The 230,686-nt window shown below is 45.1% G+C and carries 183 protein-coding genes, 4 tRNA genes and 2 rRNA genes (2 of these 189 only partly in view); 80 read left to right on the forward strand and 109 right to left on the reverse strand.

Going from position 1 to position 230,686, the window contains the following annotated elements; all coding sequences use genetic code 11:
• A protein-coding gene (locus ACFGVR_RS00515; protein ID WP_448700350.1) for an NAD(P)-binding domain-containing protein crosses the window boundary here: on the reverse strand, positions 1 to 904 show its 5' portion. Its footprint begins 353 nt before the window's first position; 904 of the gene's 1,257 nt are visible here — the first part of the coding sequence; it begins with the start codon at positions 902 to 904; the stop codon falls past the left edge of the window.
• A gap of 117 nt (positions 905 to 1,021) precedes the next feature.
• On the opposite strand from ACFGVR_RS00515, the gene ACFGVR_RS00520 reads away from it, so the two are divergent.
• On the forward strand, positions 1,022 to 1,795 hold the full coding sequence (locus ACFGVR_RS00520) for a hypothetical protein (protein WP_448700351.1): 774 nt from the start codon (positions 1,022 to 1,024) through the stop codon (positions 1,793 to 1,795).
• A 125-nt stretch (positions 1,796 to 1,920) separates the two neighbouring features.
• On the opposite strand, the gene rpsJ is transcribed toward ACFGVR_RS00520, so the two are convergent.
• From rpsJ to rpsL, 4 genes are all read right to left on the reverse strand, one after another.
• On the reverse strand, positions 1,921 to 2,226 hold the full coding sequence (gene rpsJ / locus ACFGVR_RS00525; RefSeq protein ID WP_040627320.1) for a 30S ribosomal protein S10: 306 nt from the start codon (positions 2,224 to 2,226) through the stop codon (positions 1,921 to 1,923).
• Between the two features lie 113 nt (positions 2,227 to 2,339).
• Positions 2,340 to 4,451, reverse strand: a complete 2,112-nt coding sequence (gene fusA / locus ACFGVR_RS00530; RefSeq protein ID WP_448700352.1) for an elongation factor G — start codon at positions 4,449 to 4,451, stop codon at positions 2,340 to 2,342.
• A 106-nt stretch (positions 4,452 to 4,557) separates the two neighbouring features.
• Positions 4,558 to 5,025, reverse strand: coding sequence for a 30S ribosomal protein S7 (rpsG, locus tag ACFGVR_RS00535; RefSeq protein ID WP_448700353.1), 468 nt, complete (start codon positions 5,023 to 5,025; stop codon positions 4,558 to 4,560).
• Positions 5,026 to 5,044: 19 nt separating this feature from the next.
• A complete protein-coding gene (gene rpsL / locus ACFGVR_RS00540) occupies positions 5,045 to 5,458 on the reverse strand; it encodes a 30S ribosomal protein S12 (RefSeq protein ID WP_073405808.1) in 414 nt (137 codons plus the stop codon).
• Between the two features lie 461 nt (positions 5,459 to 5,919).
• Between rpsL and ACFGVR_RS00545 the strand changes: the two genes are divergently transcribed.
• On the forward strand, positions 5,920 to 7,191 hold the full coding sequence (locus ACFGVR_RS00545; protein ID WP_448700355.1) for a BamA/TamA family outer membrane protein: 1,272 nt from the start codon (positions 5,920 to 5,922) through the stop codon (positions 7,189 to 7,191).
• 537 nt (positions 7,192 to 7,728) lie between these two features.
• Positions 7,729 to 8,625, forward strand: a complete 897-nt coding sequence (locus tag ACFGVR_RS00550) for a cation diffusion facilitator family transporter (protein ID WP_448700356.1) — start codon at positions 7,729 to 7,731, stop codon at positions 8,623 to 8,625.
• 13 nt (positions 8,626 to 8,638) lie between these two features.
• Here ACFGVR_RS00550 and ACFGVR_RS00555 read toward each other — a convergent pair whose 3' ends face one another.
• Positions 8,639 to 9,676, reverse strand: coding sequence for a zinc-dependent alcohol dehydrogenase family protein (locus ACFGVR_RS00555; RefSeq protein ID WP_448700357.1), 1,038 nt, complete (start codon positions 9,674 to 9,676; stop codon positions 8,639 to 8,641).
• Positions 9,677 to 9,878: 202 nt separating this feature from the next.
• Between ACFGVR_RS00555 and ACFGVR_RS00560 the strand changes: the two genes are divergently transcribed.
• The gene (locus ACFGVR_RS00560; RefSeq protein WP_448700358.1) at positions 9,879 to 10,859 is read left to right on the forward strand and encodes a beta-propeller domain-containing protein; all 981 of its coding nucleotides are present in this window, start codon (positions 9,879 to 9,881) and stop codon (positions 10,857 to 10,859) included.
• A 56-nt stretch (positions 10,860 to 10,915) separates the two neighbouring features.
• Complete coding sequence (locus ACFGVR_RS00565) at positions 10,916 to 11,233, forward strand: MmcQ/YjbR family DNA-binding protein (protein ID WP_448700359.1); 318 nt, start codon at positions 10,916 to 10,918, stop codon at positions 11,231 to 11,233.
• A 93-nt stretch (positions 11,234 to 11,326) separates the two neighbouring features.
• Here the strand turns inward: ACFGVR_RS00565 and ACFGVR_RS00570 are convergent, their stop codons facing one another.
• The 9 genes from ACFGVR_RS00570 to ACFGVR_RS00610 form a co-directional block, all read right to left on the reverse strand.
• The gene (locus ACFGVR_RS00570) at positions 11,327 to 12,472 is read right to left on the reverse strand and encodes a toxin-antitoxin system YwqK family antitoxin (protein ID WP_448700360.1); all 1,146 of its coding nucleotides are present in this window, start codon (positions 12,470 to 12,472) and stop codon (positions 11,327 to 11,329) included.
• A gap of 66 nt (positions 12,473 to 12,538) precedes the next feature.
• The gene (locus ACFGVR_RS00575) at positions 12,539 to 14,503 is read right to left on the reverse strand and encodes a tetratricopeptide repeat protein (RefSeq protein ID WP_448700361.1); all 1,965 of its coding nucleotides are present in this window, start codon (positions 14,501 to 14,503) and stop codon (positions 12,539 to 12,541) included.
• Between the two features lie 132 nt (positions 14,504 to 14,635).
• A complete protein-coding gene (locus ACFGVR_RS00580) occupies positions 14,636 to 15,061 on the reverse strand; it encodes a DUF2147 domain-containing protein (protein WP_448700362.1) in 426 nt (141 codons plus the stop codon).
• Between the two features lie 216 nt (positions 15,062 to 15,277).
• Positions 15,278 to 15,958, reverse strand: coding sequence for a hypothetical protein (locus ACFGVR_RS00585; RefSeq protein WP_448700363.1), 681 nt, complete (start codon positions 15,956 to 15,958; stop codon positions 15,278 to 15,280).
• Between the two features lie 170 nt (positions 15,959 to 16,128).
• Entirely contained in the window at positions 16,129 to 16,707 is a 579-nt protein-coding gene (locus ACFGVR_RS00590; RefSeq protein ID WP_448700364.1) for a 50S ribosomal protein L25/general stress protein Ctc, read from the reverse strand.
• A 130-nt stretch (positions 16,708 to 16,837) separates the two neighbouring features.
• Positions 16,838 to 17,782, reverse strand: a complete 945-nt coding sequence (locus ACFGVR_RS00595) for a ribose-phosphate pyrophosphokinase (RefSeq protein ID WP_448700365.1) — start codon at positions 17,780 to 17,782, stop codon at positions 16,838 to 16,840.
• 110 nt (positions 17,783 to 17,892) lie between these two features.
• A tRNA-Gln gene (locus tag ACFGVR_RS00600) sits at positions 17,893 to 17,963 on the reverse strand.
• A gap of 410 nt (positions 17,964 to 18,373) precedes the next feature.
• On the reverse strand, positions 18,374 to 19,336 hold the full coding sequence (locus tag ACFGVR_RS00605) for an acetyl-CoA carboxylase carboxyltransferase subunit alpha (protein WP_448700367.1): 963 nt from the start codon (positions 19,334 to 19,336) through the stop codon (positions 18,374 to 18,376).
• A 45-nt stretch (positions 19,337 to 19,381) separates the two neighbouring features.
• Positions 19,382 to 19,888 (reverse strand): hypothetical protein, encoded by a 507-nt coding sequence (locus ACFGVR_RS00610; RefSeq protein WP_448700368.1) that lies wholly within the window; start codon positions 19,886 to 19,888, stop codon positions 19,382 to 19,384.
• Between the two features lie 146 nt (positions 19,889 to 20,034).
• Between ACFGVR_RS00610 and ACFGVR_RS00615 the strand changes: the two genes are divergently transcribed.
• A complete protein-coding gene (locus ACFGVR_RS00615) occupies positions 20,035 to 20,406 on the forward strand; it encodes a response regulator transcription factor (RefSeq protein WP_448700369.1) in 372 nt (123 codons plus the stop codon).
• Between the two features lie 68 nt (positions 20,407 to 20,474).
• On the forward strand, positions 20,475 to 21,029 hold the full coding sequence (locus ACFGVR_RS00620) for a histidine phosphatase family protein (protein WP_448700370.1): 555 nt from the start codon (positions 20,475 to 20,477) through the stop codon (positions 21,027 to 21,029).
• Here ACFGVR_RS00620 and ACFGVR_RS00625 read toward each other — a convergent pair whose 3' ends face one another.
• Complete coding sequence (locus ACFGVR_RS00625; protein WP_448700371.1) at positions 21,030 to 21,347, reverse strand: hypothetical protein; 318 nt, start codon at positions 21,345 to 21,347, stop codon at positions 21,030 to 21,032.
• A 139-nt stretch (positions 21,348 to 21,486) separates the two neighbouring features.
• On the opposite strand from ACFGVR_RS00625, the gene ACFGVR_RS00630 reads away from it, so the two are divergent.
• Together ACFGVR_RS00630 and ACFGVR_RS00635 are read left to right on the forward strand one after the other, a co-directional pair.
• Entirely contained in the window at positions 21,487 to 21,648 is a 162-nt protein-coding gene (locus ACFGVR_RS00630) for a phosphatidate cytidylyltransferase (protein WP_448700372.1), read from the forward strand.
• A 9-nt stretch (positions 21,649 to 21,657) separates the two neighbouring features.
• Positions 21,658 to 22,071, forward strand: coding sequence for a hypothetical protein (locus ACFGVR_RS00635; protein WP_448700374.1), 414 nt, complete (start codon positions 21,658 to 21,660; stop codon positions 22,069 to 22,071).
• Here the strand turns inward: ACFGVR_RS00635 and ACFGVR_RS00640 are convergent.
• The gene (locus tag ACFGVR_RS00640) at positions 22,068 to 23,516 is read right to left on the reverse strand and encodes a tetratricopeptide repeat protein (protein ID WP_448700376.1); all 1,449 of its coding nucleotides are present in this window, start codon (positions 23,514 to 23,516) and stop codon (positions 22,068 to 22,070) included. The two genes, ACFGVR_RS00635 and ACFGVR_RS00640, sit on opposite strands and share 4 nt — an antisense overlap.
• A gap of 264 nt (positions 23,517 to 23,780) precedes the next feature.
• Between ACFGVR_RS00640 and ACFGVR_RS00645 the strand changes: the two genes are divergently transcribed.
• The 3 genes from ACFGVR_RS00645 (at position 23,781) to ACFGVR_RS00655 (ending at position 26,023) form a co-directional block, all read left to right on the forward strand.
• Entirely contained in the window at positions 23,781 to 24,113 is a 333-nt protein-coding gene (locus ACFGVR_RS00645; protein ID WP_448700377.1) for a hypothetical protein, read from the forward strand.
• A gap of 56 nt (positions 24,114 to 24,169) precedes the next feature.
• Positions 24,170 to 25,177 (forward strand): tetratricopeptide repeat protein, encoded by a 1,008-nt coding sequence (locus ACFGVR_RS00650; protein ID WP_448700379.1) that lies wholly within the window; start codon positions 24,170 to 24,172, stop codon positions 25,175 to 25,177.
• A 174-nt stretch (positions 25,178 to 25,351) separates the two neighbouring features.
• On the forward strand, positions 25,352 to 26,023 hold the full coding sequence (locus ACFGVR_RS00655; RefSeq protein WP_448700382.1) for a DJ-1/PfpI family protein: 672 nt from the start codon (positions 25,352 to 25,354) through the stop codon (positions 26,021 to 26,023).
• Between the two features lie 95 nt (positions 26,024 to 26,118).
• Here ACFGVR_RS00655 and ACFGVR_RS00660 read toward each other — a convergent pair whose 3' ends face one another.
• From ACFGVR_RS00660 to ACFGVR_RS00685, 6 genes are all read right to left on the reverse strand, one after another.
• Entirely contained in the window at positions 26,119 to 27,297 is a 1,179-nt protein-coding gene (locus ACFGVR_RS00660) for an MFS transporter (protein ID WP_448700383.1), read from the reverse strand.
• Between the two features lie 89 nt (positions 27,298 to 27,386).
• The gene (locus ACFGVR_RS00665) at positions 27,387 to 27,659 is read right to left on the reverse strand and encodes a DUF4242 domain-containing protein (protein ID WP_448700384.1); all 273 of its coding nucleotides are present in this window, start codon (positions 27,657 to 27,659) and stop codon (positions 27,387 to 27,389) included.
• A gap of 151 nt (positions 27,660 to 27,810) precedes the next feature.
• Positions 27,811 to 28,839 (reverse strand): S66 peptidase family protein, encoded by a 1,029-nt coding sequence (locus ACFGVR_RS00670; protein WP_448700386.1) that lies wholly within the window; start codon positions 28,837 to 28,839, stop codon positions 27,811 to 27,813.
• 32 nt (positions 28,840 to 28,871) lie between these two features.
• Positions 28,872 to 29,549: a DUF2461 domain-containing protein gene (locus ACFGVR_RS00675; RefSeq protein WP_448700388.1), complete on the reverse strand. Its 678-nt coding sequence runs from the start codon at positions 29,547 to 29,549 to the stop codon at positions 28,872 to 28,874.
• 59 nt (positions 29,550 to 29,608) lie between these two features.
• Positions 29,609 to 30,220 carry a hypothetical protein gene (locus ACFGVR_RS00680; protein ID WP_448700390.1) on the reverse strand — a complete coding sequence of 204 codons (612 nt, stop codon included), beginning with the start codon at positions 30,218 to 30,220 and terminating at the stop codon, positions 29,609 to 29,611.
• A 2-nt stretch (positions 30,221 to 30,222) separates the two neighbouring features.
• A complete protein-coding gene (locus tag ACFGVR_RS00685; protein WP_448700392.1) occupies positions 30,223 to 31,077 on the reverse strand; it encodes an isocitrate lyase/PEP mutase family protein in 855 nt (284 codons plus the stop codon).
• Positions 31,078 to 31,382: 305 nt separating this feature from the next.
• Here ACFGVR_RS00685 and ACFGVR_RS00690 point away from each other — a divergent pair, with 305 nt between their 5' ends.
• The 4 genes from ACFGVR_RS00690 to ACFGVR_RS00705 all read left to right on the forward strand — a co-directional run bounded on the left by ACFGVR_RS00690 (position 31,383) and on the right by ACFGVR_RS00705 (position 36,368).
• Entirely contained in the window at positions 31,383 to 32,480 is a 1,098-nt protein-coding gene (locus ACFGVR_RS00690; protein WP_448700393.1) for a hypothetical protein, read from the forward strand.
• Between the two features lie 242 nt (positions 32,481 to 32,722).
• Entirely contained in the window at positions 32,723 to 33,445 is a 723-nt protein-coding gene (locus ACFGVR_RS00695; protein WP_448700395.1) for a cupin domain-containing protein, read from the forward strand.
• 170 nt (positions 33,446 to 33,615) lie between these two features.
• On the forward strand, positions 33,616 to 35,205 hold the full coding sequence (abc-f, locus tag ACFGVR_RS00700) for a ribosomal protection-like ABC-F family protein (protein ID WP_448700397.1): 1,590 nt from the start codon (positions 33,616 to 33,618) through the stop codon (positions 35,203 to 35,205).
• Positions 35,206 to 35,414: 209 nt separating this feature from the next.
• Positions 35,415 to 36,368 (forward strand): heme-binding protein, encoded by a 954-nt coding sequence (locus tag ACFGVR_RS00705; RefSeq protein ID WP_448700399.1) that lies wholly within the window; start codon positions 35,415 to 35,417, stop codon positions 36,366 to 36,368.
• 90 nt (positions 36,369 to 36,458) lie between these two features.
• Here the strand turns inward: ACFGVR_RS00705 and pelA are convergent, their stop codons facing one another.
• Positions 36,459 to 37,487, reverse strand: a complete 1,029-nt coding sequence (gene pelA, locus ACFGVR_RS00710) for a pectate lyase (RefSeq protein WP_448700401.1) — start codon at positions 37,485 to 37,487, stop codon at positions 36,459 to 36,461.
• A gap of 127 nt (positions 37,488 to 37,614) precedes the next feature.
• Positions 37,615 to 37,953 carry a zinc ribbon domain-containing protein YjdM gene (locus ACFGVR_RS00715; protein WP_448700403.1) on the reverse strand — a complete coding sequence of 113 codons (339 nt, stop codon included), beginning with the start codon at positions 37,951 to 37,953 and terminating at the stop codon, positions 37,615 to 37,617.
• 275 nt (positions 37,954 to 38,228) lie between these two features.
• Between ACFGVR_RS00715 and arr the strand changes: the two genes are divergently transcribed.
• The 3 genes from arr to ACFGVR_RS00730 all read left to right on the forward strand — a co-directional run bounded on the left by arr (position 38,229) and on the right by ACFGVR_RS00730 (position 41,190).
• The gene (gene arr, locus ACFGVR_RS00720) at positions 38,229 to 38,666 is read left to right on the forward strand and encodes an NAD(+)--rifampin ADP-ribosyltransferase (RefSeq protein ID WP_448700405.1); all 438 of its coding nucleotides are present in this window, start codon (positions 38,229 to 38,231) and stop codon (positions 38,664 to 38,666) included.
• Positions 38,667 to 38,885: 219 nt separating this feature from the next.
• Complete coding sequence (locus ACFGVR_RS00725) at positions 38,886 to 40,292, forward strand: AAA family ATPase (protein WP_448700407.1); 1,407 nt, start codon at positions 38,886 to 38,888, stop codon at positions 40,290 to 40,292.
• A gap of 4 nt (positions 40,293 to 40,296) precedes the next feature.
• Entirely contained in the window at positions 40,297 to 41,190 is an 894-nt protein-coding gene (locus tag ACFGVR_RS00730) for a hypothetical protein (RefSeq protein WP_448700409.1), read from the forward strand.
• Positions 41,191 to 41,336: 146 nt separating this feature from the next.
• On the opposite strand, the gene ACFGVR_RS00735 is transcribed toward ACFGVR_RS00730, so the two are convergent.
• Positions 41,337 to 41,409 (reverse strand) — tRNA-Phe (locus tag ACFGVR_RS00735).
• 167 nt (positions 41,410 to 41,576) lie between these two features.
• Here ACFGVR_RS00735 and ACFGVR_RS00740 point away from each other — a divergent pair.
• The 6 genes from ACFGVR_RS00740 (at position 41,577) to ACFGVR_RS00765 (ending at position 45,942) form a co-directional block, all read left to right on the forward strand.
• Positions 41,577 to 42,878 carry a 4Fe-4S dicluster domain-containing protein gene (locus tag ACFGVR_RS00740; protein ID WP_448700411.1) on the forward strand — a complete coding sequence of 434 codons (1,302 nt, stop codon included), beginning with the start codon at positions 41,577 to 41,579 and terminating at the stop codon, positions 42,876 to 42,878.
• A gap of 14 nt (positions 42,879 to 42,892) precedes the next feature.
• Positions 42,893 to 43,333, forward strand: coding sequence for a DUF2750 domain-containing protein (locus tag ACFGVR_RS00745; RefSeq protein WP_448700413.1), 441 nt, complete (start codon positions 42,893 to 42,895; stop codon positions 43,331 to 43,333).
• A gap of 119 nt (positions 43,334 to 43,452) precedes the next feature.
• Positions 43,453 to 44,253, forward strand: coding sequence for a (Fe-S)-binding protein (locus tag ACFGVR_RS00750; protein WP_448700415.1), 801 nt, complete (start codon positions 43,453 to 43,455; stop codon positions 44,251 to 44,253).
• Positions 44,254 to 44,343: 90 nt separating this feature from the next.
• Positions 44,344 to 44,880 carry an ABC transporter ATPase gene (locus tag ACFGVR_RS00755; protein ID WP_448700417.1) on the forward strand — a complete coding sequence of 179 codons (537 nt, stop codon included), beginning with the start codon at positions 44,344 to 44,346 and terminating at the stop codon, positions 44,878 to 44,880.
• A 5-nt stretch (positions 44,881 to 44,885) separates the two neighbouring features.
• Positions 44,886 to 45,293 carry a hypothetical protein gene (locus tag ACFGVR_RS00760; RefSeq protein WP_448700418.1) on the forward strand — a complete coding sequence of 136 codons (408 nt, stop codon included), beginning with the start codon at positions 44,886 to 44,888 and terminating at the stop codon, positions 45,291 to 45,293.
• 34 nt (positions 45,294 to 45,327) lie between these two features.
• Complete coding sequence (locus ACFGVR_RS00765; RefSeq protein WP_448700420.1) at positions 45,328 to 45,942, forward strand: YdeI/OmpD-associated family protein; 615 nt, start codon at positions 45,328 to 45,330, stop codon at positions 45,940 to 45,942.
• 102 nt (positions 45,943 to 46,044) lie between these two features.
• On the opposite strand, the gene mtgA is transcribed toward ACFGVR_RS00765, so the two are convergent.
• From mtgA to rpsF, 4 genes are all read right to left on the reverse strand, one after another.
• Complete coding sequence (gene mtgA, locus ACFGVR_RS00770) at positions 46,045 to 46,770, reverse strand: monofunctional biosynthetic peptidoglycan transglycosylase (RefSeq protein ID WP_448700422.1); 726 nt, start codon at positions 46,768 to 46,770, stop codon at positions 46,045 to 46,047.
• 218 nt (positions 46,771 to 46,988) lie between these two features.
• Complete coding sequence (rplI, locus tag ACFGVR_RS00775) at positions 46,989 to 47,432, reverse strand: 50S ribosomal protein L9 (RefSeq protein WP_448700424.1); 444 nt, start codon at positions 47,430 to 47,432, stop codon at positions 46,989 to 46,991.
• Positions 47,433 to 47,447: 15 nt separating this feature from the next.
• Complete coding sequence (gene rpsR, locus ACFGVR_RS00780) at positions 47,448 to 47,711, reverse strand: 30S ribosomal protein S18 (protein ID WP_448700426.1); 264 nt, start codon at positions 47,709 to 47,711, stop codon at positions 47,448 to 47,450.
• Positions 47,711 to 48,076: a 30S ribosomal protein S6 gene (rpsF, locus tag ACFGVR_RS00785; RefSeq protein WP_448700428.1), complete on the reverse strand. Its 366-nt coding sequence runs from the start codon at positions 48,074 to 48,076 to the stop codon at positions 47,711 to 47,713. The genes rpsR and rpsF overlap by 1 nt, the downstream gene beginning before the upstream one ends.
• 567 nt (positions 48,077 to 48,643) lie before the next feature.
• Between rpsF and ACFGVR_RS00790 the strand changes: the two genes are divergently transcribed.
• Positions 48,644 to 50,452, forward strand: coding sequence for a DNA polymerase III subunit gamma/tau (locus ACFGVR_RS00790; RefSeq protein ID WP_448700430.1), 1,809 nt, complete (start codon positions 48,644 to 48,646; stop codon positions 50,450 to 50,452).
• Between the two features lie 97 nt (positions 50,453 to 50,549).
• On the opposite strand, the gene ACFGVR_RS00795 is transcribed toward ACFGVR_RS00790, so the two are convergent.
• Entirely contained in the window at positions 50,550 to 50,975 is a 426-nt protein-coding gene (locus ACFGVR_RS00795) for a hypothetical protein (RefSeq protein ID WP_448700432.1), read from the reverse strand.
• Between the two features lie 157 nt (positions 50,976 to 51,132).
• Between ACFGVR_RS00795 and ACFGVR_RS00800 the strand changes: the two genes are divergently transcribed.
• The 3 genes from ACFGVR_RS00800 (at position 51,133) to ACFGVR_RS00810 (ending at position 53,596) form a co-directional block, all read left to right on the forward strand.
• Entirely contained in the window at positions 51,133 to 52,362 is a 1,230-nt protein-coding gene (locus ACFGVR_RS00800; protein ID WP_448700434.1) for an NADP-dependent isocitrate dehydrogenase, read from the forward strand.
• A 369-nt stretch (positions 52,363 to 52,731) separates the two neighbouring features.
• Entirely contained in the window at positions 52,732 to 53,061 is a 330-nt protein-coding gene (locus ACFGVR_RS00805; RefSeq protein WP_448700436.1) for an immunity protein Imm33 domain-containing protein, read from the forward strand.
• A 76-nt stretch (positions 53,062 to 53,137) separates the two neighbouring features.
• On the forward strand, positions 53,138 to 53,596 hold the full coding sequence (locus tag ACFGVR_RS00810) for a hypothetical protein (protein ID WP_448700438.1): 459 nt from the start codon (positions 53,138 to 53,140) through the stop codon (positions 53,594 to 53,596).
• A gap of 2 nt (positions 53,597 to 53,598) precedes the next feature.
• On the opposite strand, the gene ACFGVR_RS00815 is transcribed toward ACFGVR_RS00810, so the two are convergent.
• Positions 53,599 to 56,391 (reverse strand): M14 family metallopeptidase, encoded by a 2,793-nt coding sequence (locus tag ACFGVR_RS00815; RefSeq protein ID WP_448700439.1) that lies wholly within the window; start codon positions 56,389 to 56,391, stop codon positions 53,599 to 53,601.
• Between the two features lie 297 nt (positions 56,392 to 56,688).
• Between ACFGVR_RS00815 and ACFGVR_RS00820 the strand changes: the two genes are divergently transcribed.
• The 5 genes from ACFGVR_RS00820 (at position 56,689) to ACFGVR_RS00840 (ending at position 60,882) form a co-directional block, all read left to right on the forward strand.
• Positions 56,689 to 57,099: a LiaF transmembrane domain-containing protein gene (locus ACFGVR_RS00820; RefSeq protein WP_448700441.1), complete on the forward strand. Its 411-nt coding sequence runs from the start codon at positions 56,689 to 56,691 to the stop codon at positions 57,097 to 57,099.
• A 650-nt stretch (positions 57,100 to 57,749) separates the two neighbouring features.
• A complete protein-coding gene (locus tag ACFGVR_RS00825) occupies positions 57,750 to 58,586 on the forward strand; it encodes a LiaF transmembrane domain-containing protein (protein WP_448700443.1) in 837 nt (278 codons plus the stop codon).
• 63 nt (positions 58,587 to 58,649) lie between these two features.
• Positions 58,650 to 59,684, forward strand: a complete 1,035-nt coding sequence (locus tag ACFGVR_RS00830) for a sensor histidine kinase (protein ID WP_448700445.1) — start codon at positions 58,650 to 58,652, stop codon at positions 59,682 to 59,684.
• Positions 59,681 to 60,427 (forward strand): LytR/AlgR family response regulator transcription factor, encoded by a 747-nt coding sequence (locus ACFGVR_RS00835; RefSeq protein WP_448700447.1) that lies wholly within the window; start codon positions 59,681 to 59,683, stop codon positions 60,425 to 60,427. The genes ACFGVR_RS00830 and ACFGVR_RS00835 overlap by 4 nt, the downstream gene beginning before the upstream one ends.
• The gene (locus ACFGVR_RS00840) at positions 60,424 to 60,882 is read left to right on the forward strand and encodes a protein-tyrosine phosphatase family protein (protein WP_448700449.1); all 459 of its coding nucleotides are present in this window, start codon (positions 60,424 to 60,426) and stop codon (positions 60,880 to 60,882) included. Before ACFGVR_RS00835 ends, ACFGVR_RS00840 begins: the two co-directional genes overlap by 4 nt.
• Here the strand turns inward: ACFGVR_RS00840 and ACFGVR_RS00845 are convergent, their stop codons facing one another.
• Positions 60,883 to 61,374 (reverse strand): hypothetical protein, encoded by a 492-nt coding sequence (locus ACFGVR_RS00845; RefSeq protein WP_448700451.1) that lies wholly within the window; start codon positions 61,372 to 61,374, stop codon positions 60,883 to 60,885.
• Between the two features lie 165 nt (positions 61,375 to 61,539).
• Between ACFGVR_RS00845 and ACFGVR_RS00850 the strand changes: the two genes are divergently transcribed.
• Complete coding sequence (locus tag ACFGVR_RS00850) at positions 61,540 to 64,326, forward strand: glycosyl hydrolase (RefSeq protein WP_448700453.1); 2,787 nt, start codon at positions 61,540 to 61,542, stop codon at positions 64,324 to 64,326.
• Positions 64,327 to 64,411: 85 nt separating this feature from the next.
• Here ACFGVR_RS00850 and ACFGVR_RS00855 read toward each other — a convergent pair whose 3' ends face one another.
• The 4 genes from ACFGVR_RS00855 to ACFGVR_RS00870 form a co-directional block, all read right to left on the reverse strand.
• Positions 64,412 to 64,708, reverse strand: coding sequence for an RNA recognition motif domain-containing protein (locus ACFGVR_RS00855; RefSeq protein WP_448700455.1), 297 nt, complete (start codon positions 64,706 to 64,708; stop codon positions 64,412 to 64,414).
• A 114-nt stretch (positions 64,709 to 64,822) separates the two neighbouring features.
• On the reverse strand, positions 64,823 to 67,624 hold the full coding sequence (locus ACFGVR_RS00860; protein WP_448700457.1) for a DNA gyrase/topoisomerase IV subunit A: 2,802 nt from the start codon (positions 67,622 to 67,624) through the stop codon (positions 64,823 to 64,825).
• A gap of 190 nt (positions 67,625 to 67,814) precedes the next feature.
• Complete coding sequence (locus tag ACFGVR_RS00865; protein WP_448700459.1) at positions 67,815 to 68,120, reverse strand: GIY-YIG nuclease family protein; 306 nt, start codon at positions 68,118 to 68,120, stop codon at positions 67,815 to 67,817.
• A gap of 114 nt (positions 68,121 to 68,234) precedes the next feature.
• Positions 68,235 to 68,747, reverse strand: a complete 513-nt coding sequence (locus tag ACFGVR_RS00870) for a YdeI/OmpD-associated family protein (RefSeq protein ID WP_448700461.1) — start codon at positions 68,745 to 68,747, stop codon at positions 68,235 to 68,237.
• Positions 68,748 to 68,965: 218 nt separating this feature from the next.
• Between ACFGVR_RS00870 and ACFGVR_RS00875 the strand changes: the two genes are divergently transcribed.
• Positions 68,966 to 69,397, forward strand: coding sequence for a nuclear transport factor 2 family protein (locus tag ACFGVR_RS00875; protein ID WP_448700463.1), 432 nt, complete (start codon positions 68,966 to 68,968; stop codon positions 69,395 to 69,397).
• A gap of 59 nt (positions 69,398 to 69,456) precedes the next feature.
• On the opposite strand, the gene ACFGVR_RS00880 is transcribed toward ACFGVR_RS00875, so the two are convergent.
• The 3 genes from ACFGVR_RS00880 to ACFGVR_RS00890 form a co-directional block, all read right to left on the reverse strand.
• The gene (locus ACFGVR_RS00880) at positions 69,457 to 69,942 is read right to left on the reverse strand and encodes a cytidine deaminase (RefSeq protein WP_448700465.1); all 486 of its coding nucleotides are present in this window, start codon (positions 69,940 to 69,942) and stop codon (positions 69,457 to 69,459) included.
• A gap of 130 nt (positions 69,943 to 70,072) precedes the next feature.
• Positions 70,073 to 71,959 (reverse strand): DNA topoisomerase IV subunit B, encoded by a 1,887-nt coding sequence (locus tag ACFGVR_RS00885; RefSeq protein WP_448700467.1) that lies wholly within the window; start codon positions 71,957 to 71,959, stop codon positions 70,073 to 70,075.
• Positions 71,960 to 72,052: 93 nt separating this feature from the next.
• Entirely contained in the window at positions 72,053 to 72,673 is a 621-nt protein-coding gene (locus ACFGVR_RS00890; RefSeq protein WP_448700469.1) for a hypothetical protein, read from the reverse strand.
• A 94-nt stretch (positions 72,674 to 72,767) separates the two neighbouring features.
• Here ACFGVR_RS00890 and ACFGVR_RS00895 point away from each other — a divergent pair, with 94 nt between their 5' ends.
• The 3 genes from ACFGVR_RS00895 to ACFGVR_RS00905 are packed head-to-tail and all read left to right on the forward strand — an operon-like array spanning position 72,768 to position 75,607.
• Positions 72,768 to 74,105, forward strand: coding sequence for an APC family permease (locus tag ACFGVR_RS00895; protein WP_448700470.1), 1,338 nt, complete (start codon positions 72,768 to 72,770; stop codon positions 74,103 to 74,105).
• Entirely contained in the window at positions 74,086 to 74,439 is a 354-nt protein-coding gene (locus tag ACFGVR_RS00900; protein WP_448700472.1) for a hypothetical protein, read from the forward strand. Before ACFGVR_RS00895 ends, ACFGVR_RS00900 begins: the two co-directional genes overlap by 20 nt.
• Positions 74,440 to 74,443: 4 nt before the next feature.
• The gene (locus ACFGVR_RS00905; protein ID WP_448700474.1) at positions 74,444 to 75,607 is read left to right on the forward strand and encodes a trans-sulfuration enzyme family protein; all 1,164 of its coding nucleotides are present in this window, start codon (positions 74,444 to 74,446) and stop codon (positions 75,605 to 75,607) included.
• A gap of 53 nt (positions 75,608 to 75,660) precedes the next feature.
• Here the strand turns inward: ACFGVR_RS00905 and ACFGVR_RS00910 are convergent, their stop codons facing one another.
• The 3 genes from ACFGVR_RS00910 to ACFGVR_RS00920 form a co-directional block, all read right to left on the reverse strand.
• The gene (locus ACFGVR_RS00910; protein ID WP_448700475.1) at positions 75,661 to 76,128 is read right to left on the reverse strand and encodes a hypothetical protein; all 468 of its coding nucleotides are present in this window, start codon (positions 76,126 to 76,128) and stop codon (positions 75,661 to 75,663) included.
• 81 nt (positions 76,129 to 76,209) lie between these two features.
• The gene (locus ACFGVR_RS00915; protein WP_448700477.1) at positions 76,210 to 77,358 is read right to left on the reverse strand and encodes an aldose epimerase family protein; all 1,149 of its coding nucleotides are present in this window, start codon (positions 77,356 to 77,358) and stop codon (positions 76,210 to 76,212) included.
• Between the two features lie 68 nt (positions 77,359 to 77,426).
• Positions 77,427 to 78,968, reverse strand: a complete 1,542-nt coding sequence (locus ACFGVR_RS00920; protein WP_448700479.1) for an alpha-N-arabinofuranosidase — start codon at positions 78,966 to 78,968, stop codon at positions 77,427 to 77,429.
• Positions 78,969 to 79,152: 184 nt separating this feature from the next.
• Here ACFGVR_RS00920 and ACFGVR_RS00925 point away from each other — a divergent pair, with 184 nt between their 5' ends.
• The 6 genes from ACFGVR_RS00925 to araA all read left to right on the forward strand — a co-directional run bounded on the left by ACFGVR_RS00925 (position 79,153) and on the right by araA (position 86,367).
• A complete protein-coding gene (locus tag ACFGVR_RS00925; protein WP_448700481.1) occupies positions 79,153 to 79,863 on the forward strand; it encodes an NUDIX hydrolase in 711 nt (236 codons plus the stop codon).
• Between the two features lie 136 nt (positions 79,864 to 79,999).
• The gene (locus ACFGVR_RS00930; protein WP_448700482.1) at positions 80,000 to 80,251 is read left to right on the forward strand and encodes a hypothetical protein; all 252 of its coding nucleotides are present in this window, start codon (positions 80,000 to 80,002) and stop codon (positions 80,249 to 80,251) included.
• Between the two features lie 541 nt (positions 80,252 to 80,792).
• Positions 80,793 to 82,469, forward strand: a complete 1,677-nt coding sequence (locus tag ACFGVR_RS00935) for a ribulokinase (RefSeq protein WP_448700484.1) — start codon at positions 80,793 to 80,795, stop codon at positions 82,467 to 82,469.
• Position 82,470: 1 nt separating this feature from the next.
• Positions 82,471 to 83,169, forward strand: coding sequence for an L-ribulose-5-phosphate 4-epimerase (locus ACFGVR_RS00940; protein WP_448700486.1), 699 nt, complete (start codon positions 82,471 to 82,473; stop codon positions 83,167 to 83,169).
• Between the two features lie 245 nt (positions 83,170 to 83,414).
• On the forward strand, positions 83,415 to 84,812 hold the full coding sequence (locus ACFGVR_RS00945; RefSeq protein ID WP_448700487.1) for a glycoside hydrolase family 27 protein: 1,398 nt from the start codon (positions 83,415 to 83,417) through the stop codon (positions 84,810 to 84,812).
• Positions 84,813 to 84,876: 64 nt separating this feature from the next.
• Positions 84,877 to 86,367, forward strand: coding sequence for an L-arabinose isomerase (araA, locus tag ACFGVR_RS00950; protein WP_448700489.1), 1,491 nt, complete (start codon positions 84,877 to 84,879; stop codon positions 86,365 to 86,367).
• 146 nt (positions 86,368 to 86,513) lie between these two features.
• Here the strand turns inward: araA and ACFGVR_RS00955 are convergent, their stop codons facing one another.
• The 11 genes from ACFGVR_RS00955 to truA all read right to left on the reverse strand — a co-directional run bounded on the left by ACFGVR_RS00955 (position 86,514) and on the right by truA (position 96,840).
• Positions 86,514 to 87,131, reverse strand: a complete 618-nt coding sequence (locus tag ACFGVR_RS00955; protein ID WP_448700491.1) for a class I SAM-dependent methyltransferase — start codon at positions 87,129 to 87,131, stop codon at positions 86,514 to 86,516.
• Positions 87,132 to 87,163: 32 nt separating this feature from the next.
• Positions 87,164 to 87,616, reverse strand: a complete 453-nt coding sequence (locus tag ACFGVR_RS00960) for an SRPBCC family protein (protein WP_448700492.1) — start codon at positions 87,614 to 87,616, stop codon at positions 87,164 to 87,166.
• A gap of 83 nt (positions 87,617 to 87,699) precedes the next feature.
• Positions 87,700 to 89,235, reverse strand: a complete 1,536-nt coding sequence (locus ACFGVR_RS00965) for an alpha-L-fucosidase (protein ID WP_448700493.1) — start codon at positions 89,233 to 89,235, stop codon at positions 87,700 to 87,702.
• A gap of 181 nt (positions 89,236 to 89,416) precedes the next feature.
• Entirely contained in the window at positions 89,417 to 90,082 is a 666-nt protein-coding gene (locus ACFGVR_RS00970; protein ID WP_448700495.1) for an HAD family hydrolase, read from the reverse strand.
• 59 nt (positions 90,083 to 90,141) lie between these two features.
• Entirely contained in the window at positions 90,142 to 90,507 is a 366-nt protein-coding gene (locus ACFGVR_RS00975; protein ID WP_448700496.1) for a methionine-R-sulfoxide reductase, read from the reverse strand.
• Positions 90,508 to 90,682: 175 nt separating this feature from the next.
• On the reverse strand, positions 90,683 to 91,042 hold the full coding sequence (locus ACFGVR_RS00980) for a SnoaL-like domain-containing protein (RefSeq protein WP_448700498.1): 360 nt from the start codon (positions 91,040 to 91,042) through the stop codon (positions 90,683 to 90,685).
• A gap of 153 nt (positions 91,043 to 91,195) precedes the next feature.
• On the reverse strand, positions 91,196 to 92,077 hold the full coding sequence (gene sucD / locus ACFGVR_RS00985; protein WP_448700500.1) for a succinate--CoA ligase subunit alpha: 882 nt from the start codon (positions 92,075 to 92,077) through the stop codon (positions 91,196 to 91,198).
• Positions 92,078 to 92,171: 94 nt separating this feature from the next.
• The gene (locus tag ACFGVR_RS00990) at positions 92,172 to 92,735 is read right to left on the reverse strand and encodes a PPC domain-containing DNA-binding protein (RefSeq protein WP_448700502.1); all 564 of its coding nucleotides are present in this window, start codon (positions 92,733 to 92,735) and stop codon (positions 92,172 to 92,174) included.
• Positions 92,736 to 92,770: 35 nt separating this feature from the next.
• Entirely contained in the window at positions 92,771 to 94,006 is a 1,236-nt protein-coding gene (locus tag ACFGVR_RS00995) for a dicarboxylate/amino acid:cation symporter (RefSeq protein ID WP_448700504.1), read from the reverse strand.
• Positions 94,007 to 94,127: 121 nt separating this feature from the next.
• Entirely contained in the window at positions 94,128 to 95,879 is a 1,752-nt protein-coding gene (locus ACFGVR_RS01000; RefSeq protein WP_448703058.1) for an ABC transporter ATP-binding protein, read from the reverse strand.
• Between the two features lie 142 nt (positions 95,880 to 96,021).
• On the reverse strand, positions 96,022 to 96,840 hold the full coding sequence (gene truA, locus ACFGVR_RS01005; RefSeq protein WP_448700506.1) for a tRNA pseudouridine(38-40) synthase TruA: 819 nt from the start codon (positions 96,838 to 96,840) through the stop codon (positions 96,022 to 96,024).
• Positions 96,841 to 96,909: 69 nt separating this feature from the next.
• On the opposite strand from truA, the gene ACFGVR_RS01010 reads away from it, so the two are divergent.
• From ACFGVR_RS01010 to ACFGVR_RS01030, 5 genes are all read left to right on the forward strand, one after another.
• A complete protein-coding gene (locus ACFGVR_RS01010; protein WP_448700508.1) occupies positions 96,910 to 97,377 on the forward strand; it encodes a DUF4293 domain-containing protein in 468 nt (155 codons plus the stop codon).
• Between the two features lie 406 nt (positions 97,378 to 97,783).
• Positions 97,784 to 99,652, forward strand: a complete 1,869-nt coding sequence (locus ACFGVR_RS01015) for a DEAD/DEAH box helicase (protein WP_448700509.1) — start codon at positions 97,784 to 97,786, stop codon at positions 99,650 to 99,652.
• A gap of 215 nt (positions 99,653 to 99,867) precedes the next feature.
• Positions 99,868 to 100,701, forward strand: a complete 834-nt coding sequence (locus ACFGVR_RS01020) for a hypothetical protein (RefSeq protein WP_448700511.1) — start codon at positions 99,868 to 99,870, stop codon at positions 100,699 to 100,701.
• Positions 100,702 to 100,706: 5 nt separating this feature from the next.
• A complete protein-coding gene (locus ACFGVR_RS01025) occupies positions 100,707 to 101,222 on the forward strand; it encodes a hypothetical protein (protein WP_448700513.1) in 516 nt (171 codons plus the stop codon).
• Positions 101,223 to 101,237: 15 nt separating this feature from the next.
• Positions 101,238 to 102,032, forward strand: coding sequence for a hypothetical protein (locus ACFGVR_RS01030; RefSeq protein WP_448700515.1), 795 nt, complete (start codon positions 101,238 to 101,240; stop codon positions 102,030 to 102,032).
• A 406-nt stretch (positions 102,033 to 102,438) separates the two neighbouring features.
• On the opposite strand, the gene ACFGVR_RS01035 is transcribed toward ACFGVR_RS01030, so the two are convergent.
• The 4 genes from ACFGVR_RS01035 to ACFGVR_RS01050 are packed head-to-tail and all read right to left on the reverse strand — an operon-like array spanning position 102,439 to position 106,257.
• A complete protein-coding gene (locus ACFGVR_RS01035; RefSeq protein WP_448700517.1) occupies positions 102,439 to 103,239 on the reverse strand; it encodes an HvfC/BufC family peptide modification chaperone in 801 nt (266 codons plus the stop codon).
• Positions 103,240 to 103,251: 12 nt separating this feature from the next.
• Positions 103,252 to 104,163 carry an MNIO family bufferin maturase gene (gene bufB / locus ACFGVR_RS01040; RefSeq protein WP_448700518.1) on the reverse strand — a complete coding sequence of 304 codons (912 nt, stop codon included), beginning with the start codon at positions 104,161 to 104,163 and terminating at the stop codon, positions 103,252 to 103,254.
• The gene (locus tag ACFGVR_RS01045) at positions 104,153 to 104,740 is read right to left on the reverse strand and encodes a hypothetical protein (protein WP_448700519.1); all 588 of its coding nucleotides are present in this window, start codon (positions 104,738 to 104,740) and stop codon (positions 104,153 to 104,155) included. The genes bufB and ACFGVR_RS01045 overlap by 11 nt, the downstream gene beginning before the upstream one ends.
• Positions 104,741 to 104,757: 17 nt before the next feature.
• A complete protein-coding gene (locus ACFGVR_RS01050; RefSeq protein ID WP_448700521.1) occupies positions 104,758 to 106,257 on the reverse strand; it encodes a ferritin-like domain-containing protein in 1,500 nt (499 codons plus the stop codon).
• A 621-nt stretch (positions 106,258 to 106,878) separates the two neighbouring features.
• Between ACFGVR_RS01050 and efp the strand changes: the two genes are divergently transcribed.
• A complete protein-coding gene (gene efp, locus ACFGVR_RS01055; RefSeq protein ID WP_448700522.1) occupies positions 106,879 to 107,439 on the forward strand; it encodes an elongation factor P in 561 nt (186 codons plus the stop codon).
• Positions 107,440 to 107,603: 164 nt separating this feature from the next.
• Here efp and ACFGVR_RS01060 read toward each other — a convergent pair whose 3' ends face one another.
• From ACFGVR_RS01060 to ACFGVR_RS01085, 6 genes are all read right to left on the reverse strand, one after another.
• Complete coding sequence (locus tag ACFGVR_RS01060) at positions 107,604 to 108,497, reverse strand: right-handed parallel beta-helix repeat-containing protein (protein ID WP_448700523.1); 894 nt, start codon at positions 108,495 to 108,497, stop codon at positions 107,604 to 107,606.
• A gap of 286 nt (positions 108,498 to 108,783) precedes the next feature.
• The gene (locus ACFGVR_RS01065; protein WP_448700524.1) at positions 108,784 to 109,110 is read right to left on the reverse strand and encodes a hypothetical protein; all 327 of its coding nucleotides are present in this window, start codon (positions 109,108 to 109,110) and stop codon (positions 108,784 to 108,786) included.
• Between the two features lie 56 nt (positions 109,111 to 109,166).
• Positions 109,167 to 109,481, reverse strand: a complete 315-nt coding sequence (locus ACFGVR_RS01070) for a hypothetical protein (protein WP_448700525.1) — start codon at positions 109,479 to 109,481, stop codon at positions 109,167 to 109,169.
• Positions 109,482 to 109,516: 35 nt separating this feature from the next.
• Positions 109,517 to 110,527: an NAD(P)H-dependent glycerol-3-phosphate dehydrogenase gene (locus ACFGVR_RS01075; protein ID WP_448700526.1), complete on the reverse strand. Its 1,011-nt coding sequence runs from the start codon at positions 110,525 to 110,527 to the stop codon at positions 109,517 to 109,519.
• Positions 110,528 to 110,607: 80 nt separating this feature from the next.
• On the reverse strand, positions 110,608 to 111,948 hold the full coding sequence (locus tag ACFGVR_RS01080; protein ID WP_448700527.1) for an efflux RND transporter periplasmic adaptor subunit: 1,341 nt from the start codon (positions 111,946 to 111,948) through the stop codon (positions 110,608 to 110,610).
• A gap of 104 nt (positions 111,949 to 112,052) precedes the next feature.
• Positions 112,053 to 113,510 carry a TolC family protein gene (locus ACFGVR_RS01085; RefSeq protein ID WP_448700528.1) on the reverse strand — a complete coding sequence of 486 codons (1,458 nt, stop codon included), beginning with the start codon at positions 113,508 to 113,510 and terminating at the stop codon, positions 112,053 to 112,055.
• 53 nt (positions 113,511 to 113,563) lie between these two features.
• On the opposite strand from ACFGVR_RS01085, the gene ACFGVR_RS01090 reads away from it, so the two are divergent.
• The 4 genes from ACFGVR_RS01090 (at position 113,564) to ACFGVR_RS01105 (ending at position 116,650) form a co-directional block, all read left to right on the forward strand.
• Complete coding sequence (locus ACFGVR_RS01090) at positions 113,564 to 114,181, forward strand: polysaccharide deacetylase family protein (RefSeq protein ID WP_448700529.1); 618 nt, start codon at positions 113,564 to 113,566, stop codon at positions 114,179 to 114,181.
• A 97-nt stretch (positions 114,182 to 114,278) separates the two neighbouring features.
• A complete protein-coding gene (locus ACFGVR_RS01095; RefSeq protein WP_448700530.1) occupies positions 114,279 to 115,028 on the forward strand; it encodes a hypothetical protein in 750 nt (249 codons plus the stop codon).
• Positions 115,029 to 115,109: 81 nt separating this feature from the next.
• Positions 115,110 to 115,799: a hypothetical protein gene (locus ACFGVR_RS01100; protein WP_448700531.1), complete on the forward strand. Its 690-nt coding sequence runs from the start codon at positions 115,110 to 115,112 to the stop codon at positions 115,797 to 115,799.
• A gap of 44 nt (positions 115,800 to 115,843) precedes the next feature.
• Positions 115,844 to 116,650 carry an alpha/beta hydrolase family esterase gene (locus ACFGVR_RS01105; protein ID WP_448700532.1) on the forward strand — a complete coding sequence of 269 codons (807 nt, stop codon included), beginning with the start codon at positions 115,844 to 115,846 and terminating at the stop codon, positions 116,648 to 116,650.
• Between the two features lie 41 nt (positions 116,651 to 116,691).
• On the opposite strand, the gene ACFGVR_RS01110 is transcribed toward ACFGVR_RS01105, so the two are convergent.
• On the reverse strand, positions 116,692 to 117,297 hold the full coding sequence (locus tag ACFGVR_RS01110; RefSeq protein ID WP_448700533.1) for a trimeric intracellular cation channel family protein: 606 nt from the start codon (positions 117,295 to 117,297) through the stop codon (positions 116,692 to 116,694).
• A 141-nt stretch (positions 117,298 to 117,438) separates the two neighbouring features.
• Between ACFGVR_RS01110 and ACFGVR_RS01115 the strand changes: the two genes are divergently transcribed.
• The 8 genes from ACFGVR_RS01115 (at position 117,439) to ACFGVR_RS01150 (ending at position 126,780) form a co-directional block, all read left to right on the forward strand.
• A complete protein-coding gene (locus tag ACFGVR_RS01115; protein ID WP_448700535.1) occupies positions 117,439 to 118,908 on the forward strand; it encodes an alpha/beta hydrolase-fold protein in 1,470 nt (489 codons plus the stop codon).
• Between the two features lie 215 nt (positions 118,909 to 119,123).
• Positions 119,124 to 119,564 (forward strand): hypothetical protein, encoded by a 441-nt coding sequence (locus tag ACFGVR_RS01120; RefSeq protein ID WP_448700537.1) that lies wholly within the window; start codon positions 119,124 to 119,126, stop codon positions 119,562 to 119,564.
• Positions 119,565 to 119,835: 271 nt separating this feature from the next.
• Positions 119,836 to 120,180 (forward strand): HopJ type III effector protein, encoded by a 345-nt coding sequence (locus ACFGVR_RS01125; RefSeq protein WP_448700539.1) that lies wholly within the window; start codon positions 119,836 to 119,838, stop codon positions 120,178 to 120,180.
• 321 nt (positions 120,181 to 120,501) lie between these two features.
• Positions 120,502 to 120,930, forward strand: a complete 429-nt coding sequence (locus tag ACFGVR_RS01130) for a hypothetical protein (RefSeq protein WP_448700541.1) — start codon at positions 120,502 to 120,504, stop codon at positions 120,928 to 120,930.
• Between the two features lie 461 nt (positions 120,931 to 121,391).
• On the forward strand, positions 121,392 to 124,598 hold the full coding sequence (locus ACFGVR_RS01135) for a chemotaxis protein CheB (protein ID WP_448700542.1): 3,207 nt from the start codon (positions 121,392 to 121,394) through the stop codon (positions 124,596 to 124,598).
• A gap of 433 nt (positions 124,599 to 125,031) precedes the next feature.
• Positions 125,032 to 125,610 carry a hypothetical protein gene (locus tag ACFGVR_RS01140; protein ID WP_448700543.1) on the forward strand — a complete coding sequence of 193 codons (579 nt, stop codon included), beginning with the start codon at positions 125,032 to 125,034 and terminating at the stop codon, positions 125,608 to 125,610.
• Positions 125,611 to 125,703: 93 nt separating this feature from the next.
• Positions 125,704 to 125,964 (forward strand): hypothetical protein, encoded by a 261-nt coding sequence (locus ACFGVR_RS01145; RefSeq protein ID WP_448700544.1) that lies wholly within the window; start codon positions 125,704 to 125,706, stop codon positions 125,962 to 125,964.
• A 228-nt stretch (positions 125,965 to 126,192) separates the two neighbouring features.
• Positions 126,193 to 126,780, forward strand: a complete 588-nt coding sequence (locus ACFGVR_RS01150; protein WP_448700545.1) for a DsbA family protein — start codon at positions 126,193 to 126,195, stop codon at positions 126,778 to 126,780.
• Here the strand turns inward: ACFGVR_RS01150 and ACFGVR_RS01155 are convergent.
• Both ACFGVR_RS01155 and ACFGVR_RS01160 read right to left on the reverse strand, forming a co-directional pair.
• Positions 126,736 to 127,467: a response regulator transcription factor gene (locus ACFGVR_RS01155; RefSeq protein WP_448700547.1), complete on the reverse strand. Its 732-nt coding sequence runs from the start codon at positions 127,465 to 127,467 to the stop codon at positions 126,736 to 126,738. The genes ACFGVR_RS01150 and ACFGVR_RS01155 overlap by 45 nt on opposite strands.
• A gap of 295 nt (positions 127,468 to 127,762) precedes the next feature.
• Positions 127,763 to 127,975, reverse strand: coding sequence for a hypothetical protein (locus ACFGVR_RS01160; protein WP_448700549.1), 213 nt, complete (start codon positions 127,973 to 127,975; stop codon positions 127,763 to 127,765).
• 526 nt (positions 127,976 to 128,501) lie between these two features.
• Here ACFGVR_RS01160 and ACFGVR_RS01165 point away from each other — a divergent pair.
• The 4 genes from ACFGVR_RS01165 (at position 128,502) to ACFGVR_RS01180 (ending at position 137,833) form a co-directional block, all read left to right on the forward strand.
• Positions 128,502 to 130,769, forward strand: coding sequence for an aconitate hydratase (locus ACFGVR_RS01165; RefSeq protein WP_448700551.1), 2,268 nt, complete (start codon positions 128,502 to 128,504; stop codon positions 130,767 to 130,769).
• A gap of 255 nt (positions 130,770 to 131,024) precedes the next feature.
• Positions 131,025 to 135,293 carry a two-component regulator propeller domain-containing protein gene (locus ACFGVR_RS01170; RefSeq protein WP_448700552.1) on the forward strand — a complete coding sequence of 1,423 codons (4,269 nt, stop codon included), beginning with the start codon at positions 131,025 to 131,027 and terminating at the stop codon, positions 135,291 to 135,293.
• A gap of 116 nt (positions 135,294 to 135,409) precedes the next feature.
• On the forward strand, positions 135,410 to 135,787 hold the full coding sequence (locus ACFGVR_RS01175; protein ID WP_448700554.1) for a VOC family protein: 378 nt from the start codon (positions 135,410 to 135,412) through the stop codon (positions 135,785 to 135,787).
• A 120-nt stretch (positions 135,788 to 135,907) separates the two neighbouring features.
• Complete coding sequence (locus ACFGVR_RS01180) at positions 135,908 to 137,833, forward strand: hypothetical protein (protein ID WP_448700556.1); 1,926 nt, start codon at positions 135,908 to 135,910, stop codon at positions 137,831 to 137,833.
• An 18-nt stretch (positions 137,834 to 137,851) separates the two neighbouring features.
• On the opposite strand, the gene ACFGVR_RS01185 is transcribed toward ACFGVR_RS01180, so the two are convergent.
• Positions 137,852 to 138,022 carry a hypothetical protein gene (locus ACFGVR_RS01185; RefSeq protein ID WP_448700557.1) on the reverse strand — a complete coding sequence of 57 codons (171 nt, stop codon included), beginning with the start codon at positions 138,020 to 138,022 and terminating at the stop codon, positions 137,852 to 137,854.
• Between the two features lie 80 nt (positions 138,023 to 138,102).
• On the opposite strand from ACFGVR_RS01185, the gene ACFGVR_RS01190 reads away from it, so the two are divergent.
• Together ACFGVR_RS01190 and ACFGVR_RS01195 are read left to right on the forward strand one after the other, a co-directional pair.
• Positions 138,103 to 138,672, forward strand: coding sequence for a Crp/Fnr family transcriptional regulator (locus ACFGVR_RS01190; protein ID WP_448700558.1), 570 nt, complete (start codon positions 138,103 to 138,105; stop codon positions 138,670 to 138,672).
• 73 nt (positions 138,673 to 138,745) lie between these two features.
• A complete protein-coding gene (locus ACFGVR_RS01195; RefSeq protein ID WP_448700560.1) occupies positions 138,746 to 139,117 on the forward strand; it encodes a DUF4260 domain-containing protein in 372 nt (123 codons plus the stop codon).
• Between the two features lie 43 nt (positions 139,118 to 139,160).
• On the opposite strand, the gene tsaD is transcribed toward ACFGVR_RS01195, so the two are convergent.
• Positions 139,161 to 140,162: a tRNA (adenosine(37)-N6)-threonylcarbamoyltransferase complex transferase subunit TsaD gene (tsaD, locus tag ACFGVR_RS01200; RefSeq protein WP_448700562.1), complete on the reverse strand. Its 1,002-nt coding sequence runs from the start codon at positions 140,160 to 140,162 to the stop codon at positions 139,161 to 139,163.
• Between the two features lie 90 nt (positions 140,163 to 140,252).
• Between tsaD and ACFGVR_RS01205 the strand changes: the two genes are divergently transcribed.
• Entirely contained in the window at positions 140,253 to 144,665 is a 4,413-nt protein-coding gene (locus ACFGVR_RS01205) for a translocation/assembly module TamB domain-containing protein (RefSeq protein ID WP_448700564.1), read from the forward strand.
• Here ACFGVR_RS01205 and ACFGVR_RS01210 read toward each other — a convergent pair.
• From ACFGVR_RS01210 to ACFGVR_RS01270, 13 genes are all read right to left on the reverse strand, one after another.
• Complete coding sequence (locus tag ACFGVR_RS01210; protein WP_448700566.1) at positions 144,662 to 145,867, reverse strand: bifunctional 3,4-dihydroxy-2-butanone-4-phosphate synthase/GTP cyclohydrolase II; 1,206 nt, start codon at positions 145,865 to 145,867, stop codon at positions 144,662 to 144,664. The two genes, ACFGVR_RS01205 and ACFGVR_RS01210, sit on opposite strands and share 4 nt — an antisense overlap.
• Before the next feature lie 108 nt (positions 145,868 to 145,975).
• Positions 145,976 to 147,421 carry an LptF/LptG family permease gene (locus ACFGVR_RS01215; protein ID WP_448700567.1) on the reverse strand — a complete coding sequence of 482 codons (1,446 nt, stop codon included), beginning with the start codon at positions 147,419 to 147,421 and terminating at the stop codon, positions 145,976 to 145,978.
• Between the two features lie 28 nt (positions 147,422 to 147,449).
• On the reverse strand, positions 147,450 to 147,830 hold the full coding sequence (locus tag ACFGVR_RS01220; protein WP_448703059.1) for an START-like domain-containing protein: 381 nt from the start codon (positions 147,828 to 147,830) through the stop codon (positions 147,450 to 147,452).
• 438 nt (positions 147,831 to 148,268) lie between these two features.
• Positions 148,269 to 149,654 (reverse strand): YeiH family protein, encoded by a 1,386-nt coding sequence (locus ACFGVR_RS01225; protein WP_448700568.1) that lies wholly within the window; start codon positions 149,652 to 149,654, stop codon positions 148,269 to 148,271.
• Between the two features lie 16 nt (positions 149,655 to 149,670).
• Entirely contained in the window at positions 149,671 to 150,888 is a 1,218-nt protein-coding gene (gene soxC, locus ACFGVR_RS01230) for a sulfite dehydrogenase (RefSeq protein WP_448700569.1), read from the reverse strand.
• 1 nt (position 150,889) lies between these two features.
• Positions 150,890 to 151,480 (reverse strand): c-type cytochrome, encoded by a 591-nt coding sequence (locus ACFGVR_RS01235; RefSeq protein ID WP_448700570.1) that lies wholly within the window; start codon positions 151,478 to 151,480, stop codon positions 150,890 to 150,892.
• Positions 151,477 to 152,922: a phytoene desaturase family protein gene (locus ACFGVR_RS01240; RefSeq protein ID WP_448700571.1), complete on the reverse strand. Its 1,446-nt coding sequence runs from the start codon at positions 152,920 to 152,922 to the stop codon at positions 151,477 to 151,479. Before ACFGVR_RS01240 ends, ACFGVR_RS01235 begins: the two co-directional genes overlap by 4 nt.
• Positions 152,922 to 154,910, reverse strand: coding sequence for a hypothetical protein (locus ACFGVR_RS01245; RefSeq protein ID WP_448700572.1), 1,989 nt, complete (start codon positions 154,908 to 154,910; stop codon positions 152,922 to 152,924). The genes ACFGVR_RS01240 and ACFGVR_RS01245 overlap by 1 nt, the downstream gene beginning before the upstream one ends.
• A gap of 27 nt (positions 154,911 to 154,937) precedes the next feature.
• Positions 154,938 to 156,272, reverse strand: coding sequence for a DoxX family protein (locus ACFGVR_RS01250; RefSeq protein WP_448700573.1), 1,335 nt, complete (start codon positions 156,270 to 156,272; stop codon positions 154,938 to 154,940).
• Between the two features lie 29 nt (positions 156,273 to 156,301).
• Positions 156,302 to 156,375 (reverse strand) — tRNA-Cys (locus tag ACFGVR_RS01255).
• 13 nt (positions 156,376 to 156,388) lie between these two features.
• Complete coding sequence (locus ACFGVR_RS01260) at positions 156,389 to 157,339, reverse strand: cyanophycinase (RefSeq protein WP_448700574.1); 951 nt, start codon at positions 157,337 to 157,339, stop codon at positions 156,389 to 156,391.
• A gap of 28 nt (positions 157,340 to 157,367) precedes the next feature.
• Positions 157,368 to 158,729, reverse strand: coding sequence for a RagB/SusD family nutrient uptake outer membrane protein (locus ACFGVR_RS01265; protein ID WP_448700575.1), 1,362 nt, complete (start codon positions 158,727 to 158,729; stop codon positions 157,368 to 157,370).
• A 20-nt stretch (positions 158,730 to 158,749) separates the two neighbouring features.
• The gene (locus tag ACFGVR_RS01270) at positions 158,750 to 161,848 is read right to left on the reverse strand and encodes a SusC/RagA family TonB-linked outer membrane protein (protein ID WP_448700577.1); all 3,099 of its coding nucleotides are present in this window, start codon (positions 161,846 to 161,848) and stop codon (positions 158,750 to 158,752) included.
• A gap of 636 nt (positions 161,849 to 162,484) precedes the next feature.
• Between ACFGVR_RS01270 and ACFGVR_RS01275 the strand changes: the two genes are divergently transcribed.
• A tRNA-Met gene (locus ACFGVR_RS01275) sits at positions 162,485 to 162,558 on the forward strand.
• 87 nt (positions 162,559 to 162,645) lie between these two features.
• Here ACFGVR_RS01275 and ACFGVR_RS01280 read toward each other — a convergent pair.
• Positions 162,646 to 163,302: a hypothetical protein gene (locus ACFGVR_RS01280; RefSeq protein ID WP_448700578.1), complete on the reverse strand. Its 657-nt coding sequence runs from the start codon at positions 163,300 to 163,302 to the stop codon at positions 162,646 to 162,648.
• Positions 163,303 to 163,450: 148 nt separating this feature from the next.
• Between ACFGVR_RS01280 and ACFGVR_RS01285 the strand changes: the two genes are divergently transcribed.
• Positions 163,451 to 163,735: a hypothetical protein gene (locus ACFGVR_RS01285; RefSeq protein ID WP_448700579.1), complete on the forward strand. Its 285-nt coding sequence runs from the start codon at positions 163,451 to 163,453 to the stop codon at positions 163,733 to 163,735.
• A gap of 169 nt (positions 163,736 to 163,904) precedes the next feature.
• Here the strand turns inward: ACFGVR_RS01285 and ACFGVR_RS01290 are convergent, their stop codons facing one another.
• Together ACFGVR_RS01290 and ACFGVR_RS01295 are read right to left on the reverse strand one after the other, a co-directional pair.
• The gene (locus tag ACFGVR_RS01290; RefSeq protein WP_448700580.1) at positions 163,905 to 164,807 is read right to left on the reverse strand and encodes a glycoside hydrolase family 43 protein; all 903 of its coding nucleotides are present in this window, start codon (positions 164,805 to 164,807) and stop codon (positions 163,905 to 163,907) included.
• Between the two features lie 305 nt (positions 164,808 to 165,112).
• Positions 165,113 to 174,175 (reverse strand): LamG-like jellyroll fold domain-containing protein, encoded by a 9,063-nt coding sequence (locus ACFGVR_RS01295; RefSeq protein WP_448700581.1) that lies wholly within the window; start codon positions 174,173 to 174,175, stop codon positions 165,113 to 165,115.
• A 294-nt stretch (positions 174,176 to 174,469) separates the two neighbouring features.
• On the opposite strand from ACFGVR_RS01295, the gene ACFGVR_RS01300 reads away from it, so the two are divergent.
• Positions 174,470 to 175,528, forward strand: coding sequence for a GntR family transcriptional regulator (locus ACFGVR_RS01300; protein WP_448700582.1), 1,059 nt, complete (start codon positions 174,470 to 174,472; stop codon positions 175,526 to 175,528).
• 227 nt (positions 175,529 to 175,755) lie between these two features.
• On the opposite strand, the gene ACFGVR_RS01305 is transcribed toward ACFGVR_RS01300, so the two are convergent.
• The 5 genes from ACFGVR_RS01305 to ACFGVR_RS01325 form a co-directional block, all read right to left on the reverse strand.
• On the reverse strand, positions 175,756 to 176,145 hold the full coding sequence (locus ACFGVR_RS01305; protein ID WP_448700585.1) for a hypothetical protein: 390 nt from the start codon (positions 176,143 to 176,145) through the stop codon (positions 175,756 to 175,758).
• 543 nt (positions 176,146 to 176,688) lie between these two features.
• Positions 176,689 to 178,230: an RICIN domain-containing protein gene (locus tag ACFGVR_RS01310; protein WP_448700586.1), complete on the reverse strand. Its 1,542-nt coding sequence runs from the start codon at positions 178,228 to 178,230 to the stop codon at positions 176,689 to 176,691.
• A gap of 563 nt (positions 178,231 to 178,793) precedes the next feature.
• Complete coding sequence (locus ACFGVR_RS01315; protein WP_448700587.1) at positions 178,794 to 180,269, reverse strand: glycosyl hydrolase family 28 protein; 1,476 nt, start codon at positions 180,267 to 180,269, stop codon at positions 178,794 to 178,796.
• A gap of 239 nt (positions 180,270 to 180,508) precedes the next feature.
• Positions 180,509 to 181,504, reverse strand: coding sequence for a family 43 glycosylhydrolase (locus ACFGVR_RS01320; protein ID WP_448700589.1), 996 nt, complete (start codon positions 181,502 to 181,504; stop codon positions 180,509 to 180,511).
• A gap of 86 nt (positions 181,505 to 181,590) precedes the next feature.
• The gene (locus ACFGVR_RS01325) at positions 181,591 to 182,193 is read right to left on the reverse strand and encodes an RNA polymerase sigma factor (RefSeq protein ID WP_448700590.1); all 603 of its coding nucleotides are present in this window, start codon (positions 182,191 to 182,193) and stop codon (positions 181,591 to 181,593) included.
• A gap of 180 nt (positions 182,194 to 182,373) precedes the next feature.
• Here ACFGVR_RS01325 and ACFGVR_RS01330 point away from each other — a divergent pair, with 180 nt between their 5' ends.
• A complete protein-coding gene (locus tag ACFGVR_RS01330) occupies positions 182,374 to 182,616 on the forward strand; it encodes a hypothetical protein (RefSeq protein ID WP_448700591.1) in 243 nt (80 codons plus the stop codon).
• Between the two features lie 108 nt (positions 182,617 to 182,724).
• Here the strand turns inward: ACFGVR_RS01330 and ACFGVR_RS01335 are convergent, their stop codons facing one another.
• The 12 genes from ACFGVR_RS01335 to ACFGVR_RS01390 all read right to left on the reverse strand — a co-directional run bounded on the left by ACFGVR_RS01335 (position 182,725) and on the right by ACFGVR_RS01390 (position 204,233).
• Positions 182,725 to 186,804, reverse strand: coding sequence for a two-component regulator propeller domain-containing protein (locus ACFGVR_RS01335; protein ID WP_448700593.1), 4,080 nt, complete (start codon positions 186,802 to 186,804; stop codon positions 182,725 to 182,727).
• Between the two features lie 134 nt (positions 186,805 to 186,938).
• Positions 186,939 to 187,097, reverse strand: coding sequence for a hypothetical protein (locus ACFGVR_RS01340; RefSeq protein WP_448700594.1), 159 nt, complete (start codon positions 187,095 to 187,097; stop codon positions 186,939 to 186,941).
• Between the two features lie 125 nt (positions 187,098 to 187,222).
• On the reverse strand, positions 187,223 to 188,125 hold the full coding sequence (locus tag ACFGVR_RS01345; RefSeq protein ID WP_448700596.1) for an ROK family protein: 903 nt from the start codon (positions 188,123 to 188,125) through the stop codon (positions 187,223 to 187,225).
• Between the two features lie 297 nt (positions 188,126 to 188,422).
• Positions 188,423 to 190,237: a RagB/SusD family nutrient uptake outer membrane protein gene (locus ACFGVR_RS01350; RefSeq protein WP_448700598.1), complete on the reverse strand. Its 1,815-nt coding sequence runs from the start codon at positions 190,235 to 190,237 to the stop codon at positions 188,423 to 188,425.
• Between the two features lie 10 nt (positions 190,238 to 190,247).
• Positions 190,248 to 193,580, reverse strand: a complete 3,333-nt coding sequence (locus ACFGVR_RS01355) for a SusC/RagA family TonB-linked outer membrane protein (protein ID WP_448700600.1) — start codon at positions 193,578 to 193,580, stop codon at positions 190,248 to 190,250.
• Between the two features lie 176 nt (positions 193,581 to 193,756).
• Positions 193,757 to 195,616: a glycoside hydrolase family 97 catalytic domain-containing protein gene (locus ACFGVR_RS01360; RefSeq protein WP_448700602.1), complete on the reverse strand. Its 1,860-nt coding sequence runs from the start codon at positions 195,614 to 195,616 to the stop codon at positions 193,757 to 193,759.
• Positions 195,617 to 195,735: 119 nt separating this feature from the next.
• On the reverse strand, positions 195,736 to 196,809 hold the full coding sequence (locus ACFGVR_RS01365) for a LacI family DNA-binding transcriptional regulator (RefSeq protein WP_448700604.1): 1,074 nt from the start codon (positions 196,807 to 196,809) through the stop codon (positions 195,736 to 195,738).
• 18 nt (positions 196,810 to 196,827) lie between these two features.
• The gene (fucP, locus tag ACFGVR_RS01370; protein WP_448700605.1) at positions 196,828 to 198,060 is read right to left on the reverse strand and encodes an L-fucose:H+ symporter permease; all 1,233 of its coding nucleotides are present in this window, start codon (positions 198,058 to 198,060) and stop codon (positions 196,828 to 196,830) included.
• A 61-nt stretch (positions 198,061 to 198,121) separates the two neighbouring features.
• Positions 198,122 to 200,176, reverse strand: a complete 2,055-nt coding sequence (locus ACFGVR_RS01375; protein WP_448700608.1) for an alginate lyase family protein — start codon at positions 200,174 to 200,176, stop codon at positions 198,122 to 198,124.
• 12 nt (positions 200,177 to 200,188) lie between these two features.
• Positions 200,189 to 202,093 carry a glycoside hydrolase family 97 catalytic domain-containing protein gene (locus tag ACFGVR_RS01380; protein WP_448700609.1) on the reverse strand — a complete coding sequence of 635 codons (1,905 nt, stop codon included), beginning with the start codon at positions 202,091 to 202,093 and terminating at the stop codon, positions 200,189 to 200,191.
• A 37-nt stretch (positions 202,094 to 202,130) separates the two neighbouring features.
• Entirely contained in the window at positions 202,131 to 203,366 is a 1,236-nt protein-coding gene (locus ACFGVR_RS01385) for a glycoside hydrolase family 88 protein (protein ID WP_448700611.1), read from the reverse strand.
• 447 nt (positions 203,367 to 203,813) lie between these two features.
• Positions 203,814 to 204,233: an Arm DNA-binding domain-containing protein gene (locus ACFGVR_RS01390; protein WP_448700613.1), complete on the reverse strand. Its 420-nt coding sequence runs from the start codon at positions 204,231 to 204,233 to the stop codon at positions 203,814 to 203,816.
• Between the two features lie 431 nt (positions 204,234 to 204,664).
• On the opposite strand from ACFGVR_RS01390, the gene ACFGVR_RS01395 reads away from it, so the two are divergent.
• The 5 genes from ACFGVR_RS01395 (at position 204,665) to ACFGVR_RS01415 (ending at position 212,370) form a co-directional block, all read left to right on the forward strand.
• The gene (locus ACFGVR_RS01395) at positions 204,665 to 205,348 is read left to right on the forward strand and encodes a response regulator transcription factor (protein WP_448700615.1); all 684 of its coding nucleotides are present in this window, start codon (positions 204,665 to 204,667) and stop codon (positions 205,346 to 205,348) included.
• 1 nt (position 205,349) lies between these two features.
• Complete coding sequence (locus ACFGVR_RS01400) at positions 205,350 to 206,714, forward strand: sensor histidine kinase (protein ID WP_448700617.1); 1,365 nt, start codon at positions 205,350 to 205,352, stop codon at positions 206,712 to 206,714.
• Between the two features lie 89 nt (positions 206,715 to 206,803).
• Positions 206,804 to 208,066: a TolC family protein gene (locus tag ACFGVR_RS01405; RefSeq protein ID WP_448700619.1), complete on the forward strand. Its 1,263-nt coding sequence runs from the start codon at positions 206,804 to 206,806 to the stop codon at positions 208,064 to 208,066.
• Between the two features lie 24 nt (positions 208,067 to 208,090).
• On the forward strand, positions 208,091 to 209,188 hold the full coding sequence (locus ACFGVR_RS01410) for an efflux RND transporter periplasmic adaptor subunit (protein WP_448700621.1): 1,098 nt from the start codon (positions 208,091 to 208,093) through the stop codon (positions 209,186 to 209,188).
• A gap of 44 nt (positions 209,189 to 209,232) precedes the next feature.
• Positions 209,233 to 212,370: an efflux RND transporter permease subunit gene (locus ACFGVR_RS01415; protein ID WP_448700623.1), complete on the forward strand. Its 3,138-nt coding sequence runs from the start codon at positions 209,233 to 209,235 to the stop codon at positions 212,368 to 212,370.
• A gap of 175 nt (positions 212,371 to 212,545) precedes the next feature.
• Here the strand turns inward: ACFGVR_RS01415 and ACFGVR_RS01420 are convergent, their stop codons facing one another.
• Positions 212,546 to 214,429, reverse strand: coding sequence for a RagB/SusD family nutrient uptake outer membrane protein (locus ACFGVR_RS01420; protein ID WP_448700625.1), 1,884 nt, complete (start codon positions 214,427 to 214,429; stop codon positions 212,546 to 212,548).
• A gap of 23 nt (positions 214,430 to 214,452) precedes the next feature.
• Positions 214,453 to 217,620 carry a SusC/RagA family TonB-linked outer membrane protein gene (locus ACFGVR_RS01425; protein ID WP_448700627.1) on the reverse strand — a complete coding sequence of 1,056 codons (3,168 nt, stop codon included), beginning with the start codon at positions 217,618 to 217,620 and terminating at the stop codon, positions 214,453 to 214,455.
• 1,131 nt (positions 217,621 to 218,751) lie between these two features.
• Between ACFGVR_RS01425 and ACFGVR_RS01430 the strand changes: the two genes are divergently transcribed.
• Positions 218,752 to 219,927 carry an alginate lyase family protein gene (locus ACFGVR_RS01430; protein ID WP_448700629.1) on the forward strand — a complete coding sequence of 392 codons (1,176 nt, stop codon included), beginning with the start codon at positions 218,752 to 218,754 and terminating at the stop codon, positions 219,925 to 219,927.
• A gap of 53 nt (positions 219,928 to 219,980) precedes the next feature.
• Here the strand turns inward: ACFGVR_RS01430 and ACFGVR_RS01435 are convergent, their stop codons facing one another.
• From ACFGVR_RS01435 to ACFGVR_RS01455, 5 genes are all read right to left on the reverse strand, one after another.
• Positions 219,981 to 221,189: a hybrid sensor histidine kinase/response regulator gene (locus tag ACFGVR_RS01435; protein WP_448700631.1), complete on the reverse strand. Its 1,209-nt coding sequence runs from the start codon at positions 221,187 to 221,189 to the stop codon at positions 219,981 to 219,983.
• An 18-nt stretch (positions 221,190 to 221,207) separates the two neighbouring features.
• Positions 221,208 to 226,856: a HAMP domain-containing protein gene (locus ACFGVR_RS01440; RefSeq protein WP_448700633.1), complete on the reverse strand. Its 5,649-nt coding sequence runs from the start codon at positions 226,854 to 226,856 to the stop codon at positions 221,208 to 221,210.
• 490 nt (positions 226,857 to 227,346) lie between these two features.
• Positions 227,347 to 227,616: a hypothetical protein gene (locus ACFGVR_RS01445; protein WP_448700635.1), complete on the reverse strand. Its 270-nt coding sequence runs from the start codon at positions 227,614 to 227,616 to the stop codon at positions 227,347 to 227,349.
• 752 nt (positions 227,617 to 228,368) lie between these two features.
• Positions 228,369 to 228,480 (reverse strand): 5S ribosomal RNA (gene rrf / locus ACFGVR_RS01450).
• Positions 228,481 to 228,657: 177 nt separating this feature from the next.
• A 23S ribosomal RNA gene (locus tag ACFGVR_RS01455) occupies positions 228,658 to 230,686 on the reverse strand; it runs 849 nt beyond the window's last position.

Here is a 230,686-nt window from a genome sequence, read left to right on the forward strand (position 1 = left end):
AATTAGGTTTGCGCAGTTCTGCCTTCCCCGAAAGGGAAAACTCGCGCATCACAGCATCATTTAACAGGATAGGTTTCCGGCTTTCGTGAAAAACAAAATCACGGGCACGGTAAATACGTTCCTTAAACTCGGCGTCCTGTTCCTGTATCATCAGCTTAAACAGTTCCGACTCTGATACCGCGTATCGTTTCACCTGCTGCCGGGCATAAGGATTTAAAATAGCCAAACCTGCATACACGTGTGCTTTATAACTAAAAATGCGCAGGGTGGTCAGTATCTTTACATTATCGATGCCGCCTATGTAGCTGGCATTTTCCCAGGGGAAGAAGCCCGCCTCCTTCCATGCGGTGCCCATACTTTCAAAACCTACGTGAGTAACGGCCTGGGTATCGGCAACAATTTTATCGTGTTCGTGGTAATCGGGTATCTCTACAATATCCGAGCCGATAGCCGTAAATATATCCAACATTTGCTGGTACACTTTTGCATTACTGCGATACGGTATAATGGCCAGCTTTTGTTTATCGGGCGCAAAACCAGGCCCGTGTAAAGCGTGTATGGTCACAATAAAAACATTAGCCGGAAGGTGTTTTTCAAAAGCTTCTATCTCGGGAGTTTTTACCGAAGTTTGCCCGGCAACTATAGCGCCCGGTTTTGCCGAAGCGCCATATTCGGCCACAACCCTGCCTATTATTTCGGCCTCAACCGAGTAAATGATCAGGTCGGCTTTAGCCGAAACCTGGTGCCCGTCGTTTAAAACCTTAATGCCAAGCGGGGTCATTTCTTCTTCGAGCTGTGCCTTGTATTGCGGCAGATCGCAGCCATAAACCGGGTAGCCAACTTTAGCGAAAGCTTTGGCATACAACTTGCCCATATCGCCCAATCCAATAATACCGATGTTCATGCAGCTAATATAGGCATGAGGCCTGATATTTGCGGATACATTTGATATTTGGTTTTTATAGTCAGAAATTAGACTAAATGTATTAAGTTTGACATTGTATACCATTATACCAGTATTATGAAGAGAATATATAGCCTATTGTTTAGCGTGATATTAGTTGGAACCTGCCTTGCCAGCTACGGCCAGGATACTGCCAAACATGCTGCTGCAAAAAAACCAGAGGGTATTGTAGTACCATCGGTTTATCACCCTATAACCCGGCCGGGATACAGGCATTTGGGCAAAAACTATAAACGTGATACTTCGCTTAAAGCACAGGCCACAACAGCCATTAAACCCGATACCTCAAAAGCACCGGTGAAAATACCCGCTGCTGCCCCTGCTTATGTTGACAACACTCTTACGGGGCAATACAACACCCTTAACCGTAACCTGGGCGGTTATGAAAGAGGCATTGTAGCTGTGTTTTACAAAAACTATATGGACACCCTGAACACGGTGCGCCATCAACTGAAAGATTCGACCGCGAAGTTAGCTACGCAGACCAAAGGTATTGCAGATCTGCAGGGTAGCACTGCCACTAAAGAGCAAACACTAACGGCATCAATAGCCAGGGTAAATCAAATAAGCTTTTTAGGTATCGATATGTCAAAAACCACATTTCAATATATCATGTGGGGTTTGGTAGTGGTATTGGCAGGCTTTTCTGTAGCTATCTATTCATTATCGGGTTCTACCCGCAAAGAAGTGGCATACCGCACACAGCTTTACCAGGAGCTGGAAGAAGAATATAAAGCCTATAAAGTAAAAGCCAGCGATAAAGAAAAGAAACTGGCCCGCGAGCTGCAAACCGAACGTAACAAGGTTGATGAACTGATGGGGAAGAAATAGAAGCCCCTCTAAATCTCCCCTAAAAGGGGAGACTTTACAAAGCACATCCCATAAAAAAAGCCGCTTCCTTTCGGGGGCGGCTCTTTTATTGCTATTCCATTCCCCCTTTAGGGGGTTAGGGGGCACTAAACTTTGATCTCAACTTCAACGCCGCTTGGCAACTCTAATTTCATCAGCGCGTCAACAGTTTTTGAGTTTGAACTGTAGATGTCTAACAAACGTTTGTAAGAGCATAATTGAAATTGCTCACGTGCTTTTTTGTTCACGTGCGGTGAACGCAAAACGGTGAAGATTTTCTTTTCGGTTGGCAAAGGGATCGGTCCGCTTACCACAGCACCCGTAGGTTTTACTGTTTTTACGATCTTTTCGGCAGATTTATCTACCAAATTATAATCGTACGATTTTAATTTGATTCTGATTCTTTGGCTCATTTTACTTGTTTTTAAAACCAACCATAAGAGCTATTATTTATGGTTGATCGGTTTATTTTTAATGATTCCGCCGATCGAAATCAGCGGAATCAAATAATCATTATAATCAGTGGTTATGCGTTAGCCTGAGCTTTTTTGCCTTTAGCTTTTGCTACAACTTCGTCTTGTACGTTACGTGGCGCTTCAGCATAGTGATCAAACTCCATGGTTGAAGTAGCACGGCCCGAAGTGATGGTACGTAACTGGGTTACATAACCAAACATCTCGCTCAATGGTACGGTTGCTTTGATAACCTGTGCACCGGCACGCGAGTCCATACCTAACAGTTGGCCACGACGACGGTTCATGTCACCGATAACATCACCCATGTTTTCTTCAGGTGTTAAGATCTCGATCTTCATGATCGGCTCTAACAATACCGGTTTACATTTCGGCAATGCTTCGCGGTAAGCACCACGGGCGCAAATTTCGAAAGATAAAGCATCCGAATCGACAGCGTGGAACGATCCGTCGATCAAACGTACCTTCATGTTAACTAATGGGTAACCGGCCAATACACCGTTATCCATAGCTGATTTGAAGCCTTTTTCAACCGATGGGATAAACTCACGTGGGATTGAACCACCGCTGATCTCGTTCACAAACTGTAAACCAGTTGTACCTTCATCAGCAGGCGAAATAACAACCTGGATATCCGCAAATTTACCACGGCCACCGGTTTGTTTTTTGTATGTTTCGCGGTGCTGTACGCTACCTGTGATCGACTCTTTGTAAGCAACCTGAGGAGCGCCCTGGTTAACTTCAACTTTAAACTCACGTTTCAAACGATCCATGATGATATCTAAGTGAAGCTCGCCCATACCTGAAATGATGGTTTGGCCGCTGTCTTCGTCAGATGTTACACGGAAGGTTGGATCCTCTTCGGATAATTTACCTAAAGCCATACCCAGTTTATCAACGTCGGCCTGTGTTTTAGGCTCGATAGCTAAACCGATAACCGGCTCAGGGAAGTTCATCGACTCCAACACGATAGGGTGTTTCTCATCGCAAAGGGTATCGCCTGTTTTGATATCTTTAAAACCTACTACTGCAGCAATATCACCAGCACCTACATTAGGGATAGAGTTTTGCTTGTTAGCGTGCATCTGGAAGATACGGCTGATACGCTCTTTGTTATCCGAACGCATGTTATATACATATGAGCCTGCTTCTAAGTTACCCGAGTAAACGCGGATAAAGCACAAACGGCCTACGAAAGGATCGGTTGCGATTTTAAACGCTAATGCTGCAAATGGCTCTTTTTCTGATGGCTGACGAACAACTTCTTCGCCGGTGTTAGGGTTGGTACCCACAATACCTTCAACATCCATTGGCGATGGCAATAACTCCATCACATAGTCGAGCATGGTTTGTACACCTTTGTTTTTGAAAGATGAACCGCAAACCATAGGTACGATCTTGGCATCTAAAACTGCTGCACGTAAAGCGTCAAGCACTTCGCGCTCAGTAATAGTTTCCGGAGCTTCGAAGAATTTCTCCATCAAAGTCTCATCGTAATCAGCTACAGCTTCCAGCAATTTTTCTCTCCACTCGGTAGCCTCTTCCAGCATATCTTCAGGGATCGGCACTTCGGTAAAGGTCATCCCTTTATCGTGTTCGTTCCAAACAATACCCCTCCAGTTGATCAAATCAACAACACCTTTAAACGCGTCTTCGCTACCGATAGGTAATTGCAAAGGCACAGCGTTGCTGCCCAACATGCTTTTAACTTGTTTAACAACTTTCAAAAAGTCGGCACCGCTACGGTCCATTTTGTTTACGAAGCCTATACGGGCAACGTTGTAGTTGTTAGCTAAGCGCCAGTTGGTTTCTGATTGCGGCTCAACACCGTCAACCGCTGAAAATAAGAACACCAAACCATCCAATACACGTAACGAGCGGTTTACCTCAACGGTAAAATCCACGTGTCCCGGGGTATCGATAATGTTGATGTGGTATTGCTGGCCACGGTATTTCCAATCGATAGTAGTTGCAGCCGAAGTGATGGTGATACCACGCTCCTGCTCTTGTGCCATCCAGTCCATAGTAGCTGCACCTTCGTGCACCTCGCCAATTTTGTGGTTAACACCTGCATAGTATAATATACGCTCAGTAGTGGTAGTTTTACCGGCATCAATGTGCGCGGCAATACCGATGTTCCTGGTGTACTTTAAGTCTCTTGACATTGTATGTTTTTTAGTTATTTGTTATTATGTGTAATGAGTTATTGAGTTACCAAGATCAGCGAAAGCCAATTACCTAATAACCCAATAACTCAATAACAATTTTATATTAGAAACGGAAGTGCGAGAACGCTTTATTGGCTTCAGCCATTTTGTGCGTATCTTCTTTCTTTTTAACTGCAGCGCCTTCGCCTTTTGAAGCCGAAATAATTTCGCCTGCAAGTTTTTCCATCATGGTTTTTTCGCCACGTTTACGTGCATAGCTAATTAACCATTTCATACCCAAAGCAACTTTACGCTCCGGACGAACTTCTGTTGGCACCTGGAAGTTAGCACCACCTACACGGCGGCTCTTTACTTCAACAGCTGGCATAACATTGTTCAATGCTTTTTTCCAGGTATCTAAACCGCTTTCGCTGGTTTTTTTCTCTACCAGTTCAACTGCATCATAAAATATAGTGTATGCGGTAGATTTTTTACCATCATACATCATGTTATTCACAAACCTTGTTACCAAAGTATCGTTGAACTTTGGATCAGGAAGGATAATTCTCTTTTTTGGTTTTGACTTTCTCATTGCTTTCTATCCTCCTTAATTATTTCTTTTTACCTTTAGTTGGAGCGGCAGCAACTTGACCCGGTTTAGGGCGTTTGGTACCATATTTAGAACGGCGTTGGTTACGACCGGCTACACCAGAAGTATCCAGTGCACCACGGATGATGTGGTAACGTACACCTGGTAAATCTTTAACACGACCACCACGGATCAAAACGATCGAGTGTTCCTGTAAGTTGTGACCTTCACCCGGGATATAAGCGTTAACTTCTTTTCCGTTGGTTAAACGCACACGCGCAACTTTACGCATGGCTGAGTTTGGCTTTTTAGGGGTAGTGGTGTACACACGCGTGCACACGCCTCTTCGCTGTGGACAGCTGTCCAACGCTGGCGACTTACTCTTGTCAACCAGAGCTACTCTACCTTTTCTAACTAATTGCTGAATAGTAGGCATTGTTTCCTTTTAATGTTTTTGTTTTGTCCGCATAATTTACGGGACTGCAAAGGTAGAAACTTTAATTTTGATATTCAATAGGTTGAGTGAATTATTTTCAACTATTGTTGGTGGGTTGAAATGTTTGAAAGCTTGAATGTTAAGATGGTATTATCAGGGTGTGAAGTATATTGTTAAACGGTTTGAATGTTTGGAACGAAGCAATCCTATCTTACGGAGAATTTTAAATTTGTTTGGTCTTGATTCTTGCATCTTGTTTCTTGCTTCTTTTCTCCCCCCCGGTTTCAGTTTTAAATTTGCACCCCAATGCTGCCGGGTTTATAATGCGCCAGCTCAATAATTGCAGTTCTTTGTATTAACGCTCATAGACCAGCACCGTGAACTATTCGGTAATAATAGCTAAGCCGCTACGCCGCAAACTTCTAAATGTTTTGGGGTGCGTTATAACCTGTGCCTTTATTTTGATACAGACCCATGGTGCGTGCTACGGACAACAAAAACCGAAACCACAGGATACTGTAAGCCGGGTTGACCAGATCGATCTTTTTGACGTGTTGCGAAAGCTGACAAAAAAACCCAAAAAAACTACAGCTGATACTCCCGGATATGAAATAAAGATAAAAAACGTTTCGCTATTGCCCATACTTGGCTATAGCCCGGCCAATGGCGCGGTTGCGGGCGCCGCCATTAGTATCACCAAACTGATGGGCGATCCCAGGTCAACACAACTTTCTACTTTACTAACCAACGTTTCGTTCACCACAAAAAACCAAACGCTTTTAAACCTCAAATTCGACATTTACACGCAGGATAATAAGTGGTATATCACCGGCGATAACCGTTTACTGTTTTTTAGCCAGGCAACCTACGGTTTAGGTATAAAGGGCCTGGCCGGCCAGCCACATACGTTTAGCTGGAACGGTATAAGCGCCACTACGCATGGCGAACTTGAACAGCCCCTGCAATACAATTACTTACGGCTGTACGAAAACTTTTTGCGAAAAATAACCAACAAGTGGTACGCCGGCATAGGCGTAATGATAGACAGCGACACCAAAATACGCGACGACTCATTGCGGCTGGATGCTCCTGTATACCTCACTTCGCATTATATTTATTCAAAAAACTATGGTTTTGACCCGGCACAATATGTGGCAAATGGCTTGTCGTTCCAGGTCATGCATGATAGTCGCGATAACCCGGTGAACCCGTATAAAGGCACCTATGTTAATTTTAGCTTCAGGGTGAACCCACAGTTTTTAGGCAGTTCGCAAAACAGCACGCAATTCTATTGTGAATACCGTACCTATATCGGCGTGAATAAAGCCATCCCGCAAAACCTGATCGCCTTTTGGCTTTGGGGATCGGGTGTAACATCCGGGCATCTGCCCTACCTTGATCTGCCGGCAATTACCTGGGATACTTACAACAGATCGGGGCGGGGGTATATACAGGGCAGGTTCAGGGGCAATACCATGATCTATGGCGAGTCGGAGTTCCGCTTCCGCATCACCGGGAATGGCTTTTTGGGAGGCGTTACCTTTGTAAATATTACAACGGCCAGTAACCCGCTGCCTTACGTAAACCAATCTCTTTTTGACGCCGTTGCGCCGGGATGCGGGGTTGGGCTCCGCATTAAAATGAACAAAGCCGACCGCACCAACATTACCGTCGACTACGGCATGGGCGACGGATTTTCGGGCCTCTATCTGAACATTAGGGAAGCTTTTTAGGTTCGGGTGCTGGCATGTTGGAAGATTTGTCTTCGCGCGTCATTGCGAGCGATAGCGTGGCAATCCCCGACTTACAGAGCGGCTGTACAGGTCACTTTTTCATTCAATCATTCAGTCCATCAATCCTTCAATCATTATTATGGGGCGTTGCCTGCGGCTCGCGCTATTCGTTGCAAGTCCTCGCCGCCTGTAGAAGCGGCTCCGGGCTTTCCACTACTATCACTAACGCATCCACCGTAAATTATCATTTTCGCAACGCACCCTGACCTAAACGTCATAAACAGGTGGGTATTTATCGGTATTTTTCACTTTATTTTAAAGAACGATTATCAAATTCGCAATTGACCATCAAACTGTTCATACTATCAGGTCAAGCCTAATTTAAGTATAAAACTCTTGGAAATTGTCTCACATTTTTAAGACTGGCTTTATACTCTCTCTTCCCATATCATTGCCGTAAAGAGAAAAATCCGAAATCGAACATCCGAAATCCGAAATCAAAAAACCATTTCCCGATAAATTGCTTATACAATAACCATGAAATCAAGGTCATTTATTTACATCTCTCTGTTTGTCGACCTGGTTATCGCGGCCTCAAAGTTTATCGCGGCGGCGTTTACGGGCAGTTCGTCCATGGTGTCCGAGGGGATCCATTCCATTATCGATGCCATTAGCCAGGTATTGCTAATCTGGGGTATCCGCACCAGCAAACGCTCTGCCGATGCCGACAGGCCCTTTGGCTATGGCAAAGAGCTATACTTCTGGTCGTTCATGGTATCGCTGGTTATTTTCATTATGGGCGGTTGTATTTCGTTTTACGAGGGCATTGTCCACCTCAATAAACCCGAATTGCAGGGCAATCCAAACTGGAACTACGCCATCCTGGCAATTGCATTCGCCTTTAACATGGTGTCTATGGTAGCCGCGCTCAAGGCGTTTAACCAGCAGCGTGGCAAAATGAACTTCTGGAAAGCCGTTATCCACACTAAAGACCCGCTAACTATCATCGTTTTACTGGGCGACTTTGGCGATCTGCTCGGCCTCGGCGTAGCCTTTATAGGTATTTACCTGGGCCGCCTGCTGCATAATCCTTACTACGATGGCGTGGCATCTATGGTCATCGGCATAATCCTCATCGTTATTTCGGGCCTGCTGGTGCGCGAAAGCAAAAGCCTGCTCATGGGCGAAACCATCAGCAGGCGTACGTTGCGCAAGATCATCGCTTTGATCGAGGCCGACGACGAAGTGATCAAAGTAAAAAAACACTTCTCAACCTATATGGCACCCGAAGATATCCTGCTGCAGCTTAACACCGTTTTTAAGCAGGGGCTCAACACCAAACAAATCACCACGGCCATTGAGCGGCTCACCAAAACCATACAGGCTAATTACCCGCGTATCAAGCAGATCTTTATTGAGCCGGTGGCCGGATAGCAGCAGTTGTTCCTTAGGCCGTCAATATCACCTTCAAAGCCTTTTCTTTAGCCGCGTTGCCAAAAGTATCGTAAGCTGCGATGACCTGATCGAGTTTAAAATGGTGCGTTATCAACTGGCTCGGTTGTATCTTTTTAGCCTGTACCGTTTTTAACAACAATGGCGTGGTAACGGTATCAACAAGCCGGGTGGTAATGGTAATATTGCTCGACCATAGTTTTTCCAAATGCAGCGTAACACTTTTGCCATGTACGCCAATATTGGCAATATGTCCTCCGGGAGCAATAATTTCCTGGCAAAGCTCAAAGGTTGCCGGTACGCCGACCGCTTCAATAGCTACGTCTACGCCCTTCCCGTTGGTTAGGCCCATTACCAGTTCGATAGCATTACCGGTAGCGCTGTTAACCGATTGGGTTGCGCCAAAGGTTTTAGCCACGGCCAAACGGTTATCATCCTGGTCGATCATGATAATTTCGGCCGGCGAGTAAAATTGCGAGGTTAGTAACGCCGCAAGGCCAACAGGGCCTGCCCCAACAATGGCAATGGTATCGCCGGGCTTAACCTGCCCGTTCAATACGCCGCACTCAAAACCGGTAGGCAATATATCGCTCAGCATTACCAGCGCTTCCTCATCGGCGCCGGCAGGGATAGGGTACAGGCTGTTATCGGCATGCGGTATACGTACATATTCGGCCTGGGTACCGTCGATCAGGTAACCCAATATCCAGCCGCCATCGGCACAGTGTGAGTACATGCCTTTTTTACAATATTCGCACTTTCCGCACGAGGTAACGCAGGATATGATCACGTGGTCGCCCTTTTTAAAATTGTTTACGGCGCTGCCAACTTCTTCTATTATCCCTACGCCTTCGTGCCCTATAATACGCCCGTCGGTAACCAGGGGCAGGTCGCCTTTCATAATATGCAGATCGGTACCGCAAATGGTTGTTTTTAGTATTTTAACAATGGCGTCGGTAGGTTTTGCAATGGTAGGATTGGGTTTTTCTTCCCACGATTTCTTTCCCGGACCGTGGTAAACTAATGCTTTCATAACTTTATCGCTTTATAAATAGTGTTTATAAAGGTGTGTAGTTATTGCGGACTAATAAATGACGATGGTCAGCATTTAATATGTTTTAAATTACACTTCGCGCAAGCGCTGTCTTTGCTCATTCGCTTTAACAAATTGGCAAAAGCGCTCATTAAATGTAGCCGCCTGCTTTAATATATTTACATCACCAATTTGCAAACCCATGTGTACATCTAAACTCTGTATTCTGCTTTCGGTATGCCTGCTCTCGGTAAAACTACAGGCGCAAACCCAGCCCGCTCCTGTTGCCGCCGGCCCCTCGGCCCCTGCCGAGCTTCCCGGTAACGGCCTGGCACAACACGACTTTTTTTACGCCGGCGAAGGCAACAAAGTCATGTCGATAGTAAAAAAAGGCAAAGTGGTGTGGACTTATACCGATACCTCCGCCCGCGGCGAAATAAGCGATGCCGTGTTATTATCAAACGGTAACGTACTGTTCGCGCATCAATTCGGCATCACTGAGATCACTGCTGATAAAAAGTTGGTATGGAACTACGCCGCTCCTGCCGGGAACGAGATCCATACTGCCCAGCCCATCGGTAACGATAAGGTGCTGTACATCCGCAACGGTAACCCGGCAAAATTATTTGTGGTCGATATCACAACCGGCAAAAACCTGTTCGAAATGGAGTTGCAAACCGGCAAGCCCCTGGTAACGCACCCGCAATTTAGGCACGTGAGTATAACCGCTGCCGGTACCTTATTGGTAGCCCACATGGATATGGCCAAAGTTTGCGAATACGATGGTACAGGGAACATCATCTGGCAGGTGGATATGCCCGGCGCCTGGGCCGCTACCCGCTTAAAAAACGGCAACACGCTAATGAGCGGCGCCAGCGTGCGCGAAGTAAACCCCAAAGGCGAAACCGTTTGGGAATTTACCGCTGCCGATGCCCCCGACTATAAGATGAAGAATATGCAAAGAGCCGTTCGCCTCGAAAACGGCAATACCCTTATTAATCGCTGGGTGGCCAAAGGCGATGGTACCGGCGTACAGGTCATCGAAGTTACGCCAGATAAAAAAGTAGTTTGGGCCTTGCGCAGCTGGGGGCCGGAGGTCGACCTTGGCCGCTCAACCACCATCCAGGTATTGGATAACCCAAAGATCATTCCCGAAAAGGAACATTTTGGAAATATTCGGTAGCTTTGGCATGATACGTAAGCACCTAATAACCCAGTAACTTTAATAACTCAGTAACCATGTCGGAAGAAGACATCCGCGATTATTGCCTGGACAAACCCGGCGCTACCGAGGGCCTGCCCTTTGGCAACGATACCCTGGTTTTTAAAACCCCCAGGGGTAAAATATTCCTGATACTGCCCCTGGATAAACACCCCATCACCTTCAACGTCAAATGCGACCCTGCCGAAGCCATCGAGCTCCGCGAAAAATACCCGGCCATACAACCGGGTTACCACATGAACAAAAAGCACTGGAATACCATTACCGCGGATGGCTCGCTTTCTGTTAAGCAACTAAAAACGTTTATCGACAACAGTTATAACCTGGTAGGTTAACTTCGCTATTGAGCAAACAGGCCGTACAGCCAAAATGGTTAAAAATACTACGCCCCGCACTTGCGCTAAATGCCCCTGCTACCAGGTGATTGATTATTTTAAAGTGCTCTGGTCTATCGGCAAAAAGCGGTACGAAAAACTATACATACCACGTTGAAAGGTAAAAGTAATGGTAAATTTTTGAGTTATGGGTTTGCCATCGGCAGTTGCGGGCTGCAGCGGCGGCAAACGGTTTAATTGCTGCACCAACCCGCGTGCAATGTCGGGATTAAATGGGCTATTGGTATCTAACCTACCGATCTTGCCTGATTCAGTAACCTCGCCCTCCACTACCATTTTATCATCATAAGGCTGCAGGTTAACCCGTCCCAGGTACGGCGATACCACCTGTTTGATCTCTTCGCTAAAAGCACTTAACCCATTTTGATATTGCGCGTTTACAATATGTTTGCGTTTAACACCATTACATGGCACTGCTGATATACGCAATTTTTCGGCCCGGGTAAAAGGTAACTTATCGGTGGGTATCAATATCATTCGCGGCGCATCGGTATATTCTCCAAGCGGCCCCTTCCCTTTTTGAAAAACACCGTTCTTGTAGCTTTCGCTGATGATATCCGTATTGGTGGCATCATCTGTTTTATAGGCTTTCCAGGTTCCATCGGGCTTGCCGTTCAGTAATTTGCCTCTCCAATAAATATTCGCTATATCAACCCGGTAAGTGCCCTTACCGTTAACTATTGTTTTACTACCCTTTTCATCCCAGGCATCGGTAATGGTAATATCACCATTATTGGCGTCAAATGTTAGTTTGGGTTTATCATCATCATAAAATATTTCCCAATGGCCATCGTACTGGTTATTTTTAAAATTACCCTTAGCCTGCAGTTTTCCGTTAAGATAATGGCTTATAAACGGCCCGTCCTTTAATCCGTCGGCGCTATAGTTGCCCTCGGTAAGTATCAGCGACGGATCGATCCTGCTCACATCAGTAAACGGCCCGAAAAATTTGCGTTGCTTAAGGTGCCCATGCCTAACTATCTGGCTGCAGCTATCCTCAATCATATCAAAATCTTCGTTAAGCGCCAGGTTAACACTGTCTTTACCTACAAAGTTGATCCGGACACGACGTATAGTCATTGGTCCCGATGCTTTTGCGAGCCCCGCTGGTGCGGTTTGTGCTGATGCAAAAAAAGAAATAAAAAGGCTTGCGGTTAGGGTAGTGATAAATGTTTTCATAACAGGTTTAGGTGCTGTTAAATTAAAAATAATTATCCGAAATTATATGAATAAAAACTCCCCTGATCAGTTTTTTGCGGCCCGCAGTGTAAACTCAAATTCAGAACCTTCGCCTAACTTACTTTTTACCCATATTTTGCCCTGGTTGGCTTCAATAAATTCTTTACAAAGCACCAGGCCAATACTGGTACCTTTTTCGTCTCTGGTGCCATCGGTGCTGATATTGCCGATATTAAATATGGATACTATCCGGTCGGCATCAATGCCAACACCATTATCTTTCACCGTAAACTGTACTTCGTTTCTTGCCTCATGAGGTACTGCACTGATGGAGATCAACCCTCCTTCCCCGGTAAATTTAATAGCATTGGAGAGCAGGTTACGCACCACAAACTCAAAATGATCCCGGTCGGCGTACACCTGTATCTGCTCATCAATATCATTTTTCACGGTAATGCCTTTTAACTGTGCCGAGGCATTAAGCAGGTCGATATCCTGTGTAACGATCTCGCGCGCCTGCAGGTTTGCAGCAGCTAACCTGATGCCCTTGATCTGCATTTCGCCCCATTTTAACAGGTTGTTTAGGGTATCCAGCGAGGCGCTGCTGGTTACCGTTACCATATTGATCAGTTCTTTACGTTCTTCGGCCGGCAGGTCATCATCGCTGATCACATATAACAGGTTAATGATAGTTGCCAGTGGCGACCGCAGGTCATGTGCCAATACCGAAAACAGCTTATCTTTTACCGTATTTGATTCCTGCAGCTCGGTATTGGTTTTGTTCAATAACCAATTGAGCTTGCTTGTGCGGAAGTAGAATAACGCAAAAAATATCAGCAAAATAACCACGCCGCCCATAATAGTGAGTATAACCTTATGCTCCAGGCTTTCTTTACCGTTAATGTATTCCAGTTCTTTTACTTTCGCTACCGACTTATCCAGGTCGTACTTGTTTTGCAGGCTTACAATTTGTTTGGCCATACCCTGGTAAAAGTATTTTTCAGCAATGGCATGCTCCTCCTGCTTGGCCAGGTAAGCTTCCTTGTATTTACCCTGCAGCTGGTACATATCGGCTATCCTATCCAATATTTCTATTACCTGCTTTTGTGCGCCCTTTTGCTTTACCAGGTCAAGAGCCTGTTTAAAATAAAACAAAGCTTCCGCCGGGTCATCTTTTCCGTAGGTTTCGGCAAGGCCGGTCAATGTCAGTTCTTCACGCAGGTAGTTTTTAATTTCACGTGCTTTAGCCAAAGCCGTTTTTTGCAATTGTATTGATTTTTGCCTAAACCCTTGCATGGCATAAACCGAAGCCAGGTTGTTGGTGAGGCTAATAAAAAGCCCCTGGTATTGCGGCTTATTACTCAGGCTTATTCCTTTGTTAAAATAAGCCTTCGCTTTATCAAAGTCGCCTGTATCGCGATAAAGGATCCCATAATCGTTATATAGATTTAACGATATATTAGAAAAAGGGATCGTCGCGCTGATCTTTTCGGCTTTTACCAGATATCTCAAAGCCACATCGTACTTATGCTGGCCCATGTAACCTTCGGCAAGCGTTACATTAGCTTCCATCTGGCCTGCTTTATTGCCGCTTTGCTCGCTAACATTTAACGACTCTAAAAAATACCCTATGGCTTTATCATAATTACCTTTACGTAGTTCTACCACGCCTAAACGGATCAGTTCAGTGGCAATCCCTTTCTGAAAACCGGTACGGGCATAAATATCATGAGCGGTAAGGTATAACTCGCGCGACTCGTCAAACTTACCCAGGTTGTCATTGATCATGCCCAACTGGTTATACATCAGCGCCAGCCCGTTATCGTCTTTATTGTGTTTTGCTAAGTCAACACCTAATTGGGCGTAATACATTGCCGAATCTGGTTTGTAATACCGGTAAAAACTGATCAGCTTATCATAGTCACTTACAGTTTGCGGATGCTGTAAAACATTTGCAGCGGGCTTTTGGCAATAAGCGGCTATTGGATAATAAAAGAGTAGAAAAAAGAATATAATTCTGTTAAACAACATGTAACAGGTTTAATCATCCGCATGATTGTTATGCAGTTTTTATTAGGGGTAAAGATATAGCGTATCTTTCTTCACCGCAATTGCCCCGCTAAAAAAGTTTCCACAAACGTGCAAAATCAAAAACAGTACCAACTACATCCTGGTAAAGGTTAGTGTTTTACCAATAAACTTAAAATGCCAGTAACCGGTAACTTTTAAGGCGCCATCCCCGGCGATGTATGCCGACGAGTCCCAATAGCGGCCATGCACCGCATCGTATATAATGCCTTTTTCCCACGAATTACTTTTAGTATCATATACCAGGTTCTCCAATACATTCATACCTAATATCTTACGATTGCGCAAGGCTTTGTCAGGATTTGATACATCCACACGCTCTTCCATGGGATGTGCTTTATCATCCGAATCGTTGAACCAAATTATCTTAGCTTTAAAATCGTCACCATCTTTATATACCTGCACGGCCAGATTTTTATCCGCCGACATCCATTTACCGCATATCTGGTCGCATACGGCATAACTTTGGGCATATCCGGCTGCACTTATGCATGCACTCACAATTAAAACCCAACAGCTAACTATTAATTTGATATATCGGGTTGCCATGTATTAGTGAATATAAATTAAACAATTCTCGCAAAAAACGAGCCATAGTGCGCTTTGCCGGCAAATCCCCAATAATTGCGCCGCTGTTCTAAAATAAGTTAAATATTTTTATTGAGATAATTATTTAAACGTTATAACTACTAAAAATGATTCTGCCAGCTATTCCATTTAATTATCGTTAAGCGAGGGTAAGCTTCGTTTGTCGGGAGGTAATGCTAAAAACTTACGGTACGAATCGTTGATATAAACTGTCATGGTTTGCGGTGTACTGTTTTTCACAAATGATAATGATGGCCGGTACAAAGCCATAAAATCCTCCAGCTCTTCGCCCTTTAAAGGCACAATACTACTTACCAAAACTTTGTTAAATGCAGCATCTATCTGCCTTTGCTGTTCTTCTTTATCAAAATAATGCTTAAGCTTCCGTGCATCGCGCGCATCTTTCCCAAACCAATTTGATGGCGATAAAGCGAATTTACTTTTCTTGTACACGTCCGGGTATTCTTCGCGCGGGTTAAACGTGGCCGATTCGTGCACCCGTACTTCACCAAGTCTGATGCCTTGTATTTTTAGCTCAATGCGCTTAGGCTTCATATCAATCAAATACAGGGTATCGCTCACATATCCCACTAAAGTTAGTATCAAAACATTGCCGGGTGCGGCCTTAATATCAAAACGGCCCGACTTATCTGTCAAAGCAATTTGCTTATTGCTGATGTTTCGGATAAATACATTGCTCAGTTTAATCATTCCATGTTCGTCGGTAACGGTTCCGGTTAAAGCAGTTTGGGCGAACACAGTTTTAATAAATAAACACAGAATAATAAGTAATAAGTATCTCGCTTTCATAATGCCGTTGTTTAGGTAATATGATAACCTGCAAAAATCGGTATAGTTTGAGGCGATATGTTAAATATGTTGTTGCAAAGTTTAAAATTTGAGCATATTGTTTACAAAAAAGAGCACAAAAAAAGGCTTCCCGATACGGGAAGCCTTTAAATTTACAGCAAATACTGTTATTATTTTTTGCCTGCTTCTTGCTCTGCCTGACGTAATGCACGTGAGGTAGTAACCGAAACTACAGTATCTTCGGCAGCATTGGTGATAACCAGTTTATCCAGTTTTAAATCGCCAACACGTACTGATTTGCCAACTTCTAAAGTCGAAATGCTTACATCAACATTGTCGATAAAATCGGCAGGTAAACCTTTAACACGCAGTTTGCGCAGTTTTTGTACTAATTTACCACCTACTTTTACACCTGGCGAAGTACCGGTTAAACGAACCGGAATTTCGATAGATACAGGTTTTTTGGCATCAAGTTCCATAAAATCAACGTGGATGATCTCCTCGGTTAATGGATGGAACTGCATGTCTTTAATAATTGCCTGGGCTTTTTTACCGGCAATATCCAGATCGATGAAATGAACAACAGGTGTATAAACAACTGGTTTCAGATCAGTTACGGACACCGCGAAGTGGGTTTGTGTTGCCCCACCATACAGCACTGCAGGCACAAGGCCATCATAACGCAGTTGCTTGGCGTCTCTTTTCCCTACGTTCTCTCTTAAAGAACCGCTAATAGTAATTGACTTCATTATTTATTTATGTTAATTGTAAAAAATTTTTTTAGTTCATAGATCATGGTTGATAGTTCTTAGCAATCACAATCCATTTTTTTTCAATATCCAAAGACCATAAACTATGATCTATGAATCATCAACCACACTAATCTACCTTAAACAGGTTGGCTATCGACCCATGTTCGTTAACATTGGTTATAGCCTTTGCAAATAACTCGGCCGTCGACAGCACCTTTATCTTAGGGCTCTGCTGCTTTAACTGTATCGTATCGGTAACGATCAGTTCGCTTAAGGCCGAGTTTTCTATCGTTTCATAAGCTTTACCCGATAGTACCGCATGCGTACAAACCGCTCTTACACTGCGGGCTCCGCGTTCCATAATCAAAGCGGCCGCTTTTGCCAGCGTACCTGCAGTATCGCAAATGTCGTCTATCAGTACAATATCCTGATCGGTAACATCGCCGATAACCGTCATCGACTCAATTTCATTGGCCCGTTTGCGGCGCTTATCGCAAATAACTACTTCTGCGTTAAAAAACTTGGCGAAAGTACGTGCGCGGTATGAACCACCCATATCAGGCGAGGCAATGGTTAAATTACCCAGCTTTAAACTTTTAATGTACGGTACAAATATCACCGAAGCATCCAAGTGGTCAACCGGTATATCAAAGAACCCTTGTATCTGCGCAGCGTGCAGATCCATTGTCATTATCCGGTTTATCCCTGCCGCTACCAATAAGTTAGCTACCAGTTTCGAACCAATGGCCACGCGTGGCTTATCTTTTCTGTCTTGCCGGGCTAAACCATAATAAGGTATAACCGCGGTAACATAATGTGCCGATGCCCTGCGTGCGGCGTCGATCATCATCAGCAACTCCATCAAATTATCAGTTGGCTGGCAGGTGCTTTGTATTAAAAACACATCACTTCCGCGAATTGATTCATCAAATGATGGCTGAAACTCGCCGTCGCTAAACCGCGCCAATGTAACACTACCTAATTCTTTACCATAAGCTTCTGCAATTTTATGTGCCAAAGGCAGCGTTGCTGAACCGGCAAATAATTTAACAGGATTAAATTGTAAAGGCATTTTTTGGGATTTCGGATTTCGAAATTTCGATTTCGAATTTTTTATATTCTAATTCAAAATAAAAATATCGGATTCCGAAATCAAACATCCGAAATCCGATATTCTTTGTGTTGCCCGACCAGGATTCGAACCTAGACAAACGGTACCAAAAACCGTCGTACTACCATTATACTATCAGGCAATCTCCCATCGGTTACTTGCGTTTCCGAAATGGAATGCAAATATAGAAGGATTTTTTTAAAGTTAAAAGCTAAATTTTAATTTTTTAATCAGCCCGATTTAATGTGCTAATTATCATTTTGTTGAATCCTGTTCGTTGAAACTTGATTCTAATGTGATGCTCTGCGCGTTGTTGTGTTGTTTTTACAATTAATCATTTAGCTTGTGAGGTCGTAGCAGTTTCTCACTTTTTGGGGCGTTCCCTGCGGGCCGGGTGTTCCACTCATACTACACAAGGCCTTAGCCACGGGCCGGTATCCGCTTCACCCCCTAACGCGTATCAATCGGTATTAAATAAAAATGCAAATAAATAAACGGCATTTGCTCATTTATTCATCTGCATATTTGCATATCAATTCCTCCTTTAGGGGGTTATGGGGCTTCATCCACCACCACACCCATCGAGCAAAATTTATCAATACGCTCTTTAACTAACGTATCGGTATCAATTTCTTTAAGCGCTTTTAAATCTTTTATCAGTTGTTTTTTAAGTGTGGCAGCCATAGCAACGGGGTCCTGGTGAGCACCGCCAAGCGGTTCTTTAACTATGCCGTCAATCAGCTTATTTTTATACATATCTGTCGATGTCAGTTTCAACACTTCGGCAGCCTTTTCTTTATTCTCCCAGGTTTTCCATAAAATGGTCGAGCAGTTTTCGGGTGATATTACCGAATACCACGAGTTTTCGAGCATCAATACCTTATCCCCTATCCCAATACCCAACGCACCACCCGATGCTCCTTCGCCTATGATCACACAGATAACAGGTACTTTTAATACCGACATTTCGAGCAAATTGCGTGCAATAGCTTCACCCTGTCCGCGTTCTTCGGCTTCAAGCCCCGGAAAAGCTCCCGGTGTATCGATCAGGCTCACAACAGGTTTATTAAATTTTTCGGCCATTTTCATCAGCCTTAAAGCCTTGCGATAGCCTTCGGGATTAGCCATACCGAAGTTGCGGTACTGGCGCATTTTGGTGTTAATACCTTTTTGGTGACCGATAAACATCACCGTTTCGCCGTTAAGCGATCCAAAACCACCAACTATTGCTTTATCATCACCTACGGTACGGTCGCCGTGCATCTCAATAAAATCATCGCACATCAGCTCAATGTACTGTAAGGTATAGGGTCTTTCGGGATGACGCGATATCTGTACCCTTTGCCAGCCTGTTAAATGCGAAAATATTTGTTTTTTGGTGGCCTCAAATTTATCTTCAAGCTCGGCTAACGTTGCCGACATATCAACCTTGGTCTTCTCCTCAACCTGCTTTACTTTTTCGATCTGCAGTTGCAGGTCGGCCAGCGGTTTTTCAAAATCAAATGTAATTTTCATGTACAGTTATAATGGGGCAAAAGTAAAAAAATTCAACCGGTATAATCAGATGTTTTGTAGTTTATGTAATTGCTGATACCGTACCCGCTGATTTGGTGTTAAAATATCATACACTTTAAGATACGTCTGCAAAATGGCATTGCGCAATTCACCGCGGTATAAATCGGTACGCTGCCCAACAAACACCAGGGTGCCATCGTTAATCTTTCTTATCCTGAAAAGGCTGTCTAAAACCCGCTCGTTTTTGATAATTAAGCGGCCCATCTCCTTTTTTTTGCGAATCAGTTCGGTATTGATAGCGGTAATTTTTGTTAGTTGGTCCGCACTTAAACCCAACTGCTTTTTGAGTTCAATGGTTCTTTGCGGTGCGGGGTAATCGTTTAACTCGGCAACCAGGGCCTGGTTATCATAGTCAACGCCATTTAAGTAGGCATTGTACTGTTTATAGCTCAAAGTCCGCGCCGGCGAAGTTACGCTATCCGTAGCGGATTGCCCAAAACAGGTGTTAACGATCAATAGTAAGCAGCTTGCTAAAAAGTAATATCGTATCATAGCGCCAAATAAAGCTTTCAAAGATAATGCATATCCCGGCATTTGGTTTTAAATAATATAAAAAGGGCAAATTTACACGCTTGTTACAGTAATAAATATTTGTTTGGCACAGCAATTGCCTGTATATAAGTATAATAAATAAAGCTATGTGTAAGAAGATATTAGTGCTGGACGACGATTTAGCTATTTTAGATGCCATTGGCGATGTGCTTGAATACGGTGGTTACGATGTATGCAAACTATCGCGGGGCGATGAGATATTTAAACGGATAGATGATTACCAACCTGATTTGATATTGCTGGATGTCATGTTGGCCGATCAGGACGGCCGCGAAATTTGTAAACGTATCAAACAGGATAAACACGAGGAAATATCAAATATCCCGGTGATATTAATTTCTGCCACTCACAATCTGTCAGAAACTCTTGATCAGCAGGGGGCACCCGATGATTTTGTGGCCAAACCCTTTGATATTTATAGTTTGCTCGATAAAATTGAACATCAGCTGGCTGCTTAAAAATAATATATATTATTTGTTTTTGAGTTATTAAGTTATGATATTGCAGTAACCTAATCCTTATTGCAATGAAATATAAACTATTGCTTTTAGCTGTGGTTATGCTATGCGCAGCCGCTATGAGTTTCCGCAAAGCTGCAAACCCAACAGTTACCATCTATTTCATCCGCCATGGCGAAAAGCCCGCAAAAGGCGATAACCTGGATTGCCAGGGCGAAAACCGCGCTTTACAGTTACCACATGTTATTAAAACCAAAATCGGCATTCCCGATTTTACCTTTATACCCTCGGTTGGTAACGGAAAATCAACCACACAATCGCGTATGTTTCAAACCATTACGCCAACAGCCGTTAAATATGGTTTAACCCTGAACAGTTCGCATGCCGAAAAAGACTCGGTACAAATGGCTGCCGACTTAAAAACGCGGAAAGGCACCGTATTGGTAGTTTGGGAGCATCAATCCATCGCGGCAATTGTTAGGGCGCTGGGTGTGCCTAACTTTGATAAAAAATGGCATGGCGACGATTTTGATAGTATCTGGATAGTAACCATTACCAATGGCGTAGCAACTTACAGTAAAGATAAAGAAGGGCTTAAACCCGCATCCGGTTGCTCGTTTTAATTAAACGGCAATTTCGTGATCATGAGTCTGCCTGGGGTCATCAGGTAATATCTCCATATCGGTACACTCTATATATTTCGCGTACCATTTAATAGCGAGTACCACATCCATGGCGTCTTCGGGGGTTATGTCAATGGTCTCGAACGCTAAAATGTCTTTATCATGCCATGCGTATAATTGTATCTCGCTGTCGTCTGGTTTAAAGTCCACTTCCGACAGGTTATACACCCTCACTTTTAAGGCTGTATCCCTTGAATAAATAGTTTCGGCGGATAATCGGTTCAACTCCGTTCGCAGCATGTACACGTTCCCGTTCATATCCTGTTAACAAACCATTAACTGTTTGGTTTACAAAATTTTTATTTTTTATCAGGCCAATAAAACCGCCATATCTTATTATCCAATAAAACAAATTCATACCTCCGTTCATTATGTATGTGATATAACCAATTTTACAATGAAGAAATTTAATTTACTATTATTATTTGTAATGATGACTGCGCTGAGCAGTTGTACCGTAATTGGCGACATATTTAAAGCTGGTGCAGTAGTTGGCATTTTAGCCGTTGTAGTGATCCTGGGTCTTATTATCTGGATCGTATCAATGTTTAGAAAATAATGATCCCAAATGAACGGCGCAATAACCAATATTAGCGAACTAAGGGCCGAGATCGAAAGATTGCGGCAAAAAAAGTCGTTTCAGGAAGCGGAGCTGAAGGAGCATTTTAACAGCCCGGTAAATATATTTAATACCGTTCGGTCGCTTTTCTCACGCCATCATGGCGATCAACACGATCTTTTCAAACCAGGTACTGATGTATTTTCGTGGTTATCAAAAATATTGCTTCCGCTTACGCTCAATAAAACGCTTTTCCGCAAGTCTAACTTTATCATCAAATCGCTGGTAGCCCTGGTTTCGCAAAAGGTAGCCCCGCAGATCAATCAAAAGTCGGTTACGGGGGTTTGGGATAAATTAAAAGGCGCGATCCCTAACCTGTTGCATCGGTCAAAATCAAAACAAACCGTAATTAAAAAGTATTAATTAACTGTGCTTAGCGATACCTGGCTAACAGGAGTAGTTTGATCAACGATCAGGTCGGGGGTATGTTTTTTGCCGTAATTAACCCTAATGGTGCTTTTACCCGGCGGTATTTGCACAACGGCCTTATATTCGTATTCGTAGGTATTTGTCGCGCTGTTTAACTGCGCATCGGCGGTAGCGTTCACAGTAAGCTTACCCATATCGGTAACTACCTGGTTATTGATCACAAACCTGATATTTTGTTTATTTACAGGTTGCGACGAAAGTACTTTAACACGGATGGTCAATTGTGATTTATTGATCTCCATGGTGCCATTATACAGCTTATTTACGTCTTCAACAGGGCTTATCCATTGCAACACGTTACAATCTACTTTGATGTGCTGCTTTAAGGCGTACATCGCTTCGTTACTGTACTGGTAATACGGCTTATAAACATTGCCGCCTTTGGCCATGGCTTTATTATAGTAAGTAACGGCATATTTATAATTACCGGCTTTAAAATAGGCATAGCCTAAACTGTTGTAAGCCCGTGCATCTGCCGAATCAATAGCAATAGCTCTGTTAATGGCTTTGATGGCGTTTTTATAATCGCGCATAGCTAATCTTAGCTCACCCATGTTGAGGTAAGCGTAAGCATTGTTTTCGTCAAGGTCTATGGCCGTTTTATAATCGTTTTCGGCATCATTGTAATTACCGTCTTTAAATTCGGCCAGGCCTTTATTGGTATACGCTTTTGAAGATTTTGGCGAGAACGACAAGGCTTTCGAGTATTCTTTTATGGCATCAGCGTAGTCGCCCTGCCATAAGCTTATCGAACCTTTGTTGTTATAAGCGTTTTCATAATTGGGATGGATCTCGATACAACGGTTAAAATCGGCAAGGGCATCGGCATAACGCCCTAACTTCATTTTTTCGTAACCGCGATTGTTATACGCAATAAAGTTTTTGCTATCAAGTTCAATTACCTTGTTGTTATCTTCAATAGCCTCACCATAAAGTTCAAGGCTGCTTTTTGCGTTGGCGCGATTAACATAAGCTGCAATATAACGGTCTTTGATAGCGAGAGCTTTGTTATAATCAATAATAGCCTCGTTATAACGCTTCATTTTTTTATAGGCATCGCCACGGTTTAAATAAAACGACGCGTTGTGCGGTGCTATCGAGATCGCTTTATTATAATCGGCCATAGCCTCTTTATCCATTTCAAGATCGTGGTAGGCCTTACCCCTTACAACATAGGCCATCGCGCTAAGCGAATCGCGGTTAAGCGCTTTGTTACAGTCTTCAATGGCAGCTTTATAATCGCCGCTGTTTTCTTTCACAATGGCGCTGTTAATGTATACTTCGGTAGGGCTTAATTGCAAATCCTGAGCACGAAGCATGGAGAGCCGGGATGCAAAGAGGAGAGTAAAAATAAACACCGTTTTTAACAAGTGTTTCATAATTAATAGTAAATTATTGCCAGGTTTATATTGGCCTGATGACCTAATATAACCGCTAAGGTACGAATAGTATGCAGTTTTTCAACAAATTTTAATGCTGTTGCCTGCTTAACGTTAACTTAAAAGCAATTAAAACCGGGGTTTTATTGCCGATTACGCAAAAAAGATATAGTTACGGGCATCGCAACAAAAAAAACTTGCAAGTAATTTTTATTATTTCAAATTTTATAGGTTATAAATACAACCCTACTACACTGCTATATTTTGGAGAATAACGACTTAGAGAGACACAGCACACCAGAAAAAATAACTGCCATAGTAATCATTGTTGTGTTGCTGCTATTCCCTGCAAAACCGATCTATTATGATACTGGTAGATTGAATGCGCTTAAAATTGTCTACCCGGTTATCGTATTAGGTATCGTAATCGCCTTGGCTATTTTTAAAGACGCCAGAAAAGCGCTTTTTGAAAAGTGGCTCCGCATGATGGTCTACGCTCCTATTTTTATTATTATCATGATCGTGCTGGGCATTATCGTGTATTTCTTCCAGGTCATATTTGCAGCCGGGCCTTTAGATGGCGGTGCCGGCGAATGATCCACCTTTTACATTAAATAGTTGACCTTCGTAACTACATTTTGTAGTTTTAACGCATGAAGATCATTAGTAAGCTATTTTTTGCCCTGTTTATATTATGCTGCGTTCATTTTCCGGCGAAAGCCCAAAATGCCGACCTGATAAAACAAGGTATCGAACTGCACAACCAGGGGAAATATGCCGAAGCCATTGATAAATTTAACGAGGTTTTAAAAACAGATGCCGAAAACAGCTATGCTAATTACGAGATGGCTTTTTCACTTTACGCAGCAAAAAAGCCGAAAGATGCCATACCCTATTTACAAAAAGCAGTAAGATCGGATAACACTTCGTTAAGGGTAACGGCCTATAGCTTACTGGCAAGCATTTATGATGCGGATAATCAATCGCAAAAAGCGATTGAAACCTATAACCAGGCCATCAAAATCAATCCTGATTACCCGCAGATCTATTACAATTTAGGCTTAGCCTACTCCCGGAATAAGCAATACGCCGAGGCCGAAAGCAGTGCTATTGAAGCGATAAAGCACGATCCAAAAAACGCAGCCAGCCAGCGGTTATATGCATTGGCAACCTTTCATCAAAATAAAAGGATAAACGCCTTATTAGGTTTTTGCAGTTTTTTACTGTTAGAGCCAACCGGCCCGCGCGCTACCGAAGCCTATGGCAATATTCAGCATATTTTGCAGGGCGGAGTGCTCAGTGGTACTTCCTCATCGGCGCAGCAGGATAAAGAGACAAATTCCGGCAACCAAAGCATAGCACAGGTGGTAAAATCGGGGCAAGCCAAAAAACTAACCGGTGCTGATTTGCTCGAATATGAATTAAAAGGCATTTTTAATTTAGCATGGCAACTATCCGAAAAGAGAACCGATAAAGGCTTATTTGATCATTTTTTCGCAGCTTATTTTTACAAACTGGCTCAAAGTAACCATATGCCTGCTTTTACCCATACCATCGTCTTAGGTAACAATACAGATGACAGCAGCAAATGGGCCGCCGGCAACCCGGCACAGGTGACCGCCTTAATGGATTGGCTTAAAACCACAGAAAGAGGGCTATAAAGCCACTATTACTCAACCTGGCGTCCGCATTATTAGTTAACAAAAGTGTGTTTCGCTTATATTTATTAATAAAATAAGTATATATCTTAGTTTATTAACAAAAACAACCTAACAATCAAACAATTAGGTTTTTTTTAAATACACTCACCTATTCACAATTAAACCTGTTGGACCATGAGGAAATCTTACATGAATATTGCCGTACTCGTTTTTAACGGTGTTGAATTAGTTGACATGAACGGACCTGTAGATGTTTTTCTGCATGCTAACCGTTACAAAAACGATCCGGCCTTTAAAGGACTGCCTTATAACGTATATACCGTTGCCGATAAGCCTGATGCTATTGTGAGCGAAGACGGCTCGGTTTTTATCAAACCATCCTACACTTTTTCCAACTGTCCCGAGCCCGACCTGGTTGTAATTCCGGGTTGCATAGCCGCCGATGGTACAGATTGCTCTATCCCGGCCCCTCAACCCTATATTGATTATATTTTAAAAATGGGTAATCAAAAAAAGATCATCATGTCGGTATGTGTTGGGCTATACAGCCTGGCGCCCACTGGTTTGCTCAACGGCAAAAGTGCCACCACGCATTACCTGGCTATAGCCTATGCCGAGGGCACCTGGCCCAACGTTAAATTTGTTAAAAATGTACGTTACGTTGACGATGGGCACTTTGTAACAACGGGCGGCATCACTTCGGGTATTGATGGGGCATTATACCTGGTAAAAAAATATAACGGACCAACCATTGCGCAAAACGTGGCCGATATTATGGTGTATGATATGGATGCCCCTGTACCACCACGCACCATTTTACCGCTTAAAACTACAAGCAAACACTAAGCCGTAGCATCACAATTATCCTGTTTAACAAAAAAGAATTCCCGATAATTACCCGCCTACCCGGCATCAAAAAAGAGAAATAAAGTAATCCGCAGTTATACAGTACTTTGAGCAACCTGCCTGCCACCTGATAATGCAATAAGACCTAACACAGGGCCTATTGCTAATAGGACATAGATATATTGCGCATTAGCATCGGTGCGCAGGGCATTAATAAGCTGTATGCTGATTATAGTAATACCAAAACCTATGCAATTGACAATAGTAAGCGAAGTACCTTTGGTTGCTACAGGGGCATTTTGGGCAACCAGGGTGGAAAACAAAGGCGAGTCGGCAATAACGGCCATACTCCAGATAAATAAAAATATAATAAATATAGTGATCGAACTATTGAATAATACCAGTGGCGAAACAATACAGCAGATACATGATAGCGATAGCGCTATAGTTGCGATCCTCTTCACTCCGAAACGTTGCGAAATTAACCCGCTGAAAGCACAGGCAAAACTGCCTGACATAATGATCAAAAACGACAGAAAGGGTACATTAAGATGTATCGCAGGATAATGGTTTTGATAAGCCGTTAATATTACCGGTACAAATACCCAAAAGGCATATAACTCCCACATATGGCCAAAATAACCCAGAGCCGCAGCCCTGAACTGCCTGTGGCGAAAGCTTTGCAGAAATGAGTTGAATTTAAGTTTTTGCCCCGATTTGCGGTAAGGCCCATCGGGCACCAGTAATAGCATGGCTATGCCGCCCAATACCGAAAGGCCCGAGGTTGAATAAATAACGTACTTCCACGGTAAGCCGGTCATCATACTTTTTAAAAAGTGCGGGAAAGCAGTACCCAAAACCAGCGCGCCTACCAAAAAACCCAGCGACCTGCCCAGACCGTGCTCATAATGGTCCGATGCGATCTTCATCCCCACAGGATAGATCCCGGCAAGGAAAAAACCTGTTAAAAAGCGGCACAAAATTAACTGCGGCAGGCTAATGCCGGATAAACTAACGGCCAGGTTAATACATGCGGCAATCATGGCGCAAACAAAAAACACTTTGGATGGCGAAAACCTGTCGGCAATGCTCAAAATGGCAAAAATTAATGTGCCGGTAATAAAACCCGATTGCACCGCGCTGGTTAAATAAGCCAGATAAGCGGTATCCAGGTGTAATTGTTTGGCTATATCGGTCATTATCGCATTCCCGGCAAACCACAGGGAAGTACAGAAAAACTGAGCGATAACGATTACAGGCAGGGTGCGCTTCATTTTTTACTTAGCTTATTTACCTGTAAGTTTAGTGCAACCAGGTTTATATTTCAATGATACGTTGTTTTAACGTAATAAGAAAGCATTGATTACTTTCCGGTAGATGGGTCGATCATGGCCTTCACCTCGGATATTGAAGTTACCGGGAAGCCACCTAAAGCGGCATGCTCGCGAATTACTTCTTCGTTTTCGGCAATGTGTACGCAGTATATTTTGTTGTCGGTAACATACGATTGTACCCAATGGTAAGGCTTGCGCATGTCGTTTACGGCGCTGCATGAGGTTTGTGTAATGGCCTGTAGTTGTTCAACACTTAATTTTCCGGCACCCGGAAGGTCTCTTTCAATAACAAATTTTTTCATGATAAAATTTAATGTAAATGAGATACCTCAAATTATGGGCACGGTTTATAAAGCCCTGAGGATTCTTATCAACACGAAAAAAAGTTAACTGCGGTTGCCTTGCCCGTTTACCTATTAATTAAACAACATATTATCAGGTTATTACATTTTGCTATAGCGACTGAAGCGTACCGCCATCGGCCCCTACTTCCAGCAGATGCTGAACGCCGCATTTTAATGCAAAATTACTGCGTTGATGCCCAACCGGGAAGTCAAAACAAACCGGGTAATCATATTCTTTTACTTTTTCCATCACAATTTCGTAAACTGTTTTGCCAAACTCATCACCGGGTTCGTCGGGTTTTAATTTAAACCCACCAATGATCAAGCCTGCCAGTTTATCCAGCTTACCTGTGCGTTTCAGGTTCCAGAACATACGGTCAATGCTGTACAAATATTCCCCGGTGTCTTCCACAAAAAGTATTTTTCCTTTAGTTTCCTGATCCGATGGTGTGCCCGAGAGGGTGGTTATCATACTTAAATTACCGCCAACCAAAGCGCCCTCTGCCTTGCCTGGCCGGTTTGATGTTGAAGTTGGCGACTGGTATTTCATGTCTTCGCCGGTAAGGGCTTGTTTGATCGATAAGATAGTTGTGATCTGTATAGGTTCGGCCTTCGTCCAATCGTCCGGAAAACTGTTGCACATTTTTGAATGCAAAGTAGCTATGCCCAGGTTACGGTTAATATGACAATGCAATACCGTGATATCGCTAAAGCCGATAACCCATTTGGGATGCTTTTTAAATTGCTTAAAGTTAAGCCGGTCAATTATCCGCACTACGCCGTAACCGCCTCTGGCGCACATAATAGCCTTAATGTCGGGATTATCCAGCATTTGCTGCAGGTCGGTTAGTCTTTCTTCGTCGGTACCGCCGTAAGTAAAATCCTTTTTACCAACTGATGTCCCTGTAAGCACTTTAAAGCCCCAGCTTTCCATCAGTTGTACAGCCGGTTGTATCTCATTGAGGCTAATATATCCTGCCGGGCTGGTAATACCAATGGTATCCCCCGGTTGTAAATATGGTGGTATTTTATGCTTTCGGCGGCCGGTGGTTGGTGCAGCCGATGCAGCCCATAACGGTGTGGTTGATAATGCGGCCCCTGCGGTTGCTAATGACGAGATAAAGTGTTTCCGGTTCATGTTACGGCGGTCAAGATAGCAAATTTATGCTATCACAACTCAATGCCGTTAATATCGGTAGTTAATACCTCGCTCATATAATCAAAAAACGGGCGCATGTTTTGGTAGGTTTCATCGGCTTTAGCCAAAAAATCAGTGCTCAAAACTTCATCATCGGTAAAATGCCGCATCAGCAAAAACTGTTTATACCGTAACAGGTCAATAGCTTCATGATCGGCGGCAAAACCTTTAGGCGCTGTTTTTACCTGCTCGCCGTGCAAGGTTTTAAATGCAGCAACAAAAGGCCCGCTGTTTAAAATTGCCCTTAACGGGGATGCATCAAAAGCGATATCATTCCTGATCAGTTTCAGATCCTGCGGGTTAGGGCCGAAAAAGCCGCCAGCTACAAAACTGCTGCCCGGCTCAAGGTGAAAATAATACCCGCCGCGGCGGTATTTGGTGGCCCGTTTAAAGCTGCCGCTCCAGTGTGTTTTATATGGAGTTTTATTGTTTGAAAAACGTGTATCACGATAAATACGATACAGGCTCTTTTTACCCGATGGCGTTTCAATAACATCGTGCATATTCATTTTTTGCAGCAAAGCATCGGCGAAAGCTTCCAAATTAAGCTGCTCTTTTTGAAATTCGTCTTTATGAGCGGCAAACCATTCGCGGTTGTTATTTTGCTTTAGCTCATTTAAAAACCCGAAGCCAGAGGCGTTGATCTGCATGTTAGTCATTGAAAATTATTATTCCATAAAAGTAGCAGATTGACAAGTTATCCCCGTCATTACACTGCCATTTGCGGTGGGTACCCGGCCCTGAAGGTATTCACTATCGATTTTGGTGTTAATACGCTGACCATCTTATCCTGCGGGAAAGCGATCTTTTGCTGATAACCAAAAGGCGTCCATTGATAGATCTGCCCATTGGCAACCAGGTAAGGCTCGTCACCTATCGCGATAAAGGCACCATTGGGTAATGTATCCACCTCATCCTGGTAAGTTACTTTTTGCTTATCGCGACCGATCCTTTCCCGGTGAATGATCTCGTCGATTTTAGCGATGGATGTTTTATCGTTATAGCCGTACTGGGGATTACCTTTCAGCCAGGCTTGCTTAAACCGCTGATGATCGGCGTAGCGGCATTGAAAACAAGGCCGGTGCCCGGCCGAAAATGCAGTCGCTTCGTCCAGAAAGAAAAGCTCGGTCCAGCGGTCGGGCATCATCACTTCCCGATGGCGGCCCCTGAACTCCAGCATACAAATTATCCAGGCCTTGAGTTTAAAAGGGCGTACTATCTCCTGCTCAGCATTATGGATCACGCCGCGGTTACCCAGCCAGGCACCACGCGCCGGTGTTTTGATCAAATTGCCAAAAGGGTCAACCCGGTTTTGCAGCATTGTTATGATTGATAACTGCCAAACAATTTATTGAGATCGGCATAGGGTTTTGCCTCGTTTGCCTGGCTAAAAGTACCTTTTTGTGCTACCTCTTCAATCGCCCTGAAAAACGCCCCGTAGGCCGACCGGATCAAATACGAACCTAAGCTTACCCGTTTAACGCCCAGGTCTTCCAGTTGGGTTAATGAAAAGCCGGTGCCCGCCAAACCCATCACTACATTCAACGGTTTTGGCGATACTGCTTTTACCACGGCAGCTATGTCTTCGGCAGTGCGCAAACCCGGCGCAAACAATACATCGGCACCGGCATCAGCAAAAGCTACTAACCTGTTAATGGTATCTTTCAGATCGGGCCTGCCGTAGATGAGATTTTCGGCACGGGCCGTTAGCGTAAACGGATAGGGTAAACTGCGGGCGGCAGCAACAGCGGCCTTAACCCGCTCAACCGCCAAATCAAACGGGTAAATATGCTCATCAGCGTTGCCTGTATTATCTTCGATCGAGCCGCCGCACAAGCCGGCTTTAGCACCTAATAAAATAGTTTCGGCGCAGGCTTCGGGGTCGTGGCCAAAGCCATTCTCCAGGTCGGCAGCTACCGGCAAGCTGCTTGCCGCAACAATGCTTTGTACGTTTTGCAAGGTTTCTTCCCGGGTAATGGAAGCATGCCCATCGGGTTTACCTAACGAGTAGGCCAGGCCGGCGCTGGTAGTGGCCAATGCCTCAAAACCCAGTGTTTGCAATACCCTTGCCGAGCCTGCATCCCAGGGGTTAGGGATCACAAAAATACCCGGGCGCTGATGCAGCTCCCTGAAAGTTTCGGCTTTTGCCTGTAAGAAAGAGACTGTCGGTATAGTCATAAGTAAAGGTATTTAAAGCTAAATTAAGGAAATAAACAAAAAGCCCCCAAACCATTGAGGGCAATTTTGCAGCTAGACATCGGTGTAAGGTATTTTAATTATTGATTATTTGGGCTAATTGATATTCCGGTTCAAACCGGTTATTTATTTGCATGTGTAACACAGCAGATGCATGCCAATGGTTGCTTTGTATAACTATTTTTTTGTGGCGACTAATTTATTCCCCCCAGGCAACCTTATGATAACCCGGCTTGTCATGCAGTCGAAAAACAAATTAAATATCGACCTATAAAAAACTTACAACGATGAAAACTAAAAACTGCTTTATTTTTCTCTTAATTGCTGTAATGGGATTGACGGCATGTGTAAAATCTGTAGAAAACCCCGCAGTTGTTGCAAAAAACACGCAAAAAAAAGAGGCTGGGGCACCTACCGACGTCAATAGCTTTAATCTTATTGATACGGTTGTATACGTCTCGGGCGAGGTAACGGATACGCCGACCAATAGTACAAATGCGGTTTATTGGAAAAATGGCGTTATGAAGCAACTATCATCTTCAGGAACAAATGTTTTTGCAACTACAACGGGCATAGTTGTTAATGGCACCAATGTTTATGTAAGCGGTTATTATGCTACGGAAGCAGGAGTTACCGGTGTGTACTGGGTAAATGGTGTCGAAAAAAGACTGCCTGATCACACTATTGCAAATGCCATTGCTGTAAACAGTGTTACCGGATCTGTGTATATAGCAGGCGATATCATAAACGCAGCCGGCTCCCATCAGGCCGCGCTATGGCAGGATGGGGTGGAAACCCCACTCACAACTGCATCAAATACATCCAACGCAAACGGAATATTTCTAAGTGGGACAGATGTTTATATTGCCGGTGACATCAACTTTTCGGCAGTTTACTGGAAAAATGGTGTAGCTACCAGTTTAAGCCCTGGCCTATCCGGTACTGCACGGTCGGTTTTTTATGACGGCACTGATGTATACACCGCCGGCCGGGTAAACCCGGAGCCGTTTACCACCGCGGCAACTTTTTGGAAAAATGGCCTCACAAAGCTATTAACAGGTGCACCTAACCATGCGGAAGCCTACGCTATTGCAGTTGGAGAGTCTAATGCCTTCATCACTCACACCTATGTAGTTGGTTATAATATTGCTGTTGCAGACGTTGCAGGTGCGTATTGGCAAGACGGGGTACTTAAAACTATCGCCGGGAGTTCAGGATTGAACGCCGTTACTTTGTTAGGCAATGATGTATATATAGCCGGTTTTGCAGATGGTGCCGCATATTGGAAAAATGGCGTAATGAAAAAACTTGCGCATAACGGAGAGGTTAGCGGGATCCAGGTGGTAGCGGCGCGCAAGCCTGTACCGGTGATAGGCCGGCAATAAAAAGCGATGATCCTGCATGTGGCAAGATCATGGAAGGAACCCTGAAATTTCTACGAGCATCATTTGATTCTCATGTAAAATCCGGGCTTCCAGGTTTGATCCTGGAGCCCTTTTTGTTCGCCATAAGCGATAATCAAAATACCGGATTATTGATATAGCCAAAATATCCTAACTTTAGATATCATTTCAAAACCATGAGAAGAATTGTCTTGTTTATCTTAATTTTCGCATCATTAAATACTATGGCTCAATTTAAACCAATCCCATCGGGTGTATACCATTGGGCTGATATACCGGTAGTAAAAAGCAGCGACCGTGAAGGCCGTAAAATTATGGAAGGTACCACCGCCGAATTTAGTTATTTTGAGGTACATGCTACCACGCAATACAAAGGCGCCATTTCAAAACCGCCGCACGCACAAACCGATATTGAAGAACTGATATTTGTTAAAGAAGGTACCCTGAAATTTACCATGGGTGCAAACAGTAAGGTTTTAGGAAAGGGCAGCATTATTTTAATACCCCCGCATGAAATGCAGGCCATACAAAACGTTGGCGACGGATTGCTTACCTATTACGTGATCATGTTCCGCTCAAAACAACCTATGGATATGGAACGTTCGGCTAAAGCAGGCGGACCGGTAATGCTTAACGGCGACTCGCTAAAATTTGTTCCTTCGGCCAAGGGTGGCGGCATTAAATATTTTGAAAGGCCAACCGCTATGCTCGACAAACTCGAAATGCATATTACCGAACTGAAAAGCAAGGGCCCAAGCCATGCGCCGCACTCGCACATCGATACCGAACTCATTATTATGCTGCAGGGCGATACCGAAATGACCATTGACGGTAAAACCTATCAGGCTACAGCCGGAGATATTTACCTGGCCAACAGTAACGAATTTCACGGCATCAGCAATACGCAGGATGCTACCTGCAGGTATCTGGCAATAAGGTGGAAGTAAGGAGAGATTTGCCCACGAATAATCATATCGCATCTATTTCACACTTTTGCCTATCTTTGCAGCAATAAATCAACTACTACCCAACATGTGATCAATAATTTCTTTCAGAAAAAATAAAACTGCAGCGGTAACCCGCCCCTGCCATTTATTCACACTAAAAGAATTTACACATGCTGATCCTTCAGGATATTACCTATATACATCCCGACCGGGAACTGTTGTTTTCCGGTATCAATTTCATCGCTAATCCGCATCAAAAAATTGCTCTTGTGGGCAACAACGGCACGGGCAAATCTACACTGTTAAAGCTTATGGCAGGTGCCTTAACGGTTTCGGGTGGAAACATTAAAGCTACTTCTGTCCCTTACTATGTGCCGCAGGTTATGGGGCAGTATAATGATTGCCTGGTAGCCGAGGCTTTATTAATTAACGACAAGCTCAAGGCACTAAACGGAATTATAGCCGGCGAAACAAGCGAAGAAAACTTCCGCATACTTGACGATGACTGGACCATAGAAGAACGCTGCCGGGAAGCCCTTGCCTATTGGCACCTGGACGAGTTAAGCCTGTTACAGCCAATGGCTACCCTTAGCGGAGGACAGAAGACCAAAGTTTTACTCGCCGGTATCCGTATCCATCAGCCTGAGATCGTGTTGCTTGATGAGCCCAGCAATCATCTTGATGTTGAAAGCCGCAGTTTGTTGTACGATTATATCCGGAACACCAATCAAACATTAGTTGTGGTAAGCCATGACCGTGCTTTATTAAACCTGTTGCCTACCGTATGCGAACTCAGTGAAAAAGGCATCACCACTTATGGCGGCAATTATGATTTTTATGCCGAACAAAAGCAGCTGGAAAACGAAGCGCTGCAGCAGGATCTGCAAAGCCGTGAGAAAGCCTTGCGTAAAGCCCGGGAAACCGAACGGCAGGCCATTGAACGGCAGCAAAAATTAGATGCCCGTGGTAAAAAGAAGCAGGAGAAAGCCGGTTTACCAACCATTATGATGAATACCCTGAAAAACAAGGCCGAAAAAAGCACATCCAAATTAAAAGGCGTACACGCCGGCAAAATAGACGCTTTAAAACAGGATCTTTCACAATTGAGGGCCAGCCTCCCGGCAACGGATAAGATGAAAATGGATATGCAGCACTCCATGCTTCACAAAGGGAAGGTATTGGTTACCGCCAGGGATATTCAATTTGGGTATAAGGATAAGCAACTTTGGAGGCAGGCTTTAAATTTCAGGATAGCCAGTGGTGAACGTGTAGCCATACAAGGCGCTAATGGGTCGGGTAAAACTACGCTGATCAATTTGATCATTGGGAAACTTGAGCCCGAAAGCGGCACTATTACCAGGGTTGATCTTAAGGCGATCTACATTGACCAGGATTATTCGCTGATCAATAACACGCTCACTGTTTATCAGCAGGCACAGGCGTATAATTCGGGCGCATTGCAGGAGCATGATATCAAGATCAGGCTTAATCGTTTTTTGTTCATCCCCGAAGACTGGAACAAACCTTGCAGCGCCCTGAGCGGCGGGGAAAAAATGCGGCTGATGCTCTGCATGCTCACCATAGGTAACCAGGCACCGGATATGATCATATTGGATGAGCCCACCAATAACCTCGACCTGCAGAACATCCGCGTTTTAACAGATGCCGTTAACGAATATGATGGTACGCTGGTTGTGGTTTCGCACGATCAGTATTTTTTACAACAGATCGGGATCGAAGCCACAATAGATCTGCAATAAATCATGAAATATTAAGCAGATATTATCTAACCATTAAAAAAAGAACAGCCTATCCGGTTTCTTTTTTAAAATACACTGCCAATCAATATCTTATACGGGCATCACAAAGCAAGCAAGCCATTATGTTCACTCTATATTTTTTTATAAAAAAATATATAATTAATTTTAGCAGTACATAATATGTTGTGTAACCTAAACCCAAAATCACTATGTCAGAAGCATCAAACCATCCATTTACGGGCGCACGTATCCTTAGTCCGGCTGAAGCCGAAAATGTAAACATTGGTCCATTAGCCAAATTGATAGGCAAATGGCAGGGCCTTGTTCCGGCCGATCAAAGCAATATAGCCAGCGGCTGGAACGTTATTTCGGTACCCGGACCGGGCAGGCCCAATTTCACTTACGAAGTGATCCCATACACAGAAAATCTCACCTTCTCGCCTGCTGTTATACAGGCCGGAAACCGGGGGCCAGTGATAGACGGGAACCAGGTTGACCAGAACATATACGGACTGATGTACGAACAGGAGATCATCAGCGCCTGCCCGGCGGACGCGTTCAGCTCCAGCCGTGGTTTTATTGCAGGCACGCCTATTCATGCCGAAACCGGGCTGATACTGCTGCTTGGTACGCCAAACGGCGGCTATACCATTGCGCGCCTGTCAACCATACCACATGGAAACGCGTTACTGGCGCTGGGTGCTTCTTCGGTACAAAATAATCCGGGAACTGATTTTATTCCGAAAGCTTCGGCCATCCCAACTAATATTGACGGCACGGCAGTTGGACTTTTGGATTATGTACAGCAGATCACGCCTAATACCCAGTTCCCCGGTATCTTTAACCAGGTAGATCCGAATACCTTCCTTACATCGACATTGAAAGATGTGGTGGGTACCGGCTCCATCACCAGCATGACTACCTTTACAATGGATACCCGCGCCCCAAATACTGATGGCGGCATACTCAATATCCCTTTTATTGCCAGTAACGTTACCGCCACCTCGATGGACGCGATATTTTGGGTTGAAGAAATTGAAGGCGGAACAGAAACCGAACTTTTGCAATACACGCAAACCATTAACCTGGTATTTCCTCCGGCGGGTCTGTCGTTACCGATCACATGGCCGCACATTACCGTTAACACACTGGTTAGGGTTTAATGATCCGGATACATGGGTATTTAGCACAAAAGCCTTCGACAAATCGAAGGCTTTTGTGCTCATATATAGAAGTTCCTTATCTGCTACTTATCAGTTTACTTTTGCCGACCAGGCCGGAAACTCTTTATCGATCAATTTTACGGGCCAATCGCCATACCAACTGTAACCGTTTCGGCGCTCGTAAGCCAGCTCGCTGAACTGATACACTTTAACGCCATCGCGGTTGCAAAAGAACGGGCGGTTGGTGTCGATATCATAATACCGTGCCCACATAAAAGCTGCCGGATCTGCTTCTACACGCTTATCGCTGCCTTTTGGAGTTCCGGGCGAATCAAAGCGCACTACTTTATAACCAACTATCTTCACATCCTTTAACCATTGCACGGCAGCATTAACCGAGGCTTTGATCTCTGGTGATGGGTTGGGCTGGCTCATCAGGAACCCGACGATCCCTACTGTCTCTGCTCCGCTGATCGAGGGTAATTCATAAGCACGGGCTTTTGCGGGTTGCAGCGTTTTTTCGTTGTATTGCTGGCACCAGGCGGTGAGTTTACCGTTCACTTTGATCTGGGTGTTGAGTATGCACTGCACACCTTTTTGTACGGCTTTTGCAGCCGGTGCAACCAAACCCTGATCAACAATATCAAAGCCATTTTGCCTGTTGGCAACATCCTGAAGTACGCGTAAGGCATTGATCATCGCGTTATCGTTGTAAGTGATCTCGTTGCGATAAAGGCCATGATCCGGATAATATTGCGGGAAGCCCCCATTGGCGTACTGCGCTTTGAGCAGATAGCGGATACCATTCTCGGCGGCGGCAAGGTATTTAGGGTTAGGAACCGTTTTATAAATTTTAACCAGGTACCTGATCTCTGTTTTAGTGGCCTCATTATCGATAGTGGCCGCTCCCTCCTGCACCTCTGCGGCGATCTGTGCTTTGTCGGCGTCAGAAAACACCTGGTTGTAGGAAAACGCCTTACCACGGAGCTGTTTGAACCAGCCGCCGGAAGACCGCTGAAACAACAGCATATTGTCGGCCTGCAGATCCTGGGCCAGGCAGGCGCCTGCGGTGGCAGTTATTAAAAATGCGATTAAAGCAAATTGTTTGATCGATAACATAAGATTTTTGTTTGATTGGTAGACGGGTTTTCAGGATCAGCGTTTAATGTTAGTGAAAAAAAATCAATGATCACAGATCTATTTTTATGTTCCGGAATCTTGGTAATTGAAGTTTAGGTGCGTTTATCTAAGCTTTTTTCACAAATTCAGACTTTAGGGCCATCGCACCAAAACCGTCTATCTTGCAGTCGATATTATGGTCGCTATCCACCAAACGAATGTTTTTAACTTTAGTACCCGCCTTTATGCCATGTGGTGAGCCTTTAACGGGCAGGTTTTTGATAACCACTACCGAGTCGCCATCCTGTAAAATATTGCCGTTGCTATCTTTCACAACAAACTGCACATCAGCTTTAGTATCTTCTTCGGGGTTCCGCTCGTGGCCACATTCAGGGCAGGCAAGCAGGCCGTCCATTTCATAGGTAAAAGTTGATTTGCACAAAGGGCAAGGGGTAAGTTCCATCATTATTAATTTTTTTGCTAAGATAATGTATCATCATTACTTCAAGCTTACCGGATCCAATCCGGCCCGCCATTTCCAGCCCCATGTTGTAATTATAACGGCCTGGGTAATTTGATATTGCGCTCTCAAAATTATAGTTAAAACCATGCTTTTTTGTGCAGGATACCTTATAATTTTGACCTCACAGTAAGGATCTTCATGCCCGAAACACACGGTTAAATTGATCTCATGTCAATGAATACTGTGGTGTAAAAACGCACTCAAAACAATAATTAATAATGAGAAAAGATATGATTGAAACCGGAAAAACAGAAATTTTAGAAAGTGGTCCGTTTTATCATGGAACTAAAGCGGATCTGCAAATTGGTGACCTGCTGACTGCCGGGTTCAGATCTAATTACCACACCGAAGTAATGATGAATCATATTTATTTCACTGCGTTGCCAAATGGCGCAGGGCTTGCTGCAGAATTGGCTAAGGGACCCGGGCGCGAACGGGTTTATATTGTAGAGCCGACGGGGAGTTTTGAGAATGACCCGAACGTTACCGACAAAAAGTTTCCGGGTAATCCAACCCGGTCATACCGAAGCAAGGCTCCATTGAAAATTATTGGCGAGGTAACTGATTGGGTAAGGCTAACACCCGAAGAACTACAAACCTGGCGCGAAAAACTGGCGAAGATAAGATTGGATCCGGAGGCAAAGATCATTAATTAATGTGGTTCAGACTTTACGTATAGCCAGCACACCAGGCCTACGCAACAGTGGCAGAAAAATGTTTATCTGCATTATTGCATAGTTCGCTTGTCCTAAAGACGCAAGTGGGGATGCTTGTGGGAGCGAGACGGGAAATATGTGATTTTACGAATTGGGGATTGATAAGGTGCACTATATTATTAAATAATATTTATACATTTAAACCGTAATCTTAAAAAAATGATTAGCCGATTCGAAGTCAAAAATTTATTTGGAGTTTTCAATCACAGCATTCCTTTAACTGATAACAACGACATAACGTTAGTTATTGGTGAAAATGGCCTCGGGAAAACTATCATATTGAAATTAATTAAGGCGTTTTTTGATAGTAATTTTCTTTTACTAAAGGATTATGTCTATGATGAATTCACTATTTGGTTCACTGACAAATCAAGAATTATAGTAAAAAAGCAGCTTACGGAAACAGAATGTTCCATACATTTTGAGTTAAAGCAACCTAAAGTAAAAAAAACGCAGACTTTTACTTTCTATTCTTTTGACAAAAACAGTAAGAAAGTGAGAATGTCACGTTTGGAAGACCAGCGAAGGCTTGAGCGGCTGTTATATGAAAGAGATCTTTTTGGAAATGACAGACGTTATTATACCAGTAACGACGAATTACATTATTTTGTAGATAGGTTTCTTCCTAGCCAAATAGAACGAATTGCCGCTAATAAATGGATTGATAATACAACTGGGTCAGCTTTTAGTTACCAAGAGTTGCTATCTAAATACACAAAATATTTCCCACCCGAAATTCTACAGAGATTTGGAGAAGGAATTCCTGAATGGTTAACTTTAATTACCGGGTCTATTAAAGTAAAATTAATCGAAACTCAAAGGTTATTAATGCAGGCTGATGAAGGTAAATATCGGCCTTCTGTAACAAATTATTCAAATCAATTAGTTGAAACAATCAAAAATAAAAGGTCAGAATCAACTGACCTTGGATCAAATCTTGATCGTACGTATCCCAATCGTGTTGTCAATAATATTGCTAAATCTAAAAATATCACAGAAAGTTTTATCACAGAAAGTTTTTTGTCACTAAAAAACAAGCGAGCTCTTTTGAACGATGTTGGGCTTTTGGATACTGAAGAAGACGATTTACAACCTAATATTAATAGTTCTTTTAAACAAAAAGTATTAAAGGAAGTGCTTTCGATTTACATTGAAGACAGTAATAAGAAATTATCTATATACGATGATTTAGCAACGAGAATTAAATTACTTCTTGATATAATTAATAAACGATTCACTTACAAGAAATTAAGTATAGATAAGAATAAAGGCTTTGTTTTTACTTCAACCATTAATGGTAAGGAAATTCCTTTAAGCGGGCTTTCTTCAGGAGAACAACATGAATTGGTTTTGTATTTCGAACTATTATTTAATACTAGTAAAAATTCTCTGTTATTGATAGATGAACCTGAAATATCTTTGCATATTTCATGGCAAAAGCAGTTCATAAGAGACTTGAGTTCAGTAACTACATTAAATAACCTGACTGTAATTATTGCAACACACTCCCCCGATATTATTGGCAATCATTGGCCATTGACCGTAGAAATTAGAGGAATAAATTAAAAAGGTGGTAGAGCACATAAGCCCAGATCGCATCGCAAACGCGATCATGCAAGATAAATCATTTGTAGGAACATATATTTTAGTAGAAGGTAATAACGATTACACTTTTTATCGAAAATTTGTTAATAATGATTTATGTGAAGTGCAGGTCACTTTCGGAAAACAAAATATACTTAATGTAATAAAAATCTTACAAGACAGGGGATTTACAAATTCGATTGGAATAGTGGACTCTGATTTCAGAAATATTAGTGACATATCGGAAAATCCTGATAATATATTTTATACCGATGAACATGATATTGAAACGACTATTATTAAATCCGAGGCATTTGATTCTTTAATTGATCAATATTGTGAAAAGGGACGATATAACGATTTTATTAAAGAAAATAATGACGAAGACTTGAGGAAGATTTTGTTGAAATTGCTTGTTCCATTAGGTTATTTAAAATGGGCTAATCAGCGCGAAAAATGGGGGCTTTTATTTAAAGCTAAAAATATGAGTGGCCCGGAACTAAAAATTGAAGATTTCATACCGGTTGCAACAATGCAATTTTTGGGGTATGAAAAAATGATTAATACCGTATTTAATTATTCAAGGGGGAAAGTAAAATTTGATATAAAAGAAGATTATGCTTTCAAACACGTTGAAGCTTTAAGTACAACTTTGCGTGTTGATGATTATCAACTTTGCAATGGGCATGATTTTTCTTATTTGTTTTCCCTCGCTTTGAGAAAGAAAATATCAAATTATAATTCAAAGGCAATCCCGGTGGAACAAATCGAAAAAGATTTAGTGTTGGCCTACGATTCCAGTCAATTTAAGACTACTAATCTTTATTCTAGTATAGAAAAGTGGCAAACGCTGAATAGTAAAATAATATTAAAATTCTAATCATACCATTTAATTCCCCACTCCCTCAAACCTCCCGCTTGTATATATCTTGTTACAAGTGTTAAAGCTTCGCCTTTGTTGGTATTATCACCAACAAACCATTAAAACAAAAAAGCCTGCCAGATTTCTCTAACAGGCTTTTGTTGTGGTACCAACTGGGATCGAACCAGTGACACAAGGATTTTCAGTCCTTTGCTCTACCATCTGAGCTATGGTACCCTTCCGTTTGGGATTGCAAATGTAGCGTGTTTTTTTATTTATCGAAACTTTTTTTGAAAATTCCTTACAGGTAGCTAAAAACGCGGCCCAGGGGCGTTTTTATTTAAAAAAACATTTTACCTTTCGGATGATTTAACTAATTTCGATTTAAATACTATGCATGCATAATGATAGCACAGATCCTATTTTTTGTCATCCTGGCTGCAGCCATCTACCTGTTCAGCAAAAACGTAATCAAGGTTAGGCGCAATATTTTACTGGGTAAAGATACCAACAGGAACGATAACCCTGCCCTGCGCTGGAAAACGATGGCTAAAGTTGCCCTGGGCCAAACCAAAATGGTTAAACGCCCGTTTGCCGCGTTGCTGCATTTGTTTGTGTATGTTGGTTTTGTGATCATCAATATCGAGGTGCTGGAGATACTGATCGATGGATTGTTCGGTACGCACCGGATATTTTCCGGCTTTCTTGGCGGTTTATATGGTATGCTGATCGGAGGCTTTGAGGTGCTGGCCATTTTGGTATTGCTATCCTGCGTGGTTTTTCTATGCCGCCGTAATATTGCGCATTTAAAACGCTTTAGCGGAACGGAAATGACCTCATGGCCAAAATCGGATGCCAATTATATCCTGATCACCGAAATATTGCTGATGACGGCCTTTTTAACCATGAATGCCGCCGATCATAAACTACAACTGCTCAACTTCGGGCACTACATCAAAGCGGGCAGCTTCCCGGTTAGCGACGTGCTTAGCCCATTGCTGCCTAATACTCCGCAAGCGTTAGAGATGATCGAGCGCGGCTGCTGGTGGTTCCACATTATCGGGATACTGGCATTTTTAAACTACCTGCCGTATTCAAAGCATTTCCATATCCTGCTGGCATTTCCGAATACGTATTACTCCAACTTAAACCCTAAAGGTAAATTCACCAACATGGATTCGGTTACTACCGAAGTTAAGGCCATGCTCGATCCGTCGTTTGTTCCTGAAACATTGGGCGAACCAGGTCGTTTCGGTGTTAAAGATGCTACCGACCTGACCTGGAAAAACCTGATGGAAGCTTATACCTGTACCGAATGCGGGCGCTGTACATCGGTTTGCCCGGCTAATATTACGGGTAAGCTGCTCTCGCCACGTAAAATTATGATGGATACCCGCGACCGGATAACCGAGATCGGTAATAACATCGATAAAAACGGCGCTGATTTTAAAGATGAAAAGGCGTTACTGGACAATTACATTACCCGCGAAGAGCTTTGGGCCTGTACAAGTTGTAATGCCTGTGTTGAGGCCTGCCCGGTAAATATTAATCCACTCGAGATCATTACCGAAATGCGCCGCTATATAGTGATGGAAGAGAGCCAGGCACCGGCCAGTTTGAACAACATGTTTGGCAATGTGGAGAATAACGGAGCGCCATGGAAATACAGTCCGGCTGATAGGTTTAACTGGGCCAATGAGGGTTAATAGCAAGGAACAAGATGTTACACGATACCGAAGCCATCGAAACCAGATACCAACTGTTTATAGAACAGGCCGCTGCTGCGGGATTGGTTTGGGGACTAAAAAATAAAGGCGGATTTGCCAACTCTACGTCGGCCGAAGATGAAGACGTTACGGTTATCCCCTTTTGGTCGGACAAAGCGCTGGCCAAGGCCTGTGCCCGCGACGATTGGAAAGGTTATTTACCAGTTGCTGTTCCGGTAGTGGAGTTTTTGGAAAGCTGGTGTACGGAGATGGCCGAAAACGGCATGCTGGCAGGTGTAAATTGGGATGCCAATATGCTTGGCAAAGAGGCGTCTCCTTTGCACTTAGTGCTTGATATGCTAAACAAATTGAAAGCAGATAACTCTGCCATTAAATTTGAGAATTACGGAAGCATAGATGATTTTATAGCACAAACAGCCGAAGTGCCTGAGTAGTGATGTGCAAATGATAAATAATTTAAGAATTAATAAACGCGATGGAAAACACATCCGAAATAAATAAATCCGAAATCGAACATCCGAAACTGCGGAGCACTCTTGAGCACCTTTAAAAAATGAATACAAGCGAAAAATTCGAAATTAAGACCATGGCGCAAATGGCTGCCGAAGGCAAGGAACCCGAAATACTGTTTTGGGTGGGCTGCGCAGGCAGCTTTGATGAGCGCGCGCAAAAAATAACCGGCGATATCTGTAAGATATTGCAGCACGTGGGTATGAGTTTCGCGGTATTGGGTACCGAAGAAAGCTGCACCGGCGACCCGGCCAAACGCGCCGGCAACGAATTTTTATTCCAGATGCAAGCTATGACCAATATACAGGTGCTCAACGGCTACAACATCAAAAAGATAGTAACAGGCTGCCCGCATTGTTTTAATACCATCCGTAACGAATATCCGGGCCTGGGCGGCAATTACGAAGTGATCCATCATACCCAGCTGATACAGCAGCTGATTGACGAGGGTAAGCTGAAGGCCGAAGGCGGCGAGAGTTTTAAGGGCCGGAAGATAACTTACCACGACCCATGTTATTTGGGCCGCGCCAACGGGGTTTACGAAGCTCCGCGCAAAGCGCTGGAGATACTGGACACCGAACTGGTTGAAATGAAACGCTGCAAAACCAACGGACTGTGCTGCGGTGCCGGCGGTGCGCAGATGTTTAAGGAACCTGAAAAAGGCAACAAGGACATTAATGTTGAGCGTGTGGAAGAAGCTATTGGTACGAATGCTAAAGTAATAGCTGCGGGCTGCCCCTTCTGCATGACGATGCTGCGCGATGGTGTTAAGCACTTTGAAAAAGAACAAGAGATACAAGTATTAGATATAGCCGAGATTACCGCAAGGGCAAACGGCTTATAAAGATTCTTTTCTTTAACTGACCAATTATAAACTTGGCCTGCCGATGCGAGATCGGCAGGCTTTTTTGTTTGCTCATACTTTGATACTGGCATGACAGCATCCTGCGAAAGCGGAAAGCAATTATTTGTTAACTTTGTGGCCATGAACTTTTCTGAAAATTCGAAGGTTTGGATATACCAAGCGACACGCGAGCTTACCGAAGCCGAAACTGCACGTATAGCGCATATTCTTGCCGATTTTAGCACGGGTTGGACGGCACATAACAATCAGCTTAAAGCGGGTTATGAAATACGTTATAACCGCTTTATTGTGCTGATAGTTGACGAAACTCAGGCCGGCGCCAGTGGCTGCTCGATAGATAAATCGGTAAACCTGATGAAAAGCCTGGAGCAGGAGTTTAATATCAACCTGTTCGATAGGTTTAATATTGCTTACCGAGATGGTGAGGCTATAAAATCGGTTGGACGATTAGAGTTTGAAGAGCTGATCAAACAAGGCAAGGTTGATACGGATACCATTGTGTTTAACAACCTGGTGCCAACCTTAAAAGACCTGAACACCCAATGGGAAGTGCCTTTTAAAAACAGCTGGCATAACCAGGTTTTCGGTGGTCTGGTAACTGCGTAACCACTATGGGCCAGGAAGACCGTTTAAAAAAGCAGATAGACCAGCTGGCAAAGGCACTGGCTAACCTGTTAGCACGGTTAACCGGCTTAAATAGTGCAAACACTACTTTTGAGGCAATTGAGCAGGTTAATGCAAAACTAAAAGACGAATTAAAACTCGATCTGGATGAGCTTGCCGACTTGCCTGATGACAGCTTTATAACCAACTTAACTACCACGCACGGCCTAACTAACGCACATGTAAATTTGCTGGCCGACGTGATTTATACTACCGTTAAACTGCATCCCCACCCATCGCAGGCAAAAAAACTATCCGCTAAAGCATTGCTTTTATACAAACACCTTGCCGCTATCGAAAAAAATTACTCGCTCGACTGGGATATTAAAATAGCAGAGCTCAGCAAAATTGTTTGATACTTTGTATTAATCAATTTGTTATTTTAGTAAGATGGAAAATTATGATGCCCGGATAGACGCGTATATCGCCAAGTCTGCCGATTTTGCCAAACCCATTTTAACACATCTGCGCAAGCTAATACATGAAGCTTTCCCCGAAATTGAGGAAGGTATTAAATGGGGTTGCCCATTTTTTGATTACAAGGGCCCGGTTTGCCAGATGGTTGCTTTTAAACAGCATATGGGCTTTGGGTTTTGGAAAGCAACCTTACTGAGCGATCCGCATAAGCTGATCAAAACCGGGGAGGAAGAGTCGGCCGCGGGCAGTTTTGGACGTATTACCAGTCTTGCCGATCTGCCGGGCGACAAGATACTGATCGAATATATACAGGAAGCCGTACAGCTGAATGAGGACGGTAAAAAAACACCTGCAAGGGTAAAACCTGCCGTAGAAAAGAAGGAGCTAACCACGCCGCCTGAGTTTGAAACAATGCTGGACGGCATAGCCAATGCCAAACTGAACTTTCACAATTTTAGCCCATCAAAACAGCGGGAATACCTGGAATGGTTTGTTGATGCCAAAACCGAAGCTACACGGCAAAAACGCATGGAGCAGGCTGTGGAGTGGATAAGCGAAGGGAAGAGCAGGCATTGGAAATATCAGTAGCCCCCCGGGGGGGTTAGAAAACTTGGCCGATACCGATCCCTTTTATTTATAGCAATGTTCCCAAATTTTGCATATTGTTCCCCCTTCAGGGGGTTAGGGGGGCTAAAAATCCATCGGCCCAAGCCTGCGCATGTTTTTCATGATCACATATTGCCGGTGGTAAACATAACCTGTTGGCGCGGCGGGCGACCATTTTAGCGGGTTTGGCCACACGGCGGCAATAAGGGCTGCCTGCGATTTATTTAATTTTGACGCCGGGATATGGAAATATGCCTGCGATGCGGCTTCAACCCCGTAAATGCCATCACCCATTTCAATTTCGTTGAGGTAAACTTCAAGCACGCGTTGCTTGCTCCAAAAAATATTGATCAACAGGGTAAACCATGCCTCGAATGCTTTGCGGATAATGTTGCGCCCCGGCCATAAAAAAACGTTTTTAGCGGTTTGCTGGGTAATGGTACTCCCCCCTACCAGTTTGTGGCTGTGCTGGTTTTTATCAATTGCGCGTTCCATGGCTTTAAAGTCGAACCCGTGGTTCTCTAAAAAAGTGGCGTCTTCGGCGGCAACAGCGGCGCGTTTCATCGGGTCGGCAATGTCATCAAAGTTAACCCACTTTTTATCTATCTTCCACTCCTTACCGGCCGACTTTCGCTCAAAACCACGCTGTATCATCAGCCAGGTACCCGGCGGGTCGACAAAGCGGTAGATGATAACCCAAAGTATACTGATGCCTATAAAAGCTATTACTACCAGTTTAAGGATACGCAATATCAAACGCCACACGCCACCACGTTTTATTTTAGAACCGGTACTTTTACTTTTAGCCATCAGTCAAAAATATTGTTTTGATTTCGAATTTCGGAATTGGGATTTCGGATTTATTTCGAATGTCGAATTTTCAATTTCGAATTTATTTTTGATTTACAAAGTACTGCAATAAAAAAGGTGCCTGATCAATAGATCAAACACCTTTTAATTTTATTTATCAATTTCAGATTCAAAAATCAGACTTTAAAAATCCGAAATCGAACATCCGAAATCCGAAATTACTCAGCTACTACAGTAAACGGAACCTTAACTTTCACTTCTTTGTGTAAGTTTAAGTTAGCAATGTAATCGCCAACAAATTTTGGTTCGGTTTCAAAAGTAATGCGGCGACGGTCAACTTCAAAGCCTTCTTTTTTCAAAGCATCGGCAACCTGAATAGTGTTGATAGCACCGAAGATCTTACCGGTTTCGCCAGCTTTAGCACCGATAGTTAAGGTAACACCTTCTAAACGTGCTGCAATAGCGTCGGCATCCTTGCGGATCTTTTCTTGTTTAAACTGAGCCTGTTTCAGGTTCTCAGCCAATACCTTACGGGCAGATACAGTAGCCAGTGTAGCAAATCCCTGCGGGATCAAATAGTTACGGCCATAACCAGGCTTAACATTTACTACATCGTCTTTTTCGCCGAGGTTTTTAATATCTTGTTTTAAAATAACTTCCATTGTTTATCCTCCTGCTTATTTTAACGAATCTGTAACGTAAGGTAATAAACCAATATGGCGTGAGCGTTTAACCGCCTGAGCCACTTTACGCTGAAACTTTAACGAAGTACCAGTTAAACGGCGTGGTAATAATTTACCCTGATCGTTAACGAACTTTAATAAAAAGTTAGCGTCTTTGTAATCAATGTACTTGATACCGTTCTTTTTAAAACGGCAGTATTTTTTACGGTTATCCTCCACTTTGGGGGCAGTAACGTATTGAATTTGATCGTTTGCCATTATTTAGCTACCTCCTCAGTTTTAGTTTTTTTCTGATTGAATGCACCGCTGCGTTTTTTGTCGTTGTAAGCAGTTGCATGTTTGTCTAAGGCGATAGTCAGAAAGCGTAAAACACGCTCATCACGACGATATTCAACCTCCAGTTTGTTAATTAATTCACCCGGAGCTTTAAATTCGGTTAGGTGATAGTACCCTGTAGTTTTCTTTTGGATTGGGTACGCTAATTTTCTCAAACCCCAATTATCCTCCTGGACAATTTCGGCTCCGCCATCAGTTAACAGCTTGGTGTATTTTGCTACAACCTCTTTAGCAGTTTCAACTGACAGCAACGGGGTTAGAATGATCACGGTTTCGTACTGTTGCATTTAAACTTTGATTTTTAATGTTTTATCCGCTCAAAAGCGGGATGCAAATGTAGGTATATTTTTAATTAATTACAAAGCTTTTATTTAAATGAAACTGCGATGATTTATAAGGGCTTACGCTGCTGCCTGCGATTAAAACAAAAAAGCGATGAAGCTGAGCACTTCATCGCTTAAACACACCGAGTAACAAAGAAAAAATGATTAATTGATTTTCCCCTTAATTAATTGAACTGATCTCTTTGTCGTTTCAAATATATAATGCCCTTATAATAATTCATATCCGTGGAAACACGTATTTTAATTGTTTAAACATTTGTTTTTTATTGATTTTATTTTATATTAAAATATTGAAAAACAATTAATTACAAAAGAAAGCAGATCAAATTTACATATATCGATTTTTTTCGATGTAAAAAACACCCGGCGTAAAAGTGACTTAAATCATCATTAGGGATACCTTATTAATGCGGTTAAGGCCAGATGGCTAACCTATGTTATATCTATAGCGGTTAACCCACTTATAAACATCGCTTGCACATACCCTGCAATATTTATAATTTAGTTGCGATGGATAATTTTATTGTTTCGGCCCGAAAATACCGCCCGGTTACCTTTGATACCGTTGTGGGCCAGCAACATATCACCAACACGCTAAAAAACGCAATTCGCAATAATCAGCTGGCGCAGGCATTTTTATTCTGCGGGCCGCGTGGCGTGGGCAAAACTACCTGCGCACGTATCCTGGCTAAAACCATCAATTGTCAAAATTTACAGCCTAATGGCGAGGCCTGCGGCGAGTGCGATGCCTGTGTATCATTTACCCGTGGCAACTCGTTCAGCGTACATGAACTGGATGCAGCCTCGAATAACTCTGTCGAGGATATCCGCAGCCTGATCGAACAGGTGCGCATACCACCACAAACCGGCAAATTTAAGATCTATATTATTGATGAGGTGCACATGCTATCGCAGGCGGCCTTTAACGCTTTCCTGAAAACGCTGGAGGAACCGCCATCGTACGCTATATTCATCTTAGCTACTACCGAGAAGCATAAAATACTGCCTACCATATTATCGCGCTGCCAGATATTTGATTTTAACCGTATTAAGGTTGAGGATATGGCCGGGCACCTGGCATCCATCGCCGAAAGGGAAAACATTAAATACGAAGACGACGGCCTGCACATCATAGCCCAAAAGGCAGATGGCGGTTTGCGCGATGCATTGTCGATGTTTGACCAGATCGTTAACTTTTCGGGCAGCAATGTTACCTACCGTGCGGTTATTGATAACCTAAACATTTTAGATTACGACTACTATTTTAGTGTAACCAATAACCTGCTGGCCGAAGATACCGCCAAAGTGTTGTTGCTGTTTGATGAGATATTATCCAAAGGTTTTGATGGCAGCCATTTTATAACCGGTTTAACCGAGCACCTGCGCAATTTACTGGTAGGTAAAGATAATGAGACCCTGAAATTGCTGGAGGTTAGCGAAGGCATCCGAAAAAAATACCTGGAGCAGGCGCGTGCGGCATCGGTATCGTTTTTACTCTCGGCCATGAATATTGCCAACCAGTGCGACCTGAATTACAAGCTGAGTAAGAACCAACGACTGCAGGTTGAACTGGCACTGCTCAAGATATGCCATATTAAAGCAGCGCTCAATTTAGCCAACATAGCCCACACCCAGCCCGACAACGAGCAGGTAAAAAAAAAACCTGAGTCAGCAGGTATAACCCCTGCCGAAACGGCTGAAAAGGCTGTTGAGCCAGCACAACCAGTAGTTAATACTGCACCGCCGGTATCAACACCCATCCCATCGTTAAAACAACCCGAGCCGGCTGCCATCCCCGTAAGGGAACAACCTGCTGCCGAAAAGCCTGTAATTGCCATACCCAAACTAAACACCGGGATGCTATCGGTAACCATACCCTCGTTAAAGGATATGGGTAAAATTACCGAGAAGGTCGAAGAGGATGAGGACCCTTATTTAAAAGGTACCGATAAGGAAGATTTTACTTACGACGAGTTTTTAAAATACTGGCACGAATATGCCGACAAGGTAAAAGCCGAAGGTAAGCTTAACCTATTAAGTATATTTACCACCAACGCACCGGTGATGGTTAAGCCTTATGTGTTTGATGTGATTGCCGGTACCAAAAGCCTGGAAAATTCCTTCCGTGAAGACAAACACCTTATTTTAAACTTTTTGCGCACCTCCTTAAAAAATTTCGATATCGAGATCAATACCCGGATAGAAGAAGTTGCAACTACCAAAAAACTGTACTCGGCTACGGATAAATACCAGCATATGGCTACTAAAAACCCACAGTTGGTTGAACTGCGCCGCAGGTTTAATTTGGATGTGGAGTAATTTGATAATATCGAACATTCGAATGCTGAATTTTGAATGAGGAACGGTTCGATATTCGCCATTCAAAATTCATTATTCGATATTTATCGGTTTCCGTTTACTTCATCGGCCTATCATTCTTCGGGTAACCTTCTTCATCAAGGTCGTCACGGTCATCTTCGGGTGTGCGTGCCAGGATATCGTCTATAGGGTCGATCTCCAGGTCTTCGCCTGAGTTAATATGCATCCCTAATTTATCGGCATCCGTTTCGAGCGATTCGTCTTTGATATATTCGTCCACCGACAAAGGGTTGGATTCATCATAAGTGGAAAAACTATCGCCCCCATCCTTAACTGCCGTGTTGTACGGGTCGGGATGATCGTAATCGGGATCATCACTTTTTACATCAATTTCGAAGCTGTCTTCGTCGGCATTGTAACTCAGGTTTTCGGGCTCGTCGGTACTGCCGGTATCATCGGTTATATTCTCTTCGTCATCCAGTTCTTCGTCGTCGAAACCGGGTGTTGGTTTAGTATTGCTCATAACTTTTGTATTTATATTAAAGATAAGGAAAAAGGCCGCTAAAATGTTTTAGCGGGGCTATGTAAAAATATAAATAGGGTTTAGATTGTGTTGCAGGGCAAAATTATTTTTGTGTAAGTTTGGCACTTTAAAAATTGCAATAAAAATTAAGCCTTATATGTCAAAAATTAAAGTAGCTAACCCGGTAGTGGAGCTTGATGGCGATGAAATGACGCGCATCATCTGGAAGTTTATTAAAGACAAACTGATCACCCCGTATTTGGACCTGGACATTAAATATTATGATCTTGGTATTGAGTACCGCGATGAAACCAACGACCAGGTAACTATTGATTCGGCAAACGCCATTAAACAATATGGTGTTGGCATTAAATGTGCCACCATTACACCCGACGAAGAGCGTGTAAAAGAGTTTGGTTTGAAACAAATGTGGAAATCGCCAAACGGCACCATCCGTAATATATTAGATGGTACGGTTTTCCGCGAGCCGATTGTGATGAGCAACGTACCGCGTTTGGTACCAAACTGGACCGCCCCTATCTGCATTGGCCGCCATGCTTTTGGCGACCAGTACCGCGCTACCGATTTTGTGACCAAAGGCAAAGGTAAGTTAACCGTAAAATTCACTCCTGAAGATGGTAGCCCTGAGCAATCATTCGAGGTATTTAACTTTAAAGGTGATGGTGTTGCTTTAACCATGTACAATACTGATGAGTCGATTAAGGGTTTTGCGCATGCCTGCTTTAACCAGGCGCTGATGAAAGGCTGGCCATTGTACTTATCTACAAAAAATACCATCCTTAAAAAATACGACGGTCGCTTTAAAGATATTTTTGAAGAGATCTATCAAAACGAGTACAAAGTTAAATTTAAAGAAGCCGGTATCACTTATGAGCACCGCTTAATAGACGACATGGTTGCATCGGCCCTGAAATGGAACGGTAACTTTGTTTGGGCTTGTAAAAACTATGATGGCGACGTACAAAGCGATACTGTAGCACAAGGCTTTGGCTCGTTAGGTTTAATGACCTCGACTTTGGTTACCCCTGATGGCACCGTTATGGAAGCTGAAGCTGCACACGGTACAGTAACCCGCCACTACCGCGAGCACCAGGCCGGCCGCCCTACCTCAACCAACCCTATCGCATCAATATTTGCGTGGACCCGTGGTTTGGAGTTCCGCGGTATATTGGATGGAAACCAGGAACTGATTGATTTTTGCAAGGCTTTAGAGCAGGTTTGTATTGAAACTGTTGAAAGCGGCAAAATGACCAAGGACTTGGCTATCACCATTAAACCAAAGGTTGAACACGGTACCGACTACCTGTACACCGAAGAGTTTTTAGAAGCTATTGACGAAAACCTGAAAAAGAAATTGGGTAAGTAATTAATTGTTGGTGGGGACACAACAAGTGTCCGAAAGACTTAAAAAAGCGGCGGCCGTGTGCGATTCCCTCCCTTGGGAGGGTGTAGGGAGGGGTTTATTGAACATGGATACCGCAGAAGAACCCCTTCCTGCCACTTCACAGTCATCCGCACCCTTCCCCAAGGAAGGAGTTTTGATGGCAAACCTAATCTTCCCAACACTTGTGGTGGGGACACCAACAATGGAGAAATAATTATAGAGCCTCATCCGTGAAAAAACGGATGGGGCTTTTTTGTGCCTTTTAAGTCTTTGTCGTTGCAGTGACATGGTAGAGAGATATTGGCTTTTTATATTATAAAATTGTTAACTTGCAGTATAAACCTTTAGGATATGGGATTCTGGCCATTCGGAAAATCAAAAACTCAGGCTGTAAAAAAGTTTAACGAACCTTTAAGCACAGCGGTATTAACTACAAAATTTGTTATTAATGAGGGAAAAGAGATCACCTATGTTACGCACGACGCTGAGGATGGCGGCTGGCAGTTTTTAAGCGACGATGTATTTGATGATTACAAAGCGGTAATTATGGTTGTTGGCCTGGGACAGATCATTGAACGCGACCAAACCATATCAGACCTGGCCGACCTGCCCCCAGGGTATTACGCTGTGCGCGACAAACAAGGTGATGCCTGGGTGATCAATAAAAGTGAGGAAGAATAACTTAGCGCAGCATAAAAATACTGTAGCGAAACGATCTTAACTTGCGTAATGGTTTTAAATGCTCATGTTAAAACCTATGCAAACCAAAACCCGATCTGTTTATGTGCTCTTGCTTATCGCGACAGCCGCGTCGATTACTTATTTCTCGTGCAAAAAAAGTAGTACCTGCACCAGCGCAGTAGCTACCGGCATCCCTCCTTTCGCTTACCTGGAGCTAAAGGATAACCAGGACAGGGACCTGCTCGACCCTGCAACACCGGGGCATTATGATACGGCTTTTGTTAAACGATCGAACAGTTGGTTTAAGCTAACTGCAGCAGGTGTTAAACCCGTACTCGTTATATTTAATTATACCGAACATGAAGGCGCAAATGTGCTTAACCTAAGCGCAGCAGAGCAGGACGCTTTGGGCATCAGTTTAGAAACCATTAATCAAACCTGTAGTTTCCATATTAAATTATTGGCCCTCAATTATAACGGTACCGTATTAAACGCCGATGTTGCGCAAAGTAATTTATTTATTGCTCATAAATAGCCTTACTTCATGCTATAAAGCTGATTAAACAGCAATTTAAAGGTGCCGTGTGCCTGCCCCCGAAAAGTAATTTCGGGACCGAAAACGTACAGGTTACCCTTACCTACTGTTGCCCAAAACGCAGTTACATCGTCCTTTAAATATTTTTGACCAAAGGCCCAGCCGCTGCGTAAAGGCTTATCGGTGCTAAACCACATTAATGGCTTAACTCCTTTTGTGGCTGCATCGGCATCGAGTTTAAAAGCCGGGCTGTTATCATACAATACATCGGCTTCGGTATTCATGCCCCAGGTAGCGGGCTGCGCGGTATCAACCGAAACGCGCAATACCGCGCCCGGCACATAAAATTTATCGCCCGAAAAAGGCACATCTTTACCGTCGACCTTATCAACCAGGGCGTTGTGCACCGGCAAGTTAAGCTGGTAAGCCAGGTTGGCGCTGCTGCCTACGGTAACAATACTACCACCCGCTTCTAAAAATTCTTTTAGTTTGGGTATGGTTTTATCGGCAGTAATGCGGCCGGTCCAGGTGCTAAATTCGGCAGGTACATCTCCCTGACGGTTGGGACCGCCCGCTCCGCCGGCACCAAAACCGCCGGCACCACGACCTGCGTTAGCGCCAGGGATGGCACCGCCTACAAATACGATCACATCATACTTTCTTTTCAGGTCGCCGGCATCCAGTTCCTGCGGGTAAACCAGCTTATACGGAAAATGGTATTGTTCCATGAGCCACCTTGTCCAGCCAGACTGCATGGAACCACCGTAGTTATCCCAAAGGGCAATGCGTGCCGCCATTACCGGTAATAAATCGGCCGGTTGCTGTGCCGCAGTAGTCGCCGTTACATTAAAGTTAGCAGCATCGTTATCTAAAACTGCTTTGGCTTGCGCCGAATAGGGTATATAGAATGTTCCCGCGGGCATGCCCTGTTCGGCAGTTTTTAAACGCGAAACCATAGCTCCGGCCTTAAACAGATCGTTAACGGCTATAAAACTATTATTGGCCATAGGGCTTATAAAGTAGCCGTTTTTAACCACTACCGGGGCAGGGGCAGCAGGCATGGGCTGTATTTCGCCGTAAGGGATGCGTTTAAAGGGGCCGTTAAAATCGTCCAGTACCCGGTCGAACTGAATACCCATCTGGTAAGCCAGTGTCCAGCCGGTCATATCATACGGGCGGATGGGCGGGCCGCCGGGGTACAAAAAATCGTTGGGGTGATCCTGCGGTTCAAACCTGTCCAGTACCTCGGGGCGAAAAGCCTGGTTGGTTTTGAGGATGTATGAGCCTGCAGGGTATTGCCTGCCTGCCACGGCAAAGGCCGAGGTGGCTTTTTGTACTACTAAACCCGAGCGGATACAGGTATTGATAAAGCGCACAGCGGTAGCAAAATCGGGCTGATCGGCGGGAATGATATAGCCGCGTGGGTCGCGCAGGTTGGGGTTTTTCAAAACTGCATCGTAAAACTTAACAGGCACACCGGCGCGGTTTATCCCGCTACCGCCACCCATGGTAACCGCCCCGCCACGGTTGGCACGGCGGCTCGTGGTATCGGTAGCGCCAAGCGATGCCTTATAGTCGGCATTGATCTGATCAATTCTTTTTGGCGATAATGTCCAGTAATCCTTACTGCCCCGTTCGATCGAGTTTTTACCCATTTGGTAGGCGTTGTACAACAGTTCATCGGCATTGCGGGCCGCATAGTTAAGCACCGCGTAGTTGAGCGATACCGAATAATCTATCGACTGTTTAAAGTGCCATTTTTGCGGTGTAACCGGGAATGGTGTAGCACTGTTGGGGATCAAACGTTCGGGCACCAGCGGAATGTTAGATGGCGTTGGGCTGCCAATAATTTCGGTTAGCAAACCCACCATATTATGGAAGTAAGTGGCAGTACGCAAACCACCGTTCCACCAGGTTGAAAACTCTGTGCCGGAGCGCTGAGTATAACCCGGCTTACCTTCTTTATTGAGGCGGCTGTTCATGGCCGAGCCTACGGCATCCAGACTGGTAACCAATAACGGGTCGTACACATAATTAAACGGATCGCGGAAAGGAGGCCCCGCCACTACCGACCCCGCAGGGCCCGCCTGATGGTGGTTGTAAACTATCTGCGGCAGCCAGTTGATGTATTGTTCGCGGGTAATGTTTTGCGTTTCCTTCATATTCATCATATAAAAGTCGCGGTTATTATCATGTCCTATATATTTTGCCCATAAACGCGGGGTATTCATATTGCGTTTAGCGGTATCTTTTTCGTGCATGTACCAGTTCGAAACCAGTTCCTGCCCATCAGGGTTGGCGTGTACAAACAAGATGATATCATGATTGAGGATATTCATCGTTTCGGCATCGGTGCGGGTAACAAAGTTATACGCGGTTTGGATAAGCTGATGCGCACCTACGGTTTCGCTGGCGTGCAGGCCGCCATCTATCCATACAATTGCTTTACCCAGGCCAGCCAGCCTGTGCGCTTCGGCGTCGGTGAGGTTTTCGGCATGTGCCAGTTTTTGGGAGATATCCTTATATAAGGCCAGCTTTTTTATGTTTTCGGGCGAGGAGACGATGAACATAAACTGGCGGCGGCCTTCTTCGGTGGGGCCTATATCAACATATTTGGTACGCGGCGATGCGGCCAGTTTTTTAAAGTAAGCTTCGGTTTGCGTGTAGTTGGCCAGCTGGTAATCATCGCCAATATTAAAGCCAAAATGCTGTTTAGGTGTAGGGATGCGTTGCGCGAGGGTTGAAACGGCGCAAAAAAGCACAAAACAGGTGCTGAGGTAAAGGTTACGAATCATAAGCGGTCAGTTAAACCCGATAAAAATGTCGGCGATTTGAAGATACAAAAAATACCGGCGAGGCCATCGCTGTAAAGAAAATGTTATAATTGGTTGAGTGCGGGTAGTACGTGGTGAGCTGAGAATGGAGAGTGGTTTATCGGTAACCTGTACTAAGAGGTGAGCAAATTAGTCCCGGTAAATTATTTCACCGACTTATCTACGCTTCTCACCGAGTAGTTAATTGCCTTTGCCTAATGACAATTGATGCGCCTTAGTTATGCCTGTACTTTTGGGTAACAATTAAAAATTAAAACAATGGACAACAATATTGAACACGCAGAAAAACGCCGCAGAAACAGAGTATTTGCCGGTATTATTTTATTGGTAGCAGGCACCGTTTACCTGTTTAATCAGCTTGATTTTTTCTTTGTTCCGAACTGGCTTTTTAGCTGGCCGATGATATTGATCGTTGTCGGTTTAATGAGTGGTGTACGACACAATTTCCGCAACCCGGCCTGGTTTTACATGGTGCTGGTGGGCAGTGTGTTTTTGATCAACATGATCGTACCGTCGGTGCAGATCATGGTACTGTGGCCGCTCATCCTGATCGCAATTGGTGTACGGATGATGTTTTTTAGAGAAAGCAGCTGGTGCCATGAGCGCTGGGAAAGAAAAAATGCCTGGAAACGCGAAATGCATTACAAAGCCGACCCAACTTCGTTATAACAATAACCACCTCAACATATATGTAGGCCCGCCCTGTTTTTTGAACCGGGGCGGGCTTTTTTGTTAGGTATATGTTGATATTTAAATCGATTTTGTGTATATTTAACCAAAAGCGCGATGCTTTTGATCATTGCGCCACTGGTCATTAAATTATTGGTTTTATGAGGATGGGAGAGATCAAACGATTGAAAATTTTCTTACAATTCCCCCCCTGCTTTTTTAAGGACTGAATGATTGAGCTTTGAATGATTGAATGAAAAACGTTCTTTAAAATACCGACAAATACCCACCCTGTGACAGGTTGGTGACAACACCAACAAGGGCGAGGAATCAAGAATTAAGATAGAAAGGTTTAAAAATTTCTTACAATTTCCCCCCTTGTTTAGTGCTGAGTCGAAAGCCTCGAGTCGGGAGTCAAGTCGGAAAACATTTGAAAAAACACCCATAAATACCCATGTTTTTTGACTTGTAACACTCAAATAATTTTACAACTTTGAAGCTTTATAATTTTACAACCTGATAATGCCCAAATTATTTCACCGACAAAACCCCAAAGCTTACCGAGTAATACAGCAGGTTACCAAAAATGCGTTGCCCTATTACAAATGTTATATTAGTTTTATATCATAATTTATAATACCCCTTTACAAATGAGCATCGATATAGAACATAAAGATAAAGAGCCCCGCAAAAACAAAGCATTGGTGGGGATGATATTACTACTGGTGGGCATAGTTTTTTTGGTACACCGTTTAAACGTTATACTTTTTCCTTTCTGGATATTTAATGGCTGGATGATCATGATCATCTTTGGCCTGTACATAGGTATAAAACATAATTTCAGAAACATAGCCTGGCTGATACTGGTAGTGATAGGTGGCTTGAATTTACTGGACGATATATTTCCGAGAGCGAATTTTAATGACGCCATCTTCCCGATCATCATTATCGCGATAGGTATACGCCTGATCATGAACCGCGACAAGCCATGGGACAGAAACCGCTGGAATAAAAAATGGAACAAAGAGGAGTGGAAAAGCCAGTGGAAAACCGACTGGAAAAATTACGGACAGACAGGAAATACTGACGCCCCCGCGGCTCCCTATGAACAAAAAGCCTTTACCGATACCGGCGATTTTAAAGGTTACGGTGATGATTACCTGGACGCGACATCCGTTTTTAGCGGTGTAAAAAGAAAGATCCTTTCGAAAGACTTTAAAGGCGGCGATATTACCAACTTTTTTGGCGGTTGCGATGTGGATTTTACCTCGGCGGATATTGCGGGACGGGTGGTGATCGATGTAACCCAGGTATTTGGGGGCATCAAGCTGATCGTACCGCCGCACTGGCACGTTACATCAGAGATGGTATCGCTGTTTGCAGGCTTTGATGATAAACGCATGCAAAAAAACGATTATGGCAGCGACAAAATACTGGTACTGAAAGGCACCTCCGTTTTTGCCGGCGTTGAAATACGCAGCTATTAACAAGCCGAAACCCTTAACCGTATTCAAACAATCTTATCAATTGTTACCTGACCTGAACTAAATTTGGCGACGACAACTGGCATCATATCGAAAATTGGCTGGGCATTAGCAGCCTGCTGCCTCATCTGGATGGGGCTGCAGGCTTATATTATCTATAGCTTTGGCTTTAACTGGTATATTGCCGTAATTGACAGCGTTTGCAATACCCTGCTATTGGTTGGCGCCTGCTGGCTCATCAACAACAACCTGCGTTACTACCAGCCCGGTACCAAGGGCTATATCAACCTGGTGGTTTGGTGCGCCGCTTTATCAGGATTATGTATTGCCATAGCACGCTGGAGCTTACCTTATTTACTGGATGACAAGGTGTACAAAACCTTCTTTTCGCAGTCGCTTATCATTCGTTTCTTTATCGGCTTTTTAGCTATCGGTTGTATGGCCATGGTGAGCGTGATCTATTATACTCAACTTGATCAGAAAGAAAATGATCGCCGCAAGGCCGATGCAGAAAAACTGGCGCGCGAGGCAGAGTTGTATAACCTGCGTCAGCAATTGCAACCGCACTTCTTATTCAACAGCTTAAACTCCATCAACGCGTTGATTGGGCTACGTCCGGATGAGGCCCGTAAGATGATCCACCAGTTAAGTGATTTTTTACGGGGGACCTTGAAAAAAGACGACCAGGCACCGGTATCGCTTTCGGATGAATTACAGCATCTGCAGCTATACCTGGATATTGAGAAGGTGCGTTTCGGTCATCGCCTCGAGGCTGAAATTAGTTGCGACAACAAAAGCGGCGGCATGATGCTGCCCCCAATGCTGTTACAACCCATTGTAGAAAATGCCATCAAATTCGGCTTATACGACACGACCGAGAATGTAGTGATCAGTATACGCGCCGAGGTAACCGATAATTATTTAGTTTTGATGGTACAAAACCCTTACGATGCGCAAACTACCCGCCCGCGTAAGGGAACCGGTTTTGGGCTGAGCGGTGTACAACGGCGTTTATATTTACTGTTTGCCCGTAACGACCTGGTGGAAACCTTTGCGGAAGACAATATATTTACAACTATAATAAAGATACCTCAGATATGATGAAAGCTTTAGTTATTGATGACGAGCCACTGGCACGCATGGTGGTACGCGAGTATTTGCTGAACTTTCCGCAAATTGAGGTACTGCAAGAGTGCGGCGACGGTTTTGAAGGCGTTAAGGCCATTAACCAGTACCAGCCCGACCTGGTGTTTTTGGATGTGCAGATGCCTAAAATAAACGGTTTTGAAATGCTCGAACTGGTTGAACATCAACCGGCGGTTATCTTTACTACTGCTTTTGACGAGTATGCCATCAAAGCTTTTGAAACACATGCGGTTGATTACCTGCTCAAACCATTTAGCAAAGAGCGCTTTATTAAAGCGGTTGAAAAGTTTGTAAACCAGGCTGCTGCCGCACCAGTAAAAAAGAACACCGAAGAACTGATCAATTCGGTTGTGCCGCCTTCGCCATCGCAGCACGAGCGTATTGTGGTGAAAACAGGTACCAAGGTAAAGATCATACCTGTACAGGATGTAATTTACCTGGAAGCCGACGACGATTACGTAAGCATCCACACAGCCGAAGGCTCGTTTTTGAAAAATAAGACCATGGGCTTTTTTGAGCAAACGCTCGATCCCGGCCAATTTGTACGGGTGCATCGCAGCTTTATTTTAGCTGTACAGCAAATTACCCGGATAGACCCTTACGAAAAGGACGCGCATATTGCGATATTGAAATCTGGCGCTAAAATACCGGTAAGTAAAACGGGATATGTGAAATTGAAAGCGGTGCTGGGGATATGATCATAACCTGGATTCCATTACTTAACGGCCACTTAGCTATTGGCCACAAACCCGGTAAAAAAATGCCTGTGAGCCATTTGAAGGGCGAAGGCACAACTACTGTTGTGACGTTGCTAAACGACAATGAAGGCGCGGCAGACATTGGGCAACAATCTGCAAAAGCCGGAATAGACTGGATAGGGTTTCCACTTTCGGCATCGGTGCAAAACAATAATCCCGCAGAGGTTTCAAAATTAATGGCGCAACTGCAACAACGGGTGCAGGATGGCGGTAAAGTTTATATACATTGCTCGGCAGGGATACACCGTACTGGCATAATAGCTTACGGTTTGTTACGCCATTTAGGCATGAGTGCCGATGATGCCTATAAAACACTTAGTTTATTACGCCCTGTTACTGCGGCACAAGTTGGTGCCGAACGACTCACCTGGGCCAATCAGTTCAGTAAACAATAATTATGTACGCATTTTCTCTATCGCTGCTTTAAGCTCCTCGGGCTTTTTGGTGCCAATTACCATTTTAGTGCCTTTGTTGTTAATAATAAACAAACCCATACCGCCGCTGGTGTTATAAATAGTGCCAAACTCATTACTCAGGCGCATACCAAAGCCATTGGCGCGATAAGGTACTACATCCATTGTAGCTATATCGGCTAAATGTATTTCGTTAAGGTTGCCCGCCGAAATACCAAAACCGTAGTGGATACTTTGGGTGTCTATCACCGTAAATAACTTAAAAAAATAAAAACCTAACAGCATAGGACCCGATATGAATATTACCAATACAACCAGCGCCCCATTAGACAGCGGTTTGTCGCCCACCGGTATACCTGTAACCAGTTGGTAGATCAAAATACCTACTAAAGGCATTGATGCAGCAATCAAAATGAGCCACAGCCACCATTGCCTGAATTTTTGCACTTCGGTAAACAGTATTTCTTTTTCCATACCCAGTAAAATAATGGTCAATATAGGTAAATTATACGAGTATCAAGTTTTTTACTTGCCGGTCAGCACCCTACAGGACAGTTAATTGACAGCTATCAATAACTTTGCAAAAACGCCTTAACCGGGCACCCTGTAAACCTCTTATATTTGAACCTTGCTTATACAATGAAGAAGATACTTTTAGCAGCTACCTGTGCCTTACTATCGTCGGGCATTGCTTACGCACAAACAAAAAAACCGGCAACTGCAGTTTGGCCGCAGCAAACCAAAGAGATGCACCCCTGGACACGTTGGTGGTGGATGGGTAACGCCGTTGATGATAAAAACACTGCCCGTTTGTTAGAAACTTATCATCGGGCAGGTTTTGGTGGTGTTGAAGTTACCCCGATATACGGTGCTATAGGTTACGAGAACCGTTACCTGCAGTTTTTATCGCCGCAATGGATGGGTGCTTTGGATTTTACCATCCAAAAAGCAAAAACCCTGGGTATGGGTGTAGATATGAACACCGGTACCGGCTGGCCGTTCGGCGGGCCGCAGATCAAAGCTGAAAATGCTGCCGGTAAACTGATCATACAAACCTACAAACTGGCATCGGGCGAAAGCCTGAGCGCTAAAATTGTGGTTAACGACTCTAAACAAGCTAAAAACGGTGCCATATTACAGGCAGTAACGGCATACGGCGATAAAGGCGAAGTAATTGACATTACCAATAAAATAGAGGCAGATGGTACGCTGAAGTGGAAACCCGCCAGCGGCAACTGGGAGCTTTATGCAGCTTTCGCCGGAAAGACCTTGCAGCAGGTTAAACGCGCCGCACCGGGCGGTGAGGGTTTTGTGATGGATCACTTATCAAAAACCGCCGTTGAAACTTACCTGAAACGTTTTGATGAAGCCTTTAAAGGTAAATCGCCGGGGATTGGCTCGTACTTTAATGATAGTTACGAAGTATATGGCGCAAGCTGGTCGCCGGGCTTTTTTGAAGAGTTTTTACGCCGCCGCGGATACGACCTGCGTTTGCACCTGCGCGAGTTGAACAGCAACGAAAACAGCCTGGCCGTGGCCCGTATTAAAAGCGATTACCGCGAAACCATGAGTCAAATGCTTTTGGATAACTTTACGCTGACCTGGACAAACTGGGCGCACCATTATGGCAGCTTAACCCGCAACCAATCGCACGGTTCGCCGGGCAATTTGCTTGATCTGTACGGTGCGGTAGATATACCGGAATGTGAGACCTTCGGCTCCAGCCATTTTGATATACCGGGCCTGCGCCGTGATAGTGCTGATGTACGTAATGTTGACCCCGACCCCATGATGCTGAAATTCGCTTCATCGGCAGGGCATGTTAACGGCCGCAAATATGCTACGTCAGAAACTTTTACCTGGCTGACCGAACATTTTAAAGGTTCGTTATCGCAATGCAAACCCGAGTTGGAGCAGGTATTTTTGGCCGGTGTTAACCATGTGTATTTTCATGGCACCACTTATTCGCCCGAAGATATCCAATTTCCGGGCTGGTTGTTTTACGCGTCTACCAATTTTGTACCCAACAACAGTTGGTGGGGGCATTTGCCAGGGCTAAACGATTATATTACCCGTTGCCAATCGGTTTTACAAGCCGGTAAACCGGATAACGAATTGCTGATCTACTGGCCAGTATACGATGCCTGGGCCAATACCAAAGGCATGGAAATGCAGTTAGCTATTCACGGTATAGACGAGTGGCTGCGCCCTACACAGTTTTATAAAACATCTATGCAATTGCAAAAAGCCGGCTATTCGTTCGATTTTATTTCGGATAAGATGATCGGTAATTCAAGTGTGATGAACGGTCAGATCATCACCAAAGCCGATGCGCAAAGCCGCAAGGTGCTGGTTGTACCTGCCTGCCGGTTTATACCATTGGCTACCCTGGATAAGATCATCACCCTGGCGAAAACAGGCGGTACTGTGATCATACAGAAATTACCGGAAGATGTACCGGGCTTAAACGAACTTGAATCGCGGCAAGCAAAACTAAAAACAACTTTAGCGTCGCTTAAGTTTACCGATCTGCCAAACGGCATTAAACAATGCAAAACCGGAACAGGGCAGATCTTATTATCCGAAGATATTCAAAAAGCGTTGGAATATAAAGATGTTAAAGGAGAAGCTTTGGTTGAAACAGGTTTGAAATTTATTCGCCGTTCTATCGCCGGAGGCAAATATTACTACATGGTTAACCACACCAGTAAAGCCATTGATGCCAATTTGCCATTGAATATCAAAGCGGCTTCGGTAATAATTTTAGATCCACAGAGCGGTGGTTATGGCGTGGCAAAATCATCATTAAATGGCAATGTAACCAATGTACATATCCAGTTACAATCAGGCGAGGCCGTAATTTTGAAAGCTACTACCGCACCTGTTTCAGGTATGGCTAAGTGGAAGTACATTGAAAAAACTGATGCACCGGTAACTATCGGCAATATTTGGTCGTTACATTTTACCAAAGGCGGCCCTGTAGTTCCATCTGATGTTCAACTAACCAAATTACAATCGTGGACAACGTTGACAGATGCTCATGCGATCTCCTTTTCAGGCAGTGGTGAATATACTACCACTTTTGATGTACCTGCAAAAAAAGCAGGCGAATATGTATTGAACCTGGGCAAGGTTTGCGAAAGTGCCCACGTGTATATCAACGGGCAGGATGCCGGCATCTTCTGGAGCATACCTTTTAGCGCACGTGTGGGCAAGTTTTTAAAACCTGGTAAAAACACCATTAAAATTGAAGTGGATAACCTGATGGCGAACCACATCCGTTATATGGATCAAAATGGCATCCAATGGCGCAAATACCACGAGATCAATTTTGTAAATATCAACTACCAACCGTTTGATGCTGCAAAATGGGCGCCTATGCCTTCGGGGTTATTAGGGCCGGTAACGTTAACTGCAGTTGAATAAATGAAGTATCCTCCCATAGCGTTAGTATGGGGGGTAACGCTACTAACAAAAAAGCCCCGGTTTCCCGGGGCTTCTCTATAAATCATTAAAACCGTTGTGGTTGTTTGTTACCTTTAAAACCGCCGCCACCGCTTGTGCGTGGCTTGTCTTCGGCTTCAGCAACAGAAATTCTGCGGCCATAATAATCGGCGCCATCCATATTTTCAATGGCTTCGCGAGCCTCATCATCGTTGGTCATCTCAACAAAACCAAAACCTTTGCTTTGTCCTGTTTCCCTATCCTTAACGATCCTAAGTGATTTTACATGCCCAAAATCACCAAAAACGGCGGTTAGCTCTTCTTCCCCAACCTGGAACGGTAGTCCTGCAATAAATATCTTCATTAAACTTATTAAATTTCAGCAAAGGTACGCATTGCGGGGCGGTTAATTGTAATGGCAATGTATTATCATTGCGATAATTACAAAGTCGTCAGTATTTCATTAAATAAATCATGTTTAAAACAAACCCAACTGCCCCTTGTCGTCAATATCTATGTCATCCGGGTTGGTTATTTCAAAATCCACCTTCTTAACCGGCTTATCTTCGGATACTACAGGCGGTACAGGTTTTTCTGTAACCGGCTCTGGTTGCTTTTCAACTACCGGCTTTTCTTCTGTCGCAGCTTCGTCACTATCGGCTATTGATGCCGTTTCGTCGTCCTTTACGGGAGCAACAGGTGCTGGTGATATTGCCGCTTCCTCCTCTTCACCATCCTCCGCAACATCTGTCTCTGTAACATCTGCAACCTCTTCTTCCTCGGGTTCTGGTTCGGCTATCAGTTCTATACTCTTAATTTCGTGCGGCGATAAGCGGTTGCCCTGTGCCTTCATCCCTTTTACATCAATGGCATCGGTAAGGTTGATCTCAACAGTTTCGGGCGTTAGCGATTTGCCTTTCAGCTGATCTACTTTTACCACAGGTTGTGCTGAGGGTGATATAAGCACCATTTTCGAACCTGGTTCATCGCTGATAAAGCTTACCGGTTTACCAATAACCTGCTGTTCAAATACAAAACGTTTTACGTAATAATTTTTCGATTTGCCTTCAAAGTGAATCACCGCGTATACCTTTTCCGGATCGTACTTTTGTATCAGCACCATTTTATCATCAAAATGGTTAGTAAGGTCAAAGCTGGTCAGCTCGTACACCCCGGTGCTCAATACGGTTAATATCTTATCGTCGCCATCAAACTCGCCCAGGTATTTACCGCGCGCGTCAACGTTTAAACGTTTCAAAATATCATCGTACCAAATCTTTCGTCCGGCTAAGGTTGACACACCTTTTGATTTCAGGATGATCTTTTTTACCGGGTATTTGGTAACAATATTCCCCATCGAGCTACGGCCTTTAATGGCTATCTCAGCAAAATCCTGATCGAACTGTAATTTCTTTAATTTAGAATGTGGCTTTAGCTGAATGTTGACTATCTCGGCCTCGCCGTTAGGGTTAGCGCTGAAATATAGTGTACGCGATCCTTTGGTGCCTTTGGTCAGGTCGTATTCCTTATCGCGGGTAACGCCCATTACCGAAAAGCGTTTGATATACGCCGTGCCGTTGCCGCCATCTTTATAGATCATGTTGTAAACGGTGCGCTCATCGTTCTTTTTAAACACGCCGACGTGTAGGATCTCTTTACCCACAAACACCTTATCCTGCACTTTGGTTACCACACACTTTCCATCCTCGCGGAATACAATGATCTCATCCAGGTCAGAGCAATCGCAAACAAACTCGTCTTTCTTTAAGCCCGAACCAATAAAGCCATCGGCACGGTTAACATACAGTTTAACATTAGCCAATGCCACCTGCGCAGCTTCCACCCTATCAAAGGTGCGCAGCTCAGTTTTACGCTCACGGCCCTTACTGTATTTGTCTTTCAGTTTCTGAAACCAGGCAATGGCGTAGTCATTCAAATGCTTTAAATGGTGATTAACCTCTTTGATCTCGTTCTCCAGAGCCTTCATTTGCTCATCGGCCTTTTTAACATCAAAGCGGGTAATGCTGCTCATCGGTTTATCGATCAGCTTTTTATAATCTTCGGCTAATATTTCCCGGTAAAACTGTTTAAAAAATGGTTCGAATAAAGTATTTAATACCACAACTACGCCTTCAAAATTTGCAGAGGTTTCGTAAGCCGGGTTTTTATACATGCCTTCCTGGATGAAGATCTTTAACAGCGAACTAAAGAATATTTTTTCTTTCAGGTCGTTTAACCGGATCAACAACTCCTGCTTAAGCAGTTCTTTGGTATGATGCGTGCTTTCGGTAAGCATATCATTCACGCTCATAAAGCGTGGCTTATCGTCGTGTATCACACAGGTATTTGGCGATATGGATACCTCGCAATCCGTAAAGGCGTATAGCGCGTCGATGGTTACATCGGGCGAAATACCCGGCGCCAGGTGGATCACGATCTCCACATCTTTAGCTGTATTATCTTCGATCTTTTTGATCTTGATCTTACCTTTATCGTTAGCTGCTATTACGCTATCTATCAAGCTGCCCGTTGTGGTGCTGAAAGGGATCTCGGTAATAGCCAGCGTTTTTTTATCGCGTTCAATAATGCGTGCCCTCACGCGGATCTTACCGCCACGCTGCCCGTCGTTATAGTTTGAGGCATCGGCTAAACCACCGGTAGGGAAATCGGGCAATAAATTTGGACGAACGCCATTGAGCACCGCGATGGATGCATCCAGCAATTCGACAAAATTATGCGGTAATATTTTGGTGGCTAAGCCTACGGCAATACCTTCGGCGCCTTGTGCCAGCAACAGCGGGAACTTTACAGGCAGGGTAATAGGTTCGCGGTTACGCCCGTCATAACTTGATTGCCAGTCGGTAGTATCGGGGTTAAAGGCAACCTCGAGCGCAAACTTTGATAAACGCGCCTCGATATAACGCGGCGCAGCGGCCGAGTCGCCGGTTACCGGGTCGCCCCAGTTACCCTGGCAGTCGATCATCAGGTTTTTCTGCCCTATCTGCACCATGGCATCGCCAATAGAAGCATCGCCATGGGGGTGATACTTCATGGTGTTACCAATTACGTTGGCGGCCTTGTTAAAGCGGCCATCGTCCATCTCTTTCAACGAGTGCAGTATCCTACGCTGTACCGGTTTTAAACCATCGTAAATATGGGGTACGGCACGGTCTAAAATTACGTACGATGCATAATCGAGGAACCAGTTTTCGTACAACCCGTCGAGCGAGGTGATGTTATGGAGTTTGTCGTTATCGTTTGGGCTTTGTTCTTCGCTCATCCTTTACCTTAAATTCAAAATAGATGGGTAAAGATAAGGCTTAACTACAAATTTTAGCAGGGAAATTTATTCACATTGGGGTGTAAATAGTGAATAAATAAACCTTTTATTGTCATTTCGAGCGAGCATGGCCGGGGATTGCGGGAGAGAGCGACGAGAAATCTTTACCAAGCTGCAATCTTCCTACAGATTAATCATTTCCCACTTCTTTATTTAGAAATATCCAATCAGGATTGGTAAACTCTATCAGTTTATCTTTTTTCTCACGGCGCCATTTCTTTATCTCTTTCTCCCGGGCAATCGCATGATCGATATGTGTAAAATGTTCGTAATACACTAAAAGGTAACAATGATATTTACCCGCAAACGATTTATTAGTACCGGAATTTTCCAAATGTTGATACAAGCGGACGTTCAAATCATTTGTAATTCCTACATATAATGTGGTTTTATCAGGATTGGTTAAGATGTATACGTAAAAGTTGTAGTTTCTCATTCCAATGGATATAACATAATCTGCATAGTTGGTATGTCTATCTGTAAAGATTTCTCGTCGCCCCATTGCACAATGCCTACCCATGCTCGCTCGAAATGACAATTCTGATTGAACTCACATCTTTTCCTTCTTTAATGCCCTTATCATCTGCCCGTAATCCATGCGGCGGGCCATAGCATTTACGGTGTTCACTACACGTTTAACGCGGGTAGGTTCGGTTTTGGCGCTTTCGATCCATTTTACAAAGTAATCGCGGTGACTTTTGGCCAAACTCATAAAAAACGCCAGTGACTCCGGATCTTCGTCCAAACACTCCTGCAGATCATCAGGTACTTCTATTTTAAAGTCAACATCTTCTTCAATAACCACGCGCACCATGGCCCCTTCTTCTTTATGGATAGCTTTTCGTACATCCGCCTTGAGCGCCATAATAAAAGCGCCATCGCCCATAGGCATTAAGGCCATACCCTTTACGGGGAAAGCATCGAGCATACCCCTAACGCGAAAAGATTTTTTATTATCCGGCTTAAGCTGCTGCGCAATATCGGCAGGTATATCCAGGTATCGCCAGCCTGTTTTTTCGCCCTGGTCGCCAAATTTGAGTATGATGGTGGTAAAATCAACCATAAAATAAATATAGGGTGCCGCCCTGGTTGCAACAAATGTTAATACGATAAAAATTTATTCCGTTTTCACCGACGTAAACCTGCCGCTTACCGAGTTAATTGTTAAATGTTTGTTAAATCGGTGAAAAAGGCGGTAACGGCTGTAACGTTATTTTATTGGTGGCGTCTTATATTCAAAACAACAACAAAATAAGTAAAACATTCTAAATCAAAAAAATCATGAAAACTCTAAAAACAATCGCCTTAGCCTTAATATTAGTAGTAACCTTTGGCGCTGCAAAAGCAAACACCACTAAAGTTGATAACGAAGCCCTAACTGTTAACCACGCTGTTAACACTTATGTAAACGCCATGGCACACGGCCAGGTTAGCGACCTTGCAGCTGTTATTGATGCCGACGCAAAATTCACTATGCTGCGTGGCAAAAAAATGTTAAGCTTCACCAAAAACGAGATCCTAAGTTCGGTACAGGAAAACGAAAATGTTGACCAGGATTGCGTAACTACCTCATCGGTAAGAGAAAGCAACAACGATTTAACCGTAGTTAAAGTTGATATGAAATACAACGGTTTTACCCGCACCAACTATGTTACTTTAGCCAACACTACCGATGGCTGGAAAATTACCAACGTATACTCTGTGTTTAAATAATAAATAGGTTAGTTTTAAGGTTAATACCAAGGCGTTTCGGTTATCCGGAGCGCCTTTTTTTATTTCAGCCTGTTTTCAAAAAACAAAAACGGCAAAAAGCTTTGCACACCGCTGGTTTTCCATATCTGCCCTTTTTGGCAATACAGCATTACATCAATAGCTTTCCCCTGCATGTTTTCGCATTCGGCCAAAACCTGCAAACAGGCGCCGCAAGGCGTTACCGGTTTCAGCAATTCAAAATTATCGGTGTGCGCAGTTACGGCGATACTCTCGATCGGGTCGTCCGGGTGATTTGCACCCCAGTGAAACAGCGCCACACGTTCGGCGCAAAGCCCCGATGGGTAGGCAACGTTTTCCTGGTTGCTGCCATACAATATTTTACCGCTCTGTAAGCGTAGCGCTGCTCCTACCCTGAATTTTGAATATGGCGAGTGCGATGTGGCCAAAGCTTTTACCGCTTCAAGGCATAGTGCCTTGTCCGGTTGTGATAACTCGTCGATATGGTTGTATTCCTCAAAAGCTATTTTTATTTCTTTACTGATCATGTATCAAAGTCCCGGCCCCGATCGCAAAAAAACGGGGATAATTTTTAAGTGTATAAAAAATCCCCTTGCTTTAAAAAACAAGGGGATACAATATAGGGACTTTTTATTAATAACAAATAAATTACTGCAATTAAACTGCTACCGGAAGCGGGTCCGGTTCGGCTATTGTTGGGTTGATGCTTTCATCATCCTTTTCAACACGCAAATTGTTGACAATGTGCATTTGCCTGTCGGGTGTGTTTTTACCCATAAAATACTCCAGCAATCCCTTAATGTTGGCATCTTTCAGAATAACCGGGTCAAGGCGGATATCTTTACCAATAAACAAACCAAACTCTTCGGGCGATATCTCACCCAAACCTTTAAAACGGGTTATCTCGGGCTTGATGCCTAATTTGGCAATGGCGTTGCGGCGCTCTTCGTCGCTGTAACAATAAATGGTTTCTTTTTTATTACGCACCCTAAACAGCGGTGTTTGCAGTATGGATACGTGCCCGGCTTTAACCAGGTCGGGAAAGAACTGTAAAAAGAAGGTCATGAGCAGCAAGCGGATGTGCATACCGTCAACATCGGCATCGGTAGCTATTACGATGTTATTGTAACGCACATTATCAATGCCATCTTCAATATTCAAGGCGTGCTGTAGCAGGTTAAACTCCTCGTTTTCGTACACTACTTTTTTGGTTAGCCCGAAACAGTTTAGCGGTTTGCCCTTTAAGCTGAATACGGCCTGGGTCATCACATCGCGCGATTTGGTGATCGAGCCGCTGGCCGAGTCGCCCTCGGTGATGAATAAGGTAGTTTCCTGCCGGCGCTCATGCTGATCATCAAAATGCACTTTGCAATCGCGCAGCTTTTTGTTGTGTAACGATGCTTTTTTAGCACGCTCGTTGGCCAGTTTTTTAATACCGGCAATATCCTTACGCTCACGTTCCGACTGTAAGATACGTTTTAATAAGGCATCGGCTGCAGCCGGATTTTTATGCAGGTAGTCATCAAGTTCTTTCTTTAAAAAATCGTTGATAAAGGTACGTACCGTCGGGCCTTCGGGGCCTATGTTTTGCGAACCCAGCTTGGTTTTGGTTTGCGATTCGAAAACCGGCTCTTGCACCTTAATGGCTATAGCCGATACGATGGACGCGCGGATATCCGACGCATCGAACTCCTTTTTATAAAACTCACGGATGGTTTTAACCACCGCTTCGCGGAAAGCAGCCTGGTGCGTACCTCCCTGTGTAGTATGCTGGCCGTTAACAAATGAATAGTATTCTTCGCCGTATTGCTGGCCGTGTGTCATGGCTATTTCAATATCCTCGCCTTTAAGGTGAATGATAGGGTAGCGCAGGTTTTCGGCATCTGTTTTTTTAGTTAACAGATCGTAAAGGCCCCTTTCGGAGAAAAACTTAGTACCGTTGAAGTTGATGGTTAAGCCTGAGTTGAGGTATACATAATTCCAGATCATGTTATCCACAAACTCCGGGATAAAATGGTAATGACGGAAAATTGTATCGTCGGGCGTAAAATTGATCGCAGTACCATTGCGCTGTGTCGTTTCCTTTTCGGGCTCTTCGCGCACCAGCTCGCCTTTGGCAAACTCGGCAATTTTAGTTTTACCATCACGGTATGATTGTACGGTAAATGAGTTTGACAAGGCATTTACCGCCTTGGTACCTACACCGTTTAAGCCCACAGATTTTTGAAAGGCTTTGCTATCGTATTTACCGCCTGTATTGATCTTGGATACACAGTCGATCACTTTACCCAAAGGTATACCACGGCCATAATCGCGCACGGAAACCTTTTGATCGCCCATATTGATATCGATAGACCGGCCCGCCCCCATCACAAACTCATCTATCGAGTTATCTACAATTTCTTTCAGCAAAACATAGATACCATCATCATAGGCAGAACCATCACCTAACTTACCGATATACATACCGGGGCGCAGGCGGATGTGTTCTTTCCAGTCTAACGACCGTATACTATCATTATCATAATTTACATTTTCAGCCATTTTACAAATATAGCAGTGTTAATTGATGCATGGGGCAATAGTACTCCACATCGTGTTAATATCCCCAAAAATTGTAATGAATTTTAGTTTACGTTAGTTGGTAAACCTCAAGCAATCCTTCAGCTTGTTGATATTTTTAAAAAAACCGGGGCCGCGCTCGTTGCTAAAGCAGGCAACACAAATATTGCCGTAATGATTTTTTTGCAGTACAACCAGCAAACCATATTGGTAATGGTTGGGATTTGTTTCGGGAGAGTCGGCCAGGCTAAAAAAATAAGAACGCCCCAGATCTGCGTTGTATTCCTGCAAGATACTTTCGGGTACCCCCCGGCTAAAAAACCGGTTATCTCCGGCAAGGCCTTTTACTTCGGCGGTAGCAATTTTAGCGTACAACGAATCCGGATTGATCCTGTCACCCTTGCCTTTTTCAAAATTTTTCCACTCAGTTTTTATCGAATTTACTTGAAAACGTGCCTCAAAATCTACATCAGGCAGTTTTAAAGCATAATGGCAAACAAATTTATCATTAGCAACGGGTTTTACTTCATTAAAACCATCCGGAAGAAGAAAAGTTGCATTTATATTGGCTAATAGATCGCGAAAGAGCTTTAAATCACGCCCTGGCGGCTGAATTTGCTGACCAATGGCTGCCGGTATAAAAATAATCAGGGATAAAAGCAGGAAAATAAAAATACTTACTTTTTTAAATATCATCTTTCGGAACACACAGATCAGTTTGAGTAATTGCTCAGTTCAAATTTAAACTATTATTTTAGAAAAATAAATTCGTCTAAACAAATTTGAATATATGAGTATCAAACCAAGGTTAAACCGCTTCGACCTGACGATGATCGTGATCAGCCTGGTAATAGGTATGGGCATTTTTGCCAACCCCAGCGAAGTTGCCGTAAGGGCGGGCAGCAGTTGGATATTTTTTGGTGCCTGGATCTTCGGCGGACTGGTTACGCTTTGCGGCGCCCTCACCTTTGCCGAAATTGGCGCACGTTACCCGGCTGCGGGTGGCTTTTACAAAGTATTTTCGTACTGTTACCACCCGGCTTTTGCGTTTATGATCAACTGGGTGCTCATCATCAGCAATGCGGCATCGGTAGCGGTGGTGGCCATTATTGGGGCCAACTATATTAACCCGGTATTACTTCCTGCTCAAATGCAATCGGCTTTGTGGGTAAAAATTGTGGCTTTTGCATCGGTACTTATTTTATATGTGCTTGCCTTTTTAGGCATTAAGGTAAGCGCCCGCACCCAGAATTTGCTTACGCTGTTTAAGGTGCTGGCCATTGCCGTGTTATGTACCGCCATTTTCATGCACGATGACAGCCATGTAGTTGTAACAGCGATACCGCACACCGGCGGCCTGATCACAGCGCTGGGATTAAGCCTGGTGCCCATCTTTTTTACTTATGGCGGCTACCAGCAAACTATCAATTTTGGTGGCGATATCATCGAACCTAAGATCAATATCCCAAAAGGAATAAGGGTAGGTATCGCTGTGGTGATCTTTTTGTACCTGTCAATCAACTTTGCCTATTACAAAATTTTAGGTTTAGGCGGCTTACAGCAAACCACTACCCTGGCAGCAACTATGGCAGGCGTGATATTTGGCAGTATTGGCTCCAAAGTAGCATCGATATTGATGTTTGCTTCGGTACTGGCTTACATTAACGTAAATGTGATGGCAAACCCGCGGGTATATTACGCCATGAGCGAGGATGGTATATTGCCCTACATCTTCCGCAAGGTAAACCCCAAAACGCAGGTGCAGGAGTTTGGCGTGAGTTTTTTTGTGTTAAGTATTTTAGTTATCCTATTTTTTGCCGACAGCTTTCGCAAGATGCTGGACTACGTGATGTTTTTTGACACCATCGGGTTATCGCTGGCGGCGCTGTCGATCTTTATCCTGCGTAAAAAAACAAAGCAGATGGACGGAACCGGCATCTACACCATTAAATGGTTCCCCTGGGTACCATTGATCTTTATCCTGTCGTACTGGTTTGTTACTATCAATATTTTTGTGAATAATCCGTTTGCGGCGGTAATTTGCTTAAGCACCTTTGCTGTTGGATTAATGATTTATTATGGTAGTACTTATTGGAATAAAAGAGCGAATGGAAACACAGAACGATGATTTGTTACGCTATAAGCGCATATCTTTATACTTTTTAATTTCTGAGGTTATAATACTTTGTTTGTGGGTATTTGAAAATTACAGAATTTTAAATGTAGTTACCGATCCGGAAAATCAGGGCGCTGCTGTATTTCCCTTTGAAATATTTTCATTGATGTCAATTACTGTGATCGCCTATATTCTCTTTTCGATTGTAGTAACATTGATCATCAATCGTAAACTTACGCGAATGACGCCTGTTAAAAACTTAGGCACTAAACTGCTTCTTATATTTATTTTTACAATCATTCCAGCAACGGCATTAACCTGTTTTCTTCATCTCCTATCCAATTAAATTCATGGACATATCTTACATATTGAATGAGCTTGGCGAAGAACGCGAAAAATATTTTAACGCGGTATCGCCACCCATTATCCAAACCAGCAATTTTACTTTTAACACAGTAGCAGCTTTTCGCGATGCGCTTACCGATGAGTATGAGCATATGCTTTACTCGCGCGGGGGCAACCCTACCCTCAATATTTTGCGCCAAAAACTGGCAGCTTTAGATGGCGCCGAGGATGCCCTGGTGTTTAGCAGCGGCGTGGCAGCAACAGCCATACCTGTACTGGCCTTACTGAAACAAGGCGACCATGTGATCTGTGTGCAAAACCCGTATAGCTGGACAACAAAACTCTTTCGCGATCTGATGCCTAAGTTTGGTGTTGTCTGTACCTTTGTTGATGGTACGGAGGTTAAAAATTTTGAAGAAGCGATACAAGATAATACCCGGCTGATCTACCTGGAAAGCCCTAATACCTTTAGCTACGACCTTCAGGATATAGAAGCCATTGCCAAACTGGCTAAACCGCGAGGCATTATTACCATGATAGATAACTCATACTGCGGACCACTTTACCAGCAGCCCATTGCTATGGGAATAGACCTGGTAATGCAAACGGCTACCAAGTATATTGGCGGGCATTCGGATGTGGTGGCCGGTGTGGTTAGCGGCAGACGCGACATGCTGAAAAAGATCTTTGAACACGAGTTTATGACCATCGGCGCAAGCCTGTCGCCGCACTCAGCATGGCTGCTGCTTCGTGGGCTACGTACCCTGCCTCTGCGCCTCAAACAAAGTTTTGAAAGCACTATGGTGATTGTTGAATGGCTGAAAAAGCATCCCAAAGTAGGCCAGGTAATATGGCCCTTTAACGCCGATTTCAACCAATCCGCGTTAGCAAAAAAACAAATGAGCGGCTGCGGCGGACTGTTTAGCTTTACGCTGAAAAACTCATCGGTAGCCGGTATCGAGACTTTTTGTAACAACCTTAACCATATCCTGATGGCGGTATCCTGGGGCGGGCACGAAAGTTTGATCATCCCGGCAATTGCCAGTATACCTGTTACTGATTATGATGCGGCAAACCCGCGGCATCAACTGATACGCATGTATGTTGGTTTGGAAGAGCCGGAGTATTTGATCAAAGATCTGAATGAAGCACTAATGCTCACGAACTAAGACCAATTTCACAATTAGTTCGGCATTATCCGTTAAATTTGAGCCGCTCCTAATTAATTTGTGATAGTTAGCATCTTTTTATACTCTTCATCACTTACATTAAGTATGCTTAGCGTAAAGTAATGCCCCTCCGTATTACCGGCGAGCAATAGTTTTCTGGATATTTTTGAAAGATAGCGATTGGTGTCAATGAGTTTCCAGTGAAATCGTTTTTTATCAAGCATTACTTTGAATATTTTTTGATAGCAAGAGTCGCAATCGAAATTTATTTTTTCGGACACGCATTTACCATACCGACTTGTTTTGTCTATACTGCAATGTATTTCAATTGGCCGATACTTATTATGGGTAATTAGGGTAAGAGATGTATCTGTTTCCTTCAAATCATAATCGCTCTTTTTAAAACCATAAGTGATCCAAATTTTAGTGCCGCTTTTATCCCGACCCGGAAGTACTTTTTGCGCATAGCTGACGGAACAGATAGTAAATAATAAAACAAGTGCTGACAAAATGGTTTTCATAGCAACAATTGATTTAAAAAAATGACGCATCCCGTTACCTAAGATACGCCATTTTTAATAGTGGAAATCTATTCGTATTATTTATTTTCTTACACTCACCTTATATACCGTAGTACTTGTAAAAGTTTGACCAGGCCTTAATACCGTGTTAGGGAATGTTGGCTGGTTTGGCGAATCGGGGTAATGCTGTGTTTCCAGGCAAAACGCAGTGTGCTGATTGATCGGTTTACCGGCATCGGTTTTTAAAGTACCATCCAAAAAGTTACCGGTATAAAACTGGATAGCAGGCTGGGTAGTTAATACCTCCAGCTGGCGGCCGCTTGTGGCGTCGTAAACTACAGCTGCCTGGTGCAGTTTGGTGCTGTCGCTATCGTTCAGCACAAAGTTATGATCGTAACCAACAGGCTTGCCCGGCACCTCGTTAATGTGTGCGCCGATTTTTACCGATTTGGTCAGATCGAATGGAGTACCTTTTACCGGTTGTAATACGCCGGTCGGTATGAGATCGGCACTAACCGGTGTAAAACGGTCGGCATTGATCTGGATCTCCTCGTCCAGTATGGTATTTTCAGGGTTACCGCTCAGGTTAAAATAACTGTGGTTAGTTAAGTTTATCGGTGTGGCTTTATCGGTGGTAGCGGTGTACTCTATCTTCAGTTCATCAGCATCTGTTAAAGTATATTTAACGGTTACCTTTAAATTACCCGGATAGCCTTCTTCGCCATCTTTACTTAGGTAAGTTAACGTTAGCGATGGAATGGTATCGGTAACAGGTTCCGCGGTCCAGATCACTTTATCAAAACCTTTAACCCCACCATGCAAATGGTTGGTATGGTCGTTAGTGGCTAAAGTATAGGTTTTGCCATCCAAAGTAAATTTGCCTTTGGCAATACGGTTACCGTAACGGCCGATCAACGCGCCGAAATAAGGCACTGCCGGGGTGTATTTTTTAGCGCTGTCAAATCCTAAAACTATATCTTCTTTTTTGCCGTTTTTATCCGGTGTTATCCACGATGTTACCTTACCGCCATAGTTAGATATTTTTACCACTACTCCATTTTTATTGGTCAGGGTATACAAGTCGACAGCGCTGCTGTCTACCTTATCCCATGCTGCTTTGGTAATTCCTGCTTTAACGGCTTCGGTTGCTGTTTTTGTCATACACGATGTAAAAATTGAGCCTGCTATCAATATACCTGACAGGCCGCTCAAAATTATTCTTTTTTTCATGATTTTTTTATTGGGTTTTAATTGATCGGTTTTTCAATGATAGATAAATTCTGCTAATAATTACCGGGTTATTTTAGTTCTAATACCACAACCGAATGCGGCGGGATATCGGTTACCAGTTCATCGCCTTGTTTTTTAGCATTGGTAAACGCTGCTATTTTTATCTTTCCCGGGTTTTCGAAGGTGTTGATATCGGTAACATTGGCCGAGGTTAAAATTTGCCCGGTAACTGTTTTCCAGTTTAATCCAGCTAAAGCGGAATGGATGTTAATGCTTTTGTTGTTATCAATATTCACCAGCGAAATATGGATGGCATTATTGGCATCAACAGACGCGGAAACATTTAAGGCAGGCAGTTTATTGCCGCCAACCTCATAATCGGGCGATTCAAATTTAACCGGAAGATACTTCGCGTCCTGGTGTACCTTGTACAGATCGAACACATGGTAGGTTGGTGTTAACAGCATTTTCTCTTTATCGGTCAGGATCAAAGCCTGCAGCACATTGATAGTTTGTGCCAGGTTGGCCATTTTAACACGCTCGCAATGATTATTGAATATGTTTAACGTTGATGCAGCTATCAAAGCATCGCGTAAGCTGTTTTGCTGATATAATACGCCGTGGTCGCCCGGCTCAGGGTCGGTCCATATTCCCCACTCGTCAACCACCAAAGCTACTCTCTTATTAGGGTCGTATTTGTCCATAATGGCCGAGTGTTTGGTTACGATCTCGTCCATCTCCAAACAATTTTTCATAGTGGCAAAGTACTGCGTCTCATCAAAATTGGTTGCCGAACCTTTTTTGTTCCAGTTGCCGGTAGGCAAAGTATACCAGTGCAGGGTAAGGCCCCACATGCGGTTCCCTATCTGTTTCATGCACACATCGGTCCAGTTGTAATCTTTTCCGTTCGATCCGCTGGCTATGCGTTTTAGCGGTGTGCCGGGATAGTCGCGGGCATAAGTAGCATACCGGCGATAGTTTTCGCTGTAAAACTCAGGCGTCATATTACCGCCGCAGCCCCAGCTCTCGTTACCTACACCCCAAAAAGTTACTTTAAATGGCGCCGGGTGCCCGTTGGCTTTACGTAGATCGGTGATGGTGGTTTCGGCGCTGCAGTTGAGGTACTCCACCCATTTGGCCATTTCTTCAACGGTGCCGCTGCCTACGTTACCGGCAATGTAGGGTTCGGTATGCAGCAGGTTGCACAGCTCTAAAAACTCGTGGGTGCCGAAGCTGTTGTCTTCGCTTACGCCGCCCCAGTTGGTGTTGACCATTTTAGGGCGCTGTGCGCGGGGGCCGATGCCATCGCGCCAGTGGTATTCGTCGGCAAAGCAGCCGCCGGGCCAGCGCAGGTTAGGTATCTTGATCTTTTTTAACGCTTCAACAATATCCAGGCGGATACGGTCCTGCTTGGCTACGGGCAGTTTAGGGTCAACCCAAAAACCACCGTAAATACAGCGGCCCAAATGTTCGGAGAACTGGCCGTAAATATGTTTGCTGATGGTCAATTTAGAATCATCAGCAGTGATGGTGAGTTTAGCCGTTGATTGGCTATAGCTTGTGTAGCACAACATCAACGGAAGAATAAGTAACAGAAAAGGTCTTTTCATAAAAAAATTATTGGTTAGATAAATGAAAGGATTGGCGGCCTTTCGGGAAACTAAGATAGAAAGATTTTAAAATAAACGTCGGTTTAACAATTATTTTTTGTGATAATAAAATAAGGGGCATTTGGAGTGCTTCTGTTTTTTTGTATTAATTTGTTACTTTTATCAATTACATTCCTGCGATAATATGAGTAAATATCCTCAGCAAAAACGAATGCTGATAGCCATCGATTGTATAGTTTTTGGCTTTGACGGCGAAAATTTAAAGCTATTGCTGATACAGCGGGCCATCGAACCTGAAAAAAATAAGTGGAGCCTGATGGGCGGTTTTGTTGAACCCGATGAAAGCATTGACGATGCCGCCAACAGCATCCTGAAAAAACTGACCGGGCTGGAAGGCGTTTACCTGGAGCAGATGCAGGCATTTGGCGAGGTAAAGCGCGATCCGGGAGAACGTATTGTAAGTATTGCCTACTTCGCACTGATAGATATACATCAATACGAACAGCAGATAAGCCACGACTACCATGCCGAGTGGTTCCACATGGACCAGATACCCGCGCTGATATTTGACCATAACCAAATGGTTGACACGGCCCGCAAAAAACTGCGTTATAAAGCTGCCCTGCACCCTATCCTATTCGAACTTTTGCCCGAGAAATTTACTATCCCGCAATTGCAAAGCCTGTACGAAGGTATTTACGACAGCGTGTTCGATAAACGCAATTTTAGCCGTAAGATATTATCGACCGGCCTGTTGATCAAGCAGCAGGAAAAGGATAAACTAAACTCGAAAAAAGGGGCGTTTTATTATAAATTGGATAAAGGCAAGTACAACGAGAACTTCCACGCATTTTTAAATTTGATACCTAATCCTGATCATTTGCAGCTGGTGTAAACGCTTGCACTGAGTTAGTTGAAGATAAACAGCTTTGTAGATAAGTTAACAATAACTTATTATCTTACTTAATAAAATATTGCTATTTTTAACCCATTAAGCAAATGACACGGCTTTCTGATAATTTACTAAACTCATGCGAAACACCGAAAGCTCGATCAATCAAACCAAACCTTCTCTTAAAACCTGGACCGAACCCCAGATCATTTTAATAAGCACCAATCAAATTAATGCAAAAAACATCCCGCAGGTGCACGAACACACCGGGCACTATGTAACTTTGCCTTCTGTCAGCTATAGGGCAAAAGTAAATGATGCAGGGTCGAAGGTTGTCAGCCTCACGTCAGGTGGTGTTGTAAAGCATCATGTCTCTTCCCTGGCGTCGTAAACCGGAGTATGTCTGCAAAGACACCTTTTCCGGTAACTTCTTAAGCAACTTAATATCGAATCCGGATCATTTGCAGTTGGCATAGAATCTCGAAATTACCATTACCAAATTCGCAATCAAAAACCGCAAAAGGTGGGTATTTGTCGGTATTTTGTAGTGATTTTTCTACACCACATTATCAAATTCGCAATATTTAGAAACTTCGGGCATCGCGCCCAATTCCTTAAATATACGCAATTTTTAGCAAAAAAACCGCTCTCAGAGTTATAAAATCCAACCTGTTTGTAAGGTAAATCAACCACGGACGACACAAAGAAGGCCTAAGTACACAGCGCTTTGCTTAGCTGTTTAAGACTTTTAAAATCTCCGTTATCTCTGTGTCTTCAAAACCTTTGGGCTCTCTGTGGTTAAAACTCAGATCTAAGTATCTCCAATCCCATGCAAACATCCTACAATAATTACCCAAGCCAATACAGTAAATAATTGGCCAAAAATTTCCGAATCTGAAAATATAAGTGTTATTTAGACACGAAAACCAATTATGCAAATGGATACTTATGTTATTGGCGTCGACTATGGCAGCGATTCTGTACGCTCCGTAATCGTTGACGCGCAAAATGGCCGCGAACTGGCGTCTTCTGTATTTTATTATCCCCGCTGGCAGCAGGGCCTGTATTGTAATGCGCCGCAAAACCAGTTCAGGCAACACCCTTTAGATTATATTGAAGGTTTAGAAACCACCATAAAAGATTGTATCGCGAAAGCAGGCGGAGCAAATATCGCTTCGGCTATCAAAGCCATCGCGGTTGATACCACCGGCTCCACTCCTGTCGCGGTTGACGAAAACGGTACGCCATTAGCGTTATTGCCCGGATTCGAAACCAACCCGCACGCCATGTTTGTGTTGTGGAAAGATCATACCGGCATCAAAGAAGCCGCCGAAATAAACGAGCACGCTACAAAATTTGAGACCAATTACCTGCAATATGTAGGTGGCATCTACTCGTCGGAGTGGTTTTGGGCCAAGCTTTTACGCACTTTACGTGCCGATGAGCCGGTGCGCAATGCCCTTTACAGCTGGGTTGAGCATTGCGACTGGATTCCGTTTTTACTGACCGGCGGCACTAAGGCTTCCGAAATTAAACGCGGCCGCTGCTCTGCAGGACATAAGGCACTTTGGGCTGCCGAATTTGGCGGGCTGCCGCCGGATGAGTTCTTCTCATCCCTCGACCCGTTATTGACAGGCATCACCCAAAGATTATTTAAAGAAACTTACACCTCCGACGTTCCGGCAGGTAATTTAAGTGCCGAATGGGCGCAGCGTTTAGGCCTGTCAACAGATGTAGTTGTAGGCGTAGGTGCTTTTGACGCGCACATGGGCGCTGTTGGCGGGCAAATAGAGCCTTACCATTTAAGCAAGGTAATGGGTACCTCAACCTGCGATATCCTGGTTGCCCCGACCACCGACCTGGATGGCCAACTGATCAAAGGTATTTGCGGACAGGTAGATGGTTCAGTAATACCGGGCATGCTGGGTATGGAAGCCGGGCAATCTGCCTTTGGTGACACTTATGCCTGGTTCCGTAATCTGCTGGCCTGGCCGCTGCAAAATTTATTATCGCAATCAACTTTGATTGATGCACAAACCGCAGGTGCTTTACGCGACGAATTGACCGGCAAGATCATAGCCGAACTAAGTAAACAAGCTGCATTATTGCCACTCGAAGAAAGCAGCGAGTTAGCTGTTGACTGGTTCAACGGCCGCCGCACGCCGGATGCCAACCAGGAACTGAAAGGCGCTATCAGCGGTTTGGGTTTGGGCAGCGATGCGCCGCGTGTATTTAAAGCTTTGGCCGAGGCTACCTGCTTTGGCGCTAAAAAAATAGTAGACCGCTTTATCAGCGAAGGTGTGCCGGTAAAAGGTATCATCGGTGTAGGCGGCGTGGCCCGTAAATCGCCATACATTATGCAGATGATGGCCGACGTATTGAATATGCCGATCCGAATCCACAAGCACGAACAAACCTGCGCTATGGGCGCGGCTATGTTCGCGGCAGCGGCAGCGGGCATTTACCCTAATGTTGAGGCGGCAATGACAGCCATGGGCAGCGGTTTCGACATGGAATATTTCCCTCAGCCGGAAACCCAGGCTATTTATACCAAACGTTACGACCAGTACAGCAAACTGGGCGGTTTTATCGAACAACAAGTAAAATAACATGAGCAAGTATCAGCATATACAAGAGGAAGCTTACCACGCCAATATGGAATTGCCAAAGCTAAACCTGGTGATCTTTACCTTTGGTAATGTAAGCGCGGTTGACCGTAGCTTAGGTGTTTTCGCCATCAAGCCAAGCGGCGTACCATATGAGGACCTGACACCCGAAAGCATGGTGATCGTTGATTTTGATGGCAATACCGTATCGGGCAAACTACGCCCATCGTCGGATACCAAGACCCACGCCGTTTTATACAAACACTGGGACAGCATTGGCGGCATCGTTCACACCCATTCAACCTATGCTACGGCCTGGGCACAATCACAGCGGGATATCCCAATTTTCGGCACTACGCATGCCGATTATAATACGGTAAACATTCCATGCGCGCCGCCAATGAGCGACGAGATGATCAAAGGCGATTACGAATATCAAACCGGTTTCCAGATCATTGAATGTTTGCAGGAAAAAGGCATGAGCTATAAAGAGGTGGAGATGGTATTGGTGGGCAATCATGCACCATTTACCTGGGGCAAAAATGCACACAAAGCGGTACATAACAGCGCCGTTTTAGAAGCAATAGCCCAAATGGCTTTGTTAACCGAACAAATAAACCCTAATGCTCCGCGATTAAAGGATGCTTTGATCAATAAACATTACGAGCGCAAGCATGGCGAGGGAAGTTATTACGGACAATAGTCCGGAGACCGGAAGTCGGAAAGTCCGAAAGATGAATTGAGTCTGAAGTTGGGAAGACTGAAAGATTGAAGAATAGAACAGAATCTTACGGACTTGCGGACTGCGGACTTACTGACTAATATGCGTTAGCGATTGCAGCGGATACCGGCCCTTCGTGGGGCTCAGGGCAAGCCCGGTGGCTAAGGCCCGTGCAGTATGAGCGTAAAGCGCAGGCCGCAGGCAACGCCCTGATAGAGAATAAAATTATGAAGGCACAAATGTACCATCCAGGAAAATGTATTACCGACAGGCTTATTGTTTCGGCACCTTTCATTCTATTCTTATTTTTCAACTTATCAGTTAATACTGTCAAAGCCCAAACTACCGACTTCCACAACTGGGCGCCAACACCACCGATGGGTTGGAACAGTTGGGATTGCTTTGGGCCTACAGTGGTTGAAAGCGAGGTAAAAGCCAATGCCGATTATATGGCCAAACATCTCAAAAAGTTTGGCTGGGAGTATGTGGTGGTGGATATCCGCTGGTATGTGGGTAACGATAAGGCGCATGGTTATAATGAGAAAGACCCGGACTATGTACTTGACGAATATGGCCGTTTTCAACCTGCTGTTAACCGTTTCCCTTCTGCTGCAGCAGGCAAAGGGTTTAAGCCATTGGCCGACTATATTCACAAAAAGGGATTGAAGTTCGGCATCCATATGATGCGGGGCATCCCGGTTGAGGCCGTGAAACGCAACCTGCCGATACTGGGCAGTAAAGCTACCGCCAAAGATATTTACAGCCCGGACGGGCAATGTAAATGGCTGCACGATATGTATACCGTGGTTGGCGGCAGGGATGGCGCGCAGGAATATTATAACTCGTTGTTTGCGTTATATGCCAGTTGGGGATTGGATTTTGTGAAGGTGGACGACCTGTCGCGCCCGTACCACACCGACGAGGTAAACATGATCCGTAAAGCGATAGATCTTACGGGTCGAAAAATTGTATTAAGCACCTCACCGGGCGAAACGCCTATTGAAAGTGCTACTGAAGTGCAGCAGCATGCCAATATGTGGCGCACGGTAGATGATTTTTGGGATAACTGGAAAATGCTGAAGGATCATTTTACCGTGTTCGAACGCTGGAACCAATACCGTATTCCGGGTGGCTGGCCTGATGGCGACATGCTGCCTTTGGGCAAAATTGGCATCCGCGCCGAGCGTGGTAATCCCAGGATGACAGCCTTTACCCATGATGAGCAATATACGCTGATGACGCTTTGGGTAATGTTCCGGTCGCCGTTGATGTTTGGGGGTAATTTACCGGATAACGATGATTTTACCTTGTCATTATTGAACAATAAAGAGGTGATGAACATTGTGAAGAATAGCGCGAATAATAAAGAGTTGTTCCGCAACCAGCATGTGATTTGCTGGGTGGCCGATGACCCAAAAACCGGCGACAAATATGTGGCCCTGTTTAACCCTGCTGATAATGCCGAACCTGTTAAGGCATCGGTTAAATTAAGCGAACTGGGTTTTAGCTCGGCTTGTAAGGTGAAGGACCTATGGACGCAAACAAAGCTTGGCACTTTTAACGGCGAGTTTGCTGTGGATATTAACAAACATGGCGCAGGACTGTACAGGGTGAGCGGAAAGTAGTGAGCAGAGGTTGAATGGAACAATTAAGTTGAATAAAGTTTAAAAAGTATATAAAACTATAACAATGATAGATCTGAAAACATTTGAGGTTTGGTTTGTGACCGGCAGCCAGGACCTGTACGGCGAAGAAACCCTGAAACAGGTTGCTGAGCATTCGCAACAAATAGCAAAAGCTTTTGACAACTCGGCACAAATACCTGTACGCGTGGTTTTTAAGCCAACGGTAAAATCGACCGAGGAGATTTATAGAACCCTGCAGGAAGCCAACACTACCAAAAACTGTATCGGCATTGTAGCCTGGATGCATACCTTTTCGCCGGCCAAAATGTGGATCAACGGCTTAAAGATCTTACAAAAGCCAATGCTGCACCTGCACACGCAGTTTAACAGCGATATACCTTGGCAAACCATCGATATGGACTTTATGAACCTGAACCAGAGCGCTCACGGCGACCGGGAGTTCGGTTTTATTATGAGCCGTATGCGCATTAACCGCAAGGTAGTAGTTGGGCACTGGCAGAGTGCAGAAGTACTGGAGCAAATTGGCGCCTGGACCCGCGTTGCAGCAGGCTGGAACGACTGGCAGGGCGCGCGTTTTGTACGCTTTGGCGATAACATGCGCTATGTTGCCGTTACCGATGGCGATAAAGTAGAAGCAGAATTGAAATTTGGCTACTCGGTTAACACACACGGTGTTGGCGACCTGGTGAAAGTGATCAACGCCATCAGCGATGCTGAGATCGATAAACTGACCAAAGAATACGAAGAGTTGTATGCCGTGGTACCATCATTACGCAAAGGCGGCGATCAATATGCGTCTCTGCGCGAAGCTGCTAAAATTGAATTGGGTATGCTGGCCTTTTTAAAGGATGGCAATTACAAAGGCTATACCGATACATTTGAAGACTTGCACGGTATGGCGCAACTGCCGGGTATTGCTTCGCAGCGTTTAATGGGCAAAGGTTACGGTTTTGGCGGCGAGGGCGACTGGAAAACATCGGCACTCGTTCGTGCCATGAAGGTGATGGGCAGCGGTTTGAAAGGCGGCAACTCGTTTATGGAGGATTACACTTACCATTTCAATCCATCAAACCCGATGGTTTTGGGATCGCATATGTTAGAGATCTGCGAATCAATAGCCATGGGTAAAGCCAATTGCGAAATACACCCCTTAGGCATCGGCGGCAAAGCCGATCCGGTGCGTTTGGTATTTAACGTGGATGGTGGCTCTGCATTGAACGCTTCTATCGTGGATATGGGTAACCGTTTCCGCTTATTGGTTAATGAGGTAGAGGCAATTGCACCGAAAGAAGCACTGCCTAAACTGCCTGTTGCCCGCGTATTGTGGAAACCACTGCCTGATATGAAAACCGGCTGCGCGGCCTGGATACTGGCCGGGGGCGCTCACCACACCTGCTATAGCCAAAACCTGAGCAGCGAGCAATTAGTTGACTTTGCCGAAATGGCGAATATTGAGTGTGTACTGATCAATAAGGATACTACGATACACCAGCTTAAAAATGAGTTGAGATGGAGCGAAGCAGCCTTTAAGTAGAATCAAGAGGCAAGATTCAAGACTCAAGATAAATTTCAAAGCCCTTTCGTTGGATGACGGAAGGGCTTTTGTGATATAGATGGTTATTCTATTAAGAACAGGCCCCTCAAATTACAGCTATCTGTCAGGTCCGCACTTGGGCAATTTCAAACCGCTCCCGTGTTTCGCAGGGCAAAAAATGCAGTGGGCATTACCAATCCATTGATATTTTTGTAAAAGGTTTCTTCAAAAAATTCAATTTGGAGATCGGCATCTTCCTGCAAAATTGCCATCTTCTTTATTTTAAGCAATTCAACTTTTATCAAAAACCGGCCACCGGGTTTTAGTAGTTTTTTAACAATTTGCAGATACTCTAAATTGCTTGTTACCGGTATCACAGAGTAGCAGCCCCTGTCGATAATCATATCAAATTGCCGTGTAAGATGGGTAAATAAGATATTATCTACTATAAATTCAACTGGTGCACTTTGTATAACGGCCTGCTGTTTTGCATAGTTAATTGCCAAAGCCGAAACATCTGTGGCAGTTACCTTAAAACCTTTTTTTGCCAGGTAAGTAGCTTGCTCGCCCGTACCCGTGCCAATATCTAAAACAGTGCAACCGGCAAAATCAGGATTATCTATAAACCGGGCAAAATCAGGGTCTATAGATCCTTCGATAGCTAAAAATTTCCGACGGTCGAAAACTTCACCTGCAAACCTCTTTTTGTAAATAGCTTCCCAGTTTAATGCCTGTACAATTTTTTGAAACTGGTGATTATTCATATACCTAGTCTATTAATTGAAGTAAACAGTGTTTACTCTTCTACCAGCGCTTTGATCTGTACCAATATCGGGTTCCAGCCTTCGCCGTTGTTGTAGGTATCTTTGTATCGTTTTTCGCCATCGGCTGCGTTTTCAAACCCACTTTGAGTAACGGTTAAGGTAGTTTGTCCGCCGGCTTCGGTTAAAGCATATTCTACATCAAGATAGTTTTCAGGATTATCAGGCATGCCCGAGTTCGGATCGATGACGGTGTAGATCAGCAGCTTTCCTGGTTCTATTTTAACGATATTGCCTTTTACAGGGATAAATGGTTTGCCTTCGTATTCCATTTGCCAAAGCAGCGGGCTACCTACCTGCCAGTCGGAAACAGTTTCGCAGCCGAACATGTATTTTTTGGTTTGTTCGGGGTTCACTAAGGCATCCCAAACTTTGGCGGCAGACGCGTTGATGGTAATTACACTTTTAACGATCATTGGTTGGCTCATAGGAAGCAGATTGATTTTACAAAAAAACCGGTTTATTTATCTGCAAAATACAAATAAACAAACCGGTTTTTAATAACTATCGTTTATTTTTTGAACGACACTTTAAAACCTGTTACCTGCCACGCGGGTAAATTAGCAGGTTTGGTAATTACAAGGGCATCGTCGTTTTGCTTCCAGTCAAGCTTTTGGGTGCTGCCCAGCATGGTTACCGATGCAATGCGTTTATCGGCATATTTGGCAGTTTTCCCCAATGACCTGATGCTGATATCGCTTATTGGGGTTGCCATGCAAAAGGCATAAAGATCATTGCCTTTAGTGGTAAAGCGGATATCGGTCGGCTGGTAGGCGCTAACATCGCTTAAGCCACCAAAGCGGCCCTTCTTTTGATTTGATTTAATTGTCGACGGGCCTTCGCCGTAAATTTTCCAGGGGCGCGTTCCATAAATACCTTCGCCGTTAACCGGTGTCCAATCGGCAATTTGTTGTACGATGTTTAGCACGTCTGGCTCCAGGTCCCCTTCGGGTGTTTGTACGATGTTGATGAGCAGATTACCGTTTTTGCTTACGATGTCAACCAGCATTTGTATCACCTCGTTGCCGGTGCGGTATTTTTGGCCGGTACGGTAATACCAGTCGCCAATCGAAGTATCGGTTTGCCATGGGAAAGGGCTTATAGAGTCTAATACGCCACGTTCCACATCCTGCGCCCATTTACCTAACGATGGTTCTTTACAATTGTATACGGCATCGAGTTTCCCTTTATTGTAGGTAATGTTGCCATTGTAAAAATTAGCCAGCATACTGCGGCCAACTTCGTCGAAAGGCAATTTACTATCGGAGTATAGCAGATCAGGATGATAAGTATCTACGAGTTCTTTTACGTCGGCATACCATTCTTTCATCCATTCAGGATTGGTTGTGAGCCAGCCTTTATCGTCGGGCGCGGCTTTGGTATGGTACAGGTCGGCGTATTGCGGGTCGTTACCATCATAAGGTATACCTTTGTACATTCCGCTGGTATCGGCACTGTGCGCGCTTTGATACCAGGTATAGCTCGCCGCCAAATGCTCAGATACACCGAATTTTAAGCCTTCCTTTTTAGCTGCTTTTTGCCAGAGGCCGACCACATCTTTGTGCGGGCCCATGTTCACGGCGTTCCATCGGTGAATTTTCGAATCCCACAAAAAGAAGTTATCATGATGGCTGCCCATACTCACAAAGTATTTAGCCCCCGCCTTTTTATACAAAGCCATCAGCTTTTCGGGGTCCCATTTTTCGGCTTTCCATAGTGGGATAATGTCCTTATAACCAAATTTGGATGGCGTGCCATAATGCTCTACATGATATTTGTTTTGGCGACTACCCTGTATGTACATATTTTTTGCATACCAATCGCCCTGGCGAGGCAGGGCTTGCGGCCCCCAATGTGCCCAGAAACCCAGTTTGGCATCGCGAAACCATTCGGGGTACTGGTACTGTTTTAACGATTCATCGGTAGGTTTAAATTTACCGGCATTGATTGGTAATGCGGGCTGTTGCGCAAGGGATTTAATTGTATTGGCGACAATTAAAAAACCACATAGCAATACAGGCTTAAAAAGCGGGTGCTTTTTCATCATTTGGCTTTAATAAAATTAAAAACTCTGGTTAGTGAGGTAGATAAGCTTTGGTTTACAGTCAGCCTATCATAATGCAATTTGGCAATAAATAATTATACTCCAATAGTTTAGTAATTAACTGAATTGTTATAATAGTAAACTATCTTGGCAGTTTTATCGTGATAATTGTAAATCTGCAGTATTATTTGAGCAGTGTGTCGAAATAAGCATCAGTAAAATCATTAGCGAAATGCAGCACATTAGACAAGGCAACAAACTCATCGGCGTGATGGGTTGTTGTTAGAACCACGCTTTTCATGCCTGCGTTTAACGCGGCTTCGGCACCTTTGGGAACATCTTCAAAAACTATACAATCCTTTGGATCAATACCCAACTGTTCGGCAACTTTCAGATAGGTTTCTGGATGCGGTTTGCTTAACACCACATCATCCGCACTCACGATGGTTTTAAAATAATGGCGGATGTTGAGGTTATCCAATACAAAATCGATATTGAACGGAATTGCCGCTGAGCCGATGGCCATGACAATTCCTTTTTGATGTGCAGCTTCTAAAAACTCGTGCAGACCGGGCAGTAGAGCCAGCTCGTCAAAGTATTCCTGCTGGTAACGCTTTTCTTTTTCGAAGGACAGGGCAACCATTTCGTCCATCGTAAACCTTTCGGGGCCGAACATACGCACAAGTACTTCGGGGTTCTTGCCGTACATCTGCTGCTTTACTTCGTCCCAGCTAAAGTTGCCGCCAAGATCGTTGTTTAACAGGTAGCGCCAGGCACGGGTATGGTATTCCATATCGTTAATCATGGTGCCGTTCAGGTCGAATATAAATGCTTTAAAAGGTGCAGACATGCCGCAAAGAAGTACAAAATTGTTTAAATAACGAAGAAAAATTGAATGTGACTGTAAATTTATGCTTCGTCGGGTACGAACTTCATCGATAGCGAGTTTACGCAATGGCGGGTATTTTTAGGTGTAAACCTTTCGCCTTCAAATACGTGACCCAGGTGCGCACCGCAATTGGCACATACGATCTCTATCCGGTGACCGTCGGCATCCAATACACGTTTTACAGCGCCGGGTATTTCGTCATCAAAGCTTGGCCAGCCGCAGTGTGAGTCGAACTTATCGGCAGATTGATACAGCGGTGAATTGCAGCGGCGGCACTCGTAAACGCCGGGCAGCTTGTTATTGGTGTATTCGCCGGTATAAGGGCGTTCGGTGCCTTTATGTACGATAACGTATTCTTCTTCGGGGGTTAATTTATTGTATTCCATTTTTAATGATTGAAGGATTCATTGACTGATTGAGTTTTTGTCAGACACTTAAATATACGACAAATTATAGGCCACGATTGTTTGCTGATTGCTTGTTTACACAGGGTTGACCAAACAAAAAAATCCCGGTCGTTTACCAACCAGGACTCTCTCATTTCGGGTATTAGGTTTCGAATTACATTCCGTAGATAAACTGGTCTTTAACAATTTTACCGTCTTTAACTTCGTAAACGGCAATTTCGTTCATGGTAACGCGGCCATGTTTTTTATAAGTTACATCCATCTCCATGGTGCAGGCAAAAAAGTTACCGGTTACTATCGGGTCGCCAATGGTTGCGCTGTGCACTTCCACTACCGATGCATACCAATCGTTATTTTTGGCAATAACGGCTTCTTTACCAACTACAGGTTTACCATCGTTGTTCATGGATTCTATGCTCTCTACATTATCGGCGTAAAGATCTTCAATTGCGTCCATAAATTTGCCTTCCCGGCAGTGCTGTACCAATTTGGCTGCTACTTCTGCTGTGCTCATGATGATTTGAATTTTAATGGTTTATATAAAGTTATCAAATCGTCTGTTAAACTAATAAGCAAAACAGGTTAATTCTTCGTAATGGAACAAAAAAAATCCCGGTCTCTCAACCAGGATTTCTATATCTAAATACTAAGTACTAACTACTCAATACTATTTAGCCAATTTAGCAATCTCCTCTGCCATAGCAGCACCAATTTCAGCTGGTGATTCAACCACGCGGATACCACACTCGGCCATAATCTTCATCTTAGCAGCAGCAGTATCATCGGCACCGCCAACAATAGCACCGGCGTGGCCCATACGGCGGCCCGCAGGGGCAGTTTGACCGGCGATGAAACCAACTACTGGTTTGGTACCGTTAGCTTTGATCCAGCGGGCAGCTTCGGCTTCCATGCCTCCGCCAATTTCGCCTATCATAATGATACCGTGGGTATCAGGGTCGTTCATTAATAATTCAACAGCTTCTTTGGTTGGTGTACCAATGATGGGGTCGCCACCAATACCGATAGCGGTAGTGATACCTAAACCGGCTTTTACCACCTGGTCAACAGCTTCGTAAGTTAAGGTACCCGATTTTGAAACCACACCTACATTACCTTTTTTAAAGATAAAGCCCGGCATGATACCAATTTTAGCTTCGTCAGCAGTGATGATACCCGGGCAGTTAGGGCCGATCAGGCGGCAATCACGGTCGCTGATGTATTCTTTAACCAAAACCATATCCTTTGTAGGGATACCTTCAGTAATACAAACAATTACTTTAATACCTGCTTCGGCAGCTTCCATAATGGCATCGGCAGCAAATGCAGGCGGAACGAAGATGATCGATACATCAGCACCTGTTTTATCAACCGCATCTTTAACGGTGTTGAATACCGGACGGTCCAAATGGGTTTGGCCACCTTTACCCGGCGTAACGCCACCCACTAACTGGGTTCCGTACTCTATCATTTGCGATGCATGGTAAGTGCCTTCGTTACCTGTAAAACCTTGTACTATAACTTTAGAATCTTTGTTTACTAAAACACTCATGGTTTGGATTTTTGTTGCGCAAATCTAATCTTATTGACTATAATGTCAAAGCTTAAATCATCAAATTACATTTAAACGCAAAGTTGTTACCCTATTATTGCACCAGGTCCGGATCGGTAAGGGCAAAGCCGGTGTCGGCCTCCTTCTTTTTGTAAACCGAAACAGGTTCAACTGTTACCATCACCTCTAACGTAGGCCAAACAATAGCATTAAATAAATGGCCGCCACGCACTGTGCCATCGCTCTGGCTCACCGCCATGTGCACATGCACCACCGGCTTACCGTTAAACAACGTAATATTGCCAATAAACGACACCGTTTCGGCCTGGCCCTTTACGGGGATGATGTGGTACATCTGTTTTGCCCTGTCGTAACAGCCGATGCGGGTTGAGCTCATGGCACCAACGCCCGTAAACGACGCAAAGGTGATGTTATACTTTTCGGCAAAGGCGGTCAATCCCGATAGGACATCGTCGCCTCGCTGCATCACTACCAAATAGTTTTTATGCCCGCGACCGGTTTCATTCAGCAGTTTTACCTTCATGCCCGGTGCGGCATCTTTGGCTACGGTCTGGCCAGGTTTAACATATTCGTCCTGCGCGAAGGCCGTGATGGTGAGGAGGGAGATGAGAATGGTGAGGAGTAGGTTTTTATTCATAGATAAGATAATGAGCAGCTAAAATAGCGATTTTATCAGGATATAACTTTCTGATAAGCTTCCTCATCAAACTCCTTCTCACTTTTAGCGATCACCACCGCCGCCATCCCGTTGCCGATCATATTGGTTATCGCCCGGGCCTCCGACATAAACCTGTCAACCCCGAGCAATATCGCCAGGCCCTCAACAGGGATCATTTTGGTAGCGGTTAAGGTTGACGCCAAAACGATAAAACCACCGCCGGTTATTGCCGCTGCACCTTTACTGGTCAGCATGAGTATACCGATAAGCGTTAGCTCCTGAGTGAGCGATAGCGGTATCTGGAACACCTGTGCCAAAAATATTACGGCCATGGACATATAGATGGTAGTCCCGTCAAGGTTAAACGAGTACCCCGTTGGGATAACCAAACCCACTACAGATTTAGAGCAACCGAACTGCTCCATCTTTTCCATCATGCGGGGCAGTACCGATTCGGATGAAGAAGTACCCAAAACGATCAGTATCTCTTCGCGGATGAATTTAAGGTATTGCCACAGGCTGAATTTATACAGCCAGCAAATGATATTGAGCACCACAAAAATAAACAGGAACATGGTGAGGTAAACCGAGCCCATTAACGCGCCCAAAGGCTTGAGCGTTTTGATGCCAAAGGTGCCCACAGTAAAGGCCATCCCACCAAAAGCGCCAATGGGCGCCAGCTTCATTACCACTTTCATGATATTGAAAAAGACTTTGGATAGCTTATCGAACGTGGCGATCAATGATTCGCCGGCTTTGCCCATATGTGTTAACCCATATCCAAATAACACCGCGAAAAAAAGGATCTGCAAAATATCGCCTTTGGCAAAAGCGTCAAAAACGTTTTTAGGTACGATGTGGGTAAAAAAGTCCACCCAGTTCATTTCGGCGGCTTGCTTTTGATATCCGGCAATTTTGGCAACATCTAAGGTTTTATGGATAAAGCCTTCGCCGGGTTTTAACAAGTCGGCAACGACAATACCGATGACGAGGGCAAATGTGGTTACAATTTCAAAATACAAAAGCGCCTTACCGCCTACCCTGCCTACCTTTTTAATATCGCCCATACTGGCAATACCCAATACAATGGTAAGGAAGATAATAGGCGCGATAAGCATCTGGATCAGGCTCACAAAAGTGGTGCTGATGACTTTTGCCGATGGCGCAAATGCCGGGAAAAATACGCCAACGAGCACGCCCAATAATATCGCGATAAGTACCTGGAAGGTGAGGTTAGATAGTACCTTCATGCTTTTGAGGGTTCATAGTTCATGGTTGATGGTTCATAGTAGAACGTGGCTACAATATAACCATTTTCGACACAATACAAATTACCATGAACCATCAACCATGATCTATGAACTATAAGCCTTACTCCCGCGCTATCCCTGCCGAGTTAAACTGCAGATCGTAAAGTTTACGGTAGTAACCGTGATCGATACGCAGCAATTCCTGGTGGGTGCCGGTTTCTTTAATTTCGCCGTGGTCGAGCACAATAATGCGGTCGGCATTTTGGATGGTGGACAGGCGGTGGGCGATCACTATCGCGGTGCGGCCTTCCATCAGTTTATAAATGGCGTTTTGAATGAGTATTTCGGTTTCCGTATCAACGGATGAGGTGGCTTCGTCTAATACCAAAATCTTCGGATCATACACCAGGGCACGGATAAACGAGATCAACTGTGCCTGCCCGGCTGATAAGGTAGCACCGCGTTCCATTACGTTATAATCGTAACCGCCGGGTAAACGTTCAATAAATTCGTGCGCACCAACCTCTTTGGCAGCGGCAACAATTTGTTCGCGGGTGATATCGGGGTTGTTGAGGCTGATGTTATTGGCAATGGTATCCGAAAACAAAAACACATCCTGGATAACGGTGGCTATCTGTAAACGTAAAAAATTGATGTCGTAATCGCGGATATCCACACCGTCAATTTTAACGCTGCCTTTACTGATCTCGTAAAAGCGGTTTAAAATATTGATGGTTGATGATTTGCCGGCGCCGGTGGCCCCTACCAATGCCAAGGTTTCGCCGGGTTTTACGTGGAAGGAGATATCTTTCAATACCCAATTTTCGTCATTATAAGCAAACCAAACATCTTTAAACTCAATCTCGCCTTCTAAGGTGGCGGGGTGAAGGTGGCCGTTGTTGGTCACTACCTCATCGGTATCTAAAACTTTAAAAATACGATCGGCGCCAACCATCCCCATTTGCAGGGTATTGAATTTATCGGCCAGCTGGCGGATGGGCCGAAACAGTAAGTTTAACAACGTAATGAAAGCCAGTATCACACCGGGGGTTACGCCACGTTTGTTTGCAGATATGGCAACAAGTTCCTGATCGGTTAAGATCCGTTTAGCACCATACCAAACCAGCAAACCTAATGACAGGGCCGAAAAAATTTCGACCACCGGGAAAAAGATGGAATAGTACCAATTTGAACGGATGTTGGCATCGCGGTATTTGGTATTAACGGCTACGAATTTTTTATACTCCTGGTCTTCGCGGGCGAAGTATTGAATGATGCTGATGCCGGAGATATGCTCCTGTAAAAAGGTATTCAATTGTGCTACCTGGGTACGCACTTCCTGGAAAGAGGATTTAATGGCTTCTTTAAAAATATAAGTGGCCGCTATTAAAAACGGCATGGGTATCAGGGTAATCAGCGCCAGTTTCCAATCCACGATGAGCATGTAAACAATGATGGCTACTACCAGCAGCAGGTCGCCGATGATGGAGATCAAGCCTTCCGAAAAAATATCGGCAATGGTTTCCAGATCGCTTACAGTACGGGTAATCAACATCCCGATTGGTGTACGATCGAAATATTTTAAGCGCAGACTGGTAATGTGGTTAAAAATATCGATACGCAGATCGCGGATAACGGACTGGCCCAGCGCGTTGGTGAGGAAAGTTTGATAGTACTGCGCCCCGGTTTGAATAAGCAACACCACGATCATGGCGATAGACATATACACCAAACCGGTGTAATTACCCGGCAGGATGTAATCGTCGAGCGTTTTTTGAATGAGGATGGGTTGCACCAAAGCCACCGCTGCCAAAAACACGGTAAGGAAAGCGGCTATCACAAAAGTTTTGTTATAAGGTTTTACGTAGTGCATTACGCGCCCCAGTAATTTCCAATCTAATGCTTTGCCTGTTATACCCCCTCCGCCCCCTGAAGGGGGAACTTTTGAAGTGCTATCTTTTTTGTCGTCGCTCACTACAGCAAAGTTAAATATTATTTGGGATTGAGTTCCCCCTTTAGGGGGTTAGGGGGTATGGATATTTTACCTCAGTTAAATATAACCCGCAGGCAGGTACCGATGTACCGGCTTTGGAGCGGTTTTTACTTTCTATTATTTTACGTACGTCTTCGGGTGCTATGTCTTTATTGCCTACCATCATTAAGGTACCCACAATGGCGCGTACCATATTGCGTAAAAAACGGTCGGCGGTGATGTAAAATACGAGTTTACCGCCATGCGCTATCCATTCGGCACGGGTTATTTTGCAGTTATTGGTTTTTACCTGGGTATTGCTTTTACTGAAACAGCTGAAATCGGTGTACTCCATCACGATCTTCGCGGCCTGATTCATTAAATCAACATCGGGATTATCGCGGAGCTGCCATGAAAAATTATTCAGGAATGGGTCCTTTTCGAAATGGATATGGTATTCGTAAGAGCGCTGTGTAGCGTCAAAGCGGGCGTGGGCATGGGCCTTTACAGGGATAAGAGCCCTGGCGGCGATATCATGCGGAAGCAGGGCGTTGATGCTTCGCAGGTAAGATGTGAGATGTAAAATGGATGATGGATGACGGACGATAGACGATATATCTTCTTTCACATCTTCCATCTTACCTGATCCATCTTCCATTAGATCAAAGTGCGCAAATAACTGCCTTGCATGCACCCCTGTATCGGTGCGGCCGGCGCCGGTGGTTTCGATTGGTGTGCGGAACACCGTGCTCAAGGCTTTATCAACCAACTCCTGCACGCCTACCGCGTTGGGCTGGGTTTGCCAGCCGTGGTAACGGGTACCATCATAAGCAAGCTCGATAAAATAACGTTGATTAGGCACGCGCAAAGTTAACCAAAGCTGTAATAATTGCTTAAACAAATTATCTTTGCCTTATTAATACGCAACAAAATGATACAAAGAGTACAAAGTATATTTTTCCTGTTCGCCAGCCTCGCTTTACTGGCCCTGTTCTTTTTTCCGTTAGTGCATGGCGTTAATGTAAGCGGCGTTGTTGAAAACATCAAGATAGATGGTGTTTACCAGATAGTTAACGGTCAGCCGGCGCGTACCGTTTCGTTCCTGATGCTCACCATTGCTACAGTTGTTTTAGCCGTAGTACCGATAATTGCCTTGTTTATGTTTAGCAACCGCAAATTGCAGCTGGCATTAGCCTACGGCGGTATCCTGGCCATTATCGGCCTTAGCTTTTGGATGAGCCAAACGGTACAGGGTATTTTAAACGGCATAACACTACGTACCGATAATTATGGTATTGGTATGCTGTTATCATCGGTTAGCATTGTGTTTTTACTGGGTGCTGCACGGGGCATTAAAAAGGATGAGAAGTTGATCAAGAGTGCAGATAGGCTGAGATAAGTCAAAATTCAAAAGGTAAAATTCAAAAACCTTTGAAGATGCCGCGTTAAGGATGGCAGCGGATACCGGCCCTGTGGCTAATGCCTGTGCAGTATAAGTGTACAGCCTGGGCCGAAGGCAACGCCCAAGTCAGCAATGCCTGAATGATTGAGTTATTGAATGATTGATTGATAAAGCATGCATAACCGCCCTGTATGATGGGGTGCCGAAACAAGTTCGGCATGACTTATTTTTTTACCTATGATATGCACAGGCCATGAACTATGAACCATCAACTATAAGCCGCCTAACTATCACCAAAATGCTTTAATTACAATAAGTTAGGCAAACATTGCTATTGTAATTAAATAAGCGTACCTTTGCGGCATATTTAGCAATGTAGCTAAGTACGTTTTTTAAAATATTCATGAACCCATTTATTGAACTGGGAATCCGTCATGATATTGTTAATGCCATCTCTGAGTTAGGATTCGAAAATCCTACGCCAATTCAGCAGCAAGCCATACCGGCTTTACTTACAGGCAGCAACGATTTTGTCGGATTAGCCCAAACAGGGACCGGAAAAACCGCCGCCTTCGGATTGCCACTACTGGAACTGCTCGATTTCGAAGAAAATCATCCGCAAGCACTTATTCTGTGCCCTACCCGCGAACTGTGTTTACAGATCGCCAACGACCTGAAAAATTACGCTAAAAACATGCCCAACGCACACGTTGTTGCGGTTTATGGCGGCGCCAATATTCAGGACCAATTACGCCAGATTAAACGCGGCGTACAAATTGTAGTTGCAACACCGGGCCGTATGCTTGACATTATTAACCGCAAAGCTATTAACTTTAGCGAAGTGCAGTTTGTAGTGTTAGACGAGGCCGACGAGATGCTCAACATGGGCTTCCAGGAAGACATTGACAGTATCTTATCAACTACCCCGGAAGACAAAAAGACCTGGCTCTTCTCGGCAACCATGCCGACCGAAGTTAGGCGCATCGCCAAAAAATACATGGACAACCCTTTTGAGTTGACCATGGGCGAAAAAAATACAGGTAACGTAAACATCGAGCACGAATACTATATTGTACGTGCTCGTGATAAATACGCTGCCTTTAAACGTATTGTTGATTTTAACCCCGAAATTTTCGGTATCGTTTTCTGCCGTACCAAAATTGAAACTCAGGAAATTGCCGAGTCGTTAGTTAAAGATGGTTACAATGCCGATGCTTTGCACGGCGATTTAAGCCAGCAACAACGCGATAAGGTAATGAAACGCTACCGCGAACGCAGCCTGCAATTGTTAATTGCTACCGACGTTGCCGCACGTGGTATCGACGTTAACGACGTGACACACGTTATAAACTACAGCTTACCTGATGAAATTGAAAACTACACTCACCGTAGCGGCCGTACCGCACGTGCCGGTAAAACAGGTGTATCGATAGCGATCATCAACAGCAAAGAGCTGGGCAAAATACGCCAGATAGAACGTGTTATTGGCAAAAAGTTTATTAAAGCAGAAATACCTAACGGGTTTGACGTTTGCGAAAAACAACTCTTCGCTATTGTACATAAAGTACATAACGTACAGGTTAACGATGCGCAAATGGAGCAATACCTGCCGCGTATTATGGACGAGTTTAAAGACCTGAGCAAGGAAGACGTGATCAAACGTTTTGCTGCTATTGAGTTTAACAGCTTTTTAGAGTATTACAAAAATGCCCCTGACCTGAACGCTCCGGCCGACGACCGTTTTGCCCGCGATGGCGAACGTGGCGATCGCGCTCCGCGCTCTTCGGGTGGCAAGTCTGAATTTACCAGGTTGTTTATCAACTTAGGTTCGGTTGATGATTTGAACCGTGGCGACTTGTTAAACTATGTTTGCAACACTGCTAAAATAAGCGGCCGTATTGTTGGCAAGATCGACGTAAAGGGCGTATTCTCTTTCTTCGAGGTACCTAACGATGAAGCTGATAAAGTAATGGCCGGTTTTAACGGCGCCGAATTTAACGGACGCCCTGTACGTGTTGAAATATCAGGCGAAGGCACCAGCGAACGCCGCGAAGGTGGCAACCGCGACTTTAAACGCCGCGAAGGTGGCTACAGTGGTGGCGGACGCCGTGAAGGTGGCTACAGTGGTGGTGGTAACCGCGAAGGTGGTTATAACCGCGATCGCCGCGAAGGCAGCAATGCCGGTGGTGGTTTCCGCGATTTTAGCGGCAAACGCCGCGAAGACCGCAACAGCGGTAACCCTGGCGGCGGCGAACGCCGCAGAAGGTTTTAATAAGCTATTCAATTAATTATAATGTGAGGAGCCCTGCAGAGAAATTTGCGGGGCTTTTTTGTGTAGACGGAGTCTACAAGCATAGGGATTCGAAGTTTCCAACTTCGAATAGCGGGGGTTTAAATAAATCCGGTGTTTTCACGGTATCCAAACCGTGTATTAACTGACATATTTAATATCTTCAATATATAATTTGGTGTATTAAACTTAACTGTATGAAAAAACTTCATCTACAAAAACTATTTAAGCTAAGCAGCCTGGGGTTGTTTATGCTTGTGCTGTTGGCTACCCATGGCTGTAAAAAGACGAGTACCTATCAGGATGTAACCGAAAATATTAACGATCCTGAAGTATTAGCGGCTCAATCGTGGTATAACGCTACTTATCCTGCAACCACCGCTACCAATGGCACGGTAAAAAGTACCGGAGCTGGCAGCCAGGCCGATCTTAGTCAGCATATCCAGCCTGATTGGTACCATCATGCTAAATACGCGCGCTATAATAAAAACGTGATAGAAATGCCTGTCGACCCGGCTAACCCAGCTTTAGCTAAACTTAAAAGCCGAACAAAAACTATTGGCGACAAATATATTAAAAGCGAATATCTATTATTAAAAGGTGATGATGGCTATCACGCATATCTAATGACTATAATTGCCGACTCTGATTATATTAAAAATGATTTTAGCAGACTTAAACGCAATAGTTATAACAGCCGCGAAGCCGATTTTAGCGGACTTGTATTATACTTTACCCCTAAAGGTAAATACGTTTCCGGATATAGATATAAAAACGGCCGCTTATTACCGCCTGCAAATGCAGCGGCAACAGCCAATACAACGTTAGCGCTGAACGGTGCAGAAAAAAATAAAGTGAATGATATGATGGAAAGCTGCATCGATTGGTATTTTCAAGTATACGAATTTGGTGTTTTGGCATTTGAACAATATGTATATACTGAATGCCTGATGATTCGGGCGGCGGCCCACCTTCTTGCGGCGGAAACGGCGGCACCAGCATTGTACAGCCTGGTGGCAAATTACAAGTGAACAGCATGCCGCCTGACACGGGTGATGGTGGGGATGGCTTTCCGCCGCCAGGAGATCCGTGTAGCGGTCCTTGTCAACAAGAGCAAGCCGACTTTTTTAACGAGACTACACAAATTACGGCAGATAACACGACCCAAAGTATAACAGAGGACGCTCCGGCCCCTATTGATCCAAACACCAGAAATAGAACATATATTTGGATATTTGCGGAATCGCCTATAGGTTTGTTCAAATTAAAAAGCACCGAACATGCCATACAAAAGAGGGCATCAGCCACCGATCCATGGCATTTTGATTCGTTGACACATTTTTGGGCGGGAATTACCGAGTCTTTAATAGTTGGTGGGACAATGACATTAAACATGGAAGATGCTACACCATATGTTCAACCAAATGTTGCTTTGATGAGTTTAAGATTTAATACAACTTCCAGTTTTGTATGTTCTGGATCACCAATTAGTGTAACAACAAAAGATATGAATACATACAACTATTGGTATGTTGATGCACCTACTCAATAAAATATATTTATTACAATGAGTAAACACTATTTCAGCACAGGTATTACAATTTCAATACCTGTGCTTTTTATATTTTTAAGCTGTCGTACTTTTTCTGTCGCTCAGGAAATCTATACTTCGATCAAATTGACTTCTCATTTTGAATTTGTAAAAAGTTCTGCTGGCGATTTAGTCAAAATGGATGATAATATCGGTATCGTTTCTTATTTGGATTATGTCGTATATAAAATACCGCACGAATTTATCTATAACAAAATAACAAGGGATAAAGATTTTCACATCATCCATTCAATCAAAACTAAAGAAGAAACAAAATATAGTTATCTAGTTTATAATAGAAAAAAGAGTTATGGATATATGTTTGATTCTATTAATGTAGCAAAGGCATATAAAGTTTCAGTTGATTCATTTTTAATAAAAAAAGCCTTCAAAGCTTTTCCTTTTTATCAGAAAGGTCGTGATAATTTAGTAAAATTGATCAAAAATATTGACGATATATTAATTGAGAAATATGTTTGCAACCAAAAAAAAGATGCAAGCTACTTTGATACAACATATTATTTCTATGACAAAAAACTGAGCAATGTAGAGTATTCTTTTTCCAGATACCTGGATTCAACCAGGCATTCAAAACTATGCAAGGCTAAATTTATTTACAATGCGATCCCAGCGACGGGTCAAAGCCCCGCTATTCCCAAACGTGAGTTTATTTTCGAAATAAAAAGGGATGACTCAATTAATAAAAAGCAAATAATTGATTTTATAAATTCCTTCAAAAATAAAGAGAATACCTTATATAACGGAAATTGAAAGAAAATTTCCGCTTGCCAATCAGCACAAAATTCCGTATATTTAATAGTTTCCGCGATGGAAGATGGTTGAGGTAAGATGGAATAGGTATTGAAAAATTTCTTACAATTTCCCCCTGCAAAAAGAGAAACAAAGTCAAAAAGAATCTGTGAAAACACCCATAAATACCCATGTGTTGCATGATGGGTTTGCATGGCGCAGAAGATCTCTCCCGCTGGTCGAGATGACAAGTTGGAGAAGGTTGGTGTAGAATTGTCCTGTGGGATGCTGAAACAAGTTCAGCATGACTTATTAAAATGAAGATTACAAAAATGGCAAAGCAACGCCTAACAGTTCATTGAAAATACCGACAATTACCCCCCTATCTTGATTTTTGGTTGTGAAATTGGCAATGATATTACGCTGTTTACACCCTAAAAAACCTGCTCTCTATCCAATTTTGTCTCCAGGCGGGCCATTCTGCATCAGCGTTATTTTTCTGTTTAAATGCAACTTGCGCCGAAGGAATACTCATCCCGTTTTTTAAATAGCTTAGAAACTCATACTGTTGCGGGGTTAAATCGTATATAAACAGCCTGTAATTGTACCGCAAAACCACGCAGTAAGTTTCGTTTTCGAAAGGCAAGGCAGGGTCTTCGCCATTTTTAAACGCGGTGTAAAATGCCTTAACCGGGAAACGGAATTTAAACAGCGTGCAAAGTGGCAACAATTGCATTTTATCGTCGGGAGTATTGTTGTCTGCCAATTGATAGCCTTCTTCGGCCTTTTGCTCAAACAGCACGTTGATATCGTATTCAAATTTTGCCAGCTCGATAATAAAGTCGATCCAGTCTTCTTTTATTTCGTCATCCGCATCGGGCCGGGTAGCTTGTAAGTGATCGGCAAAGTGTGCGCCTAATCCGGCTAAATTATAACTGGTTGATGGGTATTGAGCCAGGTAATCATCGGCAAAGCCCCGAAAAAGTTCTTCGCCAAGGGCATACTGCAAGGCGCTGAATTGCTGGGCCATACAATGCCGCAGCCGGGCTATATAGCTGCGCTGATAGATCGCCAAATGCTCGTGGGCGGGTAGCTTTTCGGAATGGTTTACTATTTCCTCAAGTGGAACACCGTTAGAATCGGCACCTGCTTTTTGAGACGGATGAAGCAGCATCTGTTGCATCCATTGCTGAAACTGGGCCAGTGGTATCGATGTGCTTTCTGTCAATTTAACACCGGGTTAATGGGTTAACTCAAGCGGTACCAGGTTCAGCGGGTTAGAAACCTGCTCCGGTTCGCTGATCTGTGGTTGTGTCAAAACCTCATTAAAATCGGCCGACATGTATTTTTTGGCTTTTAACAGTTCGGCATGGTACACTTCAAACGCCGGGATATTACCGTCCCATTCCAACAATACCGAGGTACCGCCGGTTAGTTTATACGCTAACTGAAATAGCTTCCATACCGGGGCAACCACTTCACGGTCGTGCGTGTCGATAATATAATTGCCGCAGTTTTGATGCCCTGCCAGGTGCATTTGTACTATCCTGTCATGTGGTAAAGCTTCAATGTATTCAACCGGGTCGAAATCGTTATTGAAGGAAGACACGTAGACATTATTTACATCAAGCAGCAGGCCACAGCCCGTCTCCTCCGTCATACTTTTTAAAAACGCCCATTCGGTAATAGTAGAATGTTTGAAAGAGGCATAGGTACTGGGGTTTTCGATGATGATGGGTCGCTCCAGATAGTCCTGCACCTGCTTAACGCGATCGCAAACATGTTTCAACGATTCCTCATTTAAAGGCAGCGGAAGCAGATCGTGCGAGTTGGTGCTCAACACCCCTGTCCAGCATAAATGATCGCTTATCCAGGCCGGTTTTACTTCGCCGGCAAGGGTTTTCAAACTTTTGAGGTATTCAAAGTTGAGCGGATCGGTACTGCCGATAGACAAAGATACCCCGTGCATGACTACGGGGTATCTTTCGGCTATTTGTTTAAGTACCTGCCGCGGACGGCCGTACGAGTCCATAAAATTTTCGGAGATCACCTCAAACCAGTCGACAGCCGGATTTTGTTCCAGGATCTGGTTGAAGTGCTGGCTGCGAAGCCCCAACCCCAACCCTAAATTGGGTAAAGCCTCAATACACACGCGGCGGACAGGTTGATAAAGTTTCGTTCATTTCCTCGGCGCTTTCTACCTCCATCACCAATACCCTGGCATCAGCAGCTATTTCCCTTGCCTGAGGGTCGGCCAGGTAAGAGCAATGCCTGCTGCCGCTTTGCCCGCATGATGAGTAATCTTTTCCGGTTGTTTTTCTGATCTCGTTAACATAGGTATTGCTCGGCCCAAAAGGTCCACCCGGAGGCGCGCCAATAGGTTGCCCTGTTCCGGCCCGCAAATCTTCAAAACGTTTCCGGGCCAATTGCCATACACTGCGCCCCTTGTTGGGCCCTTGTGTTACAAAACGGGGGGCTAAAATAGGTGAGCCGCAGCTGCCTTGATACTTACAGTCGTTTTGAGAGGGGAAACAGAATTCTTCTGTTGTGCCAAAAAGCCCGCAGCCGCCCTGTCCCTTACATTCATTTAAGGTATGGCACGGGTGATTGATGGTGGCGCAGTCGCCCATACCGGCACAATCATTGGTGCCCGAATAACCGTTGTTTTTGCACGAATTAAGCCCCATGCAAACATGAAGTTCTTTTGCTGTTGTTGGTATATCTGCCATGATGTAACGCTTTTAATTTAGGGTATTTGTGGAACATTAGGTACTACAGAGTGATCTAAGCCAACATCGGGCAAAGATGGCCAGTAATTGGCATATTGCGCCTGGGTTAACCAGCCCCAATTAGTTGAATCGGCCGCGGCTAACTGATCAACCAGACTTAATATCTGAGCTTTTGGCCTTGATGGCGAATTTTCAAACGCGAAGTATTCAAAAGTAAGGGAAGCTGCATAAGTTTGCCCGCCATTAGTATACGTGTAGTCTCCGCCAATACTATTGCCAATGCCGCTGAGCAGCCAGATCATTGATTTGTGAATACCATACATAAATACGGCAAACTGGGTATCTTCATCCTGGTAATAGCAGGTTTCTATCATCAGCAAAATATAGGTAAAGATCGCATTGCCTAATTGTGAACATAGTGATAAAGGGGTATTACCCGAGGCATCATAAATTGCCTGTGTAGGGTTTGGACCCATATTGGTTACAAAGTAGCTGAAGAAGTCATTCAAGCCCGGTATGGCTGCGAATTTTTGCTGATAGTATCCTCCCAGGCTGTAGATCTCCATAAATTTAGCAAAATGCGATAACTCGCCATTCTCATCATAATCGCCTGGCCTGAAATGTACCTGGCCATCAACCACCGGCATCGGTATTGGTAATTTAGTTACAGGGTCAAATACCAAACGGGTTTGATCCGGTTGTATATTTCCTTCTCCCTGGTGTTGAATTTCCTGCATAGCAGCAACTGCCGAGGCTGCATCCACTACTCCTATCAATTCCTGGCCATCATCTGTACTGGCGAATTGAGGGTTATGCCCGCGGTCGTAATAAACGGTATTGATGGAGTTTTGTGAGTAGTATGGCCTTTGCCTACCCGAATCCTTTTGCGGAGGGAGTAATTGCGGCCGCACAGGTGTATATGGGCCGGGATAATTAGCCTGCACACAGGCAATGATATCGTTGTAAAAAGCACCAATGGTTTTATAAGGCACCACCTGCTGGTCAAGAGCGCCTTTATCGGCAGGGTCAACAAATGGTGCCGGGCTTTCGATCTGCAAAAAGGTTGACAGCTGGTTTAAAGTTAATTTTGCCGTATTGATCGGAAACTCGGGCTCGTGGCCATCCAATTGGGTTGGAAAGTTTAATACCTTGCTAATGGCAAGCAACTCGGGCGCCTGTTGGACAATTGCCTGTTTAACGTTGGATGAAAGTGCCAGGTGCAGCATTTCTTCAATGGCTACGCTCATGATCAATGCTGCCGACTGATTGGCGTACACCAGTATATCGACCTTAAGTTCCTGCGCCAGGCTATCTGCATTGGGAATAGCGGCCGCTGTAAGCTGGCCCAGTAAAGTTTTGTAAAGCGCATCCTGATCCTGTGCCCGGTTAATGGAATAATAGGTTGACAGGTAAGTAGGAATTGTTGCCAGTTCGAGGGCGATTGCCTGCTGCATGGCATCGGCAAAATTAGCAGGCGTTACCGCCGGCGGGATTGTGATCAATTTTTTGGGTGCCATAAAATTGCTATTGGTTTAGGTTGATTATTTACGAGAACAAATAAAAACAGGCAGCAATAAGTAAAGGCTAAGCTACTATTATTTTTATATTAAAAAAATAAAATATAAATAAAATACAAATTGAAATATAGTGCCCTATTTGATTTAATTTGGCTGTTTTCAGCTACATACAGCGCAAAAAAATGCAGGCCAATTAATGCACCCAAGCTTAAAAGTTAAAAATAATAATTAGTACGCAATTAACTTTATTGGCAAAGCGAATACCTTATAAAGTGATTGTTTTTTCACTCAAAATTTCGTATATTTAATAGCTTCCGCGATGGAAGATGGGATAGGTGAGATGTAAAATGGGAGAGGTAAGATGGAAGATGTATTGAAAAATTTCTTACAATATCCCCCCTGCTTTTCAAGGATTGAATGATTGAGTTTTGAATGATTGAATGGAAAAATCATTGATCATTAGGTCATTTGTTTAGCAAAAGCAGAAAGTCATTGAAAATACCGACAATTACCCCCCTGTGCAGCCGTGGCACTGAGCAATAAAATACATTTACTCACCGGCGTATCTGCGCATCCAAAACTTACCCTATCTTTGGGCAAAAAATTTACAACCGTATTTACATGGCAAAGGCATCTGAAATTAAAGTAGGGAATATATTACGCTACAATGGCGAACTGGTAACTGTTACCGAAGTTTTACACCGCACACCGGGCAAAGGCGGGGCCTTTTACCTGGATAAGTTTCGTAACATTAAAACAGGGAAAATTGTAGAGGCCCGCCTGGCTACCGACGAGCAGGTGGAGATTTGCCGGGTAGATACCAACGATTTTCAATACCTGTACGAAGACGGTGATACTTTGGTGGTTATGCATAATGAAACTTATGAGCAGCATAATATCCCAAAAATGCTGTTTGGCCCGGCTGTTAAATTCCTGAAAGAGGGCATGAACGTGATCGTTTCGTTTGAAAGCGAAGAACCGATAATGGCAACTACGCCAAACTTCGTTGAACTGGAAATTACCTATACCGAACCTGCTGTTAAAGGCGATACTTCTTCGGGTGCGCTAAAACTGGCTACAACAGAAAACGGCGTAGAGATCAGGGTGCCCATTTTTGTTAACCAGGGCGACAAGATCAAAGTTGATACCCGCACCGGCGAGTATGTTGAAAGGGTGAAGTAGGAAATAGATAGAGGCAAGAAGCAACACAGAAAACAATGGTGAGAATACCAAAGAATACCGATGTGTTCGGGATGGGGTAAAGCTTTCTAACGGCAAAAAATCCGGGATCGCTCCCGGATTTTTTAAACCAATTTCTTGTTAATTGTTGGTAAACTCTTGTTTTTTTAGAATATCCTGGTAAATAAGCCCGAGCCGTTGCCGCTACCACCGCTGCCAGTAATTGTAATATGGCCGGTATTGCCGTTACCGTCATATCCCCAGGCGTGGTTGCTTGTGGCGGTACAGTTAGTAACTGTGTGCGGTACGTTTTGGCCGGCACTACCTAATTTAAAGCCATTACCGTCGCCTGCCGAGCCAAAGCCGTTGTTGCTTGAGGTACAGTTGGTGATTGTAACCGTGTTGGGGTTACCATACAGATCCCAGCCATCATCAGAATTGTGGTGGGCGGTACAATGATCGAACTTGTTGTTTTTACCGCCCGAAAGCTTGCAGGCAAAACCGTCGGCATTTTCGCCACCATTAGCCGCGTCGTAATTTTCGCTTGAGGTGCAATAGGTTATGTTATCATCATGCGCCCCGTTATACACCTGGAGGCCGGTATCGCCATTAGCGGTTGTAGTTATATTATTTGTATAATTAAACCCGCCGGTTTGAAACACCAGGCCAGAGCTTGGCGCATTTTTAATGGTGATGTTGGTAATGTTCCAATAACTGCCGTTGCATTTTACGCCCCAGCTGCCCGATGGCATACCTGAGCAGTTTAACGTGCCGCCGGTTAAGTTGATCTTGGCACTTGAGGTACCGCTTACCAATAGCTGTAAAGTACTTGTGAGGTTAATTGTTCCGCTAACGGTGATGATATCGCCAGGTTTAGCGTTGGCTACAGCAGATTTTAATGCCGATTCTGTTGTAACCGTAGTTGAGGCTGTGGGTGTGAGCGCAAAATTGCCGCCTACCAGGGCTGCTTCAGGTTCCTGGTTGCTCACTGCTGCACCATTTTCTTTTTTACATGCCGATACACTTACAGCAAGTAAGATTACTGTTAATAGTTTTTTCATAAATGTAATTGTAAGGTTAGAAATAAATTGGTTTAAACAATTTTAGATATTAATTATTTGATAACAAGCATCATTTATGATAAAAAAGTATGCAATCGTTGCCGGGAACGTTACCGGTGGTATTTATTATACAAATAATATTTACTTGATCAATACTTTAATTAAATACACTAAGGTAAATAATTTTCGTAATTTGAAATAGAAAACAGGCTTGTAATACTCTAAACAGCGATTAACTGCGGAAAGGATTTTTGAAAACAGGAAGAGTTAGTATAAAAGAAAAGTCTTATCGCGAAAACTCCATTAACGATGAATCGGGATACATTAGCTTTAGCACATGATCATCCAGTTTTACTACCACGAATTTGCTATAGGGCTGGTTACCCTGAAAGGAGGTATAGATAGTGTCGTCCTTCATAAAATAATCTTCGGGCACGGGCGAATCATTATTCATGGTAAATTGCTTGTTGGTGATCTTTAAAATAGTTGCACCATCTTTTGATCTCCATTCGCCTTTGATCTTTTTGGTTTTAGCCTGCCCCGACGAACACGAAGCCATTAACAGCATCACAGCTACAGCAATATGGATCAATATCAAAGCTAACGTTTTCATCACAGGTGTTTATTGTATCGGGCCAAGGGCAGGCTTTTGTTGGTTTGACTTAAGTATTACGACGTTGGTTTATTACGCAACTGAGATTTTTTTATATACACCTTACCCCCCTTGTGGTTTACGTAATAACACTGATCGTGTTTGTTGATATAAATGGTTTCGCCATTAGGACCCTGCTTACCCGAGTAAACTTTATCAACCACTGCCGACTCGGCCTTTACGGCAACCTTAGCGGTTGTATGGGCTGCTTTAGTAGTTCCCTTTGCTACTTTGGTTGTAATTTTAGTAGTGTCCTGCGGCGCTGCAGCGGCAGCATTCAGTACAAAGAGTGAAGCACCTAATATGAAGGCGCCTTTTAGTATGTTTTTCATAACCTTTAACATTTAAGTAGTGTATGTAAGCTACACTAACTCAAATGTTCGGCCAAATGCTGCATTTCGAGCACAGGAGAGCGTTTTTTATACAAAATGCTATATACAGCACTACAAATAGGCATATTTACCTTGTATAGTTTGTTAACCTGGTGTAGGCAATTTACTGCATAATAGCCTTCGGCAACCATATTCATTTCAAGCTGGGCCGACTTAACGGTGTATCCCTTCCCTATCATATTACCGAAGGTACGGTTACGGCTAAACTGCGAATATGCGGTTACCAGCAGATCGCCCAGGTAAGCCGATTCGTTGATATCGCGATCAATGGGATGCACGGCATCAACAAAGTTTTTGATCTCGCGGATGGCATTGGATATCAATACCGACTGGAAGTTATCGCCATAGCCAACACCATGGCAAATACCGCTGGCAATAGCGTACACGTTTTTAAGCACGGCGGCATATTCGGTACCGTAAATATCGTCGGATACGTTGGTTTTAATATAGCGGGTTTGCAGCATACCGGCAAAACAAGCCGCCAGTTCGTTATCGCGCGAAGCAACAGTAAGATACGACAGCTTTTCGAGAGCAACCTCTTCGGCGTGGCAGGGGCCGCTTAATACCACAATATTTTCGAGCGGTATGTGGTACACCTGGTGCAAAAAATCGCCGATGATCATGTTATCATCGGGCACGATACCCTTAATGGCCGATATGATCTTTTTGCCATGCAAATCGGCAGGTGTTATGTTGTGCAGTGCTTCTTTTAAAAAGGCTGCGGGTACGTTCAGTAAAATAAAATCAGCTTTAGCGATCAGGCTTTTCAGATCGGTGGAGATGTTTTGCGCCGGAACCTTGATCTCGACAGAACTGAGATAATGCGGATTATGCTTGTATTGTTGCAGGTATTCAACGGCATCCGCATTACGCATCCACCAGTATATCTCTTTATCAACCGGGTTATCGGTAAGCATCTTAACATTTGCCGTAGCCCAACTGCCGCCGCCCACTACCGTGATCTTTTTTGTGCCTTGAATATCCATGAAAATAAATTGTCCTGCTTACAGCGCTTGGTTTTACGCTATAAGCAGGACAAAATAAGCAATTATTATGCAGATATTATTTATTTCTTGCTATCATCTGATGTAAACAATCTTGACTTGTCAACTTTTTCAACCATATCCTTATCCTTCAGTGTTTTTGATATGGCCGAGTACGGGCCTGCAACCACTTCTTCGCCACCCTTTAAACCCGAAAGTACCTGGATATAGGTATCATTCTGGATGCCGGTAGTAACCTGTACCTGTTTAACTGTGCCATTCTGGTAAACAAAAACATATTCTTTTACCACATCGCTGCTTACTTTGGTTTTGGTAGCGTCGTCGGTTTTAGGTTTGGTAGCATCAACCTTTTTATCCTCGCGGGTAGTTACCGATTGGATAGGCACTGACATGGCAATGGTATGATTGGTCTGGATATCGGTAGTAGCTGATAAACCCGGTTTAAACGGAGAAGGATTTTTAGTGTCCTTGTTCATCAGGCGGGCGTATGATTCGGGCAGCAGGCGCACCTTAACGGTAAAATTGGTCACCTGGTCGGCACTGGTACCCACTACGTTGGCCGAGCTGCCTATTTCGCGCACAACGCCGGTAAATTTCTGGCCTAAAAAGGCATCAACCTGTATATTGGCCGAATCGCCGATGGCAACCCGGTTGATATCGTTTTCGTTCACATCAACGTTAACATCCAAAGTACTCAGGTCGCTGATGGTCATGATCTCGGTACCTACGTTTTGTACGGTTCCTAAAACGCGCTCGCCTTTTTCAACTGATAGCTTGGATACAACGCCATCAACCGGCGAATAAATATCGGTTTTAGCTAAATTATCCGATGCCTCCTTTACCGACGCTGATGATTGCGCCAAACCATAGTTTGAACCAACCACATTTTGGTGGGCGGCTTCCAAAGCTGCTTTGCTCGACTGATAATCGGCTACAGCAGCATCAAACTCGGCTGCCGAAAGTACCTTTTTATCATAAAGTTCTTTGCTGCGTTTGTATTTAGCCTCGCTGTTGGCAAAGTTTGCCTTGGCCTGCTCATACATCTGGCTGGCATTGCCCACGCTCGCTTTTTGGGTATTATATGATGCGATCGCCCTATCGTATCCCGATTTCAGAATGTCAGGGCGTACGCGGCAAAGCAGCTGGCCTTTTTTAACCACGTCGCCTTCTTTTATAGGCAGCTCCACAATCTCGCCCGATACTTCTGAGCTGATCTTAACCTCGATCTCGGGTTTAATTTTGCCGCTTGCCGATACAGTTTCAACGATATTTCGTTTTTCGGCTTTTTCAACGGCTACCTGTGTTAATGCTGGTTTGCCAATTATACCGGCCGCCTTTAAAATGATCAGCAGGACAACCAGTGCTCCAAGCGCTATCAGAATATATTTTGTAGTCTTTCCCATGGTTTATTTTGATTTCGGAATTCGGATTTTCGATTTCGGATTTAAATGATGTTTAATTTTTATTTTTTTCTTGTGGTCTTTCTGACTTTACTGACTTCCGTCTTTTACAATGTAATCGGAATTCCCAGGTAATAGTCGATTATTTTACTCCTGAAAATCAGCTCATAACGTGCCTGTATCATGTTAAACTCGGCCGTATTTAAGTTGATCTGCGATGTGTTAAAATCGAGCGAATTAACCAAACCCACATTGTATCGCTGTTGCGTTACGTTAAACGCATCTTTGTTCGATTGATAGGTTTGCTGGGTAGATATATACTTTTTATCAGCGGCACGCAGGTCAACCACTGCTTGCGCGATGGTTTTATTGAGGTTATTTTTTGCCAGTTGTGCGGTAACATCGGCTATCTGGTAATTCAGTTTAGCTTTACGTACGGTGGTGCGTGTAGCAAAACGGCCAAATATGGGGATCTGTAACGATACACCGATAGCCTGGTTAAAGTTATCGACAAATTGGCTGCCAAAAGGGTACTGACTGATCACCGGCTGATAGGCAGGGGTTATAACCGGTGTATTGGTACCGCTTACCACGCCAACAGTTTCAAACCCGCCGGTTGGCTCAACACTCGATAACCTGCGCGCATTTGAATAGTTTGATCCTAGCGAACCAAACATAGTTAAACTTGGATAATAGTTACTTTTAGCCACCTCGATATTTTGGTTAGCGGCCTGCTTTTGTATTTCGGCCAGGTGCACATCCGGGTTAATATTTACCGCTTTTGAGTAAACATCCTGGGCATCGTACAAGGTTTTAACATCAGTTAGCCTGCTGATGTCGGGCCTTTCAATGGTAATGGGTGTGGCGGGATCCATCTCCATATACTGTTTGAGTGTAAGGATGGATATATCCAGGTTGTTTTGGGCCGTGGTTGCATTCAGTTCGTTGGTTGATACCGTAGCTTTAGCCTGCGACAGATCGGCCAGGGTATTATTGCCCACATCAAAATTTTTCTGAACCTTATCTAAACTTTGTTTGGAAATGTCGATCTGCTGTAAAGCTGCCTTTAACAGATCCTGGTTGGATAATACCGATAAATAAGTAGTGATCACGTTAAGCGTCAGATCGTTTTTGATCTTAGCGGTTTGGCTCTTATCCACATCAAGCAACAGCTTGTTTTCGAGTATCTGGTTTTTTAACAATCCTCCCTGGTAAAGCAATACCTGCGATGTGATGGAGCCGTTGATACCCAGTATGCTTTGATTAACAAACAGGTTGGTAGACGGATCGACACTACGGCCAAAGTTGTACGAAGCCTGCGGGTCTGCTGATAAATTGGGCAGGCGATTGTATTTGGCCTGGTTAAGGTTTTCAACATCAATGGCTTCGGTAAATTTTGCTTGTTTGATCTGCAGGTTATTTGCGAGTGTAAGGTCGACGGCTTTTTGCAAGGTAATTACCTGCTGCGCACCGGCCTTAAAAGCAGCACTGCCCATGAGCAAAAAGCAAATCAGAACGGCTGTAACACGCCTGTTGTTGTTAAACTTTGGTATCGTTCTTTTCATCAAAAATATTTTTTGTAGTATTACTATAAATACATTTTGCTTTATTTGCCCGCATGTACCTGGTTAAAACACCATTGCTGCTCAAAAAGCTGTATCCCGGCTTAACCTGGAACCTTAACCGGGCCGACCGCTGTATTTATCTGACCTTTGACGATGGACCCATACCTATTGTTACACCGTTTGTATTAAAAACTTTAAAACAATACCATGCCAAAGCCACCTTTTTTTGCATTGGCGACAATATACAAAAACATCCGGATGTTTTTGAACAGGTAAGGGCCGATGGGCATACTATAGGCAACCATACCTTTAACCACCTACGCGGCTGGGCAACACCAACCGATGAATATACCGAAAACTTTAAAAAGTGCGATGCCCAGTTGAACAGTCCGTTTTTTCGCCCGCCATACGGCCGTATTAAAAAAGAACAGATCAGGGCGCTTAAAGCTATAAAACCCGGTTTGGATATAGTGATGTGGGATGTGCTTAGCGGCGATTTTGACATTAACCTAAAACCCGAAAGATGCCTGCAAGGCGTTTTAAAACATACCGAAAATGGCTCCATTGTTGTTTTTCATGATAGTCTGAGGGCCTTTCCGCGTTTGGAATATGTTTTGCCTTTGGCAATGGAGCATTGGAGCAAGCAGGGGTTTGAGTTTAGGGCGCTATAACTAAATAACGGCAGTGCGTAAATTCTAACCAATTCGTCATTATCAACTATCGGCGCCTCTCCTCTAAAATACTATCTTTATTTCCAAACATAACCTAATGAAACACCTTGTAATTATTGCCGCTTTATTGTTCGGTTGCCTTAGCGTACGGAGCCAGGATACCGTATCGCGCTCAAATCAGTTAAACCCACAAATTTACGAAAGCTTTTATGTACTAAAATCTAACAAAAAAGTTCGGCATGGGCTTTATATTGCCGTGTACAAAAAGAGTACCGTGCTGGCCAAGGGCGAATATAACAACGGCAAACGGGCCGGCCAATGGCAATTTTTTGATGGCACCGGCAAACCTGCACAAGTGTACAATTATGACGAGGGCCGGTTTACAATGATTGATGAAGCCGGTAAAAAAGGAACCAAATGTACCTTTGCCCAAGAACCTGCCCCAACCGATAGTGTAAGCAAACCTATAGCCATTGGCGGTTTTATTTACGCTGTAACGCCATTGATAGCCATTCGCCCTGATATTGATGACAAAGTTAGACCCTATAACATGGAAGAAGGGAAGATGCAAACCGTATACCACCTGCTTGACATTAATGAAGAAGGGTTTGTAACCAAACACACGGCATATACCGAAATTGACGGCAAAAAACGCACCTGCGATGTTGACGACCGCGACTATACCGATGGGTCGCAAAAGTTTGTGCCCGCTACTATTAACCATAAACCGGTAGCATGCCAGGTTACCTATCAAACAGGTTTTAGTATCCGTATCCGCACCAGCACTACTACAACTACCAGATCAAGCATAGGCGCACCCGGCCGGCCCGATGGCAATGGATTTTAAGATAGCGGGGGTATTATTAAATAAACCGGGATAAAATAACGATGCGTTTTAAGCGTATAAGTTTTATCTTTAGCTACCATTATGAAAAAATCGCTATTATTTTACGTTCTTCTGCTCGGCATCTTATCCGGCTACAGCCAAACCGTTAAACGCAGTAATGATCTAACTCCGCAGATAACCGAGAAATTCAGCGTTTTAAAATCGAACAAAAAAATACGAGAGGGCGACTATACAGCCAGCTATAATAAGGGCGGCTTACTGGCGCAGGGCAGTTATGAAAACGGCTACCGTACCGGCGAATGGGAGTTTTACAACAACAAAGGCGACCACATACAAACCTATAATTACGATACCAATACCATGACCTTTAGGGATACTTCGGGCAAAAAAGGTATGAAATATTTTTTTTCGCAAAATATTTTGAAGGGCGATACCGTGAGCAACCCCATCCCTGTCGGCGGTTATTACTTTGTGATCGTACCGCTGGTGTTTTACCATCCCGAGCTAAGCGATATGATCAGGAAAACCTATCCCAATATCGAAAAGGTTGAATGCTCACACATCCTCACCATCAGCCCGGAGGGCCTGTTGGCCAAACACCAGGTAATGATCACTGTTGACGGCAAAAACCAGCTTTATAATTTAAGCGACCCAGGCCTTGAAGACGAGTACAAAAAGTTTGTGCCGGGTATGATCAACGGTAAACCTGTAGAATCAAAAATAACCACAACAACATTTTTAACCTTCCAGCAGACAAGTTATTACCGTTAATGTGCCTGATTTGAACCTTTAGCCATTATCTCCATCTAATCAATATGTCAAAAAGAAATTTCACAGATTACATCCTCGTTTTAATGCTGTTGGTTTTTGCGCTTGGCGCGATGGCCCGGGAGGCCGACCCTATCCAAACCATGCGCTGGAAAGTTGGCGATACTACCCGCGAGGCAATGGTGTATATTCCGGCGGGAGCCAAAAATAAATTGACTCCGGTAATTTTCGTTTTTCATGGACATGGCGGTACTATGCGCAATATGTTTAATGCGCGCGGTTTTGAAAAGTTATGGCCTGAAGCAATTATTGTAGCTCCGCAGGGGCTTAACACGCCCGGGCAGCTAACCGACCCTAAAGGCATATTACCCGGATGGCAAAAAGGACCGGGCGATATGCACGACCGTGACCTGCTCTTCTTCGATGCGATGCTTAAAACCTTGCGGCAGGATTATAAAATTGACGATAAGCGTATTTATGCTACCGGGCACTCAAACGGCGGTGGCTTTACTTACCTGCTTTGGGCCACGCGGGGTGACGTTTTGGCGGCGGTGGCTCCGTCGGCAGCGGTGGGGTTTAGATTCGCTAACCTATTGAAACCTAAGCCGGCCATGCATATTATGGGCGAACAGGACCCGCTGGTTAAACCTGAATGGCAAAAGATCCAGTACACCCAAGTACTTAAATTGAATAGCTGCAGTGCGAACGGTGAGCCTTACGCGCCACAGGCTACTTTATATGCCTCGGCAAGCGGTAACCCGGTGGTACTTTATATTCATCCGGGCGGGCACGTTTACCCACAGGAGGCTAACGCGGTGGTGATCAGGTTTTTTAAAAGTATGGTGAAGCCGTAACAATACAAACCCCATCTATTGTTAATTGTAACAGCTATTGCTCAGGCAGAAGGTAGCCGCCAGTTATACCGCACCGCCAGGATGCGCAGCAGGCAAATGCAAATAATAGCGCCCGACTGTGCTACGGGTGCAGGCAGTATCTGCAGCAGCAAAAAGTACAGGATGCCGCCGGCTATACAGGCGGTTGCATAAAACTCGGTCCGCTGGAAGAGCACCGGGATCTCGCGCACCAATAAGTCGCGCAATACGCCGCCGAAACAACCTGTAATAGTACCCAGCGCTACGCAAAGCGCGGGATGAATGCCGGCGGCTAAACCTTTTTGGATACCTGTAACAGTAAACAGGCCCAAACCAAGCGCATCAAAAAACACCAGGGTTTTGTTTAAGTTGCGAAACGATCCTTTAAACAAGCGGGCTACAATTGCGGCCACCAAAATGGTTGTTGGTGTGGTGAGATCGCGCAGCCAGGTAACGGGTGTATTGCCGATCAGCACATCCCTCACGGTGCCTCCGCCAATAGCGGTAACAAAAGCGAGCACCAGCATACCGAAAATATCCAGCTTTTTCTCCATCGCTAAAAAAGCACCCGAAATGGCAAACACCGCGGTGCCAAGCAGGTCGAGCAGAAAAATGAAAGAGAAGTGCATAAACAAACCTACACATAAACTACGTAATAGCGGGGCGGGCGCTGCTCAAAACAATACCAATAACGATACTATGTTTACCCAACAACGACCTGGTTTGCAACAACCGCGTAAAAGCCTATATTTGGTTATACTTATCATCACATGAAAAAATTTAGCCTTTTTATTGCCGCTTCCTTTGTTTTGATATCCGGCGCGTTCGCGCAAAAAATTAGAGTAAGCTTTCCGGACAGCCTGCTTAAACAGCCTTTTACCGGTAACATTTTGCTTTACCTGTCAAAAGATTCCAGAGAGCCTAAAAGCGGCACGGCCGGGCTGGATATTTTTCCATGCTTCAGGATGTATGTTAAAGATATCAAGCCAGGCACAGCGGTGGTGATAGCCGACAATGCCATTGCGTACCCTGTAAAACTTACGTATTTAGAGCGCGGCACCTATTACGCACAAGTTGTTTGGGACCGGGACATGGGCGGCCGCTCCATCGGCGAAAGCCCGGGTAATTTATACAGCGTTGCGCAAAAGGTAACATTCACCAAAGATTTTCATGTTATTTATAACCTCAAAGCCACAAAAAAAATAGCCGAACCTACGTTCACAAATACTCACTATACCAAAGAGCTTAAAGTACCTTCGGCTTTGCTGAGCAATTTTCATCACAAACCTGTAAGTATTGATGCAGCCGTAATTTTACCTAAAGAATATTACACCGAAACACAGCGAAAGTTCCCGGTTAAGTTTGTGGTATCGGGCTACGGCGGCGATTACCATCGCTATTCGGGTTCGGATAAACCTTCGCCCACCATGGATACCACGGCCTGTATTATGGTTTACCTGGATGGTAATTGCCCGCTGGGCCACAGCGTTTATGCCAACAGCGATAACAACGGCCCCTGGGGCGACGCGCTTACGCAGGAGCTGATACCGCAACTGGAGAAAACCTACCGATGCAATGGCGCCAGACTTTTAAACGGACACAGCAGCGGTGGCTGGACGGTGCTGTGGCTGCAAACACATTATCCGAAAGTTTTTGACGGGTGCTGGTCGAGCTCGCCCGACCCGGTGGATTTTCGTAGTTTTCAAAAAGTTAATTTGTACGAACACCAAAATATGTTTTATGGTAAGGATAGTTCGCTTAACCAAACAGGCACCATTGCCGGATACTTCCCCTGGTTTAACATGCGCAACATTTACCGGATGGAGCACGTGATCTATCGCGGTGAGCAGATGCACTCGTTTGATGCGGTGTTTAGTAAAAAGGGTGCCGACGGTAACCCGCTGCGCATTTGCAATTACGTTACCGGTGAGATAGACGGCGCTGTATTTGAACACTGGAAAAACTATGATATATCGTTATACCTGCGTACTAACTGGGACAAAATTAAAGGCGACCTTGATGGCAAGGTTAGGGTAACCGTGGGTAATAATGATAACTTTTTATTAAACTACGCCGTAACCATGCTGGAGGGCGAAATGAAGAAGCTTAACTCGGGCTTTGTATTTGCCTATTACCCGGGCGACCATTTTACCGTGGCTACCCCCGAATTTTTTAAAGCCGGCAATGAGTTTTTACAAGTAAAGTATCAGCAATGGCTTGCGAAGAATAAGTTGCAGTAAGCATAGCGAATGTGTGGTGCGATAATAACACCCACCACAAGCTGGCCTTTATTATATTATAAATGCTACACAGTTTGCACACCCGTTATAAACGAGCGCAAGTAGTAGTTGCGGATATTATGATAAGATAATACATCGAAATGCAAACCCATCATAATATCCACCTCACACAGACAGATATATTTGATATATAAACCATTATAAAACATCTTATTATGAAAAAATCAAATGTATTATTCGCATTGGCGATAGTTATCGCTATGTTCTCATTTGCCTTTAAAGCCAAGGCACAAACTACTGTACCGGTTCGCCTGGCTTCGCGCTCGGGCACTATTTCAAACTGGACCTCGCAGACGACGGTGTGGGTTACCCTGCATAACAACACTACCAACGAAGATTTTTATCTTCAAACAAGCTCAACCAATTACAATAGCGATGATGACACCTTTCATTTAGGCAGAATTACCGAAGGTAGCTATACGGTAACGTTTTCGTACTATAACTACACCTGCTATTCGGGTGGGTTTGATTGGGTAGCCAACGACCTGTCTGGTTCCAATTTATACATGTATAATTGGACTGATGCCCAGGTTCCCGGGCTTGCAACAGCCAGTGCCGATTTGGGCGAGTTTTACATGGAACTGTATTATTATTGACATTTTGACAAATAACAACAAACAAGCCGCCCGTAATATTCGAGACGGCTTGTTTGTTTTTGATTCTTTGTCGTTCGCCGGCTTTCTCGAAGTTCAGCCTATAAGGGTGGGTTATCATCACACCACAAGGCTAAACGGAACAGTTATCTATCGCCATTGTGAGCCAATAATATTAGCTTTGCAAAAACTTTAGCATGGTAGAACTAAGGCCCTGCCCGCTGTGCAAATCGACCTTTAGACCACAGCTTAAAAGCGCGACTAATATTACAAAATGGAAAAACAACTCAATGCTTTAATTACATCGTCTAAATCAAATTCACTTGGCTTCGCAACCGTTTTAGAGTTTATAGAGACCTATTACCAACATCAACCCACCGCATTTAAAAATGGAGATGTACACAACGAGGCAACCCAAAACCAGGGAAGTGCCAAAGTTTTTACTTTAGCCAAAATGAATGGCTTGAGTAAAGAAGACACCCTTTATTTATTTGCCGAACATTACCAGGCTGTTTTAGCTCATCCGGGCGGAACCGATCATCAAAACATCAGGCAGTTTATGCTGCATGGTTGGGATGAGGTAGTTTTTGAAGGGGATGCTTTGGTGGTGAAGGGGTAATGGTATTGCCGTGATCCCGCTGGGATAATGTCATACGCTTTATAATGTGACCTCTTTTGCCTTAAACGAGGTTTTTGAATTTTTCTGATCAAATTGGTCACCAGTCATAATGATGCGATCTGTAACGATCTAAAGAACTGATACAAAATAAATATTTGCATTTGAATATGCAATTTATAGTTTATTGGTGCTCGCCTGGACATCGAGCGGTTTCAAAAATAGTCCCCAAATAGTTATCGTCTGCTTTGGTTTATTCCTTTTTAATTCATTAAATTTGATCATGAAATCATTTTTTACAGTTCTAATTCTAAAACTTTGATCATGAAATCATTTTTCACAGTTCTAATTCTAAGCATCATCGCCAGTACAGGATTTTCCCAGGATGTTCTGAACAAGGTAAAAAGCGCTGCCGCATCGCAAGGCGTGTCTGCGCCATCATTACCGTCATTGCATGACATTCCAGGTGCCGCCAATGCCATTATGGGGCAACTAGGACCAGCACTTGCATTAACAGCGGCGCAAAAGCCCACCATTTCTAATATAGTTACCGGTTTTTTAAAACAGAAAGCGGGCATATTATCGTTAGCAAGCACCAATAAAACCGCTTACGACAGCAAATTTTCAGCACTTCAAAGCAGTGCATTCAGCAAAATAAAAACAGCTTTAACAGTAGCGCAGTACACTAAATTCCTAAACCTCAAACCTTCGGCCCCAAGCGCCAGCAATGTGCTCTCCAACTTGTTTTATTAAATAAATAAGTTGACCAGTACGCTCGTGAAGTGCCGTCTCCGCCTTTGTTGGTGTTATCACACATACGTACTAATGTGCAAAAGCCACATCTCAAGGGGCATTTGCGGCTTGCCTTACACTGAATGAAAGCTGGCGTTCGCTCCACGAAATTTGGAAGAGATGCATACAAGCTACCAGAAAGGTAAATTCTTTATTCAGCAGGGACTCAATCCCAGCAACCCGACAGGCACGGAAGAACAGAACCGAGCTCCGATTATCAACTCCCCCCAATATGTTTGATAATTGAAACTGATTTGAAATATAAAAAGCTATTTTTAATTAAAGCACCGCCTGAAAGTATTTAAGCAGATACCGCAATAATAAATACGTATTATTGAAATTTAATTGTAAGTTTACTTAATTTCCTATTTCTTTCTGCCCGGGCTCTCCATCACCCTTTTTTAACTTTTTAATTAGTGCGCATGCTTATTGTTGAACCACATCATATTATAGCCATTGGCGCTTCTGCAGGCGGTATGGAAGAGATCAATTCGTTTTTTGACCATACACCTTTAGATGGTGTTTCCTATATCATTGTGCAGCATTTGTCTTCCGATTTTAAGAGCCGGATGGTGGAATTGCTGGGGAAACATAGCAAACTGGTAGTAAAGGAAGCGGAGGATGGAATGACGGTTAACAGTAACGAGGTTTATTTGATCCCTCACGATAAATTTATGACCATTCGGGACAGCACGTTGTATTTAACAAATAAGGAAAATGTCAAGGGCCCGCATTTAACTATTAATACCTTTTTTAATTCGCTTTCGGCCGATTATGGTAAAAAGGCCATCGGTGTAGTTCTTTCCGGCTTGGGCTCGGATGGCACCGAAGGTATCAGGGCCATTAAAAAGGCCGGAGGTATGGTAATAGCACGTAACCCCGCTACTTCTGCATTCGGCAGTATGCCGTCGAGCGCTATTGCAACCGGTGTGGTAGATTTTGTGTTAGAGCCGGCACAGATGCCGGGCGCTATTGAAGATTATGTTAAAAGTGAGGGGGAATTGCTAACGGACGAAGCTGATGATGAAAAGAACCTGAAAGCTATTATCGAACTCATTAAGGAAAAATCGCCGCTTGATTTTTCGGACTATAAACAAACCACGATCCTGAGACGGACCAAAAGAAGAGCTTCCTACGGAAACTTCACGACCCTGACCAGCTATCTTAATTTTTTAAAGGAATCGCCTGAAGAGGTGGACGCGCTGTCGAAAGATTTTCTGATCAGCGTAACTTCTTTTTTCAGAGATGCGGCAGCATTTGAATTTATAGAAGCCGAGGTATTACCCAAGCTATTAAAAAAACTGACGCGCGGTGAGGAACTAAAATTATGGGTAGCTGGCTGCGCCACCGGCGAAGAGGTTTACTCGCTGGCGATACTGATCTGTGAACTGTTAAAAGATGAGTTTGCTGCTACGATAGTTAAGATATTTGCAACGGATATTGATAGCGCGGCCCTCGCCTTTGCGGGCAAGGGCGTTTACCCGGCGAGCATTTCCCAAAATGTATCACCGGAGCGCCTTGAAAAACATTTTGTTAAAGAAGGGCACAACTACCGGGTAAAGCCGGAAATACGCCGGATGGTAATTTTTGCGCAGCACGACCTGGTGAAGAACCCACCGTACTGCAATATGCATCTGATCAGCTGCCGCAACCTGCTGATCTATATGACCCCGATATTGCAAAAGAAAATATTTACAATGATGCTGTTCGGGCTAAGAATGGATGGGTATTTATTTTTAGGTTCCAGTGAAAACCCGATGCCCATTTTGAAGAACCTGGAAGTAATACATAAAAAGTGGAAGATCTACCGGAACCTGGAAACCAAGCGAGGTGTCAGTTTTGATGCTTTTTCGTTACCTGATCTGCTGGATATCAGTCGCACACCAACCCGTTTACTACCCGGGCCGGATGCGAACAGCAATAATCCCGCTTTAGCGGAAGCCATGAACCAGAGTTTAGCAGCAGAACTGGACTATTTAAGCATCTGCATTAATGAAAACAACCACGTCGTTAAATCGTACGGGAATACCTCTAAGTTTTTGTTGCAAAAACATTTCACCTCGGATTTGACCGAATTGCTGCCAAAGCCGCTTGCGGTAGCATTTAACACCTTAAGCAATCGTGTATTAACAACTCATAAAACGGTTTCTGCAGGCGGCATAAAGATAAAACAAGGCAATACTTTTTTAAAAGTCACCCTGTCTGTCAGTCCGCTGAGCGTTAAAGGGGAGCAAAAATTACTGACGGTAACTTTCAGAGAAGAACAAGCGGACGGGCCCGTACAGCATGAGGATGCGTTTAATGAAAAATTATACCTCGACCAATACACCGTTAACCTGGAAAACGAGGTAAAAGAGCTAAAAGAAAAACTGCAATCGTCGTATGAAAGGCTGGATGCCTCTAACGAAAATATGCAATCGTTTAACGAAGAGCTGATCTCGGCGAACGAAGAAATGCAGAGCACCAATGAAGAAATGCAGTCGGTTAACGAGGAGTTACATACGATCAATGCAGATTACCAGTTAAAAAACAGGGAGTTGCTTGAAATTAATGATGACCTGAATAATTATTTCAGGAGCAATATCAACGGACAGCTTTTTATTAATAATGAGCTTGAATTAATGCGATTTTCGCCCGGAACGGTCAAACAGATCAACCTGCTGGAAACCGATATCGGCAGGCCATTGAGCAATATCTCTACTAACATTAAGCTGGAAACCCTGATAGAGGATATCAAAACTGTGTTGGCCGAAGGGATCGTGATCACCAAAGAAATTGAAACAAATAATGGCAGTTGGTACCAGAGCATGACGATGCCGTATGTACAGCAGGCGGATAATAAAAATAACGGTGCTATTATTACGTTTAATGACATTACAGCATTAAAAAACGCCCAACAGGAACTCGATCAAAAAAACAAGACCCTGTTACGTATCAACGCGGACCTGGACCACTTTATCCATGCGGCATCGCATGATCTGTTAGCGCCTCTTAGCAATATTGAAACGAGTATCAACATCATGAACAAGATCTCCCTTTCAGAACCAAAGCTGATCGATTTTTTAAATGTGATCAATATGTCTGTCAGAAAGTTCAGGGAGCTGATCAAGGATATCGCCACGATTGCTAAAGTAGAGGGAGATATGCTTGCAACGGAAATGGTAGATCTGGAAGAAATTATCGGTAACATAGAATGGAGCCTTGAAAACAAGATAGCGGAATCGGGCGCGGTAATAACACGCGAACTGGAAGTTAAACAGCTGCTTTTTTCGAAAAAGAACCTGAGAAGCATTGTATACAATCTACTTTCGAACGCGATCAAATTTAAACGGGAAGAGAGCCCACTAATTCATGTTACTGCTAAAAAGGATGGGGATTATATCGTGTTGTCTGTACAAGATAATGGTAAAGGCATCCCAAAAGACGGGGTTGACAAAATATTTGACATGTACGGCCGTTTAAACAACGATATAGAAGGACATGGTATCGGGTTGTATCTTGCCAAAAAGATAGTTAACGCGGCGGGCGGTACGATCACCTTAGAAAGCGAACCGGGAATTGGCAGTAAGTTTACCATCTCTATAAAAATTGAAACTGAGCAGCTGGCCGTTACGCCATTTTTAAACTAACAAAAAAACGCTGCTAATAGCAAACCCCCGCGCCTTATATAGTCAATAAATACCCGGTTTCTCTTTATTTTCTGTCCTAAATTTCGTATATTTAGCTACATACTGCGGCTGCGAGAGCCGTTTTATAAGTTTATTTAAAAACAGAGAAGATCAAAAAACACGAAAAAATTTCTTACAATTCCCCCCCCTCTTTTTTTAATGATCGAAGGATTGAGTTATTGAATGATTGATTTGTCTCGTCCTGAAAAAAGCCCCGGCACTTTAATTCGCCTTATTGCCTATCCAAAGATCGCGGTTGTACCCAATATACCCAATTATGGGTATTGATGCGCACTTAGCCATATTTTACTTTTACAATTGGCAACAACGACCATGCCGACAAGTGTTTGCATATCGCTGATCAGCTTCTAAACATTAAAAGCAAAAGTTATCTATGAGGTTTTTTTTTACCAGCTTATTCACCCTTTTTTTACTGAACGCGTTCGCACAAATTGTACCTAACTCAGGTACATATACCACCTCGGATGGTAATTATAGCCTTAAGGTAACTTTTAAAGACGGAACGCTAACCCTGATAGAACCCAATAAAGAATCGACATTTAAACATGCCAGTGGTAATACTTATACCTTCACCAATCCTGTCAACAATATTGATTATGCTATTGAGGTAGTTGATAATAAAACATTGTCTTGTTATCATCCCCGTGACCCCGATAACCGAACTATAATAACATTTACCGGCAGTGCAGCTCAGCCATCATCGGCCAATAACTTTAAGGACTACAAAAAAATGGCCGATGATTATAAACAAAAAATAAAAGACGACCCTAAAAATGGCCAGGCATGGGCATTTTGTGCGGCCGCGGCATTGGCCAGGGCGTCTTACAACGAAGCGGGCTATAAAGAGTATGCAACAAAGGCGGCACAATCATTAAAACTTATTGCAGTTGATAAAACAAAATGCCCCTGCGAAGACGCCATACCTGCTGATATTTGGAAAGCAGCTAAGTAGAATAAGTTATCATCGTAAACACATCATAAACCAAACCTCACAGTAAATACCATGCGACCATTAAAATTACTCTTTATTGCTACTGCCCTAATAATGACCGGGCTATCATCCTGCGATCTTTGGGAGGATGACGAAAGTACTGAACCATCATCTTCTTCATCATCAAGTGGTGTTTGCAGCGGCAGCTACAAAAGCCCGGTTAAAGACGCCCAGCTTGATGCGTTTTGCGGCGCTGCTTACGCTTATAGATGTTTAGATAAAAAAGCGTTGTCGAACTCGCAGGTACAGTCTGTTTGCAGTTCTTACAACTCTTTAAAAGTTTCCAGTGCACCCGAGTGCGGCTATTGTAAGTAATACCATGCCGGGCAATATTGAAATACATATTGTCCCGGTATCGTATTTTGGTCAATGCTCATTTTTTTATCCCCCTAAGTTTTCCAGTTGGTGAAATTCAATACCAGATCCCCTGTTAACATAAACTCTGCTGTAAAGGTCACACAGTTAATGTTGTTGATCGTTTTATCACTTTACGCTTATAATTTACAACGCCAGATAAACAAACTCAATAAAAAAGTGACCAATATGGTTGCAACCGCCCCTGCTGCCCCTCCCGTTAAACTGAACATCGATAGCAGGTCGCCATCAATGGGAACCAATAAGGCCAGGGTAGTGATGACAATTTTCTCGGATTTTGAATGTACCTTTTGCAAAACTTTTGCAAGAGACGTGTTCCCCCGGTTAAAAGAAAAGTATGTAGATAAGGGTTTGCTTAAGGTCTATTTTCGTTTTTTGCCTTTAGATGTCCATCAGCATGCTTTTGCGGCTGCCGAAGCAGCAGCTTATGCAAACGAACAGGGAATGTTTTGGCAAATGCACGACTTTCTTTTTGACAATCAACAAACATTGAATGTCGGGTTATTTTCGGGATGGCTGGCCGGCAAACACCTTGATACGGTTAAATTTAAAACACACCTTCACAATCACACCTATAAAAGCAAGATCGAGGGCGACATTTTTGAGGCCCACAGGGTAGGCATTAGTGTAACCCCTGCAATTGTGATCAATGGTAAAATTACTTTAGGGTCACGGTCGTTCGATCATTTCAGCAAGCTGATAGATGAGGAATTAGCAAATATCCCAGCTGAGGTTGTCGCCGAAACATGTAACTAATAACGAAACGAACCAACATATCAGATCGAAAGCCCGGGCATAATACGATAATTGGTATATAGAACTTGTACTCAATTTTTTACGGATATTTTTCCGGTGCGTTTTAACCGTTTCTACCGAAATAAACAGCTGATCGGCCATTTGTAAAGAGCTATACCCCAAAGCCTCCAAACGCAAAACATCGCATTCGCGTTTGGTTAGTTTTGAAAAGCGGGGGTAATTATTTCTCAAAAAATCGTTCTCTTCAAGTATACGCGACACCTTGCCCGTTACATGCTGAATAGGGTCGATCCTATACGACATTGTAATAATTAACAGGGGCAGGTTTGTATTGTCGCGCATCAGTATCCGCATCGTGCTCATGTGCCATGTCCAGCCGTCGGTACCTGTTAGCCGTACCTGTTGAAAAAAGGTAATACATTCATCGGTATTACTCTCGATCATGTGCTTTACTTTAGGGATGTAGTTTTTTGCGTCCTCCTCATTAAAATACTTGTTGTGATATTGTTGTACAGTAAGACTGCGAACTTCTTCAAAGCTTGTACCTAACTGGGTCAAACCACTTGGCGACATGTATTCGATTTCAAAATCAGGCATCCGGTGAATAATGCATACGCCTGGCAGTAAGTGAACGGTTTGTTTGATCTGGGATATCTGGTAATTGATCTTTTGGTTTTGGTCGGTCATGTTTATATCATACGGAGCGGCAATATAATAAATTGATCTTTATATGAGTCAAATAAAATGATGAGCCGCATTGATCTTTGAAAATATCGGATAAAAAGATCACTCAACTACCCGGGAATTATCCTTTCGCTTGTAATTCTCGCTTATTTTATGTATATTACAATGTTAGGCGCGATGCCCCACTGAACGAAAAGATATTAACAGGAGTGCGAAAATTTCTTACAATTCCCCCCTTGCCGGTTCATTGATTTATTGATCGTAATACGTTAGGAGATTCTTTAGGTTTAGCCGATTATTAAGAAAGCCCCGCAAAATTCCATCCACCTATCGATGTATGGTATACTTTATGAAGCGGAGTGTTTTTTTCAATGACAAACGTAAGCGGGGTAGCGCCAAGCGATACCTCTTTAAAAGTAGGATGGGTACCGTTGTTGATGTTACCGCTTGAAATAAGCATTAAAGTTGGCTCGGTCCATGCCTTTTTAGGCTGATTTAATTTTTTCTCCATTAACACAGTTAAATTAAGTTAGATGATATACTCCGAATATTTGGCTGCCAATTTACAAATTTGATAATAAAGCAAGAAAATTGAACTAAAAATACCCATAAATACCCACCTGTTTATGACGTATTCGTCAAGGCGCATTATGAAAATGATAATTTGAGGTAACGCTAATGTTCACTAATTGTCGCGAATTACACGAATGATCTGCATGTGGCTCTGTAAGTTGGGGATTATGGATCTATGATTTGTTTTTTAGTGGTATCCATGAGCTCGCTATCGCTCGGTTGTCTTCGTCCCTCGCAATGATGCGTGGTGACTCATAAATCCGAAATCGGAGACATCCGAATTCCCAAATAACAACTCACCATTCACTACTCACCACTCATCATGTTATTTAGAACATATCCAAATAAGATTTGCCTGCCGGAATGTGTTCGTTTACCCTTATATTTTTGTAAATTCGCCCAATTGTTAAAAAACGGCCCTAAAACCGTTTGCTTTTCTTTCTTTTACCATAAAAATCAATAAAATGGCTTTTGATTTAGATATGATCAAACAGGTTTACAGTCGCTTAGGCAGCCGTGTTGAGGCAGCCCGCAAAGCTACCGGTAAACCACTCACCTTAACCGAGAAAATTTTATACACTCACCTTACTGAGGGCTCTGCCCAACATGCTTATACGCGGGGTGTTGATTATGTTGACTTTGCACCAGACCGTGTGGCCATGCAGGATGCTACCGCGCAAATGGCGTTGTTGCAGTTTATGCAAGCTGGCCGCCCTCAAGTGGCCGTGCCATCAACCGTGCATTGCGATCACCTGATCCAGGCTAAAATTGGTGCGGATACTGACTTAACTACAGCAAAAGACCAAAATAAAGAGGTTTATGATTTCCTGGCTTCGGTATCGGATAAATACGGTATCGGCTTTTGGAAACCGGGTGCAGGTATTATTCACCAGGTAGTGTTGGAGAACTATGCTTTCCCGGGCGGTATGATGATCGGTACCGATTCGCACACGCCTAACGCGGGTGGTTTGGGTATGGTTGCTATTGGTGTTGGCGGTGCCGATGCCTGCGACGTAATGGCCGGCTTACCTTGGGAGCTTAAATTCCCGAAACTGATCGGTGTAAAACTAACCGGCAAAATGAGCGGTTGGACATCGGCTAAAGACATTATTTTGAAAGTTGCCGGTATACTAACCGTTAAAGGCGGTACCGGTGCTATTGTTGAATATTTCGGCGAAGGTGCTGAATCGCTTTCGGCTACCGGTAAAGGTACTATTTGTAACATGGGTGCCGAAATCGGTGCAACCACTTCGATCTTCGGTTACGACAGCAAATCCGAAGCTTACCTGCGTGGTACTGAGCGTGGCGAAATAGCTGACTTAGCCAACGCAGTTAAACAACACTTAACCGGCGATGCCGAGGTTTATGCTAACCCTGCTGCATACTTTGACCAGGTTATTGAAATTGATCTGAACACTTTGGAGCCACATGTAAACGGTCCGTTCACACCCGATCTGGCATGGCCTATCTCTAAATTCGCGCAAGCGGTTAAAGAAAACAACTGGCCTACCAAATTGGAAGTTGGCTTGATCGGTTCGTGCACCAACTCATCATACGAAGATATTACCCGCGCGGCATCAATCGCTAACCAGGCAATCAGCAAAAACATCAAAACATCGGCAGAGTTCACTATCACCCCGGGATCAGAACTGGTGCGTTATACTGTTGAACGCGATGGTTACTTAAAAACCTTCGAAAGCATGGGCGGTGTGGTACTGGCTAATGCCTGCGGACCATGTATCGGCCAGTGGGCCCGTCATACCGACGATCCTACACGCAAAAACTCGATCATTACTTCCTTCAACCGTAACTTTGCCAAACGCCAGGATGGTAACCCGAATACTCACGCATTTGTTGCCTCTCCGGAGATCGTAACTGCGTTTGTTATTGCAGGTGATTTAACTTTCAACCCTTTAACCGATAGCTTAACCAACGAAAAAGGTGAGCAGGTTAAATTTGACGAGCCAATGGGTATTGAATTACCGGTAAAAGGTTTCGCGGTTGAGGATGCAGGCTACCAGGCCCCGGCTGAAGACGGAAGCAAGGTTGAAGTGAAAGTTGACCCGAAATCATCACGCTTACAATTGCTTGATCCGTTTACCGCATGGGAAGGTACCGACATTAAAGGTTTGAAACTCCTGATCAAAGCTAAAGGTAAATGTACTACTGATCATATTTCGATGGCGGGCCCATGGTTGAAATTCCGTGGCCACCTGGATAACATATCTAACAATATGCTGATCGGTGCGATCAATTACTTTAATGATAAAGCTGATACCGTTAAAAACGAACTGACCGGCGAATACGGACCAGTACCTGCTACACAACGCGCTTACAAAGCCGCAGGCATTGGCTCGATCGTAATTGGTGATGAAAACTACGGTGAAGGCTCATCGCGTGAGCACGCCGCTATGGAACCACGCCACTTAGGTGTACGTGCCATACTGGTAAAGTCATTCGCCCGTATCCACGAAACTAACCTGAAGAAACAAGGTATGCTGGGTTTAACCTTTGCTAACCCTGCAGATTACGATAAGATATTAGAAGATGATACTTTTGATATTATCGGCTTAACAGACTTTACCCCAGGTAAACCTTTACAGGTGGTTATTCACCACAAAGGCGGTTTAGAAGATACGATCACAGTAAACCATACTTACAACGCTCAGCAAATTGAGTGGTTTAAAGCTGGTGGTGCGTTGAACATTATCCGCAGGCAACAGCACGCGTAATAACGTAACAATTTTTTAATAAAAGAGAGGTCTTCGATTATGTCGGAGACCTTTTTTTTGTTATATTCACATTATATAAACCTATGGCCCTGATATCGGCAGTTAAATATTGCTACCGCACTTTCGCAAAAGTTATCTTAACCTAATAAATTTCGAAAAATTATTTCGTATAAAACACCTCTTCAACAATGATTGACCGAACCAAGATGATGTGTGATGATAGGATGTGAAGAAAACAGGACTAAACGGGCTTGCGTGACCGCAAGCAAAATACTGCTACTTGCCATTTGCTGTTTGCAATACTCCATCATCGCATTTGCACAAAAGCCTAATATCAAATTTACCCATGTAAACATTGAACAGGGCCTGTCAAATAGCTGGATCGAGGCTATATTTCAGGATAGCCGCGGTTTTATGTGGATCGGCACACGCAACGGCCTCGACCGGTACGACGGGCAACAATTCAAGATCTATCAAAGCAATAAAAAAGATACCACCAGTATCAGCGATAACTCCATCAAGTATATTTACGAAGATCGCGATCATAACCTGTGGGTTGGCACGGCTAATGGCTTAAACAGGTTTGATGCGAATAAAGACCGCTTTATTCGCTATAAACACAACCCCGGCAATATACATAGTATCAGCAATAATGTCATCTCCTGTATCTATCAGGATAAACGTAAAAATTTGTGGGTAAGCACTTTTGGCGGCGGCCTTAACCTGTTTAACAAAACCCGGAAAACTTTTCAGCATTTTTTTCATGTAAAGGGTATAAAAAGCAGCATCAGCAGCGATACTACCAATACCATTTGTGAAGATCAGAACGGTAACCTTTGGGTGGGCACCAAATTGGGGTTAAATCTTTTTAACCCAGGTGACAGATCTTTCACATTATACAGCAATTCGCTCGATCATGATCACAGCAATGTTTCGAATGACATAAAATATATGCAAACCGACAACAAGGGCAATTTGTGGTTAGGTACGGTAAATGCAGGGATAGTTGTTTTTAACGTCGCGCAAAAAACCTTTAAACAATATAAACATCAGGCTGATAACGATGCAAGCTTATCGGGCAACGAGATCTATTGTGTATTTGCAGATCGTGAAGGACGGATATGGATAGGCAGTGTTAATGAAGGGCTTAATTTATATGATACTGTTACAGATGGTTTTTTTCATTACCAGTATCAAGTTGACAATCCGCTTAGCTTATCGCAAAAAACAGCCTCGGCAATATTTGAAGATAACCAGGGAAATTTATGGGTAGGTACTCATCGCGGTGGCCTAAACCTGTATGCGCCCAATGCAGATAGGTTTAACCTTTACAGGCAGGGCGAAAGTTCTGCTACATTGAGTTTCAGCGATGTAAAATCATTTTGCCAGGATAGTAAGGGGCGCATATGGGTCGGGACGGATGGCGGCGGGCTAAATTTGTTCGATCGTAAGACAAATACTTTTCACCGTTACCTTTATGATGCTAACAATCCTAAAACCGTCGGCTCTAATGCTGTTTTAGATATTATTCAGGATACAACCGGAAATATATGGGTAAGTACATGGGGCGGCGGCCTTAACCTGTTCGATCCGGAACACGGAACTTTTACCCGTTTTAAAAACAACCCGGAAGATAAAACCACCATCAGTTCGGATTTTGTGCAGAAAGTCTACGTGGATAAAAAGGGCAATTTTTGGGTGGGTACTTATTTTGGCGGCCTTAACCTGTTTAATCCTAAAACACGTCGGTTTAAGCGTGTCACTAAAGATCCCGATGGGGTAACTGCCTTTTCGGGAAACAGCGTGGTTTCCATTAATGGTGATAAGGCTGGCAATGTTTGGTTTGGTACCGACGATGGCGGGCTGAACCGTTATAACCTGAATACAAATAGATTCTCGCATTATTTTAATATGGAAGAAGAGAATCCTGACATCCGCGAAATTTTTACCGATAGCAAAGGCAGGCTATGGATAGGGCAAATAGGCCTGTATATTTTTGATCCTGTAAAAAACACATTTTCAACTTATACCCCAAAAGCCGGTTTAGCCGACGAACAGATCAAAGGAATTACCGAAGACAAACAAGGCAACCTATGGATATCCACCTCCAACGGCCTTACGCGGTTTAACCCGCAAACATTTGCATTTAAGAAATTTAATATGGCCGACGGCCTGCAGGGAATGGAGTTTGAGTCAAACGCCGCCTTAACAACCAACACTGGTGAAATGCTTTTTGGAGGTACTAAAGGGTTAAATACCTTTTATCCCGACAAAATTACCACAAACAGATTTGTCCCGCCGGTTTATATTACCGGCTTTCAAATTTTCAATAAAAAAATATCCCCCACCGATGAAAACTCCCCCCTGAAAACTGAAATAAGTTTAACTAAACAAATCACGCTTTCTTATCGCCAATCATCATTGGAGTTTGAATATGCAGGTTTGAACTATACTACATCCCGCAACAACCAGTACGCGTACAAGTTAGAAGGGTTTGATACAAGCTGGAGCTACGTGCACAATACCCGAAAGGCAGCCTATACAAACCTTAGCCCAGGCACATACATTTTTCGTGTAAAAGCCTCCAATAATGATGGGATCTGGAATGAAACCGGTGCATCACTTGTAATTGTGATAGATCCGCCTTTTTGGTTAACATGGTGGTTTAAAATACTTGTACTGGCCATTATCGGCGGAAGCGTATATGGGCTGTATCAAAATAAACTGGCGGTTATCCAAAAACAAAAAAAACGCCTCGAAAGGCAGGTTGAAGAGCGTACTGCCGAAGTAAATCAAAAGGTTAATGAGCTACAGGCGGTAAACGAAGAACTCCACGCACAATCAGAAGTGTTGCACGCGCAATCGGAGGAGTTGCATGTGCAGGCCGAAAACTTACGGGTATTAAATGAACAGCTAACCGAACAGAAAACACAAGAGCAGGCCGCCCGACAGGAGGCCGAAAAAGCCAACCAGGCTAAAAGTATATTTTTGGCTACCATGAGTCACGAGATCAGGACACCAATGAATGGCGTTATTGGTATGGCTTCACTACTGGCCGAAACGGACCTGGACAATGAACAGCGGGAGTATACAGAAACAATCATTACCTGTGGCGATAGCTTAATAAACGTTATTAACGATATTCTTGATTTCTCCAAGATAGAATCGGGTAGTATGGAGTTGGAAAGCGAAGATTTTGACCTGCGCCATACCGTGGAAGATGTGATGGACCTGTTTGCTCAAAATGCTGCGCAGCTTGGGCTTGATCTGCTCTATCAGATAGATTTCGATCTCCCATCCCAAATTGTTGGCGATAGCTTAAGGCTAAAGCAAATCCTGATCAACTTGATCAATAACGCGCTCAAATTTACACATAAGGGCCAGGTGTATATTAATGTGTACCTTTCAGAACGATTCAAAAACGGCGATCTGGAAGTTGGGTTTAAGGTGTCGGATACAGGTATCGGTATACCGTCCGAAAAGATCCCTGGTCTGTTTAAAGCCTTTACTCAGATTGATTCATCTACCACCCGAAAATACGGTGGAACCGGCCTGGGTCTGGCCATCAGCGAGCGCTTGGTAAAATTAATGGACGGAAAAATATGGGCCGAAAGCATATACGGAGAAGGTTCAACTTTTTCGTTTACAATAAAGACAAAAACCGGGAACAAATTACTTAAAGCCGCCGCTGAATCTTACAACATGATAGGGGCCGAAGGTACACAGATATTAATTGTAGACGACAATCAAACAAACCTCAGCATTTTAAAGAGTCAGCTTGAGCAGTGGAAACTTGAACCGGTATTGGCCTCATCGGCTATGGAGGCTTTGCAGATCCTGGTAACAGATAGAAATATTCAACTGGTTATAACCGATATGGAAATGCCCGAAATGAATGGCGTGGATTTAGCTCGCGCCATTCATGAAAGCATCAATCCCCTCCCGGTGATCATGTTGAGTTCTATAGGAGATGAAAGCAGGAAAAAGTTTCCCGGATTATTCAGGTCAATACTCACTAAGCCTGTAAAACAGCATCAACTACACCAAAGCATTATCACCGAACTTCGCAATCAAACTGATACGCACGCACCACGCGAAAAAAACATACCGTTGCTTACTGACGATTTCGCACAACAGTTTCCGCTCAGTATTTTGGTTGCCGAGGACAATGTGATCAATCAAAAAATAATTGACCGTATGCTTAACAAATTGGGATACCGGGCCGATGTGGCTCAAACAGGGTTTGAAGTTTTAGCTATGATTGATAAGAAAAACTACAACATTATATTAATGGACGTGCAAATGCCTCAAATGGATGGCTTGGAAGCAACGCAAACCATACGCAGACAAAACCACACACAACCGTACATTATAGCTATGACGGCGAATGCAATGCCCGAAGATAAGGAGATCTGCATCACTGCAGGCATGAACGATTATTTAGCTAAACCAATGAAAGTGAACGAACTGATCAATGCGCTTCAGGAAGCATTTCTGGCTATGCAAAATCATCAGATTCGATAAATTTCTTTAACTGATCCAATTTTGATCTGGCGATCAAAATTGTTTTACAAAGTATTTGTTTTTGTAGTTTTAAATTACTAATTTTATTAGCAATTTAAAACTACACCTATTACCAAATGGAAACCTTATCACCAAATATCTTCGTCGGCAACATGGCCGAAACCATCGGATTTTATAAAATACTGGGCTTTAACGTCACCATGTCTGTACCACCGGAAGGCAGCGATTTTGTTTGGGTAATGATGAACAATGGCGGCGTTACCATCATGTTCCAAACCTTCGAAAGTTTAGGCGATGATCTGCCTGATATCAGCCGGAACAACGGCGGTTCGTTATTACTGTACATCAATCTGAAAAACATCACAACTTTTTACGAGGAAATAAAAGATAAGGTAACCGTTTTAACGGGACTGGAAAAAACCTTTTATGGCGCCACCGAATTTTCGATAAAAGATAACAATGGTTATGTGTTAACTTTTGCCGAGCATGTATAAAACCTCACCCTTAGGTAAACGGGTTCCATATTTAAATCTGGAACTCACCCCGTCCGGTATATCAATTGCCTGAGTTGTATTTCGATATACCTTAGCGCATTATTTTAGACCGGGTCTGGTATGGTACGATCTCAGGTTACTCAACATTTCGGATCATTTATTTTCAGGAGGCTGGTTTATAGCAGTTTCGCACTGATCATTATTCTATTAGGTTCAAACCAATCATTTGGCTGGGTTTATCCCGAACACCGGCAAATTGCGCTGCTGGCAATTCAAAATCTCGATCCGCGGTATCGAGCTATTTTAGATAAGCTTTGGGCCGAAGCGAGCGTTGGCTATACTAACCGGCTCACTACATCGATAATAGATCCGAAACAAGGCTTACGCCCCACAAAAATTGACTATGCCGCATGGACGGCGATAGGCGGCGATCATAGCTGCTCGCCCGAAATGATGCTGAACACGGTTTTGCGATCAGATTGGATATTAAAGGTTGCAGCCGTAACCGCACAGCTAAAAGCAGATTTGGCAAATGCAAAAAACAGGAGCCAGCGCATCAATGCCCTCCGAAATTCGGATATCAATCTGCAAAAGGCCGATTTGGAATACGCTACCCGGGCAGGCTCTAACAATGTTCATTTTTTACTTGCCCGCCCAAAAGTTGATGAAAAATTATCAGAATATCTTACTGCGTGTCTTACCGCGGGCTCGCCGCTAAACGCACTCGGCGCTTATTCCTGGTATCACACCAGCGCGCTTCAAAAGGCAGCCAGGTATGCCAATGAGAGTTTATCTCCCAAAGAAAAATCGGCGCTGATACTGGCAGCTCTGGCCGACGAAGCTTTTGCTTTACATTTTTTAGAGGATGTTTATTCAGCCGGCCATATTGCAGGCACATGGGGTAATGCTTCATTACGCAAAGGCACACACGACTATTACAATGAAAAGGGCCTGGAGGTTATTACCTGGGATGGAAAAAAAATGATCCTCAGGGGTGATGCCTTTATGCGCCCCGAGGATGCTGACATTGCGGCTGAAAATGTTGCCCAGAGCCTGCAGCAATTGGTTACTGTAGCCAGCGGCAATGTACAATTGGACTATAAGAATGATCCTGTTTCTACCAATGCATTACCCGATACCTTTAATGTTTGTAAAAATAATTTTATGCCCCTGCGCAAAGCCGAAGTTCAAAATTTGATGGCTGTTTTAATTAAAACGCCGGTACCGGCATTAGGCGCAGGCCTGGGCGAGCTACCCAGGTTCCGGTCAGAAATAGGGGCTTTTATTGGTGTTTCTGCCACGCTCAACAGCGCTATGCTATCCGGCGGCTACGGTGTCGACCAAAAACAAGCAGGTGTCATCGCGGGTATCGAAGCAAATATTCGTTTTGGTTTAGGATTAGATGGCGTATTGGACGAATCCGGCGACGGGTTGGTTTTTCTGCAATTTGGCTGGAAACAAAATTCGGCATCTACCATCCGGTTTGTAAACACTGATGCGAGCACCCAAACAAATTCAATAACGGCCGCCATTCCGGGGCAATCAGCTTATAACCTGAGGTTACGTCTTCCTTTCTGGTTATTACCCGGTGATCTGCTGGTAGCCGGACCAATTTTATATTTAGTATCGCCGCAATTATTGGCTAAAATGGCCGTAGTCGCGGGCAACGGAGGATTGATCCCGTGGCAATCCGGCATGGCCACACCTATTGGCAGGTTTCAGTTTGTGCTCGGCCGGGAGATCGGCGTGTCGTTATATGGCCTCAGCACTCCTCAACAAACCATCTTAATTCCTGTTGCTGCTCAAAAAGCGGTTTTGGTATCTTATAAATCTACCGAGCTTAATTTCCCGGTATTGGAATATGAGCCTTTCACCAGGTCGTTTTCGCAGGTGCAAAGTTCCAACATGCTCGTTCAGTTAACCTGGGGCCTAACTATCCCACACGGCGCTGCGGTTGTTTCACCGGCAAATGCAGCATTGCCCCAACTAAAAAATGTTTACCAGGTCGGTATCCGGATAATATTCGACTGGCGGCATTACCTGTAGCCATCATTAGCCAAAAAACTATTGCCCTTTGGTTTTTACGTACATGTAAACAATGGCTATAACCACCATAATGATTAGTACCAACAAACCGGTTTTGCCCTTACGTTTATCCTGGCGCATCAACCACACTAAAAAAGCCACAAACGGTAGTACAAAAACGGTCCAAAAAATTATCGATGCAGCTGGCATATTCTTTTTAAATTACATGCAAATTAACACATAAAAACAGAATCCGTTTAATCTAATCGAATCTGTTTCTACAAACCCACATGAACCAACTCGAAACCTATATCCATCACTATTTTAGCATCAGCATTGATGACTGTAAAACAATTGCAGGTTTGTTTACACAACAAGATCTGGCCAAAGGCGATTATTACCTCAAAAGCAACAAATACTGTAATAAAATGAGCTTTATACAAAGCGGACTTTTGCGGATATATGTCGATCTGCCAGCCGGCGAAGTAACGCAATGGATCAGTACTGCTGGTTATTTTGTCACTGATCTTTCGGCCTTTTTCTTCCGGAATCCTTCCCGGTGGAACATCCAGGCCTTAACCGATGCTAAAATTTATACCATCAATTACGAAGATTACAATAACATCGGCAAACTGGTACCTAAGTGGAACGAGTTGGAAAAGCTTTTTATAGGCAAGTGTTTTGTGATGTTGGAGAACCGGGTTTTCGACCATCTGTCCTTATCTGCCGAAGAACGTTACGATCGTTTTTTCGAACAAAACCGCGAGTTGTTTAACCAGGTACCACTTCAATATCTGGCCTCCATGTTAGGCATGACGCCCGAAACCTTCAGTCGCATCCGCCGCAAAAAACTTTCTTGATTTTTGTCAAGAGCAAACCGCTGTTTTGCCCCGCACCTTTGACCTATTAAAAACAAGTCAAAAATCAATCATCATGAAAACCACCATTAAACTCGAAGAAGTTGCTTTAACCATAGCATCTATCTACTTTTTATATTTGTATAACCTTGGGCTTTCTGTATGGGTCTGGATCCCCCTTTTCCTCAGTCCTGATATTTCTATGCTAGGCTACCTTATTAACACACGTGCAGGTGCATTTACCTATAATTTATTTCATCATCGTGGGCTGAGCCTTGCTTTGGCTTTCGCCGGATACTTAATGCATGTGCCAATCTTACTAACCCTCGGCATCTTATTACTCGCCCATTCGTCTTTCGACCGCATGCTGGGCTACGGCCTAAAATACAACGACAGCTTTAAACATACGCACTTGGGTTGGTTGCCCGATAAAACAAAAGCGGCATAAGTTAGTTATGGAAGTAAGGTTTCCCTTTAGGGGAGTTAGGAGGCTAAAAAGGCATCCGCGCAAGCGGCGCAACGTCCTGGCCAACAAAATCGTTCTTTAAATATTTATAATACCCGGCAACGGCGATCATCGCCGCATTATCGGTACAATATTGAAATTGAGGTATAAAAGTATTCCAGCCCATTTGCTCACCCAATGCGGTTAAACCTTCGCGCAAACCGGTATTGGCAGATACGCCGCCCGCCAAAGCAATGTCTTTGATATTATATAGCGCGGCAGCCTTTTTCAACTTGTTCAGCAAAATGGTAACCACACGCTTTTCAACCGAAGCGCAAATGTCGGTCATCCGGTTTTGCAAAAAGTCAGGGTCTTTGGCAACGTTATCACGGATAAAGTACATAATGGATGTTTTCAATCCGCTAAAGCTAAAATCCAGTCCGGGTATGTTTGGTTCGGGGAAGGCAAAAGCATCCGGGTTGCCCTGGCGGGCATATTTGTCGATCATCGGTCCACCGGGATACGGTAAGCCCAATATCTTGCTGGTTTTGTCGAGCGCTTCACCTGCGGCATCATCGGTGGTTTGACCAACAACCTCCATATCAAAATAGTCTTTCACCAAAACTATTTGGGTATGGCCGCCCGATACTGTTAAACATAAAAACGGAAATTGCGGTTTAGGTTCATCAATAAAATGTGCCAGTATATGGCCCTGCATGTGGTTTACCTCAATAAGCGGAAGCTTTTGGCCCAGGGCAAATGCCTTGGCAAATGATACACCAACCAGTAATGAACCTAAAAGTCCGGGGCCGCGCGTAAATGCTACTGCATCAATATCATTTTTGCTTACTTTTGCGTTAAGTAATGCCTGCTGTACAGCCGGGATGATATTTTGCTGATGTACGCGTGAAGCCAGTTCGGGCACAACGCCGCCATAAGCTGCATGGATGGTTTGATTAGCAATAACATTGCTCAAAATTTTACCATCAACACAAACCGCAGCCGAGGTTTCATCACACGAAGATTCAATTCCTAAAATAACAGGCATTTTTACAATTTATACTACAAAGTTATTAAAAAAGCGCTCAATATAACGTTATGGATACTGCTGATTCTGGTCAGCCTGATCGGAGCTATCTTGTTTGCGCTGCAATTTAAACCTGTACAAACCTGGCTTGCTAAAAAAGCAACCACCTATTTATCCAAAGAGCTAAAAACCACTGTCTCTATCGGCAGTATTGATGTAAGGCCTTTTACCTCAGTGGTTATTGAAGATTTTTACGTACTCGATCAGCAAAAAGACACCCTCTTAAATACGCCAAAACTAACGGTCGATCTGCTTAATTTTTCCATCTTCAGCAACATCAGTAATCATATTATCGATTTTAGTTTGGTACAGTTGGATAATGGTTCGATATATCTCAAAAAACAAAAAGACAGCACGGCCAATTTCGGGTTTATTGTTGATCACTTTAAATCAACCGATACTACCAAATCAACCGGTAAACCCTGGAATATTAATTTCGAAAAGGTGGTGTTAAACAATCTACACTTTCGTTATAAAAATCAGCTCAGTACCGAGGTTACACCCAACCAGGTTAACTTTAATGATGTTGATGCACAGCACGTAAGTACCGTGCTCATTAACCCCGATTTTAAAAACCACCTGTTTAAGGCAGGTATTAATAATTTAACGTTAAAAGAAAAAAGCGGCCTTTATTTAAAAAATCTAACCGCCGCCGCTACTATTGATACCAACCAGATCTTGCTTCAGCACCTGCTGCTTGTAACCAACCGCTCTAATTTCAGCGATTATTTCAGGATGCAGTTTAAATCGTTTGATGACTTCAGCGATTTTGAAAATAAGGTTCACATGGATGCCGATTTTAAATCGTCGCACATATCATCGCTGGATGTTGGTTATTTCACCGTTAGCCTGCAGCATATATTTTTTGATGTGGGTATAAATGGTCGTATCAAAGGGTCTGTAAGCAGCCTGAAAGCCAAAGACCTGACCATTACAAGTGGGCAAGCCACTTACGTTAAAGGCGATTTCAGTTTAAAAGGCCTCCCCGATTGGGATAAAACTTTCCTCGAACTAAAGTTTGAGCAGATAGCTACCAATAAAAAAGACCTCGACTTGCTGTACAGCCGCTTTACCGGCACGCCCAACCGGCATCTGCCCGATATTGTGGGCAAGTTTGGTAATATCAATTTTACCGGACAGTTTACCGGTTTCCAAAACGACTTTATTGCTTATGGCGACTTTAAAACCAAACTGGGCAGGTTTAACTCGGATATCAACTTAAAGTTTGATAAGAACAATATGCCGAGCTATAGCGGTAAACTTAACACTTCCAACTTTGACCTCGGCAACCTGATAGATAACCCCACATTGGGCCGCACTACTTTAAGGGCTAACATTAAGGGCCGCGGCTTTGAGCTTAAAAACTTGGGCGAGCAGTTGGATGCAAAAATTGCATATTTCGATTTTAACGGGTATCGCTACAACAACGTCTCGTTAAAGGGCATACTCCTGAAAAAGAAATTTGATGGGGCCGTATTGGTGAACGACCGAAATTTAAATCTTGATTTTAAAGGTGCTGTCGATCTTAATCCTAAATTACCGGCATTTAATTTTACCGCAGCTATAAAAGGTGCACACCTCAACAATCTAAAACTGGTTAAAGATACTATAGCACTTGATGCTCTGGTGACCAGTAATTTTTCTGGTAATAACCTCGAAAATATAGAGGGCAGCATTTTAATGAAGAATGTTAAAATGAGCGTTCCCAAGCATGATTACCTGGTTGATTCCGTATACTTTGCCGCCAGCGGGCAAGAAGGCTCAGTACGCCAGCTCATTTTAAGATCCGACATGGCCAATGCAACATTAAAAGGCAAATATGATCTTTCTTCCCTACCCGATTATTTTAAGGCCATCGCGAAAAAATATATTCCATCATTACAAACAACTGTTGCCTCTGCCAAACCGCAAAATTTTGATTTTAATATTCAGCTTAAAAACTTAGATCCTGTAACCGCTTTATTCGCGCCCCAGTTAAAACTACCCGAACAAGGTACATTTATAGGTAAGTTTAACTCTGCCGATAAAACCGCCACCTTAACGGGATTGGTTAAAACTGTAAAATACAATAACATTGTTTTTCACGATCTGCTGGTTGACGAAAGCACCAGTGATGATATGCTCCAGCTTAACTTATCCTTCAGCAAGGTCAACTTTTCAGATAGTGTATTTGTAAAGGATATTAACATCAGTAATTTTTTAAAACGTGATAGTTTAAACTTTAACATTAAGTTATCTGATAAAAACGCGGTCAACCAACTCGATTTATATGGTTTGGTCCAGTTTGCGCGCGATACTGTGGCCCGGTTAAAGCTTTTACCATCTGATATTATTATCGAGCACCAGGTTTGGAAACTGGCCAACCAGGTTAGGGTACGGTTTTTAGAAGGCAACAAAACCCAGTTAACCGGTTTCGAGCTGGCTAATGGGGCACAAAACGTAAAAATAAACGGCCTTATTTCTTCCGATCCGAACGACCACCTTAAGATCAATTTTGATAAATTTAACATGAACACCCTAAATCAGTTAAGTAAATCGTTCGGTGTGATGTTAGATGGTAAGCTAAACGGCGAAGTAGATATCGCTTCGGTAACCGGCAAAGCTAACATGCAATCAAAGCTGGGAGTTGATTCGCTTAGTTTTAACAAAAGTTTGATCGGTGATATCAAGTTTAATACCGGGCTGGACAATGACCAGCACACTGCCAATGTTAAAATGAATATCTTTAACAGGGGCCTTGAAACCTTAACTGCAGACGGAACCTATAAACTGGCCGTAGAGGGCGATAACCTTGATTTTAATTTGCGCATGAACCAAACCTCGGCTGCTATTATCGAGCCGTTTGTTAAAAGCCTTGTGTCAAATTTAAAAGGTACTTTATCATCCGATCTGAAGTTGACGGGCACCTTATCAAAACCGCTCATCAATGGTACACTTACCCTGGCTAATACCGGTGTAACGGTAAATTATCTTCAAACGCCATACATCATTAATGATAAAGTTACCGTAACAAATAGCGTTGTCAACATTGATAATATGATCCTGAAAGATAGTCACGGCGGTACCGGAGTAGCCAACGGTACGGTCGATCTGAGTAAGGACTTGTCAAACCCAACACTTAATGTTGATATCGCAGCAACCAACCTGCTGGCCCTTAATACCACGTTTAAAAATAATCGTTTATATTACGGTACAGCCTATGGCACCGGTAACTTTAGTTTTGTGGGCCCTATTGATAACATGAATATCAACATCAAGGCTAAAACCCAGGAAGGTACTGTATTTAACATTCCTCTTAATACATCAAGCACTGCATCCGACTATGAATTTATTCGCTATGTATCGTTAAAAGACACCACGAAGACTGTTAAAAATACTACCCAATTTAAAGGCGTTACCTTAAATTTCGATCTTTCAGCTGATGAAAAAACGGTGGTTAAGATCTATACCGATTACGGATTGCTAACCGGCAGCGGCACAGCTAATAATCTATCACTCCGGATCAATAGTCTTGGTGATTTTGAAATGTTTGGTGCATTCCTCATCACATCCGGTAAGTTTGAGTTTACGGCCAAAAGCGTGATCAGTAAAGTATTCCAGATCAACCAGGGAGGAACTATCCGCTGGACCGGCTCGCCATCAAACGCTGATATTAATCTGATAACTACTTACGAGGTTCGGGCAAATATCGGCGATCTGTACCAGGCCGCGGGCCTTACATCGCCAAAAGGCAACCAGTTCGAATTGGTACAGGCACAGCTTAAATTGAGCGGGCCACTAATTAAACCAAACATCGATTTTGATTTTAATTTCCCTACCGATCCATCTATTAAAGACGAAGTGGGTAACTATTTAAACGATGCGACAAATCGTAGCCAGCAGGCGTTAAGTTTAATCGTACGGCGTAGTTTTAACAAAGGCGCCGCCGGTAATAATATCACCAACCAGGTATCGCAAACTGCTCAGGATGCTTTTAGCGAGTTGTTTTTCAACAAATTCAATAGTGTACTTTCACAAAATGTAAAAGCCATCGATCTTAATATCAGCTCAGCTCAAGAGGCAAGCGCATCAATTAAGTTATTTAATGACAGGTTATTAATTAACGGAAGTTTATACAGCACATCGGGCAATAACCAGCTTTTTGGTAATAGTCAGTATCTCTTCAATTCAAATTTCAACGATCTGACGAAAGACTTCCAGGCACAGTATTACATCAGGAAAGACGGCCGTTTAACTATAACTTATTCTTATCGTGCATTAAATAATGCCACATCGTTGAACAGCATCAATACACAATTGGCAGTACAGTATGTTAACGGCTTAGGTTTAACTTACCACCGCGATTTTGATACATTCGGCGAATTCTTCAAAAACATGTTCGGCAGAAGGCCAACGCCCAAAAAGGATACTACCGTTATACCAAACCCTATACCTAAACAGAAAATAGACCAGGACGATAATTAATCCTTACCCATAATGGTATGACCCATTTTGTCGCGTTTTGTTTTCAGGTAGGTCTCATTGTGCGGGTTAGATGTTATTTCCATAGGCACGTTTTCAACCACTTTAATACCATAACCTACCAAACCTGCGCGCTTTTTAGGATTATTGGTCATTAAACGCATTTGTGTAATGTTAAGGCTCCTTAATATCTGCGCACCAATACCATAGTCGCGCTGATCCATTTTAAAGCCGAGTTGCAAATTGGCATCAACCGTGTCAAAACCGTTTTCCTGCAGGCTGTAAGCTTTTAGTTTATTGATCAGGCCGATACCCCGGCCCTCCTGGTTCATATATAATACTACGCCTTTGCCTTCTTTCTCTATCATCTCCATTGCTTTATGCAGTTGCGGGCCGCAATCGCACCGGCATGATCCAAAAATATCGCCGGTAACGCACGAGCTGTGTACACGTACCAGCACCGGTTCATCCTTTTCCCAGGTACCTTTTACCAAAGCCAAATGGTTTTCGCCGGTATCAATCTGGGTATAGGCTACCATATCAAATACTCCCCACTGCGTAGGCATCTTAACCGACACATCTTTACGGATCAGAGTTTCATTAGCCAACCGGTATGCGATCAGGTCTTTAACCGATACGATCTTCATGTCAAACTCCTTGGCAAACTCAAGCAAGTCCGGCAAACGCGCCATTTCACCATCGTCTTTCATAATTTCGCAGATCAGCCCTGCCGGTTCAAATCCAGCCATCACAGCCATATCTATAGCGGCTTCGGTATGCCCTGCGCGGCGTAAAACACCGCCGTCCTTAGCTATTAACGGAAAAATATGTCCCGGGCGACCAAGATCTTCTGGCTTGGTGGCCGGATCTATCAGCGCCAGTGTTGTCTTTGATCTGTCGGTAGCCGAAATTCCGGTGGTACAGCCCTGCCCTATCAGGTCTACCGAAACGGTAAAATTAGTTTCGTGCGATGAAGTGTTATGTCCCACCATAGGTTCAAGCTCAAGTTCCGCAGCTCTTTTCCGCGTTATTGGCGCACATATCAATCCACGGCCATACTTTGCCATAAAATTAATGGCTTCGGGGGTGGCATTACGTGCGGCGGTTAAAAAATCACCTTCGTTTTCGCGATCTTCATCATCAACAACAATAACGGTTTTACCGGCCTTTATATCCTCTATCGCTTCGGTTATGGTATTCAACATGGGTAATATATTTATTTACACAGGCATAGGTTGCTTATGTGCCTGCAAAGTTAAGTAAGTAACTAATTACACTGGTCGGCTAAGTGTAAAATGAATGTGGTTTTATAATTATACGTTAAGCTCGTCGGCTTTGGTTGCTTTCTTTTTTAACAGGTTTACAAAAAAACGCTTATACGCCTCAAGGTCAAACAAAACCGAATCGTTGGCCGACTTATATGATAAAAATATACCTATGGGAGTTAGCACCAAAATAGCTACCCAGGTACCTATAACTGGCGATAGGCTTCCGTCCTTGGCGGCTTTTTCGCCTATGGTCGAGATAATGTAATAGATCAGGAAAAACACTACTGAAATAACCACCGGTAAACCCAGGCCTCCTTTGCGAATGATAGCACCAAGCGGGGCACCGATTAAAAACAGTACCAAACAGGCGGCCGAAAGTGTAAATTTCTTTTGGTACTCAACCAGGTAGCGCCTTAGCACACTGCTCTGTTCACGATAAGCGTCAGCTTTGCTCTTAAAAATATCTTTGATCGAGTTTGCTTCCGAACCGGCATTGGTAACAGCTTCAATCTGCCTGTCAAGTGTGAAGGTCGATAAAATATGCTGATTGGGTATTTTTTGAGGTTGAATTTTTGTAGCCTTATGCGGCATAGTAAAATACCGGCTGTAAGGTGTGATCATTGCATAATTAACACTCAAAGTACGTTCAAAAGTTTTTTTAACCACTGCAAAGGTATCCAGTAATTGCCCCGAACTTAACATCGCGTAAGCCCCTTTAAACTCAGCTTGTGGTGTATGATTTAGCTCAAATCCCGATAATGATAACTTTTGCGTTGTTTCTTTAAACCTGAAACGTGTAAATGTTTGCCTTGGATTATAAGCGCCCTGATTGCTTGAAGCCTCTTCATATTTCACCCCATCTTTAAGTTTTAAAACCAAAAATTTGTTATTAGGGCTCTTGAACATTTCGCCTTGCCTGGCAAAAATCACGTTGTTACTATTGTAGTTTAGATTTTTTTCATAGATCATGATGTTGTACAATATCCGGTCGTCGGGGTCTTTGCCACCCACACGTATTGAATAACCAGGGAAACTATTGTTAAATACGTTTACCTTGATGAGCGATGCCGATTTTTGTTTTCGCACATCATACAAAAGCGAATAAAATTTGAGATTGGCTACCGGCAGCATATAGTCCGAAAAAACGAAAGCGCTTATGCTAAGCATAGCAACAACGATGATCATAGGATAAAGTGCCCTGCTTAACGAAACTCCGGCAGCTTTAATAGCAACCAGTTCGTAATTTTCGCCAAGGGTGCCGTAGGTCATGATAGACGATAATAACACGGAGAGTGGCAGCGCCATAGCCACATTGGTTGCCGAAGCATACAACATGAGCTGCAGTATAGTGTACCATTGAAAGCCTTTGCCTATCAGGTCGTCAATGTATTTCCACAGAAATAACATCAGCAACACAAACATCACGATCAAGAAGGTAACAATAAATGGCCTGATAAAGGCCTTAAGGATTAAAAGATGTATCTTCTTCACGGTACAAAATTAGGGAATTATTATCCCTTTACGCACCTAAAACGCTAATAAGGTACTGAATCTGATTGTCCCAGATTAATTTTCTTTCGGCAATGTTCTCTTCAATAGCAAAATCAGTAACACCTAAAGCTACGTCGTTGGTTAACTCGTCCTGCAAAATCTCCATTTCAAAATAGCATTGCGGCTCGTCGTCTATCCATTTAAACTTAACCAGCTTATTCTCTTTAACAGCCAGCAACTTAGCTTTTTGTTGCTCACCATCCCAGGTAAAAGTATACACCTGGTCGCGCACATTAACATCATCAGCAAACCATTGGGCCAGTCCATTAGGTTCATTTAAAAAACTATATAGTATCCTTGGTGATGATTTAATTTCATATTCAATATTGAACTTCTTCTTTTCCGACATATTAGGGTACAAAAACTGGTGGTAAATATTACTGGGTGTAAATGTTAACATTTTTTCTAAAGAAAACGAATTTATACTATATTTACAAACCTTTTTTAGTAGGTGCCCGACGGGATAGCTCAGATGGTGAGAGCGTAGGATTCATAACACTGCGATTTTGATATAAACTACCTCAAAAATGCACCAAATCTGGTATGCCTCACAGCAAGATCATCCGGTTTTAAAATTGAAATCCCTGCAGCTATCATCAGCCGAAAGATAAAGCTCCCGCTTTCTGCACAAACCGTCGCGATCACGAACGGATGCATACCCCGAACTAAAAATTGTAAGCCCGGGATATGTCTTTTCGATAAAAGTTGGTTCATTCTGAAAATGCGAACAGTTTTGGCATTTGTGCGACGATCCGGAATGTTGAATACGCTTCAAGATATTCATACATTAATGCGTAATTATGGTTGACCAGTAATGCCCAAGTACCACAACCGAAAGCAAATATCCCAAAACTACGTTGACGATGACCCCTGCAGTAAAAGCTATAAAAGGTTTGGTACCGGCAGCCGCCAACTCGCGAAAGCGTGTAGTTAACCCGATGCTTAAAAAACTAAAGGTAAACGCCCATGTACGCATTGCTGTAATTGGTAAAATAAGAGCTGGTTTGACTAATTTATTATAATCCGCCAGGTTATTGCCATGTACGATAATGGTTGTTAGTATTGAAGCAATGAGAAACCCGAATACAAATTTGGGGAAGCGCCGCCAGATCTGACCTGCGTCAACTCTTGAGTCGGTTTCATTACGTTCCCAAACGGTGATCGAAATTAACGCCAATACGAACGACCAGATTCCGATCCAGATATCCCGGCCGATAACTTTGATCAGCGTATAGGCTGCAAGCGCCTGATCTGCTGTTCCGGCAATGCCATGTGTTCCCGCTAATCCGCCATAGGATTGTGCGGCGGCCAGGCCGGCGGCATCGGCAAATTCCGACGTACCGATCCACGAACCGGCAATGCCCGCCGATAAATGCAGCGCGCGCGCAACAAGCGGTAGAGTAAAAATGAGGATGATGGCCCAAAACACGACCAGGCTGATCGCGATAGGCGGATGTTCTTTTTTTGCTCTTACTGCACCGGCAACAGCAATGGACGCCGATACGCCGCATACCGCACCACCGGCTCCTAATACCGCTGCCAGCCTGTGATCAAGTTTCAGTTTCCGGGCGGTAAAGAAAATCGTTAAAAAGGTTACCAAAGAAACTACCGATGCTTGCAAAATAGCTACCGGGCCGGCCCAGATAATTAGTGTAAAGGGTAAAGTCGCGCCAAGCAAAACAATACCTAGTTTGATGTAAAATTCTACGCGAAAACCGGCATCAAGCCAGCGTGGCAAACCGATTACGTTTGAAATGAATAACCCCAGCGCCAGCGCCACTAACGGCGGTTCCAGGTTGTAGCGATTAGCCTGCTCCCAGCTTCCAACAACATAAATAATGGTCGACAAAATGAAGATAAAAATGAATGCTGGTATAAACGCTTTCGGCTTTTGCCCGATAAAGGAAACCACGATGGAAAAGAGAATAAGCAATACGCTAAGTAACGCTACATACCGGATACCATTAGCCGAAAATTGAGTGGCTAACTGTGACCATGTTGACCATTTGGCAGGTGCTACTGCTATCCAGGAAATACTCGATCCAGCCAGATAGAAAACATACGCCACGGCAACAATGCCCAGGCCAAGCCAAACTGCCCACCAATCTTCTTTGGTCCAAAGTTCCTGCCAGCGGGAGGTTTTTACGTCAGTTTCATTAAGTGTGGTACTCATAGGTTATTGTTAGTTTTTATTTATAAAATTCGGGTTTAAATAATATGCTGCCATCGCGTTTTACCTGCCAGGCAGTGATGGGGTTCATGTGGTAGCCGCCGATATCCGCCCCGCGGGCATCAACCAGTTGCTTAAGCGTCGGCTGTATATAGCCTGTTTCGTCAATCACCCTGCTTAGTATTTCGGTTTCATCTCCGTTCCATTGCCACGGATACCTGAAATAGGTATGCGCTTTATCCAAAACAGGTTCCTGAAGTCTTGCTTCATTCCAGGTTTTGCCTGCATCGATGCTAACCTCAACTTTAATCACCTTACCACGGCCTGTCCAGGCGATACCCCGTATCTCTATCCAGCCGCGCTCCACCTTTTGCGGGTAACTCGGATAGGTGATAATAGAGCGCGCGTCCATTTCAAAACTGAACATCCTAATCTTGTTATGCACCGGGTAAGTGTATTTTGATGTTTCTTCACGCGTCCACCAGGGCTGATCGGATAGTTCCAACCGCCGCAGCCATTTCACGTTCATATTGCCTTCATAACCGGGTAGCAGCAGTCGCGCCGGGTAGCCTTGTGCCGGGCGGATGGCCTCACCGTTTTGAGCGTAGGCGATCATGGCATCTTCCCAGGCTTTATGTGTAGGTATGCTCCTCGTCATCACCGATGCATCGCCGCCTTCGGCTAAAAACCAGGTCGATTTTGGATCAGCGCCCACTTCCCTGAAAAGGGTTGAGAGCATCACGCCGGTCCATTCGCTCTGGCTGGTGAGGCCTAAAATATCCTGCGGTGTCATTTCTTCTTTACCTGTCCGAAAGTTACCCGCACACTCAATGAAACAGGTTTTGGTTACCGATGGAAAGCGTTTCAAGTCGGCTAGGCTAAACTTCATCGGCCGCTCCACCATGCCGTGGATCAGCAGTTCATATTGCTTTGGATCGATGGCCGGTATACCGGCATGGTGACGCTCAAAGTGCAGGTCTGCAGGTGTGATGGTGCTGTAAAAATCCTGCAAAGGCGAGCGCGAAGAAATATCGGATGTTTTGCGCAGCGGTGTTTCATATGGCGAACGCGTACCAATTTTAAACGGGCCCGGGCCAATTCTTTTGGTTGGGTCGTCGACCGGAACGCCTACCTGGATGTATTTGGCGAATGAAGACGTTACTGGCAATATGGCCGCGGCTAAAGTACCGCCCAGCATGGTACGCCGGCTGATCTTCGTTGTTCTTTCTTTTTCCATCTTATTTTACTTCAGGCCCTCCTTTGCGGTCGTCGGTAATGAATAGTTTTTTTGCAGGCATGGTGATCTTCGGTAAAGTTTTCGCATCCAGAACCACGTCGGCCGTGATGATCTTGTTAGCATTTAATAAATATGCGGTGAGGCTGTATATTTCGTTATCCGTCAGCGATCCGGGATGATCATAAGGCATGGTGCGGCGCATATAATCAAACAGCGTTGTGGCGTAGGGCCAATAATTGCCTATAGTTTTGGGCTTGCTTTTCGCGGATGTATCACCTACTAAAGCCGGGCCGGCTAACTTTACGCCCGGTGTCTCGGTACCGTTCTGGCCGTGGCAGGATGAGCATTTGAGTATATATAGAGCCTTGCCTTTTGCAACATCTCCCTGCCCGGCAGGCAAACCTTTACCATCGGGGCGGATAGCGATATCTATTTTGGCGATATCCTGCGGTGTAGCGGCCTGGCCGAAACCGAACTTTGAAGGTACATGTGTGGTGTCAGCAACCGGCAATTGAGGCTGGCTTACCGTGCCATTGGTAAATGCCATCAGGCCGATCAGCGAAGTGGTGATAATGATCAGTTTCAATTTCATAGATCATTAATTTTAATGTTAAACACATCTTTTAAAGCCCGTTTAGCAGCGTGATAACCACACATACCATGCACGCCACCGCCAGGCGGGGTTGATGATGAACAGATATATAAGCCTTTTGCCGATGTTCGATAAGGCGAACTTCGTAAAGCGGGGCGGGTAAACAGTTGAGCCAGATCGATAATGCCGCCGTTGATATCGCCGCCAATATAATTGGGGTTGTAACTTTCCAGCTGACCTGTATTGAATGTATGCCGTGCCAGTATGCGCTCACGGAAACCGGGGGCAAAACGCTCAACCTGCTTTTCGATAGCATCCGTCATATCTTTAAACGATCCGTTGGGGACATGGCAATAGGCCCAGCCGGTGTGTTTGCCGGCGGGCGCACGCGTATCGTCGGACAGGCTTTGCTGTGCCAGCAATACAAATGGTTTATCCGGATAATGACCCTTGCTGGTTTGTTGTTCGCTTTGAGCGATCTCTGACAAGGTGCCGCCAATGTGGATCGTCCCAGCCTGCCTGGCAGCTTCGGCTTTAAAGGGAATAACATCGTCCAACGCCCAATCGATCTTAAACACCCCCATACCATAGCGATACCGTTGCAGCTGCCATTTGTAAATTGATGAAAACTTATGTCCGGCTATGGTTAACAGCTGTTTGGGTGTCACATCAAATAATACAGCTTTCGCAGATGGCAGCTGATCGAGCGAAGTGATATAGGTGTTGGTTTCGATCTTTCCGCCAAGGGAAACAAAATAAGACGCTAACGCCGCTGCAATATTTTTTGAACCGCCTTTTGGTACCGGCCAGCCTTTTAAATGCCCGTTGGCCATCAGCACCAAAGCAATGGCCGATGTAGCGGTATTTTCCAGCGGCTGGATACTGTGCGCCGCCATACCTGCAAATAAAGCTTTGGCCTGCTCTGTTTTAAATCGTTTGGCTAAGGTCGTTGCCGGTGTCAGGGCATTTAACCCGAATTTGGCCATCGCAATTGGGTGCTTTGGAAAATGTAAGGGTGCCAGTACATCGGCAGCTATAATGGGCCAGCTATCAACCAATGGCTTTATCAGGTTGAGATATGCATCCTTATCCGAACCTAATAAACCGGCTGTTTCGGTGATGGACTTTTTTAGCACAGCTGCCGTGCCATCATCGAACGGATGTGCTGCCGCTGCTTCGGGGTATAAGTATTGCAGGCCATGTTTGTGCAGAGGCAAGGTTTGAAAGAAAGGCGAACCTGCAGCCATTGGATGGATAGCCGAACAGACATCGTGATGGAAACCGGGTAAGGTTAGCTCTTCGGTACGTAAGCCGCCGCCGATCTTGTCTTTCCCTTCTAATAGCAAAACCGAAAGCCCGTTTTGCTGCAGCAATATTGCTACAGCAAGCCCGTTGGGCCCCGAACCTACTACTACGGCATCATATTGGTAGGTCTTGCTCATTAATATTTTCCGGCAACTAAAGTACTTTTTGGCAGAGCGTATTTACGGTCATACCTGTCAAGCACCACGTAAATGGAATCCCTGCGTTCGTTAATACCCGATAGTATGACATGCGAGCCATCGGTTGTTTGGTAATTTAATACCATGCGGTTGCGTTTAGGTTCTGGTTTGGTATCGGCAAACTCCCGGTCGCGCCGTGCCGAAAAAGCATGTGTATCGATCATGTTTTTCTCATCGCCGATATGCGCCAAAGCTTCTTTACCGATCCAGTTATCATTTGGCTTAGGTGCCTGCTTAGCTTTATTACGGTTACCGCGTCCGCCGCGGCGCCCGCCCGAGCCTACAATGTTTTTATCCTGTAGGTATAAAACTTTGTCGACTGTATCGGCCAGGTAATGAAATGCACGCTCGCCACCCGCAACGCCCGTTATCTCGAATGTACGCTGAATATCTTTCATCGGACTGCCGCCGCCGTTCGATGGATCGATCACCACCGGATGATTGACACGGAAAGTTAAAGTCGTCCAATTCTCAAAGGTTGCTTCCTGCCAGCGTACCGAATCCAATGGATTGTACGCAATTTCCTGTCCGTTGATCTTAAACTCGGTTACATGATAATTGCCACGCAGCTGCTTTACCCCTGCAGTGGAAGGCTGTTTGTACGGATCATATTTAAAGTTGACAATCTCGGTATATGTAAGTATCACAAAGAAGATGAGGAAGGTCAGTGCCTTCAATCCTACCCGGGCATATTTTAGGCTCGTTTTTTTAAAGTCAGGATAGACGTGGAACGGCACAGTATAACGCTCACGAATAAGCAGGTTATACAGTTTTGGTACATCATCGGCAATAAGGAAGAGGGATAAGAATACGAAATAGAATGCGTAAACATGCACACCGCCATCGTAAGCATAATTCACGAAAGTGATATCGCCCAAGGCCCCGGCCAGTAAAATTGCACCATACAAAGTTGTTTTTCTGAAGAGCAACAAAGTACCTGCCACGATCTCGACCACGCCGCCGAATACCTGGTACCAGGGCACGATGCCTACCGACATCCAATAGATCTTCTGCGCGGTAAAATCGCCGAAGTTGCTGTTTAAAAGTCCCAGCGACGGATAAGGCATTTGAGTTGGAAACAGTTTGGTAAACCCAAAGCCGATGATGCCGATACCTGCCCGGTAACGCACCACCACGCGTATCCAGTAGTACAGGATATTGTACGATTCGCTTTTGCGATCAAATATCGACCAGATCAAAGCGCCTGCAATGCCTATCAGAAAAGCGATACCCCAATCGGTATAATCGGCAAAGAAGTTGCGTTTGGGTGGCAGCGCCCCTGTTTGATCGCCGTTATCATTCTTTTTGTGATGTACTGGCACTACAGCAGCTACCTTTGTGGAATCGTGCTTAGCGGAATCCACGGTTGTTGAACGACTTTGATGGTGATGTTTGTGAGGAGCATTTTCGGTAACGAGGGTTTCGCCCGTTGCCAAAACAGAGTCGCCATGATGACGGTGGTGGTGTTTTCCATCATTATTCACCAGGGTCGAATCGCGGCCATCATGGTGATGGCCACCAAAGGCGCCATTGTTTACTTCTGTCGAATCGCTGTCATGGCGATGATGTTTTTTACCTGTTTGGTCATCGGTTCCTAAAAGTTGGGCGCTATCCTTATGGCCTGTACTTTTCGGCTCGGTATTGGCGTTGTTACCGGGTAAAGCATCAGCATCGCCATACTCGCCTTTCCCGCCAAAAAACTGCTGAAAGCTGGGTTGAAAGCGTGCTATATCATAAATATCGCGGTAATGCGGGCGGAACCAGTTGAGGGTATAAACATTTTTGTACCAGCTGCCGGTAAACGGGATACACATCGCCAACAAAAAAACGAACAGTACCCGGAACCCGAACTTTTTAAGCCACGACCATGGCTTTGGTTTTTGACTTGTCGATCCGGGCTGATCCGGATTAGATTGAATTTCAGACATAAAATTTATTTTATTGAGTGATCTGATTTATAGTTTTAATATCCTACGGCGGCCGATGGTGAACGGGTATTTTTTGTTGATCTTGTTAAGTACCACGTACACCGAATCTTTGTTCTGATCAATCCCCGAAAGGATAATGGTTGCCGTATCTGGTCTTGAATATTTCAGTTGCAGTTTTTCGCCTTTGTAATGACTGTTCTTATTTTCCAGCGAAAGCGTATGATTAACCGTATCGGCCGTGTAACTGTAATAGTGCCTGCCGGCTGCTCCGGCCAGTTCGTAGTCGCGGTCCTGATCGTTTTTAATGATCTCCTCATGGTTCACCGAATCGATCAATACCGGTCGGTTTGAGCGGATGCTGATGGTTGCCCATCTTTCGAACACGACATCTTTCCAGCGGATTGGGTCGGTAGCCGAGTAAGTCAGCTCTTTATTGTTGATCTTAAACTCGCTTACGTTATAAATACCGCTGGCTTTGGCTAAGCCGGGTGTGCGCGGAAACTGGTAAGGATCATGATGTAAACCGGAGTAAGTTTTAAATCCGTAAAGGAAAACAAAAAAGAAAGCCACCAGGCTTTTAACCAGTAAGCGCGCGGTACGTTGTTTATCGGTTAATACCGGTTTAAATTTATTAGGGTGGGTAGAGCGCTCGAGCGAGATAAGATTATAAACCCTTGCCGCGTCAAAGTACAATATAAACAGCGCAAAGCTGATGAGGTAGATGCTATACACGTACTCACCGCCCTCGTAAGCCAGGTTGGATATCAATACATTGCCCGTAAATACAATGATGATGAGCGCGCCAAACGTTGCGGTTTTGCGAAAGAACAACAGCAGCCCGGCCAAAACCTCTATAGCGCCGAGAAATGATTCGTAATTGGGTACGATGCCGAGGCTCATAGAGAAGATCTTCCAATCGGTAAAATCACCGTAGGCGGTATTCAAATTACTGATAGACGGAAATGGCGCCTGTAACGGAAACAGCTTGATAAAACCGTAACCAATAATCCCGATGGCTAAACGGTAACGCACCACTACCCGCAGCCAGTAGTACAGGTTATCGTAATTTTGATCTTTAAGATCCGATCTTCCCCACAGTACCGCGCCTATTGCTGATAAAGCGGCAATGATGATCCAATTAATAAAACTATCGTTACCCGGGATAAACTTCGGCGTTAAGCGGGTGAGGTTAAAAATATCGCCATAGCTGATATGCAGCCAGTTAAAGCCGAAAACAACTTTAAAAATATCCACGCTTAACGGCAAGGCTTGCAGCAGGAAAAAGATGAACAGGAACCGGAAAATGCTTTTTTCCTTTTCGCTCCACTGGTGCGATGGTTCGGGGGGTAAGGTTTTTGTCATTGTTAAATACTGTTATCATTTAGGTTTTTTGGACGCCGGGGGCAGAATCGAACTGCCGTAGAAGGTTTTGCAGACCCCAACCTGGCCACTCGGTCACCCGGCTTCTTTAGTCCTGTTTAATTATCATCGTCGTCTTCGCCGGTTTTGGCTACAGCAGTATTTGGCTTACGAGGTTCTTTGATCACCGCACGCTTAGCCAGATCGTACTTTTGGCCTGCGCCTAAAAAGAAGAAAGGGCCGTCGGACGCGGTAAAATCTTCGCGGCCGTTAACCACGTGCTTATCGTACGCGCTAATAATGGTATTGTAGTCGTAAATGGCTACGTACGATTTGCCCAACACCTGCAAAGTATCGCGTTGCACAAGTATGGCCGTAGCTTCGTTTAAGCCAATGCCGATCAGCTGAGGCGACTTGCGGATAAAATCGACCAAAGCAAACTCGCGGTTACGCACCAGGATATGCTGATCAATAGCTGAGCTTTTGAGGAAACCAAGGCCCTGGGTATGATCGCCAACCTGCACTTGCGCACCTTTGGTATCGCCACGCCACAAAAATGAACCCTGGATACTGGCGCCTGCCGAACTGCCCGCAATCACTCCGCCGCGGTTCAACACATCAAAAAATGCCTGATGCGTTAAGGTGTTAAGGTACGAGTCGGCAATGCGCCATTGGCGGCCGCCAACGAAGTAAACCCCGGTAGCTTTTCTTAACGGAGCGATAAATTTTTCGCTATTTGCTGTAGCCAGATCGCCGGTGTGCAGCAGGGTTACATTTTTAATGCCTGTTTGCTTTTTTAATTCGTCGACCTCTTTATTGTCAACCCCGGCCGAATCGCCGGCCGCGGTGGTTACCACTACAACGGCTGCTTTATCCGGTCCACCGGCCAGCTCGGTAAACTTTTCCCAGATATCGCGCTGCGAACCAACGTTGCCGCCGATAATGATGAGCGAGCCTTTTTCGGGGCCATGCCTTGTAGGTGATTGTTTTACGGTGATGGGCGATTGTTGTGCCCGAACTGCATAGCCGGTAGCGGCTATGATGAGTGAAAGGATGATCAGTTTTTTCATGATTTAATTTTGTTTTTATAGGTAGATGTTAATAGCCAGGATTTCGGTTAGCACCGGCCAGGTTAGGGTCGACCAGTGTTTCGTTATAAGGGATGGGGAACAGGTAGAGGTGTTTATCCGGCAGGGAAAGCACAGTTTGTGCGCGATCGGTACGGACGAGGTTGAACCATCGGTCGCTCTCGAACGGGAACTCCACCTGGCGTTCTTTTTCCAACGCGAGTAAAATATCGCTCAAAGTGGCAGCCGTACTTACCGGTATCCCGGCACGGGTGCGTACCGCATTCAGATCGCTTTGGGCACTGTTTGCGCCGACAAGGTTGCTCTGATAAGCGCGTGCTTCTGAGCGGATGAGGTAGATCTCCGACAAACGGATCACATAGGCAGGATCAGTACCGACAGGGGTGCGGTAATATAGTTGGCCGTACCACAAGTTGCCCGGAGGTGCTGTGCGGGCAATAAGCGCGCTGCGGCTGCCACCTATGTTAGGGTCGTTCAATAAAGTCACCAAAGCATCGTTCGGCGCCCATTCGCGGCGGCCGCCCAAAGCAGGTGGCAGCCACCAGTTGCTGTGCCCGTTGGTGTTGGACGAGGTATAAGCCAGCTCCAGGATGGACTCCTTGGTGTTAGTTACACTATTGGCAAAAAATGTGCTATAAGGTGTTACCAGGCTGTAATCGGTCGCATCATTGATCACCAATGTGGCGTATTGCTCGGCCAGTGCCCATTGCTTTTGGTACAAGTAAAAACGCGCTTTTAATGCCTGAATTGTTTTTACGCTTACCCGGTTGCGGTTAATTGCTATAGGGACAAGGCCCTCGGCGGTGTTTAAATCGGCCAGCACTTGCGTATAAGTATCGGCCAGGCTGCTGCGCGGCACACCTACGTTATCTGTAGAAGCGTATGTTGGCTTTAAGATCAACTGCACGCCACCCCAACCACGGGCCAGATCGAAATAGGCTAATGCACGGATGAAATAGGCTTCGCCTAAATACTGGTTACGCACCGCTGTGGTAAGCAGCGGATCCTGTATGCCAGGTACTTTATCGATAATATAATTGGCCTGCGAGATGGTTTTGTAAATGGCCGTCCAGGCTGATTGTACATAACCGTTGGTTGCCGAGGTAAGGTGCTTGGTGATCTCGCTCGGGTCGGATTGAGAGCCCGTCCATTGGATATCGCCACCAGACAGGTACGACAATGCCTGGAAATTAGAACCATAATAACCGTTGCTTGCCAGCGCATTGAGCAAACCTGTTGCGGCTGTGCCTGCGGTGCCTGCATCAACAATGGCTTGCGATTGATCCACCTGTAACTCAGGTTGCACCTCGAGGTATTTTTTGCAGGAGCTGAGTACCAGCAGGATGGCAAATAGTGATATAACTTTTTTCATAAATAAAATTCGTTAAGGTCTCAAAAAGTAATGTTAGCACCGGCCTGTATGGTGCGGGGCAGTGGCGGCGTGCCGAGGTCGTACCCCAACACGGTTTGGGATGAGGATACGTTGATCTCGGGATCAGGCCCCTTGTATTTTGTCCACAGCCACAAGTTGGTGCCTGATAGGTAAACCCGCAGCGAGGAAATGCCGATCTTTTGCGTTAAGCGTTTCGGGATAGTATAACCTAAAGTGGCGTTGCTTAACCGCAGGAAAGAGCCGTCTTCGATATTGCGTGTCGTCGGGCTTAAGGTGTAATTGGTACCCAGGGCGGTAAGACGCGGCATATCAGTTATATCGCCCGGTTTTTGCCAGCGGTTTAACTGGTAAGTATCCATGGCGCGATTGGCATCGCGGGTGCCGCCGCCTTCCAAAAAATAATCGTTGTTGTTGTAAACCTTGTTTCCGTAAACAGCATTGAAAAATACAGACAGATCAAAACCTTCGTAGCGGAAAGTATTGGTCAAACCCGCTGTAAATTTCGGCAATGCATTGCCTACAGGTTCAATATCGTTTGAAGTAATCTTCCCATTGTGATCATAGTCATCATAAACTGCGTTACCCGTTTGCGGATCCACGTAAAGCTGTTTGTAAGTATAAAAAGTATACATCGACTGACCCTGTACCATGCGCTCGGCGGCATAGGCGGCAACTACCGGGGTAGGCAGTTTTTCGATCCTGTTCACATTGCGCGAAAAATTGAAATCGCTGCTCCAGGTAAACTTATCGCTTTTAATGTTGACGCTGCTGATGCTGAATTCAAAACCGCGGTTGCTCATCTCTCCGGCATTTTCCAAAATCGAAGTAAAGCCCGAACTGGATGACAGCGGCAAATTGAGCAGCAGGTTACTGGTATATTTATCGTATACATCGCCGCTGATCGTTAGCCTGTCGTTTAGTAAACTCACATCCAGACCGATGTTAGTTTGCCGGGTGCTCTCCCATTTCAGGTCGGGGTTGGCTAATTGTTGTGCTGTTGTGCCGGGATTATTCAGATAATTGGCTCCGGCGCCCCAAAGTCCGCGCGAAGCAAAATCGTTAATGCCGTTTTGATTACCGGTTACACCGATACTGGCACGGAATTTCAGATCGCTGATAGCTTGTACATCTTTCAGGAAGCTTTCTTCCTTAGCGCGCCAGGCAATGCCGGCAGAAGGGAAAAACCCGAACTGATGGTTTGCGCCGAAACGTGAGGAGCCATCATAGCGTGCGCTGGCCTCGAAGTAGTATTTGTTGGCGTAGTTATAGCTTACACGACCGAAGAAAGACGATAGTTTATACTGCGATTCGGAACCGGTTGAGATGGTAACCGCCGCCGATGCGATTTGCTCGAAAGAATCGTTCGGGAAGCTGGTGCCCTGTGCCTGGGTTGAGGTATTAACCGAGCCCTGAAGCGAATTACCGACTAATAACCCTATGGTATGCCGGCCAAATACATGGCTATAGTTCAACGTTTGCTCATTCGTCCAGATGGTATTGTTGGTGATGACTGAAGTGCCCAGGTTATGGTTAGCTGCGCCGAGATTGGTCAGGCTATTCCAATACTGAAATTCGTTGTAGTTGTTAAAATCGAGGCTCCAGCTGGTGCGGAACTTCAGGTCTTTAGTCAGCTTTGCTTCGCCGTACACATTACTGATGATGCGATTGCTGGTGGAGCTCATATTAGTGTTGTACAGCAATACCTGCAGATTATCAAAACCGGCCCATTTGGCCGGCGAACCGTCGGCGTTATACTCGGGCAGGTAAGTGGGCGTGTGCAAAGCTGCCTGTAAAACACCTCCTTGCGGACCATCGCCCACACGGGCCAGGGTACGGTAGGTTTGTGTAAACGTGTTGCTTGTACCAATGGTAAAAGCGTTGCTGATCTGCTGATCGATATTGACCTTAAAACTGGCTCGCCGATAATCGTCGGTCTTCAGATCAGCTTGTTGCTTATTGATGCCGCCACCGATATAGTAGGTGGTACGGTCGTTACCGCCCGATACCGAAGCATTGTAGTTTTGCAGGAAACCGGTACGGAAAGCCTCATGCAAACGATCGTAAGTCGGCTGATCCTGCGGCAGGCCACGTGGCGCGGGCGAAGCAGTAGGATTATCATTAAACTCGCGAAAGGGCACGTATTTGTAAGTAGTTATCGCTGTAGCATTGCCTGCAGCAACGGCATCAGCTTCGGAGTTGCGGTACATTTCGTTCACCAGTTCGGCATGTTGTGGGCCGGTCACCAAATTCCATAGTTTGGGCGCCCAGGCTCCGCCGAAATAAGTACCTAAAGCAACTTTAGGCGTGGTGTTCTTTTTGCCGTGCTTGGTGGTGATCACAATAACCCCATTGGCTGCACGTGCACCGTAAATGGCTGTGGCATCGGCATCTTTTAACACCGTAATGCTTTCGATATCATCAGGGTTCAGATCAGATAACGGGTTGCTCGCCTGACCTTGGGTGCTCAGTTTTTGTAATGAAGAACTGTTCACGTAAACACCATCGATCACATATAACGGATCATTACTGGCATTGATTGAGGTAGTACCGCGAACACGGATAAACATGCCATCGCCAGGAATACCGGTTGAAGCGCTAACCTGTAAACCCGAGGCTTTACCCTGTAGTTGTTGCTCAAAGGTGGCTACGGGTACGTCTTTAACCTCGTCGGTTTTAATGGTAGCTACCGAACTGATAAGCGATTTGCGGGTTTGTGTACCGTAACCTACGACTACTACGTCGTTCAGCTGTTTGGTTTCGGGTTTAAGGTAGATCGTTACAGGGCTGCCGTTGGCTATCTTTTCCTGCTTCTCGTAACCAATAAATGTAATGATAAGCGTGTACGGAAATTTTTGCCCGGTTACAAAATTGAAACGGCCTTCAGCATTGGTCGAAACCGCGTGCGTAGTACCCTGTATGGTGACCACAGCACCCGGAAGCGGCTGGTTGTTAGCGGCATCCAATACCTGGCCTTCCAGCGTGGAGTTGATGGTGGGGGGCGGTTCCTTTTGCGCTAAAGCGGCAAAAGGTAGAATGAATAAAGAAAGAACAAAAAAATGGTAAAATAATAATTGCTTTCTACGGATAAATATGTCCATATTTAACAAGGGTTAAGTAAATGTGAATTCGTTTGCTTGATTCTGGGTGAAGCGCACGGTGAGTGATTGGCGTTACGTAACCGGCGTTTCATGGCATAACCGGCAAGGCTTCCTTGCCGGTTATTTTGTTTTTATTGTTTTAACACATATCTTTTTTGCTTGGGGAATGTTTAGTGAGTAGAGGACGGTTTGACTCCGGCTTAATAAAGCCGCGTCTTTTTAATGAGTGCGCCGCTGGTTGGGATCAACAGCAGCAACACATCATACACATCACAGGATATGATAGCATGATATCGTTTTGCGAGGCATCAAAGCGCTGTTTTTCTGCTGGATAAGTCGAAGTTGTTTTCATGATGTGGGGGCAAACATAAAAACAATTATTTAATCTACCAAATCTATAGACTAAGTATTTTTAAATATAACTTATAACGAATCAGTATGACATTGTTAATGGAGCAAAGTGGGCCTTATTAATAAAAATCAAAAATATTAGAATTTTAAAGTGGCTTTCCGTACCTTTGCGCACCATCGCCGAAAGGCGTAACCGTCAACAAAACCGTTAACAGGTTTGACGTTAAGAATTGGCAGTTAAAAGCAAAAGCGCAACAAGCTGATAATTAGCAGAGAAAAATACCCGGCGGGGTAGCTCAGATGGTTAGAGCGTAGGATTCATAACCCTAAGGTCGGCAGTTCGATCCTGCTCCCCGCTACTTGAAAGACAGGCAGTTACAAGAAATTGTGACTGCCTTCTTTTTTTCTGGTCATACAATGTTCATACACATTGGGCTTGCATGAAGTTAATTAACGAAACGCCACCTCCAGGAAAGCAGATCCATGAACCCCTCAAAAACGTGCGCCTCCCTGTTGCCTTCGCCGAGCGTCGTGATGTCTTTTGGCGCGCTGCTTTGTTTGACATACGCATTCCTGATCTCGTAACCACCGGCATTATTTTTAAAGCCGATGCCGTAGTAATTATGGCCATCCATTTCGTAGTGAACTTCGCAGCAATAGCGTTCGGCAACTGACAACGGGATGTGCCGTTCGTGGAGGTAATTGATCAGCGGATAAGCGAACAAAGGGACAGCCTTTGTGACCCTGATCTTGTTCCCGGTCTCAGGCAGATCTCGACGGTCGAATGGTATCAGATCTGCAGGCAGCAAGCCCGGGTATCCGCCGTTGATCTTTTCCAAAAACTCTTTTAGGGTGCAGCCATAGAACTGCATGCCGAGGTCTATCAGGTTGCCACCCTGACCGAGGCCATGATCGTACCATTTGTTCAACTTGCGATTGACGTGGAAGCTTGGTTCAGCCTCGATGCGCAGGGGTGACAAATAATAAAAATCCACACCGTTCCTGGTAGGTTTGGCAGGCTCAAAACCCAGGCTGGCAAGATAATTTACCAGGTCCAGATCCCGGACCTCGTCCAGCTTCAGTTTTTTCGATCTCCTATCCATAATTCCCTTTTCCCTTTCCAGCTACCGGATCACGTCACAAAAGTAAAGAGGGTAAACGGGATCCACCTATCCTCACCATATTATGATGAGGATGGTTCGGAATGCGATCCCTACTTTTACAGTAATATTAATCTTAAAATCAAAGCGTATGACAACGAGTGATGTGGCGAAGGTCTATGACACGGTACTGAGTATACCGGGCATGAATGAGATGGTGAAGATCGATGTCAAGGTCAACCGGAAAACGATCTTATTATTGCATAATGTGGTTGAGCGGGGGCTGACCGCCAAAGACGGCGAACAAGGACAGGGCCTTTTGGAGCTTATCCCCAAAGAAAGCATTGACGAACTTAAAACTTTTTCGGAAGAATGCTTAACTAAGGCCGGCCTGAAGGGACTCAGTGAAAAAATGAAAGGCCTGCACACCAAGTAGCGAAAAGGAACAAAAAAAGCAAGTGCCCGGCGTTTGGCTGTGCCGCATGGCCTGCCAAATTCCGGGCTCTTGCCATTGCGGCCGAGCTGGCTTGTGACGCACATCGTGCGTTGCGAGCCTGCTTGACCGCGTGAAGGCCGGATCTTTCCGGGATGACGTCCAATTAAGATCAGGGCGTATACGGCTTTCCGACGATCAGCTTATCTCCTGACAGGTCCACCTCAAATAGATGCGGGATCCGGCGATAATGGCCGTTAATATTTTGATGGCTATGTATGGCCATTAATTGTTTGCCGTCCAGCGTAGTGAACAGCATCCCATGCCCATAATTTGGAGGTGTGACCGGGTCTTTCTCTTGTACCCAAGGGCCTTTTAGTGTTCCGCTACTGGAATAGGCTACGCCCTGGGTATAGACGTCATATACCCAGCTTGTCCAGATTAATCCTAAACGCCCGGTCGCTGTCCGGAACAGGTACGGTCCATCGGTCACTTTATTAGGCCTGTCCACACCATTTTCATCCTTTTCCCGGCTCCATGGCGAATCACTGGCATGGAACATTACCCTTGCTTCGCCTGTCGTTCCGCTAAGATCCGGTTTGAGTTCGATGCATTCGACGGTCCCGTTCCAATTCTGCACCCACTCATGGCAATAGACCAAATAAGGTTTGTTATCCTTATCGATCCAAAAGGTGGCATCAAGTGTCGACTTGCCGGCAGGTAGATAGGTCGAGTCTTTCATGGGAACAAATGGCCCATCTGGCCTGTTTCCGACCAGCACATGCGAGGCGCGCCGGTCGATGGTGTTACCCCTATAAGTTCCGATCTTAATGGCCTTATTGGTGAAGGTGGCGAAATAGTAATATTTCCCGGCGAAAGCATGGATCTCGGCAGCCCAGATCATCGGCCTTGGGCCCATCCACGAAGAGCTATCGGTCATGGCCACGCTATAAGGCCCATCCCAAAGTCTCAGATCTTTGCTTTTCCAAACCAGTCCCCCGGTACCGGTCATATAATACATTTGTGTGGCCTGATCGGCAAGAATAAAAGGATCGCTCAGAAAGATCGAATCCATCGGGACATTCTTTCTTACCCTGATCGGTGAACGTTGCCCATACACATTGGTCGCCAGGCAAAAACTCAAGATCAGAAAAACCGTTCTATTGATATTCATTTTATATAAAGTTATCGAATTGCGGGGTAATTCCCCGACAGTTCATATGTTAAGCAATGATCGCTTAGGTCATCCAAATATAAGGCACGATCAGCGTATTAACGGAAGGCTGCAAAGCTAATTGACAATACATCTTATGAAAATGCCCGAAGCGCCGTCTCCTGATAAAAGAACACTGTCCAATTACGGACAGTGCTCTTTTGTAGTTACCGAACGACCAATAATTTCATACCGGGCAGATCGTTGATCCTGACCTGACATACACCCGGGATACCCGGTGCCGGAAGGCTCATTTGAATGATATCGCCTGCATCGCCACCGAATTGTTTGGTCATGGCTAAGCGGCCGTCCGGGCTGTATACCCTCACCGTAAGCGGTTTATTGATCAGATCTTTTGTCAATCTGATCGAGAAATTGCCGGAGGTCGAAGGGTTCGGGAATATTATCAGCGCCTGGATCTCGGGGCTGCTAACAACCTCTTCTGTGTTTTTCGGCCTGTCGTTAAAGGACATCAGGTTCATTTGCGTAATGTCAGCAGGCTCTGTTCCGTAGATCAGCTGCCCTTTGTAATAAAGGGTAATATGGGCGTTCCCTGCCGGTGCGGCCTTGGGCGCATAGCTGTGATCGTTCGACTCATTGAAGGCCGACCAGTCGGCCTTGGTGATCCTATACTGGATGTTCCCGGTGTTGCTTAAAGGATATAGAACACCCGCCGAATTACTGAAGCTCAGTTCCAGGTAGGTATCCGCCTGTAGCTTTGGCACACTCATCTTAGTAAATGTGCCATTGACGTTGCTTCCGCCCAGTTTCACATAATCCTTCCAGAAAATAAGTGGCTGCGTGCCTTCTTCGGTAAACCAATAGCGGGCAGTAATGTCGCTGTAGGCCACGGGAACATTGCCATTGTTATTAACCGAAAGATAGGTGCTGATCGCATTGCCACTTGTGCTTTGGTTCTGGTTCTGATAGGTTATGCTAAGGCTGGTCGCCGGGGTCACCGAAGCGGGTTCATCCCCCCATATCAATGAACCGTTGCGGTACATGGTCATGTGCGTGTTGGCCGCATAGTTGCCTGTATTATTTCGGTAGGAATAGTCGTCCGTCTCACTCAGCAGGGACCAATCCTGGTTAGCGAAGCGGGACTGTACCGGACCCGAGTTGCTGTTCGGGGCAATGGTCCCATTTGCCAGGATCTTGTACTCGATGTATCCCAGCGCGCCGTTCCTGGGCTGGTTCAATGCTACGTAGTTCATCGTAACGTTGTTGTTCCCTAACTGGGCGTAATCTATCCAGGTATTGATGCCTGCAAAATTCTCGGCAGTGAACCAATACCGGACCGTTAACTGGTTATAAGCTACTGCGACCGAATCCAGGTTTGCTATGCGGAAATACGGACGGATCACGTTGTTATTGACCTGGCCGTTATCGCCATCAAGAGATTGCACCTGCAAATTCAATGGCAGGACGTTAAAGTTCTGCGTTGCAGTTGCCGGATCATAATAACTGTTACCTGCCTGGGTGGCCGTGATCTGGGCCGTGCCCACGCCGATAACATGTATCTTACCACTTACGATGGTGGCCACATTAACATTACTGCTGGTATAGGTTACCGGTAAGCCGGTGCTGGCTGTCGCAGTTAATGCCAGATCAGCGTCGCCCGGTCTTTTAGCCGGCAGCGGGTTGAAGGTCAACTGCTGTGTCAGCTTTTTGACCGTTAGCGTTTGCGTTACCGGGGTTGCAGCAAAGTAGGCAAAGTTACCGTTCTGCGAGGCGGTAATATCGGTGCTTCCTGCACCTGTGATGTGCACTTTACCGCCGATCACTTTCGCGACCGTCGTATCAGAGCTCGTGTAAGAAAGGGGCAAACCGGAACTAGCCGATGCACCGGTCACGAGATCCGTATCATTTACGCTCTTTGGCGTGAACGCATTGAAGGTAATGGTCTGATCGTTTTTGATCACCGTCAGGGATCGCTGCACCGGGGATGCGATAGCAAACATGGGATCTCCGTTCTGGAAAGCGGTTATAACCACTGTCCCGCTGGCTAAGAAGTGAAGCTTACCATTCAAAACCGATACTATCGTTGTATCTGAACTTGCATAACTTACCGCAAGACCGGACGTGGAGACCGCCAGCGGATCAAGATCTGATGCCCCGACATGTTGCTGGGCGAGCGGGTCAAAGGTGATGCTTTGGTCCCTCTTGTTAACGGTCAACGTTTGGTCAACTGAAGTGGCTGCCGCAAATTTCAAGTTGCCACTTTGCGAAGCGGTGATCACCGATGTACCGGCTGCCGTGATGTGAACTTTACCATTGATGACAACGGCGACGGTGGTGTCCGATACAGCATAGGTCACTGCTAAGCCGGACGATGCGGTCGCCAGGGGATCAAGATCGGCGTTGCCGACCAATTGCGGTGCAATAGCCGCAAAAGTGATCGTCTGGTCATATTTAATTACGGTCAAAGGTTGGGTCACCGTTACTGCGGCATTGTAATTATTATTGCCTGTCTGTATCGCTGACAGGGTCGAAGTGCCGGCCGCCTTGATGTGTATCTTACCGTTAACAACCGCCGCAATGGTCGTATCACTGCTGGTATAGGTCACAGGCAGTCCCGACGATGATACAGCCATGGGGTCAAGATCTGCATCGCCAACGTGCTTTACCGCAATGGCGGCAAACGTGATGGCCTGATCGCCTTTGGTGATCATTAATGACCGTGAGACAGGAAGTGCAGCATTGTAACTGTTATTACCGGTCTGGGTTGCCGTGATCACCGCCATTCCAACTCCCTTGATATGGATCTTGCCCGATACAATGGTCGCTATGGTCGTATCTGAGCTGGCGTATTTTACGCTTAAGCCGGAAGAGGCGATCGCTGAGGGATCAAAGTCGGCGTCGCCCACATGTTTTGGAGAAATAGCGGCGAAGGAGATCGTTTGATCGGCAGCATTCTGCAATTTGGCCATCTCCGCGGCGGACAACGCCCTGTTGATGATCCTGAAATCATCGATAGTACCCTTGAACATCGGATCCGCGCTGAATTGTGACTTGCCCAGGTAGTTCAATGTGGTGTTGCCCAGGTTCGAAGGCTTTATGGTAAGGGATGCGTTGGTCGCCACCAGCGAACCGTTGATGTACAAGCTTGCTGTATTACCCGACTGCGTTACCGCAAGGTTCACCCAGGTATTTAGCGGGAAGGTATAAGCATAGCTCACATTTAATTCGGTACCTCCATTTTTGATCGCATAACGAACGGTCGACTTACCTGACGACAGGGCCACCTGCACACTAAGGAACATATAGTTAGTGGTGCTGGTACCAAGGTCGAACAACCGCATCCAGGTCGAGATCGCATCCATTTTGACGCGCGCTGAGATCGTAAAATCGTTAAGGGAACTGACCACACCAGCGGGCAGGGTGGCGTAACCGTTAGCTGTTCCATCAACATGGAGAGCATTGTTGGAATACCCGGTCACAAAGGTCGCGCCGCTGTTCAGCGTGGCGACACGGCCATTCCAAACATCGGTCGCCGTCGTGCCGCTGGTCTCGTTGAACGTCCAGTAGCTGCTGCCTGGACTAATAGCGGGCCTTGCAGTTACCTGAGCGGAGTTTGCGCTTTCACCGAGAGCATTGACCGACGAGACCACGTAGAAATAGGTCGTGCCATTTACCACCGTACTATCCGTGTAACTCGCCGAATTAAGCGACCGGATCGTCGTAAACGGCCCGCCGCTTGCTGTCGATCTTTTAACATTATAGCTTGTGGCACCGGTACTGGCGTTCCAGCTCAGCGGGACCAGGCCATCTGCGGCGGTGGCGGTGAGTACGGGAACGGGCGGAGGCCCTACAACGGTCAGGGTTTGAGACTTTCCGGTACCGGCAAAAGATCCGTTCCCGGCCTGCAGGGCAGTGATCAGGACGGTGCCGGCGCCTTTGGCATGGATTTTACCGCTTACGATCTTTGCGATCGTCGTGTCACCGCTTAGGTAGCTTACCGCAAGGCCCGAGCTTGCCGTAGCACCCGGATCAACATCGGCGTTACCCACGGTCTGCTGCGCCAGGGCGTTAAATGTGATGGTTTGCGCAGTCAGGTTTTTGATGACATTGATCTCTACAGGTGTTAGGGCCCTGCTGTATATCCTGAAGTCGTCAATTGACCCGTTCAATATCGGATCTGCCGACCACTGGGACTTACCTATATAATTCTGGGCCGTATTGCCCATGCTGGATGGGGTCAGCGTCATGGCTGTGTTGCGGCCCACCTCTACGCCGTTGACATATAATATCGCTACCGAACCAGATTGTGTAACTGCCATGTGGGTCCAAACGCCGGTCGGTATAGCGGCGGTACCGTTGATACCTTGTTCACCGCTGCCCGTCGTAATGGCATAGCGGGGGAACCCGGTGGTCCCTTTCGGGCTTAAGAACATATAATTCGTTGTCCCGCTACCAAAGTCAAAGACACGTCCCCAGACCCCGGCAACATCCTGTTTGACCCAGGCTGAGATCGTAAAGTCCGTTAAAGTGCTTACCAGATTTGCAGGCAAGGTAGTATAGCTGCTGGCGGTCGCGTCGGAGTGAACGCCGGAATTGAATTGGCCGGTCGTCCAGGTCACGGCCGCGTTCAGCGTACCTTTCCTGCCGTTCCAGATATCGGTGGCGGTAGTGCCGCTACCTTCATCCATCGGCCAATAGCTGACATTGCTAATGACCGGTTTTACGCTGACCTCTGCGGAATTCGGATTTTCGCCGGTAGAGTCTGCGGAGGCTATCACATAATAATAGCTCGTGCCGTTGATCAAATTACCATCCAGATAACTTGCGCCGCCTGCGTTCCCCACTATCGTGTAAGGACCGCCAGGGGTCAGCGAGCGTTTGACGTGATAAGTAAAGTTCGACCTGATGATCGCGTCCCAGGTCAGGATAGCCTGGCCGTCCCCTGCGATCGCTTTAAGGTTGGCAACGATATTGCTTTGAACGACCAGGGCGAGTTTTACGGTGTCGGCGGTACTGCCATCTGTTGCAGTGAGCGTGACCGGGAAGGAACCAGATACAGAAGGCACACCCGAGATCACGCCTGTCGTTGCATTAATGGATACACCGGCTGGCAGGCCGGTCGCAGAAAAGCTATTAGGTGATTTGATCGCAGTGATCGCGTAGCTCATCGCCTTTCCGATCAGAACCGTGTCGGTCAGCGCGCTGGTGATCGTCACCCCTTTGGTGCGATCGTCGAGCAGCACGACGTCATTACCCGTACCCCCTTTGTAGGTGATACGGAAATTGTAAGCCCCCGCGTTGACCAAAGCGAGTTCAGGGAGGTTCTTAAAGGTCCCCGATACCGGGTTGTTACCGGTATTATCGATGATGGTAAAAGAAGTGCCCAACGGTAAAGTGCCCGCTATCCCTGTCACTGCCAGGACCGGGGAATTTACCAGGGTCGCCGAATTAACGGTGATCTTATCGCCTTTAGCCGTTCCAAAATTCAGTTCCGCGTTGTATGTTGCGTCAGCATTGAGCGTCATGTCAGAAACGATGAGGGTCCCAACGCCCAGATTCCCAGGCTCCAATACAGATCCCGGACCGGTGCCCGTACCGATCGTCGCCGGCCCGGTGCTTTTACCCGTCCCACCAAAGGACCCGGCATTCACAATTACCGGACTTCCGAAAACCCCTGCAACCGGATCGTTGTTCAGCAGGAATTTACCGGCCTTCACCGTGGTCGTGCCTCCGTAGGTATGGTTACCTGTGAACGCCAGGTTCCCGGTACCTACTTTTTCAATATTAAAAAAGCTGGCGATCGTCCCGCCGAACGAAGTATTCGTGTTCAGGGCGCCGATGCTGATCACCGGAGCGCCACCGCCGTCGTTACGAATGTATCCTCTACCCGAAAGTGCGCCAAAATTCAGCGTTCCGTTCCCAAAGGTCACCCCCATACAGTCGATGCCATTCGCGTCCAGTAACCAGGAAGCCTTTGCGCTTCCGGACTGAGGCGTTTCAAAGCGTGTGCGGGAGTTGCCGCTCCGAAGTGCGGAAACGAAGGTGCCCGTAAAGTTGCTGTTGTCGCCATACAGGTGCAGGCCAGCCGTCACATTCCCGTCCTGCCAGATCGTGCCCGACCCGGTAATATTGCCATAGAGGTTCATAGCGCCGCCGGTCTGGTACAGATAGCTCTTCGTCCCGTCCACAGCGACGATATCGTTATAGATCGTTGCGTTGGTCCCGGTAACGAGCGCGCCGCCGTTCATGATGAGTTTGCCGGTCCCCAAAGGCCCGGATGTTGGGGCCGAAGGTGTACCGGTGCCCGTACCGGCCATTTCAACCGCGCATACCGGCGGCCAGCTTTGGGGGTTTCCGTTAAGCGTTGTATTGCCGGTATAAGTGTTTGCACCTGAAAGGGTCAGGAAACCGACGCCATTTTTGACCAGGCTACCGTTCCCGCTCAAAACTCCGGTCATCGATACCCGACCGCCGGAACCAGTTGTATTTACATTTAAAAGTGTATCCAGAACCACTGGCATGGTCAGCGTATGGGTGTCACCTGAATTGTTAACGAGGTCATTTCTAAGGTGGATGCCATTGCCCCCGATCGAATAGGCAGCTGTTGCATCTGTATAGAATTGCATTCTAGAAACGACCAGGCCATTGATATCATTCACCAATGTAGTATCGGCGGATGCATGAAAATTGATCACGGCCGGGTTCACCGGTGACATATTCTCGTTCCAGTTGGCAGCCAACAGCAGCGAGTCCGTCTGCGGATTGGGGCTCCAGGTCACAGAACTTGAACCGGGAACGCCGAACGCCTCTACGGAATTGGCGCTTTCCTTGGTCTGCCCGACTGAAGATACGACGTAATAATACGGGCTTCCGTTGGTGACGTTCAGGTCAACATAGGAAGTGGTGGAGACATTGGCTACCGTAGTATATGGCCCGCCGCTCAGCGTACCTCTTTTAACATTGTAGGTCGCAGCTCCCGAAGCACTGTTCCAGCTCAGGTCGATCTCTTTATTTTTATTGACCACGACAGGCTGCGCAGGGGCCGCCGGAGGGACCGCAGCAGATACGACGTTCGAATTTCCACTCTCCTGGGTGCCGGACAATGCGGAAACGACGTAATAGTTGTTCACCTCCGGCACCGGGTTAGCATCCACGAAGGTGGTCGCCGTCACACCGGACTGTATGGTATTGAAAGGCCCTGCAGGTGACTGCGAGCGCTTGATGTTGTAACTTGTTGCATTCGTGGCACCGGTCCAGCTCAGGCTGATATTGGTGCTGTTCACTACCGCCGCTGCTAAATTAGTGATCGCCGCAGGCACTGCGCCGTCGGCAACGTTGATGACCAGGGTTGCATAACCCGTTCCGCTTGCATTAGTTGCGCCAAGCGTGACCACCGAAGTTCCCGCTGCGGCCGGCGTTCCTGATATGCTTCCCGTGTTCGCGTCCAGGCTCAATCCTGCAGGCAGGCCGGTCGCGCTATAGGCCGTCGCGTTGCCGGTTGCCGTAATGGTATAACTGAAGGTGGAACCCGCAACAATATTGGCAGCGGTTTGGCTATTGATCTCGGGCGAACCCGCCGGAGATGTATTGGTGATCGCGACATGGCTGAATACCGCCGTATTCAATGCCGACGTATTATTGGAAACCGTGTAGAGGCCAATATATGTATCGGCAGGCAGCGTGGGCATGATAAACAAGGCATTGTTCGTCCAGTTCACCCCATCCTGGGAATGATAAGTAAATACCCTGTTGCCGATGCGTTCTATTTTTAGCCACCATGGCGCCTGTGGTTGGTAATGAGAATACTGGGTCTGGCCATTTGCGCCGGACCAACTTGAGCTCATTCCGCCAGCGCCGTTCAGGTTCGCTGATATAAAATTGGCATTGCCGGTAAGCGACCCACGTATCATGATCCCCGTATTTGCCGAACTGATGGAATTACTTTCAACTTTTACAATGATACCCACATCGCCATGAACCTGTCTAAAGGTGAAATTTGTGGCAGAGGCAACGGAGTTTCCCGCACCCCTGATGGTCCAGTTGCCATTACCGAAAGACGAGCTTCCCGCGATGCCGGTACTGCCGATATCAATATTGCTCAAATTGCTGCTCACCGGCTGAGCGAGCGATGCCGGATAAATGATAGGCGTTAAAGGTGCGGCATGGGAAGTATCCGAACTCTTTAAATAAAGAAATGACCAGGCCCCTTCACCCGCCACAGCTCTCATCTGTTCCGTATATGTGTCGGGGATACCTTTACGAAGCGCATATGCGCCCTTGATGATATTGTTGAATGGGCTTTGACGGATATAGCCCGGGGGTATTCCCCAACCTGTCCAGTAATTCGAGTAACCACCGAACGGAATAAATGGACCGGTCGTATTGGGAGCCTGGCTATGCTGGCTATATAATTCACTGATCGCCAGCAAGCGATTATCATACTCGGAAAAGAGGTCTATTCCTTGTTTCCAGGCTACTTCAGCGCTCCACCCAAGCGCCTGGATCTCTATCCACCAGTGATCATCCCTACCTGAATCGCCGACCTCGCCATTGGGCAGGCTGGCCCTGAGGCCACCGCCGGCGTCCATTCGGTATACTTCAATGGCCTGCTGCCACAGCACCGGGTCGCCCAGATATGCTGCGATACCTACCGCGATCTGTAACTGAAGGGCTCCCTTATTACAGTCCCTTAAAGGGTAGGGTACGCCGGACGTTGGATAGAGGACATTCCGGAAATAATTATTTACGTGAGCGTCATTGGCTGCTGACCATCCGGGAAAGGTACTTCTCAGGATATCTGCACCGGCTACGAAATACGGTGCCATATCGCCGATATCCAATTGATTCTCGCCACCGCCCCAGACCGTATTGGTAACGGCCCAGGCATCCAGCATATTGGTCGCTTTACGCGCATAAGCGCTATCTCCTGTGAACACATACATGAATGCCAGGTTGTGGATCGCATTCATGTCATCCCGCCACCCGGAATTATTCAGATTTGGCGCCCGGGTCACTGTGGCGTATGGTCCATGTATGCCATAGGAAAGCTGTGAGTGGGGATCTCCTTTCAAAGCATTATAACCGGTAAGCCAGGGCTCTTTGGTGATATTCGCTTTGAGCTGGGCCAGATCCGCTCTCGTAAAAGGGACGCCCGGATGCAAAAAGGTCTGCGCATGGGACCGGTTGAACATCGTCATACAGCAGGTCAGGAAGACGAACCACGTTCTCCAATTCAGTTTTTTCAGTAGATAGGTAAATGATCTATTCATATTTTTTGATCTGTTAGGTACATTTCTTTAGCTGCGCCAAGTCCCTGACCCCTCTCACGAGAAACATGGCGGCTGGTCATTCAAACGAGCTATTGGTTGTCGTTTTCCAATGAACGACAGGTTCTATATAGGTTTATATGTCTCAAAGACAGCGGCTCTACGTTTTTATACTCTAAAAAAATAACATCTCGCATAAAAGGCATTTTTTGATAAGCTGGACCCGGGCGGGATATCAGGGAAAGGGATTGCAAACAGCGAACGGAGTATAGAACCAGGACTTTGGTGTCTTAATCAATGATCACCAGATCAGAAGATAAACAAGACCAAACAAAAATGGATACCGCGCCTGCTTTTGACCGTAACAATTATCATCCATATGGTTCCCTGGTCAACGGGATCGTTAACGATATCACTTTAAAGATCGAACGGGGAGTTTATCAAAAAGGCCAACAGCTGCCCTCTATCAATCATTATAGTAAAACGCATAAGGTCTCCCGGGATACCGTGGAGAAAGCCTATCTCAGAATTAAAATGGCGGGCTATATCCGGTCCATCCAGAGCAAGGGGTATTTTGTACTTGGCAAGCCCGGTGTGACCATCAGGGTGCTGCTTTTATTTAATAAGCTCAGTTCCTACAAAAAACAAGTTTATGATGGCATCGTCAGCGGCCTCGGCAAAAAGGGCAAGGTCGATATTTTCATTCACCAGTATGACCTCGGCCTGCTGGAAGAATGTTTGGACAAACATATAGGAGAATACCATTATTACGTGGTCATGCCTCATTTTTTTGATCATTATACAGATATGCAGACCATTCATGCGCTGCGTAAGGTCCCGGCTGATCAGCTGATACTGATCGACAAAGATATCCCCGGTATGGAGAGATACGCTGCCATTTACCAGGATTTCAGGAACGATATTTATGATGCATTGACCTCGGTTCCGAAGCTATTTGAAAAGTATCATACGCTGAATCTCATATTTCCTCAGGACCGGCACCACCCTAGAATGATCATCGAGGGTGTGAAACAGTATTGTAACGAGACCGATAAGCAGTTTTTGATCAGGGCCAAACTCAGAAAGAAAGATCTGGCACCCGGAAATGTGTACATTGTTCTGACGGAAGATGACCTGGCAGAAACGATAAAAAGTGTTCGCCGAAGTTCGTGGATACCCGGTACGGACCTCGGGATCATATCGTTGAACGATACGGTGTTCAAGGAACTTTTAAATATCACCGTGATCTCAACTGATTTCAACCTGATGGGAAAAAACGTGGCTATGCTAATCCTTAACCGGGCATCGGTCATTATGAGGAATCCGTTCAGAATATTGCTAAGATCATCCCTGTGATCGTTGTTTCAATAGGTACGTGAGGTATCCCCAAATATCTATCTTCCAGACAAATACCCTGACCGGACACCCGTCAAAACCCGGGACGCCATGAAAAAAAGGATGGCAAGCTCAAAGAGAGAGTTTATGATCCTAATATGCTGGATAAAAGGGCGGCAGTACTACCGCCCTTTTGAAATTACCGGTCATGCTGAAGCAAACGGATCGCTATGACCGGCTTAAGTTCTTTAAAAGTTATAAAAGTATACATACTTCGATACTATACCGGACGGTGTTGCAAAGTCCGCCTTCAGAATAGCATATTGGCCAGGTTCGAGGTATAACATGCCATAGCCGCCGTAGTTGAAATAACTACTTGGATCGCCGGAAATAAGGCTGAAGTAGTAACTATTACCACCATTGCCGTCATCGGCCTCGATGTAAATGTCCTCGTAGGCGTTCACATAGTAAGAAGGGCATGTATTCGGATCATTCCCGAAACTGAAGCTATGCTGAGAAGGATCACTTACCGAATATTGATAAAATCCTGTTTGTTGAGCTGCCGCCTTTTCGTGATTCAGCAGCAAAGAACCGATCATGACGATCAGCGCAACACTGATCTTTTTTAAGTTATTCATAATAAATTTCTAATTCCATACCTCTTTTAAGGGTTGCGGCTTTCCCTTCCTGCTTTACGAAGGCAGGTTACTTCAATGCGGCCGGCAATGTCTATGTAGTGGGCACCTGTATAAGGTGCTCCGAATAATGCTCTAATTAGGGGGAAGGATCAACACAGTCATCGGTTATTCCGAAGTTCATATAAAAGACAACGTTTGCTGTCCGGGATACTCATGAAAACATTCATAAGATGGAGCAACCGGATAGTTGAGCTAGTTGGACCCAATAACATTGAGTATAAAACCAATTTCAACTTGTCCTATGTATCGAGTGTCAATGACCGGATCAACTAAAAAATTGAATAAGGAAAACCCATAAGTAAAATTGGCGCCATCTCAACGATCTGATCAAAACGGCTTAAAGGTGTAAAAAAAGATCCTTCGTTCTGCCAAGCTTTACCCGACATGGCACGGGCAATGACATTTGCTGGTGACGGTCGACCAAAAGGGCCGGTTTTGAGATCCCGGCCCATTGACTTTTGCTTATATTTTACGATCAATAGCTCAAGGCGCTATCGTCCACTGTTGATTCAAACTGGTATTGTTCCCATAGAATTTCATAATGGAACCGTCTGTTGTGCCGCCACCAGTATCAAGGCATTTACCATTGGTCCGGTTCACTAATTTATAGTATGAGCCGATCTTAACTATTGTCCACAGTTGGTTGGAGTCCCCACCACTGGCCCATTGATCCACCGTCGACCCGTCTGCGGTGTGGTTATCGCTGTCAAGGCATTTTCCGCCTGTCGAGCAGGTCAGTTTGTAATAGCCTCCGGAATAACTTAAGGTCCATTTCTGATTGTTGCTTCCACTTGAAGCCCACTGCCCAACGTTGGCGCCATTACTGGTCGAACCCAGGTTATCAAGGTATTTCCCTGTTGCACGGCTAATGATATGGTAAACGCCGTTGGCGATAGGTTGCGTACCGACCGTGTAGGTCAGGGAACCGAACCCTAGCTGATCGAAACCACCGCTATCAGAACCGTAGTTACCGCCACCGCCTTCGGGCCTGACCTGCGCTGCAAACTGCGAACTGTACGTAGCCGCGACACCCATTACATTAACATAATGGTTGTAGATCAATTCCCAGGCCGGGCGAACGGTGCCCCTGGCATTAGTAGAGATCACCGTTTGATTTACGTTGTCGCAGTTGTTATAGGTATTATAGGGCACTGTCATATTAAGATTGTATTTTGCAGTATATTCACAAAGCCCCAAAACTTTATTGGTCTCATAGGAAAAAAGGTCTACACCCTGATTAAATGCCATCTGACAAAAGGCCCCTTCTAAGGAAATATCCAAAGTGGCATGTCCCTGATCCCTGCCAGCTTCCTGGTTTTGTCCGAGGTTACCTGGGTGAACAAAAAAGACGGTCCGATCAATGTTGCCATTACCAATACCTGTTTTAAAATAATTGATGGCCTGATTGAACTTGGCCTGGTCATCACAAAGTATACCAATAGATAATATCGTAGCCATATTGCAAAGATCCCAGTTCGCCCAGTAGTGCGTGTCACAAGTGTTGTTATGAACTGTCAAAAATCCGTTAGCTGCAGGATAGAACACATTGAGCATAAAGGTCTTGAACTTATTAAAGTCCGTGGCAGACCAACCGCTGTAACTACGTAAGATCTCAGCTGCGTTCGCAAGCTGATAACCGTACAATCCTGAAGCCAGCGCATAATTTGAATCGCCCCCGATGGCTTTGCAGGTCGTAGCCCAGGCGTTGAGAATGCCAATGGCTTTATCGGCATAGGCGTTGTTGCCGGAAATGTACCATCGCAAAGCATCCTGGTACGCTGCTGCGGCATCCCGCATGACATGAACGTAATTACCTCCAGTGCTTGTTCTGGTGATCGTGTCGTTTGGACCAGCCATATTATAAGTGAGTTGTGCGTAAGAATTTGCAGTTAAAATATTGTAACTGTCGATCCAGGGAGAAGCTCCGGCGTTCACCTGAGTTTGCATACGGATAAGATCTGCCTGGGTATGCAACATCCCGGGATGAATAAACGGGGCGGTAGCCAATACATTCAGTGATCCCACGGTCCCGGCGTTCAGTCCTAAGTTGACCTTTGCGATCGTGTCTTTCGTTCCAAGCATCGTGCCGCTGTTCTTTTTACAGCCCATAATGCCAACGAGCAAGACCCCAATAATTCCGTTAAAAAAAAGCAATTTTGTTTTCATAATGTTAATTTAAGTTATATGGTTGGTTTATAAGCAAAAGCACGTCAGGAACTATGCGCCACCAAGGACGCCGAACATTTATCAATACACGAGATCGGAAAAACGGAAAGCAAGACCTTCCTTAGGTTTATTTAACAGGATAAATCTCTGACAAAAAATCAAGTTCAGTGAGTATCTAATCGGCCAAATAAGGGGGTCAAACTGGCCAAAATCATGGCCAGAAATGCAAATTAAGTATGTGACCATCAGATATTTGCAATTATGAAAGAGCAATATGGCCAGGGATGCGCACCTTATTTTAGATCGAGGGATAATATGGGCTATAACGGTGTTTGCCCATAGCTATGGGCAATAGCTTACCATGACCGGTCCTGTCAATGGTAAGCGATGTGGATCTAATATCCGTTAGTAGTGATCTGAGGCTACAGCGTTCCGTTGAACCTGATATTTTCAACATGTTCACCCACAAAAATATTGGCCATATCGCCCGTTTTGTAGAAGCTTGGTTTACCGTCCATTTTATCGCTGATCAGCTTTCCATTGATCTGCAGGTTCTCGAAAACGACGTTGCTGATGTTCCGTCGCTCATCATAACCTGAAATAACGGATAAAGGCGCGTTCCGGCCGGAGTAAGTGACATTTTTGAAGAGAATGTCTTTGATCCCAGCCCCCGCGGAGGTATTATATTTTCTGTTGAACATGACCCTTAAATTGAATAACTGGCCTTTTCTGATGTCTTCAACACGGATATCGTTGAAAGTGACCGCCTGGATCAGATTACTATCTCCTGCATTCAATGACATGCAACCCTGATAATCCATTTGATTCTCCTGCTGATCGAGGATGTCAATATTGTTGAATTTCATGTCGGACAAGGTATCGGGCCGCTGCGTATCGCCATGTGTGCCGATCAGGATCGGATGGGCCACATCGGCCCATAATGTCGAGTTCAGGATGTTTATATTTTGCGTATTCCCGTAATAGCGCCAGCGATGCCCGTAAATGGCGATACAATCATCGGAATTACGCATGAACAGGTGATCAAGGGTAACGTCTTTACTGCTGAAAATGTCGATGCCATCAGCATTACCCTCCGAGCTGAACGACCTGAGGTCGCTGATCTTCACCCGGGCGGACTGGCCGATCAGTGCCGTATATTTGCGCGGCAGGACGATCAAACCTTCGATCTGTACGTTCTCAGAATAGACGACAGATATGCCATCGTTCCTGCCCATCCTTTGCCGGGGGTTTTTAATGGCTGTCGTTGTTGGGGTCTCCGCATCGTACTGGGTAAGGATACCGCGCCCGCTTATCCGTACATTTTTAACGTGGTCCATGGCGAAACTTCCAACGACGACCGATCCGCCGGCCATATATATGGTTTTGCCGGAGGCGACCTGCATTCTTCCGACCTGATGGATGCCAGGGCCGAAATAGATCACGCTGGTATCTTGAATAGAGGGCGGGTCCTTCTCAATGGTATTTGCAAATACCTGCAGGTTCTGAAAAATATTCCCGTTCACCTCTACCGAAACATTTTGGCCCGCACGGGTCACAAAGGTGATAGTGTTGCCCTTGACAACCGGTTTGATGCCCGAGGAAAGCGGGCGCACTTTAACAGAATTGAGGTTCCCCGATGGCACTGTTACGGATATTTCGACATTTTCGGAACAATCAAAATAGGCGAACGATGTTTTTTGTTCAACCATTTTGGTATTAATGACATTGGCGACCCTGGCATGATAAACATCCACCTGCTGCCATTGCCCGCCCGGCTCCCTTACCTTAAGGATATACTCTTTGCTCAGGAAATTACATGGGGGTGCCTTATAGGTGATGACCTTTGCGAACGCCGGGTACGTCAGTAGCCAGAAAAAACACAGGATGCGGATCTTCATATTTGGAAGTTAGTTGTAGCGTGTAAAACGATAAGACAGCCGGGGAGCTATTCAATACTCACTGGACCGGCCATTTCACGAATAAAAAATGCTGCGACGGTAGGCAATTGTCGGGCAACAAAAAGGCCCCCCTGACCGGGGAGCCTTAACCAATTATCATACCTGACCGGTAATGTCTATGAGAAGTAACTAAAAGACAACGAAGTACTGACTTTATACTCAGCAGGTCAGCCTAATAATTATTCGGAAGCCAGCCCTGTCTTTACATCCAGGCGGAATGGTTTTGGTTCCGGTAACCATAGCTTACCATCGCCGATCTTTACAGGCATCCAAAGATACCGGGAGTCCCATTGTGTCTTGGGTTTCCAGATATCTCCCAGAAACAATACCGTGGTACCTTTTGTCCCGGCAACCTTTAACAACAAGGTCGATTGTGAACTGTATGTTTTTGTTTCAGGAGGGGCTATGTCCCTGAACTCGGACCAGGGGCCGGCCAACGAGGTCGCGGTGGCATATTTGTTGGGGTTCGGCGACCACCCGGTAAGCGCTGACCCTATCGCATAATACAGCCCGTTATAATGCACGATCGCGCCACCCTCCATATGCTGCGGGATCAGGCATATCTCTTTTTCCACGTCCATGTAGTCATCTGATAAACGCGCGATCCGAAATCCGTATGGCCTGTCCTCAAATACGAGGTAAGCCAGGCCATCGTCGTCGATGAATTGCCCGATATCCCTGCTTTCATGTCCCAGCGGCCGAAAACTCTTGACGAATTTAAAGTCGCCGTCCGGTTTGTCGGCGACGGCGATACCTACGCTGGCCGTTTTGTAAGACTTGTTATCCAGGTGGAAGTACATCACGAATTTGTGCGTTCTGCTATTATAAAATACCTTGGGCCGCTCCAATATCCAGCCGCTGCCCTGGCCATTAGGGTCCTGCATTTGAACGACGTCCTTGCAGAACCTCCAATTCATCAGGTCCTTGGACGCATAACAACTGACATAGCGTTTGCCGGTATCAAGACCTTGCCTTCTTTCTTCACCGTACCAGTAATAGGTATCCTTAAATTTGGTGATGCCGCCGCCATGCGCCTGAATATGGGCTCCCTGTTCATCGGGCCAAAGTTCGGTCGGGCGGATCTCATTTCTTTTTTGGGAGAACCCATTTGTACAGATCAGCATCAGAGCTGCCAGGGATACACCCCGGCTTATCGTTTGTAGTACTTTTATCATTTATTGTATTAGTTTATAATTTAAAATTTGCAAAGCATCTCGCTTTTTTTTTGGAGGTCGGGTTTCCCCGGGGTTCAGCTGACCGGTCATGACACGGGCTGACAGCGCAGCAATTGTTCGTCTGAGCTAAGTACCGTCCGCAATTGTGTGACCGCACGGTGCACGTGATTAACGACAGACTGGTACTTGATCCCGGTAACATCGGCGATCTGATCATAGTTCCAACCGTCGAAATATTTTAAAAAGATCATTTCACGTTGTCTTTCGGGTAATGTATTCAGCGCGCTCGACAAGACGAAAGCAGCTTCTTTGTTCCGTTCAGCGTCGACCAGGATCTCTTCCTGACAGAATACTATGTCGATGTATTGATGATCATCGTTCAAAGGATCATGCTGTTTGTTCGTTTTGATGTAGTTGAGCGCCATAGAGCGTGCTGCCTTAAAGAAATAAACCTTGACATTTTTGATCTGACCGAACTTTTCCTTGCGTTCCCACATTTTAATGAACAGGTCCTGAAGAATATCCTGGCATACATCGTCATCCTGAATGATCTTGGAGAGATAGTGAAGCAATAAGGGATAAAGTTCACGATGGATGGATTCGAAGGCGGAAACGTCCCCTTTCAGGGTGTCATTCCACAGGTCAGACAAAAGATCACTTTTATTCATAATGGCTTTATTGGCTAGCATTTTCCCGAAGTTTTATGTCCACCGAATAAAGCCCGTGATCGACCCGGATACCGGATGTCCTATTGAGGCCCAAGTCAAGTAAAGTTTATTCGATGGATTATAATTTGGTTTACTGAGAGCTAATATGGAATGATAAAATAAAAATCAGAGGACACAAACAAGCCATTTAAGGGGTATAAATTGGCCAAAAAAATCGCACTAAACGGTTTTAGATGTCTCCAAACCGCGTTTTTTGCGGCCATTCAAACAATTCGAACAAAACAGACATTCGCGCGTGAACTGACGGCGTCTAAAAAATGGAAGATCATTCTTGCTGCCTTAATGCTGATGTTAAGCAAGATCATTGGGGCCGAGCCAGTCGGTCTGGACTACCTTGTTGGGGATATTTCAGAAGCGATCATAGCGGCATCATGCGGGCAATGATCAGGTCCATCCGCTCGGATCCACTTAAGTCGAAAGAACAGACAAAGGAAATTAGCGGCCATGTAGAGCGACCGGTCGGTCAACGACCAAAAGGACATCAAAAAGATCTTATTTGTCCAGCACATTCAGACGCTTTTTGAACACCGGGCGTTTTTGGCGCATGAATTCTGATGGGTTGGCCCCAAACAGTTTGGCAAATTGTGTCCTGAAGTATTTGATGCTATTGAAGCCGGTCTCCAGGGCGACCTCATTGATATTCATATCTGTTTGAATGAGTAGTTCAGCGGCTTTTCTCAACCGTATGTACCGGATGAAACTATTTATCGAGTGTCCCGACAGAGATTTTACCTTGCGAAAAAGATTGGACCGGCTCATACCGATCTCGGAAGCAAGCGAGTTCGTATTGAAATTCTGATCGGTCAGGTGTTTCTCTACGACCTCAATGCATTTTTCAAGGAATACCTTGTACTCTTCTGATATATTCACATTGGTCGACCTCAGGGTAACGGCGCTATAGAAGTAGCTTTGCAGATTTTTCCTGATCTGCAATAAATTGGCCACGCGGGCGATCAGTACCTCTTTTTCGAAGGGTTTACTAATATAGTCATCGGCACCGCTTTCCAGTCCCTTGATCTTGCCTTCAGGTGAGGAACTTGCCGTGAGCAGGATCATTGGGATGTAGTTGAGGACCGGGTCCTGTTTGATGATCCCACATAATTCGATGCCGTTCATGCCCGGCATCATGACATCACAGATGATCAGGTCCGGCAGTTTTTCGTTCGCTAATAACAGACCGCTTTCGCCATCCGCGGCACAGTGAATAAGATAATTTGTTTCCAATATCGACCTGACGTAGTTCCGGATCTCCGTGTCGTCGTCAATGATCAAAATAGTTTGTTTATCGCTAAAAATGTTCTCGGCCTTAAAATCTACCGGATCAAGAGCGGGCAGTCCGGAAGGTTCCTGCTCGCCTGTATGGTCTGTTATCTCGCTGAATAATTCGGAGGTCTCAGATTCCACACGGGATATACTGTCCTGCGGAAAGTGATCGGTCCCTTTTCTTAAGGTCAGCGTAAAGGTCGTGCCTGTTCTCCTTTCACTATCATAGGTGAGGCTGCCGCTGTGATCCTCTGCAAATTGCCTGGCAAGATATAAGCCGATGCCAAAACCGGCTTTCACGGGCTGCCCGGGTTCGTTGGACCGAAAATACTTTTCAAATATCTTATCACCCAACCCGGATGGGACCCCGTGGCCCGTATCAGCTATACTGATGATCGCTGACCCTGCATCTTCCCCGACCAGTACACTTATGCTGTCACCGGCCCGACTATATTTGATCGCGTTGGAAATGAGGTTGTAAAGGATGATCTCGATCTTTTCCCTATCGCCGTAAACGATCAGATCGCTGTTCGCAGGCGAAAAAGTATAGGCGATACCAGCGACGGCGGCCTGCTGGACAAACGACAAGAATACCTCGTTACAAACGGAGACTATATGCATCGGCGCAATATTCATTTGCGTGATACCCGCGTCCGCTTTACGGAACAGTAACAGCTGATCTACCAGGCCCAGGAGCCTCCGGGCGTTCCGGTAAATAATATTGAGATCATTGCGCCCTGTCCCCTGGTGATCTTTAAGCAGGTCCCTGGCCGGGTTAATGATCAGCGATAAGGGCGTCCGGAACTCATGGGCGATCCCGGTAAAGAACTCGACTCTTTTTTCGTTGATCTCGCGTTCCTTTTCCTGCAGGACCATTTGATTATCGGCATTCAATTTAGCCAGCCTGATCTCATACTTGAGTTTGGTCTCACGCGCCCGGTAGGCCATATACCAATAGATCAGGCATACGGCAGCAGACAGATAAGCCAGGTATGCCCACCAAGTTGCGTACCAGGGCGGCAGGATGACGACGGTCAGAGGTTCAGGAGCATCCACCCATATGCCTTTAGGGTCGGTGCATTTTACTTTGAATTGGTAAGTGCCAGGATCCAGCCGGGTATAAACAGCGCTCCGCAGATGGCCCGAGTTATTCCAGCCGCGGTCCCAGCCGGCCATCATATAGCGGTAGACGATCTTTTCCTGTGAACTGAATTCTATTGCCGAAAAATCGATCGTAAGTGCAGCATCATGGAACGGTATCTGGAGGGCCGAGATGTGATTGCGGGTAACGGACCGGATGTACTGCGGACTTTCGCTCACCGACCGGTTATTGACCTTGATATCGGTGATCACGAGATGAGGGATACTGCTTAAGGGTCGGATCCTTTGCGGATCGAACAGGGTCAGGCCGCTATTGCCGCCAAATGCCAGTTGTCCTGAGCTGAGCCTGGCAGATGCATTAAAATTAAATTCCTTGTTCTGCAAGCCATCGCTTGGAAAGAAATTGGTGAAGGTCTCCTTCTTCAGGTCAAAATTTGAAAGGCCGCTGTATGTGCTCAACCAAAGATGGCCATGTTCATCATCCTGAATGTTCAATACATTATTGTTGCAAAGGCCGTCATCGGTAGTGAGTTTTTGTATGATGCGGTGGCTCTTCTTATCAAAAAGCATAAGGCCTGCTTCTGTGCCAAGCCACAGCTGACCGCTCTCACTTCCATGGATCGCCCTTACCGGTTTTCCGACCGGGAAGTAATGATGCTTTTTGTTCTTTCTGTCGATCTCATATATGCCATCGAATGTACCCCCCCAAAGCACCTTACTTTTGTCTTCATAGAGGACAAGCACGTTCTTCAACCCGGGGTCAAATAGTTCGAATTGATCCTTTATACGATCAAAACGAAAAAAACCATTGTGAAGCCCGCTCACCCACAGGTCATGATCACTGTCCTCCAGCAGACACCAGAAGATCGGCCCGGTAGTTTTTCCGGGGTCGCTGCCGCCATTGTATGTTTTGAAGGTCTTGCTGGCCGGCTGATATAGATCTATGCCCCCACCATAGGTCGTCAGCCATATCTTTCCTGTATGATCGCGGCAGATCCCTGTAACAAAATTCGAACTTAGTGAGCCGGCTTTTCCGGGCACATGTAAAAAGTTCTCAAATGAGTTCGTTCCCCGGTCCCAGATCGATAGACCGCCGCCGTCCGTTCCGATCCACAGGATCCGGTCATTTTCTTCAAATAGTGATTTTACATAATTATTGATCAGGCTATTACGGTTGGTCGGGTCATGTGTGATGTTTTGGAACCGGTCCTTAGTATGGTCGATCACATTGATACCGCCACGTAAAGTTCCGATCCAAACCCGCCCGTCCCGGTCGGTCAACAGGCTACGAATGGCGTCACTTGATAAGCTTTGACTACTAAATCCCGCTTTAAGATAAGTAAATTTGTTCGAAGCGGTGTTGAGGATATTGATGCCACCGCCATCCGTACCGACCCACAGCTGATCTGGGGATACCGACATGATATGCGTGATGCGGCTGGAGGTCAATTCCTCGGGCTTCTCGCTATAATGCCTGTCGTAAACATGACGAAGCAGGTCGTAGTGCCACAGGCCGCTGCTCATTCCGATCCAGATGCCTCCTTTATCGACAAAAATAACAGATGCGGCCTGAAGCTTTTGATCGACCAGTCGCAGGCATTGGTTCTTGCTGTCAAAGGAACACAGGCCGACCTTATCGATCATCGCGTAGATCTCCCGGGCGTTTGAACTTGCCATCGCCAGTACCGAATAATCCAGATGGTCACCCTTTTCATCTTTGTAGGGGATCTTCGCCCCGTGCCGACGGTCAGCGTGGGGAAAAACGACAAATCCGATCTCGTCGCCGGCGACGCACATGTTACCGGAAACATCCGGCATAACGTCAAAAATATAAGATCTGATCAGGGCCGTCCGGGTCCTATCGGAGAGGGTCATATAAGCAGCAGAGAATTTTTGGGAGACAGGATCAAGTATACTTAGGCCTTGCCTGGTCCCGACCCATAAATTATGGTCGCCGTCCTCTGATATCGCGTTGACATAATTATGAATGATCGAATGATCATCGCCGGGATGGTTGCGATAGACCTTAAAGTCGTAACCGTCATAACGGTTCAGTCCGTCGTAGGTGCCGAACCAAAGATACCCTTGCTGGTCCTGGTATATAGACCGGATCTCACTGTTCGAAAGTCCGTCCTTCAGGCCGAGCTTATCAACAGAAGGCTGCCCGATGGCGATGGAGCCGAACAGCAACAAGAAAAATAACGGCAAACCGGTACGGTACAGTTCCCGATAATTTCGTTCTAAAGCGGATCTATCCAGCCAAGTTTTGTCCCGGTCAATCAATTGGATCTGTGCAGCAATGTGTCATCTTGAAAACAAGGTACGCAATTACCTATGAACAATTACTTTTTTAACAGATGAGCGCTCTGCCTGATCTCCTCCGCTGCGGGTTCGATCCTTGCTAAGATCATGTTCCAATGCGTTGCGATCTGTTGCTTACTGATCTTCGGCTTTTTGATCCTGATCAATGATCCTTCGGTTTCCCCCAGACATTTTTTCATCCTATTTTTGTAAGAGTCGTTATTGGTCATGCTACCAATACAAATATATATATCTAATTACTTTTTTTCCACCGCTAAAAATATAGCTTACAAAGCTACATGCATCACCCGGCCTCGCCGCCATCTTATTGTATCACTCTGATCAGCCCAGGCTCCAGCTCCGGCCTGAAAAGTGATGCTGCCCCGATCAGCGACGCCTCTTCCCCCAGTTGTGCCAAACGGATCTCAATATCCAATTTTCGTTTAAGCTGCGGGATGAACAGCCGGGATGCTTTGGCTATATTACCACAGATCAGCAAACATTGGGCGCCGGAGTTAGCCACGCGGTCAGACAGGAAACCGGCCAGGTTCTGGGCGAATTCCCTGAATACTTCCCTGGCGCTACCATTTTCCTGGGCCAATAGGGCGAGTTCCCTGACCCCGATCACAGAAAGTCCGGTGCGCTCGAAATAACTTTTTAAGAACCAGCGTGTCGAGAGATGGTCGTCAGCAATGGTCTCTTTGTATGATACACTACCCCAATTCAGGTCGCTTACGTCATTCTCCTTAAAAATAGCTGAGCCAAAACCTGTGCCCAGCGTTATCCCGATCAATTCGTTCAGTCCGCGACCCGCACCGGCATATACCTCGCCCGCGATGGTCGATCGCGCATCGTTCATGAACCGGATGTTCACAGCCGGGATATCGAACTCATAAGCCAGGTGCTCTTTAATATCATATCCAAAAAGCGATTCATACTTGGCCAGGCCTTTGATATAGGAAATGCCATTCTCATAATCGAACGGCCCGGGCATAGCGAATGCCATACCGCTTACCGACAGATGAAAGTGCGACAAGGACCGCTGAATGGTATCCGCCCAAACCTTCAGGATCTGGGGGGCGCTACCTTTGCTATTGAGTTCATTCCTTACAAACGTGTGTTTAAGGATGGCGTAATTATTCAGATCGCAAATTGCCGTCGTGATATGTGAGCCTCCGATGTCGGCACATAATACGTATCGGTGATCATAGGTAGTTGCGTCATTCATTCTTTTCTTATTCTATGGTTATCGTATAAAAGCGACCTCGTTAGTGTAATGGCTGGTATCCGCACCCTCTTATTCCATTGACATGATGACCAGGCACCAGGCCGCTCCACTATTGAGACAAAAAAAGATCCCGATCATACTCAAAAGAACATGGATTTGTTTATCCCCGCGGAAGCGCATTGATCGCATTTGCGTTCAACATATTGGCATTTGGCTGACGTCCTGTTGCGGGTTCACGGAAGTGGATATAAAAAGAAAGTGCTGTCACAGATGTGACAGCACTTAAAAGACCATTTATTACCAGCCTGGATTTTGGACCAGTGCGGGGTTTAACGTGATCTGTTGGGTGGGGATGGGATATAAATAATTTTTCTCCGAGAATGTACGGGCGGTATTATCAAGGATGATCTGGCCATTGGCATCCTTGGCACTGGTCGGCGCCGGGGTCCATGGATTAGGACCCAGCTGAGCCTGTGTGCCCGTATATTTGATACCTACCGGCCAAGGGCTGACAAATGCTGCGGCGTTCCCGTATGCAGTACCGCCAACATTGGATACCAGGTCCGTTGCGGCACTGTGCCAGCGCTTGATATCGTCAAACCTAAAATTCTCATAATACAATTCAATAAAGCGCTCACGACGGATCTCGGTTCGAAGATCCAGGCCGTTAGCTGCCGCGAACGCATTCGTCAATGGCGGCATGTTCTTGTTTACCCGTAAGCGGACTAAATTCAGGGACCTGTTAAGATCTGCATCTGTGATCGCATCATTTCGTTCAAAAACAGCCTCCGCATAATTCAATAACACCTCTGCATAGCGGATCACCGGATAGTCCTCAGCCTCTTTAGTATCCGGGGTACTACGTTCATTGGTCCATTTTTGATTAGAATATCCCAGGATCTGAGTGACCTTTGTGATATATGCATTGCTATTATCGGCGGCGTCATTGAGCCAGCTGACCCTGCCATTTGTACCACTATACCAGTAATACATATTCATCACTCTGATGGTATAACGCAAGCGGTTATCCCTATTCACGAATTCAGATCCGTAGGTCTGAAATCCCTGGAATAGCGGGGATTTTTCTATAGGCAGGCCGTCCTGGCATAAGAAAGCATTGACGTATTTGTGCTGAGGACCGATCTGGGTACTTTGTCTGCTGATATTGGTATTTATCGGTTTGCTAACGTCGTCATATCTGTAAGATAAGATATATTCATGGTTCGCAGATTTGTTCACGCCGGCAGGATTAGATTTGGGATTCTCCAATATGAACAGATATTTTTGGGATGAATCACCCAATATCGTGCTGTTACCGCCCAACGCATTTGATGCGGCTGTTCCGAACAGCGCGAACTGATTGCTGGTGATACAGGCATTTGATGCGGCTACTGATTTATCAAGCAACATGTTGTATCGGGTGGGATTGATGTTCCTGAATTTTAGCCAGGTCCCCTCGTAAAGCGCTACGCGGCCCAGGAACGCCTGTGCGGCGGGTTTGCTTACCCTACCAAAATCGGCAGAATTCGACAGAATTGATGCCGGCAGGCCCGGGATAGCAGCTTCCAGATCTGCGACGATCTGATCTGCGATCGCATCGCGGGTCGCCCTGGGGCCATAAAGTTCCGGGGAAGTAAGGTCCAGCGTATGGGTGATCAATGGAACGCCGCCGTAAAGTTGCAGCAGATCGAAGTAGCTATAGGCCCTGAAAAATTTGGCCTCGGCCACAAACTGAGCGATCCCGGTCTGATCGCCGCTGTAGGCCGCCGCTTTTTCCAGCAGATAGTTGCAGTTCCTGATCCGGCTATAGTTATTGGTCCAGCTGGCGTCACTGGCCGGAACGGTATTTGTTCCGGCGCCATAAGTGCCCCCTCCTCCGAAGACATCTGCCCGCCCGTCATAGTGGGGGTTGTCCGCAAAAGAATTATTGAAGTTGCGCAGATAGCCATAATATTGGTTGGCAAAAGTTTTAAAGTCGTTGGGCGATTTGAAATACGCCGCATCGGAAAGCTGATCAAGCGGTTTCAGATCGAGGCCCTTTTTACATCCGCCCTGAACGACGAGGATGACAACGGCCAGTATTTGAAATATCTTATTATGTATATTTTTCATAATTGTTCAATTAAAATGTGATGTTTGCGCCTAATGTTACATACCTGTAGAAAGGATAGCGCTCGTTGCCCTGTGTGGTACGGGTCGTTTCTGGGTCCCATTCATCATGAACGGCAGTAGCTTCCCACAGGTCGCTTCCCGACAGATAGAACCTTAGTGAGCTGAATACCTTGGATCTTTCCATCATGGCCTTTGGCAACGTATAGCCGATCACCAGGTTTTTCAGGCGTACGTACGCGCCGTTCTCCACTGACCAGCTTGATATCTGATAATTATAACCGTTGATGCCATTGGTGTGAAGGTTCGGGTAATATGCATTCGTGTTATCAGGCGTCCAGGTATTACCTACCCATTGGGTCGTTTGGGCCTGCCCAAGGGACAGGAACGGCACCCTCCAGTTATTTGCGCTACCGTTAGCGCGGAATATCGTTCTCTTACCAACACCTTGAAAGATCGCGGTAAGGTCAAATCCTTTCCATTGTAAGTTGATGGTCGAGCCGAACGCGTAGCGTGGCGCATCCGTGCCGAGGAAGACAAGGTCGTCCATGTCCGCGGTCGAAGTACCGTAAGATAACTTCCCGTCGCCATTGGTATCCACGAAATAGTTGTCGCCGGGACGCAATCCTGAATTTTGTCCCGGAAGGTTGGTAAGCGGACTTGCGATCGGGATGCCGATCTGATTGGTGACGCCACCGGGATTATAGTATTTGGCATTATAAGCATCTACGTCGCTTTGGGTCTGGAACCGACCTCCGTATTTAAGACCGAAATAAGATCCCAGCGGATAGCCTTCCACGGTCGCATTATAACCAGCGCCCAGTGCAGGTACGCCGTTGAAATAGACAAGCTTGTTCTGGCTGTCGGTAACATTCCCGCTTACAGAATAGGTCAGTTTGCCAACATGGTCGCGCCATGTAAGTTGTGCGCTCCAACCCCAGGTCCTTAGGTCGCCATTGTTAGATTGCGGTGCGCCTATGCCTAAAGTGCCCGGATAGGTCACGCTGACAAGCATATTCTTATTCTCATTTCTGAATACATCGACGGTGCCGTTCAACCGGCCATTCAGGATCCCGAAATCAAGACCCAGGTTCCTTTTGATGATCGTCTCCCAGGTACGGTCAAGAGATACCAGGTTCCCTGTGGTGGTGGTGTTGGTGGCTATCGTGCTTCCAAGTAATGTACCGCTGCTTGCTACGTTAAGCGACTGAAGATAATCGTACAGACCGATGCCTCCCTGGCTACCAGAAGTTGAATAGCTGGCCCTTATCTTCAGTTCGTTGAATATATTGGTTTTCTTTACAAAACCTTCCTCGCTTAAACGCCATGCGCCCTGAAGGCTATAGAATGGTTTCCAGCGACTGTCAGCAATGAATTTTGATGAACCGTCGTACCTTCCGATGGCCTCAAAGAGGTATTTTCCTTTAAAGGCATAGGTCGCTCTGGCAAAATAAGACCCCAAAGCGTAATGGTTGCGCTGTTCGTCATTGGTAACGAAGCCGCCTGTCGTGCTGCTCAATCCGAGATTCAATGCGGCAAGATCATCGGTGCCCGTATTGTAGGTCCTGGTATTGATCATGTCGTATTCGTCCCTTTCATAAGAACCGCCGACCATCAGCGTCACGTCATGCATTTTGTTGAACGTATTGCTATAAGTAAGGCGTCCGACCAGGTTATAATAAGGGTCGCTGATATTTTGACGAAAATAACTTTGTGAACCTGAGGAAGAGCTTCCGGTAGGTGCTGTCGTCCCGGTCAGGTATGCGTCATCATACGAATAAAGGCGCACGGTTTTTGTCTGAACACGGTCGTCCTGCAACCAGGTATTATAGCCTGCGGTACCTGTAAAACTCATGTGTTTCACAAAGTTATAGGTCAGCGTAGCATTAAGAAGAGCCCTGATATTACTTTCCAGGTTATCACCGCCGTCACGCAATAATCCTGCGGGACTTGCAACGCCGCCCCACTGGTATGGTTGCCCTGACTGTGTATACATCGGGATGCCGATCTGGAAACCATTTCCCAATGCGCTATAAGAGCCGGTCGTATAAAGTGTAGGCTGTTGAATATCATTCCTTTCCAGGGCGATATTGGTCTGTAACTGAACCTTATCGCTGAAATTGTATCCGTCATTTAATCTTAGATTATAACGCTGATTACCGTTATTTCCTATCTTCAACTGACTGGCATCGTTCAGGTAACCGAAAGAGACGCGATAGATATTCTTTTCAGATCCTCCGGAAATGCTCAGGTTGTGTTGTGTCGAAGTTGAGGATCCCCAGATATACTGTTGTAAACTCTGGTCGATGAAATCGAGTTCATGCGTATCGGTGAACTGCGGAAGGGGAAGCCCGTCATAGATCGTATTGGCAGGGATATTAGGTCCCGTGTTTCCCGGGATCTGCGAGGCAAGTATCACCTGGTTCTTATGAGCCAAGGCAAATACGGCCATATCATACCAAAGGTCCCTTACCGGGGTAACGCCATAAAAATCGTTCAGCTTTGCTTGTTTCAAACCGTTCGACCATTGGTCGATGTTGGTCATTTTAGGCTGCAGGCCCAGGAATTTCTCCGAAACAGAGGGGTCGTACTGGACCTTCATCTTACCGGCCTTTCCTTTCTTTGTATTGATCAGGATCACGCCATAAGCGGCGCGTGCGCCATAGATAGATGCAGAGCCGTCCTTCAGCGCGGTAACGCTTTCAATATCATTCGGGTTGATGGAGTTCAGTTCATTGTTGTTGTTCAATGCTACCCCGTCCAGGATCACTAGAGCGTCCTGGCCGTTCACCGAGGTCACCCCATTTATCTGGAGGTTCCAGTTCTCCCTGCCGGGTTGGGCGGATGAACGGGTCACCACGACGCCGGGCATTTCTCCCTGCAGATTCGCGATCGGGTTAGCGGTCGGGCCACGGTCCTGGAAGACCTTCGCGCCTACCGTGGCTATAGAGCCGGTAACGGTCGCCTTTTTCTGTGTACCCAAGCCTACCTCGACCACAGCTACTTCGGCCAGGCTTGCTGACGATGCGGCAAGTTTGACCTGCATAGGATGATCAAAAGCGGCCTTGATCGTGATCGCGGTGTAACCGATGCTCTTGAAGGTAAGGGAACTGCCATCGGGGGCATTTATCTTGAAACTACCGTTCATATCCGCTGCGACGCCGGTGTTCGTTCCGGCAATGAGAACGGTGGCGCCGATGACAGGGTCACCAGTTTCGGCGTCGACGATTTTTCCGTTAACTGCTTTGGTTTGAGCGAATGCGAAATGGCATGATAATACCATGAGCACTACTGCGCAAAGTCGGCCGATCCGGAGCTTTTTACTGTAAAAAAAGATCATAATCATTTAATTAAGGTTTACTAAATTGGGTTTATTGGTGACACTCAGCACGTTCTATGTGTTGTTAGGATCTATGAGCTGCTGTCTAATCCTAAAGACAAGGCACGAAGATGTTTATACTCACAATAATTTGAAAATCTTTACAGACCGGCACCGCCGGGCAGGAAAACAGCCCGGTCATCTTATTTCACCGGGCGAAAAATGGCCGCCTGGCCTTCTGCCGCGCCAAGCGAGACCGGCAATAGGGTCTCTGAGGTTACCATTAGTTGCCGGATGTGCACGCCTTTGTTGCCGTCATCTTCGTATAAGGTCGCTTCATATTTCTTTGAGCGGTCCAGGAAATTCAAAGGAACGTAAGCTGACCACGCATTCAGGCCGCAGGCTGCCCCCAGGTACCATATCTTATCCTTTTTTCTGGCCACGGCGATATTCTCACCGATCTCTCCGGTAAGATAACGGGACTCATCCCACACCGTGGGAACATAAGTAAAGAATTCGATCTCTTTTTCGTCCGTATAGTCCCTCGGTTTACCATACCAGAATATGGAGGGCATGGGGCTGAAGTATATTACGGTCAAGGCCATCTGCTGGCCTTTGCTGACCCTGAGGTTCTTTGCAAAGATATTTTTGCTGTTCGGATAGCAGAAAGTAAAGTCTGCCGCACCGGCAAGAAAGCGCGTATAGGGAAGGACCATGGTGTGAAAGGCGTCCGGGCTATTCTCATCGCCGCGGATGCCTTCCTGTGACAGCTGGTACGGATACCTTCTGCTTAAACCTGTCGGCTTGTAATGGTCATGCACATTCAAAATGAACCCGCTGTCATTCACTTTCTGCATAGCGGTATCCAGCCAGGAAAGTCCCTTTTGTGTTCCACCATCTACGAAACCGAATTTCAATCCTGCCACTCCCCATTTTTTGTAGAGCGGCAATATGGTGTCCAATTTACTTTTCAGCCCTACATAGTTCACATACAATATGACGCCGATCCCTTTCGACCTGCCATAGGCAGTAAGCTTTTCGATGTCGAACCCATCGATAGGCTTTGTCGGATCCGAACTGGTCCGGAACTCGGCGCCATACCAACCTGCATCAAAAAGCACGTACGAAAAATTATGCGCCGCAGCGAAGCTGATACCTTCCAGGCCAGCATTCGTGTTCACGTCCAGCCTGACCACTTTACCGGGCCTGACCTGACCCGCGTCCGTCTTGTTCTCAGGTTCAGTGAGCATAAGATATAATTGACTATGATCATGTAATCCTACCGCGCTTTCTGAACAGCTGATCGTTCTCCATGGCGTTTGGAAGGTACCGGTGAACCGGACCATCGTGTCCTTCCTGATCTCTGAGACCTGGTGGTTGCGGTAAAGGGTATCAATATAGAAATTCATTACCAGGCTATTCGGCTTTTCGCCCTTAAGCAATACGCATTTGGTGTAATTGCGGTTATCAGCCTCGCCGATACTCAAATACATTGGTGCAGAAGAAACGAGTGTGGCCGGCAGATCGCAGGTATTGGTCATTTCATTCAGCCGCAATTTACTGAATTGCGATTCTTCATGATATTGATAAATGCCGTAATTATCCGCCAAATTGAACTCCGTAGCTTCCCGGTCCACACGGGTCCGTTCCCCCGCGGCTTTATGGACAATATACCTGAAAGCGACCGCTCCATTGTAGCACCTATAGACCATGTCGAAACTGATCCCGGCAGTTTGATAACGCTGGGTTAGTTCACGGTAGTTGTTGTCGAGATACTTTGATTCGCCGAGGGGCCATACGATCCGTTCCTTATGCTTATGGGCCGATGTGCCGAGCAGTTTGACCGACCTGCCGATATCGGTATGGTCCAGGACCAATCCTAAACGGGACCAGGAAGTAATGAGCCGATCTTTATGTTTTAATGAGTAGACCAATTCCTGCCGCTCGTTCAGACCAACTTCCAGCTCGGTATGTCCATCGGGGGAAGACAGTTTTGTCATTTCGGTCACCTGAGCCCATGACGGCAGGATCCCGGTGAAGAAAAAAACAAAGGTGATGATCAAAATTAAGGATAGAGGTATGTCGGTCCGGCATTTGTGGTTGATCGTCATAGGTCGCGAAGATATCGATGGTTCACCCATTGGTGGTAGTTTTCTGTTGTTGTTATACTTATCTGTTTTTATCACTTGTCAGTTCCCGGCTGATACGTTCCCGGCACTACACCGGAGAGCTCGACCACCTTCGGCAGAGATGAATCCCTCACGACCAGGCGGGTCGGCAATACGAAACTGCGTACGTCGTCCGGGACAAGCTCGCCCGCTAACTTTTGTAGTATCCGGTCAATTATCTGTTCCGCTATCAGCTTGACCGGCTGTGCGACCGCAGTAACCGAAGGGGTAAATAACCGGTAAAGATCATGGTCATCGAATACGGCCACCCCGATATCCATGGAGATGTTCAAACCGAGGTCCCTGATCGCTTCCAAACCGTTGTCAGCGATATAGTTCGTCGCAAAAAACAGGGCATCCACCTGCCTGTTCCCGGAAATGAACTCTTTTATTTCCAGGATACTGTCGGACCTCAGGTGGGGATACCTGATCATTTTGATCAGCGGGCCCTGGGCATTTCCGGCAATTGCGGCCAAATATCCTTTTTGCCGTTCCATCATCTGACCCTGCCCGGAGTCCAAGGTGATCATGGCGATGTTCTTATAACCGTTGTCAATGAAATGCCGTACCACGTTAAAGGTGCCCTGGTAATTATCGACCAGCACATTATCTAATCTCAGGCCCGGCAGCGTCCTGTCGAACAGGATCACCGGATATCCGTCCTCGGCAAGGCCCTTCAATTCGGCCTCGATCCCGGGGGGCGGGGCGATGATGTACCCATCCACCTCACGATCGCGGTAAGCTTTGAGCAGTTCCCTTGTTTTGTCAGGATCGTTCTCGGTACTACAAAAGAATATCTTGTAGCCTTTTGCAAAGGCTATCTCTTCGATGATCCTGGAGATCGACGAAAAAAAAGGGTCGGAAATATCTTCCATCAACATGCCGATGATCTTGGTCTTGCCCGTCCGTAAGATCTGCGCGAGGTGGTTGGGACGATATCCTACTCTATCCACATGTTCCAATACGCGTTGCTCAAGATCGGGTCTGATATGGTTCTCCCGTGCCTTCCCGTTAATGATGAACGAAACGGTGGTCTGAGATATCCCCAATTCGGCTGCGATGTCCTTAAGTGTTACTTTTCTTTTCATTCGCCGGCATTGGATGTACTATCTGGAATGTTGTACTTTGTAAAATCTCGCACCAAAAAGAAAGATGATCGCGTAGCAAATGATCGGCAGGTAGTAGGCCTGCGCCACGTCATGGTCAGCTATCCTACCCATGATCATCGGGAACACCGCTCCGCCAACAACTCCCATGGAAATAAAAGAGGATGCTTGCTGTGTTTGATTCCCCAGGCTTTTGATCCCCAAACTGAAGATCGTCGGGAACATGATACTAAAGAAAAAGTTGATAGCGATCAGGGCGATATAAGATGGCCATCCAAAATTCTGAGCGACGATCAGGCACATCAGGATATTGCCCAAAGCAAAAGTCGCCAATAGTTTATTAGGCGCGATAAAGCGCATCAGTGCAGTGCCCACAAATCTTCCGATCAGCATCATTAACATAAAAACGCCCATGTAACCCGCGGCCACCTTATCTGTCATGCCCATCTTATCATGGCCATAATTGATAAAAAATGCCCACGTTCCCGATTGCGCGGCAACATTAAAGAACTGCGCGACCGCTGCCCAAACGAAATGCCTGTGCTGAAATAATCTTTTGGGAGCCTTCGGCACCAGTTCGCCGGCGAACCCTTCGGTCACAACATCGTGCGGGTCCGTGAGCTCGGGAACTTTGATAAAAGAAAAAGACAGCGCTACTAAAGCGATCACGGTACCAATGACCGTGTATAGGATCTTGATGGAACTAAGCCCTTCGGCCGTACTGCCGGTACCGATACCAAATACGAAGACCGATCCGATGATCGGCCCGAGGATCGCCCCTAAAGCATTGAACGATTGAGCGAAATTTACCCGCTGATCACTGGTCTGCTGCGGACCCAAAGCTGCCATGAACGGGTGGGCAACGGTCTCAAGGGTTGATAGTCCGCAACCGACAACAAACAGGGCGAATCTGAAAAACAGGAACGATTCCGCATTTGCGGCAGGGACAAATAGAAATGCCCCTAAGGCAAATAATGAAAGGCCCAACAGGACACCCTTTTTATAGCCAAAACGTTTCATGAATAGACCCGCAGGTATCCCCATTATAAAATAAGCGCCAAATATGGAGAACTGTACCAGGCCTGATCGCGCCTTTGATACGTTGAGTACCGCCTGGAAATGCCTGTTCAGTACATCTGCCATGGAGACTGCAATGCCCCAGAACATAAATAATGAAGTTACGAAGATCAACGTGAGTATGAACTTTTTTTCTGTAAAAGGAGCTTTCGTCATGATAGGTTTATAGGATCTTATAAAGTGGTTATTTCAGGATATATTTTTGCAAGGCATACGTTCATCGGATACTGACATGGTCAAATTGTACATTTGTCGTGACCGCGAGCCCGGAGCTGACCATGATCCCGGCTTTGGAGAAAGCCTGTCTTTTTACCGGGATGCTCCCGGCTGGCACCCACGTCCCGCCGTCCGAGGAATAAAATGCGGCGCAGGAAGCGCCGCGGTATTCCAACTTAAGCCAGCAATGACCGGTCAGCCTGCTGAAAGTCACGAAGGGTTCCGGAAGCGCCTGGGAACTGATGATGGCCAGGGTATCTGAATTTTCCTTTTTAACTTTTAACTGGACACGCCACTCCGGCGCTTCTACCTGTGATGACTTTTGTGGCGCGACCGTCAACGAGACCTGCGGTGAGGTCGGTTCAGCGCCCATTAAGGATATCCCGAAATTGGTGAACTGCGAACTTAGCTGCGGTACGTACCGAACGATAAAAGTTGGATCTGTTCCCGGCACTTGATGTACCAGGAAAGGCGTTTCCCCGGATCCTTTAGCTTCAATGGTCAACCGGTCGCCGTCCCCATAAGCCAGTTCCCCTGCCTGGCGGGTAAGCGGGCCATATTGCCAGCCATTCGGCAAACCAGCGGTGATCGCGACGGTCGCTGCATCACCAGCCTTACCGGATATGTTCACCGCGGTCAGGCGATAACGATAGCGCCGGCCGGAGATCACCTTTTTATCTTCGAAGCTTTCCCCGGTCAAACCAGATGCCACTACACGAAATGTCCCTTTTTCCTCTTCCGCTCTGGCCAGCGTATACGATCTTGCGTCGATGGCGCCGACCCAGGACAAAAGGATGCCGCCTCCGGATGGCTCGGCGATCAGCCCGCCCGGGGCGCGGGCCGCGCTTTTCTCTTTGGCAGTCGAACCGGTGGCGCCGGGCCTTGAATAGAGGAATGTGCCGAAGCCGATATGATCCGCGCCTGGCAGCGCTTGCAATTCGGGCCTTACTTTTTCCGCCGCCTGCGCAGTGAACGGCGCAGGCCTGTTCATTCTTTTGGCATAATGATTATAGACCTCCTCGTAGATCGCGCGAAGTCTGTTCCTTCCCTCTTCAGCAATTTTGGGATGGTAGTATTTCCCGGTCCTGTCCATCTTGGGCACATAAGGTACATCCATGCCGAGGTTATATTTCGCGGTATATTCGAATCCTTTCAGCAAAAGATCATGGTCAAAGCCGTAGAGATCAAGTCCCTGGTGCCAGGCGATCTCCGCGCAATCCGCCAGATGGGCGATACCGAGCTGGGTGTGCGACTGATCGCGACCGCTTTCCTGGCATTGCCCGGTCTCATTAACAATATAGTGGTTCAGGCTGCCATCGCCCGCACCTTTTTGATAGTATATCAGCGCTTTGTTAAAGATATCACGATCATTTGTAAATACGGCAATGGCCATCATTGTCTTCAGCGCCGCGGTGTCCCAGTTGCCGTTTGCGAACGGCGCGAGGTCCCGGATGACCGGGTAGATCACTGTCTTGAAATGCAGTTCGGCTCTTTTCGCTTCGGCTTCGGTCCAGCCCGAAGCGGTATAACGTAATATCTCCGCTGCGTTGACCATTTTGAAGGGACCCAGGCCAGCCATTAACACGGCATCCCTGCCAGTTACCGATCTTAGGGTTGATGACCAGGCATTGACGATCTCGATCGCTTTAGCCGCAAATTTCCGGTCACCGGTTACCGCCCACATGACCGCGTTCTGATAAGCGGCGTTCGCATCCGCGTCGTATGCTCCCTGGCCTATGGTGGGATTGCGGCCGACCATTTCCATAGGCCCCTGCATCTTATAGGTATTTTGGGATTGCGGATGATCCCTGAAGGCGATATATCCGGAGTATATCGGTTCGGTCCTCTTTGTGATCGCTTCCCGCATCCGCTGAAGGTCATCATCGCCCTGCAACAGACCCGGATGAACGAAGGCCTGCGCTTTAACGGGTGTAGCGCAGGCGCTGAGCATGATCAGGCCCATGACGAAAAAGGTACAGGCTTTGCGGAACTGTGACCAGTACCCTTGAGGACCCTGACCTTGCGCGCGTTGTGTAGTGTGTTTCGTTCTTTTCATAATTGATCACAATTAATTCGATCTGGTAATGTAGATCGCCTGCCCGCCCGAAGCTTGCAGGTCGGTCTCTATCAGCTCTCCACCTGTGATCACTTTTTTGATCACGCTGACATGGGTTGCGGTATTGACCGCTGCATCATCGGCATAAATGATGATGTTGTATCTCGTACCTTTTTGCAGGAAATCCGAAGGGATAGAAAGGTGGCGGGCGCTGGTGTTGGTAATGCTGCCTACGAACCATTCATCACCTTTCCGTCTGGCGGTCGTGATATACTCACCGGGAGCGCCCTGAACCACGACGGTCTCATCCCATGTGGTCGGTATCTTCTTCCAGAAGTCCAGTTCCGGTTCATTATGATATTGTTCGGGCCGGTCATACCAGAACAGGGTCTGGATAGGACTATAATAGATCGCTGCGAGCGCCAGCTGGTGGGCGTGCGTCGTCTTGATGCGTTTATCAAAGTAACAGATCGTATAATCGGCAGGCCCTGCGATGTACCGGGTGAATGGCAGGACGGTATTGTGCGTAGCATCCGGCATTTCTTCGTTACCCCGTATCCCTTCGGCGGTCATCAGGTTGGGCCAGGTGCGTTGTTCGCCCGTAGGCCGCCAGTCATCATGGATATTGACCATGATGTGGCTGTCCGCCGCTTGTTGTATCGCCTTTTCGATCCAGGTGGTCCATCGGTGCGACCCGGCCTGTACGAATCCGAATTTGACGCCTTTGACGCCCCATTTGCGATATACAGCGAACAAGCTATCGCTTTGCGCGATCAGCGCCTGCTGATTGACGTACAGCCATACGCCGATACCTTTTTGCTGGCCGTAGCGAATGATCTCCGGCAGATCAAATTCCGGGATAGCCACCTTCGTGGCATCCGAGTTGAAGCTGAACGCAGGTCCGTACCACTTCCAGTCGAACAGAATGTATTGCAAGTGCTGGGAAGCCGCAAGATCGATATTCCGTTTTGCAGCGGTCGTGGATTGGTCCATCACCCGCATGATCTTGCCTGGCCTGATCCATGACAGGTCCTTTATTTTACTGTCTTCGTTCAAGTCGGAGATCAGGTAATTGTGTTCGATCAGGTCGCCCGGCTTTTCCGCGACCATGATCACGCGCCATGGAGTGGCGACAGGGGATATCAATTGCGCTCCGCCGAACATGGAGGTCACGATGGTATTGGGGTTTGCCGAAAGTTTGAATTTCGTTCGCGCATAGTCGGTCAGCCCCGCTTCTGCAAGGCTCAAATAGATGTTGCCGGGCAATTCAAGGGTCAGCGGCCGTTCGCTTTCTCCCGGCCACCCGGATAAGGGAAGTTTGAGATACGGAGCCTGCGCCCAGTTGGCGAACCAGGCCATCGTGCCGGCAGGCAATGTGAATTCTGTATTCTCGGATGTTATATTGTAATATGTCCCTTTGGGGTTCTCAGGAAAAAAATACCGGAGGGCCACACCTTCATCATAGGCACGGATCTGAATATGCATGGTGTAGATCGGGTCATCATCTTTGACGAGCGCGATATCGATCATGTTGTAATGGTCCCTGATCTTCGAGCGTTCCCCGCAGGCGGGGACCCATACCGAATCATGTTCCGTTGTGCTGATCCCGGTTACCGCCACGTTCTCGCACCAGTCCTGGTGAGCGTCCACTTTAAGCGCCATCGCCTTTTCTGACAATTGATTATCCATAGCGATATCCAGCCGCGATGCCATGATGACCGGTCTGCCTTTGCAAGCGACCTGGTAATACATTTCTTTTTTACCCGTGCCGCTTACTTTCTGATAAAAGCTGGCCGTCAGCGACCCGTCCGGCGAATGGACGCTGGCCTGGCTGCCGGTCACCGGCTGCTGCGCCCTGACCATGGTGAAGGTCACCAGCAAATACAAGGTAATGGTAGCGCAGAACGATCTTTTCATATCAGAATATTAGGCCCTTAATTTAACACAGTTTATATTATTTTTTTGTGGTATGACCTTCGCGCGCCTTCAGCTTAAGCAATGCTTCCAGGTAATAGTGATCCGCATAGATGATCGATGCGTCTATTTCTGTACCTGCCGGGTGGTGCCCCGTTGAATGTAACAGGAAGGCGCTGTTCGTGTTCCGGCTTTGATATCTCGCGGACGACAGTTCATCGATCATTGCGCGCGCCTGGGCTTCATAGCGGGCGGCCTTCGATCTATCCTTAACATAGGTGGACAGATCTAACAGCGCCGCAGCCGTTACGGCTGCGGCCGACGCATCGCGTGGTGCGTTGGGGATCGCAGGGTCATTAAAATCCCAGTAAGGGATATGGTCGGCAGGCAAACGGCGCAGGTAAACATCCGCGACCTTTTGCGCAAATTCCAAAAATTCTGCTTTGCGCGTCTCGCGGTAACACATGGTGAAGCCATAGATCGCCCATGATTGCCCCCTGGCCCACATACTGCTGTCTGAATATCCCTGATGGGTCACTCCTTTGATCTTTTTGCCGGTCACCGTATCATAGACAACGACATGATAAGCAGAAAAATCCGGACGAAAGTGATTCCGCATTGTTGTTTCCGCATGCCGGACCGCGATATCGTATAACCGGTGCCCTCCTCCGTTCCTGGCCGCCCAGAACAACAGCTCAAGATTGATCATATTATCAATGATGGTATTATGCGGCCAGCCCATAGCCTTTACCTGACCTGGCCAGGACAAGATCGTTCCGACCCTAGGGTTAAAAAGCGTAGCTAAAGAATCCGCTGCTTTGAGGATCACTTTTTTGTAGGCGCCGTCGCGGGTCAGCTTGTAGCCTTTCCCATAGCTGTTGAACACCATGAAACCGAGATCGTGGTCGAACCCGCTATGATCGGATAAGGGTTCAAGCTCACGGGTGAACCTGTCGGCTGCGAGTTTCCATTCCGGTTTATGTGTGGCCCCGTAAAGGTTCCATAAGATCCCCGGCCAAAACCCGCTGCACCAATCGTGGTAATCGACAAAGCGCCATTGCGTTTTTCCGTTATCGATATTTCTGGGAATATTTTTTGAACCGGCCGGAATTACCTCAAGCGTTCTCCTGGCCTGCATTTCACAATAACGGATCTCCTTATCGGGGTCGATATGCTGTGCCCCTGCGTTCCCGGCGGACATGCCTATGAGGGTTGCCAAAATAACGGATCGCCGTCCCCTGATCCCGAAAGTTGCGTTCAAAAAGTGTTGTATCATTCAGTAGTTATGTAATTGGTGGTCAGAGACCTGACGCGGCTACGTCCCTGCAAAAGGCCGGAGGCGCGTGCTGCGATCGTATAAAGACAAGCAAAAGGGCATATTCATACTCAACCAGGCGAAGATTATTGAACTTTTAAAAGTCATATCCTTGCCTATTCTTGACCAACAACCGTTATTAACCTTTTAGGAAGACCAACACACCCGAATTTCATATACCCGGGCAGGCTTTACCGGAAGGAGATCCATAGACTAATGCGCGGGTCATTTATTAAAAAACGATACGCAGTATATGATAGTGATCAAAGAAGACAGATACAGGATAGAACTAAATTTTAGACCTGTTAGAAATGGCCCCCGTGAGGTCAGCGAACTGACCTGGCTCAGCAAAAAGGGAACCGGTATACCTGCTAGAACAAACTCAGTTGCACCAACCCGACCTCCAATTTAGTGATCGCTTTTAAAGTTCTGGAGATCACGTCCTGATGAAAGTTGCAGGTATCTGCGTCGCCTACCTTTGAAGACATATCTTTTTTCAGAGGTCATCGAACGCAGCGGCCAGTGCCGCGTCACGGCTGTTATACTTTTCGCAGAAAACACCAAGCGGGCTACGTAGCCTTTAGTTTCCATTTCCAAAGCTTTGTCATTAGCTTTAGCTAATTCGGTTAATAGAAAGTTATTAAGGCGGGTAGCGTTCGGATGCGATTTTTTAACACGCTGTGCTTTTTCATCCCAGTGGCTTAAACTGTCAAGCTTTTGCCCGGTCATGATGTACTCCTGTTTACGACTTATCGTGATACAGATCGAGATTGGAAATTTACCATCCTTGGACGGTCTTTTTCTGATGTAAACCCTTACGGTTGCCATAATGAACACTTAATCAAACCCTACTTTACCATTAGATAAAGCTAGAGATTTTGGTCATACAATGTTCATACAAACCCTATATCAATATGGGATCATGTGTATTCATATGATTTTAAAAACCTCATTTCCGCTTTATTTAGGCGGTTTTTAAGATTCTTGAAACCGTATTTCAGCCCATTCATAACCCTAAGGTCGGCAGTTCGATCCTGCTCCCCGCTACCAAACATGCAAAAAGCCTTGAAACTCGATTTTTCTTTGAAATTCGATTTTCAAGGCTTTTTCAATTTATTGATCATTAAACAGTATCACACTGGATAGTTAGGATCAATCAATTAAGTTTTATCTCTGTTGGCTCGTTTCTGGCCGCATGTTATACTGAAAGGATGCCCATTAAGGTTGAATAGCGTTATATTTACGCTATATTTATCTGTATGCCCCATATCTTTTTAGTTGAGGACGAACACCGTGTAGCGGCTTTTGTAAAAAAGGCTCTCGAAGAAAATAATTATACTGTTGATGTTTGCAGTAACGGCGCCGAGGCGGTTAAATTGTTTGCTAGTAAACCGTATCTGTTGGTGATACTTGATATATTGTTGCCGCATTTAAACGGTGTGGAGGTTTGCCGATATATCAGGCAGAAAGATGAAGATATACCCATTTTAATGCTCACCGCTTTAGGTACCATTGATGATAAGGTAACGGGCTTAAATACCGGCGCTGATGATTACATGGTTAAGCCTTTTCATGTTAAAGAATTACTGGCCCGGATCGAAGCCTTGCTGAGGCGCAAAAAAAACGCTGATGCTGATAATGTGATTACCCTCGGCGAGATTACCTTAAATACGCATAGTAATACCACCGAACGTTCGGGCAAAAAAATAATGTTGACAACCAAAGAGTTTGCCCTGCTTGAACTGTTGATGCGCAACCCGGACAAGATACTATCGAGGCAAACCATTGCAAAAACAGTTTGGGGCATTGAGTTTGATACCGGCACCAACGTGGTTGATGTATATGTAAATTACCTGCGCAACAAAATTGAAAAAGGTTTTAGCAGTAAATACATATATACTGTAATTGGCAAAGGCTACATTTTTAAAACCGAGCCGGCATAACATGAAGATCAAGAACAGGCTTTCACTGTATTTTAGTTTGATTGGCTCGGGCGTATTGCTGGTGGTGCTGTTATCTATTTATGTATCCTTCCGGTCGTTTATCCGCGACGATTTTTTTAATCATTTAAACGATCGGGCAAACGTAGCCGCTCAACTTTACCTTGAGGCCGACGAGATTAGCGCCGACTCGCTAAGCCGGGTGCGCGAACGGTATTTGAAAAGTTTGCCTGGCGAGGTGGTCCGCTTGTACGATAGCCGTAACGCGGCTGCATTTATACATGATGAAGAACAGCATTGGGATCATAAAACGATCGAAAATGTCAGGAAGCGCGGCCATCTGCAATATGCTGATGGCGCCGACCAGGTAGTAGGCGTTTATTATAAAGATAATCAGGGTAATTTTGTGATCCTCGTTTCGGCAATCGATACCGATGGGATCATTCGCCTGGATAGGATATTGCAGATTATGCTGGTAGTTTTTTTAGTGATTGGCGCACTGCTTTATTTTGTGAGCAGTTTTTTTGCGACAAAGGCGCTCTCGCCTATTAACGACCTGATTAAACAAATACAACTTATCAAGGCATCGCAGTTGAATGTAAGGGTTAACGAGGGGAATAATAAAGATGAGATAGCTGAACTTGCCCGTAATTTTAACCGATTACTTGCCCGCCTTGAAAGTGACTTTGAACTGCAAAAAACTTATGTAACCAATACCTCGCACGAATTACGCACTCCTATTACAAGCATCATTGGTGAGGTTGAACTGGCGTTGAGCAAAGAGCGCAGCAAAGATGAAAACATTAAAACGTTGCAACTGGTGCTGGAAGAATCAGAAAGACTAATGGATACCATATCCGGGTTAATGGAACTAGCACAAGTTGATGTAGATTATAATAGTGCACACTTAACGCCAGTGCGCATGGACGAGCTGCTTTGGGAAATTCATGATTTTTGGAGCAATAAAGCCGGTGCAGGTGTACTTAAGATCAATATTGAACACTTGCCCGCAAATGAAACGCTGCTCACCGTCCCGGCTAATCGGCAGCTCATGTTTATTGCTTTAAATAACATGGTGAGTAACGCCTTTAAGTTTTCGGCGCAAAAGCAGGTTACCTGTAATTTTTATGCTGATGAACATTTAATTCGTATCCGTATTATGGATCAGGGTATCGGTATTCCTGCAGAAGACATAAATAAAGTAACCACATCTTTTTACCGTAGTCCCAATGCCCGCAATTTTGCCGGTAATGGTATTGGGTTGTATGTTACTCAAAAAATCATCCAATTGTTTAACGGTTCGCTCGGCATACAATCAACAGAAGGTTCAGGCACAACCATTACCACAGAATTTTTACACGAAATTTAAAATTCTAATCCCTTTCTAATCTCACGCTTTATATACCGGTTTAGTTTTGGACAATCCAAAATTGAACAACAACTATGCGGTTAAAATTTGTGTTGGCGCTTTTATCATTTCTATTAGCTATACCATTATTAAAGGCAAGGGCTCAAAACGATACCTTGCGGATCAGTTTCCAGGAAGCCGAAAAAGAGTTTTTGCATAATAACTTCGTGTTGCTTGCGCAGAAGTATAATGTCGAATCGACCAAAGCCTTGGTCGACCAGGCTAAACTTTGGGATGACCCCGTTTTAAGCACCGATCAGAATATTTACGATAGCGGCAGCCAGAAATTTTTTTACCATAATTCGGCGCAGGGCTTAGGTCAGGTTTACCTGCAGCTTAGTCAGGTGTTTACCACCGCCGGTAAACGCGGTAAACAAATACAGGTAGCTAAGGATAACTCCAAAGTACAGGAAGCCGAGTTTAACGACCTGATGCGTAACCTGCGTTATAACCTGCAGTTAGATTTTAGTCAGTTGGCTACCCTGCTTGATCAAAACAAGGTTTACCAAAACGAGATATCATCAGCTACCAATCTGATTAATTCTATTCAAAAATCATTCGACGCGGGTAATACCTCGATGAAAGATTTGATGCGCTTAAAAGCCTTATTGTTTGGTCTGCAGAATGACATGGTAGAAAACAGCCGCCAGATAAACGACCTGCAAACGGAATTAAAAACTTTAATATACGCAAATGAAACGTCATTTATTCTTCCTCAGATTAATGATGTGCCCAATAAGACTTCAAACTTAGATATCCCAACCCTAATTGAACAAGCTAAAACAAACCGCGCCGACTACTTATCAAACCAGGCGCAACTAGCATCGGCACAGCACAATCTCGATCTGCAAAAGGCTATGGCTGTGCCCGATGTAACCATCGGCGCATCGTACGATAAAAACAGCAGCTACGCGCAAAACTACTATGGTTTACAAATTGGCTTACCGTTGCCTTTTTTTAATCGCAACCAAGGTAATATCAAATCGGCTAAGTACAGCATGATGAGCCAGGAAAATACAGTGAAGGATAACGAATCGAAGTTGAAAAACGACGTGGTGGCGGCAGTAAATCAGTACCAGCTCAATCAGCAATTGTTCTCGACCCAGCAGTTAGAGTTTAACGAACAGTACGATACCCTTTTTAAAAACATGCTAAAAAGCTTTAAAGAGCGGCAGATAAGCCTGATCGAGTTTGTTGACTTTTTCGACACTTATAAGGACACCAAATTGAGGATCCTGCAACAGCAGTATAACCTGCAAAAAGCAATTGCCGATTTAGATTTCGCCGTTGGCGCACCTGTAATTAAACCTTGATCCACATACAACGAATACATGCTCATGAAGAAAGAAATATATGTTACCGGCCTTTACAGCTTATTGCTCCTCGCAGCCTGCAAAGACAAAAAACAGGAAGCTACCGAAAGCAAGCAGGTTTGCGTAAGCGATTCGCTGGCCAAAATGATCACTATCGATACAGCTAAAACCACAACAATGAAAGACGAACTGGTGCTTTCGGGCGAGGTTGCTAATGATGATAACCATGTGGTTAAGGTATTTCCGTTTAGCAGCGGGCAGGTGTTGGATGTTAAGGTATCTTTAGGCGATAAGGTAACCAAAGGACAAACGCTGGCTATGATGCGCAGTGCCGATGTGGCGGGTAATTATACGGATCTGTCGTCAACACAGTCGGACGTGGCGGTAAGCAAACGCCAGTTGGAGCAGGCCGAATACCTGTACAAAAACGGCATAGCCAGCGAGCGCGATTATACGGAGGCCAAGGAAAATTACAACAAGGCCGTGGCTGCTAACAGTAAGGTAAAATCGGCATTGGCCATTAACGGCGGCGGTAATACCAGCGCCAATGGCATGTTGGTTATCAAAGCGCCGCAAAGTGGTTATATCGTCGAAAAAAATATCACCTCGGGCAGCTTTATCCGCCAGGATAACAACGGCAGCATGTTCACCATATCGGATATGAAGGACGTATGGATCTGGGCCAATGTGTTCGAGTCGGACATTAGCAAGGTTAAAGTTGGGTATACTGCCAGCGTAACCACCATCGCCTATCCCGGCAAGGTATTTACCGGCAAGGTAAACGAAGTGAGCTCGGTGCTCGACCCGGATAACAAGGTGATGAAGATCAAAATAGCGTTGCCTAATCCCGATATGCTGCTAAAGCCGCAGATGTTTACCAATGTAACCATCACCAATAATGAGAAGGCTCAATCGGTATCAATACCGGCAAAGGCAATTGTTTTTGATAGCAGTAAAAATTATGTGGTGGTTTATAACAACAAGTGCGATTTGAAAGTGCGCGAGGTGAATATCATTAAAACTGTAGATGATGTAACGTATATCGCATCGGGCCTCAAGCCGGGCGAAAGGGTGGTTTCGAAAAATCAATTGCTATTATACGATGCCATTACAGGCGATTAATAACTCACAACCGACAACTCGCAACCCACAACTGATCAACAGCAATGAATAAATTCATTAAAAATATAATCTACTTTTCGTTAAGGCACCGCTACTTTGTGTTTTTTATGACTGCCGTTTTGGTGGTGATAGGTATCTGGAGCTATAGCAATACCCCTATCGAAACCTTTCCGGACGTAACTAATACACAGATCATCATCATCGCGCAATGGCAGGGCCGCAGCGCCGAAGAGGTGGAAAAGTTTATTACCATCCCGATAGAAACAGTGCTCAACTCGGTACAGAAAAAATCCAACCTGCGCACCACTTCGGCATTTGGCTTATCGTACACCCGCATTATTTTTGATGATGATGTAGACGATGCCTTTGCCCGCCAGCAGGTGCTGAGTCGTTTGGCTAACGCCGATTTACCAGATGGTGTAAAGCCCGAAATTGAGCCACCTTATGGCCCTACAGGCGAGATCTATCGCTATACGCTGAAAAGTAAAACCAAATCGCTGCACGAACTTACCGCCATACAGGATTGGGTGCTTGATCGCCAGTTTAAATCAGTACCGGGTGTTGCCGATGTAAATAGCTTTGGCGGGGAAGAAAAGGCTTACGAGGTGAGTGTTAACCCAGCCTTGCTGCAAAAATACGGGCTTACCTCGCTCGATGTTTACAACGCTATAAATCGCAGCAACATTAACGTAGGCGGCGATGTGATCGAAAAGAATGACCAGGCTTACGTAGTGCGGGGTATTGGCTTGATCAACAATATTAATGAGATGCAAAACATCATCATTAAAAATGTGAACAACGTACCCATACTTGCCAGGGATGTTGCCGAAGTAAAAGAGGCTGGTTTACCACGGTTAGGGCAGGTTAGCCGCGATCAACAAAAGGACGTGATCGAAGGTATTATTGTAATGCGGAAGGGCGAAAACCCTGCCGAGGTTTTGGACAGGGTACGTGCCAAAGTAAAAGACCTGAACGATAACGTTTTGCCTAAAGATGTAAAGATAGACACCTTTTACGACCGTACCAACCTGATGGATTTTTGTACCGAAACGGTAATTCATAATTTGCTCGAAGGTATCATCCTGGTAACAGTAATAGTGTTTTTGTTTATGGCCGACTGGCGCACAACGCTTACAGTGGCTATTATTATTCCGCTATCGCTGCTTTTCGCGTTTTTCTGTATGCGCATTAAGGGCATGAGCGCCAACCTGCTTTCAATGGGAGCTGTAGATTTCGGTATTATTATCGATGGTGCGGTGGTGATGGTAGAGGGCATCTTCGTGGCACTCGATCATAAAGCCAAAGAAGTGGGCATGCCGAAATTTAACGGCCTTGCTAAGCTTGGCCTGTTTAAAAACGTGGGTGCCGAAATGGGCAAAGCCATCTTTTTCTCCAAGCTCATCATCATTACCTGTTTGATCCCCATCTTCGCTTTCCAAAAGGTGGAAGGCAAAATGTTTTCGCCGCTGGCTTATACATTAGGTTTTGCTTTGCTTGGTGCACTGATATTTACCCTGACGCTGGTACCGGCACTATCGAGTATTTTGCTTAACAAAAACGTTCGCGAAAAGCACAACGTAGTAGTTAACTTTTTTGAGAACGGCATTCGCCGGATGTTTACTTACACCTATAAATTTCCAAAGGCCAGTATTTTGGTGGCAGTCATTTTTATGGCGCTCACTTTCTTTTCGGCTAAGTTTTTGGGTACCGAATTTTTACCCGATCTGAACGAAGGGGCGCTATGGGTTGAAGCCGAACTACCGATGAGCGTGTCGTTGCCGGAGGCCGAAAGCATCAACCAAAAAATGGTGCAGATACTCGAAAAATTTCCTGAGGTAAAGCAAACACTGGCACAGGTTGGCCGAACCAACGATGGTACCGACCCCAAAGGCTTTTTTGATGTACAGATCCAGGTTGACCTGAAAAATAAAAAAGAGTGGCGCAAAGGTTTAACCGAGGATGACCTGATTGACCAGATGGATACCCAGTTGAAAAAAATACCTGGTGCGGTGTTCAACTACTCACAACCTATACGTGATAACGTAGAAGAGGCAGTTGCAGGTGTGAACGCATCCCTGGCGGTAAAAATATTTGGCCCCGATTTTAAGGTGCTCGATCAGAAAGCCGATGAGGTGCTCAATGTTTTAAAAACTGTTCAGGGCGTTGATGATTTGGGTGTGCTGCGCAATTTAGGCCAGCCAGAGTTCAGGATTGAACTCGACCAGCATAAAATGGCTTTGTACGGTGTAGCCACAGCCGATGCCAATGCCGTGATAGAGATGGCGATTGGAGGTAAGGCTGCTACCGAGTTATACGAAGGCGAGCGCCGATTCGATATCCGGGTACGTTATCAAAAGGAATTTAGGGATACGCAGGAAAAAATTGAAAACCTGATGGTGCCTACACTCAATGGATCGAAGATCGCCATTAAAGAGATCGCCGATATTAAAATCCTGACCGGCCCGGCGTTTATTTACCGCGATAACAATACCCGCCACATCGCAGTTAAATTTTCAAACCGCGGCCGCGACCTGGGCAGTACCATCGCCGAAGCACAGGCTAAAGTTGCTAAACTGGTTAAACTGGATCAGGGTTATTCTATAGCCTGGGCAGGTGAATTTGAAAACCAGACCCGCGCATCAAACACTTTAGCGCATGTGGTGCCTATTTGTCTGCTGGTTATCTTTTTAATATTATTCATCACATTCGGTAACGTAAAAGATGCTTCGCTGGTTATTTTGAATGTGCCTTTCGCGCTGATAGGCGGCATTTTAGCGCTGCATATTACGGGTATTAACTTTAGTATTTCGGCAGGTATAGGCTTTATCGCGCTATTTGGTGTGTGTATTCAAAATGGTGTTATCCTGATATCAGTTTTCAAAAAGAACCTCGAAGCTGGCATGCACCTTGATGAAGGTATACTGAAGGGCGTAATATCACGGGTGCGCCCCGTGGTTATGACGGCGCTGATGGCAGCTATAGGTTTAATGCCTGCAGCTATATCAACAGGCATCGGCAGCGAAACGCAAAAACCTTTGGCCGTAGTGGTAATTGGCGGCCTGGTTACTTCAACCATATTAACTTTGTTGATACTGCCTTGTATCTATGCTTTAGTACACCGGTTAATCCACCGCCGCGAAAACTGGAAATTGTTAAAGAAAATAGGCGCCATTAACACCTGATCGTAATGTATTTTATTTCCCGTTAAGGGTATTAAAATTGATAGTTGATCTTTTATTTAAGACCGTTTGTAGAGCACATCGAAAAAAAGAGAGTTGGGTTTCGGAAAAGAAATCAAAAAGCCGTCCCGATCATATTGATACAGGACGGCTCATAAGCTTAATTATGGATATTTAATTATGGAATCTTATCCAAAGGCGGCACATTTGATGCGGCACCGTTATAACCTTTATTCTGATTGATATGACCGGTAACGTTCAGGTCGATATCACTCTGCGGAATTGGCCACAATACGTGATATGGAGAAATGGTGAAGTGATTACCCGAGTTGGTAACCACGTTCGGATTTTTATAGAAATCGTTTTTCTCCATAATGCGGTTATAAAAAAAGTTGCTGGTAGAGAAACTGGCAACATTGTAGGTTCTTCCTTTGTAATCAGGCAGACCGGTTTGCGCAAATATGAAAGCCATACGGGTAAGCTCTGTTTTACGGGGCTCTTCCCAGAATAGCTCACGGGCGCGCTCATCCAGTATGGTACCAATATTTACCTGGGTTGGATCTGTTAACAACTGAGCTTGAGCACGGGCGCGTACCATATTGATATCGGCCATAGCCAACGCAGGTTGTCCTTTCCAGATGTAAGCCTCTGCACGCAGCAGGTAAGTTTCGGCTTCACGGAATACATACCAATCGGTGTTAGTACCACGTGGCGGGCTCCACCATTTGTCTACAGCTGTATTGCCACCGCCCCAGTTAATGAATACTTTGTAGTGCGGCCAGCCAAACCAGGCACGAATACTATCCTGCGGGCCGTTAAGAAACACGCGGCCAGGCACTTTGGCATCGGCATCGGTCCACTGCTGTAGTTTTTGGCCGTACCAGGTAGGATCGGTAGTTTTAATGGCCGAGTTATTGTAAACCAGGTCGGTCATGTTCATCCAGTTACCGGGAGCATGGCGTAAGTCAGTATTATCAGTCCAGATGTATTTGGTAGCATAAGCTGTTTGGCGTACACGGCCAATACCACGGCCATACCACAGCGTAATGGGGTACTCGGCAGTAATGGGGTCAACAACACCCGGCTTGTGGTTGGTTGGAGTAAGAATACTACCATTATGCCACATAGGCACGCAGTTACGCATCAGTTGCGAACCATTGGCAATGGCACCTACCAGATTATCACGGTCGATCACATTGTAAATGGCCTCGGTATTGGCAGCGATCGATTTGTTGTCCGGGCGGTGCAGGTCCCAGATCACATTCCTGGTCGGATCTGAAGCTACAATACCAAAACGGCTGGTCATTAAATGATACGGACCGTTAATTACGGTGTTGGCTGCAGCGATGGCATCATCAAATAAGCCCATTGCCAGGTCTACCTTGCAAAGCAAATGAGCTGCAGCTCCTTTGGTTACGGTACCCTTAGCGCCGCCGTCGGTAAGGTTGGCAACGGCATACTCCAGATCAGTTTTCAGTTGTTTCAGAATCGCTGTGCGCGATACGGTTTGATAGCTCGTGTTTACACTTTGCTCTTCGTGGAAAGGAGCCGGAACATCACCAAACTGGTGCACCAGGCGGTAGTAGCGATAAGCCCTGTGAAAATAAGCTGTAGCTAAAATAGCGTTACGCTGCGCCGGGGTGGGCCAGGTAATGTTATCGATACGGCTAATGATTACGTTGGCATCTTTAATACCCGCGTACCAGGTATACCAATAACGGTTTATCTTGTTATAGTCATCGTTATCGTTTTGAGATGTTGGTGTAATACGCACATTCAAATCCTGAGCAGGTGTGGTTTTATCTGTTGTACCTTCTACGTAGGCATCGGTAAATACACACTCGGTAAGCAGCGGAGCCGAATCGCTAAAAAACTCGAAACGTACGCCGATATTCAGGTTGATCGCAGCATCGGTAAATGCGGCAACATTGGTCAGTGTTGCATCGGGTGTAAATTTTGAAGGCAACGAGGGCGAAAGTTGATCGCGCTTGGTACAGCTTTGGGCTATAAACATTGCGGCAATGGTTAACGCAGCAGTTATATTTTTATTTATCTTTTTCATATATCACAATTCTTTTGATCAGGTTAAAAAGTTGCACTTATGCCAGCAGCAAGAAAACGTGGGGTTGGGCCGTCGTTTTGCGGATCCCAGAATTGCCACGAGGTCATTACGTAAGGGTTTGTGGCATTTACATAAATTTTGGCGCTCTTCATACCTATTTTCTTAATCAAACTGTTATCAAAAGTATATCCTAACGATACGGTTTGTATTCTTACAAAAGATGATTTTCTCCATACGTTAATGGTGGTACCTTCTGAACCTGAACTTAAGCGGGCAAAATCATTGATCGGGTTCTCAGTCGTCCAATAAGGCCATACGTACGAGTTTTGACGCAGGAAACCTACGCTGCCCGGGCTGTTAAGCGCCTGGTTGAACTTGCGCAACTGACCGATACTTGATACCAGCAGGAAAGAGAAATCGAAGTTTTTGAGAAAGTGGAAATCGTTACGCAACGACCAGGTGAAGCTTGGGCTTGTTGAACCAAGAAACTGTTTATCAGCATTAGTGTAAGCATGGTCACCGTCAACATCCTCCATTTTAAAATCACCTGGCTTTATACCGGCGCCTGTAAACAGCGCGGCATTAGCAGCTTCATTAGCCTGCCAAACACCGGTTATTTTATAATCCCATACAGCACTGATATCATGACCAAGGAACCAGCCGTTGCCAATGTCATTGTTCTCAACGTACGTTTCGTTACCGTTAGCATCGATAACCGGCACAGCGCCATAAATATGGATGATCTTATTGCGGTTAAGTGTAAAGGTACCATTAGCGCTCCAGCTAAAGTTTTTGCCTCTGATGATGCTTCCATCCATCGAAATCTCAATACCACGGTTCTGGGTTTCGCCAATATTGGTAAGTGGGCTTGATTGGTTGCTGCCGCTACCGGTATACGTACCGTTAAAGCCTTGTACCGATGGGATAGAACGTTTAACCAACTGGTTGGTAGTACTGCGGTTATAAACATCGATAGATGCATTAAGGCGACCATGCAGTATAGTCAGATCTAAACCAAGGTTGGTACCAGTTACACGCTCCCAGGTAAGATCGGCATTTTGCAGGTTGTATACACCAACAGTAATGTTGTTGGTTACCGTGCCGTTAGCAACAGTGGGGTAGTAATTGCTGTACAATTGGGCAACAGCAACAGAGGCATCCGGCGTACCACCCGTGATGTTACCATTAGAGCCATAGCCTACACGCACTTTAGCATAATCTAACCATTTAAAGGCATCACCTTTCATAAACTTCTCATCAGTTAACACCCATGCTAAGGCGCCGGATGAATAAGTTTGACGTGGGTTTTTTAAACCAAAGGGCGAATACCCATCCTGACGGATAGTACCGGTCAAAATATAACGGCCTAACAGGGTATAATTTAAGCGGGCCATTTTACCATCGCCATCAACCTCGCGGTCGTCACTGCTTTCAACCGGCAGTGTACCAGCGCCAATGCTATGGTACGCTGTACCATCGGTAGGGCTTAGTTGTGTATTACTGGTAGAAGTATACCAGCTTTGATAGCGGTTTTTGGTCAACAGCAAGGTAACATCGAAATTATGAATGCCGAAGGTTTTGTTCCAGCTCAGGATGTTATCCAGGTTGTAACGGAAACGATTTTCCATAGTACGGGTAGCCGTACCGCCAGTCAGTTCGTTCGGGTTGGCAACCGGACGGAAAAAGAAATTACGGTAAGCCTCGATCTGAGGAGCAAAGTTTAGGCTGTATTTGATACCAAAAGGCAGATCAACACGAGCAAAAAGATTAGCGAACAACTCGTTCTGAATATTAACGTTTTGGTTATAAGTTGTACCCAGAAAAGGGTTACGGAAGTTCAAACCGCTATCATCAGTATCAATACGGCGCAGCGAACCATCGGTGTTATACATATCACCATAGGGCGATGCGTTGATGATCTGTCCCCAGTCGGCCTCGTGCAGGTCATAGCCCGACAGGTTGAAAGGGTTAAGGCCGTCACTCTCATCACGACTGGCAAACTGCGCGTTGATGCCGATGGTAAGGAACTTAGCAGCTTTACCTTCCAGGTTTAAACGGAAACGGGCATCTTTATACCCACCGCCTTGTATCAGGTTCTCGTTTTTGGTAAAGTTACCCGACATATAGTAACTGGCAACGTCAGTTTTACCCTGCAGGCTGGCAGTATAATCCTGGCGGATACCATTACGGAAGATCAGTTTAGACCAATCAGTAACCTTACCCGCCTGGTAGTTGGAAATCTCATTATTTTGTAAGCCTAAACGCTGTAGCCATACCACGGTTGGATCGCCTGTAGCGCCGTTCATAAACTGCGCTAAGGTAACGCCTGCCGGCAAGTTGTTAGGATTGCTGTAGAAATAGTAGGGGTTAGATGTGTTAGTTGCACGGGCTGCATCTGCGCGCCAGTCTAAAAAACCAGTACCCTGGTAATATTGCTGATTTTTTTCGAGTTGAGAAATACCTGTATTAGCCGAAACAGAGATAGTGATACCGGCAGTCTTACCTTTTTTGGTGGTAATTGCCACTACACCACCGGCAGACTGGTAGCCGTACACGGCCAACGCGCTTGGGTCGCGTAGTACGTCCACACGGTCAATATCATCTGGATTAATGTCGGCAAGCTGGCCGGGATAGATCACACCGTCCAATACGATCAGCGGAACGGCGTTACCAGATAATGATACCTGGCCACGCAATTGTAAATCGCCTGCACTACCACCCTTGGCCGAAGTGTTCATAGCAACACTCAGGCCCGGAATGGCGCCTTTCAAAATATCGGTTACGCTGGTAGGGTTATCGTTAGCCAGTTTATCAGCTTTAATGCTGCTAATGGAGCCGGTAACGTCTTTTACGGCACGTGTACCATAACCAATTACCACAACCTCTTGTAATTGTTTATTGGCATCAGTCATGGTTATGTTGATCACTGTACGTTTGTTGATCTCTACTTCTTGCGGGTCTAAGCCAAGGCTGCTGAATATCAATACCCCGGTTGCCGGCGCGCTGATAGTATAGTTACCATTAATGTCGGATGCGGTTCCGGTTGCGGTTCCTTTAACCTTAACGGTTACACCGGGCAATCCATCGCCCTTGTTATCCTTTATCGTACCTTTTATTGTACTGTTTTGAGCAAAAGCGACAATACAGCCCGATAATAAAATGAGAATTAATAGAGTAATTTTTTTTTTCATAAATCTAAAATTGGTTTAGTTAATAGTGTTTGCAGCATATTAAATACCGCCGTCGGCTATGAGAAGTGAACCTGGTTCACTTTCCATAAAGCAGGTTCCCTGCAGATTAAAAAAATCGACCTGTCATTTATTTGTACATGGGTTTTAAATGGACTTAATCCTTAATTGGCAGGGGTAAATTTAGAGCACTTTTATCGATAAAAACAAATAAAAATTAACGTAATTCATTGATAATGAATTATTTAAATTGATTTTTATACGCTTAAAACGCAATCGATAAAAACTATAACATGCTGATTAAGTGCATTGCGAGGCATAATTTAAAACAGTTCACAAAGCAGAGGGATACGCTTTATTAGCAACGTATTTGTTACAATAAAAATTAACAAACGGTAAAGAATCAACTATAAAAAGTGTCGAAAACAGCTCTAAACAAGCGTTACGTGTCAATATGATAATTATTTTTCTGCCCGGGAAAGAGAAAATAGCACATTACTTAATAGATAATATTTACGGATGATAACTGTAATCGTATAAGACGGTTAGTGCTGTTCCTGAGGATGTGACTCAGCACCCAAGCAAATCTAACTTCAGCTAAAACTCTTATATGAATTATAAGGTTTGGAGTTTTAAACTGGTAATTCCGTTGCATTTACTGTTTTTGCAAAATAAGCAGGCAAAAATGCAGTTTAACCGTATAGCTTGATTAAGGCGATTACGTAAAAACACTTCACAGGCCATTATTTATAACAATTTTATTGCGCTTTATGTGCAACAAAATCCTACCGAAATTTCGCCAAAGTAAAAAATGCTTAAAAGGCGTATTAGAAAAATAATTTTATTTTTTAAATATACCATGTTGTTAATTGCCAGAGCTTTTTTGTCTCCGGAAGGCATTGCTCTTAAAGCGTATTAAAACACATACAATTCATTTATAATCAACTATTTATTGTTATTTTTTATAGGTTTGGCTCCAGAATACCCCTGTATTCGGCTAACCAATTATACTTTTTTAAGTCCGTTTATCCTTTACAAAAGGCTATCGTTTATTATAATCTTAAACGGCTATAAGTTACTTGCACAACCGCGTATCGGGATAACTATTAACCAATAATTAATTAACCAATTATTATGAAAAGAAAAAAACTGTCCTATGTACTTATTGCCGTTGGTATGATCTCGGCAGCATCATTACTTGTAAAATGTACTAAAAATGCCGTACAATCAGCTTCGAATACCGAGGCAGCCGTTGATCAAACATCATTGCCTAAGTTGTCTACCCAATCGGTTACAACGTTTGTGCACCCAGGTGTAATCAACACCAAAGCAACACTTGATTATATCGCCACACAGGCAAATGATAATACCTCAAGCCGTTTTGCCGATTACAATGCTACCGTACTTGATTACTGTAATAATCATGCAGTGCCAACTACATGGATATCGGTTGTGCATGTTGCGGGTGGTACCACTACTGCCGACGAAAAAAGGTTTAAAGGCGATGGCCTGTTGGCTTATGCCCTTGCATTGCGCTGGGCCAAAACAGGTACCGCGACTTATGCCACCCAGGTAAAACAAATTTTGGATGGCTGGAGCACTCATTTCTCAAGCATCACTAATGATTCGGGTACATCGTTTAGCCAAACATACCTCGAAGCATCATGGGCAGCTCCAAACTTTGTGGCTGCAGCCGAAATTATCAAATCGTATGTGCCGGCAAACGGTGTAGGTGGTGGCTGGACATCAACGGAGGATACTAACTTTACCAACTTTTTAAATAACCTTAAAAATAATTATATAAACCACGTGCAGGATATGGGTTACCATAACAACTGGGATATCTCTGCAGGTTATGCTAAAATGGCCATTGGTGTATTTTTAAACAGTCCTGCGGTGTACCAGGCCGGCGAGGATATCCTTACCTCAACACTGCCATCAGTAATAGCTGCCGACGGTACAGATATTGAGCTATGCGTAAGAAGCGATTGCCATCACTTTCAGTACAGCTTAACCGGCTTGTCTTACGGCGCAACCATTTCTGCCATACAGGGCGACAATGTTATTTACGGTGCGAGCGGCGGGCGTTTAAGCCTGGGTTATGATTATATGCGCAGTGCCTATAATAACCAGCAATGCGTGCCATGCTCGGGCCAATATGTTTATCCCGGAGTAGAGATCGCATACAGGCATTATCAAACCGGTAATCTATCAAGTTTAAGGGCAATTGGCGCACCTTACGAAGTGCCGAGCGATATTACCTTTTTAGGCTTTACCACCTACACACATTATAACGTGCCGCTGTTTTAAAACGTAATAGAGCCGCGCCTGTATCCGGGCCCGGCTCTATTAATTGAAATATCTTAGTTTATTTCGGGCATGGTAAAAGTAAAACAGGTGCCTTTTTCCAGTTCACTTTCAACCTGTATTTTACCGCCGTGCTGCATTACAAAATCTTTAACCAATAACAAGCCCAAACCTGTGCCTTTTTCCTGGTTGGTACCGGATATGGATGATGAATTGACATTACCAAATAAAAGATCTTTTGTTTGCTGGGTCATGCCCATACCAAAATCTTTAATACATATTTCAACCATACCATCCGTCGGTTTTGCTGTAACAGTTACGGGTTCGCCTCCATGAGGTGTAAACTTAATGGCATTGGTTACCAGGTTTTGCAAAATAGACCGGAACATCAATGCATCGGCATTAATATAAATACCATCCTGAATCTGGTTATCCAGAGAAATATCCTTTTGCGCCGCGTTGGTGCGCAACAGATCGAGCGATTCATTGATACTTTGTGCCAAATGCAGCTTTTCAGGTTTAAAATCCGTTTTTTCGCGTTGATTTTTGGCCCATTCAACTAATTCGTTCAGCTGGTTCAGTATCTTTTGCGATGTACGGCTAATGATACCCGAAAACATCTTGATCTGATCCGGGCGAAGTTTTTCCGCATCACGGCTCATATTTTCAGCCGAGGCCAGTAACGATGTGAGCGGGTTGCGCAGATCATGCGAAATAACTGACAAAAATTTATCTTTAGATAGGTTAAGCGCCTTTAATTCGTGGTTCAGATTTTCTAATTCGAGGGTACGCTCCAACACACGCTTTTCCAGGTCTTCGTTAAGCTGCATCAGGTCGTTATTGATAATTTGCAGCTTTTCTTCCTGTTGTTTTAACAGTTGGTTCTTTGAGTACAGTTCGGTAAATACAGCTACCTTTGAACGCAGTATCTCCGGGTTAAAAGGTTTACGGATAAAATCAACCGCGCCCGCCTTATACCCTTTAAATACAGCCGCTTCCTCATAATCGTGCGCGGTGATAAAGATGATAGGGATTTGCTTTAACTTATCACGCTGATAAATCAGTTCGGCTGTTTCATACCCATCCATAATGGGCATTTTAACATCAAGCAGTATCAGTGTAAAATCTTCTTCTTTCAGAAGTATCCGTAATGCTTCGCGGCCCGAGGTAGCCCTATAAAAAGTATAATTCTCTTTTTCTAAAACTACCTCGATAGATAGCAGATTATTCTCATTATCATCAACCAACAGGATCTTTACGGCCATTTTTGTTATTACTGTTTATTATTTGATCAGCCAAACGCGCATTAACGATAATAACTGATCGGTTTTTACCGGCTTGGTAATATAGTCAGAAGCACCCGATGCAATACATTTTTGCCTGTCGCCTATCATCGCCTTAGCTGTTACTGCAATAATTGGCAAGCTTTTATTGCGTTGTTCTTTTCGGATCATCTGTATAGTTTCGTATCCATCCATCTCAGGCATCATAATATCCATCAACACAATATCTATCGATTTATCCTGATTTAATATTTCCAGGGCCTCGCGCCCACTTTCCGCAGTTATCGCATCTATTTTTGATCGCTCAAATACCGCTGTTAATGCAAAAAGGTTACGTACGTCATCATCAACTACCAGCACTTTTTTACCGTCAAGTACATCGGCTCTTTCCTTAATGGTATCGATCATTTTTAGTTTGCTTTCGCTGATGAATTTTTTATCAACATGTAACAATACCAGGATCTCGTCGAGCAGGTAAATGTGTGACGTCGGCGTTTTAGTGATGATCTTGTGATTTAACCTTCTTAACTGGATCAGTTCGTCCTGAGTAAAATCGCGGGCCGAATGTAGTATAATAGTTGTTTGCTGCTGTTTCAGCAGGTTTACCCGGTTCAAAAATTCAACACCGTTGGCATCAGGTAAAACATAATCGAGAATAACACAATCAAAGGGCTCTTTTTTCAATGCCGCCAGGCCTTTTTTTGCCGTGGTTGCACCAAAAACCTCGATCCTGTCATTTGATATCAGATCTGAAAGACGCAGCAATTCAGCCTCATTATCTTCTATGATCAGCACACGCTTTTTAGTATGCTCATGAAAGCTTACAATACCTGTTATTAATTCATGCAATATACTGTTCGATAATGGTTTTAAGCTGAATGACCGCGCGCCGAACTTTAACGCCATCACTTTATTATCCTCGCCTGATATCACATGCACCGGTATGTGGCGGAAATTGATGTCTGTTTTAAGCAGCTTCAATATTTTCCAGCCATTCGATTCGGGCATATTCACATCCAGGGTAATTGCTACCGGGTTATATTTCAGTATACTGTCGAATATTTCAAGATAACTGATGGCCACAACAACTTTTAAACCAAGATCGTGAGCCTTGTCTATCAATATTTTGGTAAAACGCAGGTCATCCTCAATAACCAGTAAAACACGGTCTTCGGCTACTATATTGTGACGATCATCGTCAATTACCAGCTCTGCAGTGTCGATAAGATTGGTACGGGTATGCGAAACCGGTAGCGCTTTTTTAGGTTTTAATGCTACCGTTTTCTCTTCCTTATACTTTAATGGCAGGAACAAGGTAAATGTACTACCCTTACCCAATTCGCTACCTACTGTAATGGTACCGCCTAATAACTCAGCAAAACCTTTACTGATCGATAAACCCAAACCGGTACCGCCGTATTTACGGCTGGTTGAACCTTCGGCCTGCTGGAAAGCCTCAAATATAATTCCCTGGGTATTTTTTGAGATACCGATACCCGAATCTTCGATAGAGAACGCAATAACCGATTCGCTACCGCTCAACGGGTTTTCATCATTAATGCCCGGTTTGTAAATATGCAGCTTAACGCGACCTTTTTCGGTAAACTTAAAGGCGTTTGATAACAGGTTCTTTAAAATCTGGTTCAAACGCTGCATATCCGTTTCCATTAGCTCGGGCAAACCGTCCTGTAGTTCGATCTCGAATTTAAGGTTCTTGGCTTCGGATATCGGTTTAAATGTCGACTCGGCAAACGAAGCGATCTCTTTAAAGCTAACCGGCATCACATCTGCAGCAATAACACCCGATTCGATCTTCGAAAGATCCAGGATATCGTTGATCAACTGGATCAAATCGTCACCACACGAATGGATAGTTTTGGCAAACATCCGTTGCTTTTCAGTTAGGTTTCCTTCGGGGTTTTCAAACAGCTGTTGCGCTAATATCAGCAAACTGTTCAATGGTGTACGCAACTCATGCGACATGTTAGCCAGGAACTCCGATTTGTATTTCGATGTCAGCGTTAACTGTTCTGCTTTTTCTTCCAATGAGCGACCTTTATCATGCAGCTCATCATTAGCACGCCTTAATTCTTCCTGTTGTGCCGAAAGCTCACCCGCTAATGATTGCGATTGGGTTAATAGCTCTTCGGTACGGGTATTGGTTTCTATATTGTTTAATACGATACCGATACTTTCCGTTAACTGATCCAAAAAGTCGATGTGGGTATCGCTAAAGTTTTCAAATGATGCCAGCTCAATAACCGCCTTTACCTTGTTTTCAAACAATACAGGCAATATTACCAGGTCGATAGGCGCCGCGCTGCCTATACCCGAGCTGATCTGCAAATACTCATTAGGTACGTTTGATAATCGGATACGTTCCTTATCGGTAGCACACTGTCCAACCAAACCTTCGCTTAGCGAAAATTCCTGGTCTATCAGTTTACGGCTCCTTTGCGCATAACCGGCAAATAAACGCAGTTTAGTTTCGTCGCCGGTTTCAGTCTGCTCTAAAATGTAGAACGCTCCGTAACGTGCATTCACCAACTCGGCCAGCTCTGACAGTACCTTATTTGCCACCGCATTACGGTCACGCTGTCCCTGCAACATCTGGGCAAACTTGGCTAAGTTTGATTTCAGCCAATCCTGTTCGTGGTTACGTAAGGTTGTATCTTTCAGGTTCGCGATCATCTGGTTAATAGTATCCTTTAACGCTTCCAGCTCACCTTTCGCTTCCACGCGGATGGTACGGGTTAAGTCGCCCTTGGTTACCGCCGATGCCACTTCGGATATGGAACGTACCTGCACGGTTAAGTTTTGCGCCAGCTGATTTACGTTTTCAGTTAAATCTTTCCAGGTACCTGATGCGCCCGGTACACTGGCCTGCCCACCTAAGCGGCCCTGCACACCCACCTCACGCGCCACGGTGGTTACCTCATCGGCAAACACCGCCAGCGTATCGATCATCTCATTAATGGTATCCGTTAATTGCGCCACCTCACCCAACGCGTTGATGGATAAACGCTGTTTCAGGTTACCTTTAGCAATACCGGTTGCCACCTTGGCGATACCGCGGATCTGCCCTGTTAAGTTTGATGCCATTTGGTTTACCGAGTCGGTTAAGTCCTTCCAGGTGCCGGCTACACCTTTTACGTGTGCCTGGCCGCCCAGCTTACCTTCGGTACCCACCTCACGCGCCACACGGGTTACTTCGGATGCGAAGGAGTTGAGCTGATCCACCATCGTATTGATGGTGTTTTTCAAATCCATGATCTCGCCCTTTACGTCGATGATTACCGTTTTAGATAAGTCACCGCTCGCCACCGCTTTAGTCACCTCGGCAATGTTACGCACCTGTGATGTTAAGTTACTCGACATCTGATTTACCGAGTCAGTTAAGTCTTTCCAGGTACCCGCAACACCCGGCACAAACGCCTGGCCGCCTAAGTTACCATCTGTACCCACCTCACGCGCCACACGTGTTACTTCGGATGCAAAACCCCGCAGCTGATCCACCATCGTATTGATCGTTTCCTTCAGCTGTAAGATCTCGCCCCGTACGTCAACCGTGATCTTTTTGGATAAGTCACCATTCGCGATCGCTATGGATACGTCGGCTATATTACGTAATTGTGCCGTTAAGTTACCGGCCATTTTATTTACGGAGTCAGTTAAATCCTTCCAGGTACCATCCACACCCGGTACGTTAGCCTGGCCGCCCAACTGTCCTTCCGAACCTACCTCACGTGCCACACGCGTTACTTCGGATGCGAAACCACGCAGCTGATCCACCATTGTATTGATGGTATCTTTTAGTTCCAGCAACTCGCCTTTGGCATTTACCGTGATCTTACGCGAAAGGTCGCCCTTCGCTACCGCGGTAGTTACCTCGGCAATGTTACGCACCTGCGAGGTTAAGTTATCGGCCATTTTATTTACCGAGTCCGTTAAATCCTTCCAGGTACCACCTACGTCGGGCACGTTAGCCTGTCCACCTAATTGACCTTCGGAACCCACCTCACGTGCCACACGCGTTACTTCGGAACCGAATGAGTTGAGCTGATCCACCATCGTGTTGATGGTGATCTTTAATTCGAGCATTTCGCCCTGTACGTCAACCGTAATTTTTTTAGATAAGTCGCCTTTCGCCACCGCAGTAGTTACCTCGGCTATATTACGTACCTGGCCGGTTAAGTTACCCGCCATCTGGTTTACTGAGTCCGTTAAATCTTTCCAGGTACCACCTACACCCGGTACGTTGGCCTGCCCGCCCAACTGCCCTTCCGAGCCCACCTCACGTGCCACACGCGTTACTTCGGACGAGAATGAGTTGAGCTGATCCACCATCGTGTTGATGGTATTCTTCAACTCCAGCAACTCGCCTTTGGCATCCACCGTGATCTTTCGCGAAAGGTCACCCTTGGCCACAGCCGTGGTTACACCCGCTATATTACGCACCTGGTTGGTTAAGTTACTACCCATCTGGTTTACCGAGTCGGTCAGATCCTTCCATACACCACCTACACCTTTTACACGCGCCTGGCCACCCAGTTTACCTTCGGTACCTACTTCGAGTGCCACACGCGTTACTTCGGATGCGAACGAGTTGAGCTGATCCACCATCGTATTGATAGTCTTTTTCAGCTCGAGCATCTCGCCTTTTACGTCAACCGTGATCTTTTTCGACAAGTCACCATTAGCCACCGCCGTGGTTACACCCGCTATGTTACGCACCTGCGACGTTAAGTTACCCGCCATCCGGTTTACTGAGTCGGTCAAATCCTTCCAGGTACCCGCAACACCCGGCACTTTGGCCTGGCCGCCCAGTTTACCTTCCGTACCTACTTCAAGCGCCACACGCGTTACTTCGGACGAGAACGAATTGAGCTGATCCACCATCGTATTAATGGTATTCTTCAGCTCCAATATTTCACCCTTGGCCTCCACTGTGATCTTTCGTGATAAGTCACCCTTCGCCACCGCTGTGGTTACCGCGGCCACATTACGCACCTGTGCGGTTAAGTTACCCGCCATCTGGTTTACCGAATCGGTTAACTCGGCCCATACACCGGCTACGCCTTTAATTTTTGCCTGTTCACCTAATTTACCTTCCGAGCCTACCTGTCTTGCCACACGGGTTACCTCCATCGAAAACAACTGGAGTTTTGAAAGCATCTGGTTAGATTCTTTCGCGATACGCAAAAACTCACCTTTTAAGGGGTGGCCTTTTATTTCTAATGGTATTTGCTTAGATAGGTCGCCATTGGCAACCGAGTTGATCATACCGGCAATTTCGAGTGTCGGTGAGGTCAAATCTTCAATGAGGTTATTTAATGAGGCAACGCCATTAGCCCATTCGCCTTTAGCATCCGATAATTCAACACGTTTGGATAAATTGCCTCGTTTACCTATGGTGGCTTCAGCCGATGATATTTCTGCTATAAAGCGCTCGTTCATATCAATGATATCGTTGAGTACCTCGCATATTCTCCCGTTAATGCCTGCCTGGGTAACAGGCATGCGTACATTAAGCCTGCCGCTTTTTACTAACGAAAGAACTTTTAACAGTTCTTTAAGATCAAGAGATTCGTCATCATCGCCAATAACGCCTGCTCCGTTTAAAATATTTTCTAACGTATCATCTTTCATGGGTAAGATGGTTAATTGTGAATTGATTTAGGTTTAAACAATAATTCAGGTAAAAAAGTATCTATATAAAAGCCTATTAAATTTAACAACAAAAAGAACTATTACAAAATGAATGTAAAGAAATATTATAGTAATTAATGTATTTAACTTTTAACTAAGTTAAAATTAACTTAGTTATTATAAGCAGGAATAATGCGTTGTTATAACTTTTTTTTAAAAAAAATGTTTTAGTAAACTGTCTTTTTTTCTGATTTTTTTGAATGCGATCGGGCCATTTTAATCCTGACCACGCGCCAGATATATGATGATTGAATTTAATCAAAATTAGTTTTACTTACATAAAATTAATTAAATACAAATACTTAATATAGACCTATGTCGAAGTTAGAAACAGTATGCAAAAAACGGCATATACCCATTAAAGGTTGATCGTCCGCATTTTTTATCCTGTTTGAAAGAACAAATATCCGCATCGGGTTCGACAGCAATTTTACAGACTTTTGTCTATCAGATACCTGTTCTTTGCATTTACGGTATCGGTTTGTAGGGTAGTAAAGCTAACGGATCTTACGTTTACCTTATCCCGTTTTGCAGCATCTACCCTCTCCTGAATATTATCATTATCAATAGCATTCTTTTGTGAACTGTTATCATAGCCTTTTGTGTTGAGCAATTTGTTGCCCGAAATGCTGATAAATATTTCAACAATTACAACTGCTAAAAATATATTGAATATTCGTCGGGTATTGGTTTTTCTCATACATCACTCCATTTAACTCAAAACATAATATTTAACTTAACAATTAAGTTTTGTTTTTGTTGGACTTTTTTTAAAAAAATTAGACAATTATTTAGTCAATCCGTTTAAACAGATCAGTAAAAAATGACTAATAAACCGAAACGACCGTGGTTTCAATAAGAAACAATTTTTTCTCGCTTTTGTGTTAGTAACCAAAAAGAGTAAAAAAATACGCTAGCAGTTATTGATAGAAAAGTTATTGTGTTGTTGAGGAGATAGCAGGTTACTAGCAGGGGGGTAATTGTCGGTATTTTTCTTTACTATCGATAATCAATTATCAAATTCACAATTAGATCGATCATAATAAGCCTCGTGCTTAACTCAATAAATACTGTTCTTCTTTGGGTCATCATTGCCATTTTCGCAACCAAAGGTTCCCGGCAGGGGGGTAATTGTCGGTATTTTTATTTACTTCTCGATGGCTAATTATCAAATTAACAATTTGATCGATCATAAAATAAGCCTTGCGCTCAGCTCAATATACGCATTTTTTACTGCATAGCCAAGCATTTAGTAACCTTTCTACTGTTAATTGCTGGTATAAACAATAAGCGTAGTATCGATGATCAGCATGGGATACTATTATCCTGTATAAAAGGTTTATGGCTCTTCCCCTTTGCGGGAATATCGATGTGGCGCTTTGCAGCAAGTGTTACCCAACCGCTATAAAACAACAAACCCCACTAAGCAATGCTTAGCAGGGTTGTTTTAAGATTGGGCACCGACTTACTCTCCCACGTATTACCGCAGTACCATCAGCTCTGGCGGGCTTAACTTCTCTGTTCGGAATGGGAAGAGGTGGACACCGCCGATATAGGCACCTGAATTTCTTCAGTGGTTAGCTTGCGCTAACGCTATATACTGTATTAGAATATTTTATAGTTTGTGATTCGCTTTACCGAACCCATAAACTAAGACATGATTGAAAGAAGTAAGTTTAAGAGAAAACAACAGCTTTGTTGTTGCGGGTGTACCGGAAAGGTACACCCACTATTACCTGCTATGAGAAAGCTTCGGGTTATTAGTATTACTCGGCTATGATGTCACCACCTTTACACCTGTAACCTATCAACGTAGTAGTCTGCTACGACCCTCAATGGAAGTCTCATCTTGTGGCTAGTTTCGCACTTAGATGCTTTCAGCGCTTATCTATTCCCAACGTAGCTACTCTGCAATACAGCTGGCGCCATAACAGATTCACCAGAGGTTAGTCCAACCCGGTCCTCTCGTACTAAGGTCAGCCCCACTCAAACTTCCAACGCCCACAACAGATAGGGACCGAACTGTCTCGCGACGTTCTGAACCCAGCTCGCGTGCCACTTTAATGAGCGAACAGCTCAACCCTTGGGACCTTCTCCAGCCCCAGGATGTGACGAGCCGACATCGAGGTGCCAAACCTCCCCGTCGATATGAGCTCTTGGGGGAGATCAGCCTGTTATCCCCAGCGTACCTTTTATCCTTTGAGCGATGGCCCTTCCATGCAGAACCACCGGATCACTATATCCGTCTTTCGACCCTGCTCGGCTTGTCTGCCTCACAGTCAAGCAAGCTTATGCTATTGCACTCCCCGTACGGTTACCAAGCGTACTGAGCTTACCTTTGAAAGCCTCCGTTACCTTTTTGGAGGCGACCACCCCAGTCAAACTACCCGCCAAACAATGTCCTCCCGTTTCGAGAGTTAGACACCAAATACAGAAAGGGTGGTATTTCAACGTTGACTAACCGACTCCTAGCGAAGCCGGATCACAGTCTCCCACCTATCCTACACATCCTGTATCCGATATCAATGTTAAGTTGTAGTGAAGGTGCATGGGGTCTTTCCGTCCCGTTGCGGGTAACCGGCGTCTTCACCGATACCACAATTTCACCGAGCTCATGGCTGAGACAGCGCCCAGATCGTTACACCATTCGTGCAGGTCGGAACTTACCCGACAAGGAATTTCGCTACCTTAGGACCGTTATAGTTACGGCCGCCGTTTACTGGGGCTTCGATTCAATGCTTCGCCTTGCGACTAACATCCCCTCTTAACCTTCCAGCACCGGGCAGGTGTCAGGCCTTATACGTCATCTCTCGATTTTGCAAAGCCATGTGTTTTTGTTAAACAGTCGCCTGGGCCTTTTCACTGCGGCTGATATTGCTATCAGCGCCCCTTCTCCCGAAGTTACAGGGCCATTTTGCCGAGTTCCTTAGCCATGATTCACTCGAGCACCTTAGGATTCTCTCCTCGACTACCTGTGTCGGTTTACGGTACGGGTTTTTATAACCTGAAGCTTAGCGGGTTTTCTTGGAAGTCTGATTACCTGAACTATTACCTTACCCGAAGGCTCAGTATACTATCAGCTTTCAGCAAAGACTGCGGACTTACCTACAATCCCTATACCTACGGCCTTTAACGATCTATTCCGTCAGATCGCGTCAGTGTCACTACTCCGTCACCGCATCGCAGTTATAAAAAGTACTGGAATATTAACCAGTTGTCCATCGGCTACGCCCTTCGGCTTCACCTTAGGCCCCGACTAACCCTGATCCGATTAGCGTTGATCAGGAAACCTTAGTCTTTCGGTGGGCGGGTTTCTCTCCCGCCTTATCGTTACTTATGCCTACATTTGCTTTTCTACAAGGTCCACAGTAACTTACGTATCTGCTTCGCCCCCTGTAGAATGCTCCCCTACCAGTGCAATAAATTGCAATCCATAGCTTCGGTATACCACTTGATGCCCGTTTATTATCCATGCCCGATCGCTCGACTAGTGAGCTGTTACGCACTCTTTAAATGAATGGCTGCTTCCAAGCCAACATCCTAGCTGTCTGTGCAATCGGACCTCGTTAGTTCAACTTAGCGGTAATTTAGGGACCTTAGCTGATGGTCTGGGTTCTTTCCCTCTCGGCCTTGGACCTTAGCACCCAAAGCCTCACTCCAGCGTATATTATATAGCATTCGGAGTTTATCTGGATTTGGTAGGATTTGACTCCCCCGCACCCAATTAGTAGCTCTACCTCTATATAACTCAACCGCCAGGCTGTTCCTAA

It is taken from the genome of Mucilaginibacter aureus (genome assembly GCF_053514885.1).

Bases quoted from the DNA above. Each gene is read 5' to 3' on its own strand.
- arr (WP_448700405.1), top strand. From the start codon at position 38,229: ATGAGAAAAGATATGATTGAAACCGGAAAAACAGAAATTTTAGAAAGT.
- tsaD (WP_448700562.1), bottom strand. From the start codon at position 140,162: ATGCCTGTTATTTTAGGAATTGAATCTTCGTGTGATGAAACCTCGGCT.
- ACFGVR_RS00940 (WP_448700486.1), top strand. From the start codon at position 82,471: ATGAGCAAGTATCAGCATATACAAGAGGAAGCTTACCACGCCAATATG.
- ACFGVR_RS00840 (WP_448700449.1), top strand. From the start codon at position 60,424: ATGATCATAACCTGGATTCCATTACTTAACGGCCACTTAGCTATTGGC.
- ACFGVR_RS01050 (WP_448700521.1), bottom strand. From the start codon at position 106,257: ATGGCACCCAAAAAATTGATCACAATCCCGCCGGCGGTAACGCCTGCT.
- araA (WP_448700489.1), top strand. From the start codon at position 84,877: ATGATAGATCTGAAAACATTTGAGGTTTGGTTTGTGACCGGCAGCCAG.
- ACFGVR_RS00665 (WP_448700384.1), bottom strand. From the start codon at position 27,659: ATGAAAAAATTTGTTATTGAAAGAGACCTTCCGGGTGCCGGAAAATTA.
- ACFGVR_RS01225 (WP_448700568.1), bottom strand. From the start codon at position 149,654: ATGAGTACCACACTTAATGAAACTGACGTAAAAACCTCCCGCTGGCAG.
- ACFGVR_RS01150 (WP_448700545.1), top strand. From the start codon at position 126,193: ATGGTTGCAACCGCCCCTGCTGCCCCTCCCGTTAAACTGAACATCGAT.
- ACFGVR_RS00725 (WP_448700407.1), top strand. From the start codon at position 38,886: ATGATTAGCCGATTCGAAGTCAAAAATTTATTTGGAGTTTTCAATCAC.
- ACFGVR_RS00835 (WP_448700447.1), top strand. From the start codon at position 59,681: ATGATGAAAGCTTTAGTTATTGATGACGAGCCACTGGCACGCATGGTG.
- ACFGVR_RS00865 (WP_448700459.1), bottom strand. From the start codon at position 68,120: ATGAGAAACTACAACTTTTACGTATACATCTTAACCAATCCTGATAAA.
- ACFGVR_RS00800 (WP_448700434.1), top strand. From the start codon at position 51,133: ATGTCAAAAATTAAAGTAGCTAACCCGGTAGTGGAGCTTGATGGCGAT.
- ACFGVR_RS00895 (WP_448700470.1), top strand. From the start codon at position 72,768: ATGAGTATCAAACCAAGGTTAAACCGCTTCGACCTGACGATGATCGTG.
- ACFGVR_RS00630 (WP_448700372.1), top strand. From the start codon at position 21,487: ATGAAGAAATTTAATTTACTATTATTATTTGTAATGATGACTGCGCTG.
- ACFGVR_RS00660 (WP_448700383.1), bottom strand. From the start codon at position 27,297: ATGAAGCGCACCCTGCCTGTAATCGTTATCGCTCAGTTTTTCTGTACT.
- ACFGVR_RS01390 (WP_448700613.1), bottom strand. From the start codon at position 204,233: ATGGCAACCGTAAGGGTTTACATCAGAAAAAGACCGTCCAAGGATGGT.
- ACFGVR_RS01315 (WP_448700587.1), bottom strand. From the start codon at position 180,269: ATGAAGATCCGCATCCTGTGTTTTTTCTGGCTACTGACGTACCCGGCG.
- ACFGVR_RS01140 (WP_448700543.1), top strand. From the start codon at position 125,032: ATGAGGTTTTTTTTTACCAGCTTATTCACCCTTTTTTTACTGAACGCG.
- ACFGVR_RS00960 (WP_448700492.1), bottom strand. From the start codon at position 87,616: ATGAGCCAACCAATGATCGTTAAAAGTGTAATTACCATCAACGCGTCT.
- ACFGVR_RS01130 (WP_448700541.1), top strand. From the start codon at position 120,502: ATGAAATCATTTTTCACAGTTCTAATTCTAAGCATCATCGCCAGTACA.
- ACFGVR_RS01165 (WP_448700551.1), top strand. From the start codon at position 128,502: ATGGCTTTTGATTTAGATATGATCAAACAGGTTTACAGTCGCTTAGGC.
- ACFGVR_RS00680 (WP_448700390.1), bottom strand. From the start codon at position 30,220: ATGCTGCAAAACCGGGTTGACCCTTTTGGCAATTTGATCAAAACACCG.
- ACFGVR_RS01350 (WP_448700598.1), bottom strand. From the start codon at position 190,237: ATGAAAAATATACATAATAAGATATTTCAAATACTGGCCGTTGTCATC.
- ACFGVR_RS01090 (WP_448700529.1), top strand. From the start codon at position 113,564: ATGTACCTGGTTAAAACACCATTGCTGCTCAAAAAGCTGTATCCCGGC.
- ACFGVR_RS00920 (WP_448700479.1), bottom strand. From the start codon at position 78,968: ATGAAAAGACCTTTTCTGTTACTTATTCTTCCGTTGATGTTGTGCTAC.
- ACFGVR_RS01195 (WP_448700560.1), top strand. From the start codon at position 138,746: ATGAAAACCACCATTAAACTCGAAGAAGTTGCTTTAACCATAGCATCT.
- ACFGVR_RS01410 (WP_448700621.1), top strand. From the start codon at position 208,091: ATGAAGAAAGAAATATATGTTACCGGCCTTTACAGCTTATTGCTCCTC.
- ACFGVR_RS00850 (WP_448700453.1), top strand. From the start codon at position 61,540: ATGAAGAAGATACTTTTAGCAGCTACCTGTGCCTTACTATCGTCGGGC.
- ACFGVR_RS01235 (WP_448700570.1), bottom strand. From the start codon at position 151,480: ATGAAATTGAAACTGATCATTATCACCACTTCGCTGATCGGCCTGATG.
- ACFGVR_RS01025 (WP_448700513.1), top strand. From the start codon at position 100,707: ATGCCGCCTGACACGGGTGATGGTGGGGATGGCTTTCCGCCGCCAGGA.
- ACFGVR_RS00635 (WP_448700374.1), top strand. From the start codon at position 21,658: ATGAACGGCGCAATAACCAATATTAGCGAACTAAGGGCCGAGATCGAA.
- ACFGVR_RS00650 (WP_448700379.1), top strand. From the start codon at position 24,170: ATGAAGATCATTAGTAAGCTATTTTTTGCCCTGTTTATATTATGCTGC.
- ACFGVR_RS01425 (WP_448700627.1), bottom strand. From the start codon at position 217,620: ATGAAAAAAAAAATTACTCTATTAATTCTCATTTTATTATCGGGCTGT.
- ACFGVR_RS01000 (WP_448703058.1), bottom strand. From the start codon at position 95,879: ATGCACTACGTAAAACCTTATAACAAAACTTTTGTGATAGCCGCTTTC.
- ACFGVR_RS00520 (WP_448700351.1), top strand. From the start codon at position 1,022: ATGAAGAGAATATATAGCCTATTGTTTAGCGTGATATTAGTTGGAACC.
- ACFGVR_RS01180 (WP_448700556.1), top strand. From the start codon at position 135,908: ATGGTACGATCTCAGGTTACTCAACATTTCGGATCATTTATTTTCAGG.
- ACFGVR_RS00595 (WP_448700365.1), bottom strand. From the start codon at position 17,782: ATGCCTTTACAATTTAATCCTGTTAAATTATTTGCCGGTTCAGCAACG.
- rpsG (WP_448700353.1), bottom strand. From the start codon at position 5,025: ATGAGAAAGTCAAAACCAAAAAAGAGAATTATCCTTCCTGATCCAAAG.
- ACFGVR_RS01135 (WP_448700542.1), top strand. From the start codon at position 121,392: ATGCTTATTGTTGAACCACATCATATTATAGCCATTGGCGCTTCTGCA.
- ACFGVR_RS00765 (WP_448700420.1), top strand. From the start codon at position 45,328: ATGGAAAATTATGATGCCCGGATAGACGCGTATATCGCCAAGTCTGCC.
- ACFGVR_RS00870 (WP_448700461.1), bottom strand. From the start codon at position 68,747: ATGGTTGATTTTACCACCATCATACTCAAATTTGGCGACCAGGGCGAA.
- ACFGVR_RS00755 (WP_448700417.1), top strand. From the start codon at position 44,344: ATGACAGCATCCTGCGAAAGCGGAAAGCAATTATTTGTTAACTTTGTG.
- ACFGVR_RS01295 (WP_448700581.1), bottom strand. From the start codon at position 174,175: ATGAATAGATCATTTACCTATCTACTGAAAAAACTGAATTGGAGAACG.
- sucD (WP_448700500.1), bottom strand. From the start codon at position 92,077: ATGAGTGTTTTAGTAAACAAAGATTCTAAAGTTATAGTACAAGGTTTT.
- rpsJ (WP_040627320.1), bottom strand. From the start codon at position 2,226: ATGAGCCAAAGAATCAGAATCAAATTAAAATCGTACGATTATAATTTG.
- ACFGVR_RS00795 (WP_448700432.1), bottom strand. From the start codon at position 50,975: ATGAGCAATACTAAACCAACACCCGGTTTCGACGACGAAGAACTGGAT.
- ACFGVR_RS01190 (WP_448700558.1), top strand. From the start codon at position 138,103: ATGAACCAACTCGAAACCTATATCCATCACTATTTTAGCATCAGCATT.
- ACFGVR_RS00685 (WP_448700392.1), bottom strand. From the start codon at position 31,077: ATGACTATACCGACAGTCTCTTTCTTACAGGCAAAAGCCGAAACTTTC.
- ACFGVR_RS01320 (WP_448700589.1), bottom strand. From the start codon at position 181,504: ATGATAAAAGTACTACAAACGATAAGCCGGGGTGTATCCCTGGCAGCT.
- ACFGVR_RS00905 (WP_448700474.1), top strand. From the start codon at position 74,444: ATGGACATATCTTACATATTGAATGAGCTTGGCGAAGAACGCGAAAAA.
- ACFGVR_RS01120 (WP_448700537.1), top strand. From the start codon at position 119,124: ATGAAAAAATCAAATGTATTATTCGCATTGGCGATAGTTATCGCTATG.
- ACFGVR_RS01065 (WP_448700524.1), bottom strand. From the start codon at position 109,110: ATGAAAACGTTAGCTTTGATATTGATCCATATTGCTGTAGCTGTGATG.
- ACFGVR_RS00670 (WP_448700386.1), bottom strand. From the start codon at position 28,839: ATGAACCGGAAACACTTTATCTCGTCATTAGCAACCGCAGGGGCCGCA.
- ACFGVR_RS01155 (WP_448700547.1), bottom strand. From the start codon at position 127,467: ATGACCGACCAAAACCAAAAGATCAATTACCAGATATCCCAGATCAAA.
- ACFGVR_RS00590 (WP_448700364.1), bottom strand. From the start codon at position 16,707: ATGAAGTCAATTACTATTAGCGGTTCTTTAAGAGAGAACGTAGGGAAA.
- ACFGVR_RS01270 (WP_448700577.1), bottom strand. From the start codon at position 161,848: ATGGACATATTTATCCGTAGAAAGCAATTATTATTTTACCATTTTTTT.
- ACFGVR_RS01110 (WP_448700533.1), bottom strand. From the start codon at position 117,297: ATGCACTTCTCTTTCATTTTTCTGCTCGACCTGCTTGGCACCGCGGTG.
- ACFGVR_RS01045 (WP_448700519.1), bottom strand. From the start codon at position 104,740: ATGGCAGATATACCAACAACAGCAAAAGAACTTCATGTTTGCATGGGG.
- ACFGVR_RS00715 (WP_448700403.1), bottom strand. From the start codon at position 37,953: ATGATGGAACTTACCCCTTGCCCTTTGTGCAAATCAACTTTTACCTAT.
- ACFGVR_RS00705 (WP_448700399.1), top strand. From the start codon at position 35,415: ATGTCAGAAGCATCAAACCATCCATTTACGGGCGCACGTATCCTTAGT.
- ACFGVR_RS00750 (WP_448700415.1), top strand. From the start codon at position 43,453: ATGAATACAAGCGAAAAATTCGAAATTAAGACCATGGCGCAAATGGCT.
- ACFGVR_RS01265 (WP_448700575.1), bottom strand. From the start codon at position 158,729: ATGAAAAAAGTTATATCACTATTTGCCATCCTGCTGGTACTCAGCTCC.
- rpsF (WP_448700428.1), bottom strand. From the start codon at position 48,076: ATGCAACAGTACGAAACCGTGATCATTCTAACCCCGTTGCTGTCAGTT.
- ACFGVR_RS00825 (WP_448700443.1), top strand. From the start codon at position 57,750: ATGAGCATCGATATAGAACATAAAGATAAAGAGCCCCGCAAAAACAAA.
- ACFGVR_RS00620 (WP_448700370.1), top strand. From the start codon at position 20,475: ATGAAATATAAACTATTGCTTTTAGCTGTGGTTATGCTATGCGCAGCC.
- ACFGVR_RS01030 (WP_448700515.1), top strand. From the start codon at position 101,238: ATGAGTAAACACTATTTCAGCACAGGTATTACAATTTCAATACCTGTG.
- ACFGVR_RS01440 (WP_448700633.1), bottom strand. From the start codon at position 226,856: ATGAAAGATGATACGTTAGAAAATATTTTAAACGGAGCAGGCGTTATT.
- ACFGVR_RS00925 (WP_448700481.1), top strand. From the start codon at position 79,153: ATGAGTAAATATCCTCAGCAAAAACGAATGCTGATAGCCATCGATTGT.
- ACFGVR_RS01020 (WP_448700511.1), top strand. From the start codon at position 99,868: ATGAAAAAACTTCATCTACAAAAACTATTTAAGCTAAGCAGCCTGGGG.
- ACFGVR_RS01340 (WP_448700594.1), bottom strand. From the start codon at position 187,097: ATGAAAAAATGTCTGGGGGAAACCGAAGGATCATTGATCAGGATCAAA.
- fucP (WP_448700605.1), bottom strand. From the start codon at position 198,060: ATGACGAAAGCTCCTTTTACAGAAAAAAAGTTCATACTCACGTTGATC.
- ACFGVR_RS00570 (WP_448700360.1), bottom strand. From the start codon at position 12,472: ATGAAAACATTTATCACTACCCTAACCGCAAGCCTTTTTATTTCTTTT.
- ACFGVR_RS01380 (WP_448700609.1), bottom strand. From the start codon at position 202,093: ATGAAAAGATCGTTCTGCGCTACCATTACCTTGTATTTGCTGGTGACC.
- ACFGVR_RS01395 (WP_448700615.1), top strand. From the start codon at position 204,665: ATGCCCCATATCTTTTTAGTTGAGGACGAACACCGTGTAGCGGCTTTT.
- soxC (WP_448700569.1), bottom strand. From the start codon at position 150,888: ATGGAAAAAGAAAGAACAACGAAGATCAGCCGGCGTACCATGCTGGGC.
- mtgA (WP_448700422.1), bottom strand. From the start codon at position 46,770: ATGGCTAAAAGTAAAAGTACCGGTTCTAAAATAAAACGTGGTGGCGTG.
- ACFGVR_RS01375 (WP_448700608.1), bottom strand. From the start codon at position 200,176: ATGAAAAGAACGAAACACACTACACAACGCGCGCAAGGTCAGGGTCCT.
- ACFGVR_RS00615 (WP_448700369.1), top strand. From the start codon at position 20,035: ATGTGTAAGAAGATATTAGTGCTGGACGACGATTTAGCTATTTTAGAT.
- ACFGVR_RS00980 (WP_448700498.1), bottom strand. From the start codon at position 91,042: ATGAGCACAGCAGAAGTAGCAGCCAAATTGGTACAGCACTGCCGGGAA.
- ACFGVR_RS00805 (WP_448700436.1), top strand. From the start codon at position 52,732: ATGGGATTCTGGCCATTCGGAAAATCAAAAACTCAGGCTGTAAAAAAG.
- ACFGVR_RS01250 (WP_448700573.1), bottom strand. From the start codon at position 156,272: ATGACAAAAACCTTACCCCCCGAACCATCGCACCAGTGGAGCGAAAAG.
- ACFGVR_RS01260 (WP_448700574.1), bottom strand. From the start codon at position 157,339: ATGAAAAAACTGATCATCCTTTCACTCATCATAGCCGCTACCGGCTAT.
- ACFGVR_RS00640 (WP_448700376.1), bottom strand. From the start codon at position 23,516: ATGAAACACTTGTTAAAAACGGTGTTTATTTTTACTCTCCTCTTTGCA.
- ACFGVR_RS01010 (WP_448700508.1), top strand. From the start codon at position 96,910: ATGATACAAAGAGTACAAAGTATATTTTTCCTGTTCGCCAGCCTCGCT.
- abc-f (WP_448700397.1), top strand. From the start codon at position 33,616: ATGCTGATCCTTCAGGATATTACCTATATACATCCCGACCGGGAACTG.
- ACFGVR_RS00655 (WP_448700382.1), top strand. From the start codon at position 25,352: ATGAGGAAATCTTACATGAATATTGCCGTACTCGTTTTTAACGGTGTT.
- ACFGVR_RS01285 (WP_448700579.1), top strand. From the start codon at position 163,451: ATGACAACGAGTGATGTGGCGAAGGTCTATGACACGGTACTGAGTATA.
- ACFGVR_RS00875 (WP_448700463.1), top strand. From the start codon at position 68,966: ATGAAAACTCTAAAAACAATCGCCTTAGCCTTAATATTAGTAGTAACC.
- ACFGVR_RS01300 (WP_448700582.1), top strand. From the start codon at position 174,470: ATGATCACCAGATCAGAAGATAAACAAGACCAAACAAAAATGGATACC.
- ACFGVR_RS00935 (WP_448700484.1), top strand. From the start codon at position 80,793: ATGCAAATGGATACTTATGTTATTGGCGTCGACTATGGCAGCGATTCT.
- fusA (WP_448700352.1), bottom strand. From the start codon at position 4,451: ATGTCAAGAGACTTAAAGTACACCAGGAACATCGGTATTGCCGCGCAC.
- ACFGVR_RS01125 (WP_448700539.1), top strand. From the start codon at position 119,836: ATGGAAAAACAACTCAATGCTTTAATTACATCGTCTAAATCAAATTCA.
- ACFGVR_RS00560 (WP_448700358.1), top strand. From the start codon at position 9,879: ATGTGTACATCTAAACTCTGTATTCTGCTTTCGGTATGCCTGCTCTCG.
- rplI (WP_448700424.1), bottom strand. From the start codon at position 47,432: ATGGAAGTTATTTTAAAACAAGATATTAAAAACCTCGGCGAAAAAGAC.
- ACFGVR_RS01435 (WP_448700631.1), bottom strand. From the start codon at position 221,189: ATGGCCGTAAAGATCCTGTTGGTTGATGATAATGAGAATAATCTGCTA.
- ACFGVR_RS01070 (WP_448700525.1), bottom strand. From the start codon at position 109,481: ATGAAAAACATACTAAAAGGCGCCTTCATATTAGGTGCTTCACTCTTT.
- ACFGVR_RS01060 (WP_448700523.1), bottom strand. From the start codon at position 108,497: ATGAAAAAACTATTAACAGTAATCTTACTTGCTGTAAGTGTATCGGCA.
- ACFGVR_RS00575 (WP_448700361.1), bottom strand. From the start codon at position 14,503: ATGTTGTTTAACAGAATTATATTCTTTTTTCTACTCTTTTATTATCCA.
- ACFGVR_RS00910 (WP_448700475.1), bottom strand. From the start codon at position 76,128: ATGAAAACCATTTTGTCAGCACTTGTTTTATTATTTACTATCTGTTCC.
- ACFGVR_RS00885 (WP_448700467.1), bottom strand. From the start codon at position 71,959: ATGGCTGAAAATGTAAATTATGATAATGATAGTATACGGTCGTTAGAC.
- ACFGVR_RS00690 (WP_448700393.1), top strand. From the start codon at position 31,383: ATGAAAACTAAAAACTGCTTTATTTTTCTCTTAATTGCTGTAATGGGA.
- ACFGVR_RS01095 (WP_448700530.1), top strand. From the start codon at position 114,279: ATGAAACACCTTGTAATTATTGCCGCTTTATTGTTCGGTTGCCTTAGC.
- ACFGVR_RS00565 (WP_448700359.1), top strand. From the start codon at position 10,916: ATGTCGGAAGAAGACATCCGCGATTATTGCCTGGACAAACCCGGCGCT.
- ACFGVR_RS01220 (WP_448703059.1), bottom strand. From the start codon at position 147,830: ATGTCGGAAAAGAAGAAGTTCAATATTGAATATGAAATTAAATCATCA.
- ACFGVR_RS00965 (WP_448700493.1), bottom strand. From the start codon at position 89,235: ATGATGAAAAAGCACCCGCTTTTTAAGCCTGTATTGCTATGTGGTTTT.
- ACFGVR_RS00975 (WP_448700496.1), bottom strand. From the start codon at position 90,507: ATGGAATACAATAAATTAACCCCCGAAGAAGAATACGTTATCGTACAT.
- ACFGVR_RS01145 (WP_448700544.1), top strand. From the start codon at position 125,704: ATGACCGGGCTATCATCCTGCGATCTTTGGGAGGATGACGAAAGTACT.
- ACFGVR_RS00605 (WP_448700367.1), bottom strand. From the start codon at position 19,336: ATGAAAATTACATTTGATTTTGAAAAACCGCTGGCCGACCTGCAACTG.
- ACFGVR_RS00995 (WP_448700504.1), bottom strand. From the start codon at position 94,006: ATGAAGGTACTATCTAACCTCACCTTCCAGGTACTTATCGCGATATTA.
- ACFGVR_RS00740 (WP_448700411.1), top strand. From the start codon at position 41,577: ATGATAGCACAGATCCTATTTTTTGTCATCCTGGCTGCAGCCATCTAC.
- ACFGVR_RS01365 (WP_448700604.1), bottom strand. From the start codon at position 196,809: ATGAAAAGAAAAGTAACACTTAAGGACATCGCAGCCGAATTGGGGATA.
- ACFGVR_RS00810 (WP_448700438.1), top strand. From the start codon at position 53,138: ATGCAAACCAAAACCCGATCTGTTTATGTGCTCTTGCTTATCGCGACA.
- ACFGVR_RS01445 (WP_448700635.1), bottom strand. From the start codon at position 227,616: ATGAGAAAAACCAATACCCGACGAATATTCAATATATTTTTAGCAGTT.
- ACFGVR_RS01185 (WP_448700557.1), bottom strand. From the start codon at position 138,022: ATGCCAGCTGCATCGATAATTTTTTGGACCGTTTTTGTACTACCGTTT.
- ACFGVR_RS00890 (WP_448700469.1), bottom strand. From the start codon at position 72,673: ATGATATTTAAAAAAGTAAGTATTTTTATTTTCCTGCTTTTATCCCTG.
- ACFGVR_RS01210 (WP_448700566.1), bottom strand. From the start codon at position 145,867: ATGTTGAATACCATAACCGAAGCGATAGAGGATATAAAGGCCGGTAAA.
- ACFGVR_RS00915 (WP_448700477.1), bottom strand. From the start codon at position 77,358: ATGAAAAAAAGAATAATTTTGAGCGGCCTGTCAGGTATATTGATAGCA.
- ACFGVR_RS01400 (WP_448700617.1), top strand. From the start codon at position 205,350: ATGAAGATCAAGAACAGGCTTTCACTGTATTTTAGTTTGATTGGCTCG.
- ACFGVR_RS01115 (WP_448700535.1), top strand. From the start codon at position 117,439: ATGAAAAAATTTAGCCTTTTTATTGCCGCTTCCTTTGTTTTGATATCC.
- ACFGVR_RS01420 (WP_448700625.1), bottom strand. From the start codon at position 214,429: ATGAAAAAGATAAATAAAAATATAACTGCTGCGTTAACCATTGCCGCA.
- ACFGVR_RS00555 (WP_448700357.1), bottom strand. From the start codon at position 9,676: ATGAAAGCATTAGTTTACCACGGTCCGGGAAAGAAATCGTGGGAAGAA.
- ACFGVR_RS01175 (WP_448700554.1), top strand. From the start codon at position 135,410: ATGGAAACCTTATCACCAAATATCTTCGTCGGCAACATGGCCGAAACC.
- ACFGVR_RS00900 (WP_448700472.1), top strand. From the start codon at position 74,086: ATGGAAACACAGAACGATGATTTGTTACGCTATAAGCGCATATCTTTA.
- ACFGVR_RS00550 (WP_448700356.1), top strand. From the start codon at position 7,729: ATGAAATCAAGGTCATTTATTTACATCTCTCTGTTTGTCGACCTGGTT.
- efp (WP_448700522.1), top strand. From the start codon at position 106,879: ATGGCAAAGGCATCTGAAATTAAAGTAGGGAATATATTACGCTACAAT.
- ACFGVR_RS01085 (WP_448700528.1), bottom strand. From the start codon at position 113,510: ATGAAAAGAACGATACCAAAGTTTAACAACAACAGGCGTGTTACAGCC.
- ACFGVR_RS01325 (WP_448700590.1), bottom strand. From the start codon at position 182,193: ATGCTAGCCAATAAAGCCATTATGAATAAAAGTGATCTTTTGTCTGAC.
- ACFGVR_RS00815 (WP_448700439.1), bottom strand. From the start codon at position 56,391: ATGATTCGTAACCTTTACCTCAGCACCTGTTTTGTGCTTTTTTGCGCC.
- ACFGVR_RS00945 (WP_448700487.1), top strand. From the start codon at position 83,415: ATGAAGGCACAAATGTACCATCCAGGAAAATGTATTACCGACAGGCTT.
- ACFGVR_RS01160 (WP_448700549.1), bottom strand. From the start codon at position 127,975: ATGGAGAAAAAATTAAATCAGCCTAAAAAGGCATGGACCGAGCCAACT.
- ACFGVR_RS01240 (WP_448700571.1), bottom strand. From the start codon at position 152,922: ATGAGCAAGACCTACCAATATGATGCCGTAGTAGTAGGTTCGGGGCCC.
- ACFGVR_RS00820 (WP_448700441.1), top strand. From the start codon at position 56,689: ATGGACAACAATATTGAACACGCAGAAAAACGCCGCAGAAACAGAGTA.
- ACFGVR_RS01305 (WP_448700585.1), bottom strand. From the start codon at position 176,145: ATGAATAACTTAAAAAAGATCAGTGTTGCGCTGATCGTCATGATCGGT.
- ACFGVR_RS01290 (WP_448700580.1), bottom strand. From the start codon at position 164,807: ATGGATTCGATCTTTCTGAGCGATCCTTTTATTCTTGCCGATCAGGCC.
- ACFGVR_RS01080 (WP_448700527.1), bottom strand. From the start codon at position 111,948: ATGGGAAAGACTACAAAATATATTCTGATAGCGCTTGGAGCACTGGTT.
- ACFGVR_RS00845 (WP_448700451.1), bottom strand. From the start codon at position 61,374: ATGGAAAAAGAAATACTGTTTACCGAAGTGCAAAAATTCAGGCAATGG.
- ACFGVR_RS00990 (WP_448700502.1), bottom strand. From the start codon at position 92,735: ATGAATAAAAACCTACTCCTCACCATTCTCATCTCCCTCCTCACCATC.
- ACFGVR_RS00860 (WP_448700457.1), bottom strand. From the start codon at position 67,624: ATGAGCGAAGAACAAAGCCCAAACGATAACGACAAACTCCATAACATC.
- ACFGVR_RS01430 (WP_448700629.1), top strand. From the start codon at position 218,752: ATGAAAAGAAAAAAACTGTCCTATGTACTTATTGCCGTTGGTATGATC.
- ACFGVR_RS01075 (WP_448700526.1), bottom strand. From the start codon at position 110,527: ATGGATATTCAAGGCACAAAAAAGATCACGGTAGTGGGCGGCGGCAGT.
- rpsR (WP_448700426.1), bottom strand. From the start codon at position 47,711: ATGGCAAACGATCAAATTCAATACGTTACTGCCCCCAAAGTGGAGGAT.
- ACFGVR_RS01100 (WP_448700531.1), top strand. From the start codon at position 115,110: ATGAAAAAATCGCTATTATTTTACGTTCTTCTGCTCGGCATCTTATCC.
- ACFGVR_RS01015 (WP_448700509.1), top strand. From the start codon at position 97,784: ATGAACCCATTTATTGAACTGGGAATCCGTCATGATATTGTTAATGCC.
- ACFGVR_RS00790 (WP_448700430.1), top strand. From the start codon at position 48,644: ATGGATAATTTTATTGTTTCGGCCCGAAAATACCGCCCGGTTACCTTT.
- pelA (WP_448700401.1), bottom strand. From the start codon at position 37,487: ATGTTATCGATCAAACAATTTGCTTTAATCGCATTTTTAATAACTGCC.
- ACFGVR_RS00855 (WP_448700455.1), bottom strand. From the start codon at position 64,708: ATGAAGATATTTATTGCAGGACTACCGTTCCAGGTTGGGGAAGAAGAG.
- ACFGVR_RS00930 (WP_448700482.1), top strand. From the start codon at position 80,000: ATGCGAAACACCGAAAGCTCGATCAATCAAACCAAACCTTCTCTTAAA.
- ACFGVR_RS00745 (WP_448700413.1), top strand. From the start codon at position 42,893: ATGTTACACGATACCGAAGCCATCGAAACCAGATACCAACTGTTTATA.
- ACFGVR_RS01345 (WP_448700596.1), bottom strand. From the start codon at position 188,125: ATGAATGACGCAACTACCTATGATCACCGATACGTATTATGTGCCGAC.
- ACFGVR_RS00880 (WP_448700465.1), bottom strand. From the start codon at position 69,942: ATGATCAGTAAAGAAATAAAAATAGCTTTTGAGGAATACAACCATATC.
- ACFGVR_RS00675 (WP_448700388.1), bottom strand. From the start codon at position 29,549: ATGCAGATCAACGCCTCTGGCTTCGGGTTTTTAAATGAGCTAAAGCAA.
- ACFGVR_RS01415 (WP_448700623.1), top strand. From the start codon at position 209,233: ATGAATAAATTCATTAAAAATATAATCTACTTTTCGTTAAGGCACCGC.
- ACFGVR_RS00970 (WP_448700495.1), bottom strand. From the start codon at position 90,082: ATGTCTGCACCTTTTAAAGCATTTATATTCGACCTGAACGGCACCATG.
- ACFGVR_RS00955 (WP_448700491.1), bottom strand. From the start codon at position 87,131: ATGAATAATCACCAGTTTCAAAAAATTGTACAGGCATTAAACTGGGAA.
- ACFGVR_RS01280 (WP_448700578.1), bottom strand. From the start codon at position 163,302: ATGGATAGGAGATCGAAAAAACTGAAGCTGGACGAGGTCCGGGATCTG.
- ACFGVR_RS00610 (WP_448700368.1), bottom strand. From the start codon at position 19,888: ATGATACGATATTACTTTTTAGCAAGCTGCTTACTATTGATCGTTAAC.
- ACFGVR_RS01245 (WP_448700572.1), bottom strand. From the start codon at position 154,910: ATGTCTGAAATTCAATCTAATCCGGATCAGCCCGGATCGACAAGTCAA.
- ACFGVR_RS01355 (WP_448700600.1), bottom strand. From the start codon at position 193,580: ATGATTATGATCTTTTTTTACAGTAAAAAGCTCCGGATCGGCCGACTT.
- rpsL (WP_073405808.1), bottom strand. From the start codon at position 5,458: ATGCCTACTATTCAGCAATTAGTTAGAAAAGGTAGAGTAGCTCTGGTT.
- ACFGVR_RS00760 (WP_448700418.1), top strand. From the start codon at position 44,886: ATGGGCCAGGAAGACCGTTTAAAAAAGCAGATAGACCAGCTGGCAAAG.
- ACFGVR_RS01105 (WP_448700532.1), top strand. From the start codon at position 115,844: ATGTCAAAAAGAAATTTCACAGATTACATCCTCGTTTTAATGCTGTTG.
- ACFGVR_RS00695 (WP_448700395.1), top strand. From the start codon at position 32,723: ATGGCTCAATTTAAACCAATCCCATCGGGTGTATACCATTGGGCTGAT.
- ACFGVR_RS00585 (WP_448700363.1), bottom strand. From the start codon at position 15,958: ATGAAAGCGAGATACTTATTACTTATTATTCTGTGTTTATTTATTAAA.
- ACFGVR_RS00625 (WP_448700371.1), bottom strand. From the start codon at position 21,347: ATGAACGGGAACGTGTACATGCTGCGAACGGAGTTGAACCGATTATCC.
- ACFGVR_RS01385 (WP_448700611.1), bottom strand. From the start codon at position 203,366: ATGATACAACACTTTTTGAACGCAACTTTCGGGATCAGGGGACGGCGA.